The sequence below is a fragment of the Dyella japonica genome (genome assembly GCF_040545895.1).
Classification (GTDB): Bacteria; Pseudomonadota; Gammaproteobacteria; order Xanthomonadales; family Rhodanobacteraceae; genus Dyella; species Dyella japonica_D.
Genome location: NZ_JBEPMU010000001.1, coordinates 457,154 through 687,839 on the forward strand (window position 1 = coordinate 457,154; position 230,686 = coordinate 687,839).

At 64.1% G+C, this 230,686-nt stretch carries 181 protein-coding genes, 4 tRNA genes and 1 pseudogene (2 of these 186 cut by a window edge); 75 read left to right on the forward strand and 111 right to left on the reverse strand.

All coding sequences use genetic code 11. The annotated features are described in order from the left end of the window. Window positions 1–9: the 5' portion of a glucokinase gene (locus ABIC75_RS01985; RefSeq protein WP_354012188.1), read on the reverse strand. 1,011 nt of this gene lie to the left of the window's left edge; 9 of the gene's 1,020 nt are visible here — the first part of the coding sequence; its start codon is at window positions 7–9; its stop codon lies beyond the left edge, outside the window. 297 nt (window positions 10–306) lie between these two features. On the opposite strand from ABIC75_RS01985, the gene ABIC75_RS01990 reads away from it, so the two are divergent. From ABIC75_RS01990 to ABIC75_RS02015, 6 genes are read left to right on the forward strand one after another with little or no spacing between them, the layout of a single operon-like run. Then, complete coding sequence (locus ABIC75_RS01990; protein WP_354012189.1) at window positions 307–1,332, forward strand: aldo/keto reductase; 1,026 nt, start codon at window positions 307–309, stop codon at window positions 1,330–1,332. Then, window positions 1,329–2,183 (forward strand): amidohydrolase family protein, encoded by an 855-nt coding sequence (locus ABIC75_RS01995; protein WP_354012190.1) that lies wholly within the window; start codon window positions 1,329–1,331, stop codon window positions 2,181–2,183. The genes ABIC75_RS01990 and ABIC75_RS01995 overlap by 4 nt, the downstream gene beginning before the upstream one ends. Window positions 2,184–2,229: 46 nt before the next feature. After that, window positions 2,230–2,976 carry an SDR family oxidoreductase gene (locus ABIC75_RS02000; protein WP_354012191.1) on the forward strand — a complete coding sequence of 249 codons (747 nt, stop codon included), beginning with the start codon at window positions 2,230–2,232 and terminating at the stop codon, window positions 2,974–2,976. Window positions 2,977–2,989: 13 nt separating this feature from the next. Continuing rightward, a complete protein-coding gene (locus ABIC75_RS02005; RefSeq protein WP_354012192.1) occupies window positions 2,990–3,847 on the forward strand; it encodes a fumarylacetoacetate hydrolase family protein in 858 nt (285 codons plus the stop codon). A gap of 47 nt (window positions 3,848–3,894) precedes the next feature. Then, the gene (locus ABIC75_RS02010; protein ID WP_354012193.1) at window positions 3,895–5,214 is read left to right on the forward strand and encodes an enolase C-terminal domain-like protein; all 1,320 of its coding nucleotides are present in this window, start codon (window positions 3,895–3,897) and stop codon (window positions 5,212–5,214) included. Between the two features lie 3 nt (window positions 5,215–5,217). After that, a complete protein-coding gene (locus ABIC75_RS02015; RefSeq protein WP_354012194.1) occupies window positions 5,218–6,363 on the forward strand; it encodes an alpha-hydroxy acid oxidase in 1,146 nt (381 codons plus the stop codon). On the opposite strand, the gene ABIC75_RS02020 is transcribed toward ABIC75_RS02015, so the two are convergent. Next, window positions 6,364–6,714 carry an L-rhamnose mutarotase gene (locus ABIC75_RS02020; protein ID WP_354012195.1) on the reverse strand — a complete coding sequence of 117 codons (351 nt, stop codon included), beginning with the start codon at window positions 6,712–6,714 and terminating at the stop codon, window positions 6,364–6,366. Further along, window positions 6,711–8,012 (reverse strand): L-fucose:H+ symporter permease, encoded by a 1,302-nt coding sequence (fucP, locus tag ABIC75_RS02025; RefSeq protein WP_354012196.1) that lies wholly within the window; start codon window positions 8,010–8,012, stop codon window positions 6,711–6,713. The genes ABIC75_RS02020 and fucP overlap by 4 nt, the downstream gene beginning before the upstream one ends. Window positions 8,013–8,200: 188 nt before the next feature. On the opposite strand from fucP, the gene ABIC75_RS02030 reads away from it, so the two are divergent. Then, window positions 8,201–8,980 carry an IclR family transcriptional regulator gene (locus ABIC75_RS02030; protein WP_354012197.1) on the forward strand — a complete coding sequence of 260 codons (780 nt, stop codon included), beginning with the start codon at window positions 8,201–8,203 and terminating at the stop codon, window positions 8,978–8,980. A gap of 36 nt (window positions 8,981–9,016) precedes the next feature. On the opposite strand, the gene ABIC75_RS02035 is transcribed toward ABIC75_RS02030, so the two are convergent. From ABIC75_RS02035 to ABIC75_RS02100, 14 genes are all read right to left on the reverse strand, one after another. Continuing rightward, window positions 9,017–9,700 (reverse strand): hypothetical protein, encoded by a 684-nt coding sequence (locus ABIC75_RS02035; RefSeq protein WP_354012198.1) that lies wholly within the window; start codon window positions 9,698–9,700, stop codon window positions 9,017–9,019. Between the two features lie 55 nt (window positions 9,701–9,755). After that, complete coding sequence (locus ABIC75_RS02040; protein WP_354012199.1) at window positions 9,756–11,051, reverse strand: amino acid permease; 1,296 nt, start codon at window positions 11,049–11,051, stop codon at window positions 9,756–9,758. A gap of 11 nt (window positions 11,052–11,062) precedes the next feature. Beyond that, complete coding sequence (locus tag ABIC75_RS02045; RefSeq protein WP_354012200.1) at window positions 11,063–13,375, reverse strand: Orn/Lys/Arg decarboxylase N-terminal domain-containing protein; 2,313 nt, start codon at window positions 13,373–13,375, stop codon at window positions 11,063–11,065. A gap of 99 nt (window positions 13,376–13,474) precedes the next feature. Next, entirely contained in the window at window positions 13,475–15,808 is a 2,334-nt protein-coding gene (locus tag ABIC75_RS02050; protein WP_354012201.1) for an Orn/Lys/Arg decarboxylase N-terminal domain-containing protein, read from the reverse strand. Between the two features lie 67 nt (window positions 15,809–15,875). Further along, the gene (locus ABIC75_RS02055) at window positions 15,876–17,348 is read right to left on the reverse strand and encodes a DcaP family trimeric outer membrane transporter (RefSeq protein WP_354012202.1); all 1,473 of its coding nucleotides are present in this window, start codon (window positions 17,346–17,348) and stop codon (window positions 15,876–15,878) included. A gap of 147 nt (window positions 17,349–17,495) precedes the next feature. Then, on the reverse strand, window positions 17,496–18,374 hold the full coding sequence (locus ABIC75_RS02060) for an amino acid ABC transporter substrate-binding protein (RefSeq protein ID WP_354012203.1): 879 nt from the start codon (window positions 18,372–18,374) through the stop codon (window positions 17,496–17,498). A 110-nt stretch (window positions 18,375–18,484) separates the two neighbouring features. Continuing rightward, window positions 18,485–19,816, reverse strand: coding sequence for a putrescine-ornithine antiporter (gene potE, locus ABIC75_RS02065; RefSeq protein WP_354012204.1), 1,332 nt, complete (start codon window positions 19,814–19,816; stop codon window positions 18,485–18,487). A gap of 569 nt (window positions 19,817–20,385) precedes the next feature. Next, window positions 20,386–21,204, reverse strand: a complete 819-nt coding sequence (locus tag ABIC75_RS02070; protein ID WP_354012205.1) for an OmpA family protein — start codon at window positions 21,202–21,204, stop codon at window positions 20,386–20,388. An 18-nt stretch (window positions 21,205–21,222) separates the two neighbouring features. Further along, on the reverse strand, window positions 21,223–26,013 hold the full coding sequence (locus ABIC75_RS02075; RefSeq protein ID WP_354012206.1) for an ESPR-type extended signal peptide-containing protein: 4,791 nt from the start codon (window positions 26,011–26,013) through the stop codon (window positions 21,223–21,225). A gap of 678 nt (window positions 26,014–26,691) precedes the next feature. Continuing rightward, a complete protein-coding gene (locus ABIC75_RS02080) occupies window positions 26,692–28,521 on the reverse strand; it encodes a glycoside hydrolase family 2 protein (RefSeq protein ID WP_354012207.1) in 1,830 nt (609 codons plus the stop codon). Between the two features lie 65 nt (window positions 28,522–28,586). Beyond that, a complete protein-coding gene (locus tag ABIC75_RS02085) occupies window positions 28,587–30,974 on the reverse strand; it encodes a GH92 family glycosyl hydrolase (protein WP_354012208.1) in 2,388 nt (795 codons plus the stop codon). 148 nt (window positions 30,975–31,122) lie between these two features. Then, the gene (locus tag ABIC75_RS02090; RefSeq protein ID WP_354012209.1) at window positions 31,123–34,278 is read right to left on the reverse strand and encodes a TonB-dependent receptor; all 3,156 of its coding nucleotides are present in this window, start codon (window positions 34,276–34,278) and stop codon (window positions 31,123–31,125) included. Window positions 34,279–35,297: 1,019 nt separating this feature from the next. Beyond that, a complete protein-coding gene (locus ABIC75_RS02095) occupies window positions 35,298–35,498 on the reverse strand; it encodes a hypothetical protein (RefSeq protein WP_354012210.1) in 201 nt (66 codons plus the stop codon). 101 nt (window positions 35,499–35,599) lie between these two features. Continuing rightward, on the reverse strand, window positions 35,600–36,676 hold the full coding sequence (locus tag ABIC75_RS02100; protein ID WP_354012211.1) for a LacI family DNA-binding transcriptional regulator: 1,077 nt from the start codon (window positions 36,674–36,676) through the stop codon (window positions 35,600–35,602). Between the two features lie 398 nt (window positions 36,677–37,074). On the opposite strand from ABIC75_RS02100, the gene ABIC75_RS02105 reads away from it, so the two are divergent. From ABIC75_RS02105 to ABIC75_RS02140, 8 genes are read left to right on the forward strand one after another with little or no spacing between them, the layout of a single operon-like run. Next, window positions 37,075–38,268 carry a Gfo/Idh/MocA family protein gene (locus ABIC75_RS02105; protein WP_354012212.1) on the forward strand — a complete coding sequence of 398 codons (1,194 nt, stop codon included), beginning with the start codon at window positions 37,075–37,077 and terminating at the stop codon, window positions 38,266–38,268. Beyond that, complete coding sequence (locus ABIC75_RS02110; protein ID WP_354012213.1) at window positions 38,265–39,482, forward strand: nucleoside permease; 1,218 nt, start codon at window positions 38,265–38,267, stop codon at window positions 39,480–39,482. Before ABIC75_RS02105 ends, ABIC75_RS02110 begins: the two co-directional genes overlap by 4 nt. A gap of 41 nt (window positions 39,483–39,523) precedes the next feature. Next, entirely contained in the window at window positions 39,524–40,399 is an 876-nt protein-coding gene (locus tag ABIC75_RS02115; protein ID WP_354012214.1) for a sugar phosphate isomerase/epimerase family protein, read from the forward strand. 44 nt (window positions 40,400–40,443) lie between these two features. Beyond that, on the forward strand, window positions 40,444–42,135 hold the full coding sequence (locus ABIC75_RS02120; protein ID WP_354012215.1) for a GMC family oxidoreductase: 1,692 nt from the start codon (window positions 40,444–40,446) through the stop codon (window positions 42,133–42,135). A 10-nt stretch (window positions 42,136–42,145) separates the two neighbouring features. Continuing rightward, window positions 42,146–42,736 (forward strand): gluconate 2-dehydrogenase subunit 3 family protein, encoded by a 591-nt coding sequence (locus ABIC75_RS02125; RefSeq protein WP_354012216.1) that lies wholly within the window; start codon window positions 42,146–42,148, stop codon window positions 42,734–42,736. Window positions 42,737–42,771: 35 nt separating this feature from the next. After that, entirely contained in the window at window positions 42,772–43,827 is a 1,056-nt protein-coding gene (locus ABIC75_RS02130; RefSeq protein WP_354012217.1) for a sugar phosphate isomerase/epimerase family protein, read from the forward strand. A 3-nt stretch (window positions 43,828–43,830) separates the two neighbouring features. After that, complete coding sequence (locus tag ABIC75_RS02135) at window positions 43,831–44,733, forward strand: hydroxypyruvate isomerase family protein (RefSeq protein WP_354012218.1); 903 nt, start codon at window positions 43,831–43,833, stop codon at window positions 44,731–44,733. A gap of 19 nt (window positions 44,734–44,752) precedes the next feature. Further along, a complete protein-coding gene (locus tag ABIC75_RS02140) occupies window positions 44,753–45,541 on the forward strand; it encodes a 3-keto-disaccharide hydrolase (protein ID WP_354012219.1) in 789 nt (262 codons plus the stop codon). An 84-nt stretch (window positions 45,542–45,625) separates the two neighbouring features. Here ABIC75_RS02140 and ABIC75_RS02145 read toward each other — a convergent pair whose 3' ends face one another. The 5 genes from ABIC75_RS02145 to ABIC75_RS02165 all read right to left on the reverse strand — a co-directional run bounded on the left by ABIC75_RS02145 (window position 45,626) and on the right by ABIC75_RS02165 (window position 53,715). Next, window positions 45,626–48,160: a TonB-dependent receptor gene (locus ABIC75_RS02145; RefSeq protein WP_354012220.1), complete on the reverse strand. Its 2,535-nt coding sequence runs from the start codon at window positions 48,158–48,160 to the stop codon at window positions 45,626–45,628. A gap of 43 nt (window positions 48,161–48,203) precedes the next feature. After that, window positions 48,204–50,228, reverse strand: coding sequence for a tetratricopeptide repeat-containing sulfotransferase family protein (locus ABIC75_RS02150; RefSeq protein ID WP_354013048.1), 2,025 nt, complete (start codon window positions 50,226–50,228; stop codon window positions 48,204–48,206). An 82-nt stretch (window positions 50,229–50,310) separates the two neighbouring features. After that, the gene (locus tag ABIC75_RS02155) at window positions 50,311–51,705 is read right to left on the reverse strand and encodes a M20/M25/M40 family metallo-hydrolase (protein WP_354012221.1); all 1,395 of its coding nucleotides are present in this window, start codon (window positions 51,703–51,705) and stop codon (window positions 50,311–50,313) included. After that, the gene (gene pcaF / locus ABIC75_RS02160; RefSeq protein ID WP_354012222.1) at window positions 51,702–52,904 is read right to left on the reverse strand and encodes a 3-oxoadipyl-CoA thiolase; all 1,203 of its coding nucleotides are present in this window, start codon (window positions 52,902–52,904) and stop codon (window positions 51,702–51,704) included. The genes ABIC75_RS02155 and pcaF overlap by 4 nt, the downstream gene beginning before the upstream one ends. Continuing rightward, window positions 52,897–53,715 (reverse strand): IclR family transcriptional regulator domain-containing protein, encoded by an 819-nt coding sequence (locus ABIC75_RS02165; RefSeq protein WP_354012223.1) that lies wholly within the window; start codon window positions 53,713–53,715, stop codon window positions 52,897–52,899. The genes pcaF and ABIC75_RS02165 overlap by 8 nt, the downstream gene beginning before the upstream one ends. 105 nt (window positions 53,716–53,820) lie before the next feature. Between ABIC75_RS02165 and ABIC75_RS02170 the strand changes: the two genes are divergently transcribed. Genes ABIC75_RS02170 through ABIC75_RS02200 form a run of 7 tightly spaced genes read left to right on the forward strand, consistent with a single transcriptional unit; the run spans window position 53,821 to window position 64,323 of the window. Continuing rightward, window positions 53,821–55,140, forward strand: coding sequence for an aminotransferase family protein (locus ABIC75_RS02170; RefSeq protein ID WP_354012224.1), 1,320 nt, complete (start codon window positions 53,821–53,823; stop codon window positions 55,138–55,140). Between the two features lie 10 nt (window positions 55,141–55,150). Beyond that, entirely contained in the window at window positions 55,151–56,731 is a 1,581-nt protein-coding gene (locus tag ABIC75_RS02175) for an aldehyde dehydrogenase family protein (RefSeq protein WP_354012225.1), read from the forward strand. A 4-nt stretch (window positions 56,732–56,735) separates the two neighbouring features. Next, window positions 56,736–57,581, forward strand: coding sequence for a CoA transferase subunit A (locus ABIC75_RS02180; protein ID WP_354012226.1), 846 nt, complete (start codon window positions 56,736–56,738; stop codon window positions 57,579–57,581). After that, window positions 57,578–58,381 (forward strand): CoA-transferase subunit beta, encoded by an 804-nt coding sequence (locus ABIC75_RS02185; RefSeq protein WP_354012227.1) that lies wholly within the window; start codon window positions 57,578–57,580, stop codon window positions 58,379–58,381. The genes ABIC75_RS02180 and ABIC75_RS02185 overlap by 4 nt, the downstream gene beginning before the upstream one ends. A 2-nt stretch (window positions 58,382–58,383) precedes the next feature. After that, window positions 58,384–59,727, forward strand: coding sequence for an acetyl ornithine aminotransferase family protein (locus ABIC75_RS02190; protein ID WP_354012228.1), 1,344 nt, complete (start codon window positions 58,384–58,386; stop codon window positions 59,725–59,727). Window positions 59,728–59,731: 4 nt separating this feature from the next. Next, window positions 59,732–62,290: a CehA/McbA family metallohydrolase gene (locus ABIC75_RS02195; protein WP_354012229.1), complete on the forward strand. Its 2,559-nt coding sequence runs from the start codon at window positions 59,732–59,734 to the stop codon at window positions 62,288–62,290. Continuing rightward, window positions 62,287–64,323: a S9 family peptidase gene (locus ABIC75_RS02200; protein WP_354012230.1), complete on the forward strand. Its 2,037-nt coding sequence runs from the start codon at window positions 62,287–62,289 to the stop codon at window positions 64,321–64,323. The genes ABIC75_RS02195 and ABIC75_RS02200 overlap by 4 nt, the downstream gene beginning before the upstream one ends. Window positions 64,324–64,349: 26 nt before the next feature. Here the strand turns inward: ABIC75_RS02200 and ABIC75_RS02205 are convergent, their stop codons facing one another. Continuing rightward, window positions 64,350–65,492 (reverse strand): P1 family peptidase, encoded by a 1,143-nt coding sequence (locus ABIC75_RS02205; protein WP_354012231.1) that lies wholly within the window; start codon window positions 65,490–65,492, stop codon window positions 64,350–64,352. A gap of 58 nt (window positions 65,493–65,550) precedes the next feature. On the opposite strand from ABIC75_RS02205, the gene ABIC75_RS02210 reads away from it, so the two are divergent. Genes ABIC75_RS02210 through ABIC75_RS02225 form a run of 4 tightly spaced genes read left to right on the forward strand, consistent with a single transcriptional unit; the run spans window position 65,551 to window position 71,355 of the window. Continuing rightward, a complete protein-coding gene (locus ABIC75_RS02210) occupies window positions 65,551–66,621 on the forward strand; it encodes an aromatic ring-hydroxylating oxygenase subunit alpha (protein WP_354012232.1) in 1,071 nt (356 codons plus the stop codon). Next, complete coding sequence (locus ABIC75_RS02215) at window positions 66,618–67,919, forward strand: Xaa-Pro dipeptidase (protein ID WP_354012233.1); 1,302 nt, start codon at window positions 66,618–66,620, stop codon at window positions 67,917–67,919. Before ABIC75_RS02210 ends, ABIC75_RS02215 begins: the two co-directional genes overlap by 4 nt. Window positions 67,920–67,936: 17 nt before the next feature. Further along, the gene (locus tag ABIC75_RS02220; RefSeq protein ID WP_354012234.1) at window positions 67,937–69,262 is read left to right on the forward strand and encodes an amino acid permease; all 1,326 of its coding nucleotides are present in this window, start codon (window positions 67,937–67,939) and stop codon (window positions 69,260–69,262) included. A 5-nt stretch (window positions 69,263–69,267) separates the two neighbouring features. Further along, window positions 69,268–71,355: an FAD-dependent oxidoreductase gene (locus ABIC75_RS02225; protein WP_354012235.1), complete on the forward strand. Its 2,088-nt coding sequence runs from the start codon at window positions 69,268–69,270 to the stop codon at window positions 71,353–71,355. A 119-nt stretch (window positions 71,356–71,474) separates the two neighbouring features. Here ABIC75_RS02225 and ABIC75_RS02230 read toward each other — a convergent pair whose 3' ends face one another. Then, window positions 71,475–72,317 (reverse strand): GAF domain-containing protein, encoded by an 843-nt coding sequence (locus ABIC75_RS02230; protein WP_354012236.1) that lies wholly within the window; start codon window positions 72,315–72,317, stop codon window positions 71,475–71,477. A gap of 707 nt (window positions 72,318–73,024) precedes the next feature. Here ABIC75_RS02230 and ABIC75_RS02235 point away from each other — a divergent pair. From ABIC75_RS02235 to ABIC75_RS02250, 4 genes are all read left to right on the forward strand, one after another. Next, window positions 73,025–75,631: a TonB-dependent receptor gene (locus ABIC75_RS02235; protein WP_436407879.1), complete on the forward strand. Its 2,607-nt coding sequence runs from the start codon at window positions 73,025–73,027 to the stop codon at window positions 75,629–75,631. Window positions 75,632–75,742: 111 nt separating this feature from the next. After that, complete coding sequence (locus ABIC75_RS02240; protein WP_354012238.1) at window positions 75,743–78,376, forward strand: beta-mannosidase; 2,634 nt, start codon at window positions 75,743–75,745, stop codon at window positions 78,374–78,376. Beyond that, window positions 78,376–79,812, forward strand: a complete 1,437-nt coding sequence (locus ABIC75_RS02245; RefSeq protein WP_354013049.1) for a glycoside hydrolase family 125 protein — start codon at window positions 78,376–78,378, stop codon at window positions 79,810–79,812. The genes ABIC75_RS02240 and ABIC75_RS02245 overlap by 1 nt, the downstream gene beginning before the upstream one ends. 58 nt (window positions 79,813–79,870) lie before the next feature. Then, window positions 79,871–82,291, forward strand: a complete 2,421-nt coding sequence (locus ABIC75_RS02250) for a GH92 family glycosyl hydrolase (protein WP_354012239.1) — start codon at window positions 79,871–79,873, stop codon at window positions 82,289–82,291. Window positions 82,292–82,316: 25 nt separating this feature from the next. Here the strand turns inward: ABIC75_RS02250 and ABIC75_RS02255 are convergent, their stop codons facing one another. From ABIC75_RS02255 to ABIC75_RS02285, 7 genes are all read right to left on the reverse strand, one after another. Further along, window positions 82,317–83,714 carry an FAD-containing oxidoreductase gene (locus tag ABIC75_RS02255; RefSeq protein ID WP_354012240.1) on the reverse strand — a complete coding sequence of 466 codons (1,398 nt, stop codon included), beginning with the start codon at window positions 83,712–83,714 and terminating at the stop codon, window positions 82,317–82,319. A gap of 90 nt (window positions 83,715–83,804) precedes the next feature. Further along, a complete protein-coding gene (locus ABIC75_RS02260) occupies window positions 83,805–84,884 on the reverse strand; it encodes an acetate/propionate family kinase (protein ID WP_354012241.1) in 1,080 nt (359 codons plus the stop codon). Further along, window positions 84,881–87,241, reverse strand: a complete 2,361-nt coding sequence (locus ABIC75_RS02265) for a phosphoketolase family protein (protein ID WP_354012242.1) — start codon at window positions 87,239–87,241, stop codon at window positions 84,881–84,883. The genes ABIC75_RS02260 and ABIC75_RS02265 overlap by 4 nt, the downstream gene beginning before the upstream one ends. Before the next feature lie 99 nt (window positions 87,242–87,340). Then, a complete protein-coding gene (locus tag ABIC75_RS02270; protein ID WP_354012243.1) occupies window positions 87,341–87,661 on the reverse strand; it encodes a BON domain-containing protein in 321 nt (106 codons plus the stop codon). A 272-nt stretch (window positions 87,662–87,933) separates the two neighbouring features. Further along, window positions 87,934–90,759 (reverse strand): TonB-dependent receptor plug domain-containing protein, encoded by a 2,826-nt coding sequence (locus ABIC75_RS02275; RefSeq protein WP_354012244.1) that lies wholly within the window; start codon window positions 90,757–90,759, stop codon window positions 87,934–87,936. 166 nt (window positions 90,760–90,925) lie between these two features. Further along, complete coding sequence (locus ABIC75_RS02280; protein WP_354012245.1) at window positions 90,926–94,345, reverse strand: GH92 family glycosyl hydrolase; 3,420 nt, start codon at window positions 94,343–94,345, stop codon at window positions 90,926–90,928. A gap of 57 nt (window positions 94,346–94,402) precedes the next feature. Next, complete coding sequence (locus ABIC75_RS02285; protein ID WP_354012246.1) at window positions 94,403–96,820, reverse strand: GH92 family glycosyl hydrolase; 2,418 nt, start codon at window positions 96,818–96,820, stop codon at window positions 94,403–94,405. Window positions 96,821–97,227: 407 nt separating this feature from the next. On the opposite strand from ABIC75_RS02285, the gene ABIC75_RS02290 reads away from it, so the two are divergent. Continuing rightward, window positions 97,228–98,253: an aldo/keto reductase gene (locus ABIC75_RS02290; protein WP_354012247.1), complete on the forward strand. Its 1,026-nt coding sequence runs from the start codon at window positions 97,228–97,230 to the stop codon at window positions 98,251–98,253. 64 nt (window positions 98,254–98,317) lie between these two features. On the opposite strand, the gene pgm is transcribed toward ABIC75_RS02290, so the two are convergent. The 4 genes from pgm to ABIC75_RS02310 form a co-directional block, all read right to left on the reverse strand. Further along, window positions 98,318–99,967: a phosphoglucomutase (alpha-D-glucose-1,6-bisphosphate-dependent) gene (gene pgm, locus ABIC75_RS02295; RefSeq protein WP_354012248.1), complete on the reverse strand. Its 1,650-nt coding sequence runs from the start codon at window positions 99,965–99,967 to the stop codon at window positions 98,318–98,320. 195 nt (window positions 99,968–100,162) lie between these two features. Continuing rightward, entirely contained in the window at window positions 100,163–100,429 is a 267-nt protein-coding gene (locus ABIC75_RS02300) for a DksA/TraR family C4-type zinc finger protein (RefSeq protein ID WP_354012249.1), read from the reverse strand. A 112-nt stretch (window positions 100,430–100,541) separates the two neighbouring features. After that, window positions 100,542–100,961, reverse strand: coding sequence for a GNAT family N-acetyltransferase (locus ABIC75_RS02305; protein WP_354012250.1), 420 nt, complete (start codon window positions 100,959–100,961; stop codon window positions 100,542–100,544). Next, window positions 100,961–102,460, reverse strand: coding sequence for an efflux transporter outer membrane subunit (locus tag ABIC75_RS02310; RefSeq protein ID WP_354012251.1), 1,500 nt, complete (start codon window positions 102,458–102,460; stop codon window positions 100,961–100,963). The genes ABIC75_RS02305 and ABIC75_RS02310 overlap by 1 nt, the downstream gene beginning before the upstream one ends. Before the next feature lie 320 nt (window positions 102,461–102,780). Between ABIC75_RS02310 and ABIC75_RS02315 the strand changes: the two genes are divergently transcribed. Both ABIC75_RS02315 and ABIC75_RS02320 read left to right on the forward strand, forming a co-directional pair. Continuing rightward, a complete protein-coding gene (locus ABIC75_RS02315) occupies window positions 102,781–103,188 on the forward strand; it encodes an OsmC family protein (protein WP_354013050.1) in 408 nt (135 codons plus the stop codon). 378 nt (window positions 103,189–103,566) lie between these two features. Further along, window positions 103,567–105,156, forward strand: a complete 1,590-nt coding sequence (locus ABIC75_RS02320) for an MASE1 domain-containing protein (protein ID WP_354012252.1) — start codon at window positions 103,567–103,569, stop codon at window positions 105,154–105,156. Between the two features lie 29 nt (window positions 105,157–105,185). Here ABIC75_RS02320 and ABIC75_RS02325 read toward each other — a convergent pair whose 3' ends face one another. Beyond that, window positions 105,186–105,758, reverse strand: coding sequence for a hypothetical protein (locus ABIC75_RS02325; protein ID WP_354012253.1), 573 nt, complete (start codon window positions 105,756–105,758; stop codon window positions 105,186–105,188). A gap of 339 nt (window positions 105,759–106,097) precedes the next feature. Here ABIC75_RS02325 and ABIC75_RS02330 point away from each other — a divergent pair, with 339 nt between their 5' ends. The 6 genes from ABIC75_RS02330 to ABIC75_RS02355 all read left to right on the forward strand — a co-directional run bounded on the left by ABIC75_RS02330 (window position 106,098) and on the right by ABIC75_RS02355 (window position 113,723). Next, window positions 106,098–106,616, forward strand: coding sequence for an RNA polymerase sigma factor (locus tag ABIC75_RS02330; RefSeq protein WP_354012254.1), 519 nt, complete (start codon window positions 106,098–106,100; stop codon window positions 106,614–106,616). Beyond that, window positions 106,609–107,733 (forward strand): FecR family protein, encoded by a 1,125-nt coding sequence (locus ABIC75_RS02335; RefSeq protein WP_354012255.1) that lies wholly within the window; start codon window positions 106,609–106,611, stop codon window positions 107,731–107,733. The genes ABIC75_RS02330 and ABIC75_RS02335 overlap by 8 nt, the downstream gene beginning before the upstream one ends. Window positions 107,734–107,840: 107 nt before the next feature. Further along, entirely contained in the window at window positions 107,841–110,339 is a 2,499-nt protein-coding gene (locus tag ABIC75_RS02340) for a TonB-dependent receptor (protein ID WP_354012256.1), read from the forward strand. Between the two features lie 14 nt (window positions 110,340–110,353). Further along, entirely contained in the window at window positions 110,354–111,601 is a 1,248-nt protein-coding gene (locus ABIC75_RS02345) for a histidine-type phosphatase (protein WP_354012257.1), read from the forward strand. A 109-nt stretch (window positions 111,602–111,710) separates the two neighbouring features. Beyond that, on the forward strand, window positions 111,711–112,706 hold the full coding sequence (locus ABIC75_RS02350) for an MBL fold metallo-hydrolase (RefSeq protein WP_354012258.1): 996 nt from the start codon (window positions 111,711–111,713) through the stop codon (window positions 112,704–112,706). A 15-nt stretch (window positions 112,707–112,721) separates the two neighbouring features. After that, the gene (locus ABIC75_RS02355) at window positions 112,722–113,723 is read left to right on the forward strand and encodes an NAD(P)H-quinone oxidoreductase (RefSeq protein ID WP_354012259.1); all 1,002 of its coding nucleotides are present in this window, start codon (window positions 112,722–112,724) and stop codon (window positions 113,721–113,723) included. Window positions 113,724–113,726: 3 nt separating this feature from the next. On the opposite strand, the gene ABIC75_RS02360 is transcribed toward ABIC75_RS02355, so the two are convergent. Then, the gene (locus tag ABIC75_RS02360) at window positions 113,727–113,954 is read right to left on the reverse strand and encodes a hypothetical protein (RefSeq protein ID WP_354012260.1); all 228 of its coding nucleotides are present in this window, start codon (window positions 113,952–113,954) and stop codon (window positions 113,727–113,729) included. 120 nt (window positions 113,955–114,074) lie between these two features. On the opposite strand from ABIC75_RS02360, the gene ABIC75_RS02365 reads away from it, so the two are divergent. Beyond that, window positions 114,075–114,302 carry a hypothetical protein gene (locus tag ABIC75_RS02365; RefSeq protein ID WP_354012261.1) on the forward strand — a complete coding sequence of 76 codons (228 nt, stop codon included), beginning with the start codon at window positions 114,075–114,077 and terminating at the stop codon, window positions 114,300–114,302. Between the two features lie 26 nt (window positions 114,303–114,328). Here ABIC75_RS02365 and ABIC75_RS02370 read toward each other — a convergent pair whose 3' ends face one another. Continuing rightward, entirely contained in the window at window positions 114,329–114,763 is a 435-nt protein-coding gene (locus ABIC75_RS02370) for a universal stress protein (RefSeq protein WP_354012262.1), read from the reverse strand. A gap of 243 nt (window positions 114,764–115,006) precedes the next feature. Here ABIC75_RS02370 and ABIC75_RS02375 point away from each other — a divergent pair, with 243 nt between their 5' ends. After that, on the forward strand, window positions 115,007–115,444 hold the full coding sequence (locus tag ABIC75_RS02375) for a universal stress protein (protein WP_354012263.1): 438 nt from the start codon (window positions 115,007–115,009) through the stop codon (window positions 115,442–115,444). A gap of 45 nt (window positions 115,445–115,489) precedes the next feature. Here the strand turns inward: ABIC75_RS02375 and ABIC75_RS02380 are convergent, their stop codons facing one another. From ABIC75_RS02380 to ABIC75_RS02400, 5 genes are all read right to left on the reverse strand, one after another. Next, window positions 115,490–117,784 (reverse strand): TonB-dependent receptor, encoded by a 2,295-nt coding sequence (locus ABIC75_RS02380; RefSeq protein WP_354012264.1) that lies wholly within the window; start codon window positions 117,782–117,784, stop codon window positions 115,490–115,492. Between the two features lie 164 nt (window positions 117,785–117,948). Continuing rightward, on the reverse strand, window positions 117,949–118,374 hold the full coding sequence (locus tag ABIC75_RS02385) for a DUF2946 family protein (protein WP_354012265.1): 426 nt from the start codon (window positions 118,372–118,374) through the stop codon (window positions 117,949–117,951). Between the two features lie 315 nt (window positions 118,375–118,689). Continuing rightward, on the reverse strand, window positions 118,690–119,175 hold the full coding sequence (locus ABIC75_RS02390) for a DUF1801 domain-containing protein (protein WP_354012266.1): 486 nt from the start codon (window positions 119,173–119,175) through the stop codon (window positions 118,690–118,692). A 35-nt stretch (window positions 119,176–119,210) separates the two neighbouring features. Next, entirely contained in the window at window positions 119,211–119,621 is a 411-nt protein-coding gene (locus tag ABIC75_RS02395; RefSeq protein WP_354012267.1) for a VOC family protein, read from the reverse strand. A 34-nt stretch (window positions 119,622–119,655) separates the two neighbouring features. Beyond that, window positions 119,656–120,102: a helix-turn-helix transcriptional regulator gene (locus ABIC75_RS02400; protein ID WP_354012268.1), complete on the reverse strand. Its 447-nt coding sequence runs from the start codon at window positions 120,100–120,102 to the stop codon at window positions 119,656–119,658. 131 nt (window positions 120,103–120,233) lie between these two features. On the opposite strand from ABIC75_RS02400, the gene ABIC75_RS02405 reads away from it, so the two are divergent. Together ABIC75_RS02405 and ABIC75_RS02410 are read left to right on the forward strand one after the other, a co-directional pair. Continuing rightward, entirely contained in the window at window positions 120,234–120,659 is a 426-nt protein-coding gene (locus ABIC75_RS02405) for a YeeE/YedE family protein (protein WP_354012269.1), read from the forward strand. Continuing rightward, window positions 120,656–121,072 carry a YeeE/YedE family protein gene (locus tag ABIC75_RS02410; RefSeq protein WP_354012270.1) on the forward strand — a complete coding sequence of 139 codons (417 nt, stop codon included), beginning with the start codon at window positions 120,656–120,658 and terminating at the stop codon, window positions 121,070–121,072. The genes ABIC75_RS02405 and ABIC75_RS02410 overlap by 4 nt, the downstream gene beginning before the upstream one ends. A gap of 66 nt (window positions 121,073–121,138) precedes the next feature. On the opposite strand, the gene ABIC75_RS02415 is transcribed toward ABIC75_RS02410, so the two are convergent. Further along, window positions 121,139–121,891 carry a DNA/RNA non-specific endonuclease gene (locus tag ABIC75_RS02415; protein WP_354012271.1) on the reverse strand — a complete coding sequence of 251 codons (753 nt, stop codon included), beginning with the start codon at window positions 121,889–121,891 and terminating at the stop codon, window positions 121,139–121,141. 308 nt (window positions 121,892–122,199) lie between these two features. Here ABIC75_RS02415 and ABIC75_RS02420 point away from each other — a divergent pair, with 308 nt between their 5' ends. From ABIC75_RS02420 to ABIC75_RS02435, 4 genes are all read left to right on the forward strand, one after another. Further along, complete coding sequence (locus ABIC75_RS02420) at window positions 122,200–122,715, forward strand: hypothetical protein (protein WP_354012272.1); 516 nt, start codon at window positions 122,200–122,202, stop codon at window positions 122,713–122,715. Window positions 122,716–123,316: 601 nt separating this feature from the next. Then, the gene (locus ABIC75_RS02425; protein ID WP_354012273.1) at window positions 123,317–123,883 is read left to right on the forward strand and encodes a hypothetical protein; all 567 of its coding nucleotides are present in this window, start codon (window positions 123,317–123,319) and stop codon (window positions 123,881–123,883) included. A gap of 64 nt (window positions 123,884–123,947) precedes the next feature. Beyond that, entirely contained in the window at window positions 123,948–124,202 is a 255-nt protein-coding gene (locus tag ABIC75_RS02430; protein WP_354012274.1) for a hypothetical protein, read from the forward strand. 37 nt (window positions 124,203–124,239) lie between these two features. Continuing rightward, window positions 124,240–124,734, forward strand: a complete 495-nt coding sequence (locus tag ABIC75_RS02435; RefSeq protein ID WP_354012275.1) for a hypothetical protein — start codon at window positions 124,240–124,242, stop codon at window positions 124,732–124,734. A 328-nt stretch (window positions 124,735–125,062) separates the two neighbouring features. Here ABIC75_RS02435 and ABIC75_RS02440 read toward each other — a convergent pair whose 3' ends face one another. The 4 genes and pseudogenes from ABIC75_RS02440 to ABIC75_RS02450 form a co-directional block, all read right to left on the reverse strand. After that, window positions 125,063–125,422 carry a pilin gene (locus ABIC75_RS02440; RefSeq protein ID WP_436407880.1) on the reverse strand — a complete coding sequence of 120 codons (360 nt, stop codon included), beginning with the start codon at window positions 125,420–125,422 and terminating at the stop codon, window positions 125,063–125,065. Window positions 125,423–125,436: 14 nt separating this feature from the next. Beyond that, window positions 125,437–125,551: pseudogene (locus ABIC75_RS23090) on the reverse strand (prepilin-type N-terminal cleavage/methylation domain-containing protein); the annotation flags it as partial. A gap of 563 nt (window positions 125,552–126,114) precedes the next feature. Next, window positions 126,115–127,374 carry a hypothetical protein gene (locus ABIC75_RS02445; RefSeq protein WP_354012277.1) on the reverse strand — a complete coding sequence of 420 codons (1,260 nt, stop codon included), beginning with the start codon at window positions 127,372–127,374 and terminating at the stop codon, window positions 126,115–126,117. A gap of 22 nt (window positions 127,375–127,396) precedes the next feature. Continuing rightward, a complete protein-coding gene (locus ABIC75_RS02450; protein ID WP_354012278.1) occupies window positions 127,397–127,933 on the reverse strand; it encodes a hypothetical protein in 537 nt (178 codons plus the stop codon). A 1,000-nt stretch (window positions 127,934–128,933) separates the two neighbouring features. Between ABIC75_RS02450 and ABIC75_RS02455 the strand changes: the two genes are divergently transcribed. Together ABIC75_RS02455 and ABIC75_RS02460 are read left to right on the forward strand one after the other, a co-directional pair. After that, window positions 128,934–129,248, forward strand: a complete 315-nt coding sequence (locus tag ABIC75_RS02455; RefSeq protein WP_354012279.1) for a HigA family addiction module antitoxin — start codon at window positions 128,934–128,936, stop codon at window positions 129,246–129,248. Window positions 129,249–129,404: 156 nt separating this feature from the next. Beyond that, on the forward strand, window positions 129,405–129,890 hold the full coding sequence (locus ABIC75_RS02460; RefSeq protein ID WP_354012280.1) for a hypothetical protein: 486 nt from the start codon (window positions 129,405–129,407) through the stop codon (window positions 129,888–129,890). Between the two features lie 75 nt (window positions 129,891–129,965). Here ABIC75_RS02460 and ABIC75_RS02465 read toward each other — a convergent pair whose 3' ends face one another. Together ABIC75_RS02465 and ABIC75_RS02470 are read right to left on the reverse strand one after the other, a co-directional pair. Then, a complete protein-coding gene (locus tag ABIC75_RS02465; protein ID WP_354012281.1) occupies window positions 129,966–130,661 on the reverse strand; it encodes a hypothetical protein in 696 nt (231 codons plus the stop codon). Further along, a complete protein-coding gene (locus tag ABIC75_RS02470; protein WP_354012282.1) occupies window positions 130,658–132,406 on the reverse strand; it encodes an RNA-directed DNA polymerase in 1,749 nt (582 codons plus the stop codon). The genes ABIC75_RS02465 and ABIC75_RS02470 overlap by 4 nt, the downstream gene beginning before the upstream one ends. Before the next feature lie 116 nt (window positions 132,407–132,522). On the opposite strand from ABIC75_RS02470, the gene ABIC75_RS02475 reads away from it, so the two are divergent. Then, window positions 132,523–132,810, forward strand: a complete 288-nt coding sequence (locus ABIC75_RS02475) for a hypothetical protein (protein WP_354012283.1) — start codon at window positions 132,523–132,525, stop codon at window positions 132,808–132,810. Window positions 132,811–133,036: 226 nt separating this feature from the next. Here ABIC75_RS02475 and ABIC75_RS02480 read toward each other — a convergent pair. The 12 genes from ABIC75_RS02480 to ABIC75_RS02535 form a co-directional block, all read right to left on the reverse strand. Then, window positions 133,037–133,126, reverse strand: a tRNA-Ser gene (locus tag ABIC75_RS02480). 137 nt (window positions 133,127–133,263) lie between these two features. After that, entirely contained in the window at window positions 133,264–133,626 is a 363-nt protein-coding gene (locus ABIC75_RS02485) for an LrgA (protein ID WP_354012284.1), read from the reverse strand. A gap of 10 nt (window positions 133,627–133,636) precedes the next feature. Then, on the reverse strand, window positions 133,637–134,917 hold the full coding sequence (gene serS, locus ABIC75_RS02490) for a serine--tRNA ligase (RefSeq protein WP_354012285.1): 1,281 nt from the start codon (window positions 134,915–134,917) through the stop codon (window positions 133,637–133,639). A gap of 168 nt (window positions 134,918–135,085) precedes the next feature. Then, entirely contained in the window at window positions 135,086–135,664 is a 579-nt protein-coding gene (locus tag ABIC75_RS02495) for a hypothetical protein (RefSeq protein WP_354012286.1), read from the reverse strand. A 98-nt stretch (window positions 135,665–135,762) separates the two neighbouring features. After that, window positions 135,763–136,392 carry a 2-hydroxychromene-2-carboxylate isomerase gene (locus tag ABIC75_RS02500; RefSeq protein WP_354012287.1) on the reverse strand — a complete coding sequence of 210 codons (630 nt, stop codon included), beginning with the start codon at window positions 136,390–136,392 and terminating at the stop codon, window positions 135,763–135,765. A 38-nt stretch (window positions 136,393–136,430) separates the two neighbouring features. Beyond that, window positions 136,431–137,768 carry a replication-associated recombination protein A gene (locus tag ABIC75_RS02505; protein ID WP_354012288.1) on the reverse strand — a complete coding sequence of 446 codons (1,338 nt, stop codon included), beginning with the start codon at window positions 137,766–137,768 and terminating at the stop codon, window positions 136,431–136,433. Window positions 137,769–137,819: 51 nt separating this feature from the next. Then, window positions 137,820–139,181, reverse strand: a complete 1,362-nt coding sequence (locus tag ABIC75_RS02510) for a DUF3999 family protein (RefSeq protein WP_354012289.1) — start codon at window positions 139,179–139,181, stop codon at window positions 137,820–137,822. Next, window positions 139,171–141,888, reverse strand: a complete 2,718-nt coding sequence (locus ABIC75_RS02515; protein WP_354012290.1) for a DUF2339 domain-containing protein — start codon at window positions 141,886–141,888, stop codon at window positions 139,171–139,173. The genes ABIC75_RS02510 and ABIC75_RS02515 overlap by 11 nt, the downstream gene beginning before the upstream one ends. A 95-nt stretch (window positions 141,889–141,983) precedes the next feature. Then, the gene (locus ABIC75_RS02520) at window positions 141,984–145,097 is read right to left on the reverse strand and encodes an efflux RND transporter permease subunit (protein ID WP_354012291.1); all 3,114 of its coding nucleotides are present in this window, start codon (window positions 145,095–145,097) and stop codon (window positions 141,984–141,986) included. Next, the gene (locus ABIC75_RS02525) at window positions 145,097–146,179 is read right to left on the reverse strand and encodes an efflux RND transporter periplasmic adaptor subunit (protein WP_354012292.1); all 1,083 of its coding nucleotides are present in this window, start codon (window positions 146,177–146,179) and stop codon (window positions 145,097–145,099) included. The genes ABIC75_RS02520 and ABIC75_RS02525 overlap by 1 nt, the downstream gene beginning before the upstream one ends. After that, window positions 146,176–147,381, reverse strand: a complete 1,206-nt coding sequence (locus ABIC75_RS02530; RefSeq protein WP_354013051.1) for a TolC family protein — start codon at window positions 147,379–147,381, stop codon at window positions 146,176–146,178. The genes ABIC75_RS02525 and ABIC75_RS02530 overlap by 4 nt, the downstream gene beginning before the upstream one ends. Window positions 147,382–147,506: 125 nt before the next feature. After that, window positions 147,507–147,890: a hypothetical protein gene (locus ABIC75_RS02535; protein ID WP_354012293.1), complete on the reverse strand. Its 384-nt coding sequence runs from the start codon at window positions 147,888–147,890 to the stop codon at window positions 147,507–147,509. A 216-nt stretch (window positions 147,891–148,106) separates the two neighbouring features. On the opposite strand from ABIC75_RS02535, the gene ABIC75_RS02540 reads away from it, so the two are divergent. Next, window positions 148,107–151,163, forward strand: coding sequence for a ligand-binding sensor domain-containing diguanylate cyclase (locus ABIC75_RS02540; protein WP_354012294.1), 3,057 nt, complete (start codon window positions 148,107–148,109; stop codon window positions 151,161–151,163). A 3-nt stretch (window positions 151,164–151,166) separates the two neighbouring features. Here ABIC75_RS02540 and ABIC75_RS02545 read toward each other — a convergent pair whose 3' ends face one another. The 4 genes from ABIC75_RS02545 to ald form a co-directional block, all read right to left on the reverse strand. Further along, complete coding sequence (locus ABIC75_RS02545) at window positions 151,167–151,829, reverse strand: YoaK family protein (RefSeq protein WP_354012295.1); 663 nt, start codon at window positions 151,827–151,829, stop codon at window positions 151,167–151,169. A 7-nt stretch (window positions 151,830–151,836) separates the two neighbouring features. Next, complete coding sequence (lolA, locus tag ABIC75_RS02550; protein WP_354012296.1) at window positions 151,837–152,496, reverse strand: outer membrane lipoprotein chaperone LolA; 660 nt, start codon at window positions 152,494–152,496, stop codon at window positions 151,837–151,839. A gap of 190 nt (window positions 152,497–152,686) precedes the next feature. Continuing rightward, complete coding sequence (locus tag ABIC75_RS02555; RefSeq protein ID WP_354012297.1) at window positions 152,687–155,017, reverse strand: DNA translocase FtsK; 2,331 nt, start codon at window positions 155,015–155,017, stop codon at window positions 152,687–152,689. A gap of 90 nt (window positions 155,018–155,107) precedes the next feature. Continuing rightward, the gene (gene ald, locus ABIC75_RS02560; protein ID WP_354012298.1) at window positions 155,108–156,172 is read right to left on the reverse strand and encodes an alanine dehydrogenase; all 1,065 of its coding nucleotides are present in this window, start codon (window positions 156,170–156,172) and stop codon (window positions 155,108–155,110) included. A 451-nt stretch (window positions 156,173–156,623) separates the two neighbouring features. Here ald and trxB point away from each other — a divergent pair, with 451 nt between their 5' ends. Then, window positions 156,624–157,589, forward strand: a complete 966-nt coding sequence (gene trxB, locus ABIC75_RS02565) for a thioredoxin-disulfide reductase (RefSeq protein ID WP_354012299.1) — start codon at window positions 156,624–156,626, stop codon at window positions 157,587–157,589. Between the two features lie 169 nt (window positions 157,590–157,758). Then, the gene (locus tag ABIC75_RS02570; RefSeq protein ID WP_354012300.1) at window positions 157,759–158,901 is read left to right on the forward strand and encodes a GNAT family N-acetyltransferase; all 1,143 of its coding nucleotides are present in this window, start codon (window positions 157,759–157,761) and stop codon (window positions 158,899–158,901) included. A gap of 4 nt (window positions 158,902–158,905) precedes the next feature. Here ABIC75_RS02570 and ABIC75_RS02575 read toward each other — a convergent pair whose 3' ends face one another. Continuing rightward, window positions 158,906–160,303 carry a serine hydrolase domain-containing protein gene (locus ABIC75_RS02575; protein ID WP_354012301.1) on the reverse strand — a complete coding sequence of 466 codons (1,398 nt, stop codon included), beginning with the start codon at window positions 160,301–160,303 and terminating at the stop codon, window positions 158,906–158,908. A 102-nt stretch (window positions 160,304–160,405) separates the two neighbouring features. Between ABIC75_RS02575 and aat the strand changes: the two genes are divergently transcribed. After that, a complete protein-coding gene (gene aat, locus ABIC75_RS02580) occupies window positions 160,406–161,140 on the forward strand; it encodes a leucyl/phenylalanyl-tRNA--protein transferase (protein ID WP_354012302.1) in 735 nt (244 codons plus the stop codon). Here aat and ABIC75_RS02585 read toward each other — a convergent pair. Continuing rightward, a complete protein-coding gene (locus ABIC75_RS02585; RefSeq protein WP_354012303.1) occupies window positions 161,122–161,760 on the reverse strand; it encodes a cysteine hydrolase family protein in 639 nt (212 codons plus the stop codon). The two genes, aat and ABIC75_RS02585, sit on opposite strands and share 19 nt — an antisense overlap. A 110-nt stretch (window positions 161,761–161,870) precedes the next feature. On the opposite strand from ABIC75_RS02585, the gene ABIC75_RS02590 reads away from it, so the two are divergent. Further along, the gene (locus ABIC75_RS02590; protein WP_354012304.1) at window positions 161,871–162,860 is read left to right on the forward strand and encodes a GlxA family transcriptional regulator; all 990 of its coding nucleotides are present in this window, start codon (window positions 161,871–161,873) and stop codon (window positions 162,858–162,860) included. Window positions 162,861–162,882: 22 nt separating this feature from the next. On the opposite strand, the gene ABIC75_RS02595 is transcribed toward ABIC75_RS02590, so the two are convergent. The 4 genes from ABIC75_RS02595 to ispG all read right to left on the reverse strand — a co-directional run bounded on the left by ABIC75_RS02595 (window position 162,883) and on the right by ispG (window position 166,045). Next, a complete protein-coding gene (locus tag ABIC75_RS02595) occupies window positions 162,883–163,701 on the reverse strand; it encodes an HD-GYP domain-containing protein (protein ID WP_354012305.1) in 819 nt (272 codons plus the stop codon). Between the two features lie 101 nt (window positions 163,702–163,802). Then, window positions 163,803–164,096 (reverse strand): DUF1905 domain-containing protein, encoded by a 294-nt coding sequence (locus ABIC75_RS02600; protein WP_354012306.1) that lies wholly within the window; start codon window positions 164,094–164,096, stop codon window positions 163,803–163,805. Continuing rightward, on the reverse strand, window positions 164,050–164,781 hold the full coding sequence (locus tag ABIC75_RS02605) for a class I SAM-dependent methyltransferase (RefSeq protein WP_354012307.1): 732 nt from the start codon (window positions 164,779–164,781) through the stop codon (window positions 164,050–164,052). The genes ABIC75_RS02600 and ABIC75_RS02605 overlap by 47 nt, the downstream gene beginning before the upstream one ends. A gap of 7 nt (window positions 164,782–164,788) precedes the next feature. Continuing rightward, window positions 164,789–166,045, reverse strand: a complete 1,257-nt coding sequence (ispG, locus tag ABIC75_RS02610) for a flavodoxin-dependent (E)-4-hydroxy-3-methylbut-2-enyl-diphosphate synthase (RefSeq protein ID WP_354012308.1) — start codon at window positions 166,043–166,045, stop codon at window positions 164,789–164,791. A 182-nt stretch (window positions 166,046–166,227) separates the two neighbouring features. Here ispG and ABIC75_RS02615 point away from each other — a divergent pair, with 182 nt between their 5' ends. Beyond that, entirely contained in the window at window positions 166,228–166,965 is a 738-nt protein-coding gene (locus ABIC75_RS02615) for a Crp/Fnr family transcriptional regulator (protein ID WP_354012309.1), read from the forward strand. A gap of 11 nt (window positions 166,966–166,976) precedes the next feature. Here the strand turns inward: ABIC75_RS02615 and ABIC75_RS02620 are convergent, their stop codons facing one another. After that, window positions 166,977–168,923 carry an acetyl-CoA hydrolase/transferase C-terminal domain-containing protein gene (locus ABIC75_RS02620; RefSeq protein WP_354012310.1) on the reverse strand — a complete coding sequence of 649 codons (1,947 nt, stop codon included), beginning with the start codon at window positions 168,921–168,923 and terminating at the stop codon, window positions 166,977–166,979. 121 nt (window positions 168,924–169,044) lie between these two features. Between ABIC75_RS02620 and ABIC75_RS02625 the strand changes: the two genes are divergently transcribed. The 6 genes from ABIC75_RS02625 to ABIC75_RS02650 all read left to right on the forward strand — a co-directional run bounded on the left by ABIC75_RS02625 (window position 169,045) and on the right by ABIC75_RS02650 (window position 178,093). Then, window positions 169,045–170,502: a phospholipase D-like domain-containing protein gene (locus ABIC75_RS02625; RefSeq protein ID WP_354012311.1), complete on the forward strand. Its 1,458-nt coding sequence runs from the start codon at window positions 169,045–169,047 to the stop codon at window positions 170,500–170,502. 118 nt (window positions 170,503–170,620) lie between these two features. After that, complete coding sequence (gene xseA, locus ABIC75_RS02630; protein ID WP_354012312.1) at window positions 170,621–172,003, forward strand: exodeoxyribonuclease VII large subunit; 1,383 nt, start codon at window positions 170,621–170,623, stop codon at window positions 172,001–172,003. Between the two features lie 68 nt (window positions 172,004–172,071). Continuing rightward, a complete protein-coding gene (locus tag ABIC75_RS02635) occupies window positions 172,072–173,715 on the forward strand; it encodes an acetolactate synthase large subunit (protein ID WP_354012313.1) in 1,644 nt (547 codons plus the stop codon). Window positions 173,716–173,738: 23 nt separating this feature from the next. After that, window positions 173,739–175,169, forward strand: coding sequence for an aldehyde dehydrogenase family protein (locus ABIC75_RS02640; protein ID WP_354012314.1), 1,431 nt, complete (start codon window positions 173,739–173,741; stop codon window positions 175,167–175,169). A 133-nt stretch (window positions 175,170–175,302) separates the two neighbouring features. Then, the gene (locus ABIC75_RS02645; protein ID WP_354012315.1) at window positions 175,303–176,886 is read left to right on the forward strand and encodes an inorganic phosphate transporter; all 1,584 of its coding nucleotides are present in this window, start codon (window positions 175,303–175,305) and stop codon (window positions 176,884–176,886) included. 178 nt (window positions 176,887–177,064) lie between these two features. Then, entirely contained in the window at window positions 177,065–178,093 is a 1,029-nt protein-coding gene (locus ABIC75_RS02650) for a TraB/GumN family protein (RefSeq protein WP_354012316.1), read from the forward strand. 249 nt (window positions 178,094–178,342) lie between these two features. On the opposite strand, the gene ABIC75_RS02655 is transcribed toward ABIC75_RS02650, so the two are convergent. The 6 genes from ABIC75_RS02655 to ABIC75_RS02680 form a co-directional block, all read right to left on the reverse strand. Continuing rightward, on the reverse strand, window positions 178,343–179,863 hold the full coding sequence (locus tag ABIC75_RS02655) for a S10 family peptidase (protein WP_354013052.1): 1,521 nt from the start codon (window positions 179,861–179,863) through the stop codon (window positions 178,343–178,345). Between the two features lie 182 nt (window positions 179,864–180,045). Further along, window positions 180,046–180,753, reverse strand: coding sequence for a DUF4386 domain-containing protein (locus ABIC75_RS02660; protein WP_354012317.1), 708 nt, complete (start codon window positions 180,751–180,753; stop codon window positions 180,046–180,048). 33 nt (window positions 180,754–180,786) lie between these two features. After that, a complete protein-coding gene (locus tag ABIC75_RS02665) occupies window positions 180,787–181,605 on the reverse strand; it encodes a CPBP family intramembrane glutamic endopeptidase (protein WP_354012318.1) in 819 nt (272 codons plus the stop codon). Window positions 181,606–181,783: 178 nt separating this feature from the next. Then, window positions 181,784–182,557: a tetratricopeptide repeat protein gene (locus ABIC75_RS02670; RefSeq protein WP_354012319.1), complete on the reverse strand. Its 774-nt coding sequence runs from the start codon at window positions 182,555–182,557 to the stop codon at window positions 181,784–181,786. 91 nt (window positions 182,558–182,648) lie between these two features. Then, window positions 182,649–183,242 (reverse strand): HAD family hydrolase, encoded by a 594-nt coding sequence (locus tag ABIC75_RS02675; RefSeq protein ID WP_354012320.1) that lies wholly within the window; start codon window positions 183,240–183,242, stop codon window positions 182,649–182,651. 83 nt (window positions 183,243–183,325) lie between these two features. Beyond that, the gene (locus ABIC75_RS02680; RefSeq protein WP_354012321.1) at window positions 183,326–184,204 is read right to left on the reverse strand and encodes an AraC family transcriptional regulator; all 879 of its coding nucleotides are present in this window, start codon (window positions 184,202–184,204) and stop codon (window positions 183,326–183,328) included. 237 nt (window positions 184,205–184,441) lie between these two features. Here ABIC75_RS02680 and ABIC75_RS02685 point away from each other — a divergent pair, with 237 nt between their 5' ends. Beyond that, the gene (locus ABIC75_RS02685; protein ID WP_436407866.1) at window positions 184,442–185,500 is read left to right on the forward strand and encodes an NAD(P)-dependent alcohol dehydrogenase; all 1,059 of its coding nucleotides are present in this window, start codon (window positions 184,442–184,444) and stop codon (window positions 185,498–185,500) included. A 53-nt stretch (window positions 185,501–185,553) separates the two neighbouring features. Here ABIC75_RS02685 and ABIC75_RS02690 read toward each other — a convergent pair whose 3' ends face one another. Both ABIC75_RS02690 and ABIC75_RS02695 read right to left on the reverse strand, forming a co-directional pair. Further along, window positions 185,554–187,320, reverse strand: a complete 1,767-nt coding sequence (locus tag ABIC75_RS02690; RefSeq protein WP_354013054.1) for a chloride channel protein — start codon at window positions 187,318–187,320, stop codon at window positions 185,554–185,556. A 172-nt stretch (window positions 187,321–187,492) separates the two neighbouring features. After that, complete coding sequence (locus tag ABIC75_RS02695) at window positions 187,493–188,248, reverse strand: YdcF family protein (protein ID WP_354012322.1); 756 nt, start codon at window positions 188,246–188,248, stop codon at window positions 187,493–187,495. Between the two features lie 134 nt (window positions 188,249–188,382). Between ABIC75_RS02695 and ABIC75_RS02700 the strand changes: the two genes are divergently transcribed. The 5 genes from ABIC75_RS02700 (at window position 188,383) to ABIC75_RS02720 (ending at window position 193,840) form a co-directional block, all read left to right on the forward strand. After that, a complete protein-coding gene (locus ABIC75_RS02700; protein ID WP_354012323.1) occupies window positions 188,383–189,816 on the forward strand; it encodes a phospholipase in 1,434 nt (477 codons plus the stop codon). Window positions 189,817–189,964: 148 nt separating this feature from the next. Next, entirely contained in the window at window positions 189,965–190,519 is a 555-nt protein-coding gene (locus ABIC75_RS02705) for an RNA polymerase sigma factor (RefSeq protein WP_354012324.1), read from the forward strand. Continuing rightward, entirely contained in the window at window positions 190,516–191,412 is an 897-nt protein-coding gene (locus ABIC75_RS02710) for a hypothetical protein (protein WP_354012325.1), read from the forward strand. The genes ABIC75_RS02705 and ABIC75_RS02710 overlap by 4 nt, the downstream gene beginning before the upstream one ends. Further along, window positions 191,405–192,001, forward strand: coding sequence for an IMPACT family protein (locus ABIC75_RS02715; protein ID WP_354012326.1), 597 nt, complete (start codon window positions 191,405–191,407; stop codon window positions 191,999–192,001). Before ABIC75_RS02710 ends, ABIC75_RS02715 begins: the two co-directional genes overlap by 8 nt. Window positions 192,002–192,070: 69 nt before the next feature. Next, window positions 192,071–193,840 carry an ABC transporter transmembrane domain-containing protein gene (locus tag ABIC75_RS02720; RefSeq protein ID WP_354012327.1) on the forward strand — a complete coding sequence of 590 codons (1,770 nt, stop codon included), beginning with the start codon at window positions 192,071–192,073 and terminating at the stop codon, window positions 193,838–193,840. A 7-nt stretch (window positions 193,841–193,847) separates the two neighbouring features. Here the strand turns inward: ABIC75_RS02720 and ABIC75_RS02725 are convergent, their stop codons facing one another. From ABIC75_RS02725 to ABIC75_RS02780, 12 genes are all read right to left on the reverse strand, one after another. Continuing rightward, a complete protein-coding gene (locus ABIC75_RS02725) occupies window positions 193,848–194,783 on the reverse strand; it encodes a hypothetical protein (protein WP_354012328.1) in 936 nt (311 codons plus the stop codon). A gap of 184 nt (window positions 194,784–194,967) precedes the next feature. Continuing rightward, entirely contained in the window at window positions 194,968–195,702 is a 735-nt protein-coding gene (locus ABIC75_RS02730; protein WP_354012329.1) for a copper homeostasis protein CutC, read from the reverse strand. Beyond that, the gene (locus ABIC75_RS02735) at window positions 195,702–196,727 is read right to left on the reverse strand and encodes a N(4)-(beta-N-acetylglucosaminyl)-L-asparaginase (protein ID WP_354012330.1); all 1,026 of its coding nucleotides are present in this window, start codon (window positions 196,725–196,727) and stop codon (window positions 195,702–195,704) included. Before ABIC75_RS02735 ends, ABIC75_RS02730 begins: the two co-directional genes overlap by 1 nt. A gap of 90 nt (window positions 196,728–196,817) precedes the next feature. Then, window positions 196,818–197,024 (reverse strand): cold-shock protein, encoded by a 207-nt coding sequence (locus ABIC75_RS02740; protein ID WP_019465945.1) that lies wholly within the window; start codon window positions 197,022–197,024, stop codon window positions 196,818–196,820. A gap of 161 nt (window positions 197,025–197,185) precedes the next feature. Further along, complete coding sequence (locus ABIC75_RS02745; RefSeq protein WP_354012331.1) at window positions 197,186–197,929, reverse strand: S-methyl-5'-thioinosine phosphorylase; 744 nt, start codon at window positions 197,927–197,929, stop codon at window positions 197,186–197,188. Window positions 197,930–197,949: 20 nt separating this feature from the next. Continuing rightward, complete coding sequence (locus ABIC75_RS02750; protein WP_354012332.1) at window positions 197,950–198,510, reverse strand: NADPH-dependent FMN reductase; 561 nt, start codon at window positions 198,508–198,510, stop codon at window positions 197,950–197,952. A gap of 35 nt (window positions 198,511–198,545) precedes the next feature. Next, entirely contained in the window at window positions 198,546–199,094 is a 549-nt protein-coding gene (locus tag ABIC75_RS02755; protein ID WP_354012333.1) for a hypoxanthine-guanine phosphoribosyltransferase, read from the reverse strand. Beyond that, window positions 199,091–200,113 (reverse strand): beta-N-acetylhexosaminidase, encoded by a 1,023-nt coding sequence (gene nagZ, locus ABIC75_RS02760; RefSeq protein ID WP_354012334.1) that lies wholly within the window; start codon window positions 200,111–200,113, stop codon window positions 199,091–199,093. The genes ABIC75_RS02755 and nagZ overlap by 4 nt, the downstream gene beginning before the upstream one ends. Further along, a complete protein-coding gene (locus ABIC75_RS02765) occupies window positions 200,107–200,634 on the reverse strand; it encodes a CYTH domain-containing protein (RefSeq protein ID WP_354012335.1) in 528 nt (175 codons plus the stop codon). Before ABIC75_RS02765 ends, nagZ begins: the two co-directional genes overlap by 7 nt. 66 nt (window positions 200,635–200,700) lie before the next feature. Beyond that, a complete protein-coding gene (rlmD, locus tag ABIC75_RS02770) occupies window positions 200,701–202,014 on the reverse strand; it encodes a 23S rRNA (uracil(1939)-C(5))-methyltransferase RlmD (RefSeq protein ID WP_354012336.1) in 1,314 nt (437 codons plus the stop codon). A gap of 80 nt (window positions 202,015–202,094) precedes the next feature. Further along, on the reverse strand, window positions 202,095–202,700 hold the full coding sequence (locus ABIC75_RS02775; RefSeq protein ID WP_354012337.1) for a YdbL family protein: 606 nt from the start codon (window positions 202,698–202,700) through the stop codon (window positions 202,095–202,097). 28 nt (window positions 202,701–202,728) lie between these two features. Continuing rightward, window positions 202,729–204,750 carry a hypothetical protein gene (locus tag ABIC75_RS02780; protein ID WP_354012338.1) on the reverse strand — a complete coding sequence of 674 codons (2,022 nt, stop codon included), beginning with the start codon at window positions 204,748–204,750 and terminating at the stop codon, window positions 202,729–202,731. A gap of 146 nt (window positions 204,751–204,896) precedes the next feature. On the opposite strand from ABIC75_RS02780, the gene ABIC75_RS02785 reads away from it, so the two are divergent. Beyond that, the gene (locus ABIC75_RS02785; protein ID WP_436407881.1) at window positions 204,897–205,550 is read left to right on the forward strand and encodes a response regulator; all 654 of its coding nucleotides are present in this window, start codon (window positions 204,897–204,899) and stop codon (window positions 205,548–205,550) included. Window positions 205,551–205,552: 2 nt separating this feature from the next. Here ABIC75_RS02785 and recO read toward each other — a convergent pair whose 3' ends face one another. The 11 genes from recO to ABIC75_RS02840 all read right to left on the reverse strand — a co-directional run bounded on the left by recO (window position 205,553) and on the right by ABIC75_RS02840 (window position 217,762). Beyond that, window positions 205,553–206,263, reverse strand: a complete 711-nt coding sequence (gene recO, locus ABIC75_RS02790) for a DNA repair protein RecO (protein WP_354012340.1) — start codon at window positions 206,261–206,263, stop codon at window positions 205,553–205,555. A gap of 108 nt (window positions 206,264–206,371) precedes the next feature. Then, window positions 206,372–207,313: a GTPase Era gene (gene era / locus ABIC75_RS02795; RefSeq protein WP_354012341.1), complete on the reverse strand. Its 942-nt coding sequence runs from the start codon at window positions 207,311–207,313 to the stop codon at window positions 206,372–206,374. After that, a complete protein-coding gene (gene rnc, locus ABIC75_RS02800) occupies window positions 207,310–207,966 on the reverse strand; it encodes a ribonuclease III (RefSeq protein ID WP_354012342.1) in 657 nt (218 codons plus the stop codon). Before rnc ends, era begins: the two co-directional genes overlap by 4 nt. Before the next feature lie 14 nt (window positions 207,967–207,980). Beyond that, complete coding sequence (locus ABIC75_RS02805) at window positions 207,981–208,358, reverse strand: DUF4845 domain-containing protein (protein ID WP_354012343.1); 378 nt, start codon at window positions 208,356–208,358, stop codon at window positions 207,981–207,983. A gap of 143 nt (window positions 208,359–208,501) precedes the next feature. Beyond that, the gene (lepB, locus tag ABIC75_RS02810) at window positions 208,502–209,404 is read right to left on the reverse strand and encodes a signal peptidase I (RefSeq protein WP_354012344.1); all 903 of its coding nucleotides are present in this window, start codon (window positions 209,402–209,404) and stop codon (window positions 208,502–208,504) included. A 100-nt stretch (window positions 209,405–209,504) separates the two neighbouring features. Further along, entirely contained in the window at window positions 209,505–211,295 is a 1,791-nt protein-coding gene (lepA, locus tag ABIC75_RS02815) for a translation elongation factor 4 (protein ID WP_354012345.1), read from the reverse strand. A 300-nt stretch (window positions 211,296–211,595) separates the two neighbouring features. Further along, a complete protein-coding gene (locus ABIC75_RS02820; protein ID WP_354012346.1) occupies window positions 211,596–213,083 on the reverse strand; it encodes a DegQ family serine endoprotease in 1,488 nt (495 codons plus the stop codon). A gap of 110 nt (window positions 213,084–213,193) precedes the next feature. Continuing rightward, window positions 213,194–213,835, reverse strand: a complete 642-nt coding sequence (locus ABIC75_RS02825) for a sigma-E factor negative regulatory protein (RefSeq protein ID WP_354012347.1) — start codon at window positions 213,833–213,835, stop codon at window positions 213,194–213,196. Beyond that, window positions 213,832–214,428: an RNA polymerase sigma factor RpoE gene (gene rpoE / locus ABIC75_RS02830; RefSeq protein WP_354012348.1), complete on the reverse strand. Its 597-nt coding sequence runs from the start codon at window positions 214,426–214,428 to the stop codon at window positions 213,832–213,834. Before rpoE ends, ABIC75_RS02825 begins: the two co-directional genes overlap by 4 nt. Window positions 214,429–214,701: 273 nt before the next feature. Then, complete coding sequence (locus tag ABIC75_RS02835; protein WP_354012349.1) at window positions 214,702–217,260, reverse strand: putative bifunctional diguanylate cyclase/phosphodiesterase; 2,559 nt, start codon at window positions 217,258–217,260, stop codon at window positions 214,702–214,704. A gap of 1 nt (window position 217,261) precedes the next feature. Then, entirely contained in the window at window positions 217,262–217,762 is a 501-nt protein-coding gene (locus ABIC75_RS02840; protein ID WP_354012350.1) for a hypothetical protein, read from the reverse strand. Window positions 217,763–217,964: 202 nt separating this feature from the next. Here ABIC75_RS02840 and ABIC75_RS02845 point away from each other — a divergent pair, with 202 nt between their 5' ends. Further along, a complete protein-coding gene (locus ABIC75_RS02845) occupies window positions 217,965–220,070 on the forward strand; it encodes a 3-hydroxyacyl-CoA dehydrogenase NAD-binding domain-containing protein (RefSeq protein WP_354013055.1) in 2,106 nt (701 codons plus the stop codon). A 76-nt stretch (window positions 220,071–220,146) separates the two neighbouring features. On the opposite strand, the gene ABIC75_RS02850 is transcribed toward ABIC75_RS02845, so the two are convergent. The 5 genes from ABIC75_RS02850 to ABIC75_RS02870 all read right to left on the reverse strand — a co-directional run bounded on the left by ABIC75_RS02850 (window position 220,147) and on the right by ABIC75_RS02870 (window position 225,268). Then, window positions 220,147–220,743: a DUF2058 domain-containing protein gene (locus tag ABIC75_RS02850; RefSeq protein WP_354012351.1), complete on the reverse strand. Its 597-nt coding sequence runs from the start codon at window positions 220,741–220,743 to the stop codon at window positions 220,147–220,149. A gap of 47 nt (window positions 220,744–220,790) precedes the next feature. Continuing rightward, window positions 220,791–221,009 (reverse strand): SlyX family protein, encoded by a 219-nt coding sequence (locus ABIC75_RS02855; RefSeq protein ID WP_354012352.1) that lies wholly within the window; start codon window positions 221,007–221,009, stop codon window positions 220,791–220,793. Between the two features lie 2 nt (window positions 221,010–221,011). Continuing rightward, the gene (locus tag ABIC75_RS02860; RefSeq protein WP_354012353.1) at window positions 221,012–222,349 is read right to left on the reverse strand and encodes a UDP-glucose dehydrogenase family protein; all 1,338 of its coding nucleotides are present in this window, start codon (window positions 222,347–222,349) and stop codon (window positions 221,012–221,014) included. 163 nt (window positions 222,350–222,512) lie between these two features. Continuing rightward, window positions 222,513–223,286 (reverse strand): FKBP-type peptidyl-prolyl cis-trans isomerase, encoded by a 774-nt coding sequence (locus tag ABIC75_RS02865; RefSeq protein WP_354012354.1) that lies wholly within the window; start codon window positions 223,284–223,286, stop codon window positions 222,513–222,515. 212 nt (window positions 223,287–223,498) lie between these two features. After that, entirely contained in the window at window positions 223,499–225,268 is a 1,770-nt protein-coding gene (locus ABIC75_RS02870; protein WP_354012355.1) for a cation:proton antiporter, read from the reverse strand. Between the two features lie 241 nt (window positions 225,269–225,509). Between ABIC75_RS02870 and ABIC75_RS02875 the strand changes: the two genes are divergently transcribed. The 3 genes from ABIC75_RS02875 to ABIC75_RS02885 all read left to right on the forward strand — a co-directional run bounded on the left by ABIC75_RS02875 (window position 225,510) and on the right by ABIC75_RS02885 (window position 225,836). Beyond that, window positions 225,510–225,585, forward strand: a tRNA-Ala gene (locus ABIC75_RS02875). A gap of 11 nt (window positions 225,586–225,596) precedes the next feature. Continuing rightward, window positions 225,597–225,672: transfer RNA gene (locus tag ABIC75_RS02880), tRNA-Glu, on the forward strand. Between the two features lie 87 nt (window positions 225,673–225,759). Beyond that, window positions 225,760–225,836, forward strand: a tRNA-Asp gene (locus ABIC75_RS02885). Window positions 225,837–225,931: 95 nt separating this feature from the next. On the opposite strand, the gene ABIC75_RS02890 is transcribed toward ABIC75_RS02885, so the two are convergent. After that, entirely contained in the window at window positions 225,932–226,438 is a 507-nt protein-coding gene (locus ABIC75_RS02890) for a DUF1249 domain-containing protein (protein ID WP_354012356.1), read from the reverse strand. A 32-nt stretch (window positions 226,439–226,470) separates the two neighbouring features. Then, window positions 226,471–227,286 (reverse strand): posphoenolpyruvate synthetase regulatory kinase/phosphorylase PpsR, encoded by an 816-nt coding sequence (gene ppsR, locus ABIC75_RS02895; RefSeq protein WP_046971621.1) that lies wholly within the window; start codon window positions 227,284–227,286, stop codon window positions 226,471–226,473. A 233-nt stretch (window positions 227,287–227,519) separates the two neighbouring features. Here ppsR and ppsA point away from each other — a divergent pair, with 233 nt between their 5' ends. Both ppsA and lepB (ABIC75_RS02905) read left to right on the forward strand, forming a co-directional pair. Then, window positions 227,520–229,892 (forward strand): phosphoenolpyruvate synthase, encoded by a 2,373-nt coding sequence (ppsA, locus tag ABIC75_RS02900; protein ID WP_354012357.1) that lies wholly within the window; start codon window positions 227,520–227,522, stop codon window positions 229,890–229,892. Between the two features lie 158 nt (window positions 229,893–230,050). Then, window positions 230,051–230,686, forward strand: partial view of a signal peptidase I gene (gene lepB / locus ABIC75_RS02905; RefSeq protein ID WP_354012358.1) — the 5' portion only. It continues 39 nt past the right edge of the window; only the first 636 of its 675 coding nucleotides appear in the window; its start codon is at window positions 230,051–230,053; its stop codon lies beyond the right edge, outside the window.

Below are 230,686 nucleotides of genomic sequence, written 5' to 3' on the forward strand. Positions count from 1 at the left end.
GCGATCCATATGCAGGGGTTCGGTCCCCTTATCCGACAACGGCGCCATCAACCACCCCGGTGCTGTGCATGCCTCAACCACGTTCGTTGGTAGACGAACAGGCGCTTTCCATCTGTTCGGCGGCAAGGCCATCGCGATGCCTGAGCTTGTCGGCTCGACCATCGGCGGCCCGCCCATCCGCTCACATATAAACCTAGTTTTTATCTATGCACAAGTAGTAGGATGCCCGAAAGGCCTCGCGGCCGGGGCAGTCGCGCACCGTCGCGCCGTCACACGGCCAATCAGAAAGCGGTTTTGGGGGTTTTGATGCCGGGTCTGCACAATCACCAGATTTCGCCAGGCAGGCCGGATCGGGCGACCGCCCGACTCGCGTCACTCGCCTTTGGTGGAGCGCCGGTGGGCAACCTGTATGCAGGCGTATCCGACCAGGCGGCCCGGGAAGCGATCGCGCACGCCTGGCGGCAAGGCATACGGCATGTCGACACCGCGCCCTATTACGGATACGGCCTCAGCGAGGCGCGCATCGGCGAAGCGTTGGAAGGTATCGAGCGTTCCAGCTACACGCTTTCCACCAAGGTCGGCCGGCTCATCGATGTGGACGTAGATCGCGCGGACCGCAGTGACGGCTTCGCCGTCGATGGCCGCCGCGCTCATTTCAACTACACGCGTGATGGCATCCTGCGCAGCCTTGATAGCAGCCTCCGGCGGCTTCGCACCGATCGCATCGACCTGCTCTTGCTGCATGACATCGGCGCGTTGACGCATGGGTCCCGTCACCCGCAAGTGTTGGCGCAAGCGCTCGACGAGGCGTTGCCGACCATGGCCGAATTGCGCGGCCAGGGCGTGGTGGGCGCCATCGGCCTGGGCGTAAACGAAGAAGCCGTCTGCCTGGACGTGATGGATCGCTTTCCATTGGACGCGATCATGCTGGCCGGCCGTTACACGCTATTCGAACAGGCACACAGCCGATCCGTCATGGCGCGCGCTCAAGCCGATGGCGTGTCGGTGCTGATCGCCGGCCCGTACAACTCCGGCCTGCTCGGCGCGGATGCGGGCCCCGGCGACACCTACGACTACGCTCCCGCATCGCCGGCCATCAAGGCACGTGCACAGCAGTTCTACGACGCCTGCGCACGCGCGGGTGCAAGTGTCGGCGCGGCCGCACTGCAATTTCCGCTCGCACACCCGGCGGTGTCGAATGTCGTGTGCGGGCTGCGCTCGGCGTCCGAGGTTGATGACGCCGTCGCACGCATGCAGGCCACGGTTCCCGATGCAGCCTGGGCGCTGCTGATCGAACAGGGCCTGATCGATCAAGGCGTGCCCACGCCATGATCATCGACGCACACCGCCACTACTGGGATCCGTCGCGCCTGGAGTACGGCTGGTTGGCGCATGCCCCTGTCGCGCTGCAGCGCGCGTTTCTTCCCCCGGATCTCGATCCGACGACGGACGCCTGCATCCTCGTGCAAGCCGCCCCGGATGAGCGCGAAACGCTGTTCCTGTTCGACATCGCCCGACGCACCGATGGCGTGCTCGGCGTCATCGGCTGGGTCGACATGGAAGCGGACAACGCGACGCAACGCATCGCCGCGCTTGCCGAACAAGGGCAAGGACTGCTGCGTGGCATCCGCCCGATGGTGCAGGACATTCCCGATACGGAATGGCTGGCGCGCCCCTCGCTCGACCGCGCGTTCGACTGCCTGCGCGATCACGGCCTGGTTTTCGATGCGCTGGTGGACAACCGCCATCTGCGCGCGCTTTCGCAGCGACTGGCGCAGCACACGGGCTTGATCACCGTGGTGGATCACGGCGCGAAGCCGAACATCGCCGATGGCCAGTTCGCCTCGTGGGCCAGCGCGATTGCCCGCGTCGCGCAGGTGCCGGATGTGTCCTGCAAATTGTCGGGACTGCTGACATTGATCGATGCGAATGGCGACGCGTCAGCCATCGATCCCTACGCGGCGCACCTCTTCGAAAGCTTCGGCGGCCAGCGCGTTATGTGGGGCAGCGACTGGCCCGTACTCACCACGCACGCGACCTACGAGCAATGGAAAGCCCGCGCGCAGACACTCACACGACGTTTCGCCCCGCACCACGAGGCGGCGGTGTTTGGCGCCAACGCCGCGACGATCTATTCACTCGCCACACCCGTGCCGGCGCCTGCATCGGAGGGAATGTCATGACAACCCGTTTCACGTATCGCCCATGCAATGACGTGGAGTGCCTCGGATGAGCGGCCGATTGTCCGGCAAGCATGCGCTCGTCACGGCGGCGGGAGCGGGCATCGGGCGCGCGACCGCATTGGCCTTTGCCGAAGCTGGCGCGACTGTGCTGGCCACCGACATCCACGAGGACAGCCTGGCATCACTGGCATGGAGCCATCCTTCGATCAGCACCCAGGTGCTCGACGTCACCGACGACGCGGCGATCCGCGCGTTGGCGAAAGCGACCGGGCGCGTCGATGTGCTGTTCAACTGCGCCGGCTACGTGCATGCCGGCACCATCCTCGACACCGATGACGAGAGTTGGCGGCGCTCGTTCGCCATCAATGTGGACAGCATGTTCCACCTGTGCCGTGCGCTGCTTCCGGGCATGTTGAACCGCGGTGCGGGAAGCATCATCAACATGTCGTCGGTGGCATCGAGCATCAAGGGTGTGCCGAATCGTTTCGCCTATGGCGCCACCAAGGCCGCCGTGATCGGACTGACGCGCGCCATCGCGGCCGACTACGTGTCGGCCGGCATACGCTGCAATGCCATCTGCCCGGGCACGGTCAAGACGCCATCGCTCGCCGAACGCGTGCGCGCGCTGGGCGGCGATGAGCAGGCGGCATGGCAGGGCTTTACCGCGCGCCAGCCGATGGGGCGTCTCGGCACGCCGGAGGAAATCGCCGCGCTCGCCGTCTATCTCGCCTCCGACGAATCGTCCTTTACCACCGGCACCATCCACATCGTGGATGGCGGCTGGTCGAACTGATGGAAGCCATTGCATGAAACTTTGCCGTTATGGGGAACGTGGCGCCGAAAAGCCTGGAATGATCGACGGCGATGGCGCATTGCGCGATCTCTCGGGCGTGATCGACGACATCGGCGCCAACGTGCTCAGCCGTGACGGCCTGCGCCGCTTGATGGCCATCGATCCCTCCACCCTGCCCCGCATCGATGGCACACCACGCTACGGCGTGCCCGTGGCGCACGTGGGCAAGATGCTCTGCGTGGGCATGAACTACGCCGACCACGCCGCTGAAACGAATGCGCCCGTGCCTGAGCAGCCGGTGCTTTTCATGAAAGCCACCACCGCCATCGGCGGCGCCAACGATGCCGTGGTGATTCCGCGCGGCTCGGTGAAGACCGACTGGGAAGTGGAGCTGGGCGTGATCATCGGCGGGGTCGCGCGGGATGTCTCCGTCGGCGACGCACTCGATCACGTCGCCGGCTACGCGGTGATCAATGATGTCTCCGAGCGCGAGTTCCAACTGGAGCACGGCGGCCAGTGGGTGAAAGGCAAAAGCTGCGACACCTTCGGGCCGATCGGCCCTTGGCTGGTCACCAAGGACGAAGTCCCCGACCCGCAAAAGCTCACCCTCTGGCTGGAAGTGAATGGCCACCGTTACCAGCATGGCAACACGCGCACGATGGTGTTCGGCGTGGCGCAACTGGTGAGCTACATCAGCCGCTACATGACCTTGATGCCGGGCGACGTGATCAGCACGGGCACGCCCGCCGGCGTTGGCCTCGGCCTGCATCCACCCACCTACCTCAAGCCCGGCGACGTGATCGAACTGGGTATCGACGGACTGGGTCGGCAGCGACAGGACGTGCTCGCCCATCCTGCTTCATCCGCGTGAGCGATGTCCCGTTTCTTATTGAGTCACCGGCACCGGAGGCCGGCCCGATGGTGAAGATTACCGCCCTGGAAACGTTCGACGTGCGCTTTCCCACGTCGTTGGCGCACGACGGCTCGGATGCCATGAATCCCGATCCCGACTACTCCGCCGCCTACGTGGCGCTCAAGACCGATGCGTCCGATGGCCTCGCCGGTTACGGGCTGGTGTTCACCATCGGCCGCGGCAACGACATCCAGACCGCCGCACTCGCGGCATTGCGCCCCATGGTGGTCGGTCGCGCGGTCGACGACATCGTCAGCGACCTGGGCGCGTTCGCGCGGCAGCTCACCGGCGACTCGCAGCTGCGCTGGCTCGGCCCCGAGAAGGGCGTGATGCACATGGCCATCGGCGCGGTGATCAACGCTGCGTGGGATCTGGCCGCACGCAAGGCGAACAAGCCCGTCTGGCGTTTCATTGCGGACATGACGCCCGAACAGCTGGTGGCGCAGATCGACTTCCGCTACCTCACCGATGCGCTGACGCCCGAGCGTGCACTGGCGATCCTTCAAGAAGCCGAGCCACACAAGCAGGCGCGCATCGCGCAGCTGGAGGCGGAAGGCTATCCCGCCTACACCACTTCGCCCGGCTGGCTCGGCTATACCGACGAGAAGATGCAGCGCCTCGCCAGGAAAGCCGTGGCGGATGGTTTCCGCACCATCAAGCTCAAGGTCGGGCTGCGCATGGAAGACGATCTGCGACGCTGCCGTCTCGCGCGCGACGCCGTGGGCCCGGACATCGCCATCGCGGTGGACGCCAACCAACGCTGGGACGTCCAGACGGCCATTGAATGGCTCAAGCCGCTGAAGGACATTGGCCTGGCCTGGGTCGAGGAGCCGACCAATCCCGACGACGTGCTCGGCCACGCCGCCATCCGCTGCGGCGTCCACCCCATTCCCATCTCCACCGGCGAGCACGGGCAAAACCGCGTATTGTTCAAGCAGCTATTGCAGGCCCAGGCCGTCGACCTAATCCAGATCGATGCGGCGCGCGTGGGCGGCGTGAACGAGAACCTCGCCATCCTGTTGCTGGCCGCGCATTTCGGTACACGCGTTTTTCCGCATGCGGGTGGCGTGGGCCTATGCGAACTGGTGCAGCATCTGGCCATGGCCGACTTCGTGGCCATCACCGGCAAGAAGGAGGATCGTGCGATCGAATTCGTCGACCACCTGCACGAGCATTTCGTGGAGCCCGTGACAATCGCACAAGGGCGCTACCTTGTGCCTACGGCACCGGGCTTCTCCGCGCGCATGCACGATGCCTCGATCCGCGATCATCTCTACCCTGACGGCATCGTGTGGAAAAGCGCAGCCAAGACGGCCGTGGGGTGAAGCATGAAGACGCCCGTGACGAATATCGCCGACCTCCGCGAGATCGCTCGCCGGCGCGTGCCGCGGGCCTTCTTCGAATACGCCGATCGTGGCTCCTACGATGAAGTGACGCTGCGCGAAAATCGACGCGCGTTCGAACGCCTGCAACTGCGCCAGCGCGTGATGCAGAACGTCGACCATCGCTCGCTGGGAACCACCATCCTCGGCTCGCCGGTCAGCATGCCGCTGGCCATTGCACCCACGGGTTTGACCGGGCTGCAGCACGGCAGCGGCGAGATCCTCGGTGCGCGTGCAGCGGCCGAAGCGGGTATTCCGTTCTGCCTCAGCACCGTGTCCATCTGTTCGATCGAGCAGGTGCGCGCCGCCTGCGACACGCCGTTCTGGTTCCAGGTCTACGTGATGCGCGACCGCGGCTTCACCCGCGAACTGATCCGCCGCGCCCGCGCCGCGCAATGCTCCGCCCTGATGCTCACGGCTGACCTCACCGTGCAGGGCCAGCGTCATCGCGAAATCAAGAACGGTCTTTCCGTGCCACCCAAGGTGACCCTGCGGAACCTGTTCGACATCATGGGCAAGCCTCGCTGGGCATGGAGCGTGCTCAAGGCACCGAGCCGCTCGTTCGGCAATCTGGATGGGCGCATCCAAGGGGCCGACAGCCTGACCACACTTGCACAGTGGATCGCCAACCAGTTCGATCCCACGCTGAACTGGAATGACCTTGCATGGATACGCGAGGAATGGCCGGGCAAGCTGATCATCAAGGGCATTCTCGATCCGGAGGATGCACGCCTGGCCGTGGAGCATGGCGTCGATGCCATCGTGGTTTCCAATCACGGCGGACGGCAACTCGATGGCGCTCCCGCCACCATCGACGTGCTTCCATCGATCGTCGATGCCGTCGCGGGCCGCACCGAGGTGTTGTTCGACAGCGGCATCACCAGCGGCCAGGATCTGATCAAGGCGCTGGCGCTGGGCGCGCGCGCCGGACTGATCGGCAAGGCCTTTCTCTACGGACTGGGCGCCAACGGGCAGGCCGGCGTGACGCAGGCCATCGAACTGATCCGGCGCGAACTGAGCGTCACCATGGCGCTGACCGGGCAGCGCGACGCTACGCGCATCTCGCGCGATATTCTGTGGCGCAAGGCCTGATCAATCCGCGCATTCGGCCAGATCGAAGATCTTCTGCATCGGCACCCATTTCTGCCCTGCCCCGGCCCATGGCAGCGGCCGCTGGAACGTGGACATCAGGGTTTCCCACGCCTGCACGCGCTCGCTGGCCGCATCGGCGAGCGCCTTGGCTTGCGGATCGAAATCGGCGCCGACCCGCATCAGCATGACCAGCCGCGTGCCGGTGCGGAAGATCTGCATCTCCTCGATGCCCGACGTGCGGATCGACGCCACGATCTCCGGCCAGATGTTCTCGCGGCGATGCCAGCGTTCGTATTCGGCGATGAGCGCGGGATCGTCGCGCAGGTCCAGCGCCAGGCATTGCCAGCTCATGCCGGCACTCTCGCCATCGCACGCTGCCACTGCTGCTGCGCGAACAGGAAGATCGCCACGAAACATACGGCGGGCACGAGCATGGCGTGCGCGATGCCGACCCGATCCGATACCACGCCCATCGCGGCCGTGAGTACCGCGCCACCAACGATGGCCATCACCAGCAGCGCCGCGCCGAACTTGCGCTCGTCATCGCTACGGCCTTCCACGCCCAGCGCGAAGATCGTGGGATACATCACCGACATGAAGAAACTCGACGCCACCAATGCGTAGATGCCGATTCGTCCCGGATCAAGCGCCGCCACGGCCATCAGCAGCACGTTGGCCAGCGCAAACAACGCCAGTACGCGCGATGCCTTCAGGTGCTTCATCAGTAGCGCGCCTGCAAAACGGCCCGCCATGAAGCACACCAGCCCCGCCGTGACGAAGCTGGCCGCCGTCTTGTCCGCCGTGCCCGGCATCGTCGCCTCCGCATAGCGGATCATGTGACTGAAGATGGCCACTTGCGCGCCCACATAGAAGAACTGCGCGGCGACCGCCCCCAGGAGACGACCATCGCGCAGCAAGCGCCTCAACACGCCCCGCTCGACGGGTGCGCCTTCCTCGCGAACGCCCGCCGACGGGAAGCGCGTCAGCACGATCAGCGCTGCCCAGAAAATCACGCCAAGGCCAATGATCAGATAAGGCATCTGCACGGCAGCGGCTTCGCTCTTCATGAACGCCTCGCGCGCGCCCTCGCTCATGGCGGCGAGTTCCGCAGGCGAGTGCTGCACACCGGTAAAGATGAATTGCTGACCGATCAGCACGCCGGCGATCGAGCCCAGCGGATTGAACGCCTGCGCCAGATTCAGCCGCGAGGCTGCCGACGATGCCGGCCCCAGCAAGGTGACATAGGGATTGGCCGAGGTCTCGAGGAAAGCCAGTCCGCACGCGATGACGAATAGCGCCGCAAGGAACATGGCATACGTCGCATAGGCCGCGGCCGGCCAGAACAGCAGCGCGCCCACACCATACAGGGCCAACCCCAGCACCACCGCCGACTTGTAGCCGTACCGCCGCATGTACGCTCCGGCAGGAAGCGCGATGACGAAATACCCGAGGTAGAACGCGCTTTGCACCAGCGCCGCCTGGAAGTCGGACAGCGTGAAAGCCTTCTTGAATTGCGCTACCAATACGTCATTGAGGTTGTTCGCCACACCCCAGAGAAAAAAAAGACTTACGATCAAGACCAGGGGCAGGAGCGGGACGCCGTCCCGGAAGCGACCACCCGCCGTGATCGGCGCGGCTTGTGGGTGCATGAACGTCATCCTCCGGCCGTTGGCGAGGGCGTCCATCGGCACGGACGCAACAATTGTGCAAATATGAACTTATAGTTTATATGTACCACAAGGTGCGGCGCAGCATGACGGGTAGTGAGCCGGCTGGAATCAACTCGTAAGAACCCGCCATTGGCTGCATGACGAGCCACTCAATAACACGGACGCATATGGCTGCTGAGTCTCCCAAATACCGCGCTCCCGCCCTCGACAAGGGATTGGACATCCTTGAACTGCTGGCACGCGCCGTGGCGCCGCTGACCATTGCGGAGATCTCCGAAGGCGTCGGCCGTTCGCGCGGCGAAATCTTCCGCATGCTGCAGGTGCTGGAAGAACGCGACTACATCAGTCGCCCGGATGGCGAGGGTCGTTACTCGATCACGCCGCGACTCTTCCGCCTGGGCATGGAACAGCCGCCGGTGAAGAGCCTGGTGGAAACAGCCCTGCCCATCATGCACAGGCTCGCGGACGACATCGACCAGTCGTGCCATTTGGTAGTGCCGTCACAGGAACAGATCGTGGTGATCGCACGCGTCGATCCGCCGGGCGAAATCGGGCTGGTGGTTCGCGTGGGCCATCGTCGCCCGATTTCCCACTCCGCCTCCGGCTACGTGTTGCTGGCATGGCAGGACGACGACACCCGCGAACGCTGGTTCACCATGATGATGGCGCACGAGCCGCAGCTGCGCCGCGCACCCATCGAAGAGGCGATCCGCGACATTCGCACCGTGGGCGTTGCCACCATTGCGAGCCAGGTGGTCGATGGCGTCACCGATATTTCCGCGCCGGTCATGCAGCACGATCGCGCCATCTGCGCCATCACCATTCCCTTCATCGAACGGCGCGGCTCCAACATGACCATGGCGACCACCACCCAGTTGCTCATCAAGGCAGCCAACGACGTGTCCGAGGCGCTGGACCATCGCTCCACGCCATCGCTGGGCAATTGACGTCATCGCCCATGCACTGGCGGGAGGCGTCGCAGATCATCCGCCCAGGGCGATGATCGCCATGGTCAGGCACACCCCGATCACCGTCATGCCAAGGCCTGCTCGCCAGGCGCCAAGACCCGCATAGCGGCCCAGCGCAAAGCCGCCACCAAAGAGCATGGCCAGGCTGAGCACGCGCGAAATCAACAGCGCCTTGGGCACGTCATCGAGCAGCATGAAAGGAAGCACCACGGGGAACGTGGACAGCACGACGATCAGGAACACGCGCGCCGCGCGCAACAGATCGATGAGATAAAGCCGCGGGCGCTCCGGCAAGGGTTTCAGGTTGACCAGCTTGGCCCTGAGCGGCTCCAGATCGGCGTCCGACACGAGGATCTCGATCAGGGGCGGCAGCGCGTTGCGAACCACGCCGATGCCGGCGGCCACGTCGGGTGCATTCTTCGTATCGAGCGCGAGCGTCAGCCGATTGCCGCGGCCGATGAGTGTCTGCAAGAGATACATCATGGCATCGGCCAAGCCCCAGGCGAGATTGCAGCCCAGGGCAGCACGCCACATGGTGGATGGCGTTTCCTGGTCCGGCCCCACGGTGGACACGGCTCCGACAAACGTCAGTGCCATGAGCAGTCCAAAGCACATCTCCGACACGCGCGCCAGAATGTCCAGTCCGGATCCGGCAACCACGGGTGACCCGTGTTCTGCGGGACTCTTCGCTTGGTTCATGACACTGCTCCTCTAAGCAGGTTCATGCTTGCGGCCGCAGCCAGGACGACCGTGCCTATCGTTTCTTGATCAGCGCGAAAAGCGGCGCCGAGATGAGCAGGATGAGCAGCGCCTTGCGACCGAGTTCGGCGCCCTGCCCCAGCACCACACTCAGGCAATAGAGGCAGGCCATCACGCCAATCACCACATAGAACTGAAGCTTGGCCGTCGACATGTCGATGTCGCGATTGAGCCGCCACATGGCCACGACGGAATAGAGATACGGCAACACCATCAGCACCACGGTGGCGTCGGTGATGTGGGCGAACTGCGTGGCCAGGTCAGGCGACGTCGTGATGAGCAACATCAAGGTCATCATGATGCCGGTGATGACGAGGTTCTGAACCGGCATGCCGTGCTTGTTGGTCAGTGAGAAACGATGCGGAAACATGCCGTCGCGGGCGGCTGCCTCGCCGGACTGGGCCACGATGAGTATCCAACCCACCAGGGACCCGGACGCCTTGAGAATGGCCGCCAGCGAAATGATCACGGCCGCCCACGGCCCCAGCATCGCCTGCGCCGCCTCCGCGAACGGCGCTCCGGAGATGCGAAGCTGGGAACCGGGAATGATGCCCATCAACACCGTGCAACAGGAAATATAGATCGCGGTCGAGATCAGCAAGCCGATGATGGTGGCCAGCGGCACGTTGCGTTTCGGGTTCTCGATGACGCCCGCGGAAACGGCGGCGCTCTCCACGCCAAGAAAGGCCCACAGCGCGATGGCGCCGCTGCGCCCGATCGCCGTCATGGTCGGCATCTCCTCCGGATTCCAGCTGGCCATGAACACATCGGGCCGAAACCAGAACCAGCCGAGCAGACCGACAAAGGCAATCGGCAGGATGCCGGCCACGGTGCTGATCGCCGTGAAGTGTCCCACCGCGCGGGCGTCCCGCGTGTTGAGCCAAACGAACAGCCAGATGACGCCGGCGGTACATGCGTTGGCAATCCAGGGATGTTTGAGCACCGGAAAGAACACGGCCAGGTAACCCGTCACCGAGACGGCGATGGCAACGTTGCCGATGACGTTCGCGACCCAGTAGAGAAAGTTGGTCTGGAAAGCGGGAAACGCGCCCATGTGATCGCGCGCATAGGCATACGGACCGCCCGCCTTGGGCTCGACCATGCCCAGGTGCGCGAAGACCAGACCGAGCGCGCTGGCGCCCAGCGCCGCCACGATCCAGCCCAGGATGGAAATGCTGCCGACGCTGGCAAGACTCGACGGCAACAGGAACAGGCCCGTGCCCACCATATTGGCAACGACCAATGAGGACGCCCCCATCAGCCCCATTTTCTTGCCGCCGCCTGTGCTCATGAGCGTCCTCGTCAGGAGGACTTCAAGCACTGCAGATAGTATTCGCCGTCCTCCACCTCCACGCCGTGCGTGTCATGGCCAAATCCGGGGAAGGTGTGGTCCCAGCTCTGCAGTGCTTTCAGATAGCCCACATACGGGCCATCCGCCGGACCGGCCACTTCGCCCGGCATCAGCATTGGAATGCCCGGCGGGTAAGGAACCACGCTCGTTGCCAGCGTCCGCCCGGCGAGATCGGCCAGCGCCACACGCTCGACCTGCACGCGCAACAACTGCTGATAGGCATCCGCCGGCGACATGCGCACATCGGGAAGGCTTGAATAGGCGTGCTGCAGATGCTGTGTCTGATTCGTTCGCTTCATCTCCGCGAACATCTGGTCGCCCAGTCCGCGCAGGCCGAGACTGCCATAACGGTCGGGATGGTTTGCCACCAGTTCCGGCATCACGCGCTCGAGCGGCCGGTCTTCGTCGTAGTCACGCTTGAAGTCGAGGAAGGCGGTGATCAGCGTGCTCCATTTGGCCTTGGTGATGCCGATGGAGAAAAGGAACAGCACGCCAAAATCGCTGGTCTTCTCCACCACGATGCCGCGCGCGCCGAGATAGGCCGTGAGCAGCGTTGCCGGGAATCCGGTTTCGCCCAGCGAGCCATCGTCCTGCACGCCAGGTGTAAGCACCGACACCTTGATCGGGTCCAGCATGCAGTAGCCGTCCTCCAGATCGCCAAAGCCATGCCAGTTGTCGCCGGGATGCAGCACCCACGCGTTGGCATCCGTCGCCAGCCATTCCGGTGGCGCATCGACGAAATCGATCTTGGCGCCGGTGTTGAGATCCGTCACCACGTCAGGATTCCAGGTGCGGAAGAACCACGAGCCCTTGCTGCTGAAGTCGCGATGCAAACGTCCCACGATCTGCCGGAAATGAATGGCCTCATCGATGCACTCGCGCGTGAGGCTCAAGCCGCCCAGGCCATCCATCATGGATGCGGCAACCTCGTTCGACGCCATGATCGGATAGAACGGCGAGGTGGAGCCATGCATCATGAACGATTCATTGAAGCGTGCGTGCGGAATGCTGTTGCGACCATCGCGCACATGGATATACGACGCCTGCGAAAACGCGGCCAGCAGCTTGTGCGTGGAATGCGTGGTGAACACGGTGGGGCCGTTCGCGTCGTGCTCGGAGGCTGGCCCGTGCATCGCAAGCCTTCCCGAGTAAAGCGGATTGAACCTCGCGTAGCCGTACCAGGCTTCGTCGAAATGCACGCGATCGACCCAACCGCCCACTTCGTCAAGCACTCGCGACGTGTTGTAGCAAAGGCCGTCATAGGTGGAATTGGTCACCACCACGAACACCGGCTGCTGGTCTGGCAGGTTCTTCGACAAGGGGTTGTTGGCGACGGCGCTGCGAACGCTCGCCTCCCTGAACTTGTCGGGGTAGATCGGCCCGATCAAACCGTAACGGTTGCGCGATGGCACCAGGTAATGCGGAACGCCCCCGGTCATGGTGAGGCCGTGCTCGATCGACTTGTGGCAGTTGCGATCGCACAGCACCACCTGGTCGCGCCCCACGCAGGCCATGAAGATGATGCGGTTGGAGGTGGACGAGCCGTTCGTCACGGTATAGCTGCGATGCGAGCCAAAGATACGCGAAATGTATTTCTCGCTCTCGCCTATCGGCCCGGTGTGGTCAAGCAGCGAGCCGATCTCGCCCACGCTGATGGACAAGTCCGTGCGAAAGATGTGCTCGCCGTAGAAATCGTAGAAGGCGCGGCCGGTAGGATGCTTGAGGAACGCGGTGCCGCCCGTATGGCCCGGCGTATGCCATGAGTATTCGTGGACTTCGTTGAAGTTGGCCAACGCGGTGGTCAACGGCCCGAATAGCGTCGCCAGGTAGATGCGCATGGCCGTGTGCACGCGGCCGCTCACAAAGGTGGCCGAATCCTGCGACAGCCAGATCAGCTCGTTGATGGCCTGCACCGTCTCCACGCTCAGTGTCTGCGCCTTCTCCGGCTCGGTCATGAGGAAGATCGGCACGTTCTCGTTGCGCGAACGGATAAGGCTGATCAGCTCGATGGCCGCTGCATTGTTCCGCTCCACGCCATCGCCATCGGGCAGCGACCAGTCGATCAGCATGGCGTGGATGGCCGCATCGGAGATGATCGAGGAACGCGCGTCATCCACCGTGGAGGCCGACGTGGTTTCCATGTTGCGCTCGGCAAACTCTTGCTCCAGCGTTCGGCAGGCTCTTCCGCCGGCACTGTCGGTGCCGACCTTGGAGTGAACCAACAGCACGCGTAGTTTCTGGCGCAGGTTGCGACGCTCGAGCATGGCGATTCTCCTCGTTGGCCACCTGGGGGCGGCGGCCACCACCTGAAGCTCATGTTGTGAAGTCCTGGTCGTCCCGTTGTCGGGCCGACTCGGCGCTCATTACTTCTTTCGTGCGGCCTTTGCCGGCTTGGCAGCGACATCTTTGTCCACGATGACGCGCACCCACATGTCGCCGTTGGCGTCCGCATGCATGTTCTGCACTTCCCGCGCAAAGCCAGGGAACTTGCGCCCATAGGCTTCCACCGCCTGCAGGAAGCGGAAGATGGGGCCGCCCTTGGGATCCATGCGCTCGCCCGGCATCAGCACGGGAATGCCCGGCGGATACGGAACAATCATCAAGGCAGCGACGCGGCCCGGCATGTCCGCGATGCGCACCTCTTCGGTATCGCCATGAATCAGGTGCTGGTACGCCTCGGCAGGTGTCAACACAGGCTCGGAGAGCGTTTCGCCGGCCTTGTTCGCCATCGCCTGCAGATCCAGCTCGCTCATCGTCTCGTGCATCTCGTCGCACAGCTGCGGCAGCGTCATCTCGCGATAGCGATCGGGATAGGCATGCACCAGATCAGGCAGCGCCTCCTCCAGGGTGGCGTTGCGATCATAAAGCCGCTTGAAGGAGAGCAAGGTCTCCAGCAACGTGCCCCACTTGCCCTGCGTAGTGCCCACGGAGAACAGCACCAGCACCGTGTAGTCGCCGGTGCGTGCAATGGCTTGCCGTCGCGCATCGAGGAACTTGGTCAGCACCGCGCCGGGTATGCCGCGCTTGGCCAGCTTGCCCTTGGCATCCGTGCCTGGACAAAGAATGGTGACCTTGGTCGGGTCGAGCATGCAGAAATCATCCTTGACCACATCGTCCGGCAAACCGTGCCAGGCGTCGCCCGCCCTCAAGGTCCAGCACGCTGTCGATTCGGCCAGCACATCAAGCGGCGCTTCGTGGAAAGGAACCTGTTTTCCCTTCACGGGAACGCGTGGCGGCTGGAACAGCGAGAAGAACCATTGGCCGTCATCCTGCAGCCGCTGGGCAACGAGCGCGACCGTGCGGCGGAACGCCACCGCCAGGCCCACCGTTTCGCGCAACAACGCTGGTCCGGATGGCTCGTCCATCATGGCCGAGGCGATGTCCAGCGACGCGATCAGCGGATAGAACGGCGAAGTGGTGCCGTGCATCATGAAAGCTTCTTTCACGGGTGCCATGGCGAGCTCGCCGCGCTTGCTGTTGCTCACATGGATGTAGGACGCCATCGAGAATGCCGGAAGCATCTTGTGCGTCGACTGCACGGCCAGCACCGTCGGACGATTCTTGATGTCGCGCGGCACGCCCATCGCGTAGCGATGTTTGTAGAGCGGATGGAACTTGCCGTAGGCGTACCAGGCCTCATCGAAGTGGACCCGATGAACGCTGGTCGAAAGCATCTCCACCACCTTGTCGACGTGATACAGCAGGCCGTCGTAAGTCGGATTGGTGACGACGGCGTAGACAGGCTCCTTCGACTTGGCGTTCGCCGACAACGGTGAATCGGCAATCAGGCCTTGAATGTGCGCGTGCGAAAAGCGCTTGGGCGGAATCAGGCCGATCATGCCGTAGCCGTTGCGACTGGGCTGGAAATACACCGGCCGCGCGCCCGACAGCGTCATCGCATGGTTGAGCGACTTGTGGCAGTTCCGATCGGCAATGACCATCTCGTCCTTGCCGATGCAGGCCTGCACCACGATGCGATTGGAAGCTGACGAGCCGGCCAGCACGTAGAACGTCCAGTCCGCGCCGAACACCCTCGCGGCCATGCGCTGCGAGTCGGCCGGCGGGCCTTCGATGTCGAGCCACGAACCCAGTTCGGCGTTGGAGATGCCGATGTCCGCACGCATGATGTTCTCGCCGAAGAATTCGTGGAACTCCGCCCCGGCTGGGTGCTTGAGGTAGGCGGCACCGCCCATGTGGCCCGGTGCATCCCATTGATAGGCGCCCTCTTCCGTCAGTTTCTTGAGCGCCTTGAAATAGGGAGGAAGCAGGCCGCTGTGATAATCGTCAATGGCGAACTGCAGGCGGCGCGCGAAAAACTCCGGCGTCTCGCTGCCGACGTTCACGTACTCGCGAACCTCCTCGACCAGACTCATCGACAAGTCCGGTGTCTGGATGCTTTTGGTCAGCAGAAAGATCGGCAACTTCAGCGACTTCTCGCGCACGGCACGAACGATCCGCATCGCGGACTTTTCTGCCATCGAGCTGGTTTCGCCAAGGTCCCAGTCGATCGCCACGGCGGAGTACGACGGCTTGCCGCGTGCAATCGCCAGGCCGTCCTCGCCATTCATGGCCTGCACCACCGCAATGCCGCGCTCCTCGATGGCCTTGCCCAGGCGGGACAAGGCAAGACGGAACGCCGAACCCTCGTCCGGCAAATCGGTAGTGACAAAGAGAATCCATGGATGATTCATCGACATGAGGTGCGTACTCCAATGCTGTTCAGGCCTTGTCGATACCACCGATCACCCGGCGCACGGCAACGCACTAGGGATTCAGGTCATACCGAAACGTTGTTTGCAGACGCTGTCCCTGCCCGCGCAGATCGGTCAGCGCGATGTTCTGTCCCCACAGGTATTCCACGCCAACCATCGCCCGCTCGCTGAACTTCCAGGCGAGGTTGATGGAAGCGAACTTGGTGCTCTTGGGCTGGTCTGGACTGATCAGCAGGTTGGATTGGGGGCTGATCCTGAGATAGCCGTAAGCAAGACTCGAGGTCAGGTCCTCGTGCCATGCATGCGTGTAGCCGGCGCCGAATCCCCTCGCACGAATCGCGCGCAGATCACCTTCGGGCGTAAAGGCAGCATCCAGTCCCAGCCCGGAAATGTCCTGCAGGAAATTGGCGTAGCCCTTGCCGTAGCTCGCCCATCCCTGGACGCTGTCGTGTTCGAACAGAGCCGTGGTGCCGGTGAGTTGGGTCGCATAACCCGTCGTGCTGCGCGTGCGCGCCGTGGCGCTTTCCACGCGAAGGTCGCGCAGGATATTGGCCCACTGGATGTGCCAGCTGGGCGCCTGCCACCTGAGGCCCAGCGTGATGTCGGGACGGCGCGAATAGGTGTTGAAGCCCTCGATGACGCTGATGTCCGCATTGGGCTTTTCCAGCGACATCGGCAGGGTCAAGGCGCTCTCGCCACTTCGGTACAGCACCGGCGCAAAGCGAATCTGCGGCCCGTATTTGAAGGTGAACGAGTTCGGACCTTCGTAATCGAGGGTATTGGGGAAGACGTCGATGTCGGTGAACGCAGAGATGTTGTAACCGGCCAGCAGCGAGTAATGCTCGTTGTCCAGTTCGCCGTAGAAGGCCTGCAGGTTGTACGGCATGTCCCCGGTGCCGCTGCCGAAGAAGTTGTTCTTGTAAACGACCTTGAGCGTGCCGTAATCGGTCTGGCGCTGGAAATCCATGCGGAACACGCTTTGCTTGGCGCTCATGTTGGAGCGCCGCCCGCTGTCGTAGAAAGGCTGTCCGCGCACGGGAATCGACGAAGGAACGAAGAGGTCGGCCGCGCCCATGTAAGTGCTGTCGGCCATCGCATCCAACTGGGCGATCAGGTCGACCTTGAGCAGATTGCCCGTGTCGCCCAGTCGCACGTACCCTTCGGGGAGCGGCTCGTACGCACCGGCAATGGACGAAGGCGGCCGATAAGGTGGCGGCCCCGAGGGCGTGGGTGAAGGCGCAGCCGTCGCCGGACTCGTCAGCGGCGGTGCCGTTGGCTGCGCCTTGGCAGTGGCCTCCTGCGTCTTTTCTTTTGCCTCCAACTCCTCCAGGCGCGATTGCATCTTCTGCATCACCTGCTGCTGCGCCTGCATCTGCGCCTTGACCTGCTCCAGTTGCGCCTTGAGTTCCGTGGTCTCGGACGATTGCGCCATGACCTCGGGACTGAACGCCACAAGACCGCTCAGGAGAAGTGGCGCGCAGCAGAGCGTCTGCCGTCGCATGAAACCGAGGGATGGCCGATGCATGGTGGTGCCTCCAGTCAACTTAGTAGAACTGAACGGGAAGCTGGTGCCGGACACTCGTTCGGTATCCCAACGCTTCAATGACATCAGCTCAACCAATCAGCATGAGGTGACAGCAGCCAGCACGCCTTCGCCGGCGCGCCCTTCGCCTTACTCGGGTAGCGCCGTCCGGCGGAACCATTCCTCGACCGACGGATCAGGCTTGCCGAGGTATTGTTCGTAGACCGCGTCGATCTTTCCGGTGCGATAGAGCCGACTCAGCACCTGGTCGACCAGCAAACGAAAATCCGGATCGCCCCGCGCCAACGCCAACGACAAGGGTTCGTAATCGAACACTCGGTTCAGTACGACGATCTGGCCTGAGGTGTCGCTCTTGGCAAGATCGAGAAGCACATTGCGCTCGGCAAAGAATCCATCGACGCGGCCATCGAGTAGCGCCTTGAGGCCGGCATTGAGATCGGGAACAGGAACAACGACGCTGTTGACCTTGAGTTCGTCGCGGCGCTCCTTGAGGAGCTTTTCGGAAACGGAACCGGCGATGACCGCGAAGTTGCGCTGCTGCAGCACCGCAAGCATCGGCGAACCTCGCCATATCGGCCGACCGCCGGACTGTCCGGTCTCAAGCAGATCGTGCAACGCGACCGGAGCGTCCTTGCGCAACATGACGCCGACGCCACTGCTCATGATCGGAATGGAAAAACTCACCTCGGCCCGGCCGCTCAACGAGGGCACGGATGGTCCGCACAAAAGGTCGATACGACCCTCCGCGACGGCCTTGAAGCGATCGGCCGCATCGACAGCGACAAATGCCGTGGTGACATTCGGTGCGTGCAAGGCTTCCTGCGTCGCGCTGACAATCTGTCGGCACAGGGCAATCGCATAGCCATCGGCGGAGCCGGGCTTGTCCTCGTAGGTAAAGGGACGCGCCTGGGCATAGTAGCCAATCGTGAACTTGCCGCTTGCGCGTATGCGCTCCAGCGTTGCGCTGCCCTGCCCTCCGGTCGGCGCCTGCGCCAGGATGGCCGGCACGTACACCACCAGCAGCCCGAGCAACGCCCAACGCAACAGGCTGTTACGCACAACATCATTCATGCGTGACATGTCTTCTCTCCTGGAAAGCCTTGATCCGTCATGGCGAGCTATCCGCGCAGGGGCTCCGCAGCGATCGGGGGAGGAAAGCGAGGTGCCAGGAACCCATAGATCAGGAAGGTGAGCGCCATGACGATGGTTGCACCAAGCACGGCCTCCGTGCCGGATGCGTAGATGGCATAGGTGCTGTAGAGCATCGCCACGATCACCACAAACGCATTGAGTCGATAAGTGTGCTGAGGCACGGATGCCTTGCGCATCATGATCATCAGGCCCGACAGCGCCAGAATGTAGGGAATGACGTTGGTCACCACGGCAAGGTTGACCAGCACCGCGAACTGTTCGCCCAGGCTAGGCGATGCAGTGGACAACGCCATCAAGCTCTGCACCACCGCCATCACGATCATGCCGATGATGGGTGCAGTCATCTTGTTGGTCTTGGCAAAGAAGGCCGGGAACATGCGTCCTTCGGCGGCCGTCTTTGCCGTCTGCGCAATGGTGAACTGCCAGCCGAGCAGCGATCCCAGACATGCAAGGATGGCCAGCGCGCGAATGATCGAACCCACCGTCGGATTGAACATCTGCGAGTACGCCAGCGCGAACGGGCCGGTGGACTTGGCCAGCTCTTCGTTGGGCACGATGCCCTGGATTACGGTGGTGGACAGAATGTAGATGGCGGCAGCACCCAGGGTGCCGAGCATGCAGGCCATGGGCACGTCGCGTTTGGGATTCTCGACGGCATCGGAGTTCTGCGCGGCTGACTCCATGCCGAGGAAGGCCCACAACGTAAGCGCGATGCTCGAATCCATGCCCTTGAAGAAACTCAGGCCGTGCGGATTCCACGCTGCTGAGAACGTCGAACTCTTGAACCATATCCAGCCGATGATGGAGAGCCCTGCCACCGGCACGATGACGCCCCACACGGTGATCGAACCAATGCGCCCGGTAATTCTTGGGCCACCGAAGTTCGCGAGCGTGGTCAGCCAGATCAGCAGGATCACGCCGATGCAGGTCGAAGCAGGCGTCGACGACAACCACGGGAAGAAAGCTGCGAGATAGCCCACCGCCGAAATGGCGATCGCCACGTTGCCGATGGCCAGCGACAGGAAATAGAGGAAAAAGGTGAGGAAATAGCCGCCCTTTCCATACGCCTCTTCGGCGTAGGCCGCCATGCCGCCAGCGCGTTGGCTAAGCAGGCCCGCCTGGGCAAAGCCGTAGGCGATGGCCATGGATCCCAGGGCCGTCACCACCCACGAGGTCAAGGAAATGGCACCCACCTGCGCCATGTTTGCCGGGAGCATGATGATGCCTGAACCCATCATGTTGACCGCAACGAGTACGGTCAGCTGGATCATGCTCATCTTCTTCGTGCCGTCCATCATAGCCTCCCGATTCCGAATTCTGGAGTTGCCAGGACTTGCCACGCAAACACGCGCGACCGGCCTAAACGACCGGCATTCGATTTTTGAAATGCACTGCCCCTACGTACACAGCACTTGGAGAAATTATTAAATATCTTTAATCGATACTGTGCTGCCGCCAATCAAGATGGCGTGAATCATCGTGATGATCAAATATATTTGGACATCTATACATCTAAATACGCAAATCCTTTCCGTATAAATCGGATGGATAATGATGTTCGACGCAGTCACGCACGGCATGATTACTTCGCTGGATCTACTGAATATGACTCAGTAGCCGTGAGTCGCGAGGCTTATCGCATTTGTGTATGCATGCAAGCCAACACTCCGCGCAGTGGAGAATCGACTCGATGGCCGCCAGTGGTCGCGTTGGTGAAGGAGGCGCCGTTATCTCACGCGGCGCGAAGAACGGAATGGAAATCGAACCCAGTTTCCGCCCATCCTCTTTCCTATGAAAGAAGCCCCGGCAAACTCGAATGACGAGTCTGCCGGGGCTGGTGGCGAATCCGAATATCACCAGAACATACTCATTCCCGAACAGTGATCTCCACGCGCCGGTTGGGTGCCAGGCAGGCAATCAGCTGTGCCCGCGAACCATTAGGGCATTCCTTCACAGGGAACGCTTCACCCCGGCCTTCCGAGGTCATGCGGTTGGCGGAGACGCCTCTGCTTGCAAGGTAGTCGCGCACGGCATCAGCACGTTGCTGCGACAAGGACTGATTGTGTGCAATGGCGCCAAGCCGGTCGGTGTAGCCCGCAATGTGTATTCTCGCGTCGCCGTCACGCAACTGACTCGCCAGCTTGTCCAGCTCGTCGCGCCCCACGGGCGAAATATCGGCAACACTCCCCTTGTCGAAAGCGAATGCGGCGTCCGCGGAAAGCACACGCTTCTGTTGTGCCGGCACGGTCGGCGCGGCGGCCACTGGCGATGTGTGTTCCAGCAAAGCGGCGCAGGATTCGGGCTTCCAGTAGAAGCTGCGCGCCAGCTTGTTTTCGTCAAAGAGCACCTTGTACTGACACACCGTCACTTCGCTGGTGTCCGCCTTGCGGAAGTTGAACAGGTAGTTCCACTCGCGCACGCCCCACACGCCTTCACTGAAGTGGGGATAGCCGATCAACGCCGACAGCTGTTGTTTGTTGAGGCCAGCATGCACCTGTCGAAGGTCTGCCGAATTGGGGAACGTACCGCCTTTGTGCATCGGCGTTGTCGCTTCTGGCGCGGGCCATACGAGTTCACCGGCCGCATGGCCATCGTTCGCCACGTTGCGGCTGACGTTTCCGCAGCCACCCATACCCAGCGCCAGCAGAGCCAGCGCAAACACCTGCATTTTCTTTGTGTGCTTCATATCCATGGACTCCCGTGTTCACCAAGCCACGTTGACACTGCCGCCCACGCCCAGGTCGCCCCGGGTGTCGGATGAGGCGGCGAGCTTGAAGATGTAATGGCCGCTTTCGCTGATGGTGGAGAGGCCCACTGCCAAACCAGCTTCACCGCGGTACGAACCCACGCCCACGCCGAACGTACTCAGGTTCGGCTGGTAGGCCTGGCCCAGGCTGGACATCGCGATGCCCGCGGCAATGCCCGCATTTGCACGGTTGGACACGGAATTGATGTCCTGATGAATACCGTCGAGCTTCTGGTCGGTATAGTTCTTCGCCCAATCCTGCGCGCTCTGGATGCCTGTATTGAGTTGCTGGACGTTCACCGCGTCAGTGGCATTCACGCCTGCCGCAACATTGGTCACCGTGCGCTCGTGGCCGGCCGAACCCACCGATACCGAATTGCTGGTGGACGCCACCGACCCCGCGCCAACGGCAACACTGTTGTCACCGGTTGCGGAGGAGCCGCCACCGATCGCCGTGCTGTTGTTGCCTGATGCGCTGGAGCCGGCCCCGGCCGCCGTCGCGTTGTTGCCCGTGGCTGATGCCGAGGACGTGTTGTCGGTGCTGGTCTGGTAGGTATTGTTCGCGGTGTTCGTGCCACCGCCGCCTCCACTCGTCGGCGGCGGCAGATTGTTGACTACGCTGGTGAGGTTGTTGAACTGCGTATACAACGAGTTCAACGACTGGTTGGTGGCATACAGCTGCGAGCCGTTGATCGCATCCGTGCTGCTGCCGCTGATACGACCCGCCGCCAGGTTGGTAAGCGTGCGCTCCGCACCTGCACTGCCTATGCTTACCGTCGATCCCGGCGTCGTGCCGGCGAAGTTGTACGTGACGCCGCCGAGAGTGCTTGAGGCAGTACCCACGGCCGCATCGGCCTGCGACTGGGAGCCGAGGGCGACGCTGCCCGCGAAGGCAGCCTGCGACCCCGCACCCAGGGCCAACGCCTGGATGCCATTGGATGTGGCGTTGGTGCCAAGCGCCACGCCGTCGGCGAGATTCACCGTAGCGTTCTGACCAATCGCCGTGCCACCCGGCGCGGTCTGCTGCACGATGGCGCCATTACCCATGCCGATGCCGTTGTCGCCGTTCACCGTGGTTTGCGGACCGATGGCCACCGATTCCGCGCCTGCCGCCAGCGAATCCGACGCGGCGGAATTGGCGTGGAAGTACTTGATCGGCGTAACCGAGAACGAGCTCATCGCACCTTTCAGCTGACGCAACGTCACCGCATCCTGATCCTGCGTGCCGTCCGCCACGTTGGTGATCTGGCGGAAATCGGTGGCATTGCCTACGGAAACCGCGCCGAGCAAGGTGCGATCCGTGGTGTTGTAGGGAATCACATTGGTGCCGACGAGGATCGAGCCCGAACTCGGTGCGATGGCACGATCAGACACCGCCCCCGAACCCAGCGCCACGCCGCCCAGCACGGAAACGCCCGTGTTCTGACCCAGCGCCGTGCCATTGCCGGCTGCCGCCGTGGCGCCTACGCCTGCCGCCAACGCGTCGATGCCGGTCGCGCCGTTGTTGGTGTAGTTGCCGCCATTCGTGCCGTTGTCGTTCACGCTGTAGTAGTGCGTCGCGTTGGCGGTCACGGTGTTGCTCAAGTTGTCGACGGCCTGGTTGGTGGCGAACAACTGCGAGCCGTTGATCGCGTCAGTGCTGCCTCCATTGACCTGGCCCGCCGCAACGTTAGTGATCGTGCGCTCGGCACCCGTCGTGCCCACGCTGACCGTACTGGTAGGTGTCGTGCCGGCGTAGGCATAGGTCTGGCCAGCGATGGTGCCGCTGGCGGTGCCAATCGCAGCGCCGGTCACGCTGCCCGCGCCCAGCGCCACATCGCCCGCGTTCGTGCCAGCCGTTGCGCCATTGCCGATCGACACCGCATTGGCTGTACCTGCGGTGGACACCGGCCCAATCGCCACGCTGTCCGCACCGGCGGCGTTGGAATCGGCCAGGATGGAGTTGGCATGGAAATACTTGATGCCCGCGCCGTCCACCGCGCCGCCGATCTGGTTGAACACCTGCTGCAGCGAACTGTATGTGCTGCCGCCATAGCTGATGCTGGTGTTGATCGCGCCGGTAGCCGGGTTGTAGGTCGTGCTGCCGCCATAACTGTTGGCGATGGAGTTGCCCAGGTTGGTCACCGTGCTGCCCACGGTATTGAGCGCCTGATTGGTGGAGAACAGCTGCGACCCATTGACCGCGTCCGTGCTGCCGCCATTGATGCGGCCAGCAGCAACGTTGGTGATGGTGCGCTCCGCATTCGGCGCGCCCACGCTAACGGTGCTGGTCGGCGTGGTGCCGGCGAAGGCGTAGGTTGTGCCATTGATGGTGGTGTTCGCCGTACCCACGGCCGCCCCTGTGACGGAGCCGGCGCCCAGCGCCACATCACCCGCGTTGACGCCGGCGGTGGCGCCATTGCCGATCGATACCGCATTCGTCGTGCTTGCGGTGGACACCGGCCCGATCGCCACGCTCTCCGCGCCCGCCGCGTTGGAATCGGCCAGGATGGAATTGGCGTGGAAATACTTGATGCCCGCACCGTTAACCGCGCCACCGATCTGATTGAAGACCTGTTGCAGCGAGCTGTACGTGGTGCCGCCGTAACTGATGCTGGTGGTCACCGCACCGGTGGCCGGGTTGTACGTGGTGCCACCGCCGATGCTGGTGGCGACGGTGTTGCCGAGGTTGGTCACCGTGGTGCCCACCGCAGTCACCGCCTGGTTGGTCGCGAACAACTGCGAGCCGTTGATGGCATCCGTGCTGGAGCCGCTGATGCGGCCGGCCGCAACGTTGGTGATGGTGCGCTCGGTGTTCAATGCACCCACGCTCACCGTGCTGGTGGGCGTGGTGCCGGCAAAGGCGTAGGTCGTGCCATTGATGGTGGTATTCGCGGTCTGTACGGCGACGGCCGTGGTGGAGCCCGAGCCGAGCGCAACATCATTTGCATTATTGGCGGCCGCCCCGTTGCCGAAGGCCACCGCACCCGCGGCCAACGCGCTACTGCCGTTGCCAAGCGCGACCGAGCCGATGCCCTGCGCGTTATTGTTGTTGCCAATGGCCACGGCGCCATCGCCATTGGCCGTGTCATTGGCGCCGGTTGCCACCGCACCATTACCCGTCGCGGAATTCGGGTCGCCGATGGCCACGGCACCGTTGCCGTTGGCTATCTGCCCTTCGCCCAGCGCGACCGCGCCCGTGCCGCTGGTCACCTGCGAATTGTGGCCGCCCGCGATCGAACCCGTTCCCGCGGCTGCCGCGACGATGCTGCCGTCGCCAAACGCTACCGTAGACGCGGCCAGTGCTTGCGCGGCGTTGCCCATGGCCGTCGCATTGAGTGCCGTAGCTTGCGAAAGCGCGCCCAGCGCCACGGCGTCCTGGCCGCTCGCCGCCGCACCCGCACCCAGTGCCGATGCACGCGTGGCCGTCGCCGCCGCGTTGTTGCCCAGCGCGACAGCCGACTGTTGCGTGCTCTGCGCACCGGAACCGGCGGCCACTGCGCCAATACCACTGGAAATGGCCTGATTGCCCAACGCCAGTGCGAAATTGGCCGAGGCACTGGAAAGCGGGCCTACCGCAACCGCACTCTGCCCGGCAGCGTTTGCGCTGACGCCCATCGCCGCCGAGGTTGCACCGGATGCGGTCGCCAGGACACCGGCAGCCAGCGCATTCACTCCGCTCGTGTTCGCGCGAAGACCAATGGCCACGGCACCGCCTGCGCTTGCGGTGGTTTCGCCGCCGATGGCAATGCCGTTGTCGCCCGCCGCCGCCGCGCCCGCTATGGCATCGCCGCCGAGGGCAAGCGCGCCTGCGCCCGATGCCCTCACCGCGGAAGCGGCGGCTGTGCCACCCACGCCAAGTGCGGTGGCATAGGAACCCGTGGCCTGCGCCATCTGGCCGATCGCGGTGGACTCTCCGCCCGATGCCTTGGCGATCGAACCGACCGCCGTGCTCCATATGCCGGTGGCACCCGTCAAGTTGCCGATGGACACACCTTGCATGCCGCTGGCGGTCGCCTGGTTGCCGAGCGCAACGGCTTCGAAGGTCGTGGTGGTGGTGCCATCGGGAAGCACGATGCCCGAGGCTCCGTTGGCCTGGGCATTACCGCCGATGGCAATGGGAGAGCCGCCATTGGCGGCGACCGCAGAGGCGCCCGCGCCCAGCGCGATGGTCAACCCTCCGGATGTGCCACTGGAAGCATTTGTATTGGTGCCGATGGCCACGGCGTTCTGGCTGGTTGCCTTCGATGTCGAGCCCACGGCAATGGCGTTGTTGGCAGAGGCCGTGACGTCGGTACCGATGGCAATGGCACTGGCGGCGAGCGCTCCGGTAGTAGGCGCGGTACGCGCACCGATGTAGATGGCATTGATGGCGTTGGCGTACGCCTGGAAACCGACGGCCACGCCGTTCTGCCCCGTGCTTTGCGCTGCATAACCAACCGCCAGCGCGCCGAGCACGGACGCATTCGCCGTCGCGCCCAGCGCGGTGGCCCCGACGCCATTGGCGGTGGCTCCGAAACCCATGCATGAGGCGGTGCTGTTGTAAGCATTGAAGGGAGCGGCGGTGCAATCCACCGATTGCGCGTGCGCCGGCAAGACCCATCCGATTCCACCTGCTGCCGCCAGCACGATGAAGATCCCCGAACGCGGATGTCGCAGCGACGAACGTTTCACGGTTTGTCCGCCACCGCTCTGGCTTGACGCCAGTTCCGAGACCACCACGAGCTGATTCAGCGCGCGGCTCCAGACTTTGCGATAGATCTTGTTCATACCCAACTCCCTTGTGGCTGATTTGGCACCAGGGATGCGGTCAGGACAAAGTTTCCGGGCGCACTCGACCATCGCGCACGCGCCAGCGCGAGCACAGGGACGATGAACCCCTGCGCTCATGCATTCGCATGAACGTTTTCTTTAAACGTCAGGAATCGAGTCGACGCGCTCGGCTACTAAGAACCTGCACACCCCTGTTTGTGTCGAGGACTAAAACGAAACGGCATGGCCAAGGGGGAATCAGCCTGATTCGTTTCGTTCTGCTGGTGCGACGTCCCTACGTCCAGCCAACGCTACCGTGCTTTCTCGATCGCCATAGGCCGAACTGTTTCAAGACCCGCGTACGGCTGTCGCCGTCCGAGCATGCCAGTACGAGATGAACTTTGTGAGTGGCAATCCACGAGCTAAACATGAAGCTCATCACACTTGCCACGATCCACTTTAGCGCTAACAGCGCACGCAGGTTTCATCCGGGCTATCGACCATCCCGGAGCCAGGCCAACCCACCATGCATGCATTCACGTGCGGAAACGATTTTCCGTTTAGACGTCTAAATAAACGAAGTCGTCGTTCGAAATATCTTGCTCATCCCGGGAAGCCAACTCGCGCCGCGGCTCGCCGCCACTTTCGGTGACGCGCCCATAGAACGCCCTCTTCCCGCACGGGGTCTCACGATCCCTACGGCTGTTCGCCCGCCCGGATCGTCGCTTCATTGATCGCATGTACTTGCGCTTCATCCACTTTTTCGATCCTGCGGTCGTAGGTGAACAGGCCATTGTGTTCGCCTTCGACGTCGGTGATCTGGGTATAGACGCTGCCGGACATGCCTTTGGCCATGCCTTTGTCGCGCAGTACGGCGGTGTTGGCGACGTAGCCGGCCGTCAGCGCAAGCTGGTCCTTGACGGCGCCATAGGGATTGATCGGCGTGTTGGGCCAGACGTGATCGGCGATACCCAGCGTGAGGCCGCCGTGCTCGCCGTCGATGGCAGCGCGTTGCGCATCCGGACTGGGCAGGCCCGGCCCCTGGTAGTCGTGCACGTCGTAGACGTCGCCGGTGTGCGGATCACCCTTGGTATCGCAGCAATTGGCACCGCTGCGCGCATCGACCAGTCGCGAGGGATCGAGCCGTTTGATCTGCGCCGCCAGCTCGGCGGCGGCCGGAATGCTCCATTGGCCCCAGCCTTCGTTGAATGGAATCCAGCCGATGATCGAGGTCTCGCCGGCAAGTTGCTCGACAATGGCCGATACATCCGCACGGAAGCGGGCCTTGTCGGCATCGTTGAGCTGATTGTTGCGTCCGTTCGGCAGCGCCGGCATGTCTTGCCACACCATCAGGCCGATGCGATCGGCCCAGTAGTACCACCGTGCAGGCTCTACCTTGATGTGCTTGCGGATCGTATTGAAGCCCAGGTCCTTGGTTTTCTGGATATCGAACTTGAGCGCCGCATCGGTAGGCGCAGTGTAGATGCCGTCGGGCCAGTAACCCTGGTCCAGCGTGGCAAGCAGAAACGTCGGCTTGCCATTGAGCACGATGCGGTTGCGGCCGTCCACCTTTGCTATGGCGATGGTGCGCAGGCCGGCGTAGCTGGTCACTTCGTCGCGTTGACTACCTTGCGTCAGCGTCGCCTTGAAGGTGTACAGGAAGGGATCCTGCGGGCTCCATACATGCGGCTGCGCAATGGCCAGATGCAGGGACTCACCAGCCGGTCCGCTTGCCTCACCCACCGACTTGCCATCGGCATAGGCGACGACGTGCAGCGTGGCTGCATCACTTTGACCCTCGATCCTGGCGGTGACGGTGAACGCATCCAGACTTGGCGACGCCGTGAAGTTCAGTTGCGCCAGACTGGTGGCCGGCACCGGCTCCAGCCATACCGATTGCCAGATGCCCGACGCCGCGGTGTAGAAGATGCCCTCGGGCTTCAGCCGCTGCTTGCCGACCATCACATTGGCGTTGTCCACCGGCGCATGCACGGCAACGATGATCTCCTGCGGGCCGCGCCCGCGCAGCGCCGACGTGATATCGGCGCCGAACGATGTATAGCCTCCCAGATGTTGCGCCACTTGCCTGCCGTTGACGTACACCGTGGCGTCCTGGGCCACCGCACCGAAGTTCAGTCGCACATGGTTTCCGCCCGCAGTAAAGCTGGCCGGGATGTCCACCATCCGGCGGTAGAACATGAAGTCCGAATGCTTCTGCACGCCTGAAAGCACGGACTCGATGGGATACGGCACCAGCGCCCGGCTCTTCAGTGTCTTGCCGAATGGCGGCGCAGTCTCCCCTTCGCCAGGCTCGTATTGCCACAGCCCGTTCAGGCTCATCCATTGGGGATGATCGAGCGACGGGCGCGCCAGTTGCGGTCGCGGATACTCTGGCAATGCGTTGCTCGGCGACACTTCCGCGGTCCACGGCGTTGCCAGCGGCGCCACTTTGCCGCTCCAGGTTGCCGTCTGCTCTGATGCCGCCATCACGGTCGTGGCGAAACTCATCGCGATGGATAGAACCATCAAGCACTGGGCAACACGCACTCCACGATTTCCTTTCATTCGCTCTTCCTCATCAGGTATCCGGTTTACTGCGCCGACATCGATGGCGGCGCATCGCGCAGGTCCGCGCCCCAAGCCTTGTTCGGCTCGGGCCCCATCGTCAGCACCAGTGTTGCGCCGTTCGCGATATCGGCATGGCTGAACCAGGGCTTGTTCCACGGCTTGCCGTTGAGCGTGGCCGACTGGATGTACATGTTCGTTGCGGAATTATCCTGCGCGACAATCTCGAAGATCTTGCCGTTGCCCATGTGCAGCCGGACCCGGTCGAAGATCGGACTGCCCATGATGTAGTCGGGGCTCGACGGATCGACCGGATAGAAGCCCATCGCACTGAGCACATACCACGACGAGGTCGAGCCCTGGTCGTCCATGCCAGGGAAAGCGTAGCCGCTGGCGTCGCTGCCATACATGTCGGCCAGGATGCGGCGCGTCAGCGCCTGCGTCTTCCAGGGCTGGCCGCTCCACGCATAGAGATAGGCCGCCTGCTGATCGGGCTGGTTGCCTTGCACGTACTGACCGATCAGGCCCGTGCAATCGCGGCAGATGCCCTTGGCCGTATATGGCGTGGAGAAGAATGCGTCCAGCTTGGCGCTGAACGCATCGCGCCCACCGAGCAGATTCGCGAGCCCCCGCACGTCGTGCGGCACCAGCCACAGCGTGGACCAGCCCGAGGCTTCCTTCATCATGAAGTTGTAGTAAGGCTCGCCCGGATCGAATGGCGAAATCCACTTGCCGTCTTCCGTGCGACCACGCACGAAGCCCACCGACGGGTCGAACACGTTGCGGTAATTCGCGGCGCGGCGCAGGAACATCTGCGCGTCGTCGGTCTTGCCGAGGCGTTGCGCGACGTCGGCCAGCGCATGATCGTCCCAGGCGTATTCGAGCGTGGTGGCGGCGCCCGCCTTGCCGCCTGCGTAAGGCGGGCTAGGATTTCCCGGCGGCACGATGTCGGAAATCCAACCGTTCTTCATGTATTCGGCGAGATAGCCGCGCGGACCCTTTGGGTCGGTGGCGTTCTTGCGCAAATACTCATAGGCGGCGGCGTAGTCGAACGGAATGCCGCGCTGCCATGCGCCGTCGTAGAGGAACACTGCATGGTCGCCGTGGAACGAGGTGTCCATGTAGCCGTGTTCGCGTGCGCGATCCAGTTCGGATCGCATGATGTCCTGCACCACCTTCGGTTCCAGCAGCATCAAAAGCGTGATCTGGTTGCGACCGGTATCCCAATAGGGCACCGGGCCATAACGATCGTAAGCGGCAACCTGGACCTTGCCGTCCTCGCCAACAAAATGATCGCCCTTGCGCGCAACCAAGCGCGGGCTGGCAAAGGAGTGATACAGCGTCGAGTAGAACAGCATGCGCTGCTTCGGCGTGCCGCCGGTAACCTCGACGCGATCGAACAGTTGCGCCCACGCAGCGCGTGCCTGCGCGTGCACGCGTTCGAAATTGCTGTCCGGATCTTCATCACGCAGTCGCTGTTCGGCTTCGTCGGCACTATGGCCATGGGCGACCCTCACCAACACCTGCTCGCCGGCCTTGGTGTCGAACCTGACATAGGCACCGGCATAGCTGCCGGATACTGCGCGCCGGTTGGCCTGCACGTCCGCATCGCCAATGCCATAGCCTTCGTGCTGGCGATCCGCGCGAAACGTGCCAAAAGCCGTGAACGGCCGCGAGAATTCCGCGACGAACCACGGCCCTTCCGAATCGTCGCGCAGATGTCCACCCTTGGTGACGCCGCGAATGGTGTGGTCGCCGACCACCTCCACGTCGCCGTCAGGGCGGCGCAGATTCAAGATGACGTTGGAGCGATGGCTCGCCGGAAAAGTGAAGCGCATGAGGCTGGTCCGTTGCGTGGCCGTCAGTTCGACGCGCGTATGGAACGTGGCCAGGTCGACGGCGTAGTAGCCGGGTGACGCCTTCTCGCTCGCCTTGTCGTAATAGGACTGGGTGTAGTCGGGCGGCACGGTCCAGTCGCCCACTACCGGCATGATCATGGGCGCCGCGCGACCACCATAGGTCGAACCGCCACCGGTGAAACCGATCATCGTGGGATTGGTGTAGTAGTAGGACATGCCGACGCCCGCCGGATAGCTGAGGTCGACATTGAGGTTGACCGGCGTGGCCTCGGTCGCACTTTGCGGCAGGCTCGCGCCCGGCGACGTCATGCCCGAATACAGCGGCTCGCCCGGCGGCGGCGAATTGCCGATGAGTTCCGGTCGATCCAGCGGCGCCGTGCCTACCAGCGGATTGGCCTCATCGACGGACGACACAGCGGACGACGCGAGGCCATTCTGCGCACGACCAGCGCCCATGCTGCCGACGGCAAAGATCGCGAGCACGATGGCAGCGGCGCCGTGCCGCTTGAAGATCGATGAGGTGCAGCGACGAAAACGTTCGAAAGACAGCGTCATGTTTTCTTCCTGTGCGCAAAGAAAGCACATCCATGTGCCAAGCAGGTCATCGCCGCCCTCCTTTCCCGGGGAGGGTGAGAGAAGGAGAACGGCAATGAGCTGGCCGATCACGGGATCAGGCGGCGCGCCCGATCCCGCTCATGCTCCTTCAACCACCGTCACCGAACTTGTATGTCAGGCCCACGTAGTACTGACGCCCGGCGTATTCGTACTGATACAGGCGCGCCGTGGTGTCGCCACCCAGGTACTGGCGCGGCGTGGACTTGGTCAGGTTGATGATCGATGCCGTCACCATCAGGTGCTTGGTGAACTCGTAGTCGCCGTTCAAGTCGATCTGGTTGTACGGCTCCGTGTAGATCGGCAGACCGGAGGAAAGTCCCTGCATGGTGCGACCGGTCCAGTTGCTGGTGGCGCGCAGCAGCAGTCCGTTCTTTTCGTAGAACAGCGAAATATTCGCCGCGTACTTGGCGCTGCCGATCAGCTCCGACTTGCCGACTTCCGTATCGCCGAGTGAGACCGGCGTTTCGTTGGTCTTGTTGAGCGTGTAGTTGGCGATGTAGCCAAAGCCCATGTCGAAGGTGTGCTGCGTGTAGAGTTCCACGCCCTTGGACGTGCCCGAACGTCCGTTGGCGTTGGTGCTGTACTGCATGAACGGCGTCGGCGTGCCGTTCACGTCCACCGTCATGTTGTTGACGGTTACAGGTACGACGAAGTTCTTCACCTTCTTCTGGAACAGATCCACGCCAACCACCGATTCGGGCGCGTAGTACCACTCGCCCGCCAGGTCGAACTGGGTGGCCGTGAACGGCTTCAGGTCCGGGTTTGCACCACTGCCGTACCAGCCGGGAAGCGGTGCGCCGAACTGCTTGCGGTCGTCGTAGTAGGCCTGGGTGTTGTTGGTGAGGCTGCCCAGCTGCGCCAGGTCGGTGTAGTTGGCGCGGGCCATCGCCTGCGAGCCTGCGGCGCGCAACACGAAGTTGTCCGCGAACGTCCACGCGACATTGAAGCTAGGCAGGAGCTTGTTGTACTGCTTGTGCGAGGAGGCGTTGGAGAACGTCTCGATCACCGCCTGCTCGCGCGGCAGATACTGGAAGTCGCCCGGCGCGCACGGCCCGCCCGCCACGTTCAAGCCGCTGGCCGGGCAGATCAGGATGTTGCCGCCACCGTCGTGGTAGTACACCGCGTTGTTGGTGGTGATCTCATCGGCAACGGTGAGATCCTGCTTGGTGCTGACGAAGCGCAGGCCCACGTTGCCGCGTAGCGAGCCCGTGTCGAAATTCGCCTGCACGTACGCGGCCGAAATCTTTTCCTGGATCGACGACTTGTCTTCGGGATGGTTGTACAGCACCCGGTCGTAGGTGGAATTGAGATAGTTGTAGTACGCCGGGAAGTTGATCGCCGGGAAAATGCTGTCGTTGTAAGCCTCGGTGTTGCCGTCCAGCGAGTTCGGCTGGAGAAAGCCCGCGGGCAGCTGGCCGGCATTCGGGTCGCAGGTCTGGAACTGCAATTGCGTGCCCTTGCAGTACCAGCGCAATTCGTTGTTCTGCTGCTCGGCGTGGTTGTCGCGATACTTCACGCCGAACTGCAGCGATTGCATCCAACTGTCCTCGAAGGCCCAGGTGAAGTCCGCCTGGGCGAAATTCTGCGAGGTGCTGGTATTGACCATGTTGGAGCCGGTGGAACCAAGATCGACCTGCCCTTCGCCAGCGAGCATGTTCTGCAGCACATTCGGCGATGCCGTGATCGTGGGCTTGCCGTTCAACGTCCACGCCGCGCCATTGCTGCCATCCACCCATTGGCCGTTGACGAAGTTGCGCGGCTTCGCAGCCATGCTCAGCTCGACCGACGGACCACCGGCGGCCCAGGTGCGACCGACGTTGAACGAGCCGCTGAGCGCGCCGCCGTTGTCCCACTCGCCTTCAAGATTGATGGTCTGCGACGTGGCTTTTTCGACCGAATAGTTGCCGGTAACCCACGGGATTTCCGTGGAGCAAACGTCCACCGGTTGCCGCACCGCGCCGGTGACCGGGTTGGTCAGCGCATTACAGCCGGCGCCTGCCGGCGGCAGCACGTAGTTCGCACCCGTAACGACGGTGCGCGACGGGTCGAACGACAGGCCATTGGCCGCGAGCAACCTGCCCTGCTGATCGGCGTAACTGCCGGTGGGCAATCCCCACTCGGGAACTTCCAGCGTATTGGTGATCTGCGTCTGCTGCCGCTGGAAACGGAAGTAGTTGCCGGTCATCAGGAAGTGATCGCTGGGCTTGAACTGCATGGTCGCCTGCGCACCCTTGGTGGTCAGGTCCAATTGGTTGCGGCTGGTCGCGAACTGCTGCGGCATCCAGTAGCCCGAATAACTCTTTCCGCTCTGATCGGTGACGCCGCCGCCGGGCCACAGCGCGAGATTGGGCGCCACGTCCGCACCGTATTGGTGACCATGCACATCCGTCGGCGGCACCGTGCACGTCGACTGGTCCGTGCAGTCGTTGGACCACCAATGCCAGCTCGATGCGTTGGCCATGTAATCGATGTCGCGGCGCTTCTGGTACGAGCCGGCGACGAGCACGCCGAACGTCTCGTCCTTGTTTTTCCACGACCACAGCGCCGATCCTTGCGGCGTGACCTTGCTGCTGTTATCGGAGCCGGCGGCATTGATGGACACGAAGCCATCATTGGCCTTCATCTCCAGCGGCCGGCGCGTGCGCAGGTCCACGTTGCCGCCGATGCCGCCCTCGTCCAGGCGAGCCTCCAGACTCTTGTAGAGCTTGATGTCGGAAAACATGTTGGCCGGCATCAGCGTGTAGTTGAACGAGCGCGACAGTCCGGCCGACGTGTCCGCCGAGGCGACGTAGTTGCCGTTCAATTCGGTGAGCGTGAGCTCAGGAGCAAGGCCTCGAATGCTGACCGTCTTGCCTTCGCCCGACTCACGGGTGATGACCACGCCTGGCACGTGCGCCAGCGCATCGGCGATGTTCTTGGCGGGAAACTGCGCGATATTCTGCGCGTTGATCACTTCCACAATGGAATTGGAATCGCGCTTGTCCTGCATGTTCTGGTCGACCGACTGTCGAAAGCTGGTGACAACCACTGCATCGAGCGTCTTGGCTTCGCCGCTCTTTTCCGTATCGGTTTTCTTGTCCTTGTCGTCCTTTTTCGTCGTTGAGCCATCGGTCGCTTGTGCAGGCGCAGATGTCTGCGCAAAGGCAATCGCGGGCGTTCCCAGATAGCCGCCCAACGACAATGTCGCCATGGCGAGAGCGGCGTACAACGGCTTGCGCGTGAACACGTGTGGCAGGTAAGTCATGTTTCTCCCCAAACTTGTGATGCGCCCTCAAGGAGTCGGCGCGGTGATCCCCCGTTTGATCACTGCTGCAGATGCGCGATTTATTGCGGCAGGCGTGGTCCTCCTTCATGAATTGAATCGATCCAAATTTCTGGCCGCAGCAGCGCCCTCATCCCGTCAGCGGCGACGACTTCAAAACCTCGTGTGGCTTTTGCGAAGGCGCGGGTCTATCGGATCAAATGCAGCGCACCGCTGCCCGCCCCGGCGCTCCCGACGCCGAGTAGTCCCATAGAGCGCAGATGAGAAGGCTTAGACCGACGCTCGCCACCGCGGCGCGGCTACGCGCCGTGTACGAACCCCACGGCTTTCCGCGGGCTTGCCGTCGTCGCGATCGCTGGTCGATGGATGACACGCATCGATCGACAGGCTGATTGCCCTCCGCGCAGGCAGCGCAAAGACGGTGGCCACGGGACAGGCCAGGGACGACAGTGACGCGGGCCGCGAGCTTGCGGACGATGCGCGGCGTTGTGATGACGGAAATGCGGGCGGTATTTGCTGCCATGGGACGGCTTCTCACTCCCTCAATCGGTCTGGAGGGAAACAGCGAGACATGGCCGCGCATGACGCGCGCGCCCTTCGTCCCTCTCTTCCCCGGCCAAGCCCAAGCCCGTCAGATCCTTCGCTTTCGCGATGTCATTCGAATCTCACGCAACTTGGATCGATCTAATCCCCCGTGACGGGCATTAGTGCGCTCAAACACGCAAGCTGTCACGCTGCGGCGCAAAAACGTGGCGCCGAACCGATGGATTTTCCGCAAGGAGTGATTGGGATGTCGGTCGCCGTCGCGCCAGCTGGGACAAGAAAAGGCGATGGCGAAGGGGCGCGCCTCAGGCCATCGAACGCGTTGAGAAGCTGTGGTTGCGCGCACCCTTGGTCGCCGGCTTCTGGATTCAAGCCGGCACGTTCTTCAAGCGACGATGCCGCAGCTCGCAGGCGTCGCACACAAACACATGCATTGCGACGCCCGAGCGTGCGCTCGCTCACCCGTCGCCGTGGCTCGCGGAGGCATTCAGCGCGGAAGCAATGGCCGCATCGCCGTTGGCGATGTCTTTCCACGACAGTTCCACACCGTTCCGATGCCCGCGCAGCGTCAACTTGAGCCCGTTCGGATCGATTGCAAGCGTGTAAGCCTGCCCTTCGATGGTGAGTTCGCGGCGTAGCGGTTTGTCTAATGGCGTCATGGGGAGCCTTCTCACTGAGTAGTGAAGAGCGGATGTCGCTAGGCCATAACGCTTACGTATCCGGCGCGCAACGGCCAGCGATCAGCGAGAGTACACCCTGGCTATCGACGACGCGATGGCGGCGCGGTAGTGCCACGCACGATCAGGTCCGCGGAGAGGATGCGCTTGCGCGGTGGCACGTCGGAATCGTTGAGCAATTCGATGAGCATGCCCATGGCTTCGCGTCCTAGCGCGTTCTTCGGCTGGGCAACTGTGGTTAGCGCCGGGGTGGTGTATCGCGCGAAACGAATGTCGTCGAAACCGACGATGGAGACATCATCCGGCACGCGCAAGCCACGCGCATTCAATGCGCGCATGGCGCCGATCGCCATCTCATCGTTTGAGCAGAACACCGCAGTGAACGATTGCCCCTGCGACAACAGCAATTCGATGGCCCGCTCTCCGGCCTCGATGGAAAAATCGCCGGCAGCGGTCAGTGCAGGATTGATTGCTATCTCCGCACGCTGCAGCGCCTGCCGATAACCCTGCTCGCGATCCACGCAGATCGGGCTCGCCGGCGGGCCTGCGATGAAAGCGATGTCGCGATGACCAAGCATCACCAGGTAGTCGACGGCGACACCCGCAGCGCTGACGTTGTCGACGAAGACGCTGGAGATCTGTGCGTCCTTGACGTATTCGCACGCGTTGACCACGGGCAACCTGCCCTGGATCGGAATCGACGGCACGCGTGGGGACATGGTGATGATGCCGTCGGCTTGCCTGGCGGCGACCATGTCGGCGTATGCCTGCTCGCGAACCAGGCTGCCCTGGGTTTCACCCAGCAACACCGAGTAGCCGCTCTCGTGCGCCACCTGTTCGATACCGCGGATCACTTCGGAGAAAAATGGGTTGGCGATATCAGGCAGCAACGCCACGATCAGGCGCGTGCGCGCCGTGCGCAGGTTGCGAGCGAGTGCATTGGGCGTGTAACCCAATCGCCGCACCACGTCATGGATATGCTGGCGCGTGATCTCGCTGACGATCTCCGGGCGCTGCAGCGCGCGCGAAACGGTGGCCACGGAAACATTCGCGGCGGCGGCAATTTCCTTCACCGTCCGTCCGCGCACAGGCTGCTTCGCGACGTCGGTGCTTGCGCCCTTGCGGCCCTGCCCCTTGCGCTTGGAACCATCCGCACTCACGAGTTCCGATCTCCTTCGCAGCCGCCGTGTCCGGGACGATACCACTGGCTTCCAGCCCGCAAGCGCCTGCTGGCGCCATCTCCACGCAGAGTCTAACGCACTTTGGTGCGCTGCAATGTAATGGATTACATGAAAGCGTTGCGCCAGCGTTTGCACATCTGTTACATAAACCCGCCGCTTTGCGGTGATGGCCGTCGTTGCGTCGATGACAACCGGCCAGGCGAAAATCGAAAGACCCAATGTTTGCGCGGATGTAATCGAATACATTTTCAATCGCAGCATCGCATCGGAGGGGTAATGAGGGGACGGTCCGTGTCGTGCATCGCCAGCGAGGCGCCGGGCGCCATGCGTGCGCGATCCCGCTCATCTCAATGCTCCGCTTCAACGGAAAAGGCGCGATGAGCCGGCTGGGCATGGCCCTCGTTGGCCCCGGTTTCATTGCGGCGCATCACATCGACGCCGTCCGCCGCCTGGGCAACGTGGACATCGTCGGCATCGCCGGATCGAGCGCCGAATCGGCCCGCCGCCGATCCAACGAACTTGGCGCCGGACGCGCCTACGACAGCTATCAACAGTTGCTCGATGATCCGGCCGTGCACGTGGTGCACAACACCACGCCCAATCATCTCCACAAAGAGGTGTCGCTGGCCGCGCTGCGCGCCGGCAAACATGTGATCTCGGACAAACCGCTGGCGAGCAGCGCGCAGGAAAGCCGCGAGCTCTTCGAGGCCGCGAGGCATTCCGGGCTCGCCCACGTCGTCACCTTCAACTACCGCGGACACGCGCTCGTGCAGCAGGCGCGCGCCATGATTGCGAAGGGCGAACTTGGCGCGCCCGTGTTCGTGCATGGCTGCTACCTGCAGGACTGGCTGACCGACGAGCGCAGTTATTCCTGGCGTCTCGATCCCCGCCTGGGCGGTGCGAGTTCTGCGCTGGGCGATATCGGCTCGCATTGGTGCGATCTCGCCGAACACGTCACCGGTTCGCGAATCGTGGCCGTGCTTGCCGATCTGCATACGACGGTGCCCGTCCGCCATGCCCCCGTGACGGCCACCAAAGCCTTCGACACGTCCACAACGGCACAGCGGCGCGAGGTGAAGATCACCAGCGAAGATCTCGCCAGCGTTCTTCTGCGCTTCGACAATGGCGCGCGCGGCTGTCTCGTGGTCGGCCAGGTGCTGCCGGGACACAAGAACGATCTGCGCCTTGAAGTGAACGGCCGCGAGGCATCCGTCGCGTGGCGACAGGAGCAGCCCAACGATCTGTGGATGGGTCATCACGCGCAGGCCAATGCCGTGATCACCCGGGATCCCGCTCAGCTCGATCCATCCGCGCGCGGGTACGCGCATCTGCCTGCTGGCCATCCGGAATCCTGGGCAGATGCATTCCGCAACCTCATCGCCGACGCCTATGCGTGGATTCGCACGGGGGCCACGCCACAGAGCAAACCCTCCGCCCTGCCGACCTTCGCCGATGGCTACCACAACAGCCTCGTGATCGAGGCCATGCTTCGCAGCGATGCGTCCGGTGGCGCGTGGCAGCAGGTCGACGACGATTCCGCATCGCAACTCAACACAGGGGAACGGGCATGAAGTGGCGCCTTCGCTTGATGATGCTGCTCGAGTACGCGATCTGGGGCGCGTGGTACGTCACCGTCGGCACCTGGCTCGGCAAGACGCTGCACTTCAGCGGCCAGGAGATCGGCGCGATCGCCGGCACCACCGCCATCGGCGCGATGATTTCGCCACTGTTCGTCGGCCTGCTCGCCGACCGCCTGTTCGATACGCGCTGCGTGCTGGCCGTACTGCACCTTGCGGGCGCTGCGTTGCTCGTGGTGGCGGCGCAACAGCAGGCGTTTGCGATTCTCTACACCGTGTTGCTGGTCTACAGCCTCTGCTACATGCCGACGCTGGCGCTCACCACGTCGCTTGCCATGCGGCATATCGACGATCCGCGCGAGGAGTTCGGCGCCATCCGCGTGTTCGGCACCATCGGCTGGATCGTCGTGGGCCTGATCGTCGGCACCTGGGGCGTGGAAGCCACGGCATCGCCGCTGCATCTGGCGGCGGGACTCTCGGTCGTCATGGCCCTCTATTGCATCACCCTGCCCGCCACACCGCCACTGGCGCGCCACCAGCGCTTCGAATGGCGCCATGCACTGCCACTGGAATCACTGCATCTGCTGCGCGGTCGATCCATGGCAGTGTTCGCGCTTGCCTCCTTCCTGATCTGCATTCCGCTGCAGTTCTATTACGCCTTCACCAACCTGTTCCTCAACGAAATCGGCGTGGTCAACGCCGCCGGCAAGATGACTGGCGGTCAGATGTCGGAGCTGCTGTGCATGCTGCTCATCCCCTGGTTCTTCCGCCGGCTCGGCGTGAAGTACATGCTTGCCGTCGGCATGCTGGCGTGGGTGCTGCGTTATGCGATGTTTGCCTTCGGCAATGCCGATCAGCTGATGTGGATGCTGTGGCTCGGCATCATCCTGCACGGCATCTGCTTCGACTTCTTCTTCGTGGTGGGACAGATCTACATCGATCGCGAGGCTCCGCCCGCGCTGCGCGCCGCCACGCAGGGACTGATCACCTTCCTGACCTACGGCCTGGGCATGTTCGTCGGCTCGTGGTTGTCGGGCGTGGTGGTCGACACGCACGCGCAAGCCGGTGCGCAAGGCGTCGCCATGCACGACTGGCACGGCATCTGGCTCATCGCCGGTGGATGCGCGGCCTTCGTGCTCGTCCTGTTCGTAGCGCTGTTCAAGGAACGCCGGGCCGTCGCCACTGACGCCGCTGTCGCCACGACCTGATTCCCCCTCATCCCCGTTCGGCCCTTCAGGAGATTCGTTCCATGATGACCCGCAGGCAGTTCCTGGCTCGATCCGCACTACTGGGCAGCGCCGCCTGGCTCGCTGCCGGCGCCCCCGGCAGGCTTCTTGCCGCAGCGGCCGGCAAATCGCTCGGCATCCAGTTATACATGGTGCTCAAGGCGTACCAGGACGATCCGACGGGAACGCTGAAGACGCTCAAGTCCATCGGCTACACCGAGATCGAGGCCATCATCACCACGACGGCCAAGACGCTGCGCGACCAGTTGAACGACGCCGGCCTCGCCTGTCCCAGCATGCACTTCGACAGTCTCGGCATCGATGCGGGCCTGGAAGCCGCGCACACGCTCGGCACACAGTACTTCGTCAGCAGCATGCTGCCGTCCTTCATGGCGAAGATGAAAGGCGGCAAGGCCGAGGCAACCTATACGCGCGACGACGCCAAGCGCACCGCCGAATTCGCCAACCAGATCGGCGAGAAGGCGAAGAAGGCGGGCCTGCAATACGCGTATCACAACCATCATCTGGAGTTCACCGACGTCGGCAACGGGCAGACGTTCTACGACGTGCTGCTCAAGGAAACCGACGCGAACCTCGTCAAGCTGGAACTCGACTGCGGCTGGGTGCACGCGGGCGGCAAGAATCCTGCGGACTACTTCAAGGCCAATCCCGGCCGCATTCCCTTGATGCATGCGAAGGACTTCCTCCCCTCGCCTTCTCCCAACGAGTTTCCGGGCGCGGAGCTAGGCCGCGGCACGGTGGATTACAAACCGATCATGGCCGCCGCGGACGCCGCAGGCCTGAAACACTGCTTCGTCGAGCAAGAAGGCCCATTCAATCGCATGAGCCAGCTCGAAGCGGCACGTGTCGACTACGCCTATCTGCGTCCGCTGCGCTGAGCGGCGCATCCTCACTGACCGAACTCTTGTTTCCAGGGAACCTCATGGAAAAGAACACGTACGACGCCATCGTTGTCGGCACCGGTGTCAGCGGCGGCTGGGCGGCGAAAGAACTCACCGAAAAAGGGCTCAAGACGCTGGTGCTGGATCGCGGCCCCATGGTCAAGCACGGCGACTACCCCACTGCGATGAAGGCGCCATGGGAGCTTCCCTATGCCGACGAGCCCACGCAGGAGGACATTCGTCGTCATCCCGTGCACACGCGACCTTCGTTCTATGGCATCACGCAGTCGACCAAGCATTGGTTCGTCGATGATCTCGACAATCCGTATGTGGAGACCAAGCCGTTCGACTGGTTTCGCGGCTATCACGTCGGCGGACGCTCGCTGATGTGGGGTCGCCAGAGTTATCGCCTCAGCGAGATGGACCTGACCGCCAACGGCAAGGAAGGCGTGGGCGTGGACTGGCCGATCCGCTATGCCGACCTCGCGCCCTGGTACGACTACGTCGAGAATTTCATCGGCGTGAGCGGCTCCACCGAAGGGCTCGCGCAGCTTCCCGATGGACACTTCCTGCCACCGATGGAACTCAACATCGTCGAGCAGGAATTCAGCGGCCGGCTCGCCGACACGTTCGGCCGCAAGCTGATCATCGGCCGCACGGCCAATCTCTCCGCGCCACTCAAGCACGACCAGAGCCCGCAGCGCGCCACCTGCCAATACCGCAACCTGTGCATGCGCGGTTGTCCGTTCGGCGGCTACTTCAGCAGTAATTCGTCGACACTGCCCTCAGCCGAGCGCACGGGCAACATGACCATCGTGCCCAATGCCATCGTCTACGAAATGATCTACGACCACGCCCGCGGCAAGGCCACCGGCGTGCGCGTGCTCGATGCCGAGAACGGCAAGCAGACGGAGTACTTCGCACGCGTGATCTTCCTGTGCGCATCGACCTTCGGCACCACGCACATCCTGCTCAACTCCACCTCGAGCCGTTTTCCCAATGGCTTCGGCAACGACAGCGGCGAGCTGGGCCACAACGTGATGGATCACCTGTTTGGCGGCGGCGTCACCGCGTCCGTGGATGGCCATGAGGATCGCTACTACTCCGGCCGGCGACCCAACGGCTTCTATATTCCGCGCTATCGCAACGTGGGCGATGACAAGCGCTCGTATCTGCGCGGCTTCGGCTACCAGGGCGGCGCGAGCCGACGCAGCTGGTCGCGCCTGGTGGATGAGCCGCTGCTGGGCGATGAGCTCAAGCGCGCGGCCGAAGAGCCGGGTCCGTGGCAGATCTCGATGTCCGGTTTCGGTGAGATGCTGCCTTCGCACGACAACTACGTGACGCTGGATCACTCGCGCAAGGACAAGTACGGCCTGCCCGTGCTCAACTTCAACGTGGCGCATGGCGACAACGAAATCCAGATGCGCAAGGAAATCCTCAGCGATGCGGCGGAAATGATGACGGCCGCGGGTTATCGTGACGTGCACACCTACCAGGTCGAAGCGAACGTGGGCGCCGCCATTCACGAGATGGGAACGGCGCGCATGGGGCGCAATCCGAAAACCTCGGTGCTCAATGGCTGGAACCAGATGCATGCGTGCAAGAACGTGTTCATCACCGACGGCTCGTGCATGACCTCGTCCGCCTGCCAGAACCCGTCGCTCACCTATATGGCACTCACCGCCCGCGCGGCCAGCCACGCGGTGGAAGAACTCAAGCGCGGCAATATATGAGGACATCGCCATGAACCGTCGTGAATGGTTGAAATGCGTTTCCGCCCTGGCCGTGGGCGCGGTTGCCGCGCCATCGTTGTTGGCCACCCTGGATGCCTACGCCACGGCACGCGCGCCGGGTTACGCGCCAACGTTCTTCAGCGCACCTCAAAGCGGGCTGATCACGTCCGTCGTCGACATCATCATTCCCCGCACCACCACGCCGGGTGCAGTCGATGCCGGCGTTCCGGCCTTCATCGACCAGATGTTCACCAGCGTCTACACCAAGGAAGAACAGGAACGCTACCTGGCGTCGCTTGCAGCATTCGACCGCGCCGGCAGCAAGCCTTATCTGCAGCTCGACGATAAGCAACGCAAGGCGCTGGTCACCAGGCTGCACAAAGAGGCGCTAGGCCAACCCGCGGATGCCACATCGGCATCCGCCGCCAACTTCGTGTTGATGACCAAGAAGCTGGCCATGCTCGGCTTCTTCATGTCCGAACCGGGCTGCACGCAGGTGTTGCAATACGCCGCGGTGCCGGGCGCCTACCATGCTGACCTGCCGCTGGCCAAAGCCGGCAACGGCAAGGCGTGGGCCGTCGAAACCGTCTTGACGCTCTGATCCATGAGCCGAACGCAAACGCCAGGTGAGCACGCATGAAGACACTCAAGGGTCCCGGTATTTTCCTTGCCCAGTACGCGGGCAACGAGGCGCCATTCAATACGCTGCCCGACATCGCGCGATGGGCCGCCTCGCTGGGCTTTGTCGGCGTGCAGATTCCGTCGAACGATCGCCGCCTGTTCGATCTTGAGCAGGCCGCTGCAAGCAAGACGTATTGCGACGATATCGCCGGCACGCTCGCTGAGCACGGGTTGGTCGTCACCGAATTGTCCACGCACTTGCAGGGCCAACTCGTCGCTTCGCATCCCGCCTATGACCGGTTGTTCGATGGCTTCGCGCCACCCGCATTGCGCGGCAACACGCAGGAGCGGCAGGCGTGGGCGGTGGCGCAGCTCAAGCTCGCGGCGAAGGCCAGCCAGCATCTTGGACTGTCGTCGCACGCCACCTTCTCCGGTGCGCTCGCCTGGCACCTGTTCTATCCATGGCCGCAGCGCCCGGCTGGCCTGATCGATCAAGCGTTCGCGGAACTCGGCAAGCGCTGGCGTCCGATCCTCGATGCATTCGATGATGCAGGCGTGGATGTCTGTTTCGAACTGCACCCGGGCGAAGACCTGCATGACGGCATCACCTTCGAGCGCTTCCTCGATGCGGTGGATCATCATCCGCGCGCCAACATTCTTTATGACCCCAGCCACATGGTCCTGCAGCAGATGGACTATCTGGCCTTCATCGACATCTATCACGAACGCATCCGCGCATTTCACGTGAAGGACGCGGAGTTTCGCCCCAACGGACGTGCCGGCGTCTACGGCGGCTACCAGAGCTGGATCGATCGCCCCGGACGCTTCCGCTCGCTGGGCGATGGACAGATCGATTTCCGCGCGGTCTTCAGCAAGTTCGCGCAGTACGACTATCCGGGCTGGGCGGTGCTCGAATGGGAGTGCTGCCTGAAGGATCCGCAGGTAGGCGCGAAGGAAGGTGCGACTTTCATTCGCGATCACATTATCCCGGTGACCGATCGCGCCTTCGACGACTTCGTCGCCACCGATGCGGACCCGGCGTTCAATCGCCAACTCCTTGGAATCGACTAAGCCATGAGCGACCAATCCCTGGGCCTCACTCGCCGCGCTGCATTGGGACGCATCGCGGCGGCGGCAGCGTTCGGCGCCACGTCCATGCTGGTCTCTGCACAAGCATCGCCAAGCAAAACGTCGCCGGAGCGATTGCCCGCCGGGCGCCTCAAGCAATCGCTGAGTCGCTGGACGTCCAAGGAACCGCTGCCGCAGCTGTGCAGCCGCATACAAACCATGGGCTTCAGCGGGCTCGACCTGGTGCACGTGGATGAGTGGTCGGTCGTCACCGATCACGGGCTGGCGGTGTCGATGGGCTATCCCACGCGACGCGATAACTTCATTGCGATGGGTTTCAACGACCCGGCCAACCACGCCGTGCTGCTGAAGGAACTGGAAGACACCATTCCGCTGGCCAGGAAGGCCGGCGTGAAAAACCTGATCACCATGTTCGGCAACCGTCGCGCCGACATCGACGAGAAACAGGCGCGGGACAACTGCATCGCCGGCTTGTCGAAGATCGCTCCCTACGCCGCGGAGAACGGCATCACCCTTTGCGTGGAGTTGCTCAACAGCAAGGTGGATCATCACGGCTACCAAGGCGACAGCACCGCGTTCGGCGTGGCCGTGATGAAGGGCATCAACTCACCGAACGTGAAGTTGCTCTACGACATCTATCACATGCAGATCATGGAAGGCGATGTCATCCGTACCGTTCGCGACAACATCGCCTGGATCGGCCACTTCCACACCGGCGGCGTGCCGGGTCGCCACGAGATCGACGGCACGCAGGAGCTGAATTACCACGCCGTCGCCAAGGCGATTGCGGATGCCGACTTCCAGGGATACATCGCGCACGAGTTCGTTCCCGCCAACCCCGATCCTTTCGCCTCTTTCGCCGATGCCGTGCGGATATGCACGGTATGAACCCGCCACGGACATTTCCATGAAGCAACTCAACACCACCATCCTCGCCCTGCTGGCCGCCGCCATCATCGGACCATCGTCGGCGCACGCACAGGCTTCGGAACCTACCGACCCCAAGGCCACCGAACAGTGGGAACCCGTGCCCAAGGTGGTAACGCCCGGCAAGCAGGATGCGGCGGCACCCTCCGATGCCATCGTGCTGTTCGACGGCCACGACCTCAGCCAGTGGGAGGCATCGAAAGAGCACACGCCGGCACACTGGAAGGTGCACGACGGCATAGCGACGGTCGACAAGACGAGCGGGAACATCCAGACCAAGCAGCATTTCCGCAACTATCAGCTGCACCTGGAATGGCGAGTGCCCAAGAACATCACCGGCGAAGGTCAGGCGCGCGGTAACAGCGGCTTGTTCCTCGCCTCGACCGGTCCTGGCGACGAGGGCTACGAGATTCAGATCCTCGATTCGTACAACAACAAGACCTACGTCAACGGACAGGCAGCCAGCGTCTACAAGCAGGCCGCGCCGCTGGTGAACGCCATGCGGCCGCCCGGCGAATGGCAGACCTATGACGTGGTGTGGACGGCGCCGGTGTTCGCCGCCGACGGCTCGCTGAAATCGCCAGGCTACGTCACGCTGTTCCATAACGGCGTGCTGGTGCAGAACCACACCCAGCTGGCCGGGGAAACGTTCTACATCGGCAAGCCGAAATACAAGCCATACGCGGACGCCGCCATCAAGCTGCAGGCGCATGGCGATCCATCAGCGGCCATCAGCTTTCGCAATATCTGGGTGAGGCCGCTGGATTGAATCGCGTAAAAAAAGCCGAGCCCCACGGGGCCCGGCTTTTGAAGTGCAACATCGACAGATCTGCTTGACGCCCAGGCTCCCGAGCTAGAACTCCTGGCTCAAACGAATGCCGATGGTGCGCGGTGGCGTCATGACGGTATACACCTGACCGTTGGGATACTGCGGCACCACGTCGTGGGCCGCGCAAACGGATTCCGCGCATTCGGTGTAACGGTAAAGTTGTCCACGCTTGTCGAACACGTTGTTGATGTAGAGATCCACCGACAGGCCATGCTTCTTGATGCCAGCCGTAAAGTCCGCGGTCGTGTACGCAGGCAGATTGCCCACCAGTCCGCGCTCCAGGATGCGCAGGTCCGACGTGCGCTCGCCCACGTGCACCACGGCAGCCTGCACGAAGGCCTCCATGCCGGCCACGTCGAAAGCATAGCGAGCGATGAGGTTGCCCTTGAACTTGGGCGTCACCGGCAACTGCGTGCCCTTGGGTGCCTGCGGTCCGGTCACCACGTCACCCGTGAGCGGATTGACCGTGCCCGCAGGACAGTACGTGATCGGCGTGCCGCTGGTATCCGTGAAGCCGCAGTAGTTCTCCGTCAACTTGGCGTTGTACAACGCGATGCCCGCGCCAATGGTGAGGTTGTAGGTGGCGGCCCAGTTCAGATCCGACTCCAGGCCATCGATGCGCGCCTGGCCCGCGTTCTTGATCTCGGTAAGACCATTGGCGCCGAGGATGCTGAACTGGAAGTCCTTCCACTTCTCGCGGAATACGGCGCCGTTGAACGACAGGCGATTCTCGAACCACGTCGTTTTCCAACCCAGTTCGTAGTTCGTCAGATAGTCCGACTTGTACGGCGGCAGACTGCCCCTTCGATTGATGCCGCCGGGGCGGAAGCCTTCGGACCAGGTGCCGTAGATCATCTTGGTGGGCGTGATCTGCCAGGTCAGGTTGGCCTTGCCGAGCGAACCGGTTTCCTGGGTGGTCTTGAAGAAGTCCGAGCACGGCGCGCCGTGGTAAGGCGTTTGCGTCACGCAGCCTGCTTCGCCGTAACTCGATGACGGCGAATAGCCAGCACTGAATCCGTAGAAGCCCTGCAGGCTGTTGTCCGTCTTGAAGTAGCGCCCGCCGATCGTGCCAGTCAAGGTCTCCGGTATGAAGTCGTAAGACAGCTCGCCGAATACCGCCTTGTCACGGTCGTTGCGTTGCTGCTCGGTGAGCCACAGCGTGTTGGGCCAGCCGGGCACCGCCAGCGAATCGGCCAGGCCGTTGATCATGTAGGCCTGTTCGATGTCGTGCACCTGTTTCTGCCAGAACAGGCCGCCCACCACGCGCAGGCGGTCTTCCTTGGGCGAGGCGATGCGCAGCTCGTGGCTGTTCATCGTGTAATGGTCCTTGCCCTGGATGAACTGCGACGGATTGATCAGCTTGCCACTGTTGTCGTAGATGTAGGCACCGTAGCCGGCCAGCGTGTCGTACCAGAACGAGTAGTCGCTGTAATCGCTGTACTCCTCCTGGTTGCGCTTGAGGCGACCGTACGCATAGGTCAGGTCGAAGTTGCCGATCTTGCCTTCCACCGTCAAGGCCGCCTGGATCCAGCGGTCGTTGGTCTTTTCCGGATAGAAGTGCGTGATCGCCAGGCTGCCCACCTGCGGATCGGAAGCCACGTTGCCGTTGGCCACCGTCTGCTGCCCGATCAGCGACGGCGTGATCGACCACTCGTCGTTGAGGTTGATCTTCAACGCCGCACGCGCGCCGCTGGTGTCGACGTCGTTGTAGTTCTTCTTGGCCGCGCCGGTACACACGAGATCCGGCGTATTCGGGCATCCCTTCGCATTGCTCACGGTGATGCCGGAGGTTGGGAAGGTGCGCTCGCCGACCACGTTGTCGATATAGCCCGCGTCGTGTTCATGCCAACCCACGAGTCGGATCGCCGTGCTCGGCGACAACGGGATGTTGATCATGCCGTCGGCCTCGTAGCCGATGCCGCCATGATCGACCGAGTTGGTGCCGACGCTGTAACTGGCGGCGAATCCACTCGGATCGGGCTTGTTGGTGATGATGCGCAACGCGCCCGCTTCGGCACTCGCGCCATAGAGCGTACCCTGCGGGCCCGACAACGACTCGACGCGGGCGATGTCGTACATGTGGATGTCGAGCGGCCCCTGGATCGTGGTGACCGGCTCTTCGTCCAGATAGACGCCCACGCTCGGCAAGGAACCGGAATGGTTGCCGTCGCCGCCACTGGCCACGCCGCGCATGTAGATCAATGCGAAGCCGGGACCAAACGTCTGGTAGGAAACACTGGGCAGGTATTTCACGTAGTCGTCGAAACTCTTGACGTGAAGCTCCTGCAGTTGCTCTCCGCCCAGCACGTCGATGCTGATGGGCACCTTCTGAAGATTTTCCTCGCGCTTCTGCGCCGTCACCGTCACCGTACCCAGCGTCTTGGGCTTGGACGGTGTGGCTGGCGGTGCGGGTGGAGTCTGCCCCTGGCTCTGGCCCTGGCTGTTGTCTTGCGCGAAAACGCTTGGCGCCACGGCAAGACAGATCGCCGCGGCAAGCGGCAGCCTGGCTAGTCGCACCCTGTCTGTACGTATTGGCTGTCTAGGCCTGACCCTCTGCATCGACTTACCCTCCCCGGTAGTGACGACGATTTATGAGTGCTTGCTACAAGACTTCCCTCCCCGGCGGCTCGGGATAACTGCCGAGCACCGGTCCCAACGCCTGCTCCAGCGGTGCAAGCCAACGCGCGTAGTGCCGCCAGTGATCCACCCCTTCCCGGTAGATGGGCCGACGCACCTGCTCCGAACTGGCCGTACGCACGGGCCGCTCGTTCTGGAAGAACCGCAGACACGATTCCTCGAACGGCAACCCGCAATGGTCGAGCAGACGCCGAACCTCTCCTTCGGTGTCCTCGACCATGTGTTCGTAGATAACGCGATGGATGCGCCCCGGCAGCACCTCGTCGAAATGCGTCATCAGCGCGACGTAGTCGCGGTAGTAGCGCCCCAGATCCTCCAGGCTGTAGCTGAAGCTCTGTCCGCGCGCAAAGTGCTGCTTGAAGCCGGAAAAGCAGCAGGCCACGGGATGCCTGCGCGCATCGATGATCCTGGCGTTCGGCAGCATCAGGTGGATCAGGCCGATGTGCATGAAATTGTTCGGCATCTTGTCGATGAACAGCGGTGCCGAGGTCTTGCGCTGGATGCGCGTGTGTTCGAGGTAACGTTCGCCCAACTCGTGCAAGGCGTTCGCATCGAGCGACGCCAGCGCCTCGTGGTACGGCATCTCGCTGGCGGCATCCGCCTGCTCGCGCAGGGTGCGCGTGATCGAGGTGACCTCGGGCAGCTCCATGGTGCCTTCCACCATGCTGTGGCTGGAGAGGATCTGCTCGATCAGCGTGGAGCCGGCGCGTGGCAGGCCGACGATGAAGATCGGATCGCGCGAGGCATTGCCGCAACCGGCACGCGCGTCGAAGAACTCGCGGGTATAGCGCTGGCGGATATGGTCGACGCGCGCGGTCGTTTCGTCGGCGCTGTAGTCGAGCTGTGCGCGGCGTAGCGCATTGCCTTGCGCGTAATGGGCGAACGACGGCTCGTACTCGCCTGCATCCTCCAACGCCTTGCCGATGGCGAATGCCAGATGCAGGCGATCGTCCTCTCCCAGATCGGCGCGGGCCAGTTGCCGGCGCATGATGGCCAGGTCGTCGTCGCTGAAGCGGAAGGTCTTGAGATTGGCCAGGCTCCACCAGATCTCGCCGAACGAAGGCTGCAGCTCCACGCCGCGACGGTAGGCATCGATGGCGCGCGCGGTGTGGCCGGCCGTCTTCAACGCATGGCCGTAACTCATCCATACGCTGGGATGACGCGGGTCGCGCGCCACCAGGTCGCCATAGATGCCGATGGCCGGCTCGTAGTCGCCGATGCGACACAGCACGGCCGCCTTGAGGTTGAGGTGCCCCAGGTTGTTCGGTTCGACCGCGAGCAGCTGGTTGATCTCCACCAGCGCGCGCTCCGGCTGGTTGCCCCGGTGCAGCATCAGCGCATAGTTCTGGCGCGCGGCATGAAAACTCGGTGCAAGCTCCAGGCAGCGCGCAAGCAGATGCTGCGCGTCTTCGAGACGTCCCAGGCGAGCCGCCACTTCCCCGAGCATGCGGATGGCGGCAACGTCGGTCGGCGCCTGCTTCAGATGCTCGCGCAGCAGCGCCTCGGCCTCGGGAATGCGGTTCTCGACCAGCGCCGTGGCCGCCGACAGCAAACGCGGATCACGCGTCGAACAGCGCACGTGCTGGGCGTAAGCCGCATCCGCCTGGGCGTGTTCGCCCGACGCCATCAGGACATCGCCCAGCGCTCGCCACGCCTGCGGCAGGTCGGGTTTCAACGCCACCGCCTTGCGCAGTGTCGTTATTGCTTCCTGCCCGCGTCCGCTGCGGCCAAGGGCAACACCCAGATCAAGATGCGCGAATGCCCAGTTCGGTTGCCTCAGCGCCAGCGCGTGGAGAATATCGACGGCGCCTTGCATGTCTTCCTGAGCGGCGTGCGCCGCGGCTAGCAGGCGCAAGGCCACGGGCTGGTTCTCGACCACCTTGAGGATTTCGGTGGCCTGTTCGGCAGCCATCGCCGGGTTGCTCTCCAGCAGGCGCGCGGCATGTGCCAGCGCCTGCTCCAGCGTGCCGCTCGCATCTCCCGCCGTCATCGCGCGCAGGCCCATCGCGGCATGCGGTGCATACGGTGGCGCGACATGAAGACGGCACTGGGCATAAGGCGGCACACGCTCCTCATAGGTCCTTGAGCAACCGGTAGTTGAACTCTAGCGATTGATAATACGAATTCACCAGAATGCGTTCGTCCTGTCCGTGCGATCGGTCATCATCCACGTCATACGGCAGGCCATTGAAGACATACGATGGCATGCCGGCCGCGCGCAGGAACACACTATCGGATGCGCCGGCCGACATCATCGGCGACACCGGAACCTCGCCCCACAAACCCTTCGCCACGCTTGCGATCTGCGCGAACAACACCGTGTTCACCGGACTGGGCGGACTCGGTTGGGGCGGGGCGACGCGGCGTATCTCGATGCCGGCGTCGGCCACGGCATTCGTGAGCATGGCGTCGACATGGTCCGGATCCTCGTCCGGCAGCAAGCGACAATTGATGGTGGCGCGCGCCATCTGCGGCAGCGCGTTCTCCGCATGTCCGCCTTGCAGCAGCGTGGGCACGCAAGTGCTGCGCAGCTGCGAGTTGTTATAGGTGGACGATGCGGCAAGCCGTGCCAGCGCGGCCGGATCGGATGGCTCCCTGCCCACGGCGCGCATGTCGGCTGCGGTCTTGCCCGTATAGAAGGCGGCCAGTCCGGCGTAATAGCCGCGCGTGGCCGAGTTGGTACGCAGCGGAAACTGCAACGACGAAAGGCGGTCCAGCCCTTTCGCCAACCGATAGATCGCATTGTCGGGCGTGGGCAGCGAGCTGTGCCCGCCCGCATTGTGCACGGTGAGCGTGTAGCTGAGAAAAACCTTTTCCGCCGTTTCCACCGAGAGCACAGCCGGCTTGCCGTTGCGGATTTCGGGGCCGCCGCCGTCGACATTGATCGAATAGGCGGAACGGATCAGATCCGGCCGATGCGCCAGTAACCATTGCACGCCGTTGGATACGCCATCCTCTTCGCCCGCGGTGAGCGCGAGAATGTAGTCGCCCTTGGGCTTGGTGCCTTCGCGATGCAGGCGCAGCAACGCAGTGACCAACCCTGCCCCGCCGCCCTTGATGTCCATGGTGCCGCGACCATAGAAGTAGCCGTCGCGCTCGGTGAGTGCGAAGGGATCGACATGCCAGTCCTCGCGCCGCGCCTCGACGACATCGAGATGTGCCAGCAGCAATACCGGTTCGCGCTCGCCACGACCGCGCAGTCGCACCACCAGATTGCGCCGCTTGGGATCATCACCCACCACCTGCACATCCGCCGGCGCAAAACCTTCGGCGATAAAACGTTTGGCGAGCCGGTCTGCCGCCACCGTCGTGCTGCCGTGCTCGGAGGTCGTATCGGTGGTGACCAGCTCGTTGAGCAGCTCACGTCCCAGGGTGTTCTGCGCATCGATGGCGGCATCACCCGCATGCAAGCCCGTAGCCAGCAAGGCGAGTGCCACAGCGAGCGTGACGGCCATCCCTCGATTCATGCTTGCTCCATCGCGAGGGCCAGCCCCTGGCCCACGCCGACACAAAGGCTGATCAACGCCCTGCGCTGCCGATGGCGGCGCAAGGCGAACGCAGCGGTCATGGCCAGCCGTGCGCCGCTGGCACCCAATGGATGGCCGAGCGCAATCGCACCACCGTTTGCGTTGACCTGCGCGGCATCGTCGGGCAAGCCCAGCGCACGCGTGCACGCCAGCACCTGGGCGGCGAAGGCTTCGTTGATCTCGATGCGATCGAAGTCCGCCAGGCCAAGACCGATACGCGAAAGCAGCTTGTGGATCGCCGGCACCGGACCCAGCCCCATTACGCGCGGTGCCACACCTGCCGACGCCATGCCGGTGATGCGTGCGAGCGGCTCAAGGCGGTACTTCTGCAGGGCTCGTTCGGACGCCAGCAACACAGCGGCGGCGCCATCATTGAGACCGGACGCATTGCCGGCCGTGATGCTCGTGCCTGTCCCGAGCAACGGCTTGAGCGCGGCGAGCTGTTCGTGGGTCGTACCGGGGCGCGGCTGTTCATCGGCATCGATAGCGATGATCTGCTTCCCCGTCGGCGCCTGGACGCCCGTGATTTCCTCGGCGAGCCAGCCTTGCTGCCGCGCATGTTCGGCGCGCTGCTGGCTGCGCAACGCATAGGCATCCTGGTCGGCGCGGTCGATGCCGTGTTCGCATGCGAGGTTCTCGGCCGTCTGCGCCATCGAATCCACGCCGTAGATTTCCTGCATGCGCGGATTGATCAGGCGCCAGCCCAGCGTGGTGTCTTCCAGCTTCTGGTCGCGTGCCAGGGCGCCATGCGCCTTGGCCATGACGTAAGGCGCACGCGACATGCTCTCCACGCCGCCGGCAATGACGGTGTCGGCCTCGCCGCACGCAATGGCCCGCGCGGCCTGCCCGATCGATTCCAGCCCCGACGCGCACAGGCGGTTGACCGTCACCGCGGGCACGCTCGCTGGAAGCCCGCTGAGCAATGAGGCCATGCGCGCCACGTTGCGGTTGTCTTCGCCCGACTGGTTGGCGCAACCCAGCATTACTTCGTCCAGCGCTGCCCAATCCATTCCCGGGTGGCGCGCCATCAAGGCCGCGATGGGCAACGCCGCCAGATCGTCGGCACGCACACCCGACAACGCACCGCCATGCCGGCCAAACGGCGTGCGCGTGGCGTCGACCAGGAAGGCGCTATTCATAGACCCTCGTCAGGGCCATGTGCGGCTGCCAGTTGCCGCGTTGGATGGCGTGTTCAATCGAACGCTGTGCGTCATGCAAGGCGGGCAGGATCAGTTTGACGGCGCGCGCGGGCGCATCGTCGGTATACGGCATGCCAACGTTGAGCGCGGCAACGACGCGCCCGTCGGCCGCGTGGATCGGCACGGCGATCGAATACAGGCCCACTTCCAGCTCGCGCGCGACGATCGAATAGCCTTGTTCGCGCACGCGTTTTATCTCGGCCTTGAGGGCCGTCATGGTGTGAAGCGTATGCGGCGTCAGCGCGCGGAATTTCTGCTCGCGCATCCACGCCGTGAGTTCGGTGTCGGACAAATCGGCCAACACCACGCGGCCCAGCGATGTCGCGAACGCGGGCAAACGCGCGCCGACGCCGAGCGCCACGCTCATCACGCGCCGCACCGGCACACGCAGCACATAGACGATGTCGCTGCCATCGAGCACCGCCAGTGAGCATGACTCGCCCACGCGCTCGGACAGCAACATCAGCGTCTCCTGCGCCAGTTCGGTCAGGTCCAGCGAAGACAGGTAGCTGTAGCCAAGCTCCAGCACGCGCGGCATGAGATAGAAGCTGCGGCCGCGACTGCCCACGTAGCCAAGATGCTGCAGCGTCAGCAACAGGCGACGCGCCACCGCGCGCGACAGACCAGCGCGTTCGGCCACCTGGGAAAGACTGGGATTGGACAGATCGTGGCTGAAGGCGCGCAACACTTGCAGGCCGCGGGCCAGCGATTGCACGTAGTCAGCAGTGTCCTCGAAGGGTTCCGATGCCATAGGCCGCAGGTGTCCGTTGACAGGGCGAGCCTAGAAGGATTCCAATGAGTTCGCAATACGAATTTATGTTCGATTATCGAACAAGCTGCATCCGGGGGGAGAGGCTTGGCAAGCGAACACGACAGCGTCCTGCACAGCTGGTGCGTGCAGTCACAATGGCAAGCGCCGACCGTGGTCGGCGGCAGCGGCGCGCACCTGCAACTCGCCGATGGACGGCGCATCCTCGACATGAGCAGCCTGGCCGAGTGCAGCAACCTGGGCCATCAGCATCCCGCCATCGTCCGGGCAATCCGCGAACAGGCCGAGCACCTGTGCTTCGTCACTTCGGCCTGGGGTGCGCAGCCGCGCGCCGAACTGGCCGAGGCCATCCTTGAGAAAGCAGGCTTCGACGGCGGACGCGTGTTCTTCACCCTGGCCGGCGCGGACGCCAACGAGAACGCCGTGAAATTCGCCCGCCAGGCGAGCGGCAAACCGCATGGCGCCATCGTCACGCGCGACCGCTCCTATCACGGCGCAAGCTATGCCTGCATGGCGCTGTCCGGCGACGCACGCACGCGGGCGCAAGCGGATCCCGCGTCGTTCGGCGTGCTGCACGTGCCGCCTCCGTATGCCTATCACGGTGCATTCGGCAGCCACGACGCAATGAGCTGCGGCGAGCGTGCAGTGGAAGCCGTGGCGACGGCCATCGACCATGAAGGCGCAGACAAGGTCGCCGCGGTGATGATGGAGCCCAACGCAGGTACCAACGGCATCGTCGCTCCCGACAACTACTGGCCCGGCCTGCGCGAAGCGACGCGTGCACGACACGTAGCCTTGATCGCCGATGAAGTGATGAGCGGCTTTGGCCGCTGCGGCGAATGGTTCGCCTGGCAGCGTTACGGCGACGCCGGCAAGCCGGACCTGATGACCCTGGCCAAGGGACTGACCGGCGCGCATCTGCCGCTGGGCGCAGTGGTGTTGTCGAAAGACATCGCCGCCCGCCTCGAACATCAGATGCTCTACACCGGGCTGACCTACTGCGGGCACCCGCTGTCATGCGCGGCAGGTCTTGCAGCACTGCGTGCGTACGAGCAGGAAAACCTGATCGAACGTTCGCGCACGCTCGGCAAGACCCTGTTCGCCGAATTGCAGGCCATGCAGTCGCGTCACAGCGTGATCGGCGACGTGCGCGGCGGGCACGGCCTGTTCGCGGTGATCGAACTGGTCGCCGATCGCGCCACACGCGAGCCGTTGTCGCCCTGGCCCAGGACGCCGGATGCCCTGAATGCGCTGGTCGATGCGGCGATGGCCGATGGTGTGTCGTTCGCCTGTCGCGGCAACCTGATCCTGCTGGCGCCGCCCCTGGTCATCGGCGAACAGGACCTGGCCGACGCGTTGATCCTGCTCGATCGCCTGCTGACGTTGTTCTTCCCTTCTGCTTCGTGAGGAAACATCCATGAGCTTCCGTCTCACGTACGCCACCATGTACAACCCGCCGGAAGCCATGCACGAGCGCTTCGAGGAGGCCATGGCACGCGTCGAGGCCGCCGGCGGCGCGCGCCACCCCTTGTTCATCGATGGCGCGGATCGCGACGCCGCGCAATACGTCGAGCGCCGCGCACCGTTCGACAGCCACTTGCGACTCGGCTACTTCGCACTGGCCGACGCGGGCGATGCCCATGCCGCCATGGAAGCGGCGCGCGCCGCTTACCCGGCGTGGAGAGCGACGTCCGTAAGCGAGCGTGCCCGCCTGGTTCGTCGCGTGGGCGAGATCATGGAGGCTCGCGTCTACGATATCGCCGCCGCGCTCACGCTCGAAGTGGGCAAGAACCGCATGGAAGCCCTGGGCGAAACGCAGGAAACAGTCGACTTCTTCCGTCACTACGCCGACGATTTCGAAAGCCATGCAGGTTACGTCAACGCGCTTCCCGATGATCCCATCGACGGCGCGGCATCGCATAACGCCAGCGTGATGCGGCCCTACGGCGTGTGGGTGGTGATCGCGCCGTTCAACTTTCCGCTTGCTCTTGCGGGCGGACCCACCGCTGCCGCGCTGGTGACCGGCAATACGGTGGTGCTCAAGGGCGCCACCGATACACCGTGGGCAGGCCGCCTGCTGGCCGACTGCATCCGCGACGCAGGACTGCCGCCCGGCGTTTTCAACTATCTCTCCGGCGCAGGACGCGATGTCGGCGAAGCGCTGGTGCGGCATCCGCATACCTCAGGCATCACCTTCACCGGTTCGGTGCCGGTGGGCCGGCAGTTGATGCAGCAGATGGGCAGCGGTGCCTATGCGCGCCCCTGCATCGCGGAGATGGGCGGGAAGAATCCGTGCATCGTCACCGAACACGCCGACCTCGACCGTGCCGCGGCCGGCATCGTGCGATCCGCCTATGGCATGGGCGGCCAGAAGTGCTCGGCGCTGTCGCGACTCTATGTGCACGAGCGTGTCGCCGATGCACTCATCGAACGCCTGCAGGCGCAGATCGCCGCGATTCGCGTCGGCGATCCGCGTCGCCGGGAGAACTGGCTTGGCCCCGTCGTCAACGCAACGGCGTACGCCAACTACCGGCAATACGCCGATGCCCTTCGCAGCAGTGGCGCGCGCGTGATCAGCGGCGGCGCGCAGTTGGGCAATCATGCAGCCGATCCGGCACTCGCCAACGGCTACTACGTCGAACCCCTGCTTGCCGAAGCACCGCTGTCGCATCCGCTGTGGCAACAGGAAATGTTCGTTCCCATCCTGATGCTGCACCGATACCGGGATCGCGACGATGCCATGCGGCTGGCCAACGATTCGCCCATGGGCCTCACCGCAGGATTCTTCGGCAGCGAATCCGAAGTGCCGTGGTTCCACGACAACATCGAAGCCGGCGTGACGTACGCCAACCGCCCGCAAGGCGCGACTACCGGCGCGTGGCCCGGCTACCAGCCGTTCGGCGGCTGGAAAGGTTCGGGCTCCACCGGCAAGGCCATCGCCTCGTTCTATTACCTCGCGCAATACCTGCGCGAGCAGTCGCGTACCGTGGTGGAGTGAGTCCATGCATCTGTCGCTTGCCGATGCGATCGAGAACTTCGTCGCCGATGGCGCCAGCATCGCGCTCGAAGGCTTCACCCATCTGATTCCATTTGCGGCGGGCCACGAGATCATCCGCCAGCGCCGGCGCGACCTGCACCTGATCCGCATGACGCCCGACCTGGTCTACGACCAGATGATAGGTATGGGCTGCGCGCGCAAGCTCACCTTTTCCTGGGGCGGCAATCCTGGCGTGGGCTCACTGCACCGCTTGCGTGACGCCGTGGAACGCCAGTGGCCCAATGCACTGGAACTGGACGAACACAGCCACGCGGGCATGGCCACCGCCTTCTGCGCCGGCGCATCGCGACTGCCATTCGGCGTGCTGCGCGGCTATGTGGGCACCGACCTTCCCGCGCGCAATCCGAACATCCGCCACGTCACCTGCCCGTTCACGGGCGAATCGCTGGCCGCCGTCCCCGCCATCAATCCCGACGTGACGATTCTGCACGCACAGCGCGCGGACCGCGAAGGCAATGTCGCCATCGACGGCATCATCGGCGCAGCGCGCGAAGCCGCACTGGCGGCGCAAACGCTGATCGTCACGGTGGAGGAGATCGTCGACGAACTGCCGCCGGCGATGAATGCCATCGTGTTGCCGTACTGGATCGTCAGCGCCGTGGTGCATTGCCCCGGTGGCGCGTATCCCTCCTATGCGCAAGGCCATTACACGCGCGACAACGCCTTCTACCAACATTGGGATGCGATTGCGCGCGAGCGGGACAGTTTCAAGGCATGGATGAACGCACACGTGATCGGCACACGCGATCACCGCACGTTCCTCGCCGGCCTGCAGCAGGCCGCCCCATGAGTGATTGCACCCGCGACGAATGGATGACCATAGCGGCATCGCGCTTGCTGAAGAACCACTCGGTCTGCTTCGTCGGCATCGGGCTACCAAGTGCGGCGTGCAACCTGGCACGGCTGACGCACGCCGCAGGAATCGTGCTGATCTACGAATCGGGCACCATCGGCACACGGCCCGATGTGCTGCCCTTGTCGATCGGCGACGGCGAACTGGCCGAGACCGCCGCCTGCGTCATATCGCTGCCGGAAGTCTTCAGCTACTACCTGCAGGCGGGGCGCGTGGACGTGGGTTTCCTCGGCGCCGCGCAGATCGATCGCCACGGCAACCTCAACAGCACGGTGATTGGGCCTTACGACGCGCCAACGACGCGCCTTCCCGGCGCCGGCGGCGCACCTGAAATCGCGCTGCATGTGAAGCAGGTGTTCGTGATGGCAAAGGCGACTCCGCGCAGCTTCGTCGAACATCTCGACTTTCGAACCAGCGCCGGCTACCTCGATGGCCATGGTGCGCGAGCACGCACCGGCTCCCTTGGCAGCGGACCTCGCGCGGTGATCACCGACGTCGGCATGCTCGCACCGCACCCCGAGACCGACGAATTGCAGCTCGTGGCGCTGTACGCCGATGCCAGCATCGACGAAGCGCGCGCCGCGATCGGCTGGCCACTGCGCGTTGCCGAGAGCCTCGACACAATCGCCCCACCCACCGCCTACGAACTCGACACCCTGCGCGCACTCAACTCACGCACCCGCGAGGCGCACGCGCGCCCTGTCCACATTCCGCTTCCACCCGAAGGATTGCCGTGACCATGACCGTGCCCAATCCCGCCCACATCAAGACCGCGCTGCCCGGCCCGAAGGCCGCCGCCATGATCGCCCGCGATGCCGAAGTGATCTCGCCCTCGTATCCGCGTGACTACCCGTTCGCGATGTCGCACGGTCGTGGCACGGAAGTGTGGGACGTCGACGGCAACCGCTTTCTCGATTTCGCCGCGGGCATCGCGGTATGCGCAACGGGCCATGCCCATCCGCGCGTCGTCGAAGCAGTGAAGTGCGCGGCGGACAAGTTCCTGCATATTTCCAGCGACTACTGGCACGCGCAGATGCTGGGGCTGGGCGAACGTCTCGCGCGCGTGGCGCCGATGCTGACGCTCGCCGGCGAACCGGCGATGAGCTTCCTTTGCCAGTCCGGCACCGAAGCGGTGGAAGGCGCACTGAAACTCGTGCGCTACGTGACGCGGCGACCGCGCTATATCGGCTTCCTCGGTGGCTTCCATGGCCGCACCATGGGCTCGCTCTCGTTTACGTCGAGCAAGTACACACAGCAGCTTGGCTTCGCGCCGACCATGCCTGGCGTGACGCACGTGCCGTACCCGAATCCGTATCGCCCGCTGTTCGCCGGTGCCGACCAGGGCAAGGCCGTGCTCGACTACATCCGCATGCTGTTCGAGCGCAGCGTGCCAGCTTCCGAAGTCGCCGCGTTCCTGGTCGAACCGATCCAGGGCGAAGGCGGCTACATCGTGCCGCCTGAGGGCTTTCTTGCCGGCCTGCGCGAACTCTGCGACGAGCACGGGATCCTGCTGATCTTCGACGAAGTGCAATCGGGCGTGGGCCGCACCGGCAAGATGTTCGCGTGCGAGCACACCGGCGTGGTGCCGGACATCATGACGCTGGCCAAGGGCCTGGGCTCGGGCCTGCCAATCGGCGCCGTGGTTGCGAAGAAATCATTGATGTCGCAATGGAAGCGCGGCGCGCACGGCAACACCTACGGCGGCAATCCGCTTGCCTGCGCGGCAGCCAATGCCACGCTTGACCTCGTCTCGGAAGGGCTTGCCGACAACGCGGCAGCGATGGGCGCCCACTTCATGGCGCGGCTGCATGAGCTGTCACGCGACTATCCCTGCATCGGCGAGCTGCGCGGCAGGGGCTTGATGATCGGCATGGAACTGGTGGAAGCCGATGCCGAGCGCACGCCGGCCCGCGCGTTGTGCGATGCCGTGGTCACGCGCGCGTTCCACAACGGACTGCTCCTGCTCTCCTGCGGCACCAGCACGGTGCGCTTCATGCCGCCGCTGAGCGTCAGCACCAGCGAGATCGACGAGGCCATGGTCCTGCTGCGCGCCAGTCTCGATCAGGCATTGGCAGGACATTGAGCCGATGACGCGCCGAGCGACCCTTGCACTCGCCCTGCTCGCCTGCGCTGGCGCGGCGCAGGCGGCGCGCGAGAGCGTGCTCAGGCAGGTGGACCTGCCGCACAACTATTACTGGCGCGAACTCTACGTGCCGCAACTCACCACGGGCCCGGACTTCGCCAGCTTCACGCCCGAGAGTGACGCGCTGATCTACAGCATGGGCGGTTCGCTCTGGCGGCAGCGCATCGACAGCGACACCGCCACGGAACTGACTCATGCACCGCGCTCCTACGACAACCAGCCGGACGTCGCGCGCGACGGGCGCAGCGCGGTATTCACCCGTTACGACGGCAACGCCGTCGAACTGTGGCAGCTCGACCTGACGACCGGGCGCGAACATGCACTGACCTCGGACGGCGCGGTGAATCTCGAACCGCGCCTGTCGCCGGATGCACGACACATCACCTGGGTGTCGACGCAGGGCACCGGCCACTTCAACCTGTTCATCGCCGACATCGATGCGAACGGCCTGCACCATGCGCGCCCTCTGCTCGGCGAGCGCAAGACGACGCTCGATCGCTACTACTATTCCGCGTTCGACCATGCCATCAATCCGTCCTGGTCGCCTGACGGCAAGACCATCTATTACGTCAGCAACCCGGAGATCGCATGGGGCACGGGCGACCTGTGGTCGGTGCCGGTGACCGACCCGAGCAAGCGCACCAAGGTGCTCAGCGAGGAAACCAGCTGGAACGCGCGGCCGGAACCCAATCCGGATGGCAGGCGCCTGCTCTACACCAGTTATCACGGCCGGCAGTGGCAACAACTCTGGTTGACCACGCCGGAAGGTGCCGCGCCGCTGCCGTTGACCTTCGGCGATTTCGATCGTCGCAATGCGCGCTGGTCGCCCGATGGGAAACGCATCGCCTATATCGACAATCAACCCAGCAGTGGCGATGTCGGCAATACGGCACTGCGCGTCGTCACCGCACTTGGCGGCGCAACGACCACCATCCAGCCGATCCATCGACACTACAAGACGCCCCGCACCCGCCTTGTGCTCGACATCGTCGACGAACACGGCGAACGCACGCCCGCACGCGTCGCCGTGATCGGCCCTGATGGCCGAGCCTACGCGCCAGACGATGCGTGGATGCATGCCGACGACGGCTTTGACCCAGCACTGCAATCGACCGAAACCCACTACTTCCATTGCGCGCCGCCCTGCGCCCTCGACGTGCCGGCCGGCTCGGTGAAACTCTGGGTGCAGCACGGCTTTGCCTACGCGCCATGGCGCAAGACCGTGGATGTCTCTGCCGGCCACGACGTGTCCTTGCGTGCCGCACTCGTGCCGCAACCGTTGCCGGCGGCGTTCGGCGATTGGATCAGTGCCGACCTGCATATCCATATGAACTACGGTGGGCACTACCGCAACACGCCAGCCAATCTCGCGCGGCAGGCGCGCGCCGAGGATCTCGATCTTGCCTACGACCTGGTGGTCAACAAGGAGGAGCGCATTCCCGATATCGCCGCCTTCCGCACCGACGCCGATCCGGCGAGCCTGCCTCGCAGCCTGGTGTTGCACGGCCAGGAATACCACACGAGTTTCTGGGGCCATCTTGGCCTGCTCAACCTTGGCGACCACTTCATCACGCCGGATTTCTCCGCGTACCGGCACACCGCGATGGCGAGCCCCTATCCGCACAATGGCGTGATCGCCGACCTTGCGCACGCGCAGGGTGGCCTGGTCGGCTACGTGCATCCGTTCGACACACTGCCTGATCCTGCGCACGACGCGGTGCTCAGCAACGAGCTGCCGGCGGATGTGATCAACGGCAAGGTGGATTACATCGAAGTGATCGGTTTCTCCGACCACAAGGCCACGGCTCAGGTCTGGTATCGACTGCTCAACCTTGGCTTCCACCTGCCTACCGGCGCGGGCACGGACGCGATGGCCAACTACGCCTCGCTGCGCGGACCGGTGGGTCTCAATCGTGTGTTTCTCGATACCGGCGGCAAACGCGACGCCGCAACGGCCATGGGGGCACTCAAGGCGGGTCGCAGCTTCGCCAGCAATGGTCCGCTGCTCGGCCTGCTGCTCGACGATGCCAAGCCCGGCGACACGATAACCACGGGCCGGCATCACTATCGCGTCGCCCTGCGTTCGCCGGTAGCCGTGGAGCACCTGGAACTCGTGCACAACGGCCAGGTGGTCAAAGTCTTCGAACTCGGCAGCAACCACCAGACCTTCGACGATGAAGGGGACATCGATCTCGACGGCGGCTGGCTGCTGCTTCGCGCGTGGAACGACGGCGCCGATCCACAGGTGCTGGACATCTATCCCTACGCCACGACCAACCCGGTGTGGCTGGGCGACCGTGGGCGCACGCCAAGCGCACATGACGATGCCGCCTGGTTCGCCGATTGGCTGACGCGAACCATCGAGGCGGCCACCGCCCGCGATGACTACAACACCGCCGAGGAAAAGCGCGCGACGCTCGACTACCTCAGCCAGGCACGCGAGGCCTATCGCGCCATGGCCGGCAACCAGACATCCAACGAACCCACGCGAAGCAGCCGATGAAACGAAGCACGCGCCTGCCCCTGATCCTGATGATGCTGTTGAGCGGGCCCGTCGCGGCCCATGCCGACGACAATCGTTTTACCACCGCCGACATCAATCGCATCGCCCATGTCGACGAGCCGGCACAGTCGCGCGACGGCAACTTCATCGTTTACACCGTGAGCACGGCCAACCTGGAGCGCGACGAGCCGCAGTCGGACCTGTGGCGCGTGCGCTTTGACGGCACGGGACGCGTGCAACTCACCCATACGCCGGACAGCAGTGAGAGCCGTCCGCAGTGGTCCGCCGATGGCAAGTTCATTGCCTTTCTTGCGGACCGCAAAGTCGACGGCGAAGTCAGCGACGACGATACCAAGACCCAGGTCTGGCTGATGCCGGCCGATGGCGGCGAAGCGCGCCGCATCACCGACATGCCCAGTGGCGTGGAGGATTTCGTGCTCTCGCCCGATGGCAGGCAACTCGCGGCGATCGCCTTCGACCCGGAATATCCGCCCGGCACCAAGAAGCCGAAGCATCCGCTGCCCGTGGTCACCGATCGCTTCCAGTTCAAGGACGACGACACGGGCTGGCTCGGCAACCGCCACAAGCATCTCTATATCGTGGACATCGCCAGCGGCAAGGCCACGCCGCTCACCTCGGGCGCCCACGACGAACAACTGCCGGCCTGGTCGCCCGACGGCAAGCTGATCGCCTATGTCACCAAGCGCGGCGCCGATCCTGATCGTCACCTCAATTACGACATCTACGTGATCGCGCCGCAGGCCGGCGCCAAGGAGCGGCAACTCACCACGTTCGCCGGCTCCGACCTCGACCCGTACTGGGAAACGCGTCCGGCATGGAGCCCCGACAGCACGCGCATCGCCTATCTGCAAAGCGGCGAGGACAAGTGGATCTACTACGCCCCGTGGCAGCTTGCGATCATCGACGTCGCCACCGGCAAGGCGACGCTGCCGGCGCCGATCGATCGCTGCTTCACCAAGCCACGCTGGTCGCCGGATGGGCGCAGTGTCTACGCGTTGATCGAACAAGCCGAAGTCACGCACCTGTCGCGCATCGACCTGCCGAGCGGCAAGATCACCGAACTGACGCACGGCGAACGCTTCGATGCGGACCTCGACGTATCACCCAACGGTCGCATCGTGGTATTGGGTGGCGACGATACGCATCCCGCGCGCCTGTCCGCCGTGGAACAGGACCACCTGCGCCCGCTGGAAGATCACAACGCCTGGCTCGATGGAAAACACCTGGCCACCACCGAAACGCTGCACCTGCAAAGCGCCGATGGCACGGCGCTGGACGCGTTGCTGGTCAAACCCGTGGGCTACGTCGCGGGCCGTCGTTACCCCACCATCGTGCGCGTGCACGGCGGCCCCGTGTACCAGTTCAGTCACGAATTCATGCCGGACTGGCAGGTCTACGCGGCGCAGGGCTACGCCGTGCTCGCCGTGAATCCGCGCGGCAGCTCGGGGCGCGGCTTCGATTTCGCCAAGGCCATCTATGCCGACTGGGGCAACAAGGACACCCAGGATGTACTCGCCGGCGTCGACCGCGCGGTAGCGCTGGGCATTGCCGATCCCAACCGCCTTGGCCTTGGCGGCTGGAGCTACGGCGCCATCCTCACCGACGAAATCATCGCGCGCGACACGCGTTTCAAGGCCGCCATCGCGGGCGCGGGCTCTGGCAACATGTATGGCATGTATGGCGACGATGAATACGCGCGCGAATACGAAATCGAACTCGGCACGCCCTGGGCCAACCGCGAGGCCTATGATCGCGCCAGTTATCCGTTCCTGCATGCGAACCAGATCAAGACGCCGACGATGTTCCAGTGCGGCGAGCGCGACTTCAACGTGCCCTGCATCGGCGCCGAGCAGATGTACCAGGCGCTACGCTCGCAAGGCATTCCCACCGTGCTGGTGATGTACCCCGGCCAGCATCACGGGCTGACCGTGCCGAGCTACCTGCGTGACCGGATGGAACGCAACCTCGCGTGGTACGACCGCTTCCTGAAATCGGGAGACGCCCATCCTTGAGCACGGCAACGTCAATGCGCTGGCTCCTAACGCCCGAAGCGCTTGAGCAGCGGAATCAGCTGCGCCTGCGGCAGGGCCTTGGCATAGTGCCCGCCATCGCCCTGCATGTCGCGCGCGGCGATCATCGCATTGACGATGCTTTCCTCGGCCGCCTGCGCCGTGGCTTCAAACAAGGGGTCCACATGGTCGTTGCCGATGAAGCTCATCTGCTGCAAGGGCTTGTCGTGCAGTGCGTCGGCATTCGCCGTGGAGAACGCCACGAAGATGTCGCCCGAACCATTGCCGGCGTAGCTACCCATGCGCGCCAACCCCATGCCGGCGCGCTTGGCGATGCGCTTGAGCTGTTGCGGCAACAGTGGCGCATCGGTGGCCACCACGATGATGATCGAACCGGTGTCGGCAGCGGCCGCGTTGGTTGCACTACGCACTCGGTCATCGCGAAGGTATTTGCCCACCGGCACGCCCGCGATGCGCAGGCTGTCGCGCAAGCCGTAATTGGCCTGTACGAGCACGCCGATGGTGTAGTCGCGGTCGCCGATATGCACGCGCCGCGACGCGGTGCCAATACCGCACTTGAATTCATGGCAGATCATGCCGGTGCCGCCACCGACATTGCCCTCGGCCACCGGACCGCTCTTCGCATCGCGCAACGCCTGCGCGGCGTGCTCGGGGCGCACGTGGAAACCGTTGAGGTCGTTGAGGTCGCCGTCCCAGGTTTCCGCCACCACGGGCAGCGACCACCAGTAGCCCGATGCATCCGCGCCACCCGCACGTACGCGCTCGGCAATCACCGCGTCGCGCACCACGCCCACGCTGTGCGTGTTGGTCAGCATCACCGGGCCTTCCAGTTCACCCGATTCTTCCAGCCATGCGGTGCCGGTCATCTCTCCGTTGCCGTTGAGTGCGAACGATGCGCCGAACGTGGGAATGTCGAAGCTGTCGCGTCCGCGGGGAAGAATCGCCGTCACACCCGTGCGTACCTTGTGCCCGTTCGGCAGATCCTCGATCAGGGTGACCTGGCCCACGGTCACGCCCGCCACGTCGGTGATCGCGTTCAGCGCGCCGGGCGTGCCATCGAAGGGAATACCAAGATCCCTGGCGCGGGGTTCGGCCGCCGAGGCGACGCCGCACAGGACATACAACGCAAACGCAAGACGACAGCGGGGCATGGGCACTCCAGAGCTCGACCGTTTGTTGCATCAGTCTATCCCGGGAAACCAGCCACGCATGCACGCTGACACGAAGATCACCGACCTCACCCGCGCCCGCGCCCTCGACCCGCGCTATTACTTCGGCGAGCCGATGCTTGCAATGGAACAGCGTGCGGTATTCGCACGCAGCTGGCAGCTGGTGGCGCATCAGGAACAGCTGTCCGGCCCGGGCGACCACGTGGTGGAACACATCGGCGGCGTGCCCGTGCTGATCGTGCGCAGCCAGGACGGCGTGTTGCGCGCCTTCCCCAACGTCTGCCGTCACCGCGCGGGACCGCTGGCGCTGTGCAACGGCAAGGGCGCGCGCTCCCTGCACTGCAAATACCACGGCTGGACCTACACGCTGGAAGGCCAGCTGCGCAGCGCACCGGAAATGCAGGACGCCTGCGACTTCAAGGTGGAAGACATCCGCCTGCTGCCCTTGCGCGTGCACGAGTGGCAGGGCCTGGTGTTCGTGGCGCTGGATGAAAACACGCCAGGCTTTGATGAAGTCTACGGCGGCATCGCCGAGCGTATCGCGCCCATCGATCTCACTGCGATGCGCTATCTGCGGCGCGACAGCTACGACATCGACTGCAACTGGAAGGTGTACATCGACAACTTCCTGGAGGGCTACCACCTGCCCCACGTGCATCCGGGCCTGTCGCGCGTGCTGGACTATCGCGCCTACGACACCGAGCTGTTCCCGTGGCACTCGCTGCAATCCTCGCCGCTGCGCAACAGTGCCGACATCTATGGCGATGGCCAGGCGTTCTATTACTTCATCTATCCCAACGTGATGTTGAACATCATGCCCGGGCGCCTGCAGACCAATCGCATCTTGCCGCTGGGGCCGGGTCGCTGCCGCGTGGAGTTCGACTATTACTACGCGCAGGATGACGCGGCGCAGAAGCGCATCGCCGCGGACCAATCCTTCAGCGACGAAGTGCAGCAGGAAGACATCGATATCTGCGAGGCCGTGCAGAAGGGCCTTGCATCGGGTTACTACGAGCCTGGCCGGCTGTGCCCCAAGCGAGAAGGCGGCGTCTGGCATTTCCACAACCTGTTGCGCACGGCCTATGTCCAAGGCGCGGGAGAACCTGCATGACGATGAAGCTTTCCATTCTGCTGTGCGCCATCGCGGCGGCATGCGCCTTGCCCGTCGCTCATGCTGACGGCACGGGACGCACCGTGGTGCACGCCGGCCATCTGCTCGACGTGGATAGCGGCAAGCTGCTCAGCGACCAGGCGGTGACAATTGTGGATGGCCATGTCGTATCCGTGCAGCCATGGTCGGCAGCCAGCGGAAACGGCGCCAAGGTCAGGGACTGGTCGGCGTACACGGTGGTGCCCGGCCTGATGGACATGCACACGCATCTGGCCGACGAGATGGAAAGCGCCGACTACGGTGCCGCGCTCAAGAGCAATCCCGCACGCGACGCCTTCATTGGCGCAAAGAATGCGCACGACACGCTGCGCGCCGGTTTCACCACCGTGCGCGACGTGGGCGTCTTCCGCGGCTTTGCCGACATCGCGCTGCGTGACGCGATCAATGCCGGCTACGTACCCGGTCCTCGCATGTTCGTTGCCGGTGCGTACATCACCATTCCCGGTGGCGGCGGCGAGATCACCGGCCTGCCGCCCGGCACGGTGGTGCCCCCGGAATTCCGTGTCGGCGTCTCCAAAGGCGTGGAGGACGTGCGCAAGCATGTCGACTTCCTTCTGGACCACGGCGTCGACCACATCAAGGTGATCGCCACCGGCGCCGTGCTGGCCGACAACACCGAGCCGGGCGTGTCGGAGTACACCGAGGAAGAGATCCACGTTGCGGTGGTCGAGGCCGCCAAGCGCGGCAAGTTCGTCGCTGCGCACGCGCATGGCGCCGAGGGCATCAAGCGCGCCGTGCGGGCGGGCGTGCGCTCCATCGAACACGGCTCGCTGATCGACGACGAAGGCATCGCATTGATGGTGCAGCACGGCACCTGGCTGGTGGCGGACATCTACAACGGCGACTACATCGACAGCGTGGGCCGCCGCGAGGGCTGGTCCGAGCAAACCTTGCGCAAGAATATCGAGACCACCGAGGCCCAGCGCGAGGGTTTCCGCAAAGCAGTAAAAGCGGGTGTGCATATCGCTTTTGGCACCGATGCGGGCGTGTATCCGCACGGTGACAACGCCCGCCAATTCGCGTACATGGTGAAGTATGGAATGACGCCCCTGCAGGCGATCCGCTCGGCCACCATCGATGCGGCGCGACTCATGGGGAAAGAGAAGGAACTCGGCTCGATTGCGCCCGGCAAGGCCGCCGACCTGGTCGCAGTGGCCTGCGATCCACTGCAGGACGTGGAGTGCCTGCGCCGGGTGCAAGGCGTGATCAAGGCTGGCGAGACGGTTTCCATCGACTAAACCCCATGAGTGCAGACGTGAACAAAAGCGACAAGATCGGCTTCTGGACCTGCACCGCCCTGGTGGTCGGCAACGTGATCGGCATGGGCATCTTCATCCTGCCCTCCTCGCTCGCACCTTACGGTTTCAACGCACTGATCGGTTGGCTGCTGACTTTGGTCGGCTGCCTGATCCTGGCCCGCGTGTTCGCCCATCTCTCGAAGGCGCTGCCGGGCGCCGATGGTCCCTACGAGTACATCCGCTGCACGCTCGGCGACCTGCCCGCCTACATGGCGCTGTGGGCGTATTGGGTCTCGCTATGGCTCACCAATGCCGCGCTCGCCACCGGCGTGGTCGGTTACATCACGGTGGTGATGCCGCAACTGGCGGTGATCCAGCCCGCGCTGTTCGCGCTGTGTCTGTTGTGGCTGTTCGTGATCATCAATATGTTCGGCGTGCGCTCGGGAGGCGCCGTGCAGATCGTGACTTCGGTGCTGAAGCTGTTGCCCATGGTCGCCATCGCGCTGCTCGGTGGATGGGTCTTGCTCACCTCGCCTGCAAGCTATGTCGTTCACCCGCCAACCACTCCGATCACTTTCAGCGGCATCCTGGCTGCTTCGACCATCGCCTTGTACGCGATGCTCGGCATCGAATCGGCGAGCGTGCCCGCCGGACGCGTCAACAACCCGGGGCGCACGATTCCGCGCGCCACCATGGCCGGCGCCATCCTTGTCGCGGTCGTCTACATCGTGGTCTCGGCGGTACCGCTGCTGTTGATCGAACAGAAGGAGCTGGCCAATGCGGATGCGCCGTTCGCCTTGCTGATGGATCGCTTCGCGGCGGCCGGCTCCGGTCGATGGCTCGCCTTGTTCGTGGTGGTGAGCGGGCTCGGCGCGCTCAATGGCTGGACGCTGCTGATGGGCGAACTCACCCGCACCATGGCCAACAACGGCTCGCTGCCGGCCGTGTTCGCGCGGCAGAATCGCCATGGTGCACCGGCCATCGCGCTGATCGTCACCGGCCTGCTCGCTTCGGTAATGACCTGGATGAGCTACAGCCAATCGCTGGTGGCGGCATTCACTTTCCTCACCCGCGTGGTCACGGCGGCAAACCTTCCGTTGTATCTGAGCTGCTCGCTCGCGCTGGCGGTGGTGTGGCGTCGCAACGCCGGCTTCGGCATGGGTCGCAAGGTGTTGCTGGTCGCCATGGGCGGCGCAATCTATGCCGTGTTCGCCTTCATCGGCAGCGGTCGCGAACCGTTTCTGCTGGCGATGGGCTTGATCGCGGCGGGGCTTCCCCTCTACGCCATCATGCGGCTGCGTCGCAAATCGCCGCATCGGACAACGGCACAGGCCAAGGTGTGAGTTCGATGAGAGATCCTCGCTACGACATTCTGTTTACGCCGGTAAAGATCGGCCCCGTCACGGCAAAGAACCGCTTCTTCCAGGTGCCGCATTGCAACGGCATGGGTCATGCGATGCCGCTTGCCCACGCGGCGATGCGCGAGATCAAGGCCGAAGGCGGCTGGGCGGTGGTATCCACCGAGGAATGCGAGATCCATCCCACCAGCGACCTCACACCCTACGTCGAAGCACGGCTGTGGGACGATCGCGACATTCCCGCCCTCGCACTGATGTGCGACAAGGTGCATGCGCACGGCGCGCTCGCCGCGCTCGAGCTTTCGCACAACGGACCGACCGCCTCAAACCTGTATTCGCGCGAGGTGTTGCTTGGCCCTTCGCATCAGGTATCGAAGTACGGTTATCCGTCGCAGGCGCGCGCGATGACCTTGCACGACATCCGCGAATACCGTCGCTGGCATCGCGAGGCCGCATTGCGCGGCAAGCGCGCGGGCATGGACATCATCTATGTCTACGCTGCGCACGATCTATCGCTGCCCATGCACTTCCTGCAACGCCGGCGCAACCAGCGCAGCGACGAATACGGCGGCTCGCTGGAAAACCGCGTGCGCCTGCTGCGCGAAGTGCTGCAGGACACCCGCGACGCCGTCGGCGACAGTTGCGCCGTCGCGCTGCGTTTTGCCACCGAAGAATTGCTGGGACCCGGCGGCGTCGAACTGGCCGAGGCGCAGGACATCGTCGGCATGCTGGCCGAACTGCCCGACCTGTGGGACGTCAACCTCGCTGCCTGGTACAACGATTCGGTGCCGTCGCGCTTCGCCAGCGAAGGCGCGCAGGAACCCTTCATCGACTTCGTCAAGAAAACCACCACCAAGCCGGTGGTGGGCGTGGGCAGGTTCACCTCGCCCGACACCATGGTGTCGCAGATCCGGCGCGGAGTGATCGACCTGATCGGCGCGGCGCGCCCGTCCATTGCCGATCCCTATCTTCCGAGGAAGATCGAGGAAGGTCGCGCAGACGATATCCGCGAATGCATCGGCTGCAATATCTGCGTTTCCGGCGACATGACCATCTCGCCGATCCGCTGCACGCAAAACCCCACCATGGGCGAGGAGTGGCGCAAGGGCTGGCATCCCGAACGCATCCAGCCTGCGCGCGAACCCAGCCGCATACTGGTGGTCGGCGGCGGCCCGGCGGGACTGGAAGCGGCGCGCGCGCTCGGCCAGCGAGGCCATGACGTGAGCCTCGCCGAATCGCGCCGCGAACTGGGCGGCCGTGTCACGCGCGAAGCACGCCTGCCCGGCCTGGCCGAGTGGGCACGCGTGCGCGACTGGCGCGCCGGGCAGATCGGCAAGCTCGACAACGTGAGTGTCTATCTCGATTCGCTGCTCACGGCGCAGGACGTACTCGACTTCGGTGCCGAACACGTGGTGCTGGCCACTGGTTGTCACTGGCGGCGCGATGGCTTCGGTCGCAGCAATGGGCTTGGCGTTCCCGGTCTCGCCGACAATCCGCGAGTCTTCACGCTCGATGACCTGATGAACGCCCGCCTGCCCGAAGGCCGCGTGGCGGTGTTCGACGACGATGGCTTCTATTACGCCAGCGTCGCCGCCGAACTGCTGCGCGAGCGCGGCTGCGATGTGGCCTACGTGACGCCGGAAGACAGCATCGCCCCATGGAGCGTCAACACGCTCGACTACCGCCATATCCGCAAGCGCATGGCCAAGCTCGGCATCGAGGCCATCGTGTCGCACAACATCGCGAACTTCGCCGGTTCAACGTTGACGCTGGAAAACACCTGGGATGAGCAGCGAACCGAACGAGCCTGCGATGCCGTCGTTACCGTCACGTCGCGGCTGCCCGACGACAGGCTGTTTCAGGAGCTACTGCAACGCCAGGGCGACTGGGCCGATGCCGGCATTCGCACCGTGCGCTGCATCGGCGACGCCGAAGCGCCCGGTCTGATCGCGCACGCGGTGTATGCAGGTCACCGCTACGCGCGTGAACTGGAAGAACCGGCAACGGGCGAAGTGGCGTTCAAGCGGCACTTCCACACCGCCAACCCGGACGATCTGCGGCGCGAGACGTTGACGTGAGGTGATTCGTCGAACGCGAGCTTTCCGACTGGCGCAAGCTCGCTCGTTGCAGCGATTTCTGATCGCCAAAAAAATAAGGCCGGCGCGCGCCGGCCTTCGTCACGATTGCGCCGGTCTGGTCACGCCATATCGAGGCGCCTGAATTGCGCATCGATCTCCGCCCCGATGGCCCGGGCGAAGTTTTCCACCACGCGTACCGTGGCTTCGTCCAGATCCCTGGGCTGCGGATCCACCGCGCACAAGGTGCCGAAGAACTGCCCGTCCGCGCGATAGATCGGCACCGAGATGTAGCTCTCGAAGCCGTACAGCGCCGGCGTCGGATGCTTCGAAAATTGCGGATGCGTGCTGGCGTGACTGAACGTCACCGTCTGGCCATGCTGGCGGATGTCGTTGCAGATGGTCGTTTCCAGCACGAGGTCCTGTCCGGCGCGCAGCCCGAAATTAATCGTGTCGTAGACCGCGCAGGCCGTCCAACGCGTATCGGAAACCCTCGCCACCGTGGCGAAACGCATACCGGTTTCGCGCGACACCGCCTCGAGGATGGACGCCACCCCAGGCATGCGCGCCACCAGGTTCACGTCGCGCGCCGCCGCGGCATGCTCGGCCGCCGCCGAGGTGAAACCCGGCGCCAATCGTTCGAGCACACGCCGCTGCAGGCTGATGCGCGAGACGCGATGCACGAAATCGCGCAGGTCGACGGTGAGACTGCGCAACTGGGCCGCCTCACCCGTCACCACCAGTTGCCGCGCATCGATGCGCACATCGAGCAAGCCATGTTGCGCCTTGAACTCGGCCACTTCCGATGCAAACGCTTCGATCCAGTAGTGATCGGGCCGCGCGCTGAGGAAGGCGACCATCAGTGGCCCTGTTCCGTTTTCGCCATCGACGGATGGCGATGGCATGTCGAACCCAGCCACGGACGGCGGCCACACGTACTCGGTGGAAGTGCTTTGTGGGTACATGAATTCGTTGATCCCCGGCCGCACGACGCGCCTTGAGTATGCGCCAACCGGGCGCCGTGGAACGCGCGTGTCCGGTGACACCGGCGCGATGACGCATGCAAGTCAAACGACGCGGCGATCGGCGTGCTCGCAGGTGTGTCAATGACGCAACACCTTTGGGTGCGTTGCAACAACGCGCCCGATGCGCGCCGCATGCGCGCCCGCCGATGCGTTGCATATAGCGCAGATGCAGTCCCCGCCTGCGTTGTCGGCCGACGACTGACTTCCAGTTGTCATGCCGTTGTCTTGAATCGATCCAAGTGACAACTCCTTCTTATTGCAATGCAATATTTTTTGAGATCACTTTTTCGCGCTATATCAACAGCTTAAACAAAACCCAGAATTTTTAGATCGAGTGAAATTTCTTGTTGACAACGTTATCAGCTGACTTCAAGAATGACGGTCATTGGCAGCCGCCCCGTGGCACTGCCATCCAGCGGCGGATCACCCCCACCCGACGGATGTACCGACTCCGCCTCGCTGGCATCAAGACCCGATCACCGTGACGAACACGACCGCTGCCGCAAGGCAGTGCGGGTGGTTTCGTCCGGAGAAATTCGACGGAAGGCGCATGTGCTCATGCCTGTCGCCCTTCCGCAGCCCACAGAACAGAAAGTCGTTGCAGGGAGAAAGGCGTGATTTATCGCAAGAGCGCACTTTGGACAGCCATGGCCGCCGCGTTGATCGCCAGCGCATCCGCCATGGCTCAGGACGCCAACACCGGCAGCCAGGCACCAGGCACCGCGCAGCAGGCCACCAACACCTCGTCGAAAGAAGCGGACCCCAAGCAGGCCACCCAACTGCAAGGCGTCACCGTTACCGGCATCCGTGCAAGCCTGCAGAAGTCGCTGGACCTCAAGCGCAATTCCGATTCGATCGTCGATGCGATCTCGGCCGAAGACGTGGGCAAGTTCCCGGACACCAATGTGGCCGAGTCGCTCTCGCATTTGCCGGGCATCAGCGTGGACCGCAACTTCGGCGAGGGCGACAAGGTCAGCATCCTCGGCACCGACCCCGCGTTGAATCGCCTGTTGTTGAACGGACAGACGCTGGCCTCCACCAATTGGACGTCCGATCCGAACAACCCGGACAGCCGCTCGTTCGACTACAGCCTGCTTACCTCCGAGATCATCGGCACCGCCGAGGTCTACAAGACGCCGCAGGCGCGCATCGATGAAGGCTCCATCGGCGGCACGGTCATCATCAATACGCGTCGCCCACTCGACCTGAAAGCCAATACACTCACCGGTACCTTCAGCGAGCAGTACAACGACCGCGCGGACAAGAGCGAGCCGCAGGGTTCGCTGCTGTACAGCTGGAAGAACAGCGACAGCACCTTCGGCGTCCTGGGTTCGGTGATGCATTCCGATCGCACGATCCAGCGCGAAGGTACCGAGATCTTCGGCTACCAGCGCGCCAACGATCCCACCGATACCGACCCGAATCACCAGTTCTCGCCCAACGTCGTGCCGCCGGGCACCACGGGCGTCTACCCCACGGCCATCAATACCGCGCTGTTCGAGCAGGAGCGCAAGCGTGACGGCGTGTCCACCGACCTGCAGTGGAAGCCGAGCGAAGCGTTCGAGCTGAACTTCACCGGCTTGTACGTCACCGAGAAGTTCAACAACTTCAACCAGAGCCATTACGGCGACTGGTCGGGCAGCGCGCCCGATGCCACGGCGCTCAACTTCACCAATGGCGTGGCCACCAGCGGTTCGTACGGCGCGAATGCGCCGACCTATCTCGACGGCTACGAGCGCTTCTCCAAAGTGAACACCGGCACCGCCCAACTGCGCGCGGATTGGCACGGCAACGGCTGGAACGCATCGAGCCAGCTCGGCTACACCAGTTCCACGGGCGGCTCGCAGGGGATCTACAACGTGCAGTTCCAGGGCTTTGGCGGCTACAACTGGAACCTGGCCGGACAGAATCCGCAGATCAACTTCAATTCGCCGAATGATCCGAGCCAGATGCTGGCCCATGGCGCCGGCTTCAGCTACGCGCCCAGCTTCGACAAGGAGCGCTACTTCCAGGCGGACTTCAACCACGACCTGAACTGGGGTCCGTTGAATGAAGTCGAGTTCGGCGTCAAGGCAAGCAACCATTACAACGGACAGACCGGCTATGCCGCGCTGATCCCGTCGCCGGATGGCTCGGGCGTCTCGCTGGCCGACCTCGATGGCGGCAATACGCCCGGCGGCTACCTCAGCGGCCTCAATGCCACGCCGAGCATGAGCAACTGGACGCAGATCGACCCGGGTGCGTTGAAGAACTACGTGCAGTCGCTGTACACCAGCGCACCGATGGACCCGAAGGCCACCTACGCCATCGCCGAGCAGAACCGCGCGTTCTATGTGCAGGGCGATTTCGCCGGCGACAACTATCGCGGCAACTTCGGCGCACGCTATTACCACACGCGCGACACCGTGACGGGCTACAACTCCATCGGCGACAACCAGTACACGCCGGTGGACAAGCGCAGCAGCTACAACGGCTGGCTGCCCTCGTTCAACATTGCGTACGACCCGATCGAAGACGTGACGCTGCGCTTCGCCGCAGCCAAGACGATTGCACGCCCGCGCTTCCAGGAAATGACCCCGTACGTGGCGCTGGATGACCGCACGCTCACCGGCTCGGGCGGCAACACAGACCTCAAGCCGTACAAGTCGACCAACTACGATGCGTCGGCCGAGTGGTACTTCAGCGAGAACAGCCTGCTTTCCGCGGAATTCTTCTACCGCCGCATCTCCGGCTACATCCTCAACACCAACGTGCAGCAGACGCACTTCGACCTGACCACGTTGCAGGACGCGAGCTACTCGATGGAAATTCCGGTGAATGCCGGCGTGGCCAAGGTGAAGGGCGTATCGCTGACCTACCAGGGCAACTACGCCTACGGTTTCGGCCTGCTTGCCAATTACACCTACTCCGACGCGGACACCAGCAATGCGTTCCCGCTGCCGTACAACTCCAAGAACGCGTTCAACCTGACGCCGTACTACGAGAACGGCCCGTGGAGCGCGCGCGTGACCTACAGCTGGCGCTCGTCGTACTTCACGCAGATCGCGCAGCTGCAGTCCTCGCAGATCACCGGCATCTTCCGCGAGCTGGACGCCTCCATCGGCTACCAGATCAACGACCACCTGCGCGTGTCGCTGGATGGCACGAACCTGCTGGACGAAACTTATTACGTCTACAACAACACACCGGCCGAACCGCTCAACGCCTACAAGAATGGGCGCACTTACACGCTCAATCTCGGCTTCAAGTTGTAAGTCCCCCCACTTCCGGGCGCTCTCGTAGCGCCCGATTTTTTTGGGGGCCGATGACCGTTTCACTCGCCTGTGCGATAACAAGCCTTTCAGCTGGATACGGAGCGCCTAGCCTTGTTCTCACTGACCCGTCTTTCCATCGGCCTGCTGGCCGCCCTCGCCTACGCCGGTGCCACCAGCGCCGCCACGGTCACGCCACTGGATACAGGCTGGCAGTTCCGCCTGGCGCCCAACTCGGCATTGGCCGCGCAGCACCCTGACCAGACGAGCTGGACCGCCGCCCGCATACCGGGCAGCGTGCAGACCGATCTGCTGGTGACGGGCAACATCGGTGATCCGTTCTATCGCGACAACGAAGCGCAGCTGCAATGGATCGGCCTGGCCGACTGGGATTACCAGCTTTCCTTCAACGTCGATGCAGGCACGCTGAAGCAGGACCACGTCGACCTCGTGTTCGACGGCGTGGACACCTTCGCCGACATCGTCGTCAACGACAAGCCGCTGCTGAAGACCGGCAACATGTTCCGCCGCTGGCGCATCCCGGTGAAGAACGTGCTACATGCCGGCAGCAACACGCTCACCGTGCGCCTGCACTCGCCCATCGCCAAGCTGCAGCCCTGGCTGCTGATGCAGCCGTACGCCCTGCCCGGCGAATTCGACTCGTCGTTCGGCGACGAGCCCAAGGGCAAGCAGACCTCCAACTACGTGCGCAAGGCCAATTACCAGTACGGCTGGGACTGGGGCCCGCGCTTCGTCACCATGGGCATCTGGCAGCCGGTGCAGCTTGAGAGCTGGACCGATGCGCGACTGGACGATTTCCACATCGCGCAACCGCACGTGGATGCGGACAGCGCACAGCTCTCGGCGGATGTCTCGCTTCAGGCGGGCAAGGCCGGGCCGGCCCACGTCACCGTGAACTGGACCGCGCCGGATGGCAGCACCGGCCAGACGGCGCAGGATGTGACGATCAAGGCCGGCGACAACACGCTGCACGTACCGTTCGCCATCGACAAGCCCGCACGCTGGTGGCCCGCTGGCTACGGTGCGCAGAACCTCTACCATTTCCATGTCGAAGTGACTCGCGCCGGCAGCACGCTGGTGAGCGCCGACCGCAACACCGGCCTGCGCAGCGTCGAATTGCGGCGCGACCGCGACCAGTGGGGACGCGGCTTCGCCTTCGTGGTGAACGGCGTGCCGATCTTCGCCAAGGGCGCGGATCTCATTCCCACCGACAGCTTCCCCGAACGCACCACGCCCGAACAGCTCAAGCAGCTGCTCACCTCCACCCGCGACGCCAACATGAACATGCTGCGCATGTGGGGCGGCGGTTACTACCAGAGCGATGCGTTCTACGACCTGGCCGACCAGTTGGGCATCATGATCTGGCAGGACTTCATGTTCGGCGGCGCCATCACGCCGTACGACCATGAGTTCCTCGGCAATTCGCGCGTGGAGGCCGAGGAGCAGGTGCGACGCCTGCGCAACCATCCCAGCATCGTGCTCTGGTGCGGCAACAACGAAGTGCAGACGGGCTGGGAATCCTGGCCCGATCGCGAGGACTTCAAGAAGTCCATCAGCGCCGACGAACGCCAGCGCATCGACAACGGCATGCGCGAACTGTTCGGCAACACCTTGCGCAACGTGGTGAAGGCCAACGATCCTGATGTGCCGTACTGGGCCAGCTCGCCGAGCACGGATTTCGACGGCGAAGCCAACGTGCTCAATGACGGCGACTACCATTACTGGAAAGTGTGGTCCGGCTCCGAGCCGATCGAGCACTACCTGGACGTCACGCCGCGCTTCCAGTCCGAGTACGGCCTGCAGTCGTTCCCGGTGATGTCCACCATCGAGAGCTTTGCCGCGCCGGCCGACATGTCGCCGAACTCGCCGGTCATGCGCGCGCACCAGAAGTTCGCCAATGGCAACGGCAACGATCGCCTGCTGCTCTACATCCGTGCGAACTACGGTGAGCCCAGGGATTTCGCCTCGTTCGTCTATCTCAGCCAGTTGATGCAGGCCGAAGGCATCGAACTGGCGGCCGAGCACCTGCGCAGTTCGCGCCCGCAAAGCATGGGTTCGCTGTACTGGCAGCTCAACGATGTGTGGCCAGGGCCGTCGTGGTCCAGCATCGATTACTACGGCCGCTGGAAAGCCTTACAGTTCCACGCCAAGCGCTTCTATGCGCCGGTGGACGTGGTGCCGATCCGCCGCGACGGACACACCACGCTGCACCTCGTCTCCGACCGCACCGCGCCGTTCAGCGCAACGCTGCGCACGCGCGTCTACGACATGGCCGGCAAGCAGCTCAGCGAGCACAGCAAGTCCATCGATGCCGCCGCACTCAGCAGCACCGACGCTGGCGAGTTCAGCGATGCGGAGCTGCTGCATGGCGCCGACCCGCGGCGCAGCGTCGCCTCGTTCGATGTCATCGAAAACGGTGAAGTGATAGCGCACCACCTGCTCTACTTCGGCCTCGCCAAGACGCTGGCATTGCCGAAACAGCCGGGCCTCGAAGCAAGCTGGCGCGAGAACGGCACCGTGCTGCGCATCAGCACGAAGCAACTCGCGCGCGGCGTGTGGATCGACCTCGGCAAGCTCGATGCCGAACTCTCCAACAATGCTTTCGACCTGTTTCCGGGCGAACACGTGGACATCACGGTGCGTAGCAACGCCGACCTGCCCGCGCTCAAGAGCGCACTGAAGCTCACCTCGCTGGTCGATGCGGTGCAGCCGGAGACGAAGAAATGATGACCACCCGCCGCCACCTGCTGAAATGGATGGCGCTGGCGCCCGCCGCCACGCTGCTCTCGGACGTTTCGTTCGGGGCAGCAGGCAAGGCAGCCTTCGTCAGCCAGCGCCCTCCGCTCGCCAAACGCAAGTTCACCAGTCCCGCCGTCGAGAAGCTGCTCGCGCAGACCAAGGCGCGCATCGGAGATCCCGAGCTGGCGTGGATGTTCGAGAACTGCTTTCCCAATACGCTGGACACCACCGTCGAGGTGGGCACGCTGCGCGGCAAGCCCGATACCTTCGTGGTCACCGGCGATATCGACGCCATGTGGATGCGCGACTCTTCCGCCCAGGTATGGCCGTACGTGCCACTGGCGCGACAGGACAAGGCACTGCAGCAACTGTTCCGCGGGCTGATCCATCGCCATGCGCTATGCATCAGCATCGACCCGTATGCCAATGCATTCATGCCCGACCCCACGGCAACATCGAACCTGGACTGGGCGCAGCACGACATCACCGACATGAAGCCGGGCGTCGCCGAGCGCAAATGGGAAATCGACTCGCTGTGCTATCCCATCCGCCTGGCCCACGGCTATTGGCAGGCCACCGGCGACACCACGCCCTTCGACGACGACTGGCACGCCGCCATGCGCGTCGTGCTCAAAACGTTCCGCGAGCAGCAGCGCAAGGACGGCGCGGGGCCGTATCACTTCCAGCGCACCTCGCCCAATCCCACGGAATCGCAGTTCCTGCAGGGCTACGGCAATCCCACAAAGGCCGTGGGCATGATCCACGCGATGTTCCGTCCGTCGGACGATGCCACGGTCTATCCGTTCAATATCCCGGGCAACCTGTTTGCCGTCGTGAGCCTGCGCCAGTTGGCCGAGATGTTGCGCGCCATCAAGCACGACGGCGGCACGGCGGATGACTGCATTGCGCTGGCCGATGAAATCCAGGCCGCTGCAGAGGCGCACGGCGTCATCCATGGCGACCGTGGCGATTACTGGGCGTATGAAGTCGACGGCTACGGCAACCAGTTGTTCATGGACGACGCCAACGTACCCAGCCTGCTGTCGCTGCCCTATCTCGGTATTTGCGCGCAGGACGATGCGCGCTACCAGCGCACGCGTTCGCAGGCGTGGAGCAGGCGCAATCCCTATTTCTTCCAGGGGCGCGCGGCGGAAGGCATCGGCGGGCCGCACGAAGGGCTGCGCATGATCTGGCCGATGTCGATCATGATGCGCGCGTTCACCAGCAACGACACGGCGGAAATTGCGCAGTGCGTTGCCTGGCTCAAGTCCACGCATGCAGGTACAGGCTTCATGCACGAGAGCTTCGATCAGGACGATCCCGCCAAATTCACGCGCTCGTGGTTCGCCTGGGCCAACACCTTGTTCGGCGAACTGGTGGTGAAGCTCGCCGGCAGCCATCCAGGCATTTTGCGCAAGGCTTAGTCGTCGTTTTCCATTCCGTTGATATCGCCGCCCACGTTTGCTTTCGAGGAGTCAGATCATGGTTACGCGTCGCCGCTTTCTTCAAGGCATGGCCGCCTTCACTGTTCTGGGTAGCAGCGCGAGCGCGCTGCCGGCGTTCCCGGCCGCTGCGGGCAAGAAGAAGGCGCTTGCCGAAGGCGTGTCGCGTCACGTCGACGTGTTCGTGGGCACCGGCGGTCACGGCCACACGTTTCCCGGGCCGACCATGCCGTTCGGCATGATGCAGCTCGGCCCCGACACCAACGACTCCCAATGGGACGGCAGCTCGGGCTATCACCAGGCCGACGGCTCGATCATGGGCTTCTCGCACACGCACCTGTCAGGCACCGGCGCCGCAGACATGCTGGACGTGCTGGTCGTTCCCGCCATGGGACCGGTATTGCTGCAGCCGGGCGACCGCGACTATGACGGCGTCAACTACACCTCGCGCTACGACGGCGTGCACGCCGGCAGCGGCCCCAAGCCCAAAGGCTACAAGACGGGCATCAAGGGCTATCGCTCGCATTACACAGGCGAACAGGCGCGCCCCGGCTATTACCGCGTGCAGCTGACCGACAGCCATGTGCTCGCGGAACTGACGGCGACGGATCGCGCCGGCATCCATCGCTACACCTTCCAGCAAAGCGGCGAGGCTCATCTGCTGGTCGACTTCGCCCACGGCTTCCACGACGATCCGAAGAAGCCGGCCCGCGTTACCGACGCCGAACTGAAACTGGTAGGCAATGACACGCTGGTGGGCTCGCGTCGCGCGCATCAATGGGCGGATGGACGTCACATCTATTTCGCGCTCAAGGTGTCGCGCCCGTTCAAGCAGGGCACGCTGTATGCCGACGACAAGGCGCTGGCCGACGGCAGCACGCAGGCCAAGGGCATCAACCTCAAGGCCGCCCTGTTCTACGACAAGCTCGACGACGCACCGCTGCTGGTGAAGGTCGGCATTTCCGGCGTGGACATCGAAGGCGCGCTGCGCAACCTGATGACCGAGATTCCCGCATGGGATTTCGATGGCGTGCAGGCGGCGGCCGAAGCCGCGTGGGAACGCGAGCTTGGCAAGATCCGCATCGAGTCATCCGACGATGCCATCATGCGCACGTTCTACAGCGCGCTCTATCACACCATGCTCGCGCCCACGCTGTTCAGCGACACGGACGGCCGCTATCGCGGCATGGACATGAAGGTGCACCAGCTGCCCAAGGGCCAGCACAACTACAGCACGTATTCGCTGTGGGATACCTACCGCGCCGAGCACCCGTTGTTCACGCTGTATCAGCCCGAGCGCGTGCCCGACCTCGTCAACGGCCTGGTGCGCATGGCGCAGGAGAGCCCGGCCGGTCCGCCGGTGTGGCCGCTGCAAGGCATCGAAACGGTGTGCATGATCGGCTATCACTCGGCCGTGGTGATTGCCGAAGCGCAAGCCAAGGGCTTCACCGGCATCGACTACGCCGCCGCGTGGCCGGTGTTCCGCAAGCGAGCGATGGAAGACGATTACTTCGGCTTGCCCGAATACCGCAAGCGCGGCTACATCCCCAGCGACGTCGAAAACGAGGCGGTGAGCAAGACGCTGGAATACGCGTATGACGACTGGGTGATGGCGCACTACGCCGAGAAGCTCGGCCATCACGACGATGCCGTCGCACTCAAGGCGCGCTCGCAGAACTACCGCAACGTGTTCGACAAGTCGGTGAACTTCGTGCGGCCGCGCGGCAGCGATGGAAAATGGCTGGAGCCGTTCGATCCGCGCGCCATCGGCCATTCCAAGAAGTGGCGCGACTTCACCGAATCGAATGCGTGGCAGGCCACCTTCCTCAACCAGCACGACGTGTACTCGTACATGACGATGTTCGGTGGCGCGAACACCTTCGAGAAGAAGCTGGACGAGCTGTTCACCACCGACTCCGAACTGCCGGCCGATGCGCCGCCGGATATCGCCGGCATGGTCGGCCAGTTCGCCTTCGGCAACGAGCCGGGTCATCACATGCCCTACCTCTATGCGTATACCGGCGCGCACCACAAGACGCAGGCGCGCGTGCGCATGCTGCTGGAAACCATGTACCTGCCCGAGCCCGATGGCCTGCCCGGCAACGAGGATTGCGGCCAGATGAGTGCGTGGTACGTGATGAGCGCGCTGGGCCTGTACGCGGTCGATCCGGTGAGCACGCATTACGTGTTTGGCAGCCCGCTGCTGGAGCGCGCGGAAGTGCAACTCGCCGGCGGCAAGCGACTGGTGGTGCAGACGCAGGGCAACGGCAAGGGCCGTCCGTACATCCAGTCGGTGAGCTGGAACGGCAAGCCGTGGAGCAAGAGCTGGATCAGTCACGCCGAGCTGACCGCCGGCGGCACGTTGCTTTTCCAGATGAGCGACAAGCCCAACCCGGCGTTCGGCTCGGCCCTGGCCGATCGTCCGCCCAGCTTCGGCAAGCCAGCCAGCGAACAGGCCTGACCGTTCGCCATCGAGCGCGCCCGCCCTAGGTGGCGGGCGACGCCTGCGGCGCAACGCTATGCAGGTCCTGCAGCGTCGTGGGCAGCAGTTCGGCGATGGTCGGGTGGATGTGCACGGCGTGCGTCACGGTGCGATACGGCGCATCCGCATACATCACGTCGAGCAGGCAATGGATGGCCTCGTCGCCGCTGGCGCCGAGGATGGCGGCGCCCAGCAGGCGTTCGCTCTGCGCATCCACGATCACCTTCATGAAACCCAAGGTCTCGCCTCGCTCGATGGCGCGCCCCACGCGCGTCATCGGCCGCACGCCTACCTGCACGTCGTAGCCGCGCTTCAGGGCCTCGGTTTCGGTAAGCCCGATACGTGCCAGCGGCGGATCGATGTAGAGCGCATAGGCGGGAATGCGATCGGTGATGCGGCGCAGCTCGTTGTCCAGCACATTGGCCGCGACGATTTCATAGTCGTTGTACGAGGTGTGCGTAAACGCACCGCGCCCGTTGCAGTCGCCCATCGCCCAGATGCCTTCGACATTGGTGCGGCACTGGTCGTCCACCACGATGTAGCCGTGATCGTCCATCTCCACGCCAGCAGAGTCCAGGCCCAGGTCGTCCGTGTTCGGCCGGCGTCCCACCGCCAATAGAAGATGCGTACCATGCACCGCCATGCGCGGCTCCGCACATTCGGCGATCACGCAGATCCTGCCTTCCTCGCCTTGCAGCTCGATGCATTCGGCACCGAGATGCAGTTCGATGCCTTCGCGCTGCAGTATGTCCACCACGGCCTCGGATACATCGGGATCCTCCCGCGGCAACAGCCGCTTGCCCTTTTCAACGATAGTCACCTTCGCGCCGAACCGGCGAAACATCTGCCCGAATTCCAGCCCGATGTAACTGCCGCCCACGATCACCAGGTGGTCTGGCAGCTCCTTCAGATCCATCACACCGACATTGGTCAGATAAGGCACGGTCTTTACACCGGGAAAATCCGGCTCCACGGCGCGGCCGCCGACGTTGATGAAGATCTGGTCCGCCTCAATCAACTCATCGCCCACGCGCATGGTCCGCGGCGATTCAAATCGCGCATGCCCGCGCAGGAGGGTGACGTTGGGCATGCCGGCCACCCAGTTTTCCACGCTGCTGCGCGAGCGCTCGGAAATGCCGCGCGTGCGCTTCCACACCTGCGCCATGTCCACGGTGATATCGCCCGTACCCACGCCATACTCCGCAGCACGGCGACCGGTGTGCGCCACGTACGCACTCGCCACCATGGCCTTGGTGGGAATGCAGCCCGTGTTGACGCAGGTGCCGCCCATCAACTTCCGCTCGATCAGGGCCACCTTGCGGCCGGCGGCGCTCAAGCGCTGTGCCAAGGAAGGACCCGCCTGCCCCGCTCCAACCACGATGGCATCGAATCGCTGGGTCATGATGGCTGCTCACGCTGTTCGGAAAACGCAAGCGTGACACCGCGACGCGTAAGGAAGCGTCAATGCGTCAGGCACCGGCGCCGCACTGGCTTATGGCGTTGCCAGGCGCGCGGCGTGGATTGCCATGACCCGGTTTTCCTGCGAAGGCAGTACCCGGCTTTGCAGTCCTTGAAAACAGGGCGCGAGAAGCGCGGTGACGCGATCTCGGGTGGCCGCGTCGTGCTCTCCGATGCCACCAGTGAACACCAGCAGGTCCACGCCGCCCAGCACCACGGCCATCCCGGCGACCTGCCTGGCCACCGACAGGGCGAACTGTTCCAAAGCCAATGCGGCCAGGGGGTTCTCCGTCGCACGCGCCAACTCACGCACATCCGCGCTCACACCCGAGATGCCGCGCAGACCCGAGCGGTGCTCCAGCAGATCCTCCAGCGCGCGTGCATCCGCATGCCCTTCGCGCAGAAGAAACAGCATCACGCCGGGATCGAGATCGCCCGGACGCGTTCCCATGATGATGCCGCCCGTCGGCGTCATGCCCATGCTGGTATCGACGGATTGGCCGTCACGCACGGCCGTGAGGCTGGCGCCGCTGCCAAGGTGGGCGATCACCAATCGCGATGGGACATCCGCCATCTGCCCAAGAATGGACTCGCTCGAGAGCCCATGGAATCCATAACGCTGCACGCCCTTGGCCAGCAGCTCGTGCGGCAACGGCAGGACACGGGCCATGTCCGGCAGATGCCGATGGAACGCCGTGTCGAAACACGCGACCTGGCGCGCGTGCGGCAAGGCCTTGGTGGCATGCCGGATCCAATCGAGCGCCGCGGGCACATGCAGCGGCGCGAAGCTTGCCGCCGCCTCGATCTTCTTGGTCACGCCCTCGTCGATCAGGCAGTGCTCGCGCAGCCACGGGCCACCATGCACGATGCGATGGGCCACGGCGTCGATGGGTGTATCCGCGGCAAGCTTCTGCAACACGGCGCGCGCGGCGTCGTCGCTGTCGCCCGACAGCTCATGACTCGCCGCGCCGGCGTTCTCGCCATAACGCAACTGCCAGTGCTCACCGCGTACCTCGATCTCACCTTCGGCGACCGCTCGCGGCTCGCTGGATTCCACCCGATAGATACCGAATTTGAGCGACGAGGAGCCGACATTCAGGGTCAACACATTCATGCGGACTGCCATTGCCAGTCGCGCACGTCCGGCAGATCGATGCCATGCTCGCTCACGTAAAGGCGATGGCGCTCGATGTCGCTCCAATAGCGCTGCGACGCTTCGGCACGCAGGTGCGCGAGTTTCGGCACACGGTTGACCACGTCCAGCGCCAATTGGAAGCGGTCGAGGTTGTTGAGCACCATCATGTCGAACGGCGTGGTGGTGGTGCCCTCTTCCTTGTAACCGCGCACGTGGATGTTGTCGTGGTTATGACGGCGATAGGTGAGCTTGTGGATGATGCCGGGGTAGCCATGGAAGGCGAAGATGACCGGACGGTCGCGCGTGAACAGGCGATCGAATTCGTCGTGATCCATGCCATGCGGATGCTCGTCCGACGTTTGCAGCGTCAGCAGGTCGACCACGTTCACCACGCGGATGCGCAAATCGGGAATGGCCTTGCGCAACAGCGTGACGGCCGCCAGCGTTTCCACCGTGGGCGCATCGCCGGCACAGGCCATCACCACATCGGGATCGTCATCGCCGTGGCCCGCCCAATGCCAGATACCGGCACCGGCCGTGCAATGCGCAATCGCCGCTTCGATATCCAGCCACTGCCAGTCGGGCTGTTTGCCGGAGATGATCAGGTTGACGTACTGGCGGCTGCGCAGGCAGTGGTCGGCCACGGAAAGCAGGCAGTTGGCGTCGGGTGGCAGATAGATGCGCACGATCTCCGCCTTCTTGTTCGCCACGTGATCGATGAAGCCCGGGTCCTGGTGCGAGAAGCCGTTGTGGTCCTGGTGCCACACGTGCGAGCTGAGCAGATAGTTGAGCGAGGCGATGGGCGGACGCCATGACATGGTGCGCGTCACCTTCAACCACTTCGCATGCTGGTTGAACATCGAGTCGACGATGTGGATGAAGGCCTCGTAGCAGTTGAACAAGCCATGCCTTCCCGTGAGCAGGTAGCCTTCCAGCCAGCCCTGGCATTGATGCTCGCTGAGCATTTCCATGACGCGGCCATCGGGTGCGAGATTCATGTCGGTATCGACTGTCTCGGCCATCCATGCCTTGGGCGACACCTCGTACACCGCCTCCAGTCGATTGGACGCGGTTTCGTCCGGCCCGAACAGGCGGAAGTTGGCGTCCTCGCGATTGAACGCCATCACGTCGCGCAGCCAACGACCGAGATTGCGCGTAGCCTCCGCCTTGAGTGCGCCAGGCTGCTCGACGTTCAACGCATGCACGCGGAAGTCCGGCATGCGCAGCGGCTTGAGCAGGCTGCCACCGTTCGCGTGCGGGTTCGCGCTCATGCGCCGCTGGCCCGTGGGCGGCAACTGGCTTAGCTCTTCGATCAGCGTGCCGTTGCCATCGAACAACTCCTGCGGTTTGTAGCTGCGCATCCAGCGTTCGAGTATTTCCAGATGACCAGGCTTGGCCATGTCGGAGAGCGGCACCTGATGCGCACGCCACGTCCCCTCCACCGGCACGCCATCGACGAAGGCAGGCCCGGTCCATCCCTTGGGCGAACGCAGCACGATCATCGGCCAGCGCGGCCGCTTTGCCGCACCAGCGTCCGCGCTGCGCGCCCGGCGCTGGATGCGCCGGATGCGTGCGAGACAGATATCGAGCGCCGCGGCGAATGCCACATGCATGTCGGCCGGATCGCTGCCCTCCACGAACACGGGCTCGTGCCCATAGCCCTGCAGCAGATACTTCAGTTCACGATCGCCGATGCGCGCGAGCACCGTCGGATTGGCGATCTTGTAGCCATTCAGATGCAGGATGGGCAGCACGGCACCGTCGCGCGCGGGGTTCAGGAACTTGTTCGAGTGCCAGCTGGTAGCGAGCGGGCCGGTCTCCGCTTCGCCATCGCCGACGATGCAGGTGACGATGAGGTCGGGATTGTCGAACGCTGCGCCGTACGCGTGCGACAGCGAATAACCCAGTTCGCCGCCTTCGTGGATCGAGCCCGGCGTCTCGGGCGCCACATGGCTGGGCACGCCGTACGGCCAGGAAAACTGCCGGAACAACTGGCGCATGCCTTCGCGATCGCGACCGACGTGCGGGTAGATCTCGGTATACGAGCCTTCCAGATAACTGTTCGCGACGAGTCCCGGGCCGCCGTGCCCCGGACCGATCACATAGATCATGTTCAGGCCCTGCTGCCGGATGACGCGATTGAGATGCACGTAGATGAAGTTGAGCCCGGACGTGGTGCCCCAATGGCCAAGCAAACGCTGCTTGACGTGATCCAGCGTCAGCGGTTCTTCGAGCAGCGGATTGTCCCGCAGGTAGATCTGCCCGACGGTGAGGTAATTCGCCGCGTTCCAGTAGCGGTGCATCCTGTCCCTCAGGACCGGATCGAGTGACGGCATGGCGCGCATCCTTATGATCGGGACGTGATCGCCCGATCCTGCCTGCCGATGCGTGCAGGCGCCGTCATCACGCCGCCGTCGCGCGGCGCGTTGGTTGCGTCACGGCTTCACGTCGAGCTCGTTGGTCACTTCCTTGACGCCACCCGCTTGCCGGGCCACCGTTTCGATGCGCAGCTTTTCCTTGTCGTCTTTGGCTACGCCCCGCAACACGACCGCGCTGTCCACCACGATCACGGTGACATGGTGGCCCGCATCGGACAGCGAGGCATCGTTCTCGATGGCCTTGCGCACCGCGGCCTGCAGTTGGGCATCGGCGGATGAGTGGACCTGTGACACGGGCTGGGGAGGTTCGATTGCCTGTAACGCCATGGCCTGGCCGGTGATCAGCGCCGCCAGGCAGCCCAACGCACGCCTGTTCATATGCTTGCTCCGTCGCGTGGAAAACTGCCGCCCTGCTATTAGCAAATGTTGCCCGTGAACCGAACGTGCAATCGGTGGTTTCGCCATCGTCGTCGCGCGGACGAATCGCCGTGTCATGCCGGCACGCGGCGGCATTCCATGCGATCGGCGCCGAGGCCTTTCACGACTCCATCATCTTTTGCGGAACGTGCCGCACGCGGCTGAACCACGGTGCGTGGGCAAGAAAAAACCCCGGCACAGGCCGGGGTTTTCTTCTTACTCGATACGCTTGATTACTTGCCGAAGTCGTAGCCCACTTCGAAATACACCGAGCGACCCAATGCGTTGTACAGGGTCACGTCGTAGTACGGCCAGCTGCCGTTGGTCGTGTCCGTGGGCGGACGCTTGTTGGCGATGTTGTTGACCACCAGCGAGATCGTCGTGCTCGGCAGGACCTTGTAGTTCACGCTGCCGTTGAAGGTGATCCACGGACCAATGTCCTTGGCGGTGCCGATGGAGTTCCAGGAACTGCCGTTGCGGATGCCGAACAGCGTGCTGCTCCACTTGCCGATGTTCCAGGTGGCCGTACCGCTGACCCTGCTCTTGAACTCATTGGAGTTGGCGCAGCACAGGTAGTTGGTCACCGGATCGCCGGCCTTTTCCTGATAGGTGTGCTTGAGTTCGTCGTAGTAGTCCAGGCTAAACAGGAAGCTGCCGATCGACGAGGTCTTGAGGTGATAGTTCAAGCTGGACTGGATGCCGGTCTGGTATTCCGTGGCCACGTTGATCGGGTAGGTATCCACTTCCGATATGCCGCCGGGATTCACCGGATCGGTGGACGGCAGGCGCTTCACTTCGCCCAGCACTTCGCGACAGGTCGGCGAGTTGATGTCGAACGCCTGCTCGCCGTTCTCGGACGTGCCGAGGCGGCAGTTCGCTTCCTGCTGCAGGATTTCGTCGCTGCTCAGCGTCACCACTTCATTGGAGATGCGAATGGCGTTGTAGTCCACCGACCAGCTCAGGTTGTTGTCCGCCGTGGACCAGACGAAGCCATAGGTGAACGACTTGGCGGTGATGTCCTTGAGGTTGGTGTTACCCGAAGACACCGCCAGCATCGACGTGCCCGACTGTGCGCAGTTGTCGTAGGTCTGCGAGTTGTAACCTTCCTGGCGACACTTGTAGTAGTCGGTCGACTGCGAATAACCGCTGCTATGCGAGGAGAACAGGTAGAACATGTCCGGCGCGCGGAACGCGGTGGCGTAGCTGCCGCGCAACAGCAATGTGTCGATCGGACGGTATTCCAGGCCGAGCTTGTAGGTAGCCTTGCCGTTGCCGGTACCCGCATAGCTGTATTTGTCATAGCGCGAGGACACGTTGGCGACCAGCGTCTCCAGCAGCGGTATGCGCATCTCGCCACCGAAGGCGTACTGGCTGCGCTTGCCCGCTGCGGTGGTGCTGCCGGTCACGCCACGATAGTAGCCTTCGGCGGCGGCCGGACTGGCCGAGCTATTGTCGAAACGCTCGTTGCTGTTCTGCACGATGGCAGCGAAACCCACGTCGCCCGCAGGCAGCGAGAACAGCGAGGTGGTGTTGGCGGTGAGGGTCTCGTTCTGCGTCCAGGCCATCGAGTGGGAGATGTTGGGCGCGGTGAACTGGTCGTACTGGGCACGCGTCAGCGGTTGATACAATCGATCCAAATTCGGCGCGAAAATAGCGTAGCCATTCGGATCGGTACCCAGCTGCGGCCCGAGGTAGTAATCGTCGATGCCGTTGGCGGCGAGGAAGTCGGTGGACTTGCGCGTCACATTGGACTGCGAACGGTTGTAGTAGCCGTCGTAGTTCCAGCTCGAATTGCCGATGCTGCCGCGCACGCCGAGGCTCACGTTGTAGGTGCGCGTGAACACGTGCTGGTCCTGCGCATCCGAACCCACTTCTTCGGGCGCGAAGATGCGCTGCCATTCCTCGTACTGGCCGCTGGTCTGGTTGTAGAACGTGTTGTTCCAGAACGGACTGCCGCCGTTGTAGGTCGGGTTGCTGTAGCTGTACAGCATATCCGCATACAGCTCGGTGCTGTCGTTGAGGTGGTAGCGCGCGAACAGCGAGCCGTTGGCGTCGGTGCTCTTGTTGGCCAGCGTGGCGTAGCTCACGTTGTTCGGGCTGCCGCAGTAGTAGCCCAGGTTGGAGCCGGCGCGATAGCTGTACGCGGTGGTGCCGTTGTACAGATAGCTCAGCGGTGCGCAGGTGGCCGCACCCGGATCGACGTAATGCGGGTTGTCGCCTTCGGCCAGGCGCAGGAAGGTGCGTGAGGGCACGCCGGGCTTGCCGGTCGGGTCATCGTTGTAGGAGTCGATGTAGCTGCGCTGGTAGGCCCAGATCGGGTCTTCCTTCGACAGCTGCAGGCCGCCGCTCAATTCGAAATCGCCCCAGGTGTGGCCCGAGCTCAGCTGCAGTCGCTTGCTGGCGCCGCCGCCATCGCTGTAGTCGCCGTAGCGGAAGCTGACGTGCGTACCGTCGATGTGGTCCTTCATCACGATGTTGACCACGCCCGCGATGGCCGCCGAACCATAGATGGACGACTGGCCGCCGGTCAGCACATCGATATGGTCGATCAGGCCCACCGGGATATTGGCGATGTCGGTGATGTTGTTGTTGCCGTTGTACGCCAGCGGATAGCTCGCCATCGGCCTGCCGTTGAGCAGGGTCAGCGTGAAGCTGGGATTGAGGCCGAACAGGCTGACGGTCTTGGCGCCGGGCGTGTAACCACCGGTGAACTGCGGATCCTGCACGGAGCCGTTGGCGATCGGCAGCGAACGCAGTGCATCGAACGTATCGGTAAAGCCCTGCTGGTCGATGTCCTTGGCGGTGATGGTGGTGATGGGCGACGGACCTTCGATCTGCGCGCGTGGAATCAGCGAGCCGGTCACCGTCACCGCTTCGAGCTTCTTGGTCTTGGCGGTCTTCTCATCGGTAGCGGTGGCCACCGGCGCGGGCGCGCTGCTGTCCTGCGTCGACTGCGCCACGGGCGCCGGCGACGCGGCATCGGCTTCACCGGCCAGCGCCTGGCCGATCGACAAGGCCAACAAACTCACTGCAAATGCACTTGCAACATAGGTTTTCATGAACAACGGTTCTCCCCGGAATGTGCTCAATTTGCCGCCTCGCGGCGGACTTGCCATGACGCTTCTTCGCCGCCGTGATCCCCGGCGGGCAATATGAAGACGCAAAAACTCCCCATGCCGCAGAAATGCGTTTCTGCGGCCCCCGACTTCTCTGCAATGCATCAACTCAGGGCGTAGGCGCTAACCCAAGCCACTCGATCTCCGACAACCCAACCCCTTGCGAGCCGTCGACATGCTCCGCACGCCAGCGGTAATGCGCATAGTCCCCCTGATGCGCAACGCCGAACGCACGCGTCTGTCGACGCCACGGAAATGCTTCGCCGCGACGTTCATCCAGGGTCACCCAGTGAACGCCATCGGCCGAACCTTCGAACTTCCAATTCTTTGGATCACGTCCCGCCTTGGCGGACGACGTGAGCGTGTACATGGTGATCTGCCGTGGCTGTTCCAGATCCAGCTGCACGGTGGGTTCCGAGCCGCGCAATTGGGCTTCGGTGTCGGATGTGTTGTCGCTCAATGCACGCGCAGCCTTGTCGTCACCCGGCACAACGACCTTCGCACCCTTGGCGTCGGCGGCGTCGACCAGTGGCGACGGCGCGGCGCTGCCCGTCGTTTGCGACGGCAAGCGCGCACCGCCATCGGCACTGCCCCACTGGGAAGGCGCATCGCCCATGCGGAAGTCGAGCACTGCGCCGTTGGCGAGATCGGCGTGCGCCAGCCAGCTGCGGTCGTACGGCTTGCCGTTGAGCATCATGCCCTGGATGTAACGGTTGCGATCGCTCACGCCCGAGGCACGAATGTCGATGCTCTTGCCGTTGTCCAGGTGAATGATCATGTGCGGGAAGTACGGCGCACCGATGGCGTAGGTCGGCGTGCCCATGCGCAGCGGATAGAAGCCGGCCGCGCTGAACACCCACCAGCCGGACATCTCGCCGTTGTCCTCGTCGCCCGGGTAACCCTGCCCGATCTCGCTGCCGACATACAGGCGCGACAGCGCATCGCGCACCTTGTCCTGCGTCTTCCACGGCTGGCCGACCAGGTCGTACATGTAGAGGATGTGATGCGACGGCTGGTTGCTGTGGCCGTACTGGCCCATGCGCACATCGCGCGCCTCCAGCATCTCGTGGATGATGCCGCCGTATTCGCCCACGTGGAATTCGGTGCCGGCGTCGAAGAACGCGTCCAGCTTCTTCGCCAGTCCGTCGATGCCGCCGTAGAGGTTCGCCAGCCCCTGCCCGTCCTGCACGCCGTCGAAGGTCATGTTCCAGGCATTGGTTTCGGTGTAGTCGCCACCCCAGGCGCGCGGATCGAAATGCTCCGCATCGATGCGCCAGGAACCATCCGGCTTGCGACCCACGAAGAAGCCGACGGCAGCATCGAACAGGTTCACGAAGTTGAGCGAGCGGCTGTGGAAATAGCGCGCATCGTCGGCATAGTGCGAGCCGTACGCATCGCCCGACTCATGATTGGCAGCGAGCGTCTGCGCCAGTTCGCCAATGCCGAAATCGTTGAGGTAGCCGGCCATCGACCACGACAGGCCTTCATCGGTGCTGTTGTCCACGTAGCCGTTGAACACCGAGCGCTCGATGCCTTTGCGGCCGGCGCCCGGAATGTCGCTGACCACCGTCGCATCCTTCAACGCCGCCTGGTAGAACGAACGCACGTCGAAGTTGTGGATGCCCTTGTTCCAGGCATCGGCAAAGGCGACGTCTGCGCTCGTGCCCACCATCAAGTCGGCATAGCCCGGCGACGACCAGCGCGCGATCCAGCCGCCGTCGCGGTACTGCTGCACGAAGCCGTCGATCATCTCGCCGGCCTGCGTGGGCGTCAGCAGTGCATACGCCGGCCATGCGGTGCGATAGGTATCCCACAGGCCGTTGTTGACGTACGGCTTGCCGGCGACGATGCGCGCGCCCGTCTGGGTGGGCGTATTCGTGCCAGTGGCCGCGGAGAACGGGCTCGCGTAGCGATAGTCGGGCTTCTGCGTGGTGCCCACGTTTTCGTAGGCTTCGTTCGGATACAGGAACAGGCGATAGAGGTTGGAGTACAGCGTGACCTTGTCGCCTGCGGCGGCGCCCGGAATCTCGATATGGCCGAGCATCTCGTTCCAGCGGCTGGCGGCGCGCGCCTGCACGCTGTCGAACGTGTCGTCGGCGGCAATCTCCAGCGCGAGATTTCGCTTGGCCTGCTCCAGGCTGATCAGCGACGTGGCGATGCGCATCGTCACCGTCTTGTTCAGCGCCGTGTTGAATCCGAACCAGGCACCCACGTGCTCGCGCCCCTGCGTCGTCAGCCGGCCGCTTTCCGTGACGGGCTGATCGAACGTGGCAAAGAAGAACAGGCGCGTAGCACCGGTGGACAGATGACTGGCCACGTCGGAATAACCGCTGATGCTGTTGTGCGACGGATCCAGCTCGATGCCGGCCTTGTCATTGCGGTTGTCGAACACCAGCTGCGAGCGCTCGCCCTTGAAGGTGAAGCGCATCATGGCGGCATGACTGGTGGGCGTCATCGCCGTGGTGATGCCGTTGTCGAACGTCACCTGATAAAGATCGGCACGCGCCGTCTCGTGATCGTGCGTGAAGCTCAGCGAACGCGCGTCGCGGTCGAGCGGCGGCGCGCCACTCTCCACGGCGGCGGGCATGACCTGGAACGTCTGGCGATCGCCCATCCACGGGCTGGGCTCGTGGCTCAGCGCGAACGCCTGGATACGCGGGTGGTTGTCGGGGCCGTTGCGGTCCTGGTACTGGTAGATCCAGTCCGAGCCAGCCTGCGTGGTCGGCGTCCAGAAATTGAAGCCATGCGGCATCGCCACGGCGGGGAAATTGTTGCCGCGCGAGAAATGCGCGTTCGCATTGCTGCCGCGACGCGTGTCGACATACATGTTGGGTGATGCATCGGTTGCCGCAGACGCATCGGCGAAACGCAGGTCGTCGAGATAACCGTGGAACGCCTCCACGCCCTTGGGTGCGTTCTCCACCAGTTCGATGGCGGCGACCGTCTTCCCGGCAGCCACGGCGCCCACATCGATGTCGATGGCATTCCACTGGTTGTCGTGCAGCACGCGGGCGCCGCCCTGTGCCGGCGCACTGGCGCGCACGTGGTGCTGATCGAAGGCATTGAGCGCGGATAGACGCGTGCCGTCCGTAAACACCAGGTCGACCGCCACGAACTGTGCAAAGCCGCGAGCCTCACCGGAAGCGTCCGCAGGAAGCACGACATAGGAGAGATGCGAGGCCGCCGTCACCGGCTGCTTCGTGCGGTACAGCACGGTGCGGCGCTCGCGCGCTTCGTTCACCGCATCCGCGTCATAACGAAGAGCGCGCGTGCCGGTAAAACCGACACCCGGCTTGGAGGTGAGGGATTCCTCCTTGCCGGGGCCGGACACCACACTCATTCGCCAGCCTTTGACGCTGGCCGATTCAGGTTGGGCATCGCCCGTTTCGAACGATGTGAAAAAGCCCTGAGCGGGCACAGTCGCTGCATGCGTTGCCGCCGCAAGACTCAAGGCAACGGAGAGACTCATCACGCGACGACGCAGGTCACGCGACGACGTGATGCCATGAAGGACTGATCGCTTGCTCATCTGTTCTCTCCGCAACGCCTGTGCACCCAATGATGGCTCATCCACGCTCGCCGTTACTTACGATTTCGGCGGCGGGAACGACGGCGGCGCCTTGGCGATATCGCTGCCCCACGACTTGTTGGCCTGTGCGCCGAGGGTGAATTCCAGCTGGCCGCCGTGTTCGGCGAAGCTGGCCGGCAGCCACGGGCTGTCATGCGACTTGCCGTTCACCGTCAAGCCTTGCACGAACGGTGTCTTGGTCGAGGCCGATGGTGCGGCAATCACCACGTCGCCTTGTGTGCGATGAATCACCGCGTGGGTGAACAGCGGACTGCCAAGGATCAGCTCGCCGCGTCCCGGAATGGCCGGATACATGCCCAGTGCCGACCAGACGTACCACGATGACATCTCGCCCAGGTCGTCGTTGCCGGGAATGCCCTCGGGCGTGTTCTTCCACAGCGTGTTGACCACGATGCGCACGGCTTCCTGCGTCTTGGACGGCTGGCCGACGAAGGCGTACAGCCACGGCGTGCCCACCGACGGCTCGTTGTTGAGCTCGGCATGCATCGGGCCGGCTTCGGTGAGTGCCCATTGTCCCTTGTCGTCGTGGAAGAACTTGTCCAGTCGCGCGGAGGCCTTGGCGATGCCGCCCATCTGCTCGAACAGGCCGCGCACGTCGAACGGCACCATCCACAGGTAGACCGCCGCGCTGCCTTCCACGAAGCCATCGTCGGCATCGGGCTTGAACGCGGGCCAGCTGCCGTCGGCATTGCGGTTCTGGATGTAACCGCCATCCGGCGCAGCCTTCGGATTGAACAGGTTGCGCCAGTAGCCGGCGCGCGTCAGGAATTCGTGCTCGCCCTTGCTGTCACCCACACGCGCCGCAAGCTGCGCCAGCGCGAAATCGGCGGTGACGTCTTCCAGCGTTTCCGCCGCGCCGCCCCACGCATGCGATTGCGTGGCGATGTAGTGCAGCTTGAGCCACTGGTCGAGCGACGGACGCTGACCCACGCACTCCACGTTGCAACCGTCGTCGGAGAGATCGTTCTTGGTGACTTCGGTGGCCGCCTTCACCAGCGAGGCATAGGCACCATGCAGATCGAAATCGTGGCCGCCGAAGGCATCGATGGCTGCCAGCGACGGCACGGCCGGATCGCCGCTCATCACGTGCGTGCCGCCGTTGTTGTGCGTCCAGCGATCCCACTCGCCGTTGTTCTGCTTGGCCTGGTTGAACAGGGACTGGGCGATGTCGCTACCCACGTCCGGATACAGCCAGGTGAGCAATTGCAGCTGCGAGCGATAGATGTCCCAGCCGGAGAAGTTCGCGTACTGCACGCGCTGCTTGCCGTCGACGCGATGCACCTGCTGGTCGAAGCCGCGGTATTCGCCGTTGACGTCGCTGAACACATTCGGATGCAGCAGCGAGTGATAGAGCGCTGTGTAGAACGTGGTTCGCTCATCGGCCGTGCCGCCAGTGACGGCCACCTTGCCGAGCGCTTCGTTCCAGGCATCGTGCGCCTTGGCCTGCACCTGCTCGAGACCGGCTTGAGCAGGAATCTCCGCCGCGAGATTCGCCTTGGCGTTGTCCAGGCTCACATACGAAATGCCCACGCGCACCTGCACCGGACCCTTCGCCGGATCGAAACCGACCCACACGCCCGAGCCCTTGCCCGCCGTGGGGAAGCCCTTCGCGTCGTAACCCGTGCCGCCCTGCGCGCTCGTCTTGCCCGACTGCACTTCGCCGTCGTGCCATGCGCCGGTGGCATTGAATGCCTGATCGAACTGCGCGACGAAGTAGAGCGTGTAGTAGCTGCGCTGGTCGGCCTTGGCCAGATAGCCGCAGAAATTGCCGCTGGTCACCGAGCCGCTGACCGTGTGCGCCGCGCGATCGATGGTGACGTTCGCATCGCTGCTGCCCACTTCGGAATCGGACGCGCGAATCAGCAGATTGGCTGGCTGCCCCGCGGGGAAGGTGAAGCGGCCGACGCCGCTGCGCGTGGCGGCAGCCAGGTCCACCTGCACGCCGTTGGCGAGGCGCACGCGATACGCGCCGGCCGTGGCCTGTTCGTTGTCGTGCGAGAAGTCGCTGGCGTAGGTGCCATCGGTGAGATCGGCGGACGGCGAACCCTTCACGGCCATCGTCACCGGCATGAACGGCACATCGCCGCTCGCACCGGCGCAGCCGGCGCCGGAGATATGGGTCAGCGCAAAACCGCGGATGCGGGCCGAGTCATACAGGTAACCGCTGGGCGACGCCGTGCGGGTGTGCTTGCCGCGGGTGTTCTCGGGACTCCACTGCAGCATGCCGAACGGCAGCACCGCGCCAGGATAGGTGTTGCCGCCGTGGCGACTGCCGATCAACGGATTGACCTCGCTCGCCGGCGAGTTCGCACCTTGCGCAAGCAGCGGCATGGCCGCCGTCATGGAAACACCACACGCCAGCGCCGCGATCCACGCGCGACGAAGCCCCTGCCTTGCCGACAAGCCCTGCCCCATGCCTTCTCTCCCCAAAAAGGCCGCCGTGACGGCCCTCTTCACATATTTAGATCGATCTAAATTCGTCATCTAAAAAAAGGCCACGAAGATGGACCCGTTTCCCCGGATGACCGCGACTTGTGCCTGTCGTGGACTTTAACCTGCTTTTGCGCCGGGATGCTTGCTGCAATGCAAAAAAGATCCGCGTCGGCCAAAACATCGCCAACGCCCCGCCAAGCAATCCGGCACCCGGACCAGCGCAAGCCGCGCACCCAGCATGCTTTTCGGCCCGCGTAACTCGCACACGAAAATCTCGCGAACGTCGGGCGAGTATCACGGCCCGCGCATTGCCTCACTCATCTTAGTTCCGTATCTTCGAACTTTAGAACATCCAAACCCTCCCTCACACACGCATAGAGGTTCCTTCCATGGAATATCGGCAATTGGGCGCTTCCGGTTTCAGGGTGCCCGTACTGAGCTTCGGCACCGGCACGTTCGGCGGCAAGGGCGAGTTCTTTGGCGCCTGGGGCAATACCGATGTTGCTGAGGCCAAACGCCTGGTGGATGTCTGCCTTGACGCGGGACTGACCATGTTCGACAGCGCGGACATCTATTCCGACGGCGCTGCCGAGTCGGTGCTGGGCGAAGCCATCAAGGGCCGCCGCGACCGCGTGCTCATCTCCACCAAGGCCACCTTCCGCTCCGGCGAAGATCCCAACGACGTCGGCTCCTCGCGCTTCCATCTGCTCAAGGCCTGCGATGCCGCGCTCAAGCGCCTGGGCACCGACTACATCGACCTGTTCCAGCTGCACGGCTTCGACGCCCTCACGCCCGTCGAGGAAACGTTGTCGACGCTCGACGATCTCGTGCGCGCCGGCAAGATCCGCTATATCGGCGTGTCGAATTTCTCCGGCTGGCACCTGATGAAGTCGCTGGCCGTGGCCGATCGCTACGGCTATTCGCGCTACATCGCCAACCAGGCGTACTACTCGCTGATCGGGCGCGACTACGAATGGGAACAGATGCCGCTGGGCCTGGACCAGGGCGTGGGCGCCGTGGTGTGGAGCCCGCTGGGCTGGGGCCGCCTCACTGGCAAGATTCGCCGCGGCCAGCCGCTGCCCGCCACCAGCCGCCTGCACAAGACCGGCGACGTGGGTCCGCAGATGTCGGACGAGTATCTCTACCGCGTCGTCGATGCCTTGGACGAAGTGGCCGCCGAAACCGGCAAGAGCGTGCCGCAGATTGCGTTGAACTGGCTGCTGCAGCGCCCGACGGTGTCCACCGTGGTCATCGGTGCGCGCAACGAGGAGCAGCTCAAGCAGAACCTCGGCGCCGTGGGCTGGAACCTCACCAAGGAACAGGTCGCCAAGCTCGATGCGGCCAGCGACGTGACGCCGGTGTATCCGTACTGGCACCAGCGCGGCTTCCAGGAGCGCAATCCGCTGCCGGTGTGATGTCCCAACGCAAAAAAGCGCGCCGTGACTGGCGCGCCTTTTTTTTCGCAGCCACGCGAACCGATCAAGTCGCCTTGAGCGCCGCGTCCACCATCGCCTGTGCTTCTTCCAGCAGGCGCTGCAGATGCGCTTCGTCCTTGAAGCTCTCCGCGTAGATCTTGTAGATGTCTTCGGTGCCTGACGGTCGCGCGGCGAACCAGCCATTGGCCGACGCCACCTTGATGCCGCCGATGGAAGCGCCGTTGCCCGGCGCACGATCCAGCACCGCCTCGATCTTCTCGCCCGCGAGCTGCGTGCTTTTCACCTGGTCGGGCGAGAGCTTCGACAGCTTCGCCTTCTGTTCCGTGTTCGCCGGCGCATCCACGCGTTCGGAAACGGGCGTGCCCAACTGGCGGGTCATCTCGCGGTACAGCTCGCCCGGATCCTTGTCCATGCGCGCGGTGATTTCGGCAGACATCAACGCGGCGGCGATGCCGTCCTTGTCGGTGCTCCACACGCCGCCATCGCGACGCAGGAACGATGCGCCCGCACTCTCCTCGCCACCGAAGCCGAGCGAGCCATCGAACAGTCCATCCACGAACCACTTGAAGCCGACGGGCACTTCGTAGAGCCGGCGTCCGAGCCGCTTCGCCACGCGATCGATCAACGCCGTGCTCACCAGCGTCTTGCCCACCGCCGCATCGCCACGCCAGTGCGGGCGATGCTGGAACAGGTAATCCACCAGCACGGACAGATAGTGATTGGGCAACAACAGGCCAGTGCTGCGCGTCACGATGCCGTGGCGGTCGTGATCGGTATCGCAGGCGAAGGCCACGTCGTAGCTGTCCTTCAAACCGATCAGGCGCTGCATGGCGTGCGACGAGGAAGGATCCATGCGGATCTTGCCGTCCCAGTCCACGCTCATGAAACGGAAGGTGTGATCCACCGCGTCGCTCACCACGGTGAGGTCGATGCCGTAGCGTTCCGCAATCGGCACCCAGTAATGCACGCCCGAACCACCCAGCGGGTCGACGCCCAGGTGCACGCCGCTGCCGCGAATCGCGTCGAAGTCGATGACGTTGGCCAGGTCCGTCACATAGGCATCGACGAAATCGTGTTCATGCGTGGTCGATGCACGCTTGGCCTGCGCAAAAGGCACGCGTCGTACGTCGCGCAGGCCGTCTTCGATCAAGGCGTTCGCGCGCTTCTGCACCCAGCCCGTGATGTCGGTATCGGCAGGGCCGCCGTTGGGCGGGTTGTACTTGAAGCCGCCGCCGTCCGGTGGATTGTGCGACGGCGTGACCACGATGCCGTCGGCCAAGCCATTCGTGCGCCCACGATTGTAGGTGAGGATGGCGTGCGAGATGGCCGGCGTCGGCGTGTATTCGCCGCCCTTGGACACCATGGTCTCCACGCCGTTCGCAGCAAGCACTTCGAGCGCACTTTCAAGCGCCGGCTGCGAGAGCGCATGCGTGTCGATGCCGATGAACAGCGGACCGTTGATGCCCTGCCCGGCGCGGTATTCGCAGATGGCCTGCGTGATGGCCAGCACGTGCCATTCGTTGAAACTGCGATCGAACGAACTGCCGCGATGACCGGACGTACCGAACGCCACGCGCTGGCTGGGCACGCCCACGTCGGGGCGCAGATCGGCATAGGCGTCACGCAAACGCGCCACATCCACCAGCTGCGACTCCGGGGCCTGCTTGCCGGCCAGCGGACTGAGGCGGCTCATCGACGCACCTCGTTGGCAATGAAGGCAACGGGCTGGCGCAAATGGAAAGACGTGGTCATGCGAGGGCACATCCTGCTTCAATTCAAAGGAAGCATTGACCCTCGCCGCGGCGCTGCGTGTCAATAGCGAAGCCGTCGTGGAGCGCGCCCCTGGTTGTGGATAGCGGGTGAAATGGTGCAGCGATCCAGCCGCGGTTCAGCGCAGCTGGCTGTCCTTGCTGCCGCGACGGTTGTAGCCGCTGAACGCCGCCTCTTCCTGATCGTGCGCTTCCTGGCACTTCACGCAAAAGCGGACGCCGGGCACGGCCTTGCGCCGCGCCTCGGGAATCGGGGCATCGCACGCTTCGCAATGCGTCAGGCTGGGGCCTTTCTGCATGCGGCTGCGCGCACGCTTCACCGCGTCTTCCACGGTCGCGTCGATCTGATCCTGCACGGCGCCGTCGCCGGCCCAACCCGTTGCCATGGCCCGCCTCCCGATACTGCTCGTGCCGCCTCCTTTGAGGCGTCCAAGGTCAATGTAAGGGCTTCAGGGCATTTTTCCACCCTTCGTGCCAGAACCGCCGCAGTCTTCCGGGTCAGAAACGCTTGCGCAGGAAGTAGCGCGCGCTGCCCAGCGGATGGTCGGGAATTTCGCCGAACACGCTGTAGCCGAGCTTTTCGTAGAAACCACGGGCCTGGAAGGCGAACGTGTCCAGCCACGCTCCCACGCAACCGCGCTCGCGCGCCAACGCTTCGGCACGCTGCATCAACGCACTGCCCACATCCTGGCCACGCAGCGATTCGGGCACGGCAAGCAAATCGATATGCAACCAGTCGAGCGCCGTCTCGCCCCACAGGCCGCCGATGGTGTGACCGTCCGCATCCCGCAGCGCAATCACCAGCGGCTTGATTTCGATCGCAGCGACCTTGCTGAGGTTGTAGGCCCGCAACGGCGCGGCAATTGCTTCGCGATCAGCGGCGCTGGGAGCCTCGATGGCGTGAAGCTCGTAGCGCATCAATGCGGACCATCCTGTACCGTCGATGCCTGCGGCGGAACGCTCGATGCCTGGTTGATTTCGGCAACGTCGCCGGCGCCATCGAAACCGCCGCCCAGCGCTTCGATCAGGCGGATCGAAATATCCGCTTGCTGGCTTTCCAGCAAGGCGAGGCGCTGCTGCGCGGTGAGCAGTTGCTGGCGACTGGTGAGCGGCGTGAGCGGTCCCTTGAGACCGCCGCGATACGCCGTCATCGCATCGTCCCAGCTCTTTTGCGCGTCATCGACGGAGCGTTTCTCCAGCACGATCTGCTGACGCACGGAGGTGAGCGCCGAGACCTGATCGGAGACGTCGTTCAACGCACTGATGAGCAGGCCGTTGTAGCGCGCCACCATGGCGTCGTATTCCGCATCGGCCACGGCCAGATGCGCGCGACGACGGCCGCCATCGAAGATGGGCAGGCTCAATGCCGGGCCAAATACATACTGGCGCGCGGGCAACTGCAGCACGCTGGTGCTGCCGCCCACCGCGATGAAGCCGGCCATCGCGGAGAGACTCACGTTGGGCAGGAAATCCTTCTTGGCGGAGGTGACATCCTTATTGGCCGCCTCGATTTCCCAGCGCGCCGCGACCAGATCGGCTCGACGACCAAGCAGGTCCACCGGCAACTTGTCGGGCAACACGGCCGGCCCGCGATCCACCAGATGCGGGCGCTCGATGCTCAGTCCGCGATCCGGTCCCTGCCCCAACAGCACGGAGAGACTGCTGCGTGCCGCATCGATGGCACGATCGGCGGCCACCTTCTGCTGCTCGGCGCCGGCGACTTGCGAATCGGCCAGGTGTTCCTGCTGCGGCGTGTCGAGACCGCCCTTCACCAGCTTGCGCGTTACGTCGAGCGAACGGCTGGCACGCTCCAATTCCGCATCGGCCACGTCCTTTTCGGCGAAGGCGTAAGCGAGATGCACATAGGCGCGCGCCACATTCACCGACAACTCGATGCGTGCAGCATGCGCTTCGATATCGGCGGCGCGGCTACGCCCGAGCGCCGCTTCCCACGCTGCGCGCTTGCCGCCCCACAAATCGAGGTCCCATGAGAAATCCGCGGTGAGCGCCTTGCTCCACGCAAAGGTGCCGATGGCGTATTCGGGATAGATCGGGTTTTTCTTCGACAGGTACGCGCCGGTGATGCCCGCGTCGAAGTTCGACTGCGGCAGACGCCCCGCATTCACGCTGTCCGCCACGGCCTGCGCCTGGCGTGCACGCGCCTGCGCCTGGTCGAGGCTGGGATTGTTCTTCAACGCTTCCTCGATGAGCGCCGTGAGCTGCGGATCGCCGTAACTCACCCACCAATCCTGCGCTGGCCACGCCGTGGGACTGAGCTGCACGTCGGCCAGGCTCTGCTCGGACTTGAGGCTGCCCGGCTCGGTGATGGTGCCCGTGGTGTGCAGGCCACGACTGGTGACGCAGCCCGCGAGCACGAGACTGAGGGCAATGGCGGCGGAAAGGGAGAGGGAACGCATGGGAATCATCCGGAAGTCAAACGCTGAGATGCGCATGGCCGACGGCGCACCATCGACACAGCGACGGCTCGGCGCGAACCACTTCGCCACGCATGGCAACGCGTATCGGTGTGGCCATTATATCGCCGCATGTCGACGACGCGCAGCGCTGCGCACCGCCGAAAACCCAGGCACGAGGCCTACTTTTGTCCAATTGCCATATCGATGGTGCAGGCGTCGCCGCTTGGCGCAGCGTTCGACCGCGCTTACGCTGCACGGCGGCGCTCGTCATCGACGGGCACATCGTCATGCCACGCAAGGAGTCATCGCACATGCCCAAAGTGTCCTCTGCCAGCATCGTTTCGACGGATGCCCACTACCTGCATCACATCGAGGCAGCGCACTTCAAGCTCGACACCGATGAACCGGTGAAGCTCGGCGGCCAGGGCGCAGCGCCCGCGCCGTTCGATTACTACCTCGCCTCGCTTGCCGCATGCACAGCCATCACGTTGCGCATGTATGCCGAACGCAAGGGCTGGGATCTGGGCGAATTCCGCGCCGAGCTGCAACTCGATCGCGACGACGATGGCCGGCTGCACGTGATGCGCACGCTGCATGCCTCGGGTCCGCTGACCGACGAACAATGGAACCGGTTGCTCGAAATCGTGGCGAACACACCGGTTACCAAGGCCATGCGCGAGGGCGTGGAGATCGCCAGCCGCCGCGGGGACGCACCGTCAGAAGCCTGATGCGGGGGGACTTGCGCGCGAAAATTCGTGACCTGCATCGCAAGTATTTGCATCGTTTCACCATGCAGCCACCTTCACCAGAACGTCACCGGCTTTTATGCGAAAGTCCCCGCCGGTGTAACAAGGTTGCGCCTGGTGGCAGGGTGAAAGTGGCGCAGCCCAACAGGTGGTTCGGGGCGGCAGGATGGCCCGGAGATGCGCCGGCAGGAATGCCGATGCCCGACCTGGATGATTGGGGGTGGCGGCGAATGACGATGTCACGCCGACCACATGACCTCCGGCCCACGTGAGCCGGAGGGAGTTACGGCAGCCATGGGGAAGAACGCAATGGGGGAAGCTTTCGCGCCACGCGCCTGGGGCCGTCATGTGGCTGTCTGCATGGCATACGCCTTCAGCTATGCGCTGCTCCGCGACATCTCCGTTTCACACTGGAATCTACCGGCGGGCTTGCGCGTTGCCTGCCTGCTGCTGTTTCCGTATCGCTACTGGCCCGCGCTGCTCATTGGCGAAATGATTCCGGTGGACTATCACGCGTGGCACTGCGCGGATGATTTCGGCTGGCGCTGGTCGGCGTTGGCGGCCGTGCCGCCCATCCTGCCGCTCATGGGCGTGGTCGCCTGGGCACGCCGCCATGCGCGCCTGCTGCTCGGCTCTCACCAGATCAACATGGGCATGCTGCTGGGCGTCATCCTGGCGGGCGCCGTGCTCACGGCCGCGGGCAACGCCATCGTGCTGATGGCGGTGCAGGTACCGCCGGGCGAACCGTATCCACCCATCGATGCCCAGATCATCTTTGGCTACTTCCTCGGCAATTATCTCGGCGCGCTGGCCATTGCGCCGACGGTGATCGCGATCTACCTCCGGCAGATGCGTGCGCCCGCCCTTCATCACGACATCGAACTGTGGCGCAGCCGCCTCGCCAAGGACACGCTGATCGGCGTCGTCACGCCACTGCTCGCCCTGATCGGCCTGGTGTTCAGCAGCCAGGGCGACAGCATGCAGGTGTTCCGCATCGCCATGTTCCTGCCGGTGGTGTGGCTCACCTCGCGACACGGCTGGCAAGGCGCGGCGCTGGGCGGCACGCTCGCCAGCCTCGCGGTCACCATGACTTCGTTCGTGGTGCGCGATCCGGGCGTGATCCAGGCGCAGGCGCTCATCGCCTTCGCCATCACCACGCTGCTCATGCTGGGTTCGCGCATCGCCCACCAGGCGCACGCGGAACACGCTACGCACATGGACACGCTGCGCGGCTTCCAGCTCGCGCAGCAAGGCCTTTACCTGGAAGAACTGCGGCTGCGCCAGGCGGCCGATACGCTGGAACACATCGGCGTGACGATACGCGAAAACCACAACCGACTGCTGGATCGTCTTCGACACGTGCTGCCCACGAACGAAGAACACACCTACGCCAGGCAGGTCGCCCTCGCCCAGCATGAAATGCATCGCCTGGCCAACGCGCTTTATCCACGCGGATGGCGCGAACGCGGCGTGCCGGCCACCCTGCGCGAGGGTCCGTTTGCGCAAGCCATCCACATCGCGGGTGCCGCGTATCAATGCGAGCTTTCCGGCCGCGGGCTGAGTCAGCTCGCGCCTGACGTGCACATGGCGCTGTACCGGCTCGCTTGCGAAGTGCTGGTCTACGTGCTGTCGCGCGGACGCATGCAGGATGTGCATCTGCAACTGCGCGGCGGACACACGCGCGGGCGTCGCTGGGTGGTGATGCGCCTGACTGGAAAGCGCGCCACCGGTTATTCGACCGCCGCCGAACCGGGCCTGGACGATGAGCCTTGGAAGCACGCCATGACGCTGCTTGGCGCCAGCGGTTTGGGCATTTCCTCGATCCGCGACCGCACCCACATCTACGGCGGCGACGTGCATCTTCGCGAGATCAGCCCCAGCGTGAGCGTGACGCTGCTGCTGCACGACTCGCTGCGTACCACGGCGATCCACCGGAGCGCTTCGCGCTAGAAGCGCCCCGGTGGCGGTTTACCGCACCATCAATTGGCGCGCGAGCTGCATTCCACCGGATCGGTGCACTTACCCGCCGTGGTCACCGTCTGCGGCGTCGCGTTGGTCGTGGTGTTGAAACGCGAACTGCATTCCACCGGATCGGTACACTTGCCCGCCGCGGTCATCGTTTGCGGCGCCACGTTGGCCGCGGTGTTGAAACGCGAGCTGCATTCGACCGGGTCCGTGCACTTGCCTGCAGCCACAAACGTCCTCGCGGTGCCGTCGGCCTGCGGCGCCACCAGCACCTTCAACGCGCCGTCCTGATAGACGATGTCGCCGGCCGTGTTGCCCGTGACCGGCAGCGGTTCGCTCGGTGTCGCGACCTGCGCGGCATCCGAGCCGACCGGCAGCGTCAGGAAGGTGCCGGAAGCGGCGGCGAATGCAGCACGCACCTTGCCGTTGAGATCGTTGATCTGCACATAACGCACGCCATCGCGCTGGAACAGGTACACGTGCCAGTGCGGGCTGGTGCTGACGTCGGTGGCGTTCGGCCACGATTGGCCAAGGCCCGTCGACGGCAGGCCGGTGGCGGCCATGGCGCCCATCGATGTCAACGACATCGCCAGTACACCCAGAGACAGCCACCCGCGAACCCCACGACTCGATGCATGGTGCATATGCTTTCTCTCCATAGTTGATCCCCTATTCCAAGATGCCTTCTGGCATCGATCAAGAGCGGTCACCACTGGCGGATGCCGAACGACACCGCGCCAGCCGAGCGACTCTGCCCTAGTCGGTGCACGAGCAGTAAGTGCCTGAAGCGCGTACGACGCCATGCTTTTCTCGCATCAGTAACTATCCGTTCATCGCTTTCACGAATCCGTCACATAGTCACGCTAGGTTGCCGGCAAACCCTGGCTCATCTGCCGACGACCGCGTCGACGGCGCTGCGAGTGCACGTGACCGCCGATTCCACCTCCGGGCTGGCGCAGTTGTTCGAAGAACAGCACGACACGCTCAATCGCTATTTCCTCAAGCGCACGGCGCATCCCTGGGATGCGCAGGATCTGGCGCAGGAACTCTACCTGCGCCTGCTGCGCACCGATCGCGCCGCCGCCGAAACGATCGAGAAGCCCGAGGCCTACCTGTTCACCGTGGCGGCGAACCTGGTGAAGGAGCATGCCGCGCGCAAGCAGCGCAGCCCCAGGACCGGCGAGGAAGTGAACGATGCGCTGGAACGCCTGTTCACGCCGTGCGATGCCGCTGCCGGCGTGGATCGCGACGTTCGCCGTCAACGACTGGCGGCAGTGATTGCGCGACTCACGCCCAAGTGTCGTGCAGCACTGGTGCTGCATTACCGCGACGAACTGGGCTACCGAGACATTGGTGAGCGACTGAATATTTCCACGCACATGGTGAAGAAGTACATCGTCAAGGCGCTGGCCGTGTGCCGCGTCGGGATGGCGCGCTATGACTGATTTCGCCCGCCACCGCGAAGCGGCCGAGCGGCAGCGCCGCGCCACCGAGGATGCCGCCAGCTGGTATCTCGACCAGCAGGATGGTCTCGATGAAACCCAGCAGGCGCAATTCATGGCATGGCTGCGCGAGTCGCCGCTGCACGTCACCGAATATCTCGCCATTGCCCATCTGCATGGCGACCTGGGAGCAGCCAGTGCGCTCGATCCGCTGAGCGAGGCGGAACTGTGCAAGCTGGCCGTGGACGATGCGTCGGTCGTCGCACTGCCCGTGCCGCGTACGCCCGAATTGGCACCTGCCGCGCCAGCACGGCCACGTCGTCTCGCATGGCTTGCGCAGGCTGCCGCCGTGGCGATGGTGCTGGGTACCGGCGCCGCATCGTGGCTGCAGTCCGCACCGCAGGCGTGGGACAGCTACGCCTCGGCCCGCGACGCCGTGCGCAGTGCCACGCTTGCCGATGGCACCGACGTGCAGATCGATCGCGACAGCGTGGTCGTGGTGAGCATGAGCGACACGGCACGCCGCATCGACGTCCTGCACGGCGGCGCACTGTTCGACGTGGCGCACGATACAACGCGCCCCTTGCGCGTTCGCCTGGGCGCCAACGACCTGCAGGACATCGGCACCGTGTTCGACGCACATCGATCCGCGGATGGCGGTCGCGTCACCGTGGTCAGCGGCAAGGTGGAAGTGTGGCAGCGCGAAGACAAGCCCTGGGCACCCGAAGGCCTCGGCGAGCGCCGCACGTCGTTGACGCAACTCACGGCGGGCCAGGAAGCCACCATGCACGTGGACGGCTCGCTCGACGTGGTCGATCACCACGCCGACCTGGCACGCAGCACGCACTGGCTACCGTCGGACATCCATTTCGAAAGCGCGAGCGTGGCCGACGTGGCACGTCGCTTCAATGCCTACAACAGCCGCCCGCTGGTGATCGAGGATGCGCGCATCGGCGCCACGCTGATTTCCGGGCGATTCCACGCACGCGACATGGATTCGTTCGTGGCGTACCTGCTCACGCTGCCCGACGTGCAAGTCATCCGCAGCGTGGACGACGTGCGCGTGGTGCGTGCAGCCACCACGCTTTCGCACGTTCGCGCTGTAAGAAAAAATTCATGAAGAAAACGGTACCCAATGGCTCCGCTCGACACTCGTAGTGAGTCATGCCGCGGCGAGGAGTGACTTCCTCGCCGCCCCATGTCACTCCCTCGAAGGTCAGACGCACCATGCGGAAACTGCTTGCTCTCCAGATCGCGCTGCTGCTCGGCAGCACTCTCCCCGCCCATGCATTCGCGCAGGCACCGGCCGCTGCCGCCACGCCCGCCATCGCACCCATGCCGCTCAACCAGGCGCTGGACCAGTTCTCGCGCAGCACCGGCCTGCAGGTGGTCTACAGCCCCGACGTTGCCGACAGCCTGCGCAGCAGCGGTGCTCCCGCCGGCCTCGAGCCGAAGCAGCAGCTGACGCAACTGCTCAAGGGCACCGGGCTGGGCTACCGCTTCGTGACGCCGACCACCGTCACCATCGTGCGGGACCCCAACGCGGGAAAGGCCCTGGCCGCGGACGCTGATGCGTCGCGCGGCCTGCCGCCGATCAACACCACCGACGGCACGCGCGATCTTGCGCCGATCAGCGTGCATGCGAACGCGGTGGATACGCTTGCGCCCAGCGCCGCACCGCTGGATGCCACGCAGCCGACCTCCGTGATCGACGAGCGTTTCATTCGCGATGGCCTGCGCTTCAATGCCAACTTCGACGACATCATCAAGTACGCGCCCAGCGTGACGGTGACCTCGCCGGAAGGCCCCGGCCTGGGCAAGAACGAAGGCATCAGCATCCGCGGCTTCCAGGATGGCCAGTTCAACATCACCTTCGACGGCATTCCGTTCGGCGATGCCAGCGACCTGCACCACACCACCTCCGCCTACTTCAACAACCACGTGCTGGGGCAGGCGGAAATCGATCGCGGCCCGGGCGGCGGCTCCACCATCGGCAACGCCACGTTCGGCGGCACCGTGGGCCTGCGTTCGCGCGATCCCAGCGATGTCTCGGGCATCACGCCCTACCTCACCCTCGGCAGCTGGAACACGCGCGCCGGCGGCGTGAGCGCGGACGAGCAACTGGGCGACCACACCAGGCTGTTCGCTGACGTGTCGAAGGAATCGAGCGATACCTACCTCAAAGGCACCGACGACAAACGCGAGCACATCTTCGTCAAGACGATCACCGAGCTCGGCGCCGATACGCTGCTGACCTTCGTGACCAGCTACAACCGCGAGCACCAGAACACCGTGCAGGGAGCGACCAAGGACGAGATCGCCGAGTTCGGCTGGCGCTACGGCCTCACCAACGATCCCACGCTGCAGTCGTACCAGGGCTACAACAACGCCGCGTACTATTCGAGCTTCACCTATGTCGGCATCACCAGCCGTCTCGGCGACTGGGACGTGGACAACAAGGTCTACCTCAACACCTTCGATCACTGGGCACGCAAGACCAGCGACGCCAGCGACAACAACCCGGCGGACAACGGCGTGACGTTCTACGACGCCAACGGCAAGAAGCTGAAGAAGGTCGCCACCGATGTGCCGGGCAAGCTCTCAGACTCGGGCTTCCATGCCTTCGGCGATGTGCTGCGCCTCGCGCGCGACCTCGGCCCGGGCGAGCTGCAGACCGGCGTGTGGCTGGAGCGCAACCTGGATGCGCGCTACCAGTATCCGATCGACGAAACGACCGGCCAGCTGAGCGGCACCAAGTACGGTCCCGCGTATAACTACCTGCTGGACGATCGCACCGACACCGTGCAGCCCTACCTGCAATACGACTGGCGCGTCAGCGACAGCTTCACGCTGAGCCCGGGCGTGCGCTATTCGGAAGTGACGCGCCAGCTCAATGCACCGCTCAACAAGGTGTCGCCGCCGGTACCGTCGTACGCCGAGGCCACCTATCACTCCACCCTGCCCTCGCTGAGCGCACACGAAAAGATCAGCGACGAGTGGAGCGCCTATGCGCAGGTGGCGAAGGGCTTTCTCGCGCCGCCCATCGACGTGATCGAAGTGAACGGCTCGCGCAGCCTGAAGCCGGAACAGACGCTCAACTATCAGCTCGGCACGGCCTACGCCACGCGCGAATTCACCTTTGGCGCCGACGTCTACTACATCGACTTCTCCAACTTCCTCACCACCACGGAAGTGGCGACGTCGAACGGCAACGAGAGCACGTACATCAATGCCGGCGGCGCCATCTACAAGGGCGCGGAAGCCGAAGCCACCTACGCGCTCACGCAGACGTTGAGCCTGTACGGCAACGCCAGCTACAACAAGGCCACCTACAAGAACACCGACGTGCAGGTGGCTGCCACGCCCAAGGTCACCGCCGCGCTGGGCCTGCTCTACAGCAGCCCGCTCGGCTACTTCGGCTCGCTGATGGGCAAGTTCGCCGGCGAGCAGTACGGCGTGGACAACGTGACCGACAGCAACGGCAACACCGTGTTCCAGAACAGCCAGCGCATCGGCGGCTATTTCACCACCGACGCCGCTTTGGGCTATCGCGCGGCCTCTGGCCCGTGGGGTGCCAAGGGGTACTCCGTGAGCGTGGACATCAACAACCTGTTCAACGTGCACAAGATCACGGGTTACGCGGGCACGCAGTCGGTCAGCGGTGCGCCGCTGTTCTTCGGGCTGCCGGGTCGCGGCGTGTTCCTCGACCTGTCGGTGAAACTGTGAGGCGCATGATGAGCATGAAGCATTCATGGCTGCTGCGTGCATGCCTGTTCGGCACGGCGTTGGCCACCTTGCCGACGCTGGCGCAGAGCGAGGAGGTGGCGGCGCGCGTGATCGTGCTGCGTCATGGCGTGCGTTCGCCCACCAGTTCGCCCGACGAATTGGCGCCCTACGCCAATCGTGCGTGGACAACGTGGCCCGTCGCTCCCGGCGTGCTTACCGAACATGGCGCGCAAGGCATCACGGCGCTGGGCCAGCGCATGCAACGCATGCTGGTGGCCGATGGGCTCGGTCGCGGCCAGTGCGACGATGCGTGGCTGGTGATTGCCGACAGCACGCCACGCAACCGTGCCAGCGGTGCGGCACTGGTCAAGGGTTTGCAGCCTTCGTGTCACACAGGCTATCTCGCGCTGGCGCCGGAGCAGAACAATGCGCTGTTCCACTTCGTGGGCAAGAGTGGCGCCAAGGAGGAAGACGCCGCCGTGGCACCGGCGACGTGGCCGCCTTCCGCGCTGCCCGAATTGCAGTTTGTGCTGCTGGGATGCCGCGGCGATATCTGCCTGCAGGATGCCGCCAGACAAGGCCGCAAGCTGTTGATCGATCCCGCGCATGACGACGACGCTGCGCACGCGAAGTCGCTCAAGACCGCGGGCAGTCTCAGCGAAAATCTCATGCTCGAATACGCGCAAGGATTTCCCCTGGCGCAAGTGGCATGGAGCAAGGGCGATGCAGCCACCATCGGCCGCATCATCACGCTGCACAACCAGCAGTTTGCGTTGTCCAAGAAGAGCTTGCCCGCTGCGGCCAAGGCTGGCTCCAACCTGCTCGCGCACATCGTGGCGACGTTGCAGCAAACCGCCGGCATGAGCACCAATGCGGCTCCGCTGGCGCCGGCGAAGACGCGCACCGTGCTGCTGGTGGGACACGACACCAACCTCGCCAACCTGGCCGGCGTGCTCGACGTCGACTGGCACGACGAACGCCAACCCGACGACTATCCGCCCGGCGGCGCCCTGGTGTTCGACCTGCTCAAGCAGAAGGAGGGCTACGCCGTGCGCGTATCCACCTGGATGCCGACGCTGGCCGCACTGCGCAAGGCTGACTTCAGCGATGACGCCGCGCTGGTTCGTCACACGCTGCCGTTGGCGCCGTGCAAAGGACAGGAAATCTGCCCGCTCGGCACGGTGGTTCATTGGCTGGATGGCCGCCTGGACCCGGCGTCGATCGATCCGTCGATCCCGGCCATGCCAGTCAACCAACCCTGAACGGAAGGCCGCCGCCGGAGGGCGGCGGCCTAAACCTTCGCGCCTCCATCCGCATCTGAGCGACCGTCTGCGCGCCGCACCGGTCGCGCCCCGACCCGTCGAGGCAAGGATGAAAGTCGCGCTGATCGTGCTGTGCTGCATTGCCGGACTGTGGGGCGTGCCCGCCCTCGCCCAACCCGTGCCGGGTGACATGAAGGTCCAATGGGACGCTGGCGCCGCCGATTGCCAGGCCCATCCGCAGCGCCGCCTGCAGGTGCATCGATACGATGAGCACACGTACATCCTGCGCGAAAGCCTTTGCCAGACCTACGAAGGCCCGTTCATGTATCTGCTGATCGGGTCGACGCGCGCCCTGCTCATCGACACCGGCGACGTGGCGGATGCCAAGCAGATGCCGCTGGCTTCCACCGTGCTTGGATTGCTGCCGACCGTGAACGGCCAGCGATTGCCGCTGCTCATCGTTCACACGCACGGGCATCTCGATCACCGTTCCGGCGACGTGCAGTTCGCCTCCGCGCCCAACGTCACCATCATCGGCACCGATCTTGCGCATGTGATCGACGGCTTCGGCTTCCATCAATGGCCCGATGACATCGCGCATGTCGAACTCGGCGGCCGCAAGGTCGACGCCATTCCCACGCCCGGCCATTATCCGTCGCACGTCTCGTACTACGACGGCAATACAGGGCTCGCCTTCACCGGCGATTTTTTCCTGCCGGGCCGATTGATCATCGACGATACGGCGGCGGACCACGCCAGCGCCGTGCGCATCAACAACTTCTTGCGCGACAAACCCGTGACCTATGTGCTCGGCGGCCACGTCGAGCTGGACAAGCACGGCCAGGTTCAGCCAATGGGATCGAACTGGCATCCCGACGAAGCGCCGCTGCCGCTAGGCAAGGACGATCTGGCGCAACTTCCGCAGGTGCTCGCTTCGTTCAACGGCTTCTATAGCCAGTCCGGCCGCTTCGTGATGTACAGCCAGGCGCGCATGTTGCAGGTGATCAGCGTGGTGGGCATTCTTCTCCTGATCATCATCGCGCTCTCCTTACGCTGGTGGTTCAAACGTCGGCGCCACGCCCGCGCCGGCCACCCTCGAACGTGAATATCGGAGCGCTTCATGCGTCCTTCGCTCCCCGCCGTCATGACGGAAATCCAGATCACCGCGCCCGGCCCGGCCGACGTGCTGCAGCCACGGCACGTGCCGGTACCCGCGCCGAAACCCGGCGAAGTGCTGATCCATGTGCGCGCCGCCGGCGTGAATCGCCCGGACGTGCTGCAACGCGCGGGCAACTATCCGATTCCGCCCGGCGCCAACCCCACGCCCGGGCTGGAAGTGGCCGGCACGGTGGCTGCCATCGGCGACAGCGTGACCATGCATGCCATCGGCGATGAGGTTTGCGCGCTCACCAACGGTGGCGGTTACGCGGAATATTGCGTGGTGCCCGAAGGACAGGTACTGCCGATTCCGCGCGGCGTCTCGATGACGCAGGCCGCCGCCATTCCGGAAACGTTTTTTACCGTGTGGGCCAACCTCTTTCAGCTTGGGCATGCGCGTCGCGGCGAAGTCGCCTTGATTCACGGCGGCACCAGCGGCATCGGCACGACGGCGCTCATGCTGTGCCGCGAGTTCGGCATCCGCGCGTTCGCCACGGCCGGCGGCGCAGCGAAATGCGAAGCCATCCGCGAGCTGGGCGGCGAGCCGATCAACTATCGGCAGGAATCGTTCGTGGAAGTGGTGCTGGCGCGCACCGAAGGACACGGCGCGGACGTGATCCTCGACATCATGGGCGCCGCCTATGTCGACGACAACCTCGCCACCCTCGCGCGCGATGGCCGATTGCTCTTGATCGGCTTCCTGGGCGGCGGCGTGGCGGACCACGTCGACCTGCGCACCATCATGGCCAAGCGCGCCGTGGTCACGGGCTCGGCGATGCGTCCGCGTTCGGCACAGGAAAAAGCGGCCATTGCGGCCGCCTTGAGGGAACACGTGTGGCCGGTGCTGGCGCAGGGTCGCTGCCTGCCGATCATTCACGCCACCTACCCGCTCACCCGCGCTGCGGATGCGCACCGGGCGATGGAGAGCAGCCAGCACATCGGCAAGATCGTGCTGGAAGTGTAGATCTCAGTAAGCGACCACCGCTTCCGGCGCCGAAGGCAACGGCGTATGCCCGTGCGCGGTTTCCAGCCATTCGTCCATCTGGCGGCGTGCCTCGCGGATCTGGAGTTCGCCGGTCGGGTGCCGGCGCAGCTGGGCGCGAAGCAGCTCGATCTCCTGCTGCAGCAACGCGTTCTGCTCGATCAGCTCGTCGCAGGCGCGGGATAGCAGGTCGTTGTCGCGATCCCATTCCATACAGGCACCGCCTTTTTCCCGGGTGGGATACAAAATTGCCCCTGACGCCGTTAACGCGTCGTGACACTTTGGCTAAGACTTTTGCGCCGTCTTGACGTGCCCTGGGCGTAGGCTCAAGCCATGGCCATTTCACACGCCCAGCTCGACCAGATGCTCGACGCGCTGGATACGTCGGTGCCGAGCCTGGTGCGGAGCAAACCCGTGCCCGGCGAGTTCTGGGCGAGCTTCACGAGCATGGCCCAGGCCATCCAGGATCGCGCCCCGCCCAACGACCGCGCCTGGGTCTGCGACCGGCTGGACGCCATCCAGGTCAAGCACCACCTCGTTCCGCCCGCCGACCAGATCTGACCATCGGGTGCAGCAGCAGCCGCGCTTCAACTGCACACCAGCACCGGTGTGTTGCAGCAGCTCATCACCTTGTGCGGCACGCTGCCGAGCAATACACGCTCCAGCCCTTCGGAGCCGCGCGAGCGCATCACGATGAGGTCGCAATGATGTTTCGCGGCAGCAGCCACGATGGCCGCGTAAGGGCGAAGGTCGAAGACGTATTCCGTTTCGCACGGCACGTTCACCGCATTGGCACGCTGCACCACTTCGTCCAGGTATTGCTGTGCATGTGCCTTGGCGACGTCGCTGTGGCAAGCGCTGTGCTGGAGGAGTTCGGACATGAAGGACACCGTGGACAACGGCGGCATCACATGCACCGCAAACACCTTCGCCCCGAGCTGGGCCGCCAGTTCAATGCCTGTCTCCACGGCTTTCAGTGCACGCTCGGAACCATCCACCGGCAGAAGAATGTTCTTGAACATCGCCAGGCCTCCTTTGGATTCCTGATACCAGTGTAGTCCCGCCGCGTGCGCGTGGCGTGCAAAAGACCCGAGCCAGGCGCACCCACCGTGCGGCGGATTGACGCCGATCAGTTACACCGCCTGGCATCGGCCTAAGCTGGGTATGCATCACCCGTGACACAGGCCCCACAGGCCGCACGCCACACTCCCCTGGCTTCCGCCATCGCCTTCATCCGCGGCATCGGCCGCCCTAGCGAGGAACCCATGTTCAAGCACATTCTCATTCCCGTCGACGGATCGGAACTGTCCCTGCGCGCCGCGAAGGTAGGCATCGAACAGGCCAAGCTGACCCAGGGGAAAGTCACGGCCCTCCACGTGATTTCACCGTTCCGGACCATCTCGTACATGGGCACCATCCTGGCCGCCACCGAGTTCGCCTATAACGAGGAAGCCAAGGCCAACGCCGAACGCTATATCGAACAGGTGAAGATGTTGGCCGACGCCGCCGGCGTACCGTTCGAAGGCGTGGCCGAATTCGGCGACGAGCCTTACGACACCATCGTGCAGACCTGCAAAGCCAGGCAGGCCGACCTCATCGTGATGGGTTCCAACGGATGGCGCGGCATGACCCGCCTGTTGCTGGGCAGCGAAACGCACAAGGTGCTCTTGCGCGCCGATGTACCCGTGCTGGTTTGCCACTGAGGTCGAGCGCCCCTGCCACTCATCCAAGCGGCAGGAGCGCCAACATCAAAGACTCAGCTTCAGGTCGGCCACATACGTGCGCTGCGGAAACGGGTGGTACAGGTAGTACTTCTCGTTGGTGAGGTTGTCGATGCCGAACGATGCCGCGAGATGCTCGTTGATCTGGTAGTGCGCGCGCACGTCGAACACCGTGAACTTGTCGAACGCGCCGAAGACGTGCGGCGTGTTGTCCGAGTTGTCGAGCGTGGAGAACTGCCGCCCGCTGTAACGCCCGGCCAGCGTGAACGCCCAATGCGCATCGGGTCGATACGTTGCCACTGCCGTGGCACGCCAGCGCGGCACGTACGGCGCATGCTTGCCTTGCGAGCTGGTGCCCGTGGTGCTGACAAAGCTGTCGTTCGAGAGGATGGTGGAGTCGACGAACGTCACGCTGCCCGAAAGCTCCAGGCCCTTCACCAGCACGTTGTCCTTCTGCGCCACCAGCTCGATGCCGCGGTTGCGCAACTCGCCCACGTTCATCACGTAGATCACCGGCACGGCCACGTTGGGCAGCGAGGACGTTTGCGCAACGAGTGCGTCCTTGGTGTTCTCCTGGAACAGCGACACGCGAAGCATGCCCTGGTCGATGGCGTGCTCCACGGCCAGTTCGCCGCTGCGCGCCGTTTCCGGTTTCAGATCCGGGTTGGGCACGCTGTACGTGGAGCCGGTGGACACCAGCTGGTAAAGCTCGCCCACGGTCGGGAAACGGATGGCCTTGGCCAGCGAGCCGGTGATGCGCCAGTTGGCGGCCACGTTCCATTGCAGCGTGGCCTTGGGCGAGAAACCGTCGGCCTTCTCCACCGGCTGCTGCACGGCCGTCTTGCCGCTGAAGTTGTAGCCATCGCTGGCCTTCCACCATTCGTAGCGACCGCCCAGCGTGAGCATCCACTGTGGCGCGAAACACCACTGATCCTGCAGCCACAGCGCCTGCGTCTGCGTCTTGCCGCGACCGGTGGAAAACAGCGTGGTGAGGCTGTCCGGGTCCTGCCAGTTGCTGAGGTTGGTGGTGGGGTTGGCCAGCTCGTACTGGTCGGCATGCGCGCCGACGGACACTTCCTGCCCGCCGTCAACACCAAGCGGACGCCAGATGCCGGTGGCATCGGCCGTGGACCACTGCGTGCCACCGTAGCTCGCCAGCCGGCCGTTGGTGGTTACGTTTGTGCCTGTGGTGACGCCTGCCGGCTGCCACTGGTTGTCCTTGAGGAAGGCATAGTGCGTGACGACGAATGACGCGTCGTAGTCGCCCTTGGTATCCGACTTCAACGACAGCCCCTGCATGAGGTGATGCGCGCTGAGTTGGTAAGTGTTGCTGGCGAAGCCCGCCACCTTGCCGTAGGTCGGATCACCGGCAGCATTCGTAAGATACGTATCGGTGCTCGACTCGCCGTGGTTGCTCCAGTAACCCACCAGGTAAGTGACTTTCCATTGCGGCGTGATGTCGTAGCTCAGCTCACCGTTGAGATCGAGCACGCGCGTGTGCAGCAGCCCACCGGCGCCGTACACGTTCGCCACCTGCCCCATCTTGTTCAACGCCGGCACCGTGCCGCTGGTACCGGCCGGCGTGTTGCTGCCGGTGATGATCGACAGCGGCTGGCTGAAGCTGTTCATCGCGCTCGCGCCGAAGAACCAACCCAGCTTGCCGCTGCGCCCGCCCGCCGTGAGGCTGGTCTGGCTCGTGCTGAAATTGTCGTGCGTACCGTACAGGTCGAACGACTGCACCGCTTCGGTCTGCTTGATGGTCACCTCGGTTTTCTCGGGCATGCGCGTGACGATGTGCATCACGCCGCCCATCGAATTGCCCGCGTAAGCCGCCGAGAACGGCCCGTACATCATGTCGATATGGTCGATGGCTTCGGGCGACGTGATGCCCCAGCGCGGCGCGCCAATGGTGTTGTTGTTCGCAATCAACGCCGAAATGGGAATGTCATCGACATAGACCAGCGTGCGCGCACTGGAATTCAAACCCCAGGTGCGCGTGGCCAGCACCGGCTGCGTGTCGCCGTAGTTGCGCTTGCGGATGAAGATGCTGGGCAAATACTTCGCGGCATCTTCAACGTCCACCGCATTGATCGTGGCCTCGACCCGCTCGGAAGGCACCGAGGCCAGCGTGGCGGGAAAGCCCGGCGCCGCCAGTTGCTGCGCAGCGGCGGTGACCTTCACCGCGCCGAGACTGGTGACGTCGCTTTCCGGAATCGGCGCGTCCGGTGGAGCACTGGGCCCGCTCTGTGCCCAGGCGATGGATGAAGCAAGCAGCGTCAGCGGCCATCCAAGGGCCGCTCCGCTCAGGAGAGAAAAGCGCATGACAAGAAATCCGTTTTGATCAGCGCCGCACGCGACGCATGACTGGAGAACAGGCAAGCACGGGAACGCTGGCACGGCCACGCGATCCCGCGCGCCACACGCCATCCCCTGTGATTGCTGTCGATGTGGGCAGGCGCGCAATGCTTGCGCCCACCATCAAGCCGTCATCCGAGCTGGATGGACGGCGGTCCCCGCGGATCTGCGCTGAGAACAGGCTGGGCCTGCCACGCCACGCTGGTGCGCGACACCGGCGCCACGGCCGGCAACGGTGCAGCAAGAAGAAGAGCAACCAGCGCGCCCGACAACAGCGGCGTATGGGCCAGCATGACGCAGTAGCCGCACTGGTCCATGTGCTGGGTGGGGTCGCCCGGCATATCCGGCATGCCGGGCATGCCCGCGGTATGAACCATGCCGGGCTTGTCGGGCATGTCGGCCATCTCGTCCATGCCAGGCATGGACGCATGGTTCTCGGCGGCACCGTGCCCAACGCACCAGGCGCCAAGATCGGACGACAGCAGGCTCGGAAGCACGCGGGAAACCGTGGGCGCGGCCACCAGCAGCCACATGGCGGCCACTGCCAACCATGCCACCAAACGCCGTGATGTCCTGCCCCGATTCAAACTGCTTCCCAACCCTTGAGTACGCTCCAGAGATGATCGCATGGAGCGGCGCCAATCGCACGCCAAACATGCTGCGGCGTGGCGTCACGCGGCGTACCCGGTGAATACCGGCGCGTGGGGCGCTTTATTCCTGCGCGGGGCAATCAGACACGACGCGGCTCCATCCGCAAAGCCGCACGGAGAGAAACACTCCAATGCCTTGCGGCGCGCTTCGGCGCCTGAATTCGCCGCGACTTAGCGGGTTCGAAGCCACACTCCATGCCCGTTCACGACAGCGGACAACCATTACGCCGTGCGCTTGCCCGCCTTCTTGGCTACTGATTTGCTCGCTGATTTGCGCGCACTTTTGGCCGCCGACTTGGCGGCCGGCTTCGCCGTTTTCCTAGCCGCCGCAGGCGCACTCTTCTTGAGCTTCGCCTGGTTGTACGCGATGGCCGCCTTCACCAGTTTCTTCAACGCCGCCTTGTTGACCTTGTCGCCCTCAAGCAGATCGATGGCGCGCCATGTGCTGCCGTCCAAACCATTGTTGAAGAGCTTGTCCGGGTCTTCCAGCTTTGCGCCATGCGAGAAGGTGATCTTCACCTTCTCCTTGTGTGCATTGGCCACCGCGATAATGCCGTCGCGATACCACGTGGGGCTGCCCATCCACTTCCATTCCTCCACGATGGCCTTGTCGGCATCGAGGATGGCTTTGCGCACGTCGGCGAGCGTCTTGCCACGCCAATCCGTGATGCCTTCGATCAGCTCGTCGATGCGTTCCGATGGATTCATGGGATGCTCCCGATCGTGGTTTCGCTGCCTGCGTTTCAGCGCAGCTGCTGGATACGAATCATGTTGCCGGCGGGATCGCGCACCGCGCAATCGCGCACGTCATATGGCTGATCGGTCGGCTCCTGCACGATATCCGCATCGCTCGCCTGCAGCTTCTCGAACGCCCCAGCCAGATCGTGTGTCGCCAGCAGAATGATGCCGAAGGTGCCCTTGGCCATCATCTCCGCGATGGTGCGGCGCTCGTCATCGGTAATGCCGGGGCTCGCCTCCGGCGGATACAGCACCACGTTGATGCCCGGCTGCCCCGCCGGCCCCACCGTGATCCAGCGTTTGCCGCCGTAGCCCACGTCGTTGCGCACCTCGAAACCGAGCGTGTCGCGATAGAAGGCCAGCGCCGCGTCCGGGTCGTTCTGCGGAAGAAAGCTGGAGTGAATCGTGATGTCCATGGCATGCCTCTCAGTGGTGGTGAAATCCATGAACTCAGTCTAGATCGGCATCCCTCGCCGAAACTTCTCGATTCCTGACCGGTCGCGTCACCTGCTTGGCCACGCACGATGGAATACCTGCCGTGGCCTGCGCTTCCTTCCGCTTATAGACACCCGGCGACATGCCTACCAACTCCGTGAACCGCGTGGTGAACGTACCCAGCGACGCGCAACCCACCGTGAAACAGACATCAGTAACGCTGAGATCACCCCGCCGCAACAACGCCATCGCCCGCTCGATGCGGCGCGTCATCAGATACGAATACGGCGACTCGCCATACGCCGCGCGAAACTGCCGGCTCAGATGCCCGGCGGACATATGCACGCCACGCGCCAAGGCCTCCACGTCCAGCGGCTGCGCGTACTCGCGGTCGATGCGGTCGCGCACGCGGCGGAGGCGGGCCAGGTCGCGGAGGTTTTGGGCTTCGGTGGACGTGGTCACCTTCCGATCGTGGCACGCGTGGCTGGAGCGCTCAAGCCGAGCCGCCCGGTCGACGTTGTGTCGACGACTGGCATTCCGGCACCGCAGCGGCCTATATTCGATGCATCGCACATCCCGGTGACGGTGTTCACATGCACCCTTGGATCTCCTCCCTCATTGGCGGCGTGATGATCGGGCTGTCCGCCGTGTTGCTGATGGCGTCGATGGGTCGCATTGCCGGCATCAGTGGCATCGCCAGCAGCCTGCTCACAGGTGTGCGCGACCAGGGCTGGCGCATCGTTTTCCTGTTGGGCCTTGTCGCAGCGCCGTGGCTGCTATCGCTGTTGCGAGGCGAGAACGCCATCGGCGCTCCGGTGGTCTCGTGGCCCTGGATGGCGGCGGCAGGATTGCTGGTTGGCCTTGGCACCCGCATCGGCAGCGGCTGCACCAGCGGTCACGGCGTGTGTGGCTTGGCCCGGCTGTCGCGGCGCTCGTTGCTGGCAACGGTTTTCTTCGTCGTCGCCGGCATGGCCACCGTCTTCGTCATTCGACATCTGCTGGGAGGCGTGGGCGCATGAAGATGAGCACCGCACTGCTCGCCGGCCTGTTGTTTGGACTGGGCCTCAGCCTGGGAGGCATGACCGAGCCCTCCGTTGTGCTCGGCTTTCTGGATATCACCGGCGCCTGGAACCCTCGCCTTTTGTTCGTGATGGTCGGCGCCGTGCTCACCACGGCCATTGGTTATCGCCTGGTGTGGCGCCGTTCCGGCCCATGGTTCGGCGACGCATTCCACGTGCCTGACGCAACACGCATCGACACGCGCCTGGTGCTTGGCGCATTGCTGTTCGGCATCGGCTGGGGCATCGCCGGTTACTGCCCGGGGCCGGCACTGGCATCGCTGAGCGGCGGCTACGCATCAGTGTGGATTCTGGTGCTCACCATGGCGCTGGGCTGGTGGCTTGGCACACGCGTGCCCACGCCCGCACGGTGATCAATGCAAACGGGGCGAGCAAGCCGCCTCACCCCATATCATTGACCTGCTTCTTTCCCTGACGAATCAGGGCAGCGTCAAATGGATCGGATTCGACTTCATCGATGAAGACAGCGACGGGAACGGATCCACGCCGGACATGGTCTTCACGTCATCCAGCGACACCACGGCGCAGGTGTAGTTGGTGACGTTGGTGCACAGGAACGCCGCCGCACCCACGCCCGGCTCGTACACGGCCTTCCACGTGTACGCAGGCACGGCCACCGCGTCCTTGCCGATGGTCGGCACCGAATCCGTGGCGAACGCCGGACCCGTCACCACGTAGATCTCGCCCAGCTGCGTCGCCAGATTGCGCACGGAATCCTCGATCTTTTCCCACTCGCCCGCATTCAACACATGCAGCTGCGGCACCACGTTCGCCATCGAGAACGTCTCGTCCTCGGACGCAATCGTCGAGGGATCGCCCGCCGGCGTCATATGGCCACGGTCGTAGCCGCTGTTCGTATAGTCCGACGACTGCGAACGATCCGCCGTCGGGATGCCGGTTTCCTGATGCCAGGAACCATCGCGGCTGATCGAGTTGGCGCCCGCAATCTGCGCCGCCGTCAAATGCTCCGCCGAATACAGCGGACCCTTCGTCACGCCCGAGGCAAACAACACGTACTCGGTATGACACACCTCCGTCGTACGACTCAACAACGATGCATCCAGCGCAGGCGCCTTGCCCGCGACAAAGAAATTCGGACAAGCCGTGCCGGCAAACGCACCGCCGGAAACAAAGAAGCAGACCGCAAACAGCCAAGAGCCAACGCGCGACATGTTGTTCCCCAGAAGAGTGGTGCGGGGAACCTAGTCATTGCGCATGTCAGCGCGGTGACGTTGCGGTGAGTGCAAATACTTGCGGCGCGTCTTGTGCGTTCGGTCACTTCGCGCCGGAGATGGCTTCGCTTATCAGCCAGCAAGGGCGGGGTTGCACTAGACAAACGCCGAGAGAACGTCAGCGAGATCGGCAGCACAAACACGCCCCTTCCATTGGCCAGCCACCATTTTGGATAACGGCAGCGAAGAGGCGCGGTATCCGGCCGCCATTGCCGGTATCCTGCGGCTTTTCGCAGAGCGGAGCGTCTATGTTTTCAGTCAAGCAATGGATGATGGCCGTCACGGCCGGGGCTGCTTTTACCAGCGCCGCCCTGGCGGGCAACGCCCCCACGGCCAGCACCGATCTGTTTGACCGCGCGGCGGACATGGTCAAAGGTCGCCAGGTCATGTCCGCGGCAGAAATCGCCTCGAGCCTGGGGAGCGAATCACCGGGATCTTCACACGGCACTCAGATCACCTTTCCGGCCGGCACATACATCGGCGTCAGCGTGAGCGAAATTCGTGTTGCGACGACCCAGGCCGGCGTTCCCCAATTCGCTGAGGTCGTCACCGACCCATCGGGCTGCATCGACGCCACGCCCCTTCAGACGCGCTACACCGCAGACGGCCTGTATGACGTCCCCCTTGCACCCGCCGACCACGCGCGCCGATACCTGACGCATGAAGCGGATGGCGTCCGGATCGCGATCGGGATCTCCATGGATCCCGCGTTTTGCGCGAAGAGCTTCATCGCGGAGATCGTGACCAAGTCGCCGAAGAGCTAGCGCCTGGAAAAGGTGTCACTGCGCAATCTGCGGGTGCGTGATTCATTGGGAGCCCATCAGCCCCAGGACGAGCCCAAGCTTCGGATCAATATGCGTAACTTTAATACTTCGTCGGCGACAGGCTTCAAGGTGCGTCGCTTCGACGGAGCTCAAAGCTGGACTTATCTTGATTGAAAGGTCTGCTTTCGACCCGAAGCGGGCCTAGTCGGGCGAGAATGAAGCGAGCTTCGAATGGGGAGCAGATGACAGTTTTGGGATATGCCCTAGCGGGACTATTTGCCGGGTTATGCGCCGTAGGAGGAGGAGCTCTGATCTGGGCGCTTTTCTTCTCAGTCCGCATGACCTTCCAGTTTGAGCAGCGAGGGGTGGCGTACTCTCGCGCCACCCTCTGGAACCCGATGAATGCAATGGTGCGGCCTGACTTGCTCAGCGAAGCAGGTCGTTGCTCCCGGCGACTCGCGCTTAGGGGCCTTCTCGTCTTTGCGGCAGCCTATGCATGTGCTGGCGCCTTTGGACTGGTGGTCAAATTCATGGGCTAAGGGTTACGTCCGCTTCCGACCCAAAGCAGACCTCAGGCCGTTTCAACAGTTGAGGGATCCACATGAGTGAGCTTGCGCGAAAAATTAGCGAGAAGGTCGAGCTTGGAGCATTTGCGGAAGCGCTGCAGTTGGCCAGGGTCTCTACATCTGGACGGATGCTTGACCCCGCGGTGCGACAAGCGATCCTTGATCTGACAGCCGAACTTCGATCAATTTGCATGGGCATGGCAAGCAGGAAGATGGACTTCGGCCCCGAATACGACGCTATTGAAAATGTCCTTCGCCAGGCAAACGAGCTGACTGGACAAGATATGTATGGCCAATACACGCGACAGGAACCGAAGTCGATGGACGAGGCTCAAAAATGGAACGAAGAGCTCGATGCCGTGCTTCGGTCCGTTGGCGTTGTGGATCGCTCGTTCTGCCTTCGGCTCCTGGACTTCTATACATATGGCACCGCGTCCTCTGTTGGTTGGGTAGAAGCCAAAATGAAGGTGCTACTGGTCCGTGTGCGGCAAGGAAAACATCTAAGCGTGTTTGACCTAAAGCTAGGCAAGCCAATGCTCGCCCATAGAGAGGCAGAGCTGCGGGGCTGGATCGAGGAATATTTTCCAGGACTGAACCTGTAGCGAGTTCGGCTCCGACCCATAGCAGACATAACCAAACCCAAGGCAACAAGATGGATCTCATCCGATGATCGATAGGCAGCTTCAGTACGTCGAGTGGGCCGCGTTCGTGGATGAACTCGACGAAGCTCGAGAGCATCTCGAAGACCTGATCAAGAACCTCAAGGAAGATCTGGACTATGGCGAGCCCGAGCTTCGCGCAGAGCTAGGACACGTGTTTGCACACCTGAACAGGGCGTGGCGACGAAGCGCGCGAGGTTTGGACGATGCCGAATGGGAATGGGCATCCCAGTTTCCTGATGATCTGACACCGATGGTCTAATGCCCGCTTCCGACTGCGGACATTCCCGCGGGAATGGATGATTGAGGGGATCACCGTGAACTTGGCACCAATGACACCGGTTGTCGTATCGCTGACCACATCTGTGCTGATGGCCTTTGGCGCCAGGGAGCATCATCAGGAGATGAGCCAAGTCGGCGTCTACGAATTCCCGTCCGTTTACCTATATCTCTTCCTATTTGCGTCGGCGTTCTTTACCAGCGTTCCGTTTTGGCCCGGCGTCACCGGCGATCACGACTCGGCGCTCATTGCTTTTGGTGTCTTTGCATTCTTGCCGCTCGTTGCAGCGTTTTACTTCAGACGCTACCGGTTGACTATCGAAGGATCGAGAGTAACCGTCGGGGCGTTTCGCAAGCACCACTTCGACCTGGCCGACATTGCCCATTTTGAGTTGGAGTGCGGGCGAGGAGCCGAGTTGAGACTCGAACTACGCGATGGCACGAGGATCAACGTATCGGGTCTTGTTACTGATTTCGATCAGGTAGCCCAGTCAATCGTCGGGCGCAGGCCGTAAGCGGAATGTCCACCTCCGACCAGAAACAGACATCCAACCATCTCGAACTTCAGACACAGGCAGCGTCTGTGATCGCCTATCTCGCCCAGTCCGCACTAACCCTGCTGATGATCGTTTCGCCCAGAGTCTGAGGGAGAGACAACGATTGATGTTGGCGGCGGGCGGCACATTGATGTCCCCGTTCCCGAGGGACTAGGGCCATGGGGGACGCGCCCCATGGCAGCCTTGGCGGGCTAGCGCCCGCCGAATTTCGGATGCTAAACGATACGGCGGCTTCTGGTTATTCGTGGCATTGAACTGATGGAAGTCGACACCAAGAGCCGGCGTATCAGGGCACGAACGGGCAGCCTGCCGGGGCGTACTTGGCGCCAATTTTTGCATCCACCGTGCAGCTCCAGCTGCCATTGGTATCGCGAATCCAGGTAATCATGCCTCCGTCTATGCGGGATTGGACGTGATTGCCAAGTTGGGCTTCGACTTTGCCTTGGCCCGCTGCGTCCTGCGGAAGCTGGATATGCGGTACGCCCATGCCGGCCGGTAGCGCCGGCCCACTCTGTGACGCTCCTTGAAGAATGTCCGAACCAACGATGGGGGACGTGTCGCACTGCCCCTGGGAGGTTCCCAACTGGACCTTGCCACTGGTTGCGCAGTCTTCCACAAGTACCCTGGCGTCGCTGGCTTCGCTCATGGCTCGTGTTACCTGCGACTTGATGACGTAGGTCTGGTATTGCGGTATGGCGATGGCGGCAAGGATCGCAATGATCGCAACCACAATCATCAACTCGATTAACGTAAAACCCTTCTGCAAGTTCTTCATGGTGGCCCCCTGTAGACCAGCAAACGAAAACTAATGCGTAGAACCGTAAGTTTGCACTCATGGACCAAGTGAAATGAAGATGCGGCGCACAACTTTCGGTGATATGTGGCTGATCTTATGTCTAAAAGTCGCCCTCCAGATGACGATGAGCGGCGGCAGAATCAGGGTTTTCAAGCTGGCCTGCCAACAGCGAAACATGGCGGCTCAACCCCTGCTCACAGGCCCCCCGAGTTGATTGAGGCTGCCGTGCGATTTCCGGCAGAAGTGCCGCCGAACGGGTTGAACGCGGCGTGGCGAGTAGCCTGTTGAGACCGCGCGATGGCCGCCTGCGGATTGTGCTGGACGACTTCAGGAAACCAAGGCCCGGTGACTCGGGGTCGTGGCAGCACGAAGCCTTCGTGACGTTCAAAGATTACAAGCGAATGACACTGTCTTCGCTGGATATACCCGAGGATGAATTGGCGGCTTCTCGTCACTACGTTTTGGCGCGTTTGCTCGCGACATGGCCTTCAAGGCTCGAACCCTGGCCCGCCTCCACCCGAGAACAAGCGACGCGAAATGCCTCAGGTAATTCCGCCACGAATGTTGTCACGAATGTAGGGCCAGAAAGGATTGGACATCTCATCCATGGGCTCGAACGCTTGTTGCGGCCTCACGGGGCCGCGAGGGTCGAACTTGCCGGCAAACCAGTCGGCGACGATGCTGGCCTGCTGTTCCACACGATAGTCGCTCCAGCGTTTTCCTGCCGCGCCATAGCGGTAAACGGCCGGCCGGTCGTAGAGCGCCCAGGCTTGTTCGCGAACTGCTTCGCAGTAGAGGATCGGCGTGAAGCTGTCGTGGGCGATCTGCCATGCGTGGGTCAGTTCGTGCATGAAGAGGTGACCGGGCGCGCGAGCGGAGTCGCCTGACGCGTTGAAGGCCCACGTCGTGGGATGCTCGTAGCCCTCGCCCATATTGACCAAGATCACATCGCCTGGACCCGGAACGGTAAAACCGTGCCCGTCAAAGCCGCTCATGTTGGTCAAGAGAATTCGATCGTACGGAATCTTCCCGCCGAACACCTGATCTGCGAACGCGCATTCGAATGGCTCTAGCTTCCTTTGCTTGATCAGCGCTGGCGTTATCGCAGCACCCACCAGGAATGCAGGAATCAGCAAGCCCGGCGACACCAGGAAAGCCACACCGGATGCAAACGCCACGCCGATCAGACCCGGAACAATCAACTCATTGGCATCGGCAAGCCCGGCGGCGTCACCCGCTATGGCAATGGCAGCGCCCGTGGGGCCCAGCAATGTTCCCATCGCCACGATGGCACCGAGCCAGCTACCGATGTCGCCAATCACGCCGAGATAATTCGACTTGTATTCAACGTGCGCCTGCCAGGTACCTTCCTTGAAGGCAGGCCAGAAATCCGCAATGGTCTGGTTCGTTCCATGCTGATGCCACTCGAATTGGCGCTCGCCTACCTCATCAGTGCCGTGTGCCTCGCCTTGCGCGTTGAAACCCAATTGCAGGGACGAATCGCCGCCCGCCGTTGAAATGGTGATGCCAAGCGCGGAGACCACCGATACTGAAAACGATGGCCATCCCGTCGCCCTGAGATAGCCGGAGTAGTAATAGCTACCGTCGCGATGGATCTCCAGAAAGTGCTTGCCGCCCAGCGCCTCGCGCGTGGTGATGGTCTGGGAAAATTTCACCGGCCGTGCATTGCGTGCCACCAGGTCACGCAATGACATGGGGAACGTGCATCCCAGACCCGTGCCAACGCTACGCAGCGAACTGACGCGCGAACCCACTTCGTCCCGCAGATGGATTGTTGTCATCGCATTTCTCCCGTCGCAGGAATCACAGCGTGCCGACGACAACGTCCGTCAAGGCGATACGCTGCCAACGGGCCAGCCCCAGCGAATCGGTGCCAATGCACAGCCATAGGGAAATGTCCGGCTGCGAACTCGCGATGGTGTCGCGCGCCATCGCCAGTACGCGATTGAGCGGCGTCTTCGCCCTGCCCTCGCCACTCATGGCCTGGGCAATACTGGTCAATGCGGATTCGCGCAGCTCGGCTTCCATCGGCATGCAATTGACCGCGTAGAGTTCGCCCACTACCGCATGACGTGGCAGTGCCGGAACGCGGCCAATGTGAAGATGAACTTTCAGCTGTACCTGCGCGTCGTTGAGCGTGACGCCACCGGGGTAATCATTTCCATAGTTGATGGTGAGGCCGTCGCTCTGGTCATGCACCAATGCACGGCGTAACCCGGGCTTCCCTTCATGCCGGGTGGGACAATCCATGATGAAGTCGGACGCCGTGGTCTTCACCCTCGTCGCCTCAAGACCAATCCATTCCTCGCCTTCGTAATCGAGAACCATATCGGTGGCCACGCGATGTCTCCTGATTGAGGTGTCTGCTTCCGCTACAGCACAGGGAGTGGGCGGGCGTCGCGAGGAGATCGGACGAAGGTCACATGGCTTGCCATGCCCCCGCGCACGCCGGACGGCAATATCCGGTGGAGCGATGAGGGGAACAATTGACCGAATGGTCTATCAGATGCAGCCCAACGGCTGATGGCTGGCCTATCGCGAAATGACCAAGGGTGCGCATGTTCACTCGCGCTTTTGAGAGCGCGCATTGCCTGCAGGTCTTCCAGGGATGGTGCTGACATTCGGCAAGCATGACGCCGTCACGCTCACCCGCAGCCCGGCTGACACTCATCTCGCCCAACACTGGCAGACGATCACAACCGTGCTCGTTAGGGTCGGTATGTCACTCGCGCTGTCATATGGCAGGGCCTCGCGAGTGACCATGACCACCAAGTCATGAAGCGCGGGCCGTGAGTGCTTGGAACACCCACGACCCGCTAACCATCACCAACTGACTGAGAGTTGATCATGGCTACCCACGATCATACGGTACGCATTCGCTCGTCCGTTCCCCCTGACGACACTTTCACTTCGCCACTTGGCGACGCGTCGCGCACGCGTGCGGCGTGGCCCGAAACTCTGCGTTTACCCATGCTAAGCACACGCGGTGACATCGCCTTGGCGGTGCTCGCGCTCACACGTTTGCGTGTCGATAGCGAGCAGTGCCGCGACGCGCAAGCGCGGGGATTCCCCGGCAGACCGCTGCCATGGCCGCTTCCCGTGGCCGTCACGGCCAATCTTGGGACCGCCATCCACTGTCTTCAGTGGGTCGCGCGCCAGCTCGGTGACGAGCCCGGAGTGAACATCACACGCCTCCGATGATCGCCGTGGCGGCGCATCGGCCGGCAAGGCGATGCGCCGCACTCTGGCGATCACCGACGACGCTGCTAAGCATTCACTGACACGGAGCGCTGTAAGCGCCTATCCGCCGCGCGGCCGTGCCCGACAAGGGAAGACCACCATGGAACTGATCCACCTCACCCCGCATTCGGATGTGGACCCCTCGCAACCGCTGCGAGCCCCCGGCGACATCCTGCTGCACGCCTACCTCATCCCCAACGCCCTCAACCCCGCCCGACTCGCCCGTCGCACCGGCATACCCTCCAATCAGATAAAAGCCTTCATTGCTGACACTCACCCTATCACCCCCAAGATCGCACTCCGCCTTTCCCTCGCCTTCGACACCACCGCCTTCTACTGGCTTGCACTTCAGGCGCGGTACGATCTGGAAAGGGCGAAGCCTGTTGTGCGCGCTTATCGGCCTCTTGTTGATTGAGGACAAGCGCAGACAAATGGATGGAGGCGGTGAAGTCTCAGCGCCGAGGCTAGAATCAACCACCTCCGTCCCATCTGCGCCGGGCCGGGCATTGTGACAACGGACAGGGAAAATCGGCGTCTGCTATCGATCCAAAGCAGACCCGTCGAAAATTGCATGGATAACGAATGGAAGCCAATCCGTATGCCCAGTTCGCGTGTACTAAAGAGCATCGCCAATGGTCTCGTCGGGACCTTCGTAAGCCGAAACAATGACGTTTTGGGCTACTGGGGTATTGGGCAGATTCAGAGAGAGATTGAAGGTCTGTCGGACACAGTCGTTGAGCTGGATTTAATGCATGGCGTGGCGATGCCAGAGGGGCCAATAGCTAAAGCGCTCATCGCGCAATACTCGACGTATCTGCTCGCGTCTTTGGCTCGGGATGGCTTCACTCCATCGGAACTCACTGCCGCCAAAATTCTGGTCGAGTTCGGCAACTTCGGGGAAGCTGAGGCTCCGGACCTTTTCAGCACGACTGGGCAACCATTCAACTGCAGGGCAGTCCTCACGAGTAAGAGTGGTAAGACATTTTCGGCGGTGCGCGGAGGGCTTAGCCGGCCTCACAATCCAGCCATTGAGCTCCGAAGCTTGCGAGCTCAGTGACAAGCTGAACCGCCGATTCCGTCAGAAAAAAAGTGCACTCTGACCCCAGTTTCGACCCCAGTTTCGTTCGAAAAGCTAGCGAGATACTCCTAACAAAACGGCGTTTCGAACGATGTCATCCAGCAGGTCAATGGAAGACTGGGCACCGCAGCCAACAGCCGCCTCGTCGAGAGACCCATGCCAAACAACACCCCAGCGCGGATTCAAAAGACACACCCCAGAAACTAGTGGTGCACCTGCCGACCTAGCCAGCGCCGCGTAGGTAAAGAGTTGTCGAAGGTCAACTGCACGAAAACCGCGATCTCCTGCTTTGATCTCAACCAGCGTACTTCCGACAATCAAGTCACCAACGCAACTTGAAATTGAGCCGCACCCCCTGAACGGAGGCTCAAAGACAACTTCTGAACCGCCGGAAATGCGAAGAAATGCACCGATACTCGTTGCGACTTCGCGAATATCAGTTAGAACAGCCTCTGAAAACTCAAACCTACCCTGCGGAGCCTCACCCAACCAACTACAAACATCCGACCAGATTCGACACACGCCATCCTCACTGGCGGGACCAACGTCACCAGCTAACCAAATTTCTCTCGAAAGCCGAAACGCAGACTCATTTACTGGGCCATTGAGTTCGGCGGGTGATAAAGCTGTATAGGGCGGCACGAATCGCTCAGACGCCAAGTTGATATGGCGAATGAAATTGTCTGCAGATGGAGTGATCTCCCTCCACAACGAGGTATAGGATACGGAAAACTTGCGCTCTGTAATCACAACGGAACCTTTACCTGGCCGTTATTTGCCACCTTGTTCTTCGAAACCCAGCTAGCAATGATTGACTCAAAATCCCCAAGTGTAAGCTTCTTTCGCCAGTGATCACCTTCATCCTCCAGAATGTAGGAAGCGGCAACAACCGCCCGTCTCTCCCAGGATGATAGGTTCTGATAGTTTCGCCGCCGATCCGAGACGAACCACGCCAAGTCGCGATTTGCCATTGCTATGATTACATCGCGCTTCACCCCAATACTGGAAGTCTGCTGATAGATCCGAAGAAGGATCTGCTCCGACTCCTCATCGAGCGCCAATGCCAATACTCGAATGGCGTGAGCTTGATTTACGGGTACGTTAAGGATATGCGACTTCCCTAGGAACAGATCCTTTACCGCGGAGAGCATGCGAGACCGCGACACTTCATTAAGCTCAGACGCGACACTGGCGAATACCTGCATCACGAGAGGAAAGACCGGCGACAAAATTTCTAGATTATCCGCCAAAGAAACAACAGAAGCGGCACGAGCCTCCGTTCGCAAATGCTTGATGGAACGAACCAGCTTTCGAATAAAGCTCTCTTCAATCTGGGTTTTTCGCATCTCCCTAGCGAGCATCCCAACGACATCGAATTGCCTCAGCGACTCACGCAATTGTTCGTAGTCCTCATTCGCACTTTCGGAGTATGGATCATAGTGAAGTTTCAGAGACATGAAGCTGCGATAGACGGCCTGCTCCTCGTCTCCGCGCTCAGTCTCATCTGATTTCATGTTGAAGTGGGAGAGGTACTCCTCGGTTGACATGATTCTTGTCTTGGACTTTTGTAATGAGAGCCCATCACTCTCACCCATCTTCTGCGCGAGCATCACTAGCAGTCCGTGCGCTTCTTCTCTAGAGTTTGCAAACAGTCTGAAATCATCAACAAATCGAGCAAACTTAACGCCTTCGGCCAACAGCAATCTATCGGTTGAGTTCAAGAGCAATTCACTCAACAACCTAGCAGCAGGACCGCCCACGGGAAGACCGTAAGAGACTCCTCCTGAGAACTCGGTCAACAACCGAATGACGCGCTTCACCGCATCGCGATTCGCGGTAACTTTCTTTAGCGCATTCTCGAGACGATGGTGGTATATGCGAGGGTAGAAATCCGAAATATCAGTAAGGAGCACGAATTTATGCTCTCTTGCCAGACGTTCACAGCTTTCTTGAAAAGAGAACCAGCCTATCTCTCCGTCAAAAATATGCGCATCGCCCTTTTGTCGCCTAAATCGATACGAGTGAACCACTCCCTTTTCGACCGGCACACGGGCCACCTCAATTTCTGGCCCGAGCAAAATAACGAGGGACAACAAGTACAGATTCCAGACGGGATCAACTTGTGTGACCGCGCGAAATCCGCTGTAACCAACTGCCGCTAGGACCTTGTCATTCACAGGCGGCGCAGCGATGAGCATATCTTGGAAGCTGCCGTGAATTTTTCCGAGCAACTCCAGGATTTGCTCTTTCGAGTCAGTAAGTAGGGAGGTCTCGAACGATCTCGGAAACACATCGGTATCACCCAAACGTATGACATTCTCAAGGGCGTGCTCCATTGCCTGCTTCATGGCTGAAGACAATTTTGAGAAATGCTCGACCTTCTTTACCGTCGAACTAGAGGCTGCCGCCCTCGACCTTCTTGTCCTTGCGCTTGTTGCTGCCGACGGCATTACATCACCATCCCCTCCCTCAGTACGTCCCTGACCTTTCTTCACAACCCCTCCAATTCCGATGCTTACTGATTAAGAAAGAACTATAGACAAAAAGTTGACCCACGATTGGATTCCCTTCCGCGTTGCCAAAAACGGGGGGCTAAGTCGAAGCTCCCAGTGTGACGACACTGGCAGCCGGAGAAAACAAAGCCAGGGTCACAGTGGGCTATCCCCGATTTTTCAGTGGTGCACCGACCAGGAACTGGGTGCAGCCCGTTTTGCGCGGCTTTCTCCGCGATGCAGCATTCATGGCTGCCTTTGGCCCGTTCCTGAAGCGAGCAGACGCAGGCAAACTTGCTGCAGCGGCAGCCAAGAAAGTCCGTTTCATGCCCCTGCCTCGTATTTATTATCCAAGGAAGGTATTCGAAAGCCATTTCGAATGCATGCCGGCCAAAGGTAATAATTAGGTCTGCAAGTTCGTAATCGAAACACAGATGCCCAATCTGAGCGTCGCAAGTATCAACGGTGGGATTCTTGGGTGCATCCATGCACCCAACCCCTCCGAGCTTCGCGCTACGGGGCCAGCCTGCGGCTGTCCGAATTTGTTCCAGACAAATTTGTCGAACCAGTGGGTTCTCACCCAGTCGCTCCATCAGAAACGAAAACGCCCCCAGGCGGGGGCGTTTTCGTTTCTGGCGGAGAGAGTGGGATTCGAACCCACGGTAGGCTTACACCTACGGCAGTTTTCAAGACTGCTGCCTTAAACCGCTCGGCCATCTCTCCGGGTTTTGTGCTCGCGTCGTGCCTTAAGGCGCTGGATTACTCGCTTCGCTCGCCCCTTCGGGGCCGCCCTTCGGGCGTTCTTCGCGCTTCGCGCTCGTCCTGCCTTCGCTGGAATGACGAGAGGGGGCGTCATCGTATCAGGAATGGGGTGCGGTGCCCTGCCCTTTTTTCGACAAGGCAATCATGGCCCACAGCATGATGGCGACGGGAATGGCGGCGCCCAGCAGCGGGAGCAGCAGGATGGGCTGGCGGATCACCATGGGCACCAGTTGCGTCGCAGAAGCGAAGGCGATGATGGCGAAGCGCAGGCGGCGGCTGTGGCGGGCGAACCAGAAGGAGCCCACCACCAGCACGGTGGCGATGATGCTGAGCACCAGGTCCACCGTGGGCACGGGGAACATGGTGACCAGGCCCAGGCGCGTGAGCAGTTCGGTGGCCAGGATCACCAGCAAGGTGTAGCTGGCGGCGAGTTCCACCTTGTCCCAGCGCTGGGCGCTCATGCCGGCTGCCTCACGCGATTTGTTCGAGGTTGCGCAGGTACGGGCGCAGCGCGTCGGGCACGGTGATGGAGCCGTCGGCGTTCTGGTAGTTCTCCATCACGGCGACCAGCGTGCGGCCCACGGCCAGGCCGGAACCGTTCAACGTGTGCACCAGTTCCGGCTTGCCGGTGGCGGGGTTGCGCCAGCGGGCCTGCATGCGGCGGGCCTGGAAGTCGCCGCAGTTGGAGCACGAGGAAATTTCGCGATAGGTGTTCTGGCTGGGCAGCCACACTTCCAGGTCGTAGGTCTTGATGGCCGAGAAGCCCATGTCGCCCGTGCACAGCAGCACCTTGCGGTACGGCAGTTGCAGCAGTTGCAGCACTTTCTCCGCGTGGCTCACCATTTCTTCGAGCTGCGCATGCGATTGCTCGGGCGTGGCGATCTGCACCATTTCGACTTTCTCGAACTGGTGCTGGCGGATCATGCCGCGCGTGTCGCGGCCGTAGCTGCCTGCTTCAGCACGGAAGCACATGCTGTGCGCGGTGAGGCGCATGGGCAGCGTGTCCGCTTCGACGATGCTGTCGGCGACGAGGTTGGTGAGCGCGACTTCGGCCGTGGGAATCAGGTAGCGCTTGGTTTCGTTGACCTCGGTGGAGAACAGGTCTTCTTCGAACTTCGGCAGCTGGCCGGTGCCCTTCATGGTGTCCGCGTTGACGATCAGCGGCACGTTGCATTCAAGGTAGCCGTGCTCGCCGGTCTGCAGGTCGAGCATGAACTGCGCGAGCGCGCGATGCAGGTGCGCAAGCTGGCCGCGCAGCACGGTGAAGCGCGCGCCGGAAAGCTTGGAACCGGCGTCGGCATCGAGCCAACCGTGGCGGGCGCCGAGGTCCACGTGATCCTTCACCGCGAAATCGAACGTGCGCGGCGTGCCCCAGCGCAACTGTTCGGCGTTCTGGGTTTCGTCGTTGCCCAGCGGCACGGATTCGTGCGGGATGTTGGGAATGCCCAGCGCGATATCGGCCAGCTTGGCCTGCACTTCGGTCAGCGCGTGCTCGTTGGCCTTGAGCTTGTCGCCGATGCCGGCGACTTCGGCCATCAGCGGGGCGACGTCTTCACCCTTGGCCTTGGCCTGGCCAATGGCCTTGGACCGCGTGTTGCGCAGGTTCTGCAGTTCCTGCGTCTCCGTGGAGAGCTGCTTGCGCTGGCTCTCCAGCGCCTCGATGGCGGCCACGTCGAGTTCGTAGCCACGGGTCTCCTTGAGGCGCGCGGCGGTGTCGGCCAGGCGCGAACGCAGCAGTGCGGGGTCCAGCATGATCAATCCAGATGAAGGGCTTGGAACCTTGGATTATCGCTGCGGGGCTGGCTGGGGGGCAATGTTGGGGATTGGGGTGCGACACCGATGGCATCGCGGCCTGTTTTTTGCTCGTCATCCCGGCGTGCGCCGGGATGACGGGCGAAAAAGCCAGCACCCCGCCAGCAGCTACACGCGCCCCTGCCTTCCATTCCTCCCCAACCACCACGCCATCACCGCGCCGGCCAGCAGCCAGCCGACGGCCTGCTCGATCAGCGCGGCCAGGGTGAAGTTGGTGGGGAAGCGGTACCAGTTCCAATAGGGAACCATGGTGCTGAGCCAGGCGAATACCGCGGCGGCCAACGCAATGCTCAGCCGCGTCATGAAGCTGAAGGCGGCCAGGCCCATCACGAACGCCAGCGCGAGTGCGGACAAGGTGTCCGACGCCCATTGCCGTGGCAGCTGGCCGCTCATGTCGGAGAGGTCGTCGCCTTGCGGCATGTAGACCATGAAGGCATACGGCGACACTTTGGTCTTGGCCGAATAGGCATCCATGGTGGCCTTGTCGTGCATCTTGGCCGGGTCGACCGTGGGAACGATGTAGACGCCCGCCTGATCGCCCAGGCCCGGACGCAGGCTGGCGAGCACGGCGTCTTCGGCCACGGGTTGCCGCATGCCGACATCGCCCAGCCCCAGCGCCATGTGCGCCACGGCGCCCCAGATGAACATCACGATGCCGCCCATCAGTGCTGCTACCAGTACTCGCATGGCTCGCTCTCCCTCGATACCTACGGTGGTGGTGCGGCGAATCTATGCCGGCTCCGCGGGGCACCGCAAGGTCCTGCGCAGCAGCGACAGCGGCTGGATCAGCTCGTGCGCGCAACCCCGATGGGCAGCGTGTCGAGGCGATGCATTTCCGGCTCGTCCCACAGGGCGGGATTTTCCAGGCACGCCAACGCGAACGCGTGCGCGTCGTCGCCCCAGAACAGGCGGCCATCCAGCGAGAGCGTGGGCACGCCGAATACGCCTTCGGCGATGGCTGCATCGAAGTTGGCGCGCAGTTGTGCCTTCACGGCGGCATCGGCAATGGCGGCAGCCGGGTCGGCGATGCCGAGGCGTTCGGCCACGGGCGCCAATGCGGCGATGGTGTCGCCGGCGTTTCCCTGCGCCCATATCCAGTCGAAGATCGCATCCGTCGCCGCCACCGTGCTGCCGGCCGCAATGCACAGGCGCAACGCCCCCAGCGGGTTGAACGGATGCGTCGGCGGAAAGCGCAGCGACTGGCCGTTCTGGCGCGCACGCCACAGCGCATGGCGATAGGTGAATTCGCGCTTGCCCGGAATCTCCGCGGGGCCTTTCTGGCCGAGGCGATCAAGCAGGCCGGCGAACACGATGGGCCGCAACGTGACCTCACGGGTAGCGGCCAGCGCTTTCACCTTGGGCCATTGCAGCCAGGCGAACGGCGAGATGAAGTCGAAATACCAGGTCACGGACATCGCATCACCTCACGAAGCAGTTGGGTACGACCACGCGATCACTCGCCGCGCGCCTTGCGCCGCGCCTCGCGCAGGCTCAGCAGTTTCTCGCGCAGCTTCAGTTCCAGGCCGCGCTCGACCGGTTCGTAGAACACCGTGCCATCCAGCGCATCAGGCAGGCATTGCTGATCCAGCGCCACGCCGCCTTCGCTGTCGTGGTCGTACTGATAGCCCTGCCCGTAACCCAGCCCCTTCATGAGCTTGGTGGGCGCGTTGCGTAGATGCATCGGCACCTCGAGCGTGCCGGTCTGTTGCACCACGGCGCGCGCCGCGTTGTACGCCTTGTAGGCCGCGTTGCTCTTGGGCGCGATGGCCAGCCAGATGGCGAGCTGCGCCAGGCCGAGTTCACCCTCGGGACTGCCGAGGCGTTCGTAGGTATCCCACGCATCCAGCGCCATGCGCCAGGCGCGCGGTTCGGCGAGGCCCACGTCTTCCACGGCCATGCGCGTCATGCGTCGCGCGAGGTAGAGCGGATCGACGCCACCGTCGAGCATGCGCGTGAGCCAGTACACGGCGGCATCCGGATCGGACGAGCGCACCGATTTGTGCAACGCCGAGATCTGGTCGTAGAACTGTTCGCCGCCCTTGTCGAAGCGGCGCGTGCGATCGGCCAGCACCTGGGTGAGCGTGGCCTCGTCGATGCGATGGTCTTCGGCCAGTTCGGAGGCGATTTCCAGCAGCGTGAGCGCGCGGCGCACGTCGCCATCGGCCGCCTGGGCGATGAGCCTGAGCGATTCGTCGGCCACGTCCAGCTGCATGCTGCCCAGGCCGCGCTCGTTGTCTTCCAGCGCGCGCTTGAGCGCCATCACGATGTCGTCCACCGTGACCGCTTCCAGCACGTGCACGCGGCAACGCGAGAGCAAGGCGGAGTTGAGTTCGAACGAAGGGTTTTCCGTGGTGGCGCCCACGAAGATGATCACGCCACGTTCGATATGCGGCAGGAAGGCATCCTGCTGCGCCTTGTTGAAGCGATGCACCTCGTCCACGAACAACACGGTGCGGCGACCCTGCGCAAAATTCACTTCGGCTTCGGCCAGCGCCTTGCGCACATCGGGCAGGCCCGACATCACGGCCGAAATGGCGCGGAAATCCGCGTCCGCATAGCGCGCCACCAGCAAGGCCAGCGTGGTCTTGCCGCAACCGGGCGGCCCCCACAGGATCATGGAATGCACCCGCCCGGCTTCCAGCGCACGGCGCAGGGCCTTGCCGGGAGCCAGCACGCGCTGCTGGCCCACGATTTCATCCAGGGTACGCGGCCGCATGCGCTCGGCCAGGGGCTTGAGATCGTCGGGCTCCGCGAACAGGCCCGGCGCGTCGAACATATCGCTGCGTGACATGCCGGGCATGATAGGACATCGGGCCGGTGGAGGCGCCCATGTCCACCATCGTCAGGGCTTCGGTTCGCCCTCGCGCCCTTGCCGCAGCAGGCTGAAGGCCATGCCGCCCACCACCAGTGCGCCCAGCGCCAGCACCGCCCACAGCAAGGGCTTGGTCCAGTCGTAGGGCACTTTGGGCGCGGCCAGTGCCGAAGGGCCAGCCTCATCCGTGCGCGGACCCAACGCCGCCAAGGGCGGCAGCCATGGCTCGCCATGTTCGCTGCGCAAGCGGCTCAGCGCTTCGTCCACTGGATAGTCGCCGCGTCGCGCTGCGTAGCTGCCGGCCAGCAATCGATAAGGCGCGCTGCCTTCGGAAAGAAAGACAAACTGCGGCGGCACCCAGCCCACGCGCAACGTGGGTGCGTCCGCGAGCGGCGTATCGCTGTGCACACGAAGATGTTTCACGTTGCGAATGTCGAAGGCCGCGGTGGCCTCGCCGTTCTTGCCGCCCGTGCGCACCAGGTCGAGCGCGGCGACCTCCATCCATGGCGATGCCGCCGCATCCTGCGCCAGCACATGCACGCGCGCCGCGTTGTTGCCGGCAGGCAACGCAACAGTCACCGACTCCACCGGCAAGGCCGCCGGCAAGTCGTAGTCGACATCGCCGTTCGCCTGCCCGCTTTTCGTGGCCGCCAACCACTGCAACTGCGAGGCGTGTTCGGCGGCGGCATCGGTGTAGCTGCCGGAGAGCTTCGCAGTAGGTGCGTGACCCGCACTCCAGTCGACGTCGCCATCGGTGAGACGCACGCGGAAATAGCGGTACGCATCGCTGCTGGAGATATCGGCGTTCAACTGTTCGACTTCGTCCTGTTCGCCGTGCACGCGGGTGAGGCTGAGGTCCGAAGCGAGCAGGTTCCACTGCCGCAGATCGTTGCTGCCCTCCACCACCACATGCACCTGGAAATCCTGCGTCAGCGACGATGGATCGAGCGCAAGCCGATCCATCCCCATCTCACGGCCTGCATCGATCAGCCACGCATCCGGGCGTTGCACGGCGGGGCCGTGATCGGTCTGGCTGATGACGATGCCGCCTGCCGTATTGCGCTCCACCTTCACGCTATCGGCCGACGCGGCCGGCACCGGCAAGGGCAGCAGGCGCACCATCGTCTCGAAGTCGTGGCTGACCGGCGGCGACGGCGGCAGCGGCGCGAACGGCACGGGCCTACCCAGCGCATTGACCACGATCAGGTCGCGCAACTCTGCACTCGGGTTGACCGAGGCGTACACCTCCGGCGTCAACACCACCCGATAAGCCTCATCGGACGTTTTCGCATCGAGTGCAAACGCGTACGCGTAATCCGCGTTGCTGTCGGCCTGGGCCGCAGCCGCAGGCAACATCAAGGCGAGCGCAATCCAGCGAACATCAAGGCGCATGCCCGGTCTCCTCCATAGACGATGAACGGCGCGGCGGAGCCGGCGCCAGGTATCCAATGACACTGCACAACAAGCCAAAGGCGATGAACGAACCAATGCCGAACAGGTTGCCCAACTGGCGACGGTCGACCAGAATCAGCTTGGCCAACACCACGCCCATGAGGATCGCGCCCGCCAGCCAGAACAGGCGATGCCCATGCCGCGATCCCCACACCCAGGCAAACAGGCCCAGTACGCTCCACACCACGGTAAGCGACATCTGCGCGAGGCTGGAATCGGCAAGATCCCAACCCCACGACACGCCACCCAGCTGATGGACCGCGCGCAAGGTGAAACTGGTGGCCAGCGCTAGCACGATGCCGCCGAGCATGGGGCCACGACTTCGCTGAACTATCGCGGGCAATGAGGGTTCGCTCAGCCAGGCAACAGAGGCCATGGCGATCAGCAACAGCAGCAGTTCCAGCGGATTGATCAGCGGCACGTAGCGCAACGGCGCGGCATCACCGGCATGAAACAAGGCGGCAACGCCAACCAGCCCAAGCACCGCGAGCAGCGAATACTTCAGCGGCGCCAGCCACAGGGACATGGCCTGTTCCATCGGTGCAGCGAAAAGACGAGGCCGCGCGTGCGCAACCGCAAACGCGATCAGCAACGGCGCAAAGCTCAGCAACACAACCCAGCTATCGGACAACCAGCGCAGCCGGTCGAGCGACACGGCCACGCCCACCGCGGCCAGCAAGATCCATCGCCACAACCATAGCCAGTGCGCCGTTGCGCCAGCCCACGACGCGTCGCGAACATTCAGCAGCGTGCGCCAACCAAGCCCGGCCGCGAACAGCACGGCAAACAAATTCCATCCCTGCCATGGCTGTCGGTGATAGCCACCGGCCAACAGGACCCACGCAAGCATGAGCGCCATGCATGCCACGGGCGTCCACACCAGCGCCGCGCCAAGCTCGGGGGACGAACGGTAACGGGCCGCTTCCGCCACGCCCCACGCGGTGAATGCAAGCCACGCCAGCCACGCCGCGAACCGGCTCACATACGGCACGAAATGCGCGATCTCCTGCGCGCTGGCCGCCAGCCACCACAGCATCGCCCAGCCAAACAGCACGACCGAGAACACGCGATACAGCACGCGCCCCGCGCTCCAGTGCGAGAACAGGCCGCTGCTCGCCAAGCCGGCGATCACGATCATCAATGCGCTGATGCATTCGCGGTTGAGCACGGGCCATGCGCCATACGTGCCGTGCATGGATTGGTCGATCAGCAACGCACAACCCGCAAAGAGCTGCAACGCCACGCCGCTCCACGTCGCCAGCCAACGCTGTTGGCGCAAACCCAGCCAGATCAGGCCCGCGCCTTCCAGCGCAAAGATGCTGCCGGTCACATCCGCACGCAACGCCAACGGCACCGTAAGCGTCGCCAGCGCCACGGCGAGCACGGCCCAGGTATCGCGCAGCAGACGCATGGCCGGCTGATGGCGAGAGACGTAGGCAACACCCAGATAAATCACCGCCGCGACCAGCGTGGAGATGGCCAGGCCCTTGCCATCCCAGTGCAGCAGTGCGCCCTGCAGCAATAGGCTGATGAGCGGATTGCCGAACATCAGGCAGCCGTCGATCACCAGTCGCCGATCCACCGGCGCACGCACCACGTGCAGCCAGGGAATGGCCAGGTAGAACAGGAAATTCAGCACGAGGAATGGCTCGGTGCTGGCGAACAACGCAGGCTCGTAGCGAAGCACGCCCCACGCGCTGCCGACCGCAAACGTCGCGATAAAGCCCAGCAGGTTCAGCGCGCGCCACGAACGCTTCCAGGCGATGCCGAGAATGGCCAGATTCAACACGGCGTAATAACTGAAGAGCGCCACGTGGCTGCCGCTGCCGGTGGACACCAGGATGGGTGCGGCAAAACCGGCTAGCAGGCCAAGCACCGCCAGCGCCAGCGCATCCTGCATTACCGCGAGCACGCCGACGCCGGCCACCAACACCACCAGCAGGGCGAACGCCGCGTCCGCGGGCAGCAGATCGTAGAGACGGAACGCGGCGAACACGGTCATCACCAGCACGCCGATGGCGCCGCCCTGCAGCGACAAGGCGAACACGCGCTGCGTGTTGCGCTGGCGCCAGCCGAATGCCAGGCCGGCAATGGCCGCCAACGCCACCAGCGCCACGCGCAAACCGATCGGCACGCGCAACATGCCGGCATCGGAAGCGTATTTGAGCAGGGCCGCCACGCCGGCAAACAACACCAGCATGCCGATCTTCACCGGCACGTTGCCTTCGGTGAACCAGTGCCACACGCGCTTGATCAGGCGATCGGCCAACGAAGGAGCCGCTGGCGCGCGGGGCACCGTTTCGGAGGCAGGCCACGCCGCGGGCTCGGAACGCGTGGGCGATGGCGGCGCGACCGCCTCTTTTGCGACGGGCGGCAGCGTAGCCATCGCAGGCGCGGCGGCTGGCGGCGGAGACTCCTGCAAAGCCTCTCGCGCTTCGTTAGCGCCCACCCAAGGCTGTTCAACAACGGCGGGTTGCGCCGGTACGGTCTTCGTCAGTTGCGCACGAAGATCCTTCAGCTCGCGGGACAACGCCGACTGCCTGCCCCAGAGCAACCCCAGGGCGGCGCCGCCAACGATTCCGGCCAGGCCACCTTCCGTGGCCAGGCCACCCACGATTGCGCCAATCACTATCCATAGAAAAACCATGACCATCCATCTCCAGCCGTGCCGGGTTGTCATGGCAACAGTGTGACACGGACGGCCCGAAGACCGCCGTGTCCGCCGCGGCGTTCGGAGAACTCCTACCGAGCCTCCGAGCGGCGCGCTTCCGCCCGCTGCTCCATCCAGTCGTAAAGTACGGGCAACAGCAACAGCGTGAGCAGCGTGGAGGTGATCAACCCACCCACCACCACCGTCGCCAACGGCCGCTGCGTTTCCGCACCCACACCGCTGGAAAGCAGCATGGGCACCAAGCCGAGTATCGCCACGCTGGCCGTCATCAGCACCGGTCTCAACCGCAACGCCGTGCCGCGAACCACGGCTTCGCGCACGCCCATGCCTTTGGCGCGCTGCTCGTTGAGGAAACTCACCAGCACGATGCCGTTCAACATCGCCACGCCGAACACGGCAATGAAACCGATGGCCGATGGCACCGACAGGTATTGCCCGGTCACCGCCAGCGCCACGATGCCGCCGATGGTGGCGAACGGCACGTTGGCGAGGATGAGCGCCGCATACTTCATCGAATTGAACGCGGTGTAGAGCAGGATGAAGATGAAGAAGATCGTGGCGGGCACGATCAACGCCAACCGTTTCAAGGCGCGTTGCTGGTTCTCGAATGCGCCGCCCCATTCGATGTAGTAGCCCGTCGGAAGTTTTATTTTCTGCGCGATGGCCGCGCTCGCTTCCTGCACGAAGCCGTCGATGTCACGGCCGCGCACATCCATCTGGATCACCGCGTAACGTTGCAGCTGCTCGCGCCGGATAAACGAATAACCCTCCGCCTCACTGACGTCGGCCACTTGCGAGAGTTGCACGATGGCACCGCCCGGCGCCTGGATCGGAATGCGCTGGATAGCCTGCAGGGAGCGCTTGTCGCTGTCGTCCAGTCGCACGGCGATGTCGAAACGCTTCACGCCATCGATCAGCGTGCTCACCGCGTCGCCCCCGATGCCGTTGCGCACCACCGCGAGCACGTCGTCCGCGTTGAGGCCGTAGCGCGCGAGCGCGTCGCGATCCACGCGCACGCGTATCTGCGGCTTGCCCATATTGGGTTCCAGCGCAAGATCCGCCACGCCGGGCACTTCGCCGAGCACGCCCTTGATGCGAGCGCTGAGGCGATCCAGTTCGCCCAGGTCGTCGCCGTAGAGTTTCAAGGCGAGCGTGGCGCGCACACCGGAGATCAACTCTTCAATGCGCATCTGGATCGGCTGCGTGTAGCTCACCACGGCCGTGGGCAACGCCTCGGATAGCTCGCGCTGCATGTCCGCCTCGATGCTTTCCAATGTCTGGCCCTTGCGCCACTGCTCGCGCGGCTTGAGCGGCGTGTACACCTCCATGTAGTTCACGTCGGCCGTTTCGCCCTTCTCCGCACGGCCGATCATTGCCAGCGTGGTCTCCACCTCGGGAAACGATGCCTTGACGCGTGCAGCCACCTGGCGCGACACCTCGATGGATTCCTCCAGCGACGCCGACGGAATCGAGGTGATGCGCCACATGATCGCGCCCTCTTTCAGGTTCGGCATGAACTCCTTGCCGAGGAACGGGAACAGCGCAAGGCTGCCCAGCAGCGCACCGCCCGCCATGCCCAGCACCCAGCGACGACGCCGCAATGCCCAGGCGAGCACGACGCCGTAGCGCTTCTTCAGGAAGGCCACCAGGCGCGTGTCGCGCTCATCTTTGGGCTTCAGTGCAATGGCTGCGAGCACGGGCACCAGAGTCAACGCGAGCAGCAACGAGCCGGCCATGGCGAAGCTGATGTTGAACGCCATCGGCTTGAACATCTTGCCTTCCAAGCCTTGCAGGCTGAACAACGGCAGGAACACCACGATGATGATGGCGATGGCGAACGCGATGGGGCTCGCCACTTCCTTCGCCGCCGCAAGCACGGCAGCGGTGCGATCCACCGGCAACCCGTGTGCCTTGCGTTCGGCCATGAGGCGGAAGGCGTTCTCCACCATCACCACGGCGCCATCGACCATCATGCCGATGCCGATGGCCAGCCCCGCCAGCGACATCAGGTTGGCCGACAAACCCGCCTGCTCCATGCAGATGAAGGCGATCAGCATGGCCAGCGGCAGCGTGACGACCACCACCAGCGCGCTGCGCAACTCGCCAAGGAACAGGAACAGCACGATCGCCACGAGAATCGAACCCTCCACCAGGGCGCGCACCGCCGTGCCCATCGCCTTGTTCACCAGGTCGGTGCGCTCGTAGACGGGCTTGATCGTCACGCCATCGGGCAAGGCCTGCTGCACCGTCGCCAGCTTTCCTTTCACGGCATCCACCACGCTCTTGGCGTTCTCGCCGATGCGCGACAACGCCTGCCCCATCACCACTTCCTTGCCATCGCGCGTGACGGCGCCGGTACGCGGCGCGCCTGCTTCTTCCACCGCGGCCACGTCGCGCACGTAGACCGGCGTGCCGTCTTCGGACTTCAGCACGATCTGCCCGATGTCGCGCGCGCCCTGCACCAGGCCCAGGCCGCGCACGAGGTATTGCTCGCGTCCGACGTCGATGAAGTTGCCGCCGACCTGCGCATTGTTCGCCTGCAATGCCTGGATCACGTCCTTGAAACCCAGGCCGTGCGCGATGAGCTTCATCGGATCGAGGCGCACCTGGTACTGCTTCTCCTGCCCGCCCCACGAGGTGACGTCGTCGACGCCGGGCGCGGTGCGCAGCATCAGGCGGATGGTCCAGTCCTGCAGCGTGCGCAGGTCGCTGTCGCTGGGCGAGTCTTTCAGCGTGTCATCGGCGCGCTCCACGGTGTACCAGAACACCTGGCCAAGGCCCGAGGTGTTCGGCCCCATTTCCGGCTTGCCGTAGCCTTCGGGCAAACGGTCGCCCACCTGCTGCAATCGTTCGTTGACGAGCTGGCGCGCGAAGTAGATGTCCATGTCGTCGCTGAAATACACCGAGACATAGGACAAGCCAAATAGGCTGACCGAACGCACCTCCTCCACCTTCGGCAGGCCGGCGAGCGCGGATTCCACCGGCGTGGTGAGCAAGGACTCCACGTCCTCGGCCGCCAGCCCCGGCGCCTCGGTATACACATTGACCTGCACGGGCGTGACATCGGGGAAGGCATCGATGGGCAGGTTGCGTGCTGCCTGAACGCCGAGCGCGCCAATCACCACGAAGGCGATCAACACCAGCAGCTTGTAGCGCAACGAGAGTTCGACGAGACGCGCAAGCATCAGTCTTCTCCCAGTTGCGAGCGCAGCAGGCGCGCCTTGAGCGCGAACGCGCCCTTGCTGACATACGACGCGCCAGGCTTCAGGCCCTGGCGTATTTCGACCCAACCGTCACGAGTTTCGCCGACCTGCACGGCCACCGGCTCGAATGTCCCGTTGCCCATGGCAACGAATACCGTGGACTGGTTCTGCAACAACACGACCGCTTCCGCAGGCACGGCAAGCGCGCTGCGCCCGCCCACGGTGATGCGCGCATCGACCAGTTCGCCGGGATGCAGCAGGTCGCGCGTGTTGTCCACGGCCATGCGTACGGCGACGGTGCGCGTTTTTTCATCGGTCTGATGCGAACGTTGAACGACCTTGCCGGGCAGACTCTGCTCGTGGATGAGCACGCGCGCGGCCGCGCCGGGCATCACGCGCTCGGCGTCGGACGGCGGCATCCGCGCCTCGACCCACACCGAATCCTCCTTCACCAGCGTGAACAAGGTGCGTCCCGCATCGACGCGTTCGCCGACCAGGAACGCGTCGCTGGTGATGCGTCCATCGGTGGGCGCGAGCAGTGCGTAACTCCCATCAGCGCGCGCGGAGCCGGCTCGCAATACGCCTTGTATCTGCGCGTCCGACAAGCCATAGGCGCGCAAGCGTGCGCGCGCCTGGTCGCGCTGCACCTGCACCTCGGTATAGCGGCGACCGGACACGGCCTGCGATCCCAGCGCGGCAACGCGTCGCCATTCCTGTTCGGCCACGATGAGCGCGCCTTGCGTTTCGGCCACCTGCACGCTCGACAGCGTCACCAGTGGCTGCCCAGCCTTTACCACGTCGCCAAGTTTTACCTGGCGCGACAACACCATCGATTCGATGCGCGGCGACACCAGCACGGTGGAATAGGCATCCACTTTCACTTCACCGGGCGCCTTGATTTCCTCGGCGAGTTCGCGCGTAGCGAGTTTGGAAACGACGATGCCTGCGTCCTGCATGGCGCGCGCATCGAGCGCCAGGGGATTGGCCGTCTGCTGAGCGAAGGCGGCGCTGACCGCAAACGACAACACGAGCGCGCAAGCGGCGCGCTGAAGAAACATGGTCATGGGGAAGCTTCCTGGGTGCGGCCATCCAGCCAGTCGGTGAGGCGACCGGCGGCGGCGAGATAGTCGAACCAGGCCTGCCAGGCCTGGCTTTCGAGCGCGAGGGCGGAAAGCGCCGTGTCGAGGCTCTGCTTGAGCTGCACGAGATAATCGGACGTGCTGATTTCGCCGGCGCGCCAGAGTTTTTCGAGCAAGGCGGTGCGATCGTCGAAAGCCGCCGCGCGGCCGGCACGAAACGCCTGCCCCGCCGCGAGCAACGCGTCGTAACGCGATTGCGCCTCGCGCAGGGAAGCGCGAGTCACTTGCTGCCGGGCACGCACCATGGCAGAAGCCGCGCCCGCCTCGGCGAGCGCCGCATCGATTTCCGCACGGCCATTGTTGAGCACGGGCAACGGAATAGACACGCTGAGGCCAATCACCTGATCGGTCCTGACGCCCGTGTTCACGCGGCCGCCGGTCAAGCTCACGGTGGGATCGTGCAAGCGTGCCCGTCGCGCCACGTCGATGCCCGCCTGTGCGGCCGACTCATCGGCGCGCACCTTGAGCAGTTCGGGCCGATCATCGAGCGCCACCGGCACGATGCCGGTCGATGCAGGCGGAAGTCCCGCTGGCAATGGCGGCATGGCCGCCTCATCGCCAGCGACTGCCTCGAGCGCAGCGCGTGCCGCAGCTTCGCCTCCCGCCAACGAGGCCTGCTGGATCTGCGATTCGCCCAGGGCCAGTGCCGCAAGGTCGCGCTCCGGGCTGCTGATATCGCCCACGGCCAGGCGTTCGGCGGCAAGCGCATCGAAGCGACGCATCAAGGTCACGCGATGCTCGCCAAGTTCGCGCTGACGCGCAGCGAGCGCAGCCGACGACCAGGCCTTCAACCAGCGCGAGGCGACATCGCGGCGCTGCAGTTCGTACGACGCCTCACGACTGCGTTGCTCGGCCTCGGCCAGGGAGGTGCGTGCGCGTCGCTTGCCGGACATGTCAAGCGGTAGCGATAGCGAGGCGGTACGACGATCGACGTCGGCATTCTCGGCATCGAGCGACAGCGACGGGTTGTACACGGGCTGCGCCGCCGCGCGCACCCGCGCACGGGCCGCATCAACGTCGGCGCGAGCGGCCTGAACCTCGGGGCTCGCCTCCCATACGCGCTGCACGGCACTTCGGATGGGGGGCGCGGCGACGGGCGCCGCTTCTGCCTCGCCCGGCAAAGCCATGGCGCGGGCGACATGAAACACACAGGCAGCCCCGATAAGGGCCGCACGTAAAACGGACATGGAACCATCTCCTGGACAACGATCACGACGAACGCGCCCTCAGGGGCGCGGCAAGGCGTTCGTTGTCAGGCGATGGGTGGACGCAACAGGGATGCCGTAACGGCCGGCACGCGACCGGCATCGACGGAGGAAACGAGCAAGGGCGCGTCCGGCGTACCGACCGCCAGCACCACCGAGGTCGGCAAGGTGGCCGCATGCGGGCAGGCGCAATGGCAGGAGCCGCCCTCGCCCAGCAGGCAATCCCCATCGCCAGCCGGGGATTGCGGCGTAGCGTCCACGGTCATCGTCGCGGCCACGGAAGCACGGCCGGCATAGCCGTCCAGCGCGCCGCCATCGGCCAGGCATATGGAGCCGCTGACCAGCTTGATCAGCAGCACGGCCACCACCAACACCCACAGGCCGCGATGGCGGCGCAGGCGCTTGAGCAGTGGCACGGAGGACGATGGCATGGCCGGCATGCTAGACGGGGTAGCCGCTGTTAGACAATTTCATCGAGGGGCGACCGCGGCTTTGTGACACCCGACGCCTGCACCATGCCGAAAATACGCAACCCCCATCGCTACGACGGCCGCCCGCATGGCTATCATGGTGCCCCTACGGCAGGACGGAGTCGGCACGTGGCGCAAGGGCCAGGACGAGCAAGCAAGCGGGACGTCTGGGGGAATGTGTCACGGCCTGTCGCCGGTGCATCGCGGCGCCACTTTGGCTGGCGCGTATTTGCCCTGCTCTGCCTGCTCATCCTCCCGGCGCTGGGCACGGCCCGCGACAGCGACCCCTGGGCGCCGTTCGACATCCCCTGGTTCGATCGCCTGGGCGTGGCCGACGGTCTTCCGCATTCGATCACCACCACCGTCGAACAGGACACGCGCGGCCTCATCTGGATCGGCACGCTCTCGGGCCTGGTGCGCTACGACGGTTACCGCATGCAGGTGTTCACCGGCAACAGCGGCAGCAAGACCGATATTCCGGACGCCTACGTCCGCTGCCTGCTCACCCTGCCCGACGGCAGCCTGCTGGTGGGCACCAACGCCGGCGGCCTCAGCCGGTTCAATCCGCTCAACAACACGTTTCGCACCTACCCCGTGGGCAAGGGCGGCACCAGCGATCGGAAGATCTACGCGTTGGCCGCCGATGGCAATCGCGGCATCTGGATCGTGACGGAGCGCGGGCTCGACTACCTGGACCTGCGCAGCAATCGCATCCAGTCGATAGCGCTGAGCGAAGGCATGTCCCCCCGCAGCTTCAGCGTGTTGCAGGATCGCGCCGGCAACCTGTGGGTGGGCAACAACAGCGGCCTGTTCGTTCGCCGCAAGGGTGAAACCGACTTCACGCGCCCCGAGCGCCCGGTTGATGGCAGTGGCATCGACGTGGTGCTCAACGACGGCATCTGGGCGCTGCTGGAAGATCGCCAGGGACGCCTGTGGGTGGGAAGCACGCAATCGGGTGCGGTGTATCGCGACGAGGCCGGCCACTGGCACGCCATCCCGGGCTTCAGCGGTTACCAGCGCGACCGTTCGCGCCGCGCCACCGTGCGCGCCTTCACCGAGCTGGCCGGCGACACCATCTGGATGGGCACCGATGGCGGCGGCGTGTTGTCGTACGACGTGGTCAGCGGCACCCTGCATGCGGTGGCCCACGACACGGCCATGCCCTCGTCGCTGCCCGGCGATTCCGTGCGCGGACTGCTTCAGGACAGCACGGGCAACGTGTGGGTGGCGACCGATCTGGGCGTGGCGCGCTACGACCCCAACGCGCGCAAGGCGTTCGCCCTGCTGCCATCGAACAGCGATCACCGCTCGCTGGCGAACACCAATGTGCGCGGCATCTTCGTCGACAGCCATCAACGCATCTGGCTGGGCATGAGCGCGGGACGCGTGGACGTGATCGATCTGTCCGGGGCCAGCATTCGCCATCTCGAACTGGGCGGCGTGCAGACGCGGCGCGATGTGCAGGCCTTCGCCGAAATGCCCGACGGCACCATCTGGGTCGGCACGCAGGGCGTGGCAAGCGTGGACCCCAACACCTTCGCCATTCTCGATTCGGCGATTCCGGAACTGGACGACAAGCCGGTGCTGCATCTGCTGCCGGACGGGCAGCGGCTGCTGATCGCCACCTACGATGGGGTTTATCGCTACGACACGAAAACACGCGCGCTTTCGCATTTCAGCCACGACGCCAACGATCCCACCAGCCTGGCCAGCGACACGGTGCGGCGCATTGCGCATATCGGCGCCGATCTCTGGTACGTGACCGGACGCGGCATCAGCATCGCCACCAGCGCGATGCAGAACAAGGGCTTTGAGAACCTGCTCAATCGCCCCGGCGACAACACCAGCCTGCCGAACAACCTGGCCAGCTCGATTGCCATGGATGCGCAGGGCACGCTGTGGATCGGCACTTACGGCGGCGTGGCCATGCTGCAACCACGAAGTGCCGGCGAGCCGTATCGCTTCGCCACCATCGGCACGGCCAACGGACTGCCCAGCGACAACATCAATGCGGTGCAGCCGGACGACCTGGGCAATCCGTGGGTCAGCCTGCCCAACGGCCTCTCGATGATCGACGCCAACACGCATGCCGTGCACAACCTCGGCGTGCGCGATGGCTTGCGCATTTCCAGCTACATCTACGCGGCCGCGGCGCGCGCACCGGGAGGCGAGCTGCTGTTCGGCGGACTGGGCGGCCTCACCGTGGTGCGTCCGGAATGGCAGCCGCCCGATCAGCCCGACGCGCCGCTCGCCATCACCTTTGCCGCCGTCAATGGCGTGCCGCTGCCCTACGGCCAGCTGCCGCGCGCCGGCGAATCGCTGAAGATCAACTCACGCAACCGCAGCCTGCGCGTGGACTTCGCCCTGCTCGACTACGAGGCACCCAACGAAACCAGCTACAGCTATCGCATGGAAGGCTTCGACGAGGGCTGGATCGAGGTGCCGCGCGGCGGCCTGCCGACCGCCATCTACACCAACCTCCCGCACGGCGACTACAAGCTGCGCCTGCGCGCGCAAACGCACGGCATGCAGCTGCGCCAGATCGAATCGACCATCGACGTGAGCGCCGAGCCGCGCTGGTACGAAACCGTGGCCGCCATGGTCGCGGCCGGCATCCTGATACTGGCGGCGATCTTCGGCATCATCCAGCTGCGCACGATGTACCTGCGGCGCCAGGCCAAGCAACTGCAGCACCAGATCGACCTGCGTACGCGCGATCTCGTCGTCGCCAACAAGCGGCTGGACGAACTCGCCAACACCGATGCACTCACCGGGGCATGCAACCGTCGCCGCCTGCTGGAACTGGTCGAGGAAATGCGTGCACAGAGCAGCGACGGCCATGCCTGCATCGCCCTGCTGGACCTGGACCGCTTCAAGCGCATCAACGACACGCACGGCCATCTCGCCGGCGACGCGGTGATCCGCCACGTCAGCCAGATCATGCAGGCGCACTGCCGTGATTCCGACTGCGTGGGCCGCTACGGCGGCGAGGAACTGGTGGCCTGCCTGTCCGAGAGTTCACTGGAGCAAGGCATGGTGGTGGCCGAGCGCATTCGCAGCGCCGTGGCCGAACAACCGCTGATCTACGAGGGGCAACCGATTCCCGTCACCGTCAGCGTCGGCGTGGCCGCCTATCACGCGGGCGAAACGCTATCGCAGTGGTTGACGCGCGCGGATGGCGCGCTTTACGAGGCCAAGAACGGCGGGCGCAACCAGGTCGTCGCCGCGCAATAGCGCTCAGCCGAAGTGCCGATGCCGGTAGATGGCATAGCCCAGGCCTACCGCACCGGTGAGCGTGGCCGGCACCAGCAGCACACGCTCCTGCCAGAGCATGAAGCCGAGCGCGCCCAGCGTGGCGCCCGCAATGAAATGGCTCGCCACCAGCAGGCAGATGTTGATGCGCAGCGAATCCACTTCGAGGCCGCGCAGCCGATGGCCAAGATAAATGCCCAGGTCGGTGAAGATGCCCGAGAGATGCGTGGTGCGTATGGTTGCGCCGCTATACGTGCTCACCATGGCGTTCTGCAATCCGCACGCCGCCGACGCGAAATACAAGCCCAGATCATGGCCGCCATGGATCAGCGGCGTGGCGGCAAACAGCAGCGCCGACTCCAGCATCAACACCACGCCGTAGCGACGCCCAAGTCGCAGCGCGCCCTGCTGCACGATGAACCCACTGAGCATCGCACCCAGCAGGAAGGCCAGGATGACCAAACCCCAATGCGCGATTTCACCAGCATCGCCTCGCGCTACCGCCAGCCCGAATTCCGTGCTGGTGCCGGTGAGGTGCGTGATCGGCTGGTGGCGAAAACAGAGATAGCCAACCACGTTGATGCAGCCCGCGCCGAGCGCAAGCAGGCCGCCACCCACCCATGCCCAGCGCGGAAGCTGGCGCAGCATGTCGCGGTCAGTTCTTGATCGGCTGCGTCTGGATCACCGGCAGGTCGCCGATGACGTCGGCGCCCGGCGGCGGCACGAAGTTGAACGTTTCCGGCGGAATCGGCACGTTGCGCTGCCAGTCCGAGAAACGAATATCCGTGACGGCACCCAGCTGGTCACGGAAAAGCATGCGCGCCAGGCCATTGGCATCGAAACCGAGGTCCGCGTAGTCGAACTGCGGGTCCTTGGCCTTGGAGGTAAGGCGCAGCCAACTCAGGCCGTCGTGATCGCCCTGTTCCGCGACATTGAAGTCCTTGTCCATCTGCTTCACGTCGGTGAGCACGGTGAGCGGACTGTGCGATTCCTCGGAGCTCTGCACGCGCACCGTGACCTGTTCGAGGTCGGGATCGTACAGCCACACACGACTGCCATCGGCCACGATGGTCTGCTTGGACGGCGCCAGCGTCTCCCAGCGGAACTGGCGCGGCGCCTGCAGCGCCAGCGTGCCGTTGCTGGGCTTGCCGCTGTTGCCATTCGCATCCTTCAGCGTCTGCGAAAACTTGCCAGAGAGCGAGTGCAGGCCGTTGGCGAAGGCATCGAGCCTGGTGCGGGCCGGGCCGGCGGCCATGGCGAGGCTGCTGACGGAGAGTGCAAGGGCCGCAGAGGCGACGAGTAGCAGGCGTTTCATGGGTGCCTTGTGGGTAATGCTGGAAAGGAAATTGTGCAGGGAGAAGGCTTAATGATGCGCCGCCAATTTACCTACCGTCATTCCTGCGAAAGCAGGAATCCAGCGACTTTGGAGGCGCCTGGCACGTTCTAAAGGCACTGGATTCCTGCTTTCGCAGGAATGACCAGCAAGAAGACTGCACTTTCAAAGCTCAATTCTTCGGCGGCGGAGGCGCCAGCACTTCGCGGTTGCCGTTGTGCTGGGGCGCACTTACCACGCCATCCTGCTCCATCTGTTCGATCAGGCGCGCGGCACGGTTGTAGCCGATGCGCAGGTGACGCTGCACGCCGGAGATCGAAGCGCGGCGCGTCTCGGTGACGATGCGCACGGCGCGATCGTACAGCTGCGCGTCGGCATCGCCACCCTCTTCGCCTTCCTGCGGCAGACCCGAGTCGTTGATGAACTTGCCGTCGGAGGTGGCTTGCACCTCCTCCAGCACGCCTTCGATGTATTGCGGCGCGCCCTGCGAACGCAGCCAGTTCACCACGCCGTGCACTTCATGGTCATCCACGAAGGCGCCGTGCACGCGCTCCGGCGTGGCGGTGCCGGGCGGCAGATAGAGCATGTCGCCGTGGCCGAGCAGCGCCTCGGCGCCGGACTGATCAAGAATCGTGCGCGAGTCGATCTTGCTCGACACCTGGAAGGCGATGCGCGTGGGGATATTGGCCTTGATCAAGCCGGTGATCACGTCCACCGACGGTCGCTGCGTGGCCAGCACCAGGTGCACGCCCGCGGCGCGCGCCTTCTGCGCAAGACGCGCGATCAGCTCTTCCACCTTCTTGCCGACGATCATCATCATGTCGGCGAACTCGTCGATGATGATGACGATGTACGGCAGCGGCTCCAGCGGTTCGGCCGCGAGATTGGGCATCTCGGGGTTCGGGCGGAACAACGGATCGAGCAGCGGCTGGCCGGCGTTCTCGGCGTCCTTCACCTTCTTGTTGAAACCAGCGAGGTTGCGCACGCCCACGGCAGCCATGAGCTTGTAGCGGCGCTCCATTTCGGCGACGCACCAGCGCAGCGCGTTGGCGGCTTCCTTCATGTCGGTGACGACCGGTGCGAGCAGATGCGGAATGCCTTCGTAGACCGAAAGCTCCAGCATCTTCGGGTCGATCATGATCATGCGCACGTCTTTCGCGCTGGCCTTGTACAGCAGGCTCAGCACCATGGCGTTCACGGCAACGGACTTGCCCGAGCCCGTGGTGCCGGCCACCAGCAGGTGCGGCATCTTCGCCAGATCGGCCACCACCGGCCGGCCGCCGATGTCCTTGCCCAGCGCGAGCGCCAGCGGCGACTTCATGGCGTCGTACTTGTCGGAGCGCAGGATCTCGGAGAGATAGACGATCTGCTTGCGCGTATTGGGAATTTCCAGGCCGATGACGTTCTTGCCCGGAATCACGTCGACCACGCGCACGCTGACCACGGACAGGCCGCGCGCAATGTCCTTGTCCAGGCTCGACACCTGCGAGCCGCGCACGCCGGCGGCGGGTTCCAGTTCGAAGCGCGTGATCACCGGGCCGGGGTACACGCCGACCACCTTGGCCTCGATGCGGAAATCCTTGAGCTTCAGCTCGACCTGGCGCGACAACACCTCGAGCGTTTCTTCCGAGTAACCCGGACCCTGCTCCGGCGCCTCATCCAGCAGCGACAGCGGCGGCAGTTCGCCCGGCGCGGACGCACCGGTGAACAGCGGAATCTGCGTTTCCAGCTTGGCGCGCTCGCTCTTCACTACCGGCGCCGGCGCGGTTTCGATGCGCACGGGCTCGCGCTTGGCCTGCTTCACGGCCTCGGTCTTCTTGACCACCTCGCGCTCGGCGCGCGCCTGGCGGGCAGCCATCACTTCCGGCGCTTCGCGCAGCTTGCCGCCGAACCAGCCGGCCAGCTTCAGCACGCCCTGCCCGGTGAGATCGGCCACCTTGAACCACGACAGGCCAGTGGCCAACGTCACCGCCACCAGGAACATGGCAAGCAGCAGCAGAGGCGCCCCCTTGTCGCCCAGCGCCTGCAACAAACCGCGACCCACCCACATGCCGATGATGCCGCCTGCGCCCTGCGGCAGGATCGGTTCGTCACTGAAATTGAGATAGAGCAGCGCCGGCGCGGTGATGAAGAAGAACACCGAACCGATCAGCCGCAGCGAAGGCTCCCACGGCTGCACGGTGCGTTCGCCGCGATGGCGCAGCACCTGCACGCCCAGGAACAGCAGCAGCAGCGGAAAACAGTAGGAGACCAGCCCGAAGATGTAGCGCAGGACATTGGCGATATTCGCGCCCACTTCGCCACCGAAGTTGCGCGCATGCTCGACCGTGCCGGCATGACCCCAACTCGGGTCCTGGTCGTTGTAGCTGAACAGGCAGACCAATAGGTAGAGCGCCAGCGGCAGCAGCAGCAGCGCACCGGCCTCGCGCAGGCGGCGCTTCAGTTCTTCACTGAGGCCTTCGCGCTCTTTCTTGTCTTTCTTGACGTTCGCGGTACGCGGCACCGTGGTCCTTATCCTGTCTTCAAGCGTCAGTCCGGCCGCCAGAAAGGGCGGCCGGACGGTACAACATCCGCCGAAGCGGCAGGCAAGACCTTAGATCATGCCCTTGAGCGCCGGATGAACCAGCTCGCCGCCGTCGACGTTGATGCCCCCACGCAGCGGTTCGAACTGGCGCCATTCGTTGCCGGCGGCCAGACGCTGCACATACGGCAGGATAGCGGCAGAAATCGCCACCGACGAGGTCTGCGGCACGGCACCCGGCATATTCGTGACGCAGAAGTGGGTTACGCCGTGCACGTCGTACGTCGGCTCCTTCCAGGTGGTCGGACGCGAGGTCTCGAAGCAGCCGCCCTGGTCGATGGAGATGTCCACCAGCACGCTGCCCTTCTCCATGGTCTTGACCATGTCTTCGGTGACCACGCGCGGCGCCTTGGCGCTGGGGATCAGCACGGCGCCGACCACGATGTCGGCGGTGGCGACTTCTTCGGCCACGGTCGACTCATAGGCGTACAGCGCGGTGACGTTCGGGCCCATGGCCATCATTTCGGCCAGGCGATCCTGGCGCTTGTCGAACACCACCACGTTGGCGCCGGCAGCGGCGGCCAGCGCAGCGGCGTTGCCACCGGCAGCGCCGGCACCCAGCACCACCACCTTGCCGCGCGGCGTGGACGCCATGCCGCCCAGCAGCTTGCCCTTGCCGCCCTGCGGACGGTGCAGCAGCGTGGTGCCGATCTGCGTGGCGATGCGGCCGGCAATGACCGACATCGGCAGCAGCAGCGGCAGGCCGCCGTTCTCTTCCACCGACTCGAACGCCACGCCGGTGAGGCCGATGTCCAGCAGGCTCTTGGTCAGCGCCGGCTCGGCAGCCAGGTGCAGGTAGCAGAACAGCAGGTGATGCTTCTTGAGCAGGGCGAGGTCGCCGGCGATCGGCTCCTTCACCTTCACGATCAGCTCGCCGGCCTCGTACAGGGCGGCGGCATCCGGAACGATCTTCACGCCGACCTTGGAGTAGGCCTCGTCGGAGAAGCCGCTCTTCTCACCGGCACCAGCCTGGATGAACACCTCGTGGCCGCGACGCACCAGGTCGGCAGCAGCGGCGGGAATGAGGGCAACGCGACCTTCGAGGGTCTTGGTTTCGGAAGGAATACCGATACGCATGGGGAGTGGATCCTGTGGGGATGGCTAAGGTGGCAACACGCCAGGCCGATGCCGGCCTGACAAAACCCGCGCCGGCAGCCTTGAATCGCTCCCGCGTCTTCCCCATGCTTCCGGGTTCGGACGCGTCGTTCCTTGATGCCGTGCAGCCGGATGAAACCGCGGCAGACGATGGAGCGAATGACTGTTCAAGTCGCCAGCAAACCCGAAGGATTATAACCATGATGGGCAGGCCGTTTTCACATTTCCGCAACGCCGCGCGAGCAGACCACCTTTGCGCAGTTGCAGCAAAGTCAAAGGGATACAGCCCATCCTGCTGAAAACCAGCTGACAGCCCATATATAGGGCGGGTCGCCGGGGAACCATGCGCACAAGCATGGTGCAGCCGGCATCATTCCAGCCCTCTCACCATCCACGAACGTCACCGCCGACCGAAGGCGGATAGAAGGAACGCATGAACGCATCCACCAAGCACAGCCGCCTGCTGATCCTGGGCAGCGGTCCCGCCGGTTACACCGCCGCCGTCTACGCTGCCCGCGCCAACCTCAAGCCGATGATGATCACCGGCCTGCAGCAGGGCGGCCAGCTGATGACCACCACCGAGGTGGACAACTGGCCGGGCGACGACAAGGGCGTGCAGGGTCCGGAATTGATGCACCGCATGGCGCAGCATGCCGAGCGTTTCGAGACGCAGATGGTGTTCGACCATATCCACAGCGTGGATCTGAAGCAGCGCCCGTTCCGCCTGAAGGGCGACTCGGGCGAGTACACCTGCGATGCATTGATCATCACCACCGGCGCCACCGCCAAGTACTTAGGGATAGCCAGCGAAGAGCACTACAAGGGCCGCGGCGTGTCCGCCTGCGCCACCTGCGACGGCTTCTTCTTCCGCGAGCAGGAAGTGGCAGTGATCGGCGGCGGCAACACCGCCGTCGAAGAAGCGCTGTACCTCTCCAACATCGCCAGCAAGGTCTATCTCGTGCATCGCCGCGACAAGCTGCGCGCCGAGAAGATCATGCAGGACAAGCTGTTCGAGAAGGCGGCCGCCGGCAAGATCGAATTGATCTGGAACCACACCGTGGACGAAGTGCTGGGCGACAACTCCGGCGTCAACGGCGTGCGCGTGAAGGACATCAACACCGGTGCCACCCGCGAGATCCCGGTGACCGGCTTCTTCGTCGCCATCGGCCACCAGCCGAACACCGGCATCTTCGACGGCCAGCTCGACATGCACGACGGCTACATCAAGATCCGCAGCGGCCTGGGCGGCATGGCCACCATGACCTCGGTGCAGGGCGTGTTCGCCGCCGGCGACGTGGCCGACCACGTGTATCGCCAGGCGGTGACGTCGGCCGGCTTCGGCTGCATGGCGGCGCTGGATGCGGAGCGTTGGCTGGATCAGCAGGGTCCGGCGAGCTGAGGTTTTTGATCGTCGTTCCGGCGCACGCCGGAATCCAGTAGCGGCTGTGTTGGGTTATCGCGACAACTCATCACACGGAAACCGGATTCCGGCCTGCGCCTGAATGACGAAATGGAAGACTGCGGTAACGTCAGGATGACGATGTCTTTGCCGTAACCTTTGGAGCGCCGTGATCGAAGCCCGCTTCCACGACAGCATCGAACGCATTCCGGCTCACGCCTGGGATGCGCTTCGACCCGACGACAATCCCTTCGCCTCGCATGCTTTTCTCGCCCTGCTCGAGCGCACCGGCTGCATCCGCGCCGACTGGGGCTGGCAGGCGCACCATCTTGGTCTATACGAAGACGGCCAACTCGTCGCCGCGGCACCGCTCTATCTCAAGGGCAATTCGCACGGCGAGTTCGTGTTCGACTGGAGCTGGGCCAGCGCCTGGGAACGCGCGGGCGGCGACTACTATCCCAAGCTGCTCAATGCCGTGCCCTACTCGCCCGTTCCTGGGCCACGCTTGCTCGCCGGCATTGATGCGCGCACGACCGAACGACAGCAGGCACTCACCGCTGCCATGCGCGCGTTCGCCGAGCGCATGAACCTTTCTTCCGTGCACGCCAACTTTCTGCGCGACGATGAGCTGGCCGCATTCGAAACCACGTGGCTGGCGCGCTCCGACGTGCAGTTCCATTGGCACAACCACGGCTATGCCGATTTCGCCCAATTCCTCGCCACGCTCAATCACAAGAAGCGGAAGAACATCCGGCAGGAACGCGCGCACGTCGCCGGCAGCGGACTGACCATCGAGATGCGCGGCGGCGACAGCCTGAGCGTCGAGGAGTGGCGACACATCCACGGGCTGTACGAGTCCACTTTCGACGCCAAGGGCAACCACGCCGCGTTGACGCGCGCGATGTTCCTCGGTCTCGGCGAAACGCTAGGCGCCCATGTGCAACTGGCGCTGGCACGCCATGGCACGCGCATCGTGGCAATGGCCTTGTTCCTGCAAAGCAGCGACACGTTGTACGGGCGTTACTGGGGCGCGGAAGTCGATGTGCCCGGGCTGCATTTCGAGCTGTGCTACTACCAGGGCATCGAGCATGCGATTCGCAGCGGACTGCAACGCTTCGAACCGGGTGCGCAGGGCGAGCACAAACTCGCTCGCGGCTTTTTGCCGGTGCGCACGCACTCGCGCCACTACCTGGTCAACAAGAGTTTCCGCGACGCCGTGCATCAGGCACTGGAACGCGAAGCCGAAGCGATGGACGACTACGCGCAGGAGCTGATGCAACACAGCCCCTATGCGCACATCCCGCAGACTTGATTCCCTAGCCGATGGAAATGCCGACCACCTTGCCGCCGGCATCCAGCCGCACGCCGAACGGCAGGCTGTTGCCGGGGCCGAACTCGATCCGGTAGTCGTTCCAGACGTCGTCGTGGTCGTGGCGCTGCCCCTTGAAGATGAACGACGACGGCTCGCCGAAGACGGACAACTGCTTCGCCATGCGCTCGGCCAAGCCCGCGGCCAGTTTTGCTTTCAGCTTGTCGCCGAACATCGACGGATCCTTGCTGCCCTTCTGCAACTGTTCGAAGGCCTGGCGTACCACGCTGGTCGTTGCCGCGTTTTCGCCATCGGCAGGCTTTCGCGCTGCGGCGGCGATATCCGGATACAGCGCTTCGAAAGCGGCCGTCACCAGCATCTGCCCCGGCTCCGGGTTGTCGCCCACGTTGGTGAACGCGATGACCTGGATGCCCTGCTTCGGGAAATATTGATTGGACGTGGTGAAACCGAACGAACCACCGGTATGGCCGATGCGCGGCTGCTCGTCGAGCGTGTCGATGAAGAGGCCGAGGCCGTAGTCGGTGCTGCCCGGCATGGGCGTTGTCATCAAGGCGTAGTCGGCCGGACGCACGATCTTTCCGCTGCCGAGCGCCACATTCCAGCGCTCCAGCTCGTCGACGGTGGAGACCAGATTGCCCGCGGCCCAGCCGACCGTGTCATGGATGGTGGGCGCCGGCTCCAGCTTTCCGTCGGTGTGCCGGTAGCCTTTTGCCATGCCCGGCACGCGCGACTCGTCCGCCACCGTGGTCGTGTGCGTCATGCCGGCGGTCGTCAACAAGTGCGTCTTCACATAGTGTTCGTACGACTCATGCGAGGTCACTTCGATCACCCGGCCCAGCATCGCGTAACCGCTGTTGGAATACGACCAACGGCTGCCCGGCGAAAAATCCAGCGGCTTGCCCTTGATGCGCGCCATGATCTGATCGAACGTAGCCGGCTTGACGGCCCACGCCTCCACGTCAGGCCCATCCAGGTATTCCGGCATGCCGCTGGTGTGCGACAGCAACTGCTTGAGCGTCACTTCCTTCGCGTGCGGCGCATCCGGCAGGTAGGTCGCCAGTGTGGCGTTGATGTCGAGCTTGCCCGCCTCCTGCAGCTGGAGAATGGCCGCCGCCGTGAACTGCTTGGTGATCGAGCCGATTTCGTAGTGCGTCGATACCGTGGCGGGCGTCTTGCGCTCGCGGTCGCTCAGCCCATAGGCGTGAAGGTAGATGGCCACGCCATCCCGATAGATCGCAAGGGTGGCGCCCGGCGTGCCCGTGCGTTGCAGCACCGTTTGCACGTCGCCGTCGATGCGCTTGGCCAGTGCGGGATCCAACCCGGGAGACGACGCCATGGCCATTGGCGCGAACAGGGCCAGGCACCACATGAAGCGACCGCGCATACCCAATCCATGGAGTTGTGAAGGTGGGGCATGCTAACCACAACGTCATGCCGGTAGCATGTACCGGACTTCCCGCACGGCATCCCCAACCGCCCACGCCCCATGATTCGACTGCCCCTGCTCGACGCGACCAGGCCGGAACACTTTCCTGATCCGCGCAAGGCGTTGAACGACCCGAACGGCCTGCTGGCCTTCGGTGGCGACCTTTCGCCGCGACGGCTGCTGGCGGCCTACGCGCAGGGCATCTTCCCGTGGTTCAACGAGGACGAGCCGCTGCTGTGGTGGTCGCCCGATCCGCGTTGCGTCTTCCATACGAACAGCCTGCTGCCGAACCGTACGTTGCGGCGCCGGCTGGCACAGGTCGACTGGCGCGTCACGGTGGATCACGCCTTTCGCGACGTGGTGGAAGCCTGTGCCGCGCCGCGCCCCGGCCAGAGCGGCACCTGGATCGTGCCCGCGATGGCCGACGCCTATGAACGCCTGCACGAGATGGGCCACGCGCACAGTGTCGAAGTGTGGGAGCAGGAGCGCCTGGTCGGCGGCATCTACGGCATCGCCGTGGGCCGCTTGTTCTGCGGCGAATCGATGTTCAGCCGCGAAAGCGGCGGTTCGCGCGTGGCGCTGGTGGCGCTGGCGAAACTGCTGCGAGGCTGGGATTTTCCGTGGATCGACGCGCAGGTGACCAACGCGCACCTGCTGCAACTGGGCGCCGTGGAATACCCGCGCGCCCAGTTCCTGCGCACCGTGGCGCATCTGTCCCATTTGCCGGGTCAGCCCGGCAGCTGGGCCTCGTTCACTGCATTGGCGCAGCTGGCGGATCAGGCCGCCGCCGACTGACGCGCCTGCGCGGCACGATACGAACCGAGGATGTTCTCGCGCACCGGCTTCTCGCCGGAGGCCAGCACCTGCAACCATTCCTCCGTGCTGAGCACCGCCGCAAATCGCGACTGCTGCACCACGCTGAACACGCGATGGATTTCCTCGGCGCTCGCATAACCAGCGCGATTGGCGTAGGACACGGCGCCGGAAGCGTCATGCACGAATTCCACTTCCATGCCGCGATCGAACGCGTGCTTGATGGTGGTGTCGTTGCAGTTGTGCGTCATGTAGCCCAGCACCGTCACCGTATCGATGCCGCGCTGCACCAGCCAATCGCCCAGGCCCGTATCGCTGAAGGCGCTCGGCAGCGGCTTGAGGAACAAGGCATCGCGATGGCGGCGGGCAATGTCCGGATGCAATTGCCAGCCATCGCTGCCGGACGCGAACGCCGGCGCATCGGCGGGCGAATCCTGCTGGATCACGATCACCGGAACACCGGCCGCCGTGGCGGCATCCATGATGCGCGCGATGCGCGGCAGCGACTGCGACGACGGCGGATATTCGATCTGCAGCTCGCCGGTGAAATATTCGTTCTGCACATCGACCACGATGACGGCACGGCGCGGATGAACGGACATGGCACAACTCCTCGTTGAGATGCCGGTCATGGTGCGCCAGTCGGCACTTGCCAGCGAGTGGCCTGAAGGACAACCATCGATGATATCGGGCCAACGAGGTATGTCGGGTCATGCGCGCGATTCGTGTTGCCGTGGTCGCCTTCGAGGGCATCCTGCCCTTCCATCTCTCCGTGCCTTGCGCGGTATTCCAGTCGCCGACGCCGGAGGGCCCATCGCCCTTCCGCCTGCGCGTGCGCTCCGCCGAAGGCAAGCAGTTGACCAGCGCGGCAGGCTTCACCATCGGCACGCCTTATGGGCTGGACGAACTGTCTCGTTCGGACGTGATCATCGTGCCGTCGTGGCGCGATGCGGATGAAGTGCCTCCCGCCGCCCTGCTCCACCAGCTTCGCAAGGCCGCCGCGCGCGGCAAGTACGTGGTTGGCCTGTGCATGGGCGCGTATGTGCTGGCCCACGCGGGATTGCTGAGCGGTCGTCGCGCCACCACGCACTGGGCCTGGGCCGAACCCTTGATGGCGCAGTTTCCCGATATCGAGGTGGATGCCGACGTACTGTTCGTGGATGAGGGCAACATCGTGACCTCCGCCGGCGCCGCCGCAGGCATTGACTGTTGCCTGCACCTCGTTCGCCAGATGCTGGGCGCCGACGTTGCCAACCGCATCGCGCGTCGCATGGTGGTACCGCCCGTGCGTCGCGGCGGGCAGGCGCAATTCATCGAAAAGCCCGTGGCCGATGCGCCTGCCGACAAGCGCATGGCGCGCCTGCTCGAGCACGTGCAACGGCATCTGCACGAAGACCACAGCCTCGACACGATGGCGGAAAAAGCTGCCATGAGCCGACGCACATTTACGCGCCATTTTCGCCAGTTGACCGGCAGCAGCTTCGGCGACTGGTTGCTGTCGCAACGGCTCGCCGAAGCGCAGCGATTGCTGGAGACCACGCAACGTCCGCTGGAACGCATCGCCGCGGACATCGGCCTGGGTTCGCCCGTAACATTGCGACAGCACTTCCAGCGCGCCTATCGCACCTCGCCGGTCAGCTATCGACGCACGTTCAGCGCACCGCGCGACCAGGCTGCATCAACCCGCGGCAACGCCCGTTGACGGGCGCGGCACGTGCGACGCGTCAATCCAGCGACACCTGCTCCAGGCCGATCGCCTTGAGTTCGTCGTAGTGCTCCAGGAAGAGCGCCACGATGCCCGGATCGAGCTGCCCGCCGGCCGCGTTGCGCAGGTAATCGATCACTTCCGGCTCCGGCCAAGCGGGCTTGTACACGCGTGGAAAACTCAAGGCATCCCATACGTCGACGACGCTGAAGATACGGGCGGCGAGTGGAATGTCCTCGCCCTGCAGGCCGCGTGGATAGCCCGTGCCATCCCAGCGCTCATGATGCGAATAGGGAATGTCGATGGCCGGCCGCAGGAAGGCGGTGCGCAGGAGCAGATCCCGCCCCAGCACCGTGTGCGTACGCATCAGCGTCATTTCCTCGGGCGTGAGCGGGCCGGGCTTGATCAGCACGGCATCGGGCAGCGCGAGCTTGCCGATGTCGTGCAGCAACGCGCCAAAGCGCAGGTGCCGCAGCGCATCGCCCTCCAGTCCCACGCGCCGGGCCAGCGCCACCGTCATGCGCATGACGCGTTCGGAGTGGTCGCGCGTCTCCTTGTGACGCGCGTCCATCGCCGATACCAGCGCGCGCAGCGATTGTTCGTTGCCACTCAGCAGCAGGTGATTGAGGCGATCCATGCGACGCATGTCGCGGCCGATCAACCAATAGAGCAACGCGCCCGTCACCACCACATACAGGCTGCCCTTGATCGAGTGCAGCAGGCTCAGCGTGCGCTCGTCGATGTCGAGCGTAAGCAACAGGTGATCGGAAAAGAGCACCCACAGCAGCGCCACCGACACATAGATGGCCACGATGCGAAATTGGGGCTTGACCGTCACCGCATCTCCCTGCCGCCTTCGCTATCGGCCGTCCGGCCAGCACGCGACCAGCCCGAGCATACGCCCAAGATGGCAGCGGCGTGGTCGACCGACGTGCATCGTCAGGCTTCCTCGGGCTCGATCAGCACGTCGATGAACTGGCCAACGCCAAGACCCACGGCGGCTGCCGAGGATTCCTCCAGTTGCAACCAGAACGTGCCGGAGCGCTCCACTACGGCACCACGGAAATCACGTCCGTTGACGCTGCCGCGAACGCGATGCCCGTGGCCGCATTTCCATAGCGGCCTGGCAGGTGTCGACCATTGACTGACCGGATCGAACGGCAGTGGCACCAGCCACGGTCGCTGATCACTCTGTACGGTGGCGCGAAACGCTACGGCGCGATGTCTGTTCATCCCCGTTCCCCTGGCGTGCCCCGGCCACGAAGATAGCGGACGCGGGGCGTCCGGTGTGAGGATGAATCGGCTCTTTGATGGCCAGGAGGGTCAAACCGGCCATCTGGATGGCTGTAACCCAACTGCCAAGCGTGCGGAAATACCAGGGCGCCGGCTGGCTGAAGCCCTCCCCGCAACCCACCCAGGAGCCTTCGCGCCAGCCGTCGACATACGGCTCGACGCCCGCCATCAGCGGATGCAGCGTCTGGATGGCCAGCACGCCACCGGGCTCGAGCAGCGAGGGTACGGCGGCCAACAGGGCATCCACCGACGCCCCGCCCAGCAGCGAGAAGTTGCACACCACCACGTCCGCACGCTCCGTCAGCGCACCGGTCGCCATGTCCTCATAGGAAACGACGCGAAACTCGCCGCCGCCCTTCGCGCGTGCCGCTTCCACCAGCGATGGAATGGCGTCGACGCCAAGCACGTCGATGCCTTGTGCGGTGAGCGCCCGCGCCAGCCAGCCTTCGCCGCAGCCAACATCGATCACGGTGCACGGCGACTGCGAGAGCACGGTGTCGACGATAGCCTGGTCGGTCACCAGCCTGCGGCTTTCGATACGGCCTTCGCGAACCGCGCTTTCCCAGGCCTGCGCATTGGCATGCCAGGCGTCGAGAATCAGGGCTTCGCTGGTCCCGTCGCCCACGGGCGAATCAACTTGCGCGACTGACGTACTTGCTGGCGACGTAGTTGTCGAGAATGCCGATGAACTCGCTGGCGATGTTGTCACCGCGCAGCGTCATGGCCTTCTGGCCGTCAATGAAGACGGGAGCCGACGGTGCCTCGCCATTGCCCGGCAACGAGATGCCGATGTTGGCGTGCTTGGACTCGCCCGGGCCGTTCACCACGCAGCCCATCACGGCCAGCGTGAGGTTCTCCACGCCGTCGTACTTCACGCGCCACAACGGCATCTGTTCGCGCACGTGATCCTGCACGGTGCGCGCCAGCACCTGGAAGAATTCGCTGGTGGTGCGTCCGCAACCCGGGCAGGCCGTGACCAGCGGCGTGAACGCGCGCAGACCCATGGTCTGCAGCAGTTCCTGCGCCACGATGACTTCGCCCGTGCGCGAGGCGCCAGGTTCGGGCGTGAGCGAAATGCGGATGGTATCGCCGATGCCTTCCTGCAGCAGCACCGCCAGCGCAGCCGACGATGCCGTGATGCCCTTGGAACCCATGCCCGCTTCGGTAAGGCCCAGGTGCAAGGCGTAATCGCAGCGGTCGGCAATGTCGCGGTACACCGCGATCAATTCCTGCACGCCGGAGACCTTGCACGACAGGATGATGCGATCGCGCGGCAGGCCGATTTCCTCGGCACGCTTGGCCGAATCCAGCGCCGAGCGGATCAGCGCCTCGCGCGCCACGTGCGCCGCATCCCACGGCTGCGCACGCTGATGGTTTTCATCCATCAGGGTGGCCACCATGCTCTGGTCCAGCGAACCCCAGTTGGCGCCGATGCGCACCGGCTTGTGGTAGCGCAGCGCCATCTCGATGATGGAGGCGAACTGCGTGTCCTTCTTCTTGCCGAAGCCCACGTTGCCCGGATTGATGCGGTACTTGGCCAGCGCTTCCGCGCAGGCGGGTTCCGCTTCCAGCAGCTGATGGCCGTTGTAGTGGAAGTCGCCGATGATCGGCACGTCCACGCCCATCATGGCCAGCTTGTCGCGGATGCGCGGCACCGCTGCGGCGGCGGCCGGCGTATTGACCGTGATGCGCACCAGTTCCGAGCCCGCACGCGCCAGCTCGGCGATCTGCTTCGCGGTGCTGGCCGGATCTTCGGTGTCGGTGTTGGTCATCGACTGCACCACGATGGGCGCACCGCCGCCCACCGTGATCTTGCCGATCTTGACGCCGACGCTGGGACGGCGCGAAGCGGGCTGGGCGGGACGCGGGGAAGAAGTCGAGTCGCTCATGTGTGGGATCGCGGTTCTGGGACGGCAACAGGCAAAGGATACCCGAACGGCCGGATGCGCCCTAGCAAGCGTCGCAGCACCGCGCGCGATGCGGCAAAACCGCGCAATGGAGCCACGCCTACGGCTTGAACGAGGATCATAGGCGCTGCCCACGCGGCATTGTCATTAAGGAGTGCATGCCCATGCTTCAGACTTCCCGCCAGGATGGCGTCTCGCGTATGACGCCCTCGCCCTCTTGCGCCGGTTGCGGCCACGCCGCCGTCTGCCAGGCCAGCGGCTACGACCGGCCCGAACTGTCAGGACTGCGTCATATCGCCGAACGCGTCGGCCCGCTGCGCACCGGCGAGTACCTGTATCGGCCCATGTCGCCGTTTCGCGCGCTCTACGCGGTGCAGACGGGCATGGCCAAGACGGTGGCGGTGGACGTGGCCGGACGCGAGCAGGTGCTGGCGTTCCATCTTCCCGGCGAGATGATCGGCCTGGACGCCATGGAGCGCGAAGTGCACGACAACGCCGTGATGGCGCTGGGCAAGACGCAGTTCTGCCGCTTTCCCTACCCGGCCGTGCGCCATGTCTCGACCGAGCAGCCGGAAGTGCCGTGGCACTTGGTGCAGTCGGCGAGCCGGCGCATCTCGCGCCTGCAACTGACCAGCGGCAACCACATGGCAGAAGAGCGCTTCGCTGCGTTCCTGGTGGACCTGCGCGACCGGCGCGCCATGCTCGGCCTGCCGTCCGACTACCTGCCGCTGCCCATGTCGCGTGCGGATATCGGCAACCACCTGCGCCTGACCACGGAAACCGTGAGCCGCCTGCTCGGCCGCTTGCGCCAGCGCGAATGGGTTCGCGCCGATCGCACCGGCCTGCACATCCTCAACCTGCCCGCCTTGCGCGAACAGGGCCTGTCGCTGCTGATGCACTGAACGCCTCACGCTCAACCGGCCGTCCTGCGCAGGGCGGCCTTGAGCAGGCGCTGTTGCACTCGGTCGCCGAAGCGACGGGGTTGCGCGAGTCCCATGCGATCCAGCGCTTCGTCTTCGCCGCCCACCGGGTTGCCCGGCGATGCGGCGGCGCGCAGCACCTCCCACTTGCCTCGCCAGGTGGAACTGCGCGCCTTCAGCCAGCCAAGCGCCGGCAACAGGCGTTGCTCCACCTCGGTGAAATCGCTGCCGAAGGGAAACGGCGGCAGCAGATCCTTCGTCTGCCATGGCGCCAGCGCCTCCTTGAGCACCTCGGGCCGGTTGTTGCGCCAACGCTCGGGTATCTGAAAATCCGCGGCGAGCTTGCCGTGCGATTTCGCCTCCGCGCACAGCGCGTCGATGAAGCGCGCATCGGTGATCGAAAGCATGGCTTCGATGCACTCGCTGTCGGTCTTGCCGCGCAGGTCGGCCACACCGTATTCGGTCACGAACAGATCGCGCAGGTGGCGCGGGATGGTGGTGTGTCCGTAATTCCAGCGGATATTGGTTTCCACGCCGCTGCGGCCCTGGCGCGTGGAGCGCAGCAGCAGGATGGAGCGGCCATCGGCCAGTTCGTGCGCCATCGCCACGAAGTTGTACTGCCCGCCGACGCCGCTCACCACTTCGCCGTCCTCCAGGCCATCGGACACGGCCGAACCCAGCAGCGTCGCCATCATGCAGGTGTTGAAGAAGCGCGCGCCGCGCCGCTGCAGCGACGCCAGCATCTGGTGGTCGCCGTACAGCTGGTTGACGTTGGACACGCGGCACATGTCCAGCGCATCCGGATCGCTCGCATCCAACTCGGCCAGCCAGCGATAGAGCTCGCGCGTGCCGAGGAAGAATGCGCCGCGCAGATAGTGGCCGCCCGGCGTCTCCGGTGACAGTCGGCCGCAGGCGGCGGCGCGCTCCATCGCCATGTTGTCCCACGCGCGACGCTTGAGGATGCCGGCGCGCTGCAGATGCATGAAACCATCCATCACCATTTCACTCGCGCCGTACAAACCGGCGCGCAACGGTGCGAGACCGCCGATGCGCGCGGCCAGTGCATGCGTGCCGCCGCGCGGATCCAGCGCCACCAGCGCGCGACGCCACTGCGTGTTGTCTTCCTGTCGCCAGCGCAGTCCGTAGACCAGCGCGTCGGACAACGCACCGATGCCGATCTGCAGGCATCCGCCATCGCGCACCAGGGCGCTGGCGTGGATGCCGAGCGCGTATTCGATCGTGTCGATCGGCTGGCGCGGCACGGAGAACAGCGGCGGCGCGGTGTCGGTGCGCAGCTCCACGTCGAAATAATCGCGCTGCACTTCGGCATGACCGGTGATGTACGGCAGATCCGGATGCACCACCGCCACGCACAACGGGCGCGGCTTCCCCGATTGCACGACGCGGTCGATGAAGTCGAAGGTCAGGTCCGGATTGCACGACAGGCTGTAGCGCACGCCTTCGGGCGTTTCGCGTCGCGCCACCAGCTGCACGAGCAGGTTGATGTCCTGCACGGCGAGGTCGCGCGCCACGTGCGTGTAGTTCTGGCTGATGTAGTTGCGCTGCGCGCCGCCCGAATGCAGCAGCGCGCCCGACTGCATGTAGAACTCGTGCACCGCCACGTTCGACGGCAACTGGTTGCGCGCCTGATCGACGGCGTATTCCGGATCCACCGCGTCCGCGCCGAAATGCCGTTCCACGAACGGACCGACGAAACGCGCCTCCAGCCCTGGCGCCGGCTGCGGACGCGTCAGCGACAACGCAGTGTAGAGCGCCATCGAACGCGATGTATCCGCCTTGGTCAGCCGGTACAGCGCGTTCAACAACTCATGCGGCTTGCCCAAACCCAGCGGCGCAGCCACGCGCAGGTCCGGGCCGATTCGTTCGGCAAGCTGCTGCGCGCACGCATCGGTGTCGGTATGGCATTGCTCAGGCGACATGGAGCGAACATGACAGAAAGTTCATGGGAGCGACATGACCGGATGGACGAGGCGTATTGGTGGCATGCACCAAGTGAATACGGGTTGAAGAAGCCCCGAACAGATGCCCTACACTCCAGTCATGAACCGACCTACCGCATCCGCCCATGCACGCCTGCTGGCCGAACAGGCGCTGAGCCGTGCCGCGGGCGCGCCGCTGCTGGCCGGCAATCGCGTCGAACTGCTGATCGATGCGGCCGTCCATTTCGAGGCCTGGCTGGCGGCCATCCGCGGCGCACGCGAACGCGTGCTGCTGGAGAACTACATCATCCGCGACGATGACATAGGCCGCAGCTTTCGCCAGGCGCTGGTGGAATGCGCGCAACGCGGTGTGTTCGTGGCGGTGGTGTACGACTGGCTGGGCTGCAAGGGCCAGTCGCGCGATCGCTTCTGGGCACCGTTGCGCGCGGCGGGCGGCCAGGTTCGTGCGTTCAATCCGCCGCAGTTCGGCCATCCGTTCGGATGGGTCAGCCGCGATCACCGCAAGCTGCTGGTGGTCGACGGCGTGCACGGTTTTCTTTCGGGCGTGTGCATCAGCGGAACATGGCTGGGCAATCCGTCGAAGCAGGTGGCGCCGTGGCGCGACACCGGCGTGGCCTTGCACGGACCTGCCGTGACCGAACTGGAGACGGCTTTTCTCGAGAGCTGGTCGAGCATCGGCACGCCGCTGCAGCCGTTCGAGCAATCCTCGGCGATGGAGGACGCCGGCACGGTGGCGCTGCGCGTCATCGCGACACAGCCTGCCACCGCCGGCATGTACCGCCTCGACCAGCTGATTGCCGCCATGGCACGCAATACGCTGTGGCTTACCGACGCCTATTTCGTCGGCGTCGCGCCCTACGTGCAGGCGCTCGCCGCCGCCGCGCGCGATGGCGTGGACGTGCGCCTGTTGGTGCCCGGCAGCAGTGACATCCCCTTGGTCGCCGGCATGTCGCGCTCGGGCTATCGGCCGCTGCTCAAGGCCGGCGTTCGCGTGTTCGAATGGAACGGCTCGATGCTGCACGCCAAGACGGCCGTAGCCGATGGCCTGTGGGCGCGCGTGGGTTCGTCCAATCTCAACATCGCCAGTTGGTTGAACAACCGCGAGATCGACGTGGCGGTGGAAGACACCGGCTTCGCGCAGCAGTTGGCCGATCAGTACGAGCGCGACCTGGAAAACGCCACCGAGATCGTGCTCGCGCCCAGCCGCTGGCGGCGGACCACCGATCACGTGCAAAGCCACGCCCCGCGTCCGCGGGTGCGGCACGTCGGCGGAAGTTCGGGGCGTGCCGCCGCCGGCGCGCTGCGCATCGCCAATACCGTGGGCGCGGCGCTGACCGATCGCCGCGTGCTGGGCGACACGACCACCGGGCCACTGATGATCGGCACCGTCGCGTTGATCGTAGTGGCAGTGGTCGCCGTCCTCTGGCCCGCCGTGATCGGCTGGCCGCTGGCCGTGGTGGCCGCCTGGTTCGCGCTCAACTTCGGCATCCGGGCGTGGCGTCTGCGTCGCCGCCTCAGGCAACGCGCGGCCGAGCTGGACGATTCGCCGGAGCCATGAATCACCCGTGAATCCAAGCAGATAGCCGCCATGCCTTAGGCCAAGGCTGCGCTTAGTGGGCCAAGCGGATGTAATCGCAGCATTCGATGGATGATTCTCATGCTAGGCTCACGCCTTCATGCGCTCGCCCGATGACACCCACGACCAGGCCGGTCCGCCGCCGCGCCAGATCCTGACGCCCAGCTCGCTCAACCGGCTGGTGCGGGACCTGCTGGAAGACGCCCTGCCGCTGATCTGGATCGAAGGTGAGCTGTCCAACGTCGCCCGCCCGGCATCGGGGCATATCTATTTCACGCTGAAGGACACCAACGCCCAGGTGCGTTGCGCCATGTTCCGGCCCAAGAGCACCTGGCTGAAATTCCGTCCCGCCGACGGCATGCACGTGCTGGTGCGCGCCCGGGTCGGGCTGTACGAGCCGCGCGGCGAATTCCAGTTGGTGGCCGAGCACATGGAACCGGCCGGCGAAGGCGCCTTGCAGCGCGAGTTCGAACAGCTCAAGGCGCGACTGGATGCCGAAGGGCTGTTCGATCCCGCCCGCAAGCGTGCCCTGCCCCGTTATGCGCGACGCATCGGCGTGATCACCTCGGCGACCGGTGCGGCCATCCGCGACGTGCTCAGCGTGATGTCGCGACGCTGGCCACTGGCCGAGGTGGACGTACTGCCCGTGCCGGTGCAGGGCCGCGAAGCGCCGCCCGCCATCGTGCAGATGTTGCGCAAGGCATCGGCCAGCGGACGCTACGACGTGCTGCTGCTGACGCGCGGCGGCGGATCGCTGGAAGACCTCTGGGCCTTCAACGACGAGCAGGTCGCGCGAGCCATCCATGCCAGCGCGGTGCCGGTGGTGTCGGCAGTGGGTCATGAGATCGACTTCAGCATCGCCGACTTCGTGGCCGACCTGCGCGCGCCCACGCCGTCGGCCGCCGCCGAGTTGCTGGTGCCCGATGCGTTGGCGCTGCGTCGCCACCTGCATCAACTGCAGCAGCGACTGGCCACGCTGGAACAACGCAAGTTGCAGGCGCGCATCCAGCGCGTGGATCATCTTCTCGCACGCCTGCAGGCCCAACGGCCGCAGGCACGCCTGGCGCGCGATCGCGAACGGCTCACGCATCTGCAGCGGCGACTGCTCGGCGTGCAGCGCGAACAATCGCAACGTCGCCTCAACGCATTGGAACGCGTGCACGCGCGGTTGCTCGCCCAGCATCCGCGCCTGCGCCTGATGCTACTGCAACGCCAACTGGGCGAACTGCGGCAACGGCTGCTCAGCAGCATCGAACGCAAGCTGGAACGTGATCGCGCCACCCTGCGGCACAGCGGCCGCGCGCTGCACGCCATCAGCCCGCTTGCCACGCTGGAGCGCGGTTATTCCATCATTTTCGATGCCAATGGCAAGGTCGTTCGATCATCCAAAGGTATCGACGAAGGCACGCCGCTGCGTGCGCGACTTGCCGATGGCGAACTGCCGCTGATCGTGCGCAAGAACGAGCCACCAAGCGAGCAATAGCGCCGTCAGCTCACGCGGCATGAACGACCCGTGTCGCATCCTTCACGCTTCGGCATGAGGAGCAACGCATGATTGGCGCACAACTGTTCGTGAAAGCACTTGAAGCCGAAGGCGTGCACAGCATCTTCGGCGTGCCGGGCGAAGAGAATCTGGATTTTGTCGAGGCACTGCGCGACTCCTCCATCCGCCTGATCGTCACCCGCCACGAACAGGCCGCCGGTTTCATGGCCGCCACCTGGGGACGCCTCACTGGTGAAGCAGGCGTGGCGCTGTCCACGCTCGGGCCGGGCGCCACCAACCTGGTCACCGCTGCCGCGTATGCGCAGCTCGGCGCCATGCCGATGTTGATGATCACGGGGCAGAAACCCATCCGCGAACACAAGCAGGGCCTGTTCCAGTTGGTGGACGTGGTGGACATGATGCAGCCGCTGACCAAGTACACGCGGCAGATCGTGTCGGCCCCCACCATTCCGGCACGGGTCCGCGAAGCCTTCCGTCGCGCCGAAGAAGAACGACCCGGCGCCGTGCACCTGGAACTGCCCGAAGACATCGCGCGCGACACGGTGGAAGACGCCATCCTGCTGCCCACCGAATACGCGCGCCGGCCCGCACCCGACGATGCGGCGCTGGTGCAGGCGGCCGAAGCCATTACCAGCGCCAGGCATCCCGTGCTGATGATCGGCGCGGCCGCCAATCGCCAACGCACCACCATTGCCTTGCGCGATTTCATCGACAAGCTCGGCCTGCCCTTCTTCACCACGCAGATGGGCAAGGGCGTGATCGATGAGGATCATCCGCTGTGGCTCGGCAATGCCGCGCTGTCGGACGGCGACTTCGTGCATCGCGCCATCGACGCGGCCGACGTGATCATCAACGTCGGCCACGACGTGGTGGAGAAGCCGCCATTCTTCATGCGCAAGGGGCGGCGCACCGTCATCCACATCAACTTCTCCAGCGCGGAAGTGGATGCGGTTTACTTCCCGCAGATCGAAGTGGTCGGCGACATCGCCCACACGGTGGAACGCCTCACCGATGCGCTGCAACCGCAGGAACACTGGAACTTCAGCTTCTTCGATCGCGTGCGCGACGCGTTCCACAAGCAGCTGGAAGATCACGCACGCGACGATCGCTTCCCCATGCATCCGGTGCGCGTGGTCGACGACACGCGGCGATTCATGCCCGACGACGGCGTGCTGTGCCTGGACAATGGCATGTACAAGATCTGGTACGCACGCTATTACCGCGCCCGCGAACCCAACACCGTGCTGCTCGACAACGCACTCGCCACCATGGGCGCAGGCCTGCCTTCAGCCATGGCAGCGAAGATGGTGTATCCCGAGCGCAAGGTGCTGGCGATCTGCGGCGATGGCGGCTTCATGATGAATGCGCAAGAGCTGGAAACCTGCGTGCGCCTGAAACTGGACCTGGTCATCCTGCTGCTGCGCGACGACGCCTACGGCATGATCCGCTGGAAGCAGGCCGAGATGGGCTACGCCGATTACGGCATGGTGTTCGGCAATCCCGACTTCGTCGCCTTCGCCGAAGCGCACGGCGCACGCGGCCATCGTCCCGGCAGCGCCGCCGAATTCCTGCCCACGCTGGAGCGCGCGTTCAACGCGGGCGGCGTGCACCTGATCGACCTGACCATCGACTATTCGGACAATCACCGCATTCTCAACGAAGAAATCCCGCGGCTCAGCGCAGCCGTCTGAGCGCCTACGTTTCGGAGTCATCCATGCTTGCCAAGAGTTATCCGTACTATCTCGCCAACCAGCCGCAGACATCCAAGGAAATGATGGATGTGCTGGACAAATACAGCGGCAAGGTCGCCACGCGTGTGGCGGTGCCCGACGCCAAGGCCACCGAAAAAGCCATTGCCGCGGCCGTGAAGGCCACCATCCCGATGCGCGATTTCAAGCCGTGGGCGCGACAGCAGGTGCTGCAGCATTGCGCGCAGCGCTTCACCGAGCGACGCGAAGAACTGGCCTATGCGCTGTGCGTGGAAGCAGGCAAGCCGATCAAGGATTCCGATGGCGAAGTCACGCGCCTGATCGAAACCTTCACCATCGCGGCCGAAGAGGCGGTGCGCACCAATGGCGAGACGATCAACCTGGAAATCGCCAAGCGGCTCAACGGTTACCACGGCTACACCAAGCGCGTGCCGCTGGGGCCGGTGTCGTTCATCACGCCATTCAACTTCCCGTTGAACCTGGTGGCGCACAAGGTGGCGCCGGCCATCGCCGCCGGCTGTCCGTTCGTGCTCAAGCCCGCCGAACGCACGCCCATCGGCGCGCTGATCATCGGCGAGGTGCTGGCCGAAACCGATCTGCCCAAGGGCGCGTTCTCCGTGCTCACGCTGGATGGCAAGCATGCCAATCCATTGGTGGAAGATCCGCGCTTCAAGCTGCTCTCGTTCACCGGCAGCCAGATCGGCTGGGATCTGAAAACGCGCGCCGGCCACAAGAAGGTGACGCTGGAACTGGGCGGCAATGCAGCATGCATCATCGATGCGGACCAGGGGCCCAACCTCGATTACGTGATCGACCGGATGATTTTCGGCGCGTTCTACCAGTCCGGCCAGAGCTGTATCAGCGTGCAACGCATCTACGTGCACGAGTCGCTGTACGAGGAAGTGAAGAAGCGGCTGATCGCCGCGGTGAAGAAACTCAAGGCGGGCGATCCGAAAAAGAAGGACACCTTCCTCGGCCCCATGATCGACGATGTCGCCGCCGAGCGCCTGCAAAGCTGGATCGAAGAAGCGCGCAAGGCCGGCGGCAAGATCCTTTGCGGCGGCAAGCGCGTTGGCGCGATGCTCGACGCCACCTTGATGGAGAACGTGCCCACCAGCGCGAAGGCGTATCGCAACGAAGCGTTCGGCCCGTTCGCCCTGCTCGCGCCGTTCCGCACGTTCGATGAAGTCGTCGAACTGGTCAATGATTCGGAGTACGGCCTGCAGGCCGGCATCTTTACCGACAGCCTCGCCAACGCGATGCGCGCGTGGAACGAACTCGACCAGGGCGGCGTGGTGGTCAACGATGTGCCGAGCTTCCGCGTCGACAACATGCCTTATGGCGGCGTGAAGCTGTCGGGCATCGGTCGCGAGGGCATCCGCTGGGCCATCGAGGACATGACGGAAGTGCGCCTGATGGTGATGCGCGAGCGCTGAGTTTTCCCTTCTGCAGATGGCCCGCCACGACATGCCGAACCTCGGCGTGGACGTGGCGCACCGTCCGTTGACTGTCACGTATCTGTCTTGCGCGGGTGCTTAGCTTGCGAGAGACCGACCACGAGGGCATGTCATGCAGACCGAAGCCGCAGTCGTCTCCGCCGCGCCGCCACGCCCGGGATCCGGTCGCATCTTTGCCCTGATCTTCGGCGTGATCCTGCTGATCGGCGCGGGCTATGCCGGGCTTCATCTGGTGCAGGATCTCTCGGCGGTCCGCTCGCATTCCATCGCCCCATTCCTCCTGCTCGGCGTCGCGCTGCTGATTGCGCTGGGCTTCGAATTCGTCAACGGCTTCCACGACACCGCCAACGCGGTGGCTACCGTGATCTACACCAACTCGATGCCGGCCAACATGGCGGTGATCTGGTCGGGCGCATTCAATTTTCTTGGCGTGCTGCTTTCCTCCGGCGCAGTGGCCTTTACCGTGGTCTCGCTGCTGCCGGTGGAGCTGATCCTGCAGGTCGGCGGCCAGGCGGGTTTTGCCATGGTGTTCGCGCTGCTGATCGCGGCGATCCTGTGGAACCTCGGCACCTGGTATTTCGGCCTGCCCAATTCCTCGTCGCATACGCTGATCGGCTCGATCATCGGTGTCGGCCTTGCCAATCAACTCATCTCGGCGCACAGCGGCACCAGCGGCGTGAACTGGGATGCGGCCATGGGCGTGTTCCGCGGCCTGGTGTTCTCGCCCATCGCCGGTTTTCTTCTGGCCGGCCTGCTGATGTTGCTGCTCAAGACGCTGGTGAAGATTCCGGCGCTGTATCGCGCGCCCGAAGGCAAGAAGCCACCGCCGTGGCCGATCCGCGCGCTGCTGGTGCTCACCTGCACCGGCGTGAGCTTCAGCCATGGCTCCAACGACGGCCAGAAAGGCATGGGCCTGATCATGCTGATCCTGATCGGCACCGTGCCCACGGCGTATGCGTTGAATGGCGCGGTCTCCGGCGGCGAGGTGAAGACCTTCCACCAGGTATCGGTGGACGCGCAGCAGGTGTTGAGCGGCATCGCCGGCAGCATCACATTCGACGGCGACCCGCGCGCCACGCTCACCGCCGCCGTGCAGCAACGTGCAGCGCAACCGAGCACGGCGCCGGCGCTGGCGCAGCTGATCGGGCAGATCGACCATCAGGTGGGCAATCGCTCGTCGCTGAAGTCGGTGCCGCCGGAACAGATGGGCAACGTGCGCAACGACATCTATCTCGCCAACGCGGCCATCCCGCTGCTGCTGTCCCAGCCCGGACTCGGCAAGGAGCAGACGGCCACGCTCACCAGCTGGCGCGGGTTGGGCACGCAGGCTATCCAGTTCATCCCGCCGTGGGTGAAGGTGGCCGTGGCACTCGCGCTGGGCCTGGGCACGATGGTGGGCTGGAAGCGCATCGTGGTGACGGTGGGCGAGAAGATCGGCAAGGAACACCTGACCTATGCGCAGGGTGCGTCTGCCGAGCTGGTGGCCATGACCCTGATCCAGGCCGCCGACATGTACCACCTGCCGGTCAGCACCACCCACGTGCTCACCTCGGGCGTGGCCGGCACCATGGCCGCCAACGGCTCGGGCCTGCAGTGGTCCACCGTGCGCAACCTGCTGATGGCCTGGGTGCTGACCCTGCCCGCCTCCATCCTGCTGGCCGGTGGCCTGTACGTTGTCTTCCGCCAGATCTTCTGAGCGTTACTAGCTCCAGGGCGCGCCTGCGCCCGTCCGGAGGTGGAAGCGAACGGCCACGCCGGATCCGGCATGGCCGTCGTCACACACCGCGTCTGGCGTCGCAACCACGGCTATCATTCCCCCAGGGAGCCCGCCTCGGCGGGCTTTAGCCGTCGCGTCCTTTCAAGGAGCTTGCCGGATGCACGCCAAGACCGTCTTATGCCTCGGCACGCTGCTGCTGGCCACCAGCGCATGGGCACAGAACACGCCCGCACCCGCCAGCACGGCCCCTGCACCATTGCCACCGGCCAATGCCGTCGAACTTCAAACCGTCACCGTTCGCGGCGAACAACCGGGCCCCGCGCTATGGGAAGTGCGCCGCGGCACCCATGTGCTGTGGATCGTCGGCACCTTGTCGCCCTTGCCCAAGCATGCCGAATGGCAATGGACGAAACTCGAGCGGGCGCTGAGCCGTTCCAGCGAGCTGCTCGAAGCACCATCGGCACGCCTCAGGATGCCGCCCAGCCTGTTTTCCCGCCTCGCCCTGCAACCGTCCGCCAAGCTCAATCCAGGTGGCGCCACCCTGCAAAGCCTGCTGCCGCCGGAGACGTACACGCGCTGGCTGGCGCTGCGCCACCAGTACCTGCGTGACGACGACGCGCTCGAATTCATGCGCCCCATGATCGTGGCCCAGCAGCTCTACGAAAAGGCGCTGGCGGCCGATGACCTGACCAACGACATCGATGTCGCCGACATGGTGGAGAAGCTGGCGCGCCGGCACGGCAATCGCATCATCGGCGTGCGCTACGAACTGCTCGTCACGCGTGCACCACCCAGTACAACCATCGACCAGGACCAGCAGAAAGGCATCGCCTGCCTCGACGAAACCATGCACCTGGTCGAACAGGACATGCCCAAGCTCACCCAGCGCGCCAATGCCTGGGCAACCGGCGACATGGCGACGCTGCAGAGCCTGATGCCGCAGCGAAGCTACGAACCGTGCATCGTCTCGGCCATCAATGGCGATTTCGAGAAGCAGCTCAATATCCCCGACCTGCCCCAGCGCATCGAGAAGGCCTGGATGGATGCCGCCGAAGCCGCACTCGTCCGCAATCGCAGCACGGTTGCCGTGCTGTCGCTGGACCAGTTGCTGTCGTCCGACGGATATCTCGCCAAGCTGAAGGAACGCGGTTTCATCGTGCGTTCGCCGGAGGATGTGGATCTCTAGGGCTTTTCGAATCCTGCGTGCAGGTTCGCCCTTGGCCGTCATTCCGGCGCAGGCCGGAATCCAGTGGCGGGCGCGCGGGGTTATCGCCACAGGCCGAACGCTCCTGCGAACGCCGAGAACCCTGCACCGACGCTGCTGGATTCCGGCCTGCGCCGGAATGACGAGCCAGGGCATCGTCGATGATTTGCAGAAGCAAAAAAGGCTGCACCCCTCGCAGGGCGCAGCCTTTCTTTCAGCGACAAACGCTGCTTACTTGCTGCTGTTATACAGCGCAGCCGCATCCGCCTTGAACGACTCGGCACTACCCGAGCGGCTGTAGAACATGTGGCCACCCGGATACACCGCGAGCTTCACGCGCTGCTGCTGACCGAACGTCGGCATCTGGTCGATGATCAGGCGCGAGGTGAAGAACGGGCACGACAAGTCGTTGTAGCCGTGCACGATCAGCACCTTCATGTTCGGATCGTTGCCGATCGCCTTGCGCAGGTCGGCCACCGGCTTGTCGTCGGCGTTGCCGCGATCCCACGCCTTGTTCACGGCGTACGACAGGGCTTCGTAATGCGCGTCCGTCTTCCAGCCCACTTCGCGCGTCACGAAATCCACCATCGCACTGGTGGTGGGAGCGAGCAGCGCCTCGAGGATAGGATCGCCCGACTGGCGATCAGCCGAACCCGGGAACGGATCGAACGCGGTGACATTGGAGTCGTAGACGCTGCCGATCTTCTTCTCGTTGCGATGGATTTCGCGCAGGTAGGTGCCGATGTCCACGCGGCCATCAAGACGCGACACCACGGCCGGATCGAGACCCGTATACGCCGACACCTTCTGCACCATGCGACCGATGGCGCCCGGGTCCGAACGGCCCGCGAGGAAGTCGGTGACGAACTGCGTGCGCACATAGGTCTCGACGTCGGCCATCGCGGCCGGCGTGAGCTTGCCCTGGTTTTCCAGGTGCGCAGCCGTCATCGACGGCAGGTTGATCATCCACGGCAGCGGCGACAGCGCATCGCCATCGCCGATGGCGGCCGGGTCGAGATACGGCGACACCATCACCAGGCCATTCACGCCCACGCCCATGCGCGTCTGCAGCTCATAGCCGATGCGCGGCGCGCGGTAGCCGCCGTAGCTTTCGCCCATCACGTACTTCGGCGCGCGCAGGCGGCCATGCTTGACCAGCCAGTCGTACACCACGCGCGAGAGGTACTTGATGTCCGCCTCGGTGGAGTAGAAATCCTTCTTGGTCTGCTCGTCGTCTTCCAGCGAACGCGAGAAGCCGGTGCCGACCGGATCGATGAACACCAGGTCGCTCATGTCGAGCCAGGTGTTGGGGTTGTCCTTGGTCACCGCCGCATCCGACGGCGCATCGCCATCCACGCCGAACTGGATGCGCTTGGGGCCGATGGCGCCCATGTTGAGATACACCGACGACGCACCCGGGCCGCCGTTGAACGCGAAGGTCACCGGGCGATGCGGATCGTTGCCCGGCACCATGTACGAGGTGTACACCACGTCGGCAATCTTCTTGCCCTTGTCGTTGCGTACGGTGATGGTGCCGACCGTCGCCTCGTACGACACGGTACGGCCGCCCACGCGCACGCTCTGCTTGATGGTCTTGTCGGCAGGCAGCGGCGGCAGGTCGCCATCGGATTTCTTGTCGGCCGCTTCGGCCGCCGGCTTGGCATCCTTGCCTTCGGCCGCCATGGCAGCCCACGGCGACAGGGCCACACCCAGCGCAAATACGGCCGCACACCACGCAGCTCCACGCCCCATGCGGGCGAAACGACCTCGAATAGGCAGATCAGGATTCATCGGTACTCTCACGCAAAGACCCACGGGAATCGCCCGGCAGCACGCGCGGGCGAAAACTCCATTGATGGGGCAACGGGCACCCGCGTGACCAGTGCCGTAAGACAGGGTCAAGACTTTGCGACGGGATTCGAAGGAAAAGCCGCCTACCCCTGCGCGGGCATGGCGAAGCCGTCAGCGCGGGGCTTCGCGCCCATGATCACCATCCACAGCACGAAGGCCACTTCGCCCAGCTGCAGCGGGAAAGCGATCTGGCTGACGGTGTCCTCGTAGGCGGGAAACACCACGCCCGACACGCACAGCGCGAGATAGGCCAGCCCATTGAGGATCAACCAATACCCCAGCAGGCGCGGCACGAAGCGCGACTTGATGATGAGCAGCGCCAGCGGAATCAGCCACAGTCCCCAGAACATCTCCGCGCACGAGATCGCCTGGCCATGCATGCGCAGGAACAACGCCATCAGCCCTTCGCGTTGCGCCTGGTCGAACGCTCCCAGGAAATCGGCACCGTTCACCAGCAGCAGGGCCGCCACGTCGTTGAGCGTGTTGAAGAAGTACAGCGGCGTGTCCATGAAGCCAAGCACGAACATCAGCGCGGCGAGCTTCTTGTCCACGTCCTTGAAGAAGTGATACAGCGTGAAGGTGAGGAACAGGCTGACCACGCCCGTCACCAGGTCGCCGAAGATGCCCAGCCGGAACATCAACTCGTGCGTGGCGATGTTGTGCGCCGTGGCTGCCGCATCACCGTGGACGAACAGCGCGCCGGGAATGTAGATGAGACGGAACGGCGCCACCAGGGTCAGCGCCAGATAGATCAGTCCGGCGATGCGTGCGTCGCGCTTGAGCGTAGTCATGGTCGGCCTCTCCCCGGAACGGCGTTGAAAATCTCATCTGCCCGACCGCGACGTGCGAGCCGGCACGGCACCATCGTCCCATCCTTGCATGGAAACGCCACGGGATCGGCGGCTCACCAACCACACCAGCCCGATCGCCAGCGCGGCGCTCAGCACGCGCAATCCATTGCCCAGCCAGCCGGTGGCTGCCGAAGGCGCCACGTCGAACACATCCCACGCCGCATTGAGCGAGACATGGAACACCAGGCCGCACCACAACGTATAGCCGTTCATCGCATCGAGCACGGCGAACACGATGCCGCCCAGGAAGGTGATGGCGAACACCTGCATCGCCAGCTCGCTGTCCTTCATGCCCACCCAGTGCACCCAGCCGAATACCAGCGCCTGCACGAGTACCGCCGGCGCCATGCGCCAACCCAGCGCGCGACGGGTGAAGATGAAACCGAAGCCGCGAAACACCAGCTCCTCGGCCAACGGGAAGAGTAATGCGGTGAAAAGGATGTCCCGCCAGTCGATGGTCGTCTGCAGCTTGCCCGTCACCGCGCAGCCCACCCAGAACGGCAGCGTGGCCACGAGCACGCATACTGGCGCTTTCCATCCCGGCGCACCCAGCCCGAGCAGCCGCGGCACGGATGTGCGCTCGTCGCGCGACCTGAGGCAAAGCAGGGCAAGCAGCGCGAACACGACAGCCAGCAGGTTGTCCATGCTCGATCCCGCGTACGACGACATGGGCAGGCCGGGAATCTTCACGCCCACCATCAAGGCCAGGTCGCGCACCGACAACGCGGCGAACAACACCGCGGTCACCACCACAGCCTTCACGAACACCACCCGCCGACTCGACGTCTGCATGCGCCCTCCTGGCAAACCTGTGGTTACGTGGGACGAACGCCCTACTGTCACCCGCCTGCAAGGCCGGCTGCAAGAATGACCTTTGGGGCAGAGGCGACTTGGCCAGCCTGCATCATTCGCACGACGAACGCACCGCTCGCCTCGCCCACGCGACAGGCGTGCTTGAAACCGTGTGGACTCAGTGCGCGGAGCCCTGCGCCTTTTCCAGATCGCCCACCGTCACGGTGCCGGTCCACACCGCGTCGCGAATCCGGAAGTACTCTTTGGGATCCCAACGCCACGCCACGAAAAGGCCGCCGCAGCCGGTGATCGGGCCGCCATCGATCGAACGTGCGCCACACGGTGGAAACGCACCGGTCTTTCCCGCAAGAACGGGAATGCCTGCGGCGAACTGGGCAAGCGTGACCGAGCTGACGCTCGATTCGCCAAAGCCCAGGAACGAACCGGACATCTTGCTGCGCCCCTCGCGCAATGCGCGCTCCATGCGCACCTTGGCCACGGTATCGCCGTATTCGGCGGACAGCTGCTCCAGCAATGCGCTCGCCTGCTGGCGCTGCCCCTCGTCCAGGCTCTTCCACACCTCATCGCGCGTGGCGACGAAACGCGGATAGTGGCGTTCCGCGGCGAGCGCAAACCATGCATAAGCCGTTACCGGATCCTTCGCCACGCCCTCGCCATGCAGGTACATCAGGCCAATGCTGAGCTGGGACAGCTTGTCGGCATAGCGTGCGCCCTGCAGGAAGTACTCCATGGCTTTCGCGTAGTTGCCGGCGGCGTAGTACTTCATGCCGGCGAATTCATAGAATTCGTCCGGGTGACCCCAGGTGGACGTGCGCTCCATCGCTGCCAGCACTTCCTGCGAGGCCTTGTCTTCCATCGATGCCGCATGGGCCGCGTTGGGCATGAGCGGAAGCAGAGCCGCGATGACCATGCCGATCCATATCGCCTTCACGATGACCTCCTTGCCGCATGCACGGCCCTTTCCGCGCATTTCATGACTGCAACCATCGAGAGCGCGTGAAGGAGGCTTCCGCCCTGATATCTCACGTCACTTCTTGCCACTGAAAGTAACGACGATGGGCCACGCGCAGCAGATCGCGGTCTTCCGGTGTATCGCCGTATGCATAGACCACCGGGTAGGCGGACAGGTCGTAGACCGCACGCACACGGCGGGCCTTCTCGGCATTCACGCATTGCTTGCCGCGATAGCGGCCGGTCAGCACGCCATCGCGGGATTCGAGCCGCGAACAGAGCAATTCCAGGTCGTGAGTACGGCACCAGTGCGACAGATAGACGTCCAGCGCGCCCGATACCACCACGACCCGATCACCCTGCGCCTTGTGCCAGGCGATGCGTTCGAGCGCCTCATCGCGCAGCACGCCAGGGAGCACCTCGCGCGCAAACGCAGCACCGCGCTCGAACACCTGCGCTTCGGATACACCACGAAAACCGGCGCAGACGGCGCTGCTTCGCATCAGGTTGGGTGACACCCAGCCAAGCTTGTAACCCGCCACCATCGGCGCGAGCACGGCGCCACCCAGTGCGCGACGGCGCGGCGATACCGCAAACTCGATGAAAGGGCGGAACATTTCCCGCGTGGTGATGGTTCCGTCGAAATCGAACAACGCGAGATTCATGGCACTCCCTGGCCGCAACGGTAACGAGGCTTCGCCTGCGCGCCGCGCATGCTCGGCACACGCACGATGCGCGTCAAGTGTCCTCAGGCGATGGCGCCCGCATCCGATGTGCGCAACCGGGCCACGTCACGCAAGGGCGGCGCGCCGAACGCGCGGCTGTATTCGCGACTGAATTGCGAGGGGCTTTCGTAGCCCACGCGATGCGCGGCGGTGGCCACATCGCATTGGTCGGCAAGCAGAAGGCGACGCGCTTCGTGCAGCCGCAGCTGCTTCTGGTACTGCAGCGGACTCATCGCCGTGATGGCACGAAAATGATGATGCAGCGACGACGCACTCATGTTCACGCGCGCGGCGAGATCATCGATGCGCAGCGGTTCGTCGTAGTGCTGCCGTAACCAGTCGATGGCGCGCGACACCTGGTGGCCCTGGCTGCCGGACGTGGCGATCTGCGCCAGCAAGGCACCCTGCTCGCCCGACAGGAGGCGGTACAACAGCTCGCGTTCGATCAGCGGCCCCAGCACTTCCAGGTCGCGCGGCGCATCGAGCAGGCGCACCAGCCGCAGCAGCGGATCGAGCAGGCCGCCATCGAGCGGACTGATCGACAGCCCCGAGGCCGACACCGACGCGCCACGCCGCAGCTGCACGCCGGGCAACAGCTCGCGGATGCACTGCAGGTCCAGACGGAAGGTGAGGCATAGGCAAGGCGCTTCGTTCGATGCCCGCACGACCTGCGAGGACACCGGCACGTCCACCGCGTTGACCATGTACGAGGCCGGCTCATGCAGGAACGACTGCTGCCCGAGCAGGATCTGCTTGGCGCCCTGCAAGGCGAGCCCGAGGCCGGGGCCATACATGGCGCAGGTCGGCGCGCCCACCGAGTCGGCGCGGAACAGCGTGAGCGCCGGCCACGCCGTGGTGTGCAAGCCTTGGAACGAGGCCAATCGTTCAACGCGTGCTGTCAATTCCTCGCCATCCTGCGCAAGCCGCGTCGAAGCCTGGGATGGGGAAAGTTTTTCATTCATGGACTTATGACCGAATTCTACCGTGCGAGATTGCCCGTTCCTCCGCCCGTTGGCGAGCCTACCACCGGCGACATTGCAGGATCAGGCAATCATCTCGCAGGAATCGGCTACCCGGCATCCGCGCGGCACGCCCATACTGCGGCGCTTCGCTGTTCCCTCCCCCTAAGGAGTCATGCCATGACGATGTCCATTCGCGGCTACGCCGCCCAGTCCCCCACCACGCCGCTGGCCGCGCACCAGTTCGAACGACGCGACCCGCGCGCCAACGATGTGGTGATCGACATTCTTTATTGCGGCGTCTGCCATTCGGACATCCACCAGGCGCGCGACGAGTGGGGCGGCAGCCTGTACCCGATGGTGCCGGGCCACGAGATCGTGGGCCGCGTGAGCTCGGTCGGTCCCGAGGTCACCAAGTTCAAGGTGGGCGACACCGTAGGCGTGGGCTGCATGGTCGACTCGTGCCAGCACTGCTCCTCGTGCAATGCCGGCCTTGAGCCGTATTGCGTGGAAGGTGCCACCTGGACCTATAACGGCGTCGATCGCCACGACAAGATGCCCACCTTCGGCGGCTACTCCGAGCGCATCGTGGTGTCGGACAAGTTCGTGGTGTCGATCTCCGACAAGCTCGACCTGAAGGCAGCCGCGCCGCTGCTGTGCGCCGGCATCACCACCTGGTCGCCGCTGCGCCACTGGAACATCGGCAAGGGCAGCAAGATCGCCGTGATCGGCCTGGGCGGCCTGGGCCACATGGGCCTGAAGTTCGCCAAGGCGATGGGCGCCGATGTCACCCTGTTCACCCGTTCGCCGGGCAAGGAAGCGGAAGCGCGTCGCCTGGGCGCCGATCACGTGGTGCTGTCCACTGACGAGAAGCAGATGGCCGCGGTGTCGCGCCAGTTCGAGTTCATCCTCGACACGGTGCCCAACCCGCACGATCTCAACCCGTACCTGACCACGCTCGCCGTGAACGGCGTGATCTGCCTGGTCGGCCAGCTGCAGCCGCTGGACCCGCCAGTGAACGCCGCGCAGGTGCTGCTGGGTCGCCGCTCGATCTCGGGCTCGGCCATCGGTGGCATCGCCGAAACGCAAGAAATGCTGGACTTCTGTGCCGAACACAACATCGTGAGCGATATCGAAGTGATCGACATCAAGAACATCAACGCCGCCTACGAGCGTGTGATCACCAGCGACGTGCGCTATCGCTTCGTGATCGACATGGCGTCACTCAAGGCCGCCTGATGAACTCGCCCGGGCCGCGCAAGCCGCCCGGTTGAACACGACAAAACCGGCCCTCACACGGCCGGTTTTGTTTTGCCGCCGAGATGCCGCGTTGGCTGGCGTGCTTCGCGCAGACGCTGCGCATGCGTTTTGAGCAAGTCACCACGGGTGACGATGCCCACCACGCGACGACCATCGCGCGCCATCACCACCAGGCGGCCCACGTCCGCTTCCACCATGTGATCGGCGGCTTCGCGCAGGGTGTGATCCTCACGCACGACGATGGGCGGACGACGCAGCAGTGACTGCACGCTCGCATCGGGAGACAAGCCGGCGCGTAGCAGGTCGCGACGCGTCACCACGCCGAGCAGACGGCCCTGGTCATCGAGCACCGGAAAACCCTGATGCTTGGCCGGTGCGTACTCCGTCGACAACCATGCTCGTACGTCGCCGACGGTTTCCGTAGCGCGCAGGCTCACCACCTGCCGACTGCAGGCGTCGCCCACCGCGATGCGCTCCAGATAGTCGGCCGTGTATTCGGCCGGCACGCGCACGCCGCGACGAACGATCTTCTCCGTCATGATGGTGTTGCGCATCATCAGGCCCGACACCAGATAGGCCGCCGCACACGCACCCAGCAACGGCAGCAGGCCATGCGGTTGCTGCGTGGTCTCGAAGGCGAACACCACCGAGGTGAGGAAGGCGCGCGACGCACCGGCAAAGATGGCCGCCATACACACCAGCGCAGCCACGCGCGGATCCACCTGCAACCACGGCAACGCCTTCACGCATAGCAACCCGAACACGCCACCCATCGCACTGCCGATGGTGAACAACGGCGCAAGCGTGCCGCCCGACGTGCCACTGCCCAGGGCCACCGACCACGACAGCAGCTTCATCAGGCAGAGCGCGAGCATGCCCGCGAAACCGATCTGTCCGGCAAGCAGCGTGGCGATATTGGTATAGCCCACGCCCAGCGTCGCCGGCATGACATAACCCACCACGCCCACCACCACGCCGCCGATGGCAGGCCACCACATCCAGTGGATCGGCAGTTTTTCGAAGCCGTCCTCGATGGCATAGGTGAGCTTGGTGATGCCCACGCTGATCACGCCGGTGGCGATGCCCATGACGATGTACGCCACCACCGCACCGAGTGCTGGCGTGGCGATGGCCGGCATCGGAAACATGGGCGCGTTGCCTTCCAGCAGATAGCGCACCGCCGTGCCCATGACCGCAGCGAGCGCGACCGGAATCAGCGAACGCGCGCGGCGTTCGAACAGCAGCAGCTCGATCGCCAGCAGCACGGAAGAAATCGGCGCGGAGAACACCGCCGCCATGCCCGCTGCAGCGCCCGCAGCCAGCAGCGTCTTGCGCTCGTCGGCGGTCACGCGCAGCAACTGACCGATCAGCGAACCCAGCGCGCCGCCGGTCGCAATGATCGGTCCTTCCGCACCGAACGGACCGCCCGTACCGATGGCGATGGCCGACGACACCGGCTTGAGCCAGGTGATGCGCGGCGGGATCCGGCTCTCATTGAGCAGCACCTGCTCCATCGCCTCGGGAATGCCGTGACCGCGAATGGCGCGCGAACCCCAGCGCGCCATCGCGCCGACGATCAGGCCGCCGATCACCGGCACCACGATCACCCACCAACCGAGATGATTGCCCGCGGGGCTGCTGAACTCGGTGCTGATGCGGCCGTAGAAGGCCAGATTGGTCACCAGGCCAATCAACGCCGTGAGCAACCGCGCCACCAGCGCCACGGCCGAACCCAGCAGCATGGCGAGGAACGAGATCCACAGCACGCGGCGACCCAGCGGCCGAAAATGGCGCGGCATATGCGCGGCGGCCAGCGTCGGGTCCAGCGAAGGGGCGAGCGGAAGCGCCGCACGCGAGTGCGGATCGCAAGAAGATTCGGAGGACATGAGGTGACCGGAGAGGGTAAGCCGCGCAAGGTTACGCGGATACGCGCCCAGTAGCTGGCTGGAAAATGAACGGCAAATGCGCGCCTCAGGCGCCCAGCGGCGGTGCCTTCGGCGCGTTCCAGCCCAGCATGTTGTAGACGCGATAGCGCAGGATGCCCAGGTACTCATGCAGCGATGCATCCATCAGCATGAAATTCCAGGTGTCGGGCGCCACTTCCCTGCGTGCATTCACCCAGTCGCCCGCCACCGGCTGCGGCACGATGCCGAAGTGCGCGAAGTACAACAGCGAGCGGCGCAGATGGATGCCCGAGGTCACCAGCACCACGTGCTGCGGCGCGTACTCGGCGAGGATGGGACGGCTGAATTGCGCGTTCTGCCAGGTGCTCATGCTGCGCGATTCGATGGCCATGTCCGCCGCGGGAATGCCAAGCGCTGCCAGCGCGCGACCGTACACCGTGGCCTCCGCTTCGCCATGGCTTTGCGAATCTCCACCGCTGACGACGAGGCGGCATTCTTTTCCTGCGGCCTTGCACGCGTCGTAGAGCTGCGCGGCACGCAGCAGGCGCCCGTTGACAAAGTAGGACGGCTGCAACGCGTGCCCTTCCACCACTGCCGTGCCGGCGCCCAGCACCACGATGGCATTGCGCGGCGCCCAGGCGATGGCCGGATCCACTTCGTAGCCGGACTGCAGATCGTCGGAAAGCAGGCGCGGCAGCGCTCCGCAGCCAATGCCAAAGAACACCAGCAGGCCCACGATCAGCAACGTGCGTGCCGTCTTGCGCCAGCGCAGGCGATACAGCCACACGATCAACAACAGCAGCACGAACAGGACGGCCAGCATGCGGATTCCCCGCTCCATGGAAAGGCATGGCATCTTAGGGCCTCGGGACATGGCGAGGCGATAGTGAGCGCACTCTGCCAGGCACGCGCCAGCACAGTGGCGAGCGGACAACGGAACACCGCGGGGACCGGTTCATGACCACACTCGTTTTCGTGCACGGCTGGAGCGTGACCAATACCTCGACCTATGGCCTGCTGCCGCAGCGGCTGCAGGCGCAGGCAGCGGCGGCGGGCATCGCGCTCGACGTGGCCGACATCTGGCTGTCCGAATACGTGAGCTTCGACGATGTGGTGACCATGCCCGACGTGGTGCGCGCGTTCGATCATGCGCTGCGCGACCTGCATCTGCAGGACGCGAGCTTCGCCTGCATCACCCATTCCACCGGCGGCCCGGTGGTGCGCGAATGGCTACGTGCGCAGCGCGAGCGTCCGCGTGCTTTCAGCACCATTCGCCTCACGCATCTGATGATGCTCGCACCGGCGAATTTCGGCTCCGCGCTGGCCCAGCTCGGCAAGGGCGTGCTGGGAAGGCTGCGTGCCTGGGCCGGCGGCGTGGAACCGGGCCAACGCATCCTCGACTGGCTCGAACTGGGCAGCGGCGAATCGCTGTCGCTCAACATCGACCACATCCATGGCGACGATCTTGCCGAGCGCGGCCAGTTCCTGTTCGTGCTGACGGGCGATCGCCCTGATCGCTCGCTCTACGACCACATCAACAGTTACACGGGCGAAGACGGTTCCGATGGCGTCGTGCGCATCGCGGCCGCCAATCTCAACGCGCGCCATGCCGTGCTCGCACGCGAGAGCGGCAGCATTGGCGACACGCTCTCACTCAATGTCGTCAATGCACCGCGCACGGCGTTCAAGCTGATACCGGGCGCCTCGCACTCCGGCGACGACCAGGGCGTGATGGCATCGGCGCCACCCGCCACCGTGGATGCCCTGCTGCGCTGCCTGCATGTGCGCGACGTCGCCGGCTACCACCAATTGTGCGATGCCTTCGACGCGGAGAACGCGCAACGCGATGCCGACCGCGTGGAGCTGGAATCGGTGGGGCCTTTCCCCGCGCGCGTGCACATCCACGATCCGCGCAGCATGCTGATCGTTCGCCTCACCGACGAGGGCGATGAACCGCTGTTCGGCGCCCGCCTGCTGCTCAAGGCGGGCACGCCGCCTAACCCGGATTGGATGCCGCAGGGCTTCATGCTCGACCGGCAGGCGAACAGTCACCACGGCAACGTGATCACTTTCTTCCTCAACCATGCGCTGCTGGCCGGTACACCTCGCGTCGCCGACCCGGCCAACAGTCGCCGCACGCTGCGCGCCGCCATGGACGGTCACCGGCCCTACAGCGCGACCATCGAGCCCAACGACCTGGCCGGGCTCGTGCATCACGCCATCGCCGCCACGGCCGCGCAGGACGACCTCTTCCTCGTCGTCGCGCCACACCAGACCACCATTCTGGACGTGGTGCTTCCGCGCCATGTGCGCGAGGGCGTGTTCCGGCTGACGCAGAAGCGCGAGCCGGAGGATTTCTCGCATCCGGCGCCGGGCGACGTGATCCCGTGAGCCACGCTGCGCACGGCCAACCCCGAGTTGCCGCGGCGCGCGTTACACAGGTATGCAGCCTCCCTTCCTGAACCGGACGTCGTCACGGGCGCGCCACCCACGCGCGCCTGCTTACCCGGAACGCCGGTTTGCCTTAACCTCGCCGCCCATGGATGCCCCCGTGGACGACGACGCTACGCTGATGCTTGCCTATGCACGAGGCGAGACGGCGGCGTTCGACGTCCTCTACACGCGCCACCGCGGTGCGCTGTATCGCTTCCTGCTGCGCACCGCCCGCGATCCACAGCTGGCCGAAGAGCTTTTCCAGGACACCTGGAGCCGCGTCATCGCCTCGCGCGCCCGCTATGTGCCGCAGGCCAAATTCACCACATGGCTACTGCAGATCGCGCATAACCTGCTGATCGACAGCCACCGCCGCAAACGGCCGGTGGCCACCGGCGACGAAGCGGAGCGCGTGTTCGAGCTCACGGCCTCGCCGGAGCACGAGCAGCCCGAACATGTGTTGTCCGAGTTCGAGCGCAGGCGCCGCCTGCAGCTGGCCATCGAGCAATTGCCGGACGAGCAGCGCACCGCCGTGCTGCTGCGACTGGAGAACGACCTGAGCGTGGAGGAGATCGCCGAAGTCACCGGCGTGGGACGCGAAACCGCCAAATCGCGACTGCGCTACGCCATGAACCGCTTGCGCGAACAGTTGGCCGAATGAATACGCACGACCACGACCAAGACGAACTGCCCGGCGACGACGAGCTCAAGGCGCTCTATCGCAGCCTGCCGCGCAAGGAGCCGTCGCCCGCACTGGACGCCGCCATCAAGCGCGCGGCGGCCGATGCCGTGCGCGCGCAGCAGCAACGCAAGGTGATGCGCTGGCCAGTGGCCGTGGCGAGCGTCGCGGTGATCGTGGTGGCGGGCGGACTGGGCTGGCGCATGATGCAGCAGCCATCGAGCGTGCCGCAGATATCCGCTACCCGCGATGTGGTGATGAGTGCGGCGCCGTCGAACGAGGCCGCCAAGCCGGCGCCGGCGGAAAGCGCCATCGATGCCGCCACCCACGAGACTGCGCCGGTTGCCTCCGCACCCGCTGCCCGCATGGCAGCGTCCACCATGCGGAAGCAGGAGAACATTCGCTCCGCCATCAAGCCCAGGCTCGTGGCGCCTGCCGTGGTGGCGCAGCAGCCACCGACCGCCGCGACGGAAGCCGCACCGATGGCCGGCTTGAGCGAAGACCGCGTGTCGGACGCGACCTTGGCGGCTCCGGCCCCACCGCCCGCCCCGGCTCCGCCCGCACCCGTGGCGGAGAGCACGGCATCGGCTTACGCCCCCTCGCCCGCTGCACCGCCGACCATCATGGCCGGCAACCAAAGCGAGCGGGCCACGATGGCCATGAAGACCATGGCCGCGCCCGCGACCGTGACTGCGCCGGACGCCACCGCAGCCCAATCCTCGGATACACCAACGCAGGAGCTGGCAAAGATCCGCCAGCTCTTCGCGCTGCAGCGTCACGATGAAGCCGTGCAACGGCTGCTCGCCTTCCGGCAGGCGCATCCAGACGTCACCCTGCCCGACGACCTGCGAGCGCAACTGCCCGATCATGAGTGACACGCTGTACACCCTCGCCAGCACCTGCCAGCACAGCGAGGACATCAAGAAGAGCCGCTTCCTCGCGCAGGCCGCACCCGTGCAAACGGCCGAGCAGGCGCTCGCCTTCGTACGCGGGGTGGGCGACCCGGCGGCTACGCACAATTGCTGGGCCTATCGCATCGGCCAGGACTATCGCTTCAACGACGACGGCGAACCCGGCGGCACCGCGGGGCGTCCGATCCTGCAAGCCATCGAGGGCCAGGGCATCGATCGCGCGGTGGTCGTGGTGACGCGCTGGTACGGCGGCATCAAGCTCGGCGCAGGCGGATTGGTGAGAGCCTATGGCGGCACGGCCGCGGAATGCCTGCGCCGCGCGGAGCGGCTTCCCATTGTCGCCATGGCGCGACTGGGCGTGCACTGCGACTTTGCCGAACTGACCTTGCTCAAGGCGCGCCTGCGCGAGTTCGATGCCGAGGTGATGCACGAAACCTTCGGCGCCGATGGCGTCGAGCTGGATATCCAGTTGCCCGCCCTACGTGCAGAAGAGGCGCAGGCGCGCATCACGGATATCAGCCGCGGCCGCTACCACGCGCGCCGCCTGGATTGAATCGGGGCTCAGCCGCCCCACCTTGAACAGGATGCGCCGATCCGGCGCGGATGCCGACGACGAGAACCCATGAGCGATACCGCCGACACCAAGCGCCCCTCACGCCGCCTTGGCAGCCTGCTGCGGCTGTGGCCTTTCGTGCGGCCGCATCGCGCACTGGCCGTCGGCTGGCTGGTGTTCCTCGCCATCTCGTCGAGTGCCACGCTGGTGCTGCCCATGGCGGTGCGCCATATGATCGACCAGGGCTTTGGCCATTCCAGCCTGGCGACCATCAACGCCACTTTCCTCGGCCTGTTCGGCGTGGCGCTGGTGCTGGCGTTTGCCACGGCCGCCCGTTACTACTGCATCGCGCTGCTGGGCGAACGCTCGCTGGCTTCGCTGCGCTCCGAGCTTTATGCGCATGTGATCCGGCTCGACGTGGGCTTCTTCGAACGCAGCCGCGTGGGCGAACTCATCTCGCGCCTGGGCACCGACACCGAAGTGATCCAGGCCTTGATCGGCTCGGGCATCTCCGTGGCACTACGCAGCGCCGTGATGTTGCTGGGCGCCACCGCCATGATGGTATGGACCAGCCCGCGCCTGGCCGGCCTCACCGCGCTGGTCATTCCCGCCGTGATGCTGCCCATCCTCGTGTTCGGCCGTCGCGTGCAGAAACTCTCGCGCGCCAGCCAGGATCGTCTTGCCGACGCCGCCGCCATCGCCAACGAAACGCTCAACGCCGCACCAGCGGTGAAAGCCTATGCGCGCGAAGACATCGAAAGCGCGCGTTACGGCGGCGCCATCGCGCGTGCGCTGGCCACCGCACGTAGCCGCATCGGCATGCGATCGATACTCACCGCCACAGTGATCGTGCTGTTCTTCGGCGCCATTGCGCTGGTGTTGTGGGCAGGCGCCCGCGACGTGCTAGCCGGCACGCTCGACGTCGGCGTGCTCGCGCAGTTCGTGATCTACGCGTTTCTCGCTGCCGGCTCGCTCGCGGGACTCTCCGAAGTTTGGGGCGACGTGCTACGCGCGGCCGGTGCCATGGAACGCATCGGCGAACTGTTCGAAGAACGCGCTGAGATCACCAGCCCGGCACGGCCCACCGCCCTGCCTCGCCCGATGGAAGGCGCGCTTCGCTTCGACAACGTGCAGTTCCACTATCCGTCGCGGCCGGACGCACCGGCGCTCCACGATTTCAACCTCGCCATTCGCCCCGGCGAAACCGTGGCGCTGGTGGGGCCATCGGGCGCAGGCAAGAGCACCGTGTTTGCCCTGCTGCTGCGCTTCTACGATCCGCAGACCGGCCGCATCACGCTCGACGGCATCGACTTACGTGCACTCGCCCTGCCCGAGTTGCGCGGCGCCATCGCGCTGGTGCCGCAGGAGACGGTGATCTTCGGCGGCAGCGCAGCCGACAACATCCGCTTCGGCCGCCAGGATGCTGATGACGACGAAGTGCGCGACGCCGCGCGCGCCGCCGAAGCGAACGATTTCATCACCGCGATGAGCAAGGGCTACCACGAGGAACTCGGCGAACGCGGCGTGCGCCTTTCCGGCGGACAACGCCAACGCATCGCCATCGCCCGCGCCATCCTGCGCGACGCGCCGCTGCTGTTGCTCGACGAAGCCACCTCCGCACTGGACGCGCAATCCGAAGCCGCCATCCAGCAGGCGCTGGAACGTCTCGAAAAAGGCCGCACCACCCTCGTCATCGCCCATCGCCTTGCCACCGTGCAACGCGCGGACCGCATCGTGGTGATGGACGGCGGCCGCATCGTGGCGCAAGGCACCCATCAAAGCCTGCTCGCCGAAGGCGGTCTCTATGCGGAGCTGGCGAGGTTGCAGTTCACGGCTTGACGCCGACTCACTTCGTCTTCGTCGCGGGCAGTGATGGCGTAAAGGAGGGAAGACGCAGCTTGACTATTTCTATCTGGGAAGACGGCGATACAGCGACGTCCAGTTGTGGATGAGAGATGGCGTCGCCTTCGCCAGCCTTGTGCGCACGACAGTCATCGTCACCTTGGCAGGTCCAGGCCTGCCCTTTCGCTGCCGACATCCAGACCAATAGCGGCGACAATTCGGACAGCTGCTCGACGGCCGAAGGTGATGTGATGTTCATGCCGGTGATCGTCCCGAGATCGCCATACCGCGCATGGAAGTTGCCCATCAACGCGACCACCCGTCCATCTTGAGTCAGGGCACGTCGAATCGCCTGCGCCATACCCTGCTCCTTCAGCGCCAACGGACCGCCTGCCTTTTCTATGGCCTTCTGATCGTAATCGGGCTCCGTCAGGACGATATCGATCCGCCGCCCCCGTTCACGCCAGCGCCTAACCTGATCGATAAGCTGCAGCATGGCCTGGCTACTACGGCCATCCCTCACTCCGGCACTCCAGAACGGCGTAGCGAGCCATCGCTGCACATCCGCCAACGAACCTGGCGACGCGAGGTAAGTATCCAGCGCGGGTTGCTCAAAGGAAGGTATTTCCAACGCGAGCGTCACCTTGCCCGTTGCGGCTTCCTGATCGACCAGCGCCTCCACCAGCTGCGGAATCTCGCGCGTACCGTGTATCTCTCCAACGATCCAAAGTTGCCGCGAGGCGCCAATACAGCCGATACGCTGCGCCGCATCTTTAATAGTCCGCAGTGCACTCGTCTGAGCACAGGCTCGTGATGAAGGCGGTTCAGCCGCCTGTACAGGCGACCATAACGGTATAGCCAGGCAGGAAAACGCAGCGACGAACAAACGAATATGCAGCATGGAAACACCGTCCTTTGGCCTGATGAAATTCGTGCCCATGGAAGCATCACTCGTTTGTTCGGGACTAGCGGCGATGTTCCATCGCCGTGTCAGACGCATGCCGCTGCATCACTCAAGGGCACGCTCGCGCAGCTGGGTTGGAATGTGCCCATCATGTTGTTGATGTCCAAGTCGGAGCGTGGGCGATGTCTGCTGGCATGACGGCGATGACCATCTCGCCGCATCAGGCTCGCGAGTGAAGTGCTGCGACGAGCGCGTGCACTTCGTCCACATCGGTGCGGATCTCGCCGGTGGCCATATCCGTCAATGCGGCGTTGGCCCAATGCATGCCCGATGGCAGGCTGGCCTTCGCGGATGCGTGGATTTCGGCCGCACCGGTCGCCTGCGCAAGCCCGGCGATATTTCCTGCCCGCACGCCTGCACCGGGCATGACGACGATGCGTCCGGCGGCCTGCTCGATCAGCGCGCGAATCGTGCCTGCACCGGCGATGGCGGATACCGCGCCGCCCGAGGTGAGCACGCGCTCCGCGCCCAGCGCCACGACATCTTCCAAGGCCTGTGGCAGATCGCGCGCCATGTCGAACGCTCGATGGAAGGTCACGCCCATGCCGCCGGCCGACGACAGCAGCAACTTGCAGCGGGGCACATCGACGCGCGCCTCGGCATCGAGCACGCCGAACACCACGCCGTCGCAACCCAGCGACAGGCAGCTTTCGATGTCGTGCTGCATCAGCTCCAGCTCGTCATCGTTGTAGAGAAAGTCGCCGGCACGCGGGCGGATGAGCACGTAAAGCGGAATGCTCAACCGCTCGCGCACCTGGGCGATCTGCGCCACCGATGGCGTGAGCCCGCCCAGCTCGAGCCCGGTGCACAACTCCACCCGGTCCGCCCCGCCCGCCTGCGCGGCCAGCGCGGAGGCCAGTGAATTGGCGGCCACTTCGAGCAGACGTCTTGTCATCAGTACACGCTCTTGGATGGCACCAGGCCATCCTGCTTGCCGGCATCGCACACGGCATACGAGAAGCCGGACTGGATCGCGAACGCGCCCACTTCGCCATGGCGATTCATGGCCAGGAAACCCACCTGCAGATCCTTCGAGGCGGAAGGACGGCGCTTGACGATGCGCATCACCGCCTCGCGGCATGCGTCCTGCGGCGAGCGACCCTGGCGCATCAACTCCACTACCAGGAAGCTGCCGACGTTGCGGATCACTTCCTCACCCACGCCGGTGGAGGTGGCGGCGCCGACGTCACCGTCGACATAGAGGCCGGCACCGATGATGGGACTATCGCCCACGCGACCGCGCATCTTCCACGCCATGCCGCTGGTGGTGCACGCACCGGCCAGGCGGCCGTTGGCATCGATGGCCAGCATGCCGATGGTGTCGTGGTTGTCCTTGCCGCCGGGCATGCCGGTCTTGCCGTAGTCGCGCACTTCGCTGTTGGCCGAAGGCTGGTAGTGCGCCGTCTTCAGCCACTCCTTCCAGGCGGCCTCGGACTCGGGCGTCAGCAGCTCTTCCTTCTTGAAGCCCTGCTCCAGCGCGAACTGCAGGGCGCCATCACCCACCAGCAGCACGTGCGGCGTGCGTTCCATGACGCGGCGCGCCACCTGGATGGGATGGGCGATGTGCTCGAGCGCGGCCACCGCACCGCAACTGCCGTCGGCATCCATGATGCTGGCGTCCAGCGACACGTGGCCGTCGCGGTCCGGATAGCCGGCCCGGCCCACGCTGTGATTCTTGAGGTCCGCCTCGGGAATCATCACGCCAGCCTCGACCGCATCCAGCGCATTGCCGCCCTTGGACAGCACGCCCCACGCGGCCTGGTTGGCGGCCACGCCGAAGTCCCAGGTGGAAATCACGCGCGGACCCGCGCTGCCTTTCTTGGTGCCGTTCGATCCGGCCAGCGCATGCGCGCCACCGGCCAGTGCCACGGCCGATGCCCCCAGCACGGAGGCTTTCAGAAACCCTCTACGATCCGTCATGCTTTTACGCTCTCCAAAAAAGAAGCCCCGCGCCTTGCGACGCGGGGCTTCCTTATATCGATGACCGGCGCAAGCGCCGGTTCGCCGAAATCAACCAGCGATCTCGACGCCCGAAGCCTGGGCGCCCTTCGGACCCGTGGTGACTTCGAACTTCACGCGCTGACCTTCCTGCAGGCTGCGAAAGCCCTTGGCGTTGATCGCCGAAAAGTGGACGAACACGTCCTCCCCACCGTCCTCAGGCGCGATGAAGCCGAAACCCTTGGCGTCGTTGAACCACTTGACCGTACCGAAACGCATTGCGTGAACCTCTGAATCATGGACTGGATGCACCACGGTATAGCGCTGAACCACCTTGACCCCTTGGTCCGCCGCCCCTGGCACAACGGAAGTATCAACATGTTTTATGGCAAAGCGCAATATGGTGGAAGCTTTGACACGATCAAAACTCCACCGGCTGCTCAGCTTTTGAGCAAAACATCCAGGATACGGGGTACCTCGGCCGTGGCCGCGGCCAGGTGGGCGAAGATTTCCTCGATGCTGATCTCCGCCTCGTCGCCGCAACCGGCGGCGAAGTTCGCCACCAGCGCGAGGCAGGCGTAAGGCAGGTCCAGTTCGCGGGCGAGCACGGCCTCGGGCATACCGGTCATGCCGACCAGATCGCAGCCATCGCGCTTCATGCGGGCGATCTCCGCGCGGGTCTCCAGGCGCGGCCCCTGCGTGGCCCCGTAGCAACCGCCATCGATGACAGCGATGTCAGCCTTGCCCGCCGCCACGATCAGCTCGCGACGCAGCGACTCGGTGTACGGCTCGCTGAAATCGATGTGGCGCACCTCGGCCCCTTCGACGTCGCAAAAACTCGTGTAGCGACCGTGGGTGTAATCGATGATCTGGTCGGGCACCACGATCACGCGCGGCCCCATGTCGGCGCGAATGCCACCCACCGCATTGACGCCAATCACCTTGCGCGCACCGAGCGAATGCAGCGCCCAGAGATTGGCTCGGTAGTTCACCCGATGCGGCGGCACCGTGTGGCTCTCGCCATGGCGGGCGAGGAAGGCCAGCTTGCGGCCGGCGAAGTCGCCCGTGACCACATCGCCAGAGGCGGCGCCGAACGGCGTATCGATGCGATGGCGCGAGGCGTTCTCGAGCCCGGGGAAGTTGTACAAGCCGCTGCCGCCGATGACAGCCAGATCGATGCTCACGATGCGTTCCTGTATTCCGTTCAAAGGTATTGCGAGGTGGCCGCCAGCCGCTCGGCGAATCCCGCGAGATGGCGACCCAGCGCCTCCCGCGTCCGTTCGTCGGCCAGCCGCCCGTCGACAATCTTGGTGTGCGCCTGGAACACCAGCACGTCGCCCTGCGGCTCGGTGCGGGCACCCGCCCGACGCAGGATCAGGCGAAGCTGGTCCTGCGCCCGCACCGTGCCGGTCACACCCGGGCTCGCGCCGATGATGCAGATGGTCTTGCCGGCGAGCACCGACACCTTGCGTGTCTTGCCGACGCGCGACGCCCAGTCGATTGCATTCTTCAGCACGCCGGTGATGCCGCCGTTGTATTCTGGGCAGGCCAACAGCAGGCCGTCCGCACGCTCGATGGCATCCTTGAACTCGGCTACCGGGGCGGGATCCCCCTGCTCTTCCACGTCCTGGTCGAACAGCGGCAGGTCATGCAGCCGATGGAGCGCGATGTTCATGCCGTCGGGTGCAAGCTCTTTCGCCGCATGCAGCAGCGCGGTGTTGAACGATGCCTGCCGCAGGCTGCCGGAAACCCCCAAAATGTTCATGCACTACTCCGTGGTCGTTGTGGCCCGCACGCGTCTTACTTGAGCGCGTAGATGCCCGGCAGGTTGCGACCCTGCTCGTGATAATCCATGCCAAAACCGAACACGTAGCGATCCGGCAGCTCGACGCCGTTGAAGTCGGCCTTGATGCCGTCGACGAGGCGATCGTGCTGCTTGGTGCAGAGGCTCACCACCAGCACCTTGCGCGCACCGCGACGCAGGCAGTCATCGCGCACGGCCTTCAGGGTGTGGCCTTCGTCGAGGATGTCGTCCACCAGCAGCACGGTGCGATCGGTAAGATCCACGGCCGGCTCGCGCAGCCAATGCAATTCACTGCCCGAGGTGGCGCCGCGATAACGCGTGGCGTGCACGTAGTCGAACTCGACGTCGGTGCGGATGGCCAGCGCGAGATGGCCAGCGAAGATCAGCGCACCATTCATCACGGTGAGGAACACCGCGCGCTCGCCATCGAGCGCCGCGTCGATGCCGCGCCCCATGTCGACGATCACCGACTCCAGCGCCGCACGATCGAACAACAGGTCGGCCCCGGCGAGTGCGGCGGCCAGCGAAGGAGTGGAGGTGGTCATGCGGAAGCTTGTCCTTCCACGGCGTGCAACGCCGCGATGCGCGCGATGAAACGATCGCGCTGGGGGTTGTCGAGGAGGCCTTCCCAGGTAGAGGCCACGTCGCCGCGCAATGCGGCGAGGCGTTCGGGTGCTGAAGCGGCCCGGCCCTGCACGGCGGCAATGGCCTCATCCACCACGTCAGGAAAACAGGCGAGCACGAGATCGCAACCGGCATCCAGGTGCGCGCTCACGCGTTCAGCCACGCCACCGGCTGCGCCGGCGGCCGCCATGCTGATGTCGTCGCTGATCACGGCGCCGTTGAAACCGAGTTCGCTGCGCAGGATGTCCTTGATCCAGCGCGAGGAGAATCCCGCCGGCTCCGCATCGACTTCGGGGTAGATCACATGCGCCACCATCACGGCCTCGGCGTGGGCAGCCATCGCCTCCACGAAGGGCACCAGATCGTCGCGACGGATCACGTCGAGCGTGCGCGTGTCGACCGCCGTGGCCTTGTGCGTATCCACCGCCACCGAACCGTGACCCGGAAAATGCTTGAGCACGGCAGCCATGCCGCCCAGATGCATGCCGCGCACATACGCCTGCCCGAGTTCGGCAGCGACGGCAGGATCGGCATGGAAGGCGCGCAGGCCGATGGCGGCGTTGCCGCGTGCCAGATCCACTACCGGTGCAAAGCTGAAATCCACGCCAGTGGCGCGCAGCTCGCTCGACATCACCCAGGCGTGCTCTTCGGCCAGGCGAATGGCATCGTCCGGATCGCGGTCGTACACGGCGCCGATGGCGGACAACGGCGGCAGGCGCGTGTAGCCCTCGCGAAAGCGCTGCACGGGGCCGCCTTCCTGATCGACGGCGATGAGCATGTCCTCGCCACCGACGTTGCGAATATCGTCAATCAGCGTCATCAACTGGTCGCGCGAACTGAAATTGCGCGAGAACAGCACGACACCGGACACACCCGGCGCCGTGAGCCATGCATGTTCCGATGCAGCCAGCGCCGTGCCGGCCAGGCCGATCATCAGCATGAGGTGGATTCTCCAGCCGCCTGACGCTCATCGGACGTCCAGCGCGCATACGGGTGAGCGATCAGGTTGACGTTGTAATAGCGCGCCAGATGACTCACCTCGCGGCCCAGCCACGCAGGGCGCGGAAACGATGCATCGGTCGTGGGCAGTTCCACCTCGGCCACCACGAGCCCGGCGTTCTCACCGAAGAACTCGTCGATCTCGAACAGCACGCCATCCACGATCACGTGATGGCGGATCTTCTCCACCACGCCATCGCACAAATCGGCGAGCATCTGCTCGGCGTCCGCTATGGGCACCGGATATTCGAACTCGGCACGCTCGATGCCCAGCTGCGCGGACTTGATGTTGAGCCAGGCGCGCTCACCCGTACGGCGCACGCGCACGGAAGCGCGCGCCGTGCCGTCATGCAATGCCTGCGCACTAACGAGATAGCCCTGGGCGATGCGCTCGCTTTCGGTGACGCCGTCACGCCAGCTGTCGTCGCCCAGGAGGAATTTGCGTTCAATCTCGATGCCCATGCTGCGTCCGATGATTGGGGAGATATGTGACGGAGCGGTGAAGGCCACAGCCTTCCCTGCGATGGCTCAGCGCTCGAACAGTGCGATGGACTCCACGTGCGCGGTATGGGGGAACATATCCATCACGCCCGCTGCGCTCAAGCGAAACCCGTGCTTCTGCACGAGGATGCCGGCGTCGCGTGCCAACGATCCCGGGTGACAGGACACGTAGACAATGCGCTGGGTTTCCTTGTGCGGCAGGTATTCGAGCACCTTGTCCGCGCCCGCACGCGGTGGATCGAGCAGCAGCTTGTCCCACGATTGCTTGGCCCAGTGCGCGTGGCGCTGGTCCTCGAACAGGTTGGCCACTTCGAAGCGTGCGTGGGTGATGCCATTGCGCGCCGCGTTTTCTGCCGCACGCTCCACCAGGCCATGCTCGCCTTCCACGCCCACCACTTCGGCCACGCGTCGACCGATGGGCAGCGTGAAGTTGCCGAGACCGCAGAACAGATCGAGCACGCGATCGGTCGGCTGCGGGTCGAGCAGTTCCATGGCGCGCGCCATCATGCGGCGGTTCATGCCGGCATTGACCTGCACGAAATCGAGCGGGCGGAATTCCAGTTCCACGTCCGCAAACGCGGCATCGCCACTGGGAATGTTGAACGCAAGGCGCGGCGCCTCGGGCCACAGCGGATGCACGCTGGTGACGCCACCGGGTTGCAGGTAGATGGCGAAACCATGCTGCTTGCCGAAGGCGATCAAGGCCGCCTGGTCGCGCTCGCTCAGCGGCACCATGTGACGGAACACCAAGGCCACCACGTCGTCGCCGGCGGCAAACTCGATCTGCGGAATATCCGCCGCCGCGTCCATGCCGCTGACCAGTTCGGCGAGCAGGCCAATCTTCGGGCCCAGCGACGGATGCACGACTTCGCACTGCGTGATGTCCGCCACGAAACGCGGATTGCTTTCCTCACGGAAGCCCACCAGCACGCGCCCCTTCTTCGCCACCGAGCGCACCGACAGGCGACCCTTGCGACGATAACCCCACGGCTCGTCGGTCAACGGCGGCAGCCAGGTATCCGGCATCACTTTGCCGATGCGCTCGAAGTTGTCCTTCAGCACGCGTTGCTTCACTTCGATTTGCGAGACCGCATCCAGATGCTGCAGCGAGCAGCCACCGCACTGGCCAAAGTGACGGCAACGCGGCTCCACGCGATGCGGCGAGCGCGTAAGCAGCTCCACCACCTCCGCCTCGTCGTAGTGACGATGACGCTTGCGGATGCGCAGCTTGACCTCTTCGCCCAGCAGCGCGCCGCTGACGAACACGGCCTTGCCGTCGATGCGGGTGACGCCCTTGCCGTCGTGGCTGAGGTCGGTGATGGTGGCTTCGAATTCTTTCATCGTGGGAACTGTCTTCCAAAACGCGCACGCCCGGATCAGCTAGACCCGGGCGCGGTTATCGGGCTAAAAGGGCGAGGAGGCTATTTCTGCTTCCAGGCGCCCGAGGGGTCCTGATAATACCAGCCTGGCCGCGCCCGCTCGATCCAGCCCTTGGCGAAGGTGGCGCGAATCTGCGCTTCCCACTCCGGGTGATTGTTGGCATTGGCCACCTCGCGGTACAGCGCATTGCGATCCCGGTTCTCGTCGGCCACGGCGGCACTCACGCCCGCGCGCTGGTCCAGCGGCACCTTGCCCGCGTCGCGTACGGCCACGAGGCCGTCCTGCGTGAAACCTACCGCGCCGCTGTTGAAGAGTGGCGTAAGCGTGTCGCGGAAGCGGGCCTGCATGCGGCCATGGATGGCCTCCGTGGTTGCGGTCTGGATGCGCAGGTTCGGCGTATCGGCTGCATAGGCCGCGGGAATCAACAGGTCCAGCAGCATCGCCGAGGGCTGGCTGCCCTTCTTCGGCGGCGGCGCGGGTTGATCGCTCTTGGCCGGCTGCGCGGGCGCCGAGTTGTCGAGCACGGTACCGATGAACTGGTCAGCCGCCTTCTGCGCCGCGGCCTCGGGGAAATAGACATTGATGGTGACGCACCCCACCAGCGCGACCAGCAGCGTGGTCAGCAATCCATAGACGAGCTTGCGCATGTTCGACTCCTTCGGGGATGGGGTATTGCTAGTGGACTTCCGGTCCATTGCCTTCGATGGCGACCTTCAATCGGCGAAGCAGGGTCGGCCAGTCCACTTGCGTCTGATGGCCGATTACCTGCAGGCGCGGCAAGCCGCTGCCTTCGACGATAGTGTAGCCATCGGCGTCGTTGTCGAGGCCACCCATGTGGCACACGGACGCCTGCAGCGTGCAGTTGAGGCCGATGCGCTTGTAACCGAAGGTCTTGAACAACTTGAGCACGGCGCCCTGCAAGCCGGCTGCCATGCCGCCGCCACCAACGGCGGTGAGATTGTTCACGGCGCGCTGGCTGATGCGTCCACCGCCGCCGGCAAGCAGGCTGGCCTTGAATGCCACGGGATTCCAGTTCACCAGGCGCAAATCGTCGACGGAACCGTCCATGCGGCCGGTGATGCTGCCGAAGTCGAACACGCTGGTCATCGCGGCGAGATCCAGTTGACGCAGCTGCACGTCGCCCGTCAGCACGGGGCTCGGCCCGAACGGACCCTGCAGGCTCAACTGGGTGATGTCGACGAAGCCGTCGAACACATTCACCGAAAGACCGCCTTCGAGTTCGAAGCGGTCGTCCACCCAGCGCAAGGCGGGAATGGCGCCGCCGAGCGTGCCCGGAAATTCGGGCCACCCCATGGCGCGCGAGAACGCCGCCATGTCGATGCCGGCGAAAGCCAGCGAGGTTTCGAGACGACGCCCCTTGGACGCGGCGGGACGCCACGCCAGATCGCCCACGCGCACACGGCCGTTGAGCAGCGGAACATCCACCGCGTGCTGCAGGCTCAAGGCGCCGCCACGACTCTGCCAGCGCATCTGCGCGGCACCGTTGGGCATGCGATACACCTGCAAGGCCTGCCATCCCAGCGTGGTGGCCGGCCGGTCGGTGTTCGCGTTCCAGTCGAGGCCGCCGCGCAATCCTTTCACGGCAAGACGCCCCTCGGCATCGGCGGCATCGAGACCATCGGTGTCGAAGGCGAAACTGCGCAAGCCGTCGGCACCCAGGTCCAGGTTGCCGCTGAGCTGGCCTTCGATGCGCATGTCGCGCAAGCCCAGGGTGGCCAGCCATGCCTGGCCGTAACGCTGGTAAGCCGCCGGGAAACGCGACTGCAGGCGATCGAGCTTCAGCTGCTGCAGATCGCCCTTGGCGTTGAAGGCCATCGCACCTTCCAGCTGCAGCGCATCCGCATCCGCGACGCGCAGGCGGCTGAACTCCACGGCGCCATTGCGCGTGGCGGCCGACAGGCTCAATTGCACAGGATGATCGGGCAGACGCGCAAAGATCGGACCGAGCAGCACTTCGCCGCCTCGCAGGCTCGCGTCCAGATCGATGCGCGACGGTCCACTGGTGGTGTCGATGTTGACCCGACCGTTGCCATTGACCGCCTGACCGGCGAGCGCGCCGCCGGGCGTGTCGAAGCCACCGCCGTTCAGGGCAAATTGCCCCGATGCCTGCAGGCCCTTGTCCTGCAAGTCGAGCGCCATGTCAGCGTCGAGCTTGCCGCCGGTCGCGCGTCCGGACCACACCGTGCTCAACAAGCCTTGCAGCCACGCGAGCGGCACACCCTTGAGGCTGATCTGCGCGTGCGTGGGCTGATCCAGCGGCAAGGCGGTGCTGGCCTGGATCGCGCCCTGCGTCAGGTCGATCTCCAGCGTATTGGCCGCCTCGTCGATGACCATGGAGACCTTCGCGTTGCCGAGCGCGCCACCGGGGGCGCCCGCCAGCTGCGCGGTGCCGTCGAACAACCAACGCATGTGCGTGTCGCGTTGCAGGACGCCCTGCAGGTCCACGCCGACGCGCTTCCATCCGATGGCAGGTACGTCGGCCTTGGCGGCACGCAGGCTGAGCTTGAGGCCGCCCTGTCCGTCTTCGCCAATCTGGGACTGGACGCCCTGCATCTTCAGGCCGGGCACGCTGACCACCTTGGCACCCAACGCCACATCGGCGCGCGCCGGCAGCGCCAAGCTCGCCCATAGCAGGAGGCAAAGACCGAGAAAGAGATGGCTTGATGTGGCACGCATGACGCGCCATTCTGCCAAAATCAGCTGAACGACACGGACTAGTCATGCAACACACGCTTTCCAGCGACCCTTCAAGCCAACGGGGAGCGCCCGATGGCGTTCGCGCCCTCGTCGCCGACGATGACCCGAGCAGCCGCCTTTTCCTGGTGGAAGCCTTGCGCAGCCTGGGTCTGGACGCCCAGGCCTGTCATGACGGCCCTTCGGCCATCGCGATGGCCCGCCACGAGGCCTTTGATCTGCTCCTGCTGGACTGCCGCATGCCCGGTGCGGGCGCGGAGGCCGTGTTGACGGCCTTGCGCAGCGATCCGGGCGCTCGTTCGACCGACTGCACCGCGGTGGCCACCAGCGCCGAGATGGATGTGGTGGAGCGCCAACGCCTGCTCGCGGCCGAATTCAGCGAAGTGCTGCAAAAGCCCTGCAACCTGGCCGACCTGCGCCGCATTCTTGCGCTGGTCCAGGCGGGCGCGACCGCCGCCCCCTTGCTGGACGATGCCCAGGCACTGGCGACCATGGGCGACGCGGACGTCGTGAAAGCCATGCGAACCCTGCTGCGCACGGAACTGGCGACGCTCTATCAGGATCTCGATGAACTGCTGGACGACACCCAGGGGCTGGCCGAACGCCTGCATCGGCTTCGCTCGTCCTGCGGCTTTTGCGGCGCGGCGGCGCTGGGCGTGCAAGCAACGGTGCTGCAGCGTCACCTGAAGCTGGGGCATTCCGGTTCATTGGCTCCGCTGTCGCGCTTCCGACGCGCCCTGCTCGCCACCATCGAGGCGCTCGGGCACGAAGCCGAGGCCTGACCTCAGCGGCGCGACATGGCGGCGCCCAGCACGTGCCAGGCGCGCAGTTCGCCGCCTCCGAGGTGGAAGCGGATTACCTCGCGCATCATCACGCGCAGCGCCGACAGGCCTGCCGCATCAGGCATCACATCTTCGGAGAACGCGAGCAGGTCGGCACCGCGCAACGCGTGCGCCGTTCCGGGACGGCAGGGCGAAGGCCCCTGCTCCACCGCATAGCGATAGAGCTGGGCCGGCTCCACCGGCTCGCCCGATTCCGCCTCGAATTCGAGCTGGAGGCCATAGCCCACGGCTTCGAGCAGATCGCGCTCGAAGCGTCGCAGACTCCACGCCAGTGGCTCGCTGGCCGCCAGTCGAGGCAGTGTGCGCGCATAGGCATCGAACAGCTCGGGCAAGGGATCCTGCCGACCGGTAAGGCGCACCGACAGCTCATTGAGATAGAGCCCGGCAAGGCCGGCATCGCCGGTCAGGCGCAAGGGCGGCGCCACGTTCTCCGCCGATTGCAACGTGGCCAGTTCGCCGCGCAGCAAGAGATCGAGCGACAACGCCTGGAAGGGTTCCAACTGCGCGCGCTGCACCCGCGCGCGCTCACGCCGGACACCGCGGGCGACCACACCCAGGCGCCCATGGTCACGGGTCAGACATTCGAGCAGCAGCGAGGTCTCCCGATAGGGCCGCGAATGAAGCACATAAGCCGGCTGCTGTTCGATGCGCATGAAGGTGAAGGTTACAGGCTGGAAGCAACGCGTGACGGCAATGCTTCCCTCGCCGCCGCGAACGTCACCTGGCGACTCGCGCGCCGGCGATCAGCGCGCGCGGCGATGTCAATCGGTGTACCCGAACTTCTTGAGCATGGTCTCGTCGTCGACCCAGCCCTCACGCACCTTCACCCAGAGACGCAGGAACACCTTGCGCTCGAAGGTGCGTTCCATGTGGCGGCGTGCCGACGTGCCGATGGCCTTGAGCTGCGCACCGCCGTTGCCGATCACGATGGCCTTCTGGCCATCGCGCTCCACCCAGATCACCGCATGAATTTCGGCAACGCCGTCCGGACGATCGCTGAACTGCTCGATCTCCACGGTGGTGGCATACGGGAGTTCCTGGTCGAGTCGCAGCATCAGCTGCTCGCGCACCATTTCAGCGGCGAGGAAACGCTCGCTGCGGTCGGTGACTTCATCCTCGCCGAACACCGGCGGCTGCACCGGCAGACGCTTGAGGATGCCCTTCTCCAGTTCCTTCAGCCCTTTTTCCTTGAGGGCGCTGACGTAATACACGTCATCGAAACTGTGGCGGGCCATCAGCTCGGCCACGAACGGCAACATGGTCGACTTGTCCTTGGTCAGGTCGACCTTGTTGATCACCAGCAGGCGCGGCACCTTTTGCTCGACCAGCGCGTCGTACAGCGCCTCGTCTTCGTCGGTCCAGCGTCCGGCCTCGATCACCTGCACGACCAGATCCACTTCGCTGATCGCCGAGCGCGCGGCACGGTTGAGGCTGCGATTCATCGCACGCTTGGCGCCGCGATGCAGACCCGGCGTATCCACGTACATGATCTGCCCAGCTTCGCTGGTGGCGATGCCGAGGATGCGATGGCGCGTGGTCTGCGGGCGCGGGCTGACGATGGACAGCCGGAATCCGATCAGCGCGTTGAGCAAGGTGGACTTGCCCACGTTGGGACGCCCCGCGAGCGCGACGGTGCCGCAGCGGAAATCGTCGTGGGGAAGTTCGGCCGGCGTGCCGAGATCGAGTTCGTCGTTATCGTTCATGAGTTCAGTTCCTGCAATCGGCGCAGCACGGTTTCAGCGGCGTCCTGTTCGGCGGCGCGGCGGCTGGAGCCACGACCATCGGCCCGGATCGGGGCCGGTTCGGTAATTTCGCAGGAGACGTCGAAGGTCTTGGCGTGGTCCTCGCCATGGCTGTCGATCAGATCGTACTGCGGCAAGGGCCAGCCGCGCGCCTGCAAATGCTCCTGCAGGCGGGTCTTGGCATCTTTGGATGAGCGTGGAATGGCCGCCACGAGCGGTTCGAACAGGGCGCGCACCACGCCACGGCAGGCTTCGAAGCCTGCATCGAGGTAGACCGCCGCCACCAGCGCCTCGAAGGCATCGGCGAGGATGGAATCGCGGCGGAACCCGCCGCTCTTGAGCTCGCCCGAGCCCAGCTTGAGTTCATCGCCCAGCTCCAGCTCCCGGGCGATGACGGCCAGCGCCTGGCCGTTCACCAGCTGCGCCCTCAAGCGCGACAGCTCGCCTTCGCTGGCATTGGGGTGGGCCTCGTAGAGCACTTCGGCCACCATCACGCCGAGCAGCGCATCGCCAAGGAATTCCAGCCGCTCATTGTTTGGCCGTCCGGCGCTGCGGTGAGTTAGCGCCAGCTGCGCCAGGGCAGGATCACGAAAACAATAAGCGAGCTTGGTCAAATTCCGGGCCTTGCTTAGCCGTCGACATTGCCCTGCAGCGCAACGCTCTTTTCGAAGTGCAGCAGGAAGTCGATGTTGTACATGAAGGGAATGCGCTTGTCGTAGCTCACACTGAGCTCGGCCGCATTGCCGTTGCGCTTGATGGTGATGTCCTGGGGCGTGATGGTGTCGTCACTTACGTACTGGAAATCCAGCTTCTTGATCAGGTCATTGCGGACCTGCGTCACCGACTTGCCGCCACCCTCGGTGGCCATCTGGTTCATGGCCTTGGTCACGCCCATGTATTCGGTATACGCCGGCACCAGCTTCATCGCCATGAAGCCAAAAAAGCCCACGACCATCAGCATGATGAGAAACCCGATCAGGGTGATGCCTGTTTGCTTCGATTTCATAGTCCCCTCGCTATGCCGCCTTGCGGCGAAACCCGGTTTGCTGGCATGGGCCACCACGACGCTCCGGATGCGGCCTGGCGTGCACATTGTCGCGCCAAGCCGTCGTGAACGTCACCGGGCGCACGCCTATGCCCGTCACGCTTTTAGTGAATGATCGTGCCCATGCGATGGATGGCCACGCCCGAGCCGGTCCAGCTCAGCCAGATCAGGAAGGCCTTGCCGGCCAGGTTCTGCTCCGGCAGGCAGCCCCACCAACGGCTGTCGGTGCTGTTGTAGCGGTTGTCGCCCATCGCCAGGTAGCAGCCCTGCGGCACCACCAGCGGCACGTGCGGATTGGGAAGCGGCGGCGGCACCGCGTAGTTGGGCATGCGGGCCGTCAGGTGATTGACCACGCCGCCCTCGCCGTTGGGCAGGTGCTCGTTCCACACCGTGGCGCCCATTTCCAGCATCAGGCGCGACTCGGCGCGCTTGGGATCGCCTTCATAGGGCCCGATGAGATCGGCAGCCACCGGCTCGCCGTTCACGATCAGCTGATCGCCATGCATTTCCACGCGATCGCCGGGTACGCCGATGACGCGCTTGATCCAGTTCTGGCTGGGCACCGGGGCGTGCGGATCGGCGCAACTCTGGTCGCCGCTGCGCACCAGCTTGCCGCCGTCTTCGCACAGGTATCCCGGGAAACGGAACACCACCACGTCGCCGCGCTTGGGCTCGCCCAGGCTCACGAACTTGTTGTTGAACGCCGGCATGCGCAGGCCGTAGGAGAACTTGTTCACCAGGATGAAGTCGCCCACGTCCAGCGTCGGCATCATCGAACCCGACGGAATGCGGAACGGCTCGGCCACGAACGAGCGCAGCACCAGCACCACCAGCACCACCGGGAACAAGGAGCGGGCCCAGTCCACCGCCACCGGCTCGTGCAGCTCCTTGCCCGCCGCCTCGGCCTTGGCCTTGCGCGACTTGTAGAACAACAGGCGGTCCAGGCCCCACACCACACCGAACAGCACGGTCAGGCCAAGCAGAATCGCCGAAAAATCAAAATCCATTGAAAGCTCCTCGGGAGCATGGGAACGAGGGTGTTGCAGGAATCATCGACAGGCAAGGCGGCAGCAAGCCGCTATCGCCATCCATGTTCCGGGCCCAGCTTTACTTATCCACCTTCAATACGGCAAGGAACGCTTCCTGTGGGATTTCCACGCGTCCCACCTGCTTCATGCGCTTCTTGCCTTCCTTCTGCTTCTCCAGCAGCTTCTTCTTTCGGCTCACGTCGCCGCCGTAGCATTTGGCCAGCACGTTCTTTCGCAGGGCCTTCACGGTGGAACGGGCGACGATCTGCGCGCCGATGGCGGCCTGGATGGCCACGTCGAACTGCTGGCGCGGAATCAGGTCCTTCATGCGCTCCACCAGGTCGCGACCGCGACGCTCGGCGTGGACGCGATGCACGATCAGGCTCAGCGCATCCACGCGATCGCCATTGATCAGCACGTCCACGCGCACGAACGGGCCTGCCTCGAAGCGCTCGAAGTGATAGTCCATCGACGCATAACCGCGTGACACCGACTTCAGGCGATCGAAGAAGTCGAGCACCACTTCGGCCAGCGGCATTTCGTAGGTGATCTGCACCTGCGTGGCCAGGTACTGGATGGAGCGCTGCACGCCGCGCTTCTCTTCGCACAGCGTGATGATGTTGCCGATGTAGTCCGGCGGCGTGAGGATGCTGGCGACGATGATCGGCTCGCGGATTTCCGTCATCAGATGCGGCGCCGGCAGCTTGGCCGGGTTGTCCAGCATCAGGATCGAACCGTCGCTCTTGAGCACTTCGTACACCACCGTGGGTGCCGTGGTGATCAGGTCCAGATCGTATTCGCGTTCCAGGCGCTCCTGCACGATTTCCATGTGCAGCATGCCGAGGAAGCCGCAGCGGAAACCGAAACCCATCGCCTCGGAGCTTTCGGGCTCGAAGAACAGCGCCGCATCGTTCAGGCGCAGCTTGTCGAGTGCCTCGCGCAACGCCGGATAATCGTCGGCCGAGACCGGGAACAGGCCCGCGAACACGCGCGGCTGCATGGTCTGGAAACCCGCCAGCGGCTTCTCGGCCGGCTTGGCCGCCAGCGTGAGCGTGTCGCCCACGGGCGCGCCGTGCACGTCCTTGATCGAGGCCGTGATCCAGCCCACTTCGCCAGGCGACAGCTTGGCCAGCTTCTTGCGCTTGGGCGTGAACACGCCCACTTCGCTCACTTCGTGCGCACGGCCGGTGGACATCACCAGCAGCTTGTCGCCGGGCTTGATCTCGCCCTGCACCACGCGCACCAGCGACACCACGCCCAGGTAGTTGTCGAACCACGAATCGATGATCAGCGCCTGCAGGCGATCGGTGTCGCCCACCTTCGGTGGAGGAATGCGCGCCACGATGGCTTCGAGCACTTCCACCACGTTCTGGCCGGTCTTCGCACTCACGGCAACGGCGTCATCGGCGTCGATGCCGATGACGGCCTCGATTTCGCCTTTGACCTTTTCCGGATCGGCCGTGGGCAGGTCGATCTTGTTGAGCACCGGCACCACTTCCAGGCCCATCTCCACCGCCGTGTAGCAGTTGGCGACGGACTGCGCTTCGACGCCCTGCGCCGCATCCACCACCAGCAACGCGCCTTCGCACGCGGCCAGCGAACGGCTGACTTCATAGGAGAAGTCGACGTGGCCCGGCGTGTCGATGAAGTTCAGCTGATAGGTCTTGCCGTCGCGCGCCTTGTACGGCAGCGACACCGACTGCGCCTTGATGGTGATGCCGCGCTCGCGCTCGATGGGATTGTTGTCGAGCACCTGCGCTTCCATCTCGCGTTCGGTCAAGCCGCCGCAGATCTGGATGATGCGGTCCGCCAAGGTGGACTTGCCGTGATCGATATGGGCAATGATGGAGAAGTTTCGAATCAGTTCCATGGAGCACGCTAGCGGCGTTCACTGATCTGCGGTACGCGCAGGCAGCGCATGACCGGGATGGTCACACGAACCCAGCATTATCGCATGGAACCATGCCGCTTCGTGCACCGCAAAAAGCCGGCATTCTCAAAGGGATTGGCGAGATCGGCACGCCCCGTTGCGGGGCGTCGCGCGATCCCTCCCTGCCTCCGGGACGACGGTGGCCCAAGCGCCCATCGTCCCGGTCATTCCGGCTATACCACGCCGGAATACGACGAAGTCACCGTTCGCGGCACTGCCATCGGGCCGCGAACCGTGGCCTCAGTCGTCCTTGCCACCGGGCACAGTCAGCCCGATGAAACCGCTCTGGTCGCCATGGCGGACCAGCAGCAGCACCGTCTCGCCCGGCTTCGCATCCTTCGTGGCCTCATGGAAAGCGGCCGCGCTACCGACCTTTTTCTGGTTGACCATCAGGATCACGTCGCCCGGCTGCAATCCCGCTCGCGCCGCCACCGAACCGGAAATATTGCTGATGCCTACGCCCTCGCCCGCCTTGAGGCCCAGTTGCTGGCGCGTATCGCCATCCAGGTCCTGAACGGACAGGCCCAACGCACTGGCCCCGGCCTTGGCGGCAGGCTGCCCGGCATCGGTCGACGCCATCACGGCATTCTTGTCGCGAGGCATTTCGGCCACGGTGACCGGCACGCTTTCCTTCTTGCCGTCGCGCAGGATCTCGATGGTGGCCTTGGTGCCCGGCGGCGTCTGACCGACCAGTGGCGGCAGATCCGCACTCTGGTTGATGCTCTGGCCGTTGTACGCAAGGATCACGTCACCCGGACGAATGCCCGCCTTGTCGGCGGCACTGCCCTTGTTCACCTGTGTCACGGCCGCGCCGTTGGCATTGTCCAGCTTCAACGCCTTGACCATGTCGTCGCTGACCTGCTGCACCATCACGCCGAGCTGGCCGCGCGAGACATAGCCCTTCTCCTTGATCTGCTTGACCACGTTCATGGCCACGTCGATCGGGATGGAGAACGCCACGCCCTGGTAACCGCCGGTGTTGGAATAGATCTGCGAATTGACGCCGACCACGCGTCCCTGCAAGTCGAACAGCGGGCCGCCGGAATTGCCGCGATTGATCGGCACGTCCGTCTGGATGAAGGAGGTATACGGCTGGTCCTGGCTGCCCAGGTTACGTCCCACCGCACTGACGATGCCTTGCGTCACCGTGTAGTCGAAGCCGAACGGCGAACCGATCGCCAGCACCCACTGCCCGGGCTTGAGCGTGCGCGAGTCGCCCACGGAAACGGCCGGCAAGCCGCCCTTGGCGTCGACCTTGAGCAAGGCGATGTCGTATTGCGGGTCGCTGCCCACCACCTTCGCGGTGAGCACGCGGCGATCCTGCAGGCGCACGGTCACCGTATCGGCGCCGTCCACCACATGATTGTTGGTAAGCACATAGCCGTCGGCAGAGATGATGAACCCCGAACCCAGCGACGTATGCTGCTGCTCCTCGGGCGAAGGCATCATCGGCATGCCGAAGAAGCGGCGGAACATTTCCATCTGCGGATCGTCATCATCGTCCGGCGCATCGGGCATGCCGCGCGCGCCCGAACGGGCTTTCGATTGCTTCTTGCCGCTGTACTTCGCCTCCACATGCACCACGGCCGGGGCGTTCTTCTGCACGATGCCGGTGAAGTCGGGCAGGCCGGACAACGTCGGCGCCGCACTCTGGGCCTGCACACCACCGGCCAGCGCCAAACTCATCACGACGGCGCACGACAGCGTACGCAAGGCAAGTCGATTCATGCACTTCTCCTTCTGCGTTTCAGGCACACCATGCCGGCCCGCAGTTCAGACAGGCATGGAGAGGTTGAAAGGGAACGATCAGGCCGCGGCAACGGACACACGGCCTTCGATCATTGCGGCCCGGCGGCGGCCTGCGCGGGCTGCTGGTCCGGATGAATCAGCAGCAGATACCGGCCATCGCCATTGCTGACCACGGGGTAGCGCGCAACCCGGTACGGGGTAAGGCTGTTGCGCGAATACAACGGCGTGCCGCCATCGCCTTCCAGCGTGGCCGAGGCCTGCTGGCTCATCTTGTACGGTACTTCGGAATAGACATTGAGCCCCGGCGGCGCCACGGCGGGCGTTTCCGACTGAGCGACCAGGGCATTCTGTGCCGCAGGCACCGACGGCGTGGCCACCTGCGCCGAGAGACGATCAGCGCCCTGCCCGGCCGGCTGGGCCACCATCAATGCCGCCACCGCTACGCCGGCGGCAATGGCGCCACCCGCGGACCAGTGCAGCCAATGCCTGCGCTTGCCCTGCTGGACCGACGCGCCTTCGCGCTCGATGGCCTGCATGACACGGGAAGCGAAGCCTTCCGAAGCGAGCGGGGAGAGCTCGCGACGCAGACCGTCACGGACCACGTGGTAGCGCGACCAGTCCTGCTGGAGCGAAGCGTCATGGTCGAGGCGGCGCAACAGAAAGCGCAGCTCTTCCTTCGACAGTTCGCCGTCCATGCCGGCAGAGAGGTTTTCGCGTTGATGATCAGTCATGGTTTTTTGACCTCGCGGTCTGAGAGCAGTGGCCGCAATTTTTCATCGATAGCTTCGCGCGCCCGAAAAATACGTGAACGTACCGTACCGATCGGACAGCCCATCGCCTCGGCGATTTCTTCGTAGCTGAGGCCGTCCACTTCACGCAGGGTGATCGCGGTCCGCAATTCCTCAGGCAGGGCTTGGACAGTGGAAAATACGGTTTGTTCAATTTCCTGTCGCATGAGTTCGCGCTCGGGCGTGGCGCTCTCGTGCATGCGGTCCGCGCCGGGCACGAAGGCGGCATCGTCGATGGCGATATCGTCGGCAGGCGGACGGCGGCCCATGGCCACCAGGTGATTCTTGGCCGTGTTCACCGCAATCTTGTACAGCCAAGTATAGAAAGCACTCTCGCCACGGAAGGAGCCAATGGCCCTCCAGGCACGGATGAAAGCCTCCTGGGCCACGTCTTCACATTCAGCGTGGTTCTTCACATAGCGGGTGACCAGGCCTATGACCTTGTGCTGATACTTGCGCACCAGCAGATCGAAGGCCCGTTTGTCCCCCTGTTGGACGCGCTCGACCAGCGCACTGTCCAGTTCATTTTCGCCCATCCGGGCCATCTCCTTCGTCGATGCTGCCACGCGCCCTGGGATGCCTTTGAATGGATGCGAGTTGCTCAGACAAGAACTGTACGTTCTAGTTCAGCATGCCCCCATCCCGGGACGACAAGTGCGCCTACGTAGCGACACCGATGGTGGAAACGCATGGGCACCCCAGCGGAGCACCAGCCATGACGAAAGGACCACCACCGCCCCGGCAGTGCGGCCCACGGGCGCTTCAGGCGCCCTATCGTGAAGTATGGGGCCCTTCGCGGCCCATGCAAGTCACGCAGCCGTGTCGCTGATGCCGGCAAGCAGGCGTTGGCGCTCCAGCAGCAGCTTTTCGAACACCGGCTGGGGCAGCGGGCGGCAGAACAGGAAGCCCTGCAGCTCGTCGCAGTGGTTGGCGCGCAGGAACTCCATGTGCTGTTCCGTCTCCACGCCTTCGGCCACCACGCCACGCTTGAGGCGATGGGCCATCTCGATGGTGGCGCGCACGATGGCCTCGTCGTCGGGGTCCACGCCGATATTCTTGACGAAGCTCTGGTCGATCTTGATGCGGTCCGCCGGCAGCTTGCGCAGGTAGTCGAGCGAGGCAGCACCGGTGCCGAAGTCGTCGATGGCGATGCGCACGCCCAGTCGATGCAGGCCCTGCAGGTTCTCCACCAGGTTGGGCGCCGCCTTGATGCTGATGCTTTCGGTGATCTCCATTTCCAGCAGGTTGGCCTCCAGCCCGCTCTCGTCGAGCGCGGCGGACACAATCTCCAGCAGATTGGGCTGCATCAGCTGCACCGCAGAGAGATTCACGCCCAGCCGCAGGCCCAGGCCGAAACGGCGCTCCCATTCCTGCGCATGCCGGCAAGCGGCGCGCAGCACCCATTCGCCGATGGAAACGATCAGGCCTGTTTCCTCCGCCAGCGGAATGAAGAAGCCGGGGCCGATGAAGCCGAGTTCGGGATGCTCCCAGCGAACCAGCGCCTCCATGCCCACGATGTCTTCGGTGACGGCATCCACCTGCGGTTGATAGAACACGCGCAGTTCGCCCTTGTGCTCCGCGTGGCGCAGGCCGGACTTCAGCGCGAGGTTCTGCTGCTGGGACTGCTCGGCACTGCCCTCGAAGATCTGGTAGTTGTTGCGGCCCAGGCTCTTGGCGGCGTACATCGCCTCGTCGGCGTGCTTGAGCAGCGTGTCGGCGTCGGGCGCGTCATCGGGGAAGAAGCTCACACCGATGGATGCGGTGACCTGCAACTCCGTGCCGTCGTCGATGCGCAGCGGCGCGCCCATCACCTGCACGATCTTTTCGGCGATGCGCAGCACGTCTTCGTTCTTCACGATGTGGCGCAGGATCACTACGAATTCGTCGCCGGCATAACGGGCCACGGTATCGGAGGCCCGCACGCTGCCGCGCAGGCGCTGCGTGGTGGTGAGCAACACCTGGTCGCCCACGGCATGGCCCAGCGTGTCATTGATGGTCTTGAAGCGATCCAGGTCGACGAACAGCAGCGCGAAGCATTCGCCGGTGCGGTTGGCTTCGCGAATGACCGTATCGAGTCGGTCGTTGAACAGCAGTCGATTGGGCAAGCCGGTAAGCGCGTCGAGCAAACCTTCGGCACGGCCTTGCTCACGCGTGTGCCGCAACTCGATGGCGTGCGCGAAGCGCGACGCCGCACAACGCAGCACCGGCTGCACGATGGCGAGCGACGGCAGCGGTTGACGGGTGCCGACCAGCAAGGCACCCAACACGGTGCGCCGCTCGTCCTGCAACGGCCATCCCGCGAAACCCGCCAGGCCCAGCTGCGCCAGCAAGGGATCCATCGGCGCCAACCGACCCGCGTCGGATTGATGCAGCATCGCCTGGCCCGACAGCACCAGACGCAACGAACTTTGCAGATGCGGACCCGGCCAAAGCTGCTCGTCGCCGCGCCAGTACTGCACGAGCTGCACGGGTGCGCCACCCTCGTCGGGACGAGCCGACCACACGGCGACGTAATCCAGGCCCATGTCTTCGAACAACAGGCGCGCGGCCTCGGCGATGCCTTCGTCGCCGCTACCCGAACCGAACATGCGCGCCAGCAACGCCAGCGCCACTTCGGCGCGCGCACTGGCCCGGTCGCTGCGGAACATCAGCGCCACGGCATCGCGACCGGCGTGATTGACCGCCCGCGCACTCGCCTCGCCGGAGTCACCGCCGCGCGACGAGCGTCGGCGTCCCGGGTGCCACTGGCGCGAACCTTCGGCAATCACCTGTTCGACGGTCGATTCGGTGAAAGCCAGGATGTCCTTGATCGGACGGCCGCGCAGTTCGTGATCACCCAGACCGCTGTTGCGCGCTACGGCGGGGCTGTAATCGACCAACTGGCCGCGGGCCGGGTCCACGATCAACCACTCGCTATCTACTTCGTCGAAGGCAAAACGGTAGTCGCCGCCACTCGTTGGCGCCTGGCCTTCCAGGCCCTCCGATCGCACGGCCATGCGGTGCACGCGCTGCCAGCGCGAAAGCAGCTCGTGTTCGATCTGCGAGGCATACAGCCAGTCGGCAATGCCCGCGGGCAGCACGTTAGGCTTGAGCACGGCGTTGTCGTCAAGCACTGCAAGAATGGGAGCGCCGATGCATGCCGGCACGCCGCGCAGCACCTCGATGCCCGCCATGCCTTCGCGGCCGTCGCCTTCGAACACGATGACGATCAAAGCCAGCGGCGGGCGGCCTTCCAGCAGGATGCCCGCGTGCGTGGCGTCGCGCGCGGAATGGACGACGAAATGCCCGTCACGGTCGAACGTGTCGAACAGGGACCGACGCAGCTCACGCTGCGCCGCGACGACGAGAATGCCAGCAGGACTCGCCATGTCAGAGCATCCAGCGGCCGTCGCGCAGACGCGGACGTTGCGCCGGCTTGGGCTGGCAGCTCAGGCGCACCAGCACATCGTTGAAACTGGACACGAGTGACTCCGGCGGATCGAGCACCACCACGCGCCGGACATGGCTTGCCGTGGCGCGCGCCAGCTGGCGCAACAGCGTGGCATCGGCCATGGGCAATGGCAGCGGCAGCCGCTGCAGCAGGTAGATGCCGAAGTGATTGCTCTGCAACATGTAGCGCAGGGCGATATTGAGGCGTTGCGATCCGGGCAGGCTGACATGCTCTTCGCGCAGGTTGCCCAGCCCCAGTTCCGGATTCCACAGATACACCGCCTGCCCGCTCCGACGTACCAGCGGGCGAAGTTGGGCGAGCAGGCCAACCTCCTCGCCGCCATCGAGCGCAATCAAATTGCCTCGAGCCGCCAGGATGCGCTCGAGGATCTCAGCGCCGTCCTGGGTAGGGCTGGCGGGGGTGGCGATGGACGTATTCATTCCGACCTAAATTACGTGTTCTGCGGCGATTCGCATAGGGAGGAACCAAGCCTCGCCGGAAACCGCGGCCCGTTTCATGCGGCAGCGCACAGCTCGGGTTTTTACGGGGTGTTCATCCGCTCGCGGGCGACCCGTGCTTGTCTCGCAATCCTCGCTACGGGAGGGTATGGTGGAGCGCTTCGTGGCCACCCTCTTTATCCCCATGTTCGAAGGATTGCGCTTCAATCATTGGAAGACGAGCCTGGACGACAGCGGCATCGTGACCCTGTCCCTCGACCGCGCCGGCAGCAACGTCAACGCCATCTCGCGCGATGTGCTGGATGAACTAGGCCAGATCGTGGAACGCCTGGCCATCGAGAAACCGGCCGGCGTGCTGATCCATTCGGCCAAGCCGTTCGGTTTTGCGGTGGGCGCGGACATCAAGGAGTTCGTTACCTATGCCCAGCAGGGCACGGTGCTGGAGAACATCGAGAACGGTCAGCGCGTCTATGAGTCGCTGGCCCGCCTGCCCTGTCCCACCGTGGCGGCCATCCATGGCGCCTGCATGGGCGGCGGCACCGAATTGATCCTGGCCTGTCGCCAGCGCATCGCCGCCGACGATGACAAGACCCGCATCGGCCTTCCCGAAGTGATGCTCGGCATCCATCCGGGCTGGGGCGGCACGGCACGGCTGCCGCGGCTGATCGGCGCCACCGATGCCCTGCCCGTCATGCTTACTGGCAAGGCCTTGTCGGCCAAGCGTGCGTTGGCACTGGGCGTGGTCGACCGGCTTGCGCCTCCCGCCGAATTGCTGGCCGAGGCGCGCGCCCTGTTGCGTCGCCCGCATGTGCGCCCATTCGCGCTGCGCGCCAAGGCCTGGGCCACCAACACCTGGCTGGCCCGGCAATTCCTCGCGCCGATGGTCATCAAACAGACGGCCGCCAAGGTACGCAAGGAACATTATCCCGCACCGTTCGCGCTGATCGATGTGTGGAAACGCGGCGGCGCCAGCATCCAGCAACGTCTCCGCCTGGAAGCGCGCTCGGTAGCCAAGCTGGCCGAAACGTCGACCGCACAGAACCTCATCCGCATCTTCTTCCTGCAGGAGCGCATGAAGAGCCAGGGCAGCGGGATCGATCACGGCATCAAGCATGTGCACGTTGTCGGTGCCGGCGTCATGGGCGGCGACATCGCGGCGTGGGCCGCCTTCAAAGGCTTCGAGGTCACGCTGCAGGACCGCGAGATGAAGTTCATCCAGCCTGCGCTGGATCGTGCCCGCCAGCTGTATGAAAAGAAGCTCAAGACGGCCGACAAGGTGGAAGCCACCGTTCGCCGCCTGCGTGCCGATGTCGAAGGCAAGGGCGTGGCCACGGCCGACCTCGCCATCGAGGCGATCTATGAGAATGCCGACGCGAAGAAAGCGCTGTACACGACCATCGAACCGCAGTTCCAATCCAACGAGCTGCTCGCCACCAACACCTCTAGCATTCCGCTGGATGAACTTCGCGTGGGCCTGAAGGCGCCGCAGCGATTCCTCGGCCTGCACTTTTTCAATCCGGTCGCGCAGATGCCGCTGGTGGAAGTGGTGCGCCACGACCAGCTTAACGCCGATGCCGAAAAGCGCGCGCTCGCCTTCTGCAAGGCCATCGGCAAATTGCCGGTGGCCGTGAAGGGCACGCCGGGCTTCCTGGTCAATCGCATCCTCATGCCTTACCTGCTCGAATCGATGCGCCTGTACAGCGAAGGCGTGCCTGGCCCGGTGCTCGACAAGGAAGCGAAGAAGTTCGGCATGCCGATGGGGCCAATCGAGCTGGCCGATACGGTGGGCCTGGATGTGTGCGCCTCGGTCGGCAAGGAGCTCGCGCCCTTCCTCGGCCTGGAATTGCCGCCCGGCCTTGAAGACAAACTCGCCGCCGGCAAGCGCGGCAAGAAGGACGGCCAGGGCATCTATGTGTGGCAGGACGGCAAGCCGCAGAAACCGGAAGTCGATCCGGACTACGCGGTACCGGCCGACCTGCAGGACCGCATGATTCTTCCCATGGTCAACGAAGCCGTGGCCTGCCTGGCGGACCAGGTTGTCGACGATGCGGACCTGCTCGATGCCGGCGTGATCTTCGGCACCGGCTTCGCCCCGTTCCGTGGCGGCCCGATCCAATACGTGCGCAGCGAAGGCGCGACCGTGGTGAAAGGCAAGCTGGAGCGACTCGCACAGCGTTATGGCGAGCGCTTTACGCCCAAGAACGGCTGGGACCTACCGACCCTCGCCAAGAGCGGTTTCGAAGTGCCTACGAGTGACGCACCGTCACAAGGCTCCAACGACGACGCCTGATCGGCACTCGCCTTCGCAACGCAAAACGCCCGGCCTGAGCCGGGCGTTTTCTTTGGCGACGACGAAACCGATCACATCACCACATCAAGTCGTCCGGCACGCCGTCTTCGCCGACACCGCCCGCACTGCCCGGCTCCACCAGCAACCCGATCTGGTTCGCATCGATGGCCTTCACCTGCTCGGCGAGCTCGCGCGTCACCACCAGGTAACGCCCCTGCTGCTGCACCACGCCCAACTCGCCGGCATTGATGGCCTTGAGCTGATCGGCGTCGACATGCACGCGACGAATCTTTCCGCCATATTCGAAGTGGCGAACATGGTCGACGTCGGGCTTGTTCAACGTCTTGCCCTCCAGCAACTGCTGGATCTTGAGCTTGCGCTCGCGACGAACACGCGCCTCTTCGGCCGCTGCCTGCTCGGCACGCTTGCGCTCGTTCGCCTCGGTTTGCGCACGAATGGCGTAAGCCTTGGCCAGGTCGATTTCCTCCTGGCTCTTGGGCGCCGAAGGTTTGCCATGCGGCTTGTGCTGGCCCGGCTTGCCGCCCTTGGACGGCGAACCGCCGTGGCGTTGCTGGAACGGCTTGGCACCGGGCGGCGCCGAAGGGCGCTTTTCTTCGCGGACCTGTTTGACGATGCCACTCTTGAGCAGCTGATCGCGCAGGGAATCGGCCATGGTTGAAACTCGCTTGCTGTGCTGCTGTTACGAAAAGTGGGCGTCGATCAATAATGCGGCGGCGGCGGCTCGCTGTGCGGATCGTGTCCTTGCGAGCTGCGCAACGAAGACAACTCGCTGCGCAATCCGCGAATGACATCCTCCAGCGCGGCCAGACGCATCGACAGCTCCGCATCGGCGGAGGCCAGTGCGTTCACCGTGTCATCGACAAAGGTGAGTCGCACTTCGAGCTCCGTCAATCGCTGCTGCAAGGATTCGTCCGCCATGCTCACTGCCTCAGGCTGCGGCCGCGACCGATACCGTAGTACGCCAGGCCCGCTTCTTCCACCGCCACCGGATCGTAGAGATTGCGGCCATCGAACACCGCCGGCTCCGTGAGCATGCTGCGGATGCGCGCGAAATCCGGGCTGCGGAAGGCTTTCCATTCGGTCACGATGGCGAGCACGTCGGCACCTTCCAACGCTTTATAGGCGCTATCGCACAGCGCCAGATCATCGCGGTCGCCGTAGATGCGATGCGTTTCGTGGCGTGCCTCGGGATCGAACGCGCGCACCATGGCACCCGCCTTCCACAAGGCCTCCATCAGGTTGCGGCTCGAGGCCTCGCGCATGTCGTCGGTGTTCGGCTTGAAGGCCAGGCCCCACAACGCAATGGTCTTGCCCGCGAGTTCGCCGTTGAAGTGCCGCGAAATCAGGTCGAACAGCTTGGTCTTCTGATCGTGGTTGACCGACTCCACCGCGCCTAGCAAACGGGCGTTGTAGCCGACGCCGCGCGCCGTGCGTTCCAGCGCCTGCACGTCCTTGGGGAAGCACGAACCGCCGTAGCCGGCGCCCGGATAGATGAAGTGATAGCCGATGCGCGGATCCGAACCGATGCCCTGGCGCACCAGCTCCACGTCCGCACCCACGCGCTCGGCGATGTTGGCGATCTCGTTCATGAAGCTGATCTTGGTGGCGAGCATCGCGTTGGCCGCGTACTTGGTCAGCTCGGCGGAACGCTCGTCCATCACCACGGTACGCTCATGGTTACGATTGAATGGTGCATACAACTTGCGCAACACGCCGATCGCCCGCTCGCTGGAGCTGCCAATAACGATACGGTCAGGGCGCAGGCAATCCTCCACCGCGTCACCTTCCTTCAGAAATTCCGGATTGGACACCACGTCGAACTCGACTGAGGCACCGCGCTTGGCAAGTTCGTCGGCGATCGCGTCGCGCACGCGGTCGGCCGTGCCCACAGGTACCGTCGACTTGTTCACGACCACCGTGTAGCGATCCATGTGCTGTCCGATCGTGCGAGCCACGCCGAGCACATACTTGAGGTCCGCGCTGCCGTCTTCGTCCGGCGGCGTGCCCACGGCGATGAACACCACCTGCCCATGCGCAATGCCCGGCGCGGGATCCGTGGTGAAGTCCAGCTGTCCGCTCGCGTGATTGCGTTTGACGATGGGCTCCAGGCCCGGCTCATAAATGGGGATGTCGCCGTTTTTCAGGCGCTCGACCTTGCCTGCATCGATATCGACGCAGACCACGTGGTTGCCCATTTCAGCTAAGCAGGCGCCGGTGACCAAACCCACGTAACCGGTGCCGAAGATCGTGACCTTCATTGTCGTGAAAACTCCAGAAGACAGAAGGCGGGATTCTAACAGCCCGATAGTGGCCACGGTTGCAGGGAAGACCCATGCCGCGACGAATAGCCGCCCGCTACAAAAGACACGGGGCGCGAATTGCTTCGCGCCCCGTGGGTATTTCAACCAGCTCTCGCCGCGATTACTTTGCGCCGCCAGCCTGCTCGCCAGCCGGCGTCGGGCCGGTCTTGACCAGGGTGACGTCGAAGATGATCGTCGCATTCGGCGGGAAGCCGTTCTGCGGCTGGGCGCCGTAGGCGATGTTCGACGGGATGAAGAACTTGTAGTGACCGCCGACCTGCATCAGCTGCATGCCTTCGCGGAAGCCCGGGATCACGCCGGCGAGCGGGATGGAAGCGGCGCCGCCGCCTTCATGCTTGGCCGAATCGTCGAACACTTCGCCGTTCACGAACGAACCGACGTAGTTGACCTGCACGGTGTCGCTCGGACCCGGACGAGCACCGGTACCCTGGCTGATCACCTGATACTGCAGACCCGAAGCGGTGGTCTTCACGCCAGCGGCGGTCTTGTTCTTGGCCAGGAACGCAGCGCCTTCGGTCTGGTTCTTGGAGGCCACCTGGGTGTACTCAGCCTTGGCCTTGGCCTGCAGGTTGGCCACGAACGCGTCGCGGACCTGCTTGGCTTCGGCTTCGCTCATGGTCGGCTTCTGGCCCGACAGGGCGGACTGCAGGGCGCGAGCCACGGTGGCCGGATCCACTTCCTCGCGGACCAGCGGCGGCAGCGAGCTGGCCAGGTCCCAACCGACCACGTAGCTGGCTTTGGTCTTGTCGACCGCAGCCGGAGCCGCAGCCGGGGCGGCTGCGGGCTTCGCGGCCTGTGCGTGCACGCCAGCGGTCATGCCCAGAGCAACAGCGAGCGCGGCCGCCGTCAGCGTGGGACGCAGAAAATGCTTCATGTAGAACTCCCTCGTATTTGGATGTGCCGGCGCTACCGGACTTAAGCCCCCCCGATGGAGGCAGGCCCCGCATTGTGCGGTGCTTGCTAAGTCTTGGCAACGATAGTGGGCCTATGACCGTCAGTCGTGATTAAAAGTTCACATTTCGGCAAAAACCGCGGTTTTTTACGAATTTTCCACATCCGATCCGCTTCACCTACGCTCCCTAGCGGTCACCCATGTCCGTCGTCGGAGCGCCCCGGCTTGTCCAGCGTGTCGCGCAAGGCCGCCTGCAGGCGCGCATGCACCTGCACCAGGCCACGCCACAGCAGCCACGCCAGCAGCAACAAGACGAGCACCAGGACGATCGCCACCTCGCGCGGCGGGAGGATGGTCGAGGCCAATGCCGCCACCAGCAGTCCGAGCACCCACATAGTGACCAGCGGGATGAAGCGCGCCAGGATGCTGCGGATGTGCATGTTGTAGGCACCGCCGATGCGCTCGGGAATGCTCAGCTCCGCCAGCAACATGCCGAGCGCCGAGGCTTTGCGGTACGCCGCCACGATCATCGGCAATGAGATGAGGGCTGCGATCGACCACGCCAGGCTGCGTTTCACCTGCGGGCTCTCGGCCAGGAAATCCCAATGGAAGAAGCCGCGGCGATAGAGATACGACATGATCAGGAACGCGGCGACCACCAGCATCATGTTGATGATGACGTGCCACACCAGGCGCCGGATCATCTTCGCCACTACCGCGCCCTGCCCGCTCAGACTGAGATTACCCATCCACTCCGTATAGGCACCCAACAATCCAATCAGGCTTTTGGGCATTCGGCGCGAAAGTGTGCTCGCCAGCGGATCCGAGGCGCGAATGAGGTACGGCGTGAGGAAGGTGGTAATGGCCGACACAGCCACCGCCACGGGATAGAGGAAGCCGCTGGTCACCTTGAGCGTGAGGCCGAGCGAGGCGATCACGAAAGAGAACTCGCCGATCTGCGCCAGGCCCATGCCCACGCGCAACGACGTACGACCGTCATTGCCCGCCACGAACGTGCCGAAGCTGCAGGTAATGACCTTGCCCAACACCACCACCGTCGTCACCACGATGATGGGCAGCCAATATTCCTTGAGCATCGCCGGGTCGATCAGCATGCCGATGGCGACGAAGAAGATCGCGCTGAACATGTCCCGCACGGGTCCAATGATGCGCTCGATCCGCTCCACACTCTGCGATTCGCCCACGATAGCGCCAATCATGAAGGCGCCCAGCGCCACGCTGTAACCCATCTCGGTCACCAGCAGGCAGAAGCCGAAACACAGGCCCAGCACGGCAACGAGCAGCACGTCGTCACGGCTCACGCGTGCGATGTAGTCCACCACGCGCGGCACCAGCAAAAGCCCCACCACCAGCGACACCGCCATGAAAAGCGTGAGCCTTCCCACCGCCGCCATCGCCTCGCTCGCCTCCAGGCCGCCGGTACTCGCGATGCCCGTCAGCAACGCCATCAGCACAATGGCGATCACGTCCTCGATGATCAGGATGCCGAACATCAACTGCGCGAAGCGCTCGCGCTTCAGATCCAGATCGTCCAGCGCCTTCATGATGATGGTGGTCGAAGACATCGAAAGCATGGCGCCGAGGAACAGCGCATCCATCGACGTCCAGCCAAAGAAGCGACCGATTTCGTAGCCGAGCCACAGCATCAACACGATTTCGCACACCGCCGCCACCAGCGCGGCGCCGCCCACCTCGCGCAGCTTTTTCAGGCTGAATTCCAGGCCCAGGGCAAACAGCAGAAGGATCATGCCGAGCTCGGACAAGGTGCGGATGGTCTGCTCGTCGTGGATGAACACCACGGGAAACGTATAAGGGCCGACCAGCACGCCGGCGATGATGTATCCGAGTACGACTGGCTGACGCAGCCGCTGAAAAATCACCGTCGTCAGGCCCGCGATCAACATGACGGTCGCGAGGTCCTGGATGAAGTGCAAATCGTGCATCAATGAAATCCGTCGGAGCGTCTCGCAAGACTAACAATCGCACACGCGATACACAGCCCCACGTCGCGAAGACGGTCGTTTGCACAGCACGAAGCGCGTTTGCACCGCAGCCGCTAGAAAGCCGCGTTCACGTAACTGCTTGTTGTGATTCATTCGTGAAGAAAAGTTGAAAAATTTTCGCAACGAACGCTTGACGAAATCGCCAACCCTATCTATTCTTTCGGGCTTCCAGAGGCACAACGGGGCCATAGCTCAGCTGGGAGAGCGCCTGCATGGCATGCAGGAGGTCGGCGGTTCGATCCCGCCTGGCTCCACCAAAATTAGATACGTCCCCATCGTCTAGAGGCCTAGGACATCACCCTTTCACGGTGGCGACCGGGGTTCGAATCCCCGTGGGGACGCCACTCTAACGGCAAACCGGATTCCGGCGCAGCGGTAAGAGTGGTCAAGGATGAAATCTGTTGGTGTAGTACTGGAAGCAGTAAAAATGTGGAGCGGTAGTTCAGTCGGTTAGAATGCTGGCCTGTCACGCCGGAGGTCGCGGGTTCGAGTCCCGTCCGCTCCGCCACTTTACGAAGAGCCCGCCCTTTGGCGGGTTTTTTGTTGCCTTGGGAAAAGACACGGCCTCGTCGAGGCGGCCTCTGCCACCACCTGAACGCGCCTTCACACTTCCGTGGAAAGCCCCGGCAAGGCAGCGTCTGGCGACGAATTCCCCACCCGCTCCAGCGTCCCTTTCGAGTGTCCCTGCTCCGCCAGGTATTCCAGCCAGCGGGAGAGAAACCCGTTCATGCGCAGCCGGTGCTGCAGCACCGTATTGGCTGGCGGAAACGGCCCGAGCACCTGCCAGAGGTGCCGTCCCGGATGGCAGTGCAAGGCTTCGGCCACATGCGCATCGGTGTACATGCGCAACTGTGCCGATGGCGATGGCTGGCCGGTGTGCGCATCCACGAAGTTGTAGGTGAGCTCCAGCTCCAGCGTGTATGGATGACGTTCCTGCACCTGCAGCCGTACATCAAGACCATCGTCCACGCTGGACAGATAGAACCCCGGCGGCAACTCCTGCGGCGCAAACAACCGGACCAGCCGGTGGTAGTTCTCGGCATAGAGCCCCATCAGGAAGCCGAAGCGTCCCGGCAGCAAAGCCTGGCGGCTATCCAGTACGGCACTCATGGGCGGTGGGCACTCCTGCTACTAACCAGTACTTAGAACATGGTCCGCTCGATACCGAAGCGGTCGAAGATCTTGCTCGCAATCTCCTCGATGGAGACATGCGTGGTGTTGAGGCTGGGAATGCTCTCCCGACGCATCAGCTTCTCGGCCTGCGCCAATTCCCAGCGGCACTGCTCCAGCGTCGCATAACGGCTGCCGGCGCGCCGCTGTTCACGGATCTGCGCCAGCCGCATCGGATCGATGGTGAGACCGAACAGCCGATCCTTGTAGGGGCGCAGTCGCGCCGGCAGTTCTAGTTTGTCCAGGTCGTCGTCGGTCAGAGGGTAATTGGCGGCACTCACGCCGTAATGCAAGGCCATGTAGAGGCAGGTGGGCGTCTTGCCGGAACGCGATACGCCCACCAGGATCAGGTCGGCTTGCGCATAGTCCACATCGATACCGTCATCATGTGACAGCGCGTAGTTCGTGGCGTTGATGCGCGCCTCGTATTTGTCGAAGTCCACCAGGCCGTGCGAGCGATTCACCGCGCCCGAACGCTTGGCGCCCAGCTCGTCCTCCAGCGGACCAATGAACGGGGCGAACACGTCCAGCATCAAGCCGCCGCTTTCGGCCACGATCTCGCACAGCTCGCGCGAGGCCATGGTGTTGACCACGATGGGACGCTCGCCGGTTTGCGCGTAGCGGGTCTTGATGCGCAGCGCCGCCGCCTCGGCTTTTTGGGCGTCGTCGATGAAGGGCAAGCGGTGCTTGTCGAACTGCACCCCTTCAAACTGGGCCAAAATACTGTTGCCGATGGTTTCCGCCGTAATACCAGTGGAATCGGAGATATAAAAAACGGTTCGCTGCATGGCTAATCCAAAGTCCCTGGTGGTTCTTGGCCACCACCTTAGCGCAACGTGAAAAGCCTGTCTTTGCTTGACTCACAGCTGACTGGTATGCAGCTGGCGCTGGTTTTCACCGGAATGGTCTTCTTGTGCTTTGCACCATCGGCAGCGGACAATACCAGTTCTTTGTAACCCGATTTCATCCGAAACCGGGACAAGCCTGCTTCTGAAACCTACGAGCTCTCGAGGAGACTCCCTTGAACGATCTGGTGCTTTGGCTCGACACGCTGCGCATGACCGACCTGGGCAAGGTCGGCGGCAAGAATGCGTCGCTCGGCGAGATGATCGGCAATCTCGCCAAACTCGGCGTGTCCGTGCCCGGTGGTTTCGCCACCACCGCTGACGCGTTCCAGCAGTACCTCGACAAGAGCGGCGTGGCCAAGCGCATCCAGCAGCGCCTGGCCTCGCTCGACGTGGATGACGTGATGGCGCTCACCGCCGCGGGCAAGGAAATCCGCGAATGGGTGACCGAGACGCCGCTGCCGGCCGATCTCGACAACGCCATCCGCAACGCCTACGCCAAGCTCTGCAAAGACGCAGGCGCCGAGAACATTGCCGTCGCCGTGCGCTCTTCCGCCACCGCTGAAGATCTTCCCGACGCTTCGTTCGCCGGCCAGCAGGAAACCTTCCTCAACGTGGTCGGCATCGAGGACGTGCTGCACAAGGTGAAGGAAGTCTTCGCCTCGCTCTACAACGACCGCGCCATCGCCTATCGCGTGCACCAGGGCTTCAAGCACGAAGACGTGTTCCTTTCCGCTGGCGTGCAATTGATGGTGCGCTCGGACGTGGGTGCGTCGGGCGTGCTGTTCACGCTGGACACCGAATCGGGTTTCCGCGACGTGGTGTTCGTCACCGGCTCGTACGGCCTGGGCGAAATGGTCGTGCAGGGTGCAGTCAATCCCGATGAGTTCTACGTGTTCAAGCCCACGTTGAAGGCTGGCAAGCCGGCCGTGCTGCGCCGCAGCCTCGGCGCCAAGCAGCAGCGCATGGTGTATTCGGACAAACCCGGCGAGCGCGTGCGCATCGAAGAAACGCCCGCCCAACTGCGCAACAAGTTCTGCATCACCGACGAGGACGTGCAGGAACTGGCCAAGCAGGCGCTGGTCATCGAGAAGCACTACGACCGCCCCATGGACATCGAGTGGGCGAAGGACGGCAACACCGGCAAGCTCTACATCGTGCAGGCCCGTCCGGAAACGGTGAAGTCGCGCGCACACGCCACGCAGCTTGAGCGCTTCCATCTGAACGAGAAAGGCAAGGTGCTGGCCGAGGGTCGCGCCATCGGCCAGAAGATCGGTTCCGGCAAGGCGCGCGTGATCCGCTCGCTGGCCGACATGAACAAGGTGCAGCCGGGTGATGTACTCATCGCCGACATGACCGATCCCGATTGGGAACCAGTGATGAAACGCGCCGCCGCCATCGTCACCAACCGCGGCGGCCGCACTTGCCATGCGGCCATCATCGCGCGTGAGCTGGGCGTCCCGGCTGTCGTCGGCACGGGCAACGCGCTCGACACCATTCCCGATGGCACCGAAGTCACCGTCTCCTGCGCCGAAGGCGACACCGGCACGATTTACCAGGGCCTGCTGAAATTCGATCGCGTGACCGCCGACCTGGGCGACATGCCCGAGGCACCACTCAAGATCATGATGAACGTGGCCAACCCTGAGCGCGCGTTCGACTTCGGCATGCTGCCGAACGCCGGCATCGGCCTGGCGCGTCTCGAAATGATCATCGCCAGCCACATCGGCGTGCATCCGAAAGCGCTGCTGGAATATGCCAAGCAAGACGCCGAGACCAAGAAGAAGATCGACGAGCGCATGGCCGGCTATGCCGACCCGGTGTCGTTCTACGTCGATCGCCTGGCGGAAGGCATCGCTACCATCGCGGCATCGGTGTATCCCAAGCCGGTGATCGTGCGCCTGTCCGACTTCAAGTCGAACGAATACGCCGGTCTCATCGGTGGCTCGCGTTACGAGCCGCATGAAGAGAACCCGATGATCGGCTACCGCGGCGCCAGCCGTTACGTCGACCCGGGCTTCGCCGAGTCGTTCGGCCTGGAGTGCAAGGCCGTCAAGCGCGTGCGCGAAGTGATGGGCCTGGACAACGTGTGGGTAATGATTCCCTTCGTGCGCACGCTGGGCGAAGGCCGCAAGGTCATCGAGGTGCTGGCGAAGAACGGCCTCAAGCAGCGCGAGAACGACCTCAAGATCATCATGATGTGCGAGGTGCCGTCCAACGCGCTGCTCGCCGATGAGTTCCTCGACATCTTCGACGGCTTCTCCATCGGCTCCAACGATCTCACCCAGCTCACGCTGGGCCTGGACCGCGACTCGAGCATCGTCGCCAACCTGTTCGACGAGCGCGATCCGGCGGTGAAGAAGCTACTTGCCCTCGCCATCAAGACAGCACGTGAGAAGGGCAAGTACGTGGGCATCTGCGGTCAGGGCCCGTCCGATCACCCGGACCTTGCCGAGTGGCTGATGGATCAGGGCATCGAGTCTGTGTCGCTCAATCCGGACACCGTGGTGGATACCTGGCTGCGCCTGGCCAAGCGCAAGGCCGCGTAAATCCATCGACGTATGCGTGACCCGAAGGGCGGTGGCAGCACCGCCCTTTCTTTTTCTGCTGACCGCGGCCTCATGCGCGCCCTTGCCTGCTCACGCAGACGGGAAACTAAAGGCCCGGGACGAGGTCCACAGAGCATCGCGACCAGAGGGGCACGTCCATGCAACGACTCACCAGGCTGCTGGCGAACAACAAGGGCTTCCTGACCTTCATGCTCTGCATGTTCATGTTCCGCAGCGCCGTCGCGGACTGGAACGTGGTTCCCACCGGCTCCATGCAGCCGACCATCGAAATCGGCGACCGCATCGTGGTCGACAAGGCCGCCTACGACCTCCGCGTGCCGTTCACGCACCTCTCACTGGTCCATCGCGCCGACCCGCAGCGTGGCGACATCGTGGTGCTGGATTCCAGCGCGGCGGGCGAGCGTCTCGTCAAACGCGTCATTGGCGTGCCCGGCGACCAGATCGCCCTGGTGCAGAACCACCTGTATGTGAATGGCAAAGCGGCCGATTACCACCTCACCCAAGTCAACGGAATCCGCGACGATCGCGAAGACCCTGCCCTTTACGCCGTGGAAGACTCGGGCAGCCGGCCTCACGTCGTGCGCTGGTCGATGGCAGCACAAGGGCACACGCGTGATTTCGGCCCCGTCACCGTACCCACCGGCCAGTACCTGCTCCTGGGCGACAACCGCGACAACAGCGCTGACTCGCGTTATTTCGGCTTTTTTCCGCGCAACGAGATCACCGGCCGCGCCACCCGCGTCGCACTCTCATTGGATCCGGGCAATCATTAC

Bases quoted from the DNA above. Each gene is read 5' to 3' on its own strand.
- ABIC75_RS01990 (WP_354012189.1), top strand. From the start codon at position 307: ATGCCGGGTCTGCACAATCACCAGATTTCGCCAGGCAGGCCGGATCGG.
- ABIC75_RS01995 (WP_354012190.1), top strand. From the start codon at position 1,329: ATGATCATCGACGCACACCGCCACTACTGGGATCCGTCGCGCCTGGAG.
- ABIC75_RS02000 (WP_354012191.1), top strand. From the start codon at position 2,230: ATGAGCGGCCGATTGTCCGGCAAGCATGCGCTCGTCACGGCGGCGGGA.
- ABIC75_RS02005 (WP_354012192.1), top strand. From the start codon at position 2,990: ATGAAACTTTGCCGTTATGGGGAACGTGGCGCCGAAAAGCCTGGAATG.
- ABIC75_RS02010 (WP_354012193.1), top strand. From the start codon at position 3,895: ATGGTGAAGATTACCGCCCTGGAAACGTTCGACGTGCGCTTTCCCACG.
- ABIC75_RS02015 (WP_354012194.1), top strand. From the start codon at position 5,218: ATGAAGACGCCCGTGACGAATATCGCCGACCTCCGCGAGATCGCTCGC.
- ABIC75_RS02020 (WP_354012195.1), bottom strand. From the start codon at position 6,714: ATGAGCTGGCAATGCCTGGCGCTGGACCTGCGCGACGATCCCGCGCTC.
- fucP (WP_354012196.1), bottom strand. From the start codon at position 8,012: ATGCACCCACAAGCCGCGCCGATCACGGCGGGTGGTCGCTTCCGGGAC.
- ABIC75_RS02030 (WP_354012197.1), top strand. From the start codon at position 8,201: ATGGCTGCTGAGTCTCCCAAATACCGCGCTCCCGCCCTCGACAAGGGA.
- ABIC75_RS02035 (WP_354012198.1), bottom strand. From the start codon at position 9,700: ATGAACCAAGCGAAGAGTCCCGCAGAACACGGGTCACCCGTGGTTGCC.
- ABIC75_RS02040 (WP_354012199.1), bottom strand. From the start codon at position 11,051: ATGAGCACAGGCGGCGGCAAGAAAATGGGGCTGATGGGGGCGTCCTCA.
- ABIC75_RS02045 (WP_354012200.1), bottom strand. From the start codon at position 13,375: ATGCTCGAGCGTCGCAACCTGCGCCAGAAACTACGCGTGCTGTTGGTT.
- ABIC75_RS02050 (WP_354012201.1), bottom strand. From the start codon at position 15,808: ATGTCGATGAATCATCCATGGATTCTCTTTGTCACTACCGATTTGCCG.
- ABIC75_RS02055 (WP_354012202.1), bottom strand. From the start codon at position 17,348: ATGCATCGGCCATCCCTCGGTTTCATGCGACGGCAGACGCTCTGCTGC.
- potE (WP_354012204.1), bottom strand. From the start codon at position 19,816: ATGATGGACGGCACGAAGAAGATGAGCATGATCCAGCTGACCGTACTC.
- ABIC75_RS02070 (WP_354012205.1), bottom strand. From the start codon at position 21,204: ATGAAGCACACAAAGAAAATGCAGGTGTTTGCGCTGGCTCTGCTGGCG.
- ABIC75_RS02075 (WP_354012206.1), bottom strand. From the start codon at position 26,013: ATGAACAAGATCTATCGCAAAGTCTGGAGCCGCGCGCTGAATCAGCTC.
- ABIC75_RS02080 (WP_354012207.1), bottom strand. From the start codon at position 28,521: ATGGTTCTATCCATCGCGATGAGTTTCGCCACGACCGTGATGGCGGCA.
- ABIC75_RS02085 (WP_354012208.1), bottom strand. From the start codon at position 30,974: ATGACGCTGTCTTTCGAACGTTTTCGTCGCTGCACCTCATCGATCTTC.
- ABIC75_RS02090 (WP_354012209.1), bottom strand. From the start codon at position 34,278: ATGACTTACCTGCCACACGTGTTCACGCGCAAGCCGTTGTACGCCGCT.
- ABIC75_RS02095 (WP_354012210.1), bottom strand. From the start codon at position 35,498: ATGACGCCATTAGACAAACCGCTACGCCGCGAACTCACCATCGAAGGG.
- ABIC75_RS02105 (WP_354012212.1), top strand. From the start codon at position 37,075: ATGAGCCGGCTGGGCATGGCCCTCGTTGGCCCCGGTTTCATTGCGGCG.
- ABIC75_RS02110 (WP_354012213.1), top strand. From the start codon at position 38,265: ATGAAGTGGCGCCTTCGCTTGATGATGCTGCTCGAGTACGCGATCTGG.
- ABIC75_RS02115 (WP_354012214.1), top strand. From the start codon at position 39,524: ATGATGACCCGCAGGCAGTTCCTGGCTCGATCCGCACTACTGGGCAGC.
- ABIC75_RS02120 (WP_354012215.1), top strand. From the start codon at position 40,444: ATGGAAAAGAACACGTACGACGCCATCGTTGTCGGCACCGGTGTCAGC.
- ABIC75_RS02125 (WP_354012216.1), top strand. From the start codon at position 42,146: ATGAACCGTCGTGAATGGTTGAAATGCGTTTCCGCCCTGGCCGTGGGC.
- ABIC75_RS02130 (WP_354012217.1), top strand. From the start codon at position 42,772: ATGAAGACACTCAAGGGTCCCGGTATTTTCCTTGCCCAGTACGCGGGC.
- ABIC75_RS02135 (WP_354012218.1), top strand. From the start codon at position 43,831: ATGAGCGACCAATCCCTGGGCCTCACTCGCCGCGCTGCATTGGGACGC.
- ABIC75_RS02140 (WP_354012219.1), top strand. From the start codon at position 44,753: ATGAAGCAACTCAACACCACCATCCTCGCCCTGCTGGCCGCCGCCATC.
- ABIC75_RS02145 (WP_354012220.1), bottom strand. From the start codon at position 48,160: ATGCAGAGGGTCAGGCCTAGACAGCCAATACGTACAGACAGGGTGCGA.
- ABIC75_RS02150 (WP_354013048.1), bottom strand. From the start codon at position 50,228: ATGACGGCGGGAGATGCGAGCGGCACGCTGGAGCAGGCGCTGGCACAT.
- ABIC75_RS02155 (WP_354012221.1), bottom strand. From the start codon at position 51,705: ATGAATCGAGGGATGGCCGTCACGCTCGCTGTGGCACTCGCCTTGCTG.
- pcaF (WP_354012222.1), bottom strand. From the start codon at position 52,904: ATGAATAGCGCCTTCCTGGTCGACGCCACGCGCACGCCGTTTGGCCGG.
- ABIC75_RS02165 (WP_354012223.1), bottom strand. From the start codon at position 53,715: ATGGCATCGGAACCCTTCGAGGACACTGCTGACTACGTGCAATCGCTG.
- ABIC75_RS02175 (WP_354012225.1), top strand. From the start codon at position 55,151: ATGAGCTTCCGTCTCACGTACGCCACCATGTACAACCCGCCGGAAGCC.
- ABIC75_RS02180 (WP_354012226.1), top strand. From the start codon at position 56,736: ATGCATCTGTCGCTTGCCGATGCGATCGAGAACTTCGTCGCCGATGGC.
- ABIC75_RS02185 (WP_354012227.1), top strand. From the start codon at position 57,578: ATGAGTGATTGCACCCGCGACGAATGGATGACCATAGCGGCATCGCGC.
- ABIC75_RS02190 (WP_354012228.1), top strand. From the start codon at position 58,384: ATGACCGTGCCCAATCCCGCCCACATCAAGACCGCGCTGCCCGGCCCG.
- ABIC75_RS02195 (WP_354012229.1), top strand. From the start codon at position 59,732: ATGACGCGCCGAGCGACCCTTGCACTCGCCCTGCTCGCCTGCGCTGGC.
- ABIC75_RS02200 (WP_354012230.1), top strand. From the start codon at position 62,287: ATGAAACGAAGCACGCGCCTGCCCCTGATCCTGATGATGCTGTTGAGC.
- ABIC75_RS02205 (WP_354012231.1), bottom strand. From the start codon at position 65,492: ATGCCCCGCTGTCGTCTTGCGTTTGCGTTGTATGTCCTGTGCGGCGTC.
- ABIC75_RS02210 (WP_354012232.1), top strand. From the start codon at position 65,551: ATGCACGCTGACACGAAGATCACCGACCTCACCCGCGCCCGCGCCCTC.
- ABIC75_RS02215 (WP_354012233.1), top strand. From the start codon at position 66,618: ATGACGATGAAGCTTTCCATTCTGCTGTGCGCCATCGCGGCGGCATGC.
- ABIC75_RS02225 (WP_354012235.1), top strand. From the start codon at position 69,268: ATGAGAGATCCTCGCTACGACATTCTGTTTACGCCGGTAAAGATCGGC.
- ABIC75_RS02230 (WP_354012236.1), bottom strand. From the start codon at position 72,317: ATGTACCCACAAAGCACTTCCACCGAGTACGTGTGGCCGCCGTCCGTG.
- ABIC75_RS02235 (WP_436407879.1), top strand. From the start codon at position 73,025: ATGGCCGCCGCGTTGATCGCCAGCGCATCCGCCATGGCTCAGGACGCC.
- ABIC75_RS02245 (WP_354013049.1), top strand. From the start codon at position 78,376: ATGACCACCCGCCGCCACCTGCTGAAATGGATGGCGCTGGCGCCCGCC.
- ABIC75_RS02250 (WP_354012239.1), top strand. From the start codon at position 79,871: ATGGTTACGCGTCGCCGCTTTCTTCAAGGCATGGCCGCCTTCACTGTT.
- ABIC75_RS02255 (WP_354012240.1), bottom strand. From the start codon at position 83,714: ATGACCCAGCGATTCGATGCCATCGTGGTTGGAGCGGGGCAGGCGGGT.
- ABIC75_RS02260 (WP_354012241.1), bottom strand. From the start codon at position 84,884: ATGAATGTGTTGACCCTGAATGTCGGCTCCTCGTCGCTCAAATTCGGT.
- ABIC75_RS02265 (WP_354012242.1), bottom strand. From the start codon at position 87,241: ATGCCGTCACTCGATCCGGTCCTGAGGGACAGGATGCACCGCTACTGG.
- ABIC75_RS02270 (WP_354012243.1), bottom strand. From the start codon at position 87,661: ATGAACAGGCGTGCGTTGGGCTGCCTGGCGGCGCTGATCACCGGCCAG.
- ABIC75_RS02275 (WP_354012244.1), bottom strand. From the start codon at position 90,759: ATGAAAACCTATGTTGCAAGTGCATTTGCAGTGAGTTTGTTGGCCTTG.
- ABIC75_RS02280 (WP_354012245.1), bottom strand. From the start codon at position 94,345: ATGAGCAAGCGATCAGTCCTTCATGGCATCACGTCGTCGCGTGACCTG.
- ABIC75_RS02285 (WP_354012246.1), bottom strand. From the start codon at position 96,820: ATGGGGCAGGGCTTGTCGGCAAGGCAGGGGCTTCGTCGCGCGTGGATC.
- ABIC75_RS02290 (WP_354012247.1), top strand. From the start codon at position 97,228: ATGGAATATCGGCAATTGGGCGCTTCCGGTTTCAGGGTGCCCGTACTG.
- pgm (WP_354012248.1), bottom strand. From the start codon at position 99,967: ATGAGCCGCCTCAGTCCGCTGGCCGGCAAGCAGGCCCCGGAGTCGCAG.
- ABIC75_RS02300 (WP_354012249.1), bottom strand. From the start codon at position 100,429: ATGGCAACGGGTTGGGCCGGCGACGGCGCCGTGCAGGATCAGATCGAC.
- ABIC75_RS02305 (WP_354012250.1), bottom strand. From the start codon at position 100,961: ATGCGCTACGAGCTTCACGCCATCGAGGCTCCCAGCGCCGCTGATCGC.
- ABIC75_RS02310 (WP_354012251.1), bottom strand. From the start codon at position 102,460: ATGCGTTCCCTCTCCCTTTCCGCCGCCATTGCCCTCAGTCTCGTGCTC.
- ABIC75_RS02320 (WP_354012252.1), top strand. From the start codon at position 103,567: ATGGCATACGCCTTCAGCTATGCGCTGCTCCGCGACATCTCCGTTTCA.
- ABIC75_RS02325 (WP_354012253.1), bottom strand. From the start codon at position 105,758: ATGTCGTTGACATCGATGGGCGCCATGGCCGCCACCGGCCTGCCGTCG.
- ABIC75_RS02335 (WP_354012255.1), top strand. From the start codon at position 106,609: ATGACTGATTTCGCCCGCCACCGCGAAGCGGCCGAGCGGCAGCGCCGC.
- ABIC75_RS02340 (WP_354012256.1), top strand. From the start codon at position 107,841: ATGCGGAAACTGCTTGCTCTCCAGATCGCGCTGCTGCTCGGCAGCACT.
- ABIC75_RS02345 (WP_354012257.1), top strand. From the start codon at position 110,354: ATGAAGCATTCATGGCTGCTGCGTGCATGCCTGTTCGGCACGGCGTTG.
- ABIC75_RS02350 (WP_354012258.1), top strand. From the start codon at position 111,711: ATGAAAGTCGCGCTGATCGTGCTGTGCTGCATTGCCGGACTGTGGGGC.
- ABIC75_RS02355 (WP_354012259.1), top strand. From the start codon at position 112,722: ATGCGTCCTTCGCTCCCCGCCGTCATGACGGAAATCCAGATCACCGCG.
- ABIC75_RS02360 (WP_354012260.1), bottom strand. From the start codon at position 113,954: ATGGAATGGGATCGCGACAACGACCTGCTATCCCGCGCCTGCGACGAG.
- ABIC75_RS02365 (WP_354012261.1), top strand. From the start codon at position 114,075: ATGGCCATTTCACACGCCCAGCTCGACCAGATGCTCGACGCGCTGGAT.
- ABIC75_RS02370 (WP_354012262.1), bottom strand. From the start codon at position 114,763: ATGTTCAAGAACATTCTTCTGCCGGTGGATGGTTCCGAGCGTGCACTG.
- ABIC75_RS02375 (WP_354012263.1), top strand. From the start codon at position 115,007: ATGTTCAAGCACATTCTCATTCCCGTCGACGGATCGGAACTGTCCCTG.
- ABIC75_RS02380 (WP_354012264.1), bottom strand. From the start codon at position 117,784: ATGCGCTTTTCTCTCCTGAGCGGAGCGGCCCTTGGATGGCCGCTGACG.
- ABIC75_RS02390 (WP_354012266.1), bottom strand. From the start codon at position 119,175: ATGAATCCATCGGAACGCATCGACGAGCTGATCGAAGGCATCACGGAT.
- ABIC75_RS02395 (WP_354012267.1), bottom strand. From the start codon at position 119,621: ATGGACATCACGATTCACTCCAGCTTTCTTCCGCAGAACGACCCGGAC.
- ABIC75_RS02405 (WP_354012269.1), top strand. From the start codon at position 120,234: ATGCACCCTTGGATCTCCTCCCTCATTGGCGGCGTGATGATCGGGCTG.
- ABIC75_RS02410 (WP_354012270.1), top strand. From the start codon at position 120,656: ATGAAGATGAGCACCGCACTGCTCGCCGGCCTGTTGTTTGGACTGGGC.
- ABIC75_RS02415 (WP_354012271.1), bottom strand. From the start codon at position 121,891: ATGTCGCGCGTTGGCTCTTGGCTGTTTGCGGTCTGCTTCTTTGTTTCC.
- ABIC75_RS02420 (WP_354012272.1), top strand. From the start codon at position 122,200: ATGTTTTCAGTCAAGCAATGGATGATGGCCGTCACGGCCGGGGCTGCT.
- ABIC75_RS02425 (WP_354012273.1), top strand. From the start codon at position 123,317: ATGAGTGAGCTTGCGCGAAAAATTAGCGAGAAGGTCGAGCTTGGAGCA.
- ABIC75_RS02430 (WP_354012274.1), top strand. From the start codon at position 123,948: ATGATCGATAGGCAGCTTCAGTACGTCGAGTGGGCCGCGTTCGTGGAT.
- ABIC75_RS02435 (WP_354012275.1), top strand. From the start codon at position 124,240: ATGATTGAGGGGATCACCGTGAACTTGGCACCAATGACACCGGTTGTC.
- ABIC75_RS02440 (WP_436407880.1), bottom strand. From the start codon at position 125,422: ATGAGCGAAGCCAGCGACGCCAGGGTACTTGTGGAAGACTGCGCAACC.
- ABIC75_RS02445 (WP_354012277.1), bottom strand. From the start codon at position 127,374: ATGACAACAATCCATCTGCGGGACGAAGTGGGTTCGCGCGTCAGTTCG.
- ABIC75_RS02455 (WP_354012279.1), top strand. From the start codon at position 128,934: ATGGAACTGATCCACCTCACCCCGCATTCGGATGTGGACCCCTCGCAA.
- ABIC75_RS02460 (WP_354012280.1), top strand. From the start codon at position 129,405: ATGGATAACGAATGGAAGCCAATCCGTATGCCCAGTTCGCGTGTACTA.
- ABIC75_RS02485 (WP_354012284.1), bottom strand. From the start codon at position 133,626: ATGAGCGCCCAGCGCTGGGACAAGGTGGAACTCGCCGCCAGCTACACC.
- serS (WP_354012285.1), bottom strand. From the start codon at position 134,917: ATGCTGGACCCCGCACTGCTGCGTTCGCGCCTGGCCGACACCGCCGCG.
- ABIC75_RS02495 (WP_354012286.1), bottom strand. From the start codon at position 135,664: ATGCGAGTACTGGTAGCAGCACTGATGGGCGGCATCGTGATGTTCATC.
- ABIC75_RS02500 (WP_354012287.1), bottom strand. From the start codon at position 136,392: ATGTCCGTGACCTGGTATTTCGACTTCATCTCGCCGTTCGCCTGGCTG.
- ABIC75_RS02505 (WP_354012288.1), bottom strand. From the start codon at position 137,768: ATGTCACGCAGCGATATGTTCGACGCGCCGGGCCTGTTCGCGGAGCCC.
- ABIC75_RS02510 (WP_354012289.1), bottom strand. From the start codon at position 139,181: ATGCGCCTTGATGTTCGCTGGATTGCGCTCGCCTTGATGTTGCCTGCG.
- ABIC75_RS02515 (WP_354012290.1), bottom strand. From the start codon at position 141,888: ATGGTTTTTCTATGGATAGTGATTGGCGCAATCGTGGGTGGCCTGGCC.
- ABIC75_RS02520 (WP_354012291.1), bottom strand. From the start codon at position 145,097: ATGCTTGCGCGTCTCGTCGAACTCTCGTTGCGCTACAAGCTGCTGGTG.
- ABIC75_RS02525 (WP_354012292.1), bottom strand. From the start codon at position 146,179: ATGACCATGTTTCTTCAGCGCGCCGCTTGCGCGCTCGTGTTGTCGTTT.
- ABIC75_RS02530 (WP_354013051.1), bottom strand. From the start codon at position 147,381: ATGGCTTTGCCGGGCGAGGCAGAAGCGGCGCCCGTCGCCGCGCCCCCC.
- ABIC75_RS02535 (WP_354012293.1), bottom strand. From the start codon at position 147,890: ATGCCATCGTCCTCCGTGCCACTGCTCAAGCGCCTGCGCCGCCATCGC.
- ABIC75_RS02545 (WP_354012295.1), bottom strand. From the start codon at position 151,829: ATGCTGCGCCAGCTTCCGCGCTGGGCATGGGTGGGTGGCGGCCTGCTT.
- lolA (WP_354012296.1), bottom strand. From the start codon at position 152,496: ATGAAACGCCTGCTACTCGTCGCCTCTGCGGCCCTTGCACTCTCCGTC.
- ald (WP_354012298.1), bottom strand. From the start codon at position 156,172: ATGCGTATCGGTATTCCTTCCGAAACCAAGACCCTCGAAGGTCGCGTT.
- trxB (WP_354012299.1), top strand. From the start codon at position 156,624: ATGAACGCATCCACCAAGCACAGCCGCCTGCTGATCCTGGGCAGCGGT.
- ABIC75_RS02575 (WP_354012301.1), bottom strand. From the start codon at position 160,303: ATGCGCGGTCGCTTCATGTGGTGCCTGGCCCTGTTCGCGCCAATGGCC.
- aat (WP_354012302.1), top strand. From the start codon at position 160,406: ATGATTCGACTGCCCCTGCTCGACGCGACCAGGCCGGAACACTTTCCT.
- ABIC75_RS02585 (WP_354012303.1), bottom strand. From the start codon at position 161,760: ATGTCCGTTCATCCGCGCCGTGCCGTCATCGTGGTCGATGTGCAGAAC.
- ABIC75_RS02590 (WP_354012304.1), top strand. From the start codon at position 161,871: ATGCGCGCGATTCGTGTTGCCGTGGTCGCCTTCGAGGGCATCCTGCCC.
- ABIC75_RS02600 (WP_354012306.1), bottom strand. From the start codon at position 164,096: ATGAACAGACATCGCGCCGTAGCGTTTCGCGCCACCGTACAGAGTGAT.
- ispG (WP_354012308.1), bottom strand. From the start codon at position 166,045: ATGAGCGACTCGACTTCTTCCCCGCGTCCCGCCCAGCCCGCTTCGCGC.
- ABIC75_RS02615 (WP_354012309.1), top strand. From the start codon at position 166,228: ATGCTTCAGACTTCCCGCCAGGATGGCGTCTCGCGTATGACGCCCTCG.
- ABIC75_RS02620 (WP_354012310.1), bottom strand. From the start codon at position 168,923: ATGTCGCCTGAGCAATGCCATACCGACACCGATGCGTGCGCGCAGCAG.
- ABIC75_RS02625 (WP_354012311.1), top strand. From the start codon at position 169,045: ATGAACCGACCTACCGCATCCGCCCATGCACGCCTGCTGGCCGAACAG.
- xseA (WP_354012312.1), top strand. From the start codon at position 170,621: ATGCGCTCGCCCGATGACACCCACGACCAGGCCGGTCCGCCGCCGCGC.
- ABIC75_RS02635 (WP_354012313.1), top strand. From the start codon at position 172,072: ATGATTGGCGCACAACTGTTCGTGAAAGCACTTGAAGCCGAAGGCGTG.
- ABIC75_RS02640 (WP_354012314.1), top strand. From the start codon at position 173,739: ATGCTTGCCAAGAGTTATCCGTACTATCTCGCCAACCAGCCGCAGACA.
- ABIC75_RS02645 (WP_354012315.1), top strand. From the start codon at position 175,303: ATGCAGACCGAAGCCGCAGTCGTCTCCGCCGCGCCGCCACGCCCGGGA.
- ABIC75_RS02650 (WP_354012316.1), top strand. From the start codon at position 177,065: ATGCACGCCAAGACCGTCTTATGCCTCGGCACGCTGCTGCTGGCCACC.
- ABIC75_RS02655 (WP_354013052.1), bottom strand. From the start codon at position 179,863: ATGGGGCGTGGAGCTGCGTGGTGTGCGGCCGTATTTGCGCTGGGTGTG.
- ABIC75_RS02660 (WP_354012317.1), bottom strand. From the start codon at position 180,753: ATGACTACGCTCAAGCGCGACGCACGCATCGCCGGACTGATCTATCTG.
- ABIC75_RS02665 (WP_354012318.1), bottom strand. From the start codon at position 181,605: ATGCAGACGTCGAGTCGGCGGGTGGTGTTCGTGAAGGCTGTGGTGGTG.
- ABIC75_RS02675 (WP_354012320.1), bottom strand. From the start codon at position 183,242: ATGAATCTCGCGTTGTTCGATTTCGACGGAACCATCACCACGCGGGAA.
- ABIC75_RS02685 (WP_436407866.1), top strand. From the start codon at position 184,442: ATGACGATGTCCATTCGCGGCTACGCCGCCCAGTCCCCCACCACGCCG.
- ABIC75_RS02690 (WP_354013054.1), bottom strand. From the start codon at position 187,320: ATGCCGCGCCATTTTCGGCCGCTGGGTCGCCGCGTGCTGTGGATCTCG.
- ABIC75_RS02695 (WP_354012322.1), bottom strand. From the start codon at position 188,248: ATGCTGGCCGTCCTGTTCGTGCTGCTGTTGTTGATCGTGTGGCTGTAT.
- ABIC75_RS02700 (WP_354012323.1), top strand. From the start codon at position 188,383: ATGACCACACTCGTTTTCGTGCACGGCTGGAGCGTGACCAATACCTCG.
- ABIC75_RS02705 (WP_354012324.1), top strand. From the start codon at position 189,965: ATGGATGCCCCCGTGGACGACGACGCTACGCTGATGCTTGCCTATGCA.
- ABIC75_RS02710 (WP_354012325.1), top strand. From the start codon at position 190,516: ATGAATACGCACGACCACGACCAAGACGAACTGCCCGGCGACGACGAG.
- ABIC75_RS02715 (WP_354012326.1), top strand. From the start codon at position 191,405: ATGAGTGACACGCTGTACACCCTCGCCAGCACCTGCCAGCACAGCGAG.
- ABIC75_RS02720 (WP_354012327.1), top strand. From the start codon at position 192,071: ATGAGCGATACCGCCGACACCAAGCGCCCCTCACGCCGCCTTGGCAGC.
- ABIC75_RS02725 (WP_354012328.1), bottom strand. From the start codon at position 194,783: ATGGGCACGAATTTCATCAGGCCAAAGGACGGTGTTTCCATGCTGCAT.
- ABIC75_RS02730 (WP_354012329.1), bottom strand. From the start codon at position 195,702: ATGACAAGACGTCTGCTCGAAGTGGCCGCCAATTCACTGGCCTCCGCG.
- ABIC75_RS02735 (WP_354012330.1), bottom strand. From the start codon at position 196,727: ATGACGGATCGTAGAGGGTTTCTGAAAGCCTCCGTGCTGGGGGCATCG.
- ABIC75_RS02740 (WP_019465945.1), bottom strand. From the start codon at position 197,024: ATGCGTTTCGGTACGGTCAAGTGGTTCAACGACGCCAAGGGTTTCGGC.
- ABIC75_RS02750 (WP_354012332.1), bottom strand. From the start codon at position 198,510: ATGAACATTTTGGGGGTTTCCGGCAGCCTGCGGCAGGCATCGTTCAAC.
- ABIC75_RS02755 (WP_354012333.1), bottom strand. From the start codon at position 199,094: ATGACCACCTCCACTCCTTCGCTGGCCGCCGCACTCGCCGGGGCCGAC.
- nagZ (WP_354012334.1), bottom strand. From the start codon at position 200,113: ATGCTGATGATCGGCCTGGCCGGCACGGCGCTGGCTGCATCGGAACAT.
- ABIC75_RS02765 (WP_354012335.1), bottom strand. From the start codon at position 200,634: ATGGGCATCGAGATTGAACGCAAATTCCTCCTGGGCGACGACAGCTGG.
- rlmD (WP_354012336.1), bottom strand. From the start codon at position 202,014: ATGAAAGAATTCGAAGCCACCATCACCGACCTCAGCCACGACGGCAAG.
- ABIC75_RS02775 (WP_354012337.1), bottom strand. From the start codon at position 202,700: ATGCGCAAGCTCGTCTATGGATTGCTGACCACGCTGCTGGTCGCGCTG.
- ABIC75_RS02780 (WP_354012338.1), bottom strand. From the start codon at position 204,750: ATGCGTGCCACATCAAGCCATCTCTTTCTCGGTCTTTGCCTCCTGCTA.
- recO (WP_354012340.1), bottom strand. From the start codon at position 206,263: ATGCGCATCGAACAGCAGCCGGCTTATGTGCTTCATTCGCGGCCCTAT.
- era (WP_354012341.1), bottom strand. From the start codon at position 207,313: ATGAACGATAACGACGAACTCGATCTCGGCACGCCGGCCGAACTTCCC.
- ABIC75_RS02805 (WP_354012343.1), bottom strand. From the start codon at position 208,358: ATGAAATCGAAGCAAACAGGCATCACCCTGATCGGGTTTCTCATCATG.
- lepB (WP_354012344.1), bottom strand. From the start codon at position 209,404: ATGGATTTTGATTTTTCGGCGATTCTGCTTGGCCTGACCGTGCTGTTC.
- lepA (WP_354012345.1), bottom strand. From the start codon at position 211,295: ATGGAACTGATTCGAAACTTCTCCATCATTGCCCATATCGATCACGGC.
- ABIC75_RS02820 (WP_354012346.1), bottom strand. From the start codon at position 213,083: ATGAATCGACTTGCCTTGCGTACGCTGTCGTGCGCCGTCGTGATGAGT.
- ABIC75_RS02825 (WP_354012347.1), bottom strand. From the start codon at position 213,835: ATGACTGATCATCAACGCGAAAACCTCTCTGCCGGCATGGACGGCGAA.
- rpoE (WP_354012348.1), bottom strand. From the start codon at position 214,428: ATGGGCGAAAATGAACTGGACAGTGCGCTGGTCGAGCGCGTCCAACAG.
- ABIC75_RS02835 (WP_354012349.1), bottom strand. From the start codon at position 217,260: ATGGCGAGTCCTGCTGGCATTCTCGTCGTCGCGGCGCAGCGTGAGCTG.
- ABIC75_RS02840 (WP_354012350.1), bottom strand. From the start codon at position 217,762: ATGAATACGTCCATCGCCACCCCCGCCAGCCCTACCCAGGACGGCGCT.
- ABIC75_RS02845 (WP_354013055.1), top strand. From the start codon at position 217,965: ATGTTCGAAGGATTGCGCTTCAATCATTGGAAGACGAGCCTGGACGAC.
- ABIC75_RS02850 (WP_354012351.1), bottom strand. From the start codon at position 220,743: ATGGCCGATTCCCTGCGCGATCAGCTGCTCAAGAGTGGCATCGTCAAA.
- ABIC75_RS02855 (WP_354012352.1), bottom strand. From the start codon at position 221,009: ATGGCGGACGAATCCTTGCAGCAGCGATTGACGGAGCTCGAAGTGCGA.
- ABIC75_RS02860 (WP_354012353.1), bottom strand. From the start codon at position 222,349: ATGAAGGTCACGATCTTCGGCACCGGTTACGTGGGTTTGGTCACCGGC.
- ABIC75_RS02865 (WP_354012354.1), bottom strand. From the start codon at position 223,286: ATGAAGCATTTTCTGCGTCCCACGCTGACGGCGGCCGCGCTCGCTGTT.
- ABIC75_RS02870 (WP_354012355.1), bottom strand. From the start codon at position 225,268: ATGCACGATTTGCACTTCATCCAGGACCTCGCGACCGTCATGTTGATC.
- ABIC75_RS02890 (WP_354012356.1), bottom strand. From the start codon at position 226,438: ATGAGTGCCGTACTGGATAGCCGCCAGGCTTTGCTGCCGGGACGCTTC.
- ppsR (WP_046971621.1), bottom strand. From the start codon at position 227,286: ATGCAGCGAACCGTTTTTTATATCTCCGATTCCACTGGTATTACGGCG.